The organism is Pandoraea sp. PE-S2R-1, from assembly GCF_002179865.1.
GTDB lineage: Bacteria > Pseudomonadota > Gammaproteobacteria > Burkholderiales > Burkholderiaceae > Pandoraea.
Genome location: NZ_NGUR01000007.1, coordinates 169,757 through 400,442, shown reverse-complemented (window position 1 = coordinate 400,442; position 230,686 = coordinate 169,757). Strand labels below are relative to the sequence as shown.

The following is a 230,686-nucleotide window of genomic DNA, read 5'->3' as shown; positions in this document are numbered from 1 at the left end:
GCGCCATCGCGCAGAAGATCACGTCGATCATGCGCAGAATGGTTTCGGTGTAGCCACCGACCGGACGCGGCCGCTGCGCCGAGATCAGCAGCCCTTCGGGCAGTTCGAACTTCACGGCATCGAGCACGCCCGCATTGGCCGGGACATCGGGGAACAGATGTTTGAGCGCGACGTAACACGCCGCAATGGCCGTGGCTCGCGAGATATTCACGGGCCCCATGCAAGCCGGCGACGTGCCGGTGAAGTCCAGCGTCAGCGTGTCGCCCGCCACACGCATGCGTAGCGCGATGGTCAGCGGCTCGTCGCGTACGCCGTCGTTGTCGAGCGTGTCGTGATAGGTATATTCGCCATCGGGCAGCGCCGCGACATGCGCGCGCATGAGTTTCACCGCCCGCTCGCGCAGTTGCACCAGCGCGTCCTGCACCGTGCCGTCGCCGTACTCGTCGAGCAGGTTGGCCAGCCGTCGTGCGCCGAGCTCCAGCGCCGCCAGTTGCCCGTTCAAATCGCCCCAAAGGCTATCGGGCAAGCGGGTGTTGGCCTTGAGAATCGCGAGCACATCGGCGTCGAGTTCACCGCGTCGCAGGATGCGTACCGGCGGAATCTGCACGGCCTCTTGCCAGCACTCGGTGGCCGCCGGGTTGTAGTTGCCCGGCACCGCACCGCCTACGTCGTGCCAATGGGCGGCAGACGCGAGAAAGCAATACAACTTGCCATTGCGAAACACGGGGCGCACGAGCTTGAAGTCGTTGGCATGCGTGCCGCCTTCGTACGGATCGTTGAAGAGCCACACGTCGCCGTCCACCATGCCGCCGCGCTCGGCCGCAGCGCGCGCCGCCGCCTGCACGGCGAAGGCCATCGCACCGACGAAAACCGGCAGGCCCGACTTGCCTTGCACGAGCGTGGCACCGGTCGCCGCGTCGTAGATGCCGTGGCAGGCGTCGTGCGCCTCGGCAATGATCGGGTTGAAGGCACTGCGGTAGAGCGTCGCGTCCATTTCGTCGGCGATCTGCTCCAGCCGGCCCTTGAGGACCGCCAGGGTGACGGGATCTAGCATGAAGAAGCTCCGTTAGGTGTCGCGTGAGATGTCGAACTGCGCCGCTTGAGCAGATTGAGCAGGCCGCCCGCCTCGACCATGTCGAGCAGGAAACCGGGCACGTTCTCGCAAGCGAGACGGCTGCCGTCGGCGCGTTCGATAAAACCGTCGCGCGGTGCCAGCCGCAGGGTCTCGCCCTCGGCAATGCACTGCGCGTCGGCGCAGGTCAGCAGCAACAGCCCCACATTGAAGGCGTTGCGAAAATAGAGTCCGTTGAACGACGGTGCGATCACGGCACGCACGCCCAGATGCACCAGCGCAGCGGCGGCCTGTTCGCGCGACGAGCCGATGCCGAAATTCGGCCCGGCCACCAGCACGTCGCCCGGTCTGACTTGCGCGGCAAATTCAGGGCGTACGCGATGCAGGCAATGGCGAGCGATCTCGTCGATGCCGAATTTCATGTAGGCGCCCGGGGCAAGCGCATCGGTGTCGATGTCGGCCCCCACCACCCAGGTGCGGTGGCCGGGAGCGAGTGCGTCGGTAGAAGACGTTGGCAATGTCATGAGTGGCGTTGAAAGAACGGGTTCAGGCGAGAAGGTCGCGCGGATCGGCAATGCGGCCCGTGAGCGCGGCAGCGGCCACCGCGTAGGGCGAACCGAGATAGACCTGTGCGGTCTCCGCGCCCATGCGCCCCTTGAAGTTGCGCGCCGTGCTCGACATCACCGTTGCTCCTTCGGGAATCGAGCCGCCATAGCCCGCGCAAGCGCCGCAGGTATTGGCGAGCACCTGTGCGCCAGCCGCCACCAGCACGTCCATCACGCCCTCGCGCGTGGCCTGCGCCTGATCGCGCGCGGAGGCCGGTGCGACGACGAAGCGCATGCCCTCGGCCACGCGGCGGCCCTTGAGCACGCGCGCGGCCGCCCGCAAATCTTCGAGCTTCGCGCCGGTGCATGCGCCCAGATAGGCCACGTCCACGGGGATGTCGGCAAAGGCATCGATCGCGCGCGTGTTCGCCGGGCTGTGCGGCGCGGCGACTTGCGGCGCCAGCGTATTGGCGTCGAACGTGTGCACTTCGGCCACAGCGTCCACATCGCTTTGCCAGCGCGCGATGTCAATGGCGTCGATGCCATCGGTGACACCAACCGAGCGCAGATACTCGACGGTCGTCGCATCCGGCGCGACCAATCCCACCTGCGAGCCCAGCTCGGCACTCATGTTCGAGAGCGTCATGCGCTCCTGCATCGACAGCGCACGCACGGCTTCGCCACAAAACTCGATCGCCTGATAGCGTCCGCCGTTCATGCCGAAGCGGCCGATCATGTGCAGCATCATGTCTTTGGCCGTCACACCATCCGCCAGACGGCCGTCCCAGCGCATCTGGATCGTCGTGGGCACCTTCACCCAGATTTCGCCGGACACCGCCACGCCCAGCATCTCCGTGCTGCCGATGCCGAACATGTAGGCACCGAACGCACCGCCCGTCGGCGAGTGCGAATCGCCGCCCACGCAGAACATGCCCGGGCGAAGGTGTCCGTGCTCGGGCACGACCACGTGACAAATACCGACCGAGTCGTAGACGTTGGGCAACGCCTGTGCCTGCGCCCAATCGCGGGCGATGCGCACGATGCGGCGCGATTCGTCGTCCGATTCCGGCACGTAATGGTCGATCACCAGCACGACCTTCGACTTGTCCCACAATTGCGCGCCGAGCGATTCGAGCATCGGTTGCAGACGGCGCGGGCCGCTGGAGTCGTGAAACATCGCGAGATCGACCCGGCAGGTCACGATCTCGCCCACCGCTACCTCGGCGCGCCCGCAGGCGGCGGCCAGCAGCTTTTGCGTCAGAGTTTGAGCCACGGTAAGTCCCTTACATTCCGAGATAGGCACGGCGAAGCTCGCTGCTCGCAAGCAACTCCGCGCACGTGCCGCTGTGACGGATCGAGCCGTTCTCCAGCACGTAGCCACGCTGGCCGGTTTCGAGCGACTGCCCCACGTTCTGCTCGACGAGCAGAATCGACAGGCCGTCGCGTTGCAGACGTGCGATCAGGGCGAACAGCTCTTCGACCATGAGGGGCGAGAGCCCCAGCGACGGCTCATCGAGAATCAGCAGTCGCGGCTCGGCCATCAGCCCGCGCCCGATGGCCAGCATCTGCTGCTCGCCGCCGGACATCGTCCCGGCAGGCTGCGCGATGCGCTCACGCAGACGCGGAAACAGATCGAGCATGCGTTCCAGACTGTGCTCGCGACCGGCGCGGCCTCGCGCGAACGCACCGAGGGCCAGGTTTTCACGCACACTCAGGTTCGGGAAAATGCGACGCCCTTCAGGCACCTGAATCAACCCGGCCTTCACCACTTCGCGGTAGTGGCGGCCGGTCAGGTCATGACCGTCGAAGCGTACCTTTCCCGCCCAGACCGGATTGATCCCCGAGAGTGTGTTGTTCAGCGTGGATTTGCCCGCGCCATTGCTGCCGAGCAGCACCACGATCTCGCCCTCGCCGACCGTCAGATCGACGCCGCGCAGCACCTCCACGCGTCCGTAACCTGTGCGTAGGCCTTCGACTTCGAGCAAATGGCTCATCGCGCACCTCCGGCCTGTGCCGACTGGGCCGCCTGTGCCGCCAGCCGCGCCGCTGTGCCATGCCCGAGATAAGCTTCCACCACTGCCGGATCGGACGTCACTTCCTGCGGCGTACCTGCGGCAATCAGCTTGCCTTGCGCCAGCACCCACACATGTTCGGCCAGACTCATCACGGCGCGCATGACGTGCTCGATCATCAGCACCGTCACACCGCTTGCCGCAATCTCACGCACCACGGGAATCATTTCGTCGATCTCGCTCGGGTTCAGCCCGGCGAGCACTTCGTCGAGCAGCAGCAAGCGCGGGCGAGTGGCCAGTGCACGCGCGAGTTCCAGACGCTTGCGCCCGCACACGGTCAGGTCGGCGGCCGGTTTATCCAACTGCGCTTGCAGGTTCGTGCGAAACGCGATCTCCTCGGCTTCGTGCAAGGCCGCGCGGCGATTGCCTTGGTGAAGATGCGCGCCCACGGCAATGTTCTCGCGCACGGTTTGTGCGCCGAACGGCTGCACGATCTGGAACGTACGGGTCAGGCCCTGACGCGCGGTCACAAACGGTGCCTGTCCGGTGATGTCCCGCCCCTGAAACTCGACGCGGCCAGCAGTGGGGGTCAAAAACCCCGAGAGCAAACCGAACAACGTCGTCTTGCCCGCACCGTTGGGCCCCACGAGCGCCGTGAGCGTGCCCGGCCGAATGCTCAGGCTGACGTCCTGCACGGCCTTCAGACCACCAAACGTGATGGACAGGCCATCGGCTTTCAACAAGGCGTCAGACACGGGCCTTCTCCTTACTTGCCGCAACACTCGTAGCGCTCGCAATGCTGGCGTCGCTCGCGCGGAACGTGCCGTCCGCTTGCGGCTTGTCTTTCCCCATGCCCAGTGCACGGCGCACCGACGCGCCCGCGCCGGTGATGCCGCGCGGCAGGAACATCACGATCAGAATCAGCACCGCCCCGTAGATCACCATCGACAGGCCGGGCAATTCGCCAAACAGGTTGCGTGTAAGTTCGCCGAGCGTGTACAGCACGGCCGCGCCAAGCACGGGCCCCCACAATGTGCCCAAGCCGCCGACGATCACGCCCACCAGCGCCTCGACCGAGATGGTCGAGCCGAAAGCAATACCGGCGTCGATGTACTGGAACATCTGCACGTAGCAAACGCCCGCCGCACTCATGAACGCGCCCGACAACGCGATGGCTCCGAGCTTCACACGCAGCGGGTTGACGCCGACTGCACGGGCCGCGTTTTCGTTATCACGCACGGCCTGCAACCACGCACCGAAGCGTGAATGGCGCAACCATGCCGTGACCAGCAAGGCGCCCATGACGAAGGTCAGCAGCACAAAAGCGTAGCCGCGCGGCGAAGCGAATTGCAGATTCGCGGCGCTTTGATGCAGCGGCACCATCAAGCCGACGCCTGCGCCGGTGAACGGCAACGACACGGCAAGAATGCGAAAAACCTCGGCAAACGCCAGCGTCACAAGCGCGAAGTACGAACCCTTGAGGCCGTAGCGGAACGTCACTGCCCCCACAACCACAGCAACGAGCGTGCCCATCGCAATGGCGAACGGCATCGCCAGCCACGGATTCCAGCCCCATTGCAGTTGTGCAATCGCCTGCGCGTAGGCTCCCACGCCGAAAAACAGCGCATGGCCGAACGACAGTTGCCCGCCAAAACCACCCAGAATGTTCCACGACTGCGAGAGCAGCACGGTGTAGAGCGTCATCATCAGAAACGACAACCACACGCCCGACTGCAACGTAGCGAGCAGCGCCGTGACGACGACGCCGAACAGCACAATCAATCGAAGATCCTTCATCGTTTGCTCCTGCACATGTCTTCAGGCCCCCTAGGCGCGCGCACCGAACAGCCCCTGCGGACGCAGCAGCACGACGATGATGAAAATGGCGAAGATGCCCATCTGGCCGAGCGAATCGCCGAGCCACAGGCCACCGAACGACTCGACCACACCGATGAGCAAGCCGCCGACCAGCGCGCCGGTAAAACTGCCCATGCCGCCAAGCACGACGATCGTGAAGGCCACCAGCACGAAGCCACCGCCCACCTGCGGATTGACGTAGTACGTCGGCAACAGGAAGCACGCCGCCGCCCCGACGCAGGCCATACCGATGCCGAACGACACCGCATACACGCGCTCCACGTCGATGCCCATGAGCTTCGCGCCGTGCTTCTCTTTCGCGACCGCACGGATCGCGCGGCCGAGATCGGTGGCGCGCATGATCCAGAACAGGATCGCGGCTGTCGCCAGCGCACCGCCGAAGGCGATCAGCTTTGGCACGGCCAGCATGACCGGCCCGATGTCGACGGTGGCGAGCGTGTACGGCGTGTCGATGGTGTGGGTGTCCGACTTGAACCACACGAGGGCCAGGTTCTCGAGCACGATGGCCAGCCCGAGCGTGACGAGCAGAATGTTCTCGTCCTTGCCATGACTCGCCCGCTCGATGACCACTCGCTGCAACGCATAGCCGAGCGCAAACATGCCGAGCGTGACGAACGGCAGCGCCAGATAGGGGTCGATGCCGAGCTTCTTGCGAAGCAGCCAGACGGCGTACAGCGCCACCATGAGCGCTGCGCCGTGCGCGAAGTTGATGATGTGCAACACGCCGTAGACGAGCGTGAGACCGAGCGCGATAAGGGCATACACCGCGCCGGTCGTCAGCCCGTTGAGCAGGGCCGAGAGCAGAATGACCGGGTCGAGCATCGCGTCAGGCCTTGAGCGGGAAGACCGGGGCGACCTGACGGTAGCTGTCCGGCAGAATCACCTTGATATCGCCGCCGGAGACTTGCGTGAGCAGCGGCTGCGCGCCCGTGTTCTGGCCGTTCACGAACTTCGTGGCGCCGTAAGGCATCAGGTGATCCTTGAACGTGCTGGCGGCGAGCGCCGCCGTGATCGCCGCGCGATCGACCGACTTGGCATGCTCGATGGCGTCGGCCAGCAGCATCATGGCGGTGTACGTCATGAAGACTTCGTAGCTGAAGAACGCGCCCTTGGCTTCCGTGCGTTTCTTGAGCGAGGCCACGCGCGCATCCTTCGGATTGAACCAGTGGTTGCAATCGATGATGCCGTCGGCGATCTCGGGAAATTCCTTCAGGAACTTGTAGCTCGACGCCGCACCGCCCAGCACCGAGTAGATTGCTTTCGGGCGAATCTTCTGCTGCTTCATGGCGCGCAGCAGCAGCGCGTATTCGTTGTAGTAGTTCGCCGGAATCACGATATCCGGGTTCACCGAGCGCATGCGCAGCACGATGTTGTTGAAGTCGCGCGTCGGGTTGGCGTGCTTGATGACTTCTTTCACTTCGAAGCCGCGCGCCGGCAACTCCTTCTGCAACAAGGCAGCGGTACCGGTGCCGAAGAGCGACTCTTCATGCACGATCATCACGGTTTTGGCCGGCTTGCCGGCAGCGTCGTTCAGTGCCGCAAGGTCGTCGACCGCGCGCATCGAACACATGCGATAACCCGGGCCAAAGCGGAAGGTGTTGGTGAGACCGCGCTCGACGATCTGATCGGCGACACCGACATCCACTACGTGCGGCAGGCCGTACTTCGCTGCGGTCTGCGTCGTCGCCAGACAGATCGCCGAGGCGTAGGCGCCGACGATTGCCGACACGCCCGCTTCGTTCATCTTCTCCACTTCGGCCGAGCCGGCTTCCGGCCGCGATTGCGCATCGCCAAGCACGGCTTCGATGGGTGCGCCGCCGAGCGACTTGATGCCACCGGCCGCGTTGATGTCGTCAATGGCGAGCAGCGCGCCGAGGCGGCACTGCTGGCCCGAATACGCGAGCGCGCCGGTGACCGGGTGCAATACGCCGATCTTGACGGGCTTGCCCGCTGCGCGCGCGGCAAAGGGGGCGGTGGTGGCAGCGGCGAGCGCGGCCAGAGCGGTGGACTGACGCAGGAACGTGCGACGCGAACTCATTGACGATTCTCCGGGCTTAAGCGGTGGTGTGCGGTGGTGTGCGGTAGTAGGCAGTTACAAGCGGTGGATCAGTGGAATTGAGCGGATAGTTCTTCGCTGACCCAGACCTTGGCGTCGATGTCGCCGACGCGCGAGAGCTGAAGCTGGTACTGGTAGCGATCGGGGCGATACAGGCCTTGCAGCAGTTGCACCGGGCGCTCGGCAACGTCGCGTACGAGGCGCGTGACCGCCAGCAACGCGGAGCCGACGGCAATGTCGAGATGGCGCGCCACGACGGCATCGGCCAGACGCGCAGAGATGGTTTGGGTGGCGCCACCGAGTTCGACGCCGGCTTCTTCGAGAAGCATGAGCAGCGGCTTGCGCTCCAGCTCTTCGCGACTGATCTTTGCAATGCCCTCGGGCACGTGCGTGGTGATGTAAGAGAGCGGTCCGGCTTGCGTGCTTCGCACACGAATGCTCTTGTAGACCGGTGCACCGGGGGCGAGCGCGAGAGCGTCGGCCACCGCGTCGCTGGCGCCGACGAGCGACGATTCCAGTACAGACACCGTGGTGCGCAAGCCCATGTTGACGATGTTCTCGAGCAGGCCCGTGAGGTGTGCCTTTTCACGAGAGATGCCGCCCATGGCGCCGCCGGTGCGTTGCCCCGCATGCAAGGGCCACGTGCCCAGCCCCGGGCGCCGCACGACGAGTTTGTCAGCCACGAGCATTTCCATGGCCTTGCGGATCGTGATCCGGGCAACGCCGAACTGTTCGGCCAGCAGATGTTCGCCCGGCACACCGTCCCGGTCGAAACGCCCCTCCTGCAATTGCTCGCGCAGCACGAGGTAGATCTGGTGGTACTTCGGAAGCGGTAGTGGGGTATCCATGCGGCGATTCTGGAAGTGTCATAATGTCCGGTCAATAGAACAAATGGACAGACAAAATGTCCTATCGGGAAAACACCTAAGCTATTTCAGATTCGTTGCGCGACGCCCCGAAAACGCAGGCACAGCAAGGGATTGCATCATGCGGCGCAGCATTTTTCGATGCTGCGCCGCTTGCGTTTCATCGGTCATCAGAAGCGATGGCGCAGGCCCACGTAGTAGCTCATCTGGTTGTCGTAACCATTGAGCTTCACGCCGTTGCCACCGGTCCAATTGGTGGTTGTCGTGCCGAAGAGTCCGGACCAGCCGCCGTCGACCCGTTCATAGGCCGCGGCAAAATACACGTCGGTGCGCTTCGAGAAGAAGTAATCGACGACGCCATAGACCGTCTGCCGTTTGCCGCTGAAGTTCACGGCGCTCGTGTTGTCCTGCATGTAGGCCACAATGAACTGCCATGACGGGTTGAGCAGATAGCTCGCCCCGAGCGTGAAGAACTGATCGCGACGCGCGGCGGAAAACACCGAGCCGATGGCGGCCACCGTGGTCGGCGTGGCGGCAGTGCTCATGTTGGTAATCGACGCGTAGTCGAGGCCGCCGTTGGTCACATCGAAGCCCGGATCGCGCTGGCTTTGCAGGTAGTCGGCATGGAATTTCCACTGGCCGTAACTGACCTTCGCGCCGAGCGACCAGGTTTTCGCCGAGCGGCTTTGCGAATCGTGCGTTTGCTGCAACTGGCCGGTGAAGACGTTGCCGTCCTGCTCCCAAGACAGGCCTCCCGATGCCGATGAGCGCGCCGAGGCTTGGCCGGCGATGCCGCCGAGCGCGTATTGCAGGTTCATGCCGAACGGGCCGAACTTCTTCGTCCACGTGAGTGCGTTATTGAAGCGCTGACCGGTGAGATACACGAGCCACGAGTTCGTGGGCGGTGCGCCGATAAAGATCGGATCGACCATCGAGATGGCGACGACCGCGCCGGTGTACTGACGTCCCAGCGCGACTTCGCCCCACACACCCTGCAAGGCGACGAACGCCTGCCGGCCAAACAATTGCCCCTGTTGATCGAACGTGCCGGCTTGCGAATTGAAGCCGTTTTCGAGCACGAAGCGTGCTTTCGTCCCGCCACCGAGGTCTTCGATACCTTGCAAGCCAAAGCGGCTGGCCGAGAGAAAGCCCTCGCCTGCCTGATTGACCGAGACCACACGGCCGCCTGTTGGGCTGGCGTGATTTTGTGACACGATGGCGGCTTCGATCACGCCGTAGAGCGTGACGCTCGATTGGGCGAAGGCGGGTACTGCCGTTGTCGCGAGAAGGAGTGCGGCGCTGGCGAGCGGCAGCGTTTTGCGAGTGATATGCGTCATGAGGCTTGGCGTCTTTCTTTTGTTGAAGAAAACAGTGCCCCACGACGCCGGGCGTCAGCCGTCGCCGCAAGCAGCAATCGCCGGGCGGCAGGCAAACGTCAGGGCGCACGACGCCGCGCCGCGCGCGGACAGCGCACGTCGATCGGCAAGGGGCGGTGTGGGGAACGCGCGCTCACGCAAAGACGCGATTGGCGAGATGGGCTATCGCGATGTGAGGCGTGCGTCGAGAGGCAGCGGCTTACTCGCGCAGAACGCGATACGTCGCACGCTTGAGGGCGGACGTTTTCATGAGCAGGTTGGGTCGAGTCATCATGGCCCCGACTCTAGGAGCGCCAATTTGTAGCGTCAATGGAACAAATGACGCGCACAGTTGTTCTATCGGGAAATTCCCGAGTTCAGTGTTGCAGGAGACACACCATGGAAAATCGCGTGGGTACGCCTGCGCCGGCAACGTCCGGCGCGACGCTGCGGCGGTGGCGCGTACTGCGCCGGATCAAGCAGGCGCATGCGGCCGAGTGGCTCGGCGTTTCGCAATCGACGGTGTCGCGATGGGAAGCGGGTACGTTGCCGATCACGGGCGATGCGCTCGCGCGTATCGAAGCGCTGTTCGCGGCACGGCTCGACTCGGCGGGTGATTATGCATTGCAACGACTGGTAACGTTTGACTCGCGCGCCGTCCATCTCGTGTGCGATCACACGCATCGTCTGCTCGCGTGTTCCGCTTCACGTGCGGCGGAGTTTTCGCAGCCGTTGCCGGTATTGATGGGGGTGTCGTTGTGGCCCTTCGCCACGGAGGCGATCGTAGCGCGCGAAGCCTCACTGCGTGACGCGGGATGGTATGAGCAGCGTGCGTCGTCGATCGAGTTCGATACGGGCAGCAATGGCTCGTTAGCGATACCGATTCGCGAAAGCCGTTGTCGTTGGACACGCCTCACACTTTCCGACGGCACCGTCGCGCGGCTGGTCGAGACGCTGTGATCGCGGTGAATACTGGCGGCGTCTGCTACGCATAATTTATGCGTAGCGTCGGCGAGGACCCGGATCTATGCTGACGCGTTGAAACGGCATCGACAGGCACAGGAGACGACTCACATGACGCACATGACGCACATGACGCACGAACAGATCGAAGGCAGGTTGAATTTCCTGCGCACATGCGAGCGACTGAAAGACGTGCTCAGAAGTGGTTACACGTCGTCCGGACGTCAGGAAAGCACCGCCGAGCACAGTTGGCGGCTCAGTCTGATGGCGATGCTGTTCATGGATCAATTGGGTGACGTCGACAGCACGAAGGTGCTGGCGTTATGCCTTGTGCACGATCTGGGCGAGGCGTTGGGTGGCGACGTGCCTGCGCCGGAGCAACTGGCGGGTGGCAGCAAGGACGACGTCGAGCGACGCGATCTGATGACCATATGCGAACCGCTCGATGCGGCCATGCGCGCGCAAATCGTCGGCTGGTGGGAGGAGTACGTGCAGGCGGCGACGCCCGAGGCTCGTGCGGTGAAAGCCCTCGACAAGCTCGAAACCCTGCTGCAACACACGCAAGGCCTTAACCCGCCGGACTTCGATTACGCATTCAATCTGTCTTACGGCCGGCAGTACACGGATGCGATACCGCTGCTGCGCGCCGTGCGCGAACAGATCGACGAGGCGACAAGGGCGCGCCTCGCCTAGGCGGAATCCCGGGCCGTCACACGTCGCCCCCGCCCGGAAATAGCTTTTTGATATACTCTTGCGCTCGCGAGACCTACGATCAACGTATCGGCAGTCCTCGCGCCCTCCCTGTAGTTCAATGGATAGAACGAGTGCCTCCTAAGCGCTAGATACAGGTTCGATTCCTGTCGGGGGGACCAAGGACTAGTTGGTCAACGTCCGATACGCCTGCGTTTTCGGCGTTCCCGCATCGACGGGCTCGGCGCACCCGGCCATTTCGGGTCGCGCACAGCGCCCCGTCCCGCACGCTTCCTGATAGCTGAGGCTCTTCGCACTCAGATCCGGGCCCTCCAGCACGTAAGCGCCCTTGTCAGTCCACGCGCCTGCACGCATCTTGTCACTGCCCCACAGCAGACACGTCCCCGTCTTGCCATTCTCCGTGCACTGCCACGCCGTAATGATCGCCGAACGACCGTTACAGATACCTCCCGCAGCATAGGCCGGCGCCGCACCGAAAACCATCGTCAGAACACCTGCCATGCCCGCCAATGCGATCGTGCCATTCATGCTTGCTGCCATTGCGTCGCTCTCCTGATTACAGTTTTTACCAATAACCCCCGGAGGACTTGGGTGCGCTTTGATCCGCACTCCTTTGACTTCATCGCAACCTTAATGGCCGTCTAACCGCACTTGCCGGACAACCTCATCCCTATGTGCATCGCCGTAATAATAACGTCACACAGACGGCTCGCAAACCCCCGCCGCCATTGACGTTGCAGGATGATAGTTAATATATATATGGATAACCCTTAATCCTTTCCTAATACGCAGGGAATCCGTGCCCTAATCCATTCGTAATCCCCATGATTTTTGATAGGATTGCCACCCATTTCCGACGTGCTAGCATGCGGCGCGGGATGTTCTTACGGAGCATTTCAGCGTAGGAGTCCTACCGTAGATCGCCTATTAATCCCGATCTCCCCCGCTTTAGGACTCCTGGCATGCGGCAGCGACACCGACTCGGCCCACTCGACGCCTTCATCGACACCGGCAACGCTGCCCATCTTCCAGAACAACATTCTAAAGAACTAGGAAAATGGCACACCAACTCGTAAAAGTTACCGCCCTGCTTCTCGCAGCAGGCATCACGGCGGGTTGCTCCACCATGAACATGGGCAGCAGCAGCGCAAAGACGGCTGCCACTGGCTCGGCTGGCGGTGCGAACTCGGAAAACGCTAATCAGCAGCTCGAAAAGTGCGATCGCCCGCTCGGCACGATCGCCGTCATCGAAGACACCACCGCCCCGTGGTACGGCGTGCTGACCGGTCAATACAAGCTGGGCTCCACGGTGCCCGTGCTCAAGCTCCTGGTGCAACAGTCGAACTGCTTCGTCGTGGTCGATCGCGGCCGTGGCATGAATACCATCATGGGCGAGCGCGCGCTTCAGGATTCGGGCGAACTGCGTAACAAGTCGAACTTCGGCAAGGGCAAGATGGTCGCCGCCGACTACGCGATCAGCCCGTCGATCACGTTCACCAACAACAACGCCGGCGGTGCCGGTGCCAGCGTAGCCGGCCTGCTGCCGGGCGGTATCGGCGCAGCCATCGGCGCGCTCGCCGGCAGCATGAACTCGAAGGAAGCCAGCACGCTGCTGACGGTCATCGACAACCGCTCCAGCGTGCAGATCGCCGCCGCAGAAGGCAGCGCCAGCAGCATGGACTTCGGCGCGCTGGGCCGCATCATCGGCAGCTCGGCCGGCGGTTCGCTGGGCGGCTATTCAAATACGGCAGAGGGCAAGGTCATCGTCGCTGCATTCACCGACTCGTACAACAACGTCGTGCGCGCCGTGAAGAACTACAAGCAACAGAACGTTGCCGGTGGTCTGGGCACGGGCGGTCAGCTGACGGTTCAGGACGACGATGCACCCGCACCGAAAAAGGTCGTGAAAAAGAAGAAGACGGCCTCACAGTAATTTCAGCCGCCCGCTAACCGCTGCGTTGGCAGCGGGCACTGAACGCCGGATGACGTCTTGAATGACGCCATCCGGCGACAAATATTTTGCCCGCCGGCAAACGAAACCGGCCGAGCGGCAAAAGCCGGGCACCGCGACCGGCTACCCCCTCCCCTATCATTTCTCACGAGCCTGCCAACCCCTGCGCAGGCGCACGTCGCCGCCCTCGGCCCCTATCGGACGCCCGGCGCGGTCTCTTCGCCGGATTGCCCATTCTCGACGCCGGGATTCGCATGACGAAGCCTTCTTCACGCACGCCTACGCCCTGCCCGCCAGCTTCGGGCGACACCTCGCCCCCTGACACCACCGACGCTATCGCCCAGGCCTGGGCACAAGTCGGCGCGGCATTGAGTCCGCACCCCGATTGCCCCTTACCGACGTGGGCTGGGGGCGGCGACACGTTGCATCAGCACCTGATCGTGATCGGCAGCGGGCACGAAGGCGACATCGTGGGTCAACTGCGTCATCTGGAGACCGTCGCGGCACGATTCGGCAAAGTGGGATTCGTTGGCCCCGCCAACGTGCGGCGACTCGTGGAATGGTCGCTGGGAGATCGCGTGGTTGTACTCTCGCGCATGCCGCGCGACGTCTCCGACTGGGATCTTCGCTGTGCGCTTGGCGCGCTGGCCAAAACCCTTGGCCCGCACGCGGCCGCCGCGCATGCCGGCATGCCCCATCTGCGTGTCGCCGCCACATCCGCACGTCATTGGCGCGACCGGTTGGCCGCGTCGGCACAACACGGGCTTTGCGTAGGGATTGCGTGGCCGGGTATCACCGCTGGTGGTCAACGTCCGGGCACAGGCGCCCCGCCAGAGACCATGGCGTCTCGTGGCCACTCGCTCGCCAACGCCCCCATCGCAGACCGGTCAGCGGAACTCGCCGGATTAGCGCGACTGACCGCGCTAACGCCACTGATTCCACTACTCGCGGTGCCCGGCGTTTCGTGGGTGCCGCTTGGCAGCCACGGCCACACGGCCACCGATGCGACGCCCCCTTCACGTGTCGACTGGATCGACTGGCGGACCGACTGCGACGACCTCGCCGACGAGGCTGCCCTCATCGACAATCTGGATCTCGTGATTTCTCTGGATATTGCCCGCACCCACCTCGCCGGGGGGCTGGGCGTGCCGGTCTGGCACGTGGATACGTCGACGCAGCCCGCTGTCGCTGGTTACGCACAGATGCGACTGTTCGGTGCTGCATTGTCAGGGAACGTGGGGAACGCGCGGAGCGGCGGAAACGACTGGCGCGGTGCGGTCGAGGCGGCGGCGCAAGCATTGCACTCACTCTCCGCCGAATTTCAGGGCTGGACCCGCTGATCAGGCAAACCACCATCGGTTTGCCGTCACCTGGTGCGGGGCAAACCGCTCGGAAAACAAGCCACCCGCTGCTTAGGCCGCCCAGCGATCGCCGACCTGCGCCGTCTTTACCCACGCCATGAAGGCGGTGGCTTCCGGCGTGTCTGCGGGCGCTGACCAGCGTGCATAGTCGGCTTCGACAAACGGACGATACGGGCCATGCTTCGCTTCGAAGATGACAGCGCCCGGGTCGAGCGAGAGCACCGTGTGATGCACATTGATCGGTGACTCGATGACCAGCGTGTCTTCACCGAGCACTTTGCGATCCGTCACCACGCCGGCCTCGTCGAACGTCAACACGACGAAACGGCCACGCAACGCCGTCAGCAATTCCCAAGTATGGCGGTGCAGGTGCGGGCGAATATAGGTCGCCGGCTCCATCGCAATCGCCAGACGTTGAATGGGGTCGTCGAGCGCGTCGTGCAGATTCTGGTTCATGCGCAGACGCGGCGACTGCTCGGCCTGCTGGGTGAGCGCGTCGAGCGCTTCGGTGGTCAACGTTTTCATATTGGAATCGTGGGGAATATCGCGCCCGAGGAATGAGCCGAGGCGCTGAAAGTCAGAGCGCTGAAAGACAAGGCGCGGAAGTCCAGAGTGTAGCAAACCGCCACACGAGGCCTGCCCATGAAAAAACCCGCCTCGCGGCGGGTTTTCTCGACTTCGCAAACCAATGCGCCGTAACGGCGCAAGGCATGCTTAGTACATCTTCTTCTTCAGGGTCTGGCTGCGCAGACGCTTACGCAGACGGGCCACGGCAGCAGCCTTCTTGCGCTTGCGCTCAGCCGTCGGCTTTTCGTAAGCCGCACGTGCCTTGACTTCCTTGATCAGGCCCGTGCCATCGATGGCGCGGCGGAAACGACGCAGTGCGACTTCAACGGGTTCACCGTCTTTGATAACGATCTTGGTCATGCAATAACTCGTATAGTGAATCGGCTCAGAAAGCCGGAATATTAACTACCGCGCAAAGATACCTTTCACCGCCCTGCCGGAGATTCCTCCTGCCAGGCGCGACGAACGGACTTGCTACGGACTGCACTACACCACATCTGGCGGGACCGCGACTCACCTCCTCGGCGATCTCCCGATTGGCTTTTAATGTCCGCTCTCGCTACCTGCGCATTGGCGCTGGCCCCGAAGCGTACATCCCGCCTTCCAGACTGGCTGAATGGGTTGACTGATGGCGAAACTGCGCTCTTCGTTCGTCACTGAGCACAATTCCCCCGCGATGCCCAAGTTTTGGACAAGGTCGGGATTATACACACAAAGCGCGTGAATTGCACACGATTTGCGGACCCCATGATGCAAACGGGCTCCACTGACAGTAGCGGAGCCCGTTTGGGCCGGGAAACGCAGGCAAGACGCGGGAAATCAGCACGACACCGCACTATCTCCCTATCACCCACGCTCCCGTATCAGATCGGGGCCGTCACCGGCCCTCGACCTTGGGTGCTTAGAACTTGTGACGCAGGCCAGCGATCACGGCGATTTGCGACTGTGCGCCGGTGCCCGTCGGGCCGCCCACGTTGTCGATCGCTGCCACGACTGCATCACCCGTTGCGCGTTGGTAGACGCCCGTCAGGTACGATTCCGTGCGCTTGCTGAACGCGTACACGCCGCCAGCGTTGACCTGGAACCAGCGCGGCTTCGTGCCCTTGCTGATACCCGACAGGGCCGTCGCACCGCTCACGCTGCCATCGCTGTAGACGAATGCCAGACCGCCCAGCAGGTTCGGCGTGATCTGGTACTTGCCGTTCAGTTCGAACGTGTTCACGCGAATCGACGACTGGTTGACGTAGTTGATCTTCGCGTAGCTGTACACGAAGCCGATCGTCGCGGCCTGGATCTGGTACGACACGCCTGCGGCGGCGATGTCGTGCTTGTCGACGGCGCTCGTGTAGAAGATGTCGGTGGCGCTCGAGTAGTCGTTGGTCACGGCGCCGTTGCCGTTAGCCGTGCCCGGGCCAGCCAGATGCATGTAGCCGGCAGCAGCCATCAACGGGCCGTTGGCGTACGAAGCACCCACGCTCCATGCGTTGTTATTCGAGAAGCCCGTGCCGTTACCGGTGTTCGGCTGATTGCTAAACCCGTACAGCGCGCCGAACGAGAACCCGTTGTAGTTCACGCTCGTGTACTTGATCGAGTTGTTCACGCGGAACGAGTTGTACAGGTTGTCGATATCACCGACGTGCGCACCGTATTGCGTGGCCCATTGCTTGGCCGACGTGAGCGGGCTCACGAAGTCAACCACGGAGTCGTACTGGCGACCGATCGTGACCGTACCGGCTTGCGTGCTTTGCAGACCGACATAGGCCTGACGACCGAACATGCGGCCGTTCTGCGACATCGTGCCGTTGGTCAGGGCGAAGCCGTTTTCCAACACGAACACGGCCTTCAGGCCGCTACCCAGATCTTCCGAGCCCTTCAGGCCCCAACGGTTACCTTGGCCGATACCGCTCACGGCCTGGATGTTGTGGGCGCCCTTGGCATTCAGGCCGGAGGCAACGTTATTCACATAGCCAATGCCAGCGTCGATCACGCCGTAGAGCGTCACATTGCTTTGAGCCATGGCCGGTGCGGCCACTGCGAAGCTGGCGAGGGCCAGTGCGGTACGTTGGATGCGCTTCATTCTTATCCTCTTTGGTAGTGATTTTTTGAATTCTTGTCCGCTGAGCGGATCTCTCCAGACGATGTCGGCTGCCACGTGCCCCGTGACACGGATTGCTGCAACCGCATATGCAATGGAGTACTCATCAAATGATCAGCGGTGCTTTCCTTATGAGGGAAAAGCACCGCCGGTCATTCGCAAGCGGGTGCATTCTGACACGAGAAATGGCCGTTTCGCACAGCAGTGGTGCGATTGCAACACTCGTAATTGGCAACATATGCGCGCACGTTCGCATTGCTTCGGTGAGCGTGATATTCGCTATTCGCGCGGCGCAATGAAGTGACGTGATGCGTTGAAAATCTCTGCGTGACTCGCCTGATGCAGACACCGCGCAAAAATGAAAACGGCGCGTCGCCGAAGAGGCGCGCGCCGTTTTTTTGCAGCAGATTCAGACAGCGTTGCGAGCGATGTGCCGTTCGCGTTGCTAGTTGCGGAACGCTTTCACAGCCCGTCAGCCACTCAGGCTGCGCCGCTCGCGGGAACCGTTTTCAAAGGCTTTGCAGCAGGTGTGCCGACCGGCGCCGGTTTGGCCGGCTTGACGACTTTGCGCAGCTTGGCGGATTGCGTCGCCGCCGGCTTGGCTGGCTTGGTGGCTTTCGCCGCTTTCACCGGCTTGGCGGGTTTATCCGTCTTGGGCGGCGTCGCTGCCTTGGCGGGTTTTACGGCTTTCGTGGGCTTGGCAGCCTTTGCAACCTTAGCGGGCTTAACCGCTTTTGCCGGCTTGGCGGTGTCGGCCGACACCTTCGCTTTCGCGGCAGCCGTACGCGCAGCCGCGGCCAGTTCCAGATCGATGGTGTGCTTGAGGCCGGCGATGACAGGCTCTGCCAGGTCATCGGCGAAATGATCGAACCAGCGCTTGGCTTGCAGCAGTTTCTTGCCGCCGAGCCGCTGCTTGTGGCCTTCGTCATTCGCCAGCACTTTGGCGGAGAGTCGCGCGCGGCCTTTGGAGAGCCGCTCGAGAACGGTGATGATGGTGAACCCGCGATGCGACGTCTTCTGCTCGGCAGACATACTGGCCTCCTGATGTTTTCGCCTGAGGGCGAGCCCGGATCGGATAAATGCCACGACTACATTCACGTGGATGAAGCGATCCTATCACGACGAAAACGGAATGCCCTCGCACGCGACATCAAGCCCTCGGCCAGCAACGACGGGGAACACCGGCGTCACCACTGCCGCACCCCGTCGTTGATCAGGAGAAACGCCGGCTCAGTCCATCCCCGTCTTGCCGGGCGCCCAATACGCTTTGGCCATGATTCTCGCGGCCGGCACGCCGAGTGCGCTCAGTTCCCGGCGCCAGCGCTGAATCGAGGACGCCTTGCCCGTCAGGACAAACGTCGCCCCCGCCATCGCAGGTGCCGACAACCGACTTGCCATATCTTCGAGATGTTCATCGCCCGCCGAACGACTGAACAATTCGACGCCGTCGAGCCCCAGCCGCCCCAGCACTTCATGCGTATCCACCAAATCGCCGACTTCAAGCAAACACCTGACGGCGCTTTCGGTAAGGCGCTGGCGAAACGCATAAGTCAACGCAATCGACGTCTCGTCGCCGAGCATCACGCACGCGCCTGACACGCGCCCCACATAGAGCGACGCGCGCGGGCCAAAGACGGTGCACTCGTCGCCCGGCATCACGTTACGTACCCACGTACTGCCCGGCCCGCTACCGTGCGCATAGGACACGATACGGGTTCTGCCCGCAACGCCATCCCATTCGATCGGTGTGTAAGTTCGCGCGACAAAGGCCGAGCCCATGGTCAGTTGAATCTTCTGACCGGGCACCCAATCAACACCTCGGAACGCCGGACTCTCGATCGTCAGCAGACGAACGTCATCGGTGAGCGTTTCCGCGTGAACGATGCGCGCCTGCTTCATAAACATGCGGATCAGGGCGCGGCTGACGGGCCCCGGTTGAGGCATCACAGCGTCGGGAGCTCTCATGTTCATCGCGTCACCACCGTAAATTCGTTGCCCCGGCCCTCGTTGATGGGGATCGGTTGCGAGAGATACCCGTTCGCCGGGTTGCGGACGTACGCCAGGTAGTCGTTGTCGTGATCGAAAGCGTTCTCGGCAAGAATCGGCGTCCCGGGCTTCAAGTGCGGCTCCAGCAGCTTGAGTATCGGCAGATAGAGGCTGAACGCCCCATCGAGCAACACCATATCGATCTCTCCGCCCACATCGGCAAGCGTCTCGCGCGCGTCGCCGACACGGATGTCGACCAGATCGGCAAGCCCCGCTTCTTCAAGATGCGCGCGTGCCCGTGCTGCTTTCTCCGGCTCGAGCTCCGTTCCGATCAGATGACCGCCGCCCATGTCGCGAAGCGCCGCCGCCAGATGGATCGTGGAGATGCCCATCGAAGTGCCGAATTCGACGATGCGCGTCGCTTTGCAGATACGTGCGCACTCATAGAGAAACCGGCCATACGCCGGCGTGACGTTGAGAAAATTCTTCGCGTAGCCCCGATACACGCCACGCAGATCGCGCCGCTCGGCAGCCATCATCTCGTCGACGGCGTCGGCGAGGGTTTGCTCGGCGTGCGCCGTCGAGCCGGCGTCGAACTGCGCCATCAGTTGTCCATCGGCCTGCGCCGCCTCAAGGAAAAGCCGCTGCAAGGTCTGCTCGACACGCCCGACACTCAATGAATCCATGATTCGCTTCCTATGCACCATGGCGGACGGTGAATCCGCTCGCCGTGGATGCATGGTAGAAAAGGCGCGACTTGGCGACATTGGGAAATTCCGCCAATATGTTCTGAATTCTTGCCAATCGTCTGAAAACCGCGCCCGAGCGCTCATGCCATGCCCGTGCTGACCTCTTTGACCGATCCCTTCGAATGGGAAGATCCGGACCTCGTCCCTCGCCCGGTGGTGACCATTGGTGCGGCGGGTATCGATGTCGCGACCACCGGCGATGGCGAACATCGACACGAGAAGGACTTCCACACGCACAAGAAAGCGCAGTTCATGCTCCTGCTGCGCGGGGCGCTCACCTGCGAAATCGAGGGCAGTCTGTGGATGGTGCCGCCCCAGAGCGCGCTCTGGGTGCCCGGCAGCGTGTTGCACAAGGTGACGGCGGCGGGCACGGTCGAGGTGTACGTGGCCTTCATCGATCCAGCCGTCGCCTCGCACCTGCCGTCGACGTGCTGTGCGATCTCGACGACGCCGCTGCTACGGGAGTTGGTGATTCGCTCCGCCTCGTTTCCGATGCGCTATCCGGAAGGCGGTGCGGAGTCGCACTTGGCGGTGCTGCTGCTCGACGAGCTTGCCGCCGCGTCCATCGGCAATCTCCATCTGCCGATGCCGTCCGATTCACGGCTTCGCAAAATTGCCGAGGCCATCATGGAGACGCCCGCCGAGCGCGGAACGATACGGACATGGGCGCGACACGTGGGCGTGAGCGAGCGAACGCTTTCGCGTCTGCTGACCGAGCAAACCGGGATGAGTTTCGGTCGCTGGCGGCAGCAACTCAACCTGATGCTGGCGGTGAAATGGCTGAGTAGCGGCGCCTCCGTTCAGCAGGTGGCTGACGACTTGGGCTACGAAAGCGCCGGCAGTTTCGTGACGATGTTCCGCACCGCACTCGGCACGTCGCCGGGGCGGTACATGGCGGAAAGACTGCCGGACAGGCGCACTGCGAGCACGGCTGATCCGAAGGATGCCGGATACCCGGAGGCGGTATCCGGCGAATGACGCCCTTCAGATCACGGCATGACCGGCGGATGGTAAGTCAACGTTTGCGCCAGCAGCCACAACATGACGATCACCACCGGGAAGTGCACCAGCAGTTGCGTGAACGTATAACCCACCACGTCGCGTGCGCGCAGACCGAGCACGCCGAGCAGCGGCAGCATCCAGAACGGATTGATCAGATTCGGCAGCGCTTCGGCGGCGTTGTAGACCGTCACCGCCCATCCCAGATGGACATGCAGATCATTGGCGGCCTGCATGACGTAAGGCGCTTCGATGATCCACTTGCCCCCGCCCGACGGCACGAAGAAGCCCAGCACCGCCGAATACACGCCCATGACGCCGGGGAACGACGACTGCGACGAGATCGCCACGAAGAAGCTCGACAAGTGATGTGAGAGCGTCTGCCCATCGATGCCCGGCGCTTTGGTCAGCAGATACGCGATGCCGCCATACAGCGGGAACTGGATCAACACGCCGGCCACAGACGGGACCGACTTCGCAATCGCGTCGAGAAAGCGGCGCGGACGCCAGTTGAGCAGCATGCCCAGCATCAGGAACACGAAGTTGTACGTGTTCAGGTTCGAGATCGCCAGCAACGGGTCTTTTGTCGTGAACTCGTGCCCGATCCAGAGCACACCGAGAGCCACGATCAGCACCGTGACGATCGGACTGTACTCAAGCCAATCGCCCGGGCGTTGCGGCTTCGCATAGGTCTTCGTCGTATCGTCGAGCGACACGCCGAGGTCGGCGGCCAACGTCGCACGCGCGTCACGCGGCGCCGAAAAATAAGCCAGCACGACAGACACCACCGTCAGCACGCCCGCGATCGCCATCGACTGCGGCAGGAAGATCGTGTCCGAGAACGGGATCACGCCCGTGATCTCGACCAGCGCCTTCGGCAGACTGGCCGGATTGGCCTGCAACTGCGCCGCGGACGAACTCAGGCCCAGCGCCCACGTCGCGCCCATGCCCAGATAGGCCGCCGCGCCACCGGCCCGGTAATCCATGCGAATGTTCTCGCGTCGCGCAATGGCCCGCACCAGCAAGCCGCTGAACACCAGACTGATGGCCCAGTTGAACAGCGAGAGCACGATGCTGACGAACGCCACGTACGCCACCGCGCTGCGACCGCTGCGCGGCAATGCTGCCATCTTGCGGATGAGCAACGCGGCCGGCGGCGAGACTGCCACCACGTAGCCGGAGATGGCCACGATGGCCATTTGCATCGTGAACGGAATCAGGCTCCAGAAGCCATCACCGAACGCCACCCCCACCTTGACGGCTGGAACTCCGATCGCCAACGCGCCGCCTGCGCAGACGATGACCGCCAGCGCCGCGAATAGATACGCGTCGGGAAACCAGCGTTCCGACCAACGTGTGACCGACGCCGCCAGGCGTTCCAGAGGGCCGCCGTCTTGCGGCGCCTCCATCGAGCTCGATAGTGAAGTTCCCGGTTTCATTTCCTGCGTTCCCTTATGTGTGTGTTGATCAGCGATGCCCTACCGCGCACTGCCCGCCCCGTGTTTCCGTCTAGTCCCCTGCCCCTCGGTTGCGGCGCACCGCCGCCTGCCACTTTTGCTGTCGCGCTCGACGCTGTCAGCCTTATTGCGTTGCCTGCCAGACGAGCTTGGCGGCCGCCAGATCTTCCAGCGCCGTGCCGACCGCCTTGAACACCGTACGCTCGCTGGCGTCCTCGCGACGCAAGCGTCCCGCGCGGCACAGATCGGCCAGCGTGCCGCGCACGTCCTGCGCCGAAAACACCCCGCGCGACATCGGGCCGAGCAGTTCGCCTGATTTCGCCAGCGCTTCCTCGGTGTCGACAAACAACGAAGCCCCCACGAAACAAGCGTCGCTCGCCTCGCGCATCTGCGGCGTGAAGCTGCCAATCAGATCCAGATGCACGCCGGGCGCAAGCCACTCGCCTTGCACCACCGGCTCGGTGGCGAGGGTCGCGCACGTGACAATGTCGGCACCGGCGACAGCCGCTTCGGCGCTCTTGCAGACGACCGCGTCAAGCCCCTGTTCCTGCAATCGCTCGACCAGGCGCCCGGCCGCCTGCGCATCGCGATCCCACACGCTGACACGCGTGATCGAGCGCACGGCACGGTACGCCAGCGGCACCAGAGAACCGACGCGCCCTGCACCGAGCAGCGCGAGGTGCGACGCGTCTTCGCGCGCCAGATACGAGGCGGCCAGCGCCGAGGCGGCCGCCGTGCGGCGCGACGTGATCTCGTTGCCGTCCATCTGCGCGAGCGGCACACCGGTGCACGCGTCGTAGAGCAAATAGGTCGAATGCAGCCCCGGCACGCCGCGCTGTGCGTTGGCCGGTGCAATATTCACCGTCTTGATGCCCATCAGGCCGCCCGGCTGCCACGCCGGCATGATCAGCACGGTCATGCCCGCCTGCATCCCCGGTTCGGGAATGACGTGCGTGTGACGCAATGGCACTTCGCAACCCTCGATGAACATGGTGCGCAATGCGTCCAGCAACGGGCCAAACGTCAATGCATCGCGGGTGGCTTGGGCGTCGATGATTTTCATGAACAAGATTCCTCTTCGAAATGGGATGGAAATTTCAGGCGTCGATCACGATGGCTTCGCGCGGCACCGCCTGACAGGCCAGACACATGCCGGGCTCGTCGAGCGCCACGTCGCTCATGTGATCGACTTCGCCGGACAGCACGCGCACCGCACAACTCTCGCATTGCCCGACGCGGCAACCGCTCGGCAAGGTCAACCCCAACGATTCTGCAAACGACAGCAAGCTGCCGTGCGAGGGGGTCCAGACGGCTTCTCGCCCCGAGCGCGCGAACGTGACCGGCCATGCGGCATCGGCATCGACACGCGGAGCGCTCGGTGAGCGGAACGCCTCCTTGAACATGTCGAACGCAGGCACGCCACGGGCGGCAAGCCCGTCCATCACGGCCGCCATCATGGGCTCCGGGCCGCACAGGTAGAAGCGTGCGCGGCGTGCGATCAGGTCGTCGGTGACCACGGCAGCAGACAGCCGTTCGGTGGTGGCGTAATCGCGGCCAAGCACATCGGCGTCGCGGGGTGCGTCGTAGTAATTGACGATATGGATGCCGGGCAGACGCAGCGCGAGCGCCGCCAGTCTCGCCTGAAACGCGTGCGTGGCACCGTTTCGGTTCGCGTAATGCAGCCAAACCTCGGGGGGCGGCACGGTCGCTTGCTCGGCTCGCTCGGCTTGCTCTGCCAGAGACTCGAGATAACAGAGAAACGGCGTGATCCCGATCCCCCCGGCGAAGCACACGACCGGCTGCCGGGTTTGCAGCGGCAGAACAAAGCGTCCGGACGGCGCGCCCAGTTCGATGACATCGCCCACGCGCGCACCGGTGTTAAGCCAACTGGAGACCGTGCCCTCGAACGTCTCACCTTCGCGCGTGCGCCCCTGCTGATGCCGCACGGCAATGCGATAGCCGAGACGCTCGCGCTCATTGGCCGGTCCTGTGAGCGAATAGGCACGCGTCAGGGGCTGCGCGTGGCCCGGAATCGGCACGCGCACGGTCACATGCTGTCCCGCCAGATAGTCAGGCAGCCCAACCTCATCGAGTGGCTCGAATTCGATGGCGCGAACGCCGTCTGCCGCCGGGGTGAGTCCGGCAATGCGAAATCGCGCCATGCCTTGCCACGGCCGATGCGCCGGATCGCTTGCCGCATCGCGTGAAATGTCGCAGCGTAATGACCGCAACGGCGACGATCCGCTGATGGGATCGATGTCCTGCGCCGTCGCCAGCGCGTTGTAGTTGCTCGACTGCTCACCCGCCATGGTGAAGCCGCGACGGCCCACGCTGTCGCATGCCTGCCACCAGCCATACTCCGCGAGCACCACATCGGCTGCGAGTCCCTCGTCGAACGCGGCGCGAAAACGTGCGACGCCCACGGGTGTCGTCACCCTCACCCAGTCGCCCGCGGCAAGTTGTTTCTGCTCTGCCAACGACGGATGCAGATGCACCACCGGGTCGGGGGCGCGCATGCGCAGACTCGCGAGTCCGCGATGCTGGCTGTGGCAGTAGTAGCCGTTCTTGGTTGAGCCGAGGACTAGTGGGAAATGTGTCGTGTCGTCTTCGGTCGTGGCACGTGCAGCCACATGCACTGGCACGGGTGGATAGCCGTGACGCAGCAGCCGCTCGGAATACAGCTCGACGCGCCGGGTCTCGGTGGCAAACCCGCGCACACTGCCGGCCTCGGTGCGGGCGTACTTGCGCTCGTACTGCGGCTGCGGACGTGAAATGCCCTCCGGATGCGCGCGCAGCGTCTGCACGTCGAGTCCGGTCGGGGCAAGCTGGTAATTCCAGCCCGCCTCGAGACTGCCACCGAAGAAGGCGTCGCCCATCCCCAGCCGCACGGCGAGATCGAACACGATGTCGTTGTCGCTGCGCGATTCGCCGCGCGGCGACACCATGCGCTGACGCAGTTGAATCAAGGCGTCGGCGCGGTCGTCGATTTCGAAGCCCGCACGCAGTCCTTCGCGCTCCCACGGCGTATTCACCGGCAGCAGAATATCGGCGTAACGCGCGGAGGGCGTCTCGAACAGATCGCAGTGGACGTGGAATTCGAGCGATTCGAGCGCCTCGCGCGCCATCTCGTAGTCGGCCTGCGAGGCGAGCACATTGGTGCCGAAGCAGAACAACGCCCGCACACGGTAGGGATCGCCGTCGAGAATCGCCCGGTACGTGTCGCGTGCCGTCACCCAGCCGCGTGCAGGCGGCCCCAGCGGACGTTCATCAATGCCTAGCGCCTTCGCCTGTTGTTCGGGACTCAGCAGATCGTGCTGGCTGACGGCGTTCACGGGCTGACGCGTCATCACGCGATTGCCACCGCGCCGGTCGAAGCTTCCCGTGAGCGCATACACGACAGCGATGGCACGCTCGATTTGCGTGGCGTTCGCATGCTGCGCCACACCGGACCATGCGTGATACGCCACGCGTTGGGCGCCGGTGAACAGGTCGGCGGCGGCATCGAGTTGTTCAGGCGAGACGCCGCACAATTCGCTCACCGTCACCGGATCGTAATCGGCCAGCCCTTCGCAAAGATGATCGAATGCAGGGCGGCAGCTAATGTGCGAGCCGTCATTGGCGCTCAGGATGAATTCGCCACGCAGCGCAGCGCGATTGGCGGCGTCGCGGCTTAGTGCGTGCGTTGTGTCGTAAGCCTGCGGTGCGCCAGCGGTCTCGTCCCAGATCACGAAGGCATCGGGCGATGCACCGGCCGCCGACGTCGTGTTCAGATCGCTCATTCGCAGGAAGAGGCCGTTGTCGATTCGTACGAGCAAGGGGGCGTTGGTCCACCGGCGCACGAACGTCTCGTCGTAGCGTCCGGTGTCGATCAGTCTGCGTGCGAGACCGAGCGCCAGTGCGGCATCGGTACCGGGGCGCACCGGCAGCCACGCGTCGGCGTCGGCGGCAAGCGGTGTCTTGCGCGGGTCGACGACGAGCAGCTTTGCGCCGCGGACACGTCCGCGCCCGATGGCATTGGCCTGACTCAGCCAGGTGCTCGTCGGATTGTGGCCCCAGAGCATGATCACGTCCGCTTGTGCATAGTCGGCCGTCGGCATGCCGCAACCGAATGTGAAAGCGTGCGCGAAGTCTTTGTGCCAGTTGCAGATTTCCGTCGCGTAGACGGTGTTGGGGCTGCCGAACACCCGGATGAAGCGCTCGATCCAGTCGATGCTGTCGGACAAGGGCGTTCCGCTCGGGGTCGTCACGCCGAAGGCCACGGCATGCGCCCCACTTTCGCGGCGGATGTCGCCGAGCCGCGTTGCGATCTCGGTCAGGGCTTCGTCCCACGAGATGCGCTGCCAGCCGGGATCGTCTGCCCCTTTGGGCGCGGTCCGGCGCAACGGGGTCGTCAGCCGATCCGGGTGATGCACGAGCTCAGGCGCAGCCTTCCCCTTGCGACACATGGCAGCGCCATTCGGATGCGAGGGATCGGGTTCGACTGCAATCAGTGCATCGTTTTCCACCCGATTGAGCGTGCCGCAGCGAGATCTGCACAGCGTGCAGAACCCGGGCTTGACCTCCTGAACCATGTCCCGTCCGTCTCTATAGGAATCGATATTCCGATGCTATACAGCGGCCTTTTTTATTACTAATATAAAAAATATACTTTGCAATATTGATTTTTTAAATGAAGCCAACCCTTCGTCAGATCGAATATTTCGTGGCTGTGGCCGAGACTGGGCAAGTGATGCGGGCTGCCGAACGGTGCAGTGCATCGCAGTCGTCGCTGACGATTGCGTTGCAGAATCTGGAAGTGATCGTGGGGGCGCAGTTGTTCGTCCGGCATGCGAAGGGGTTGCGGCCGACCGAGGCAGGAGAGCGGTTTCTACGACACGCGTATCGCATTCTGAACGCCACCGACGATGCCCTTCACGAAGCGCGCACCTTGCCCGACGATGCTGGCGGGCGCCTGCGGCTTGCGGTCACCGAGACGATTTCGGCGTATTTGTTGCCGTCGGTGGCGAGCATGTTGTCCAAGCGGTTTCCGAATGTCGAACTCACGCTGATCGAAGGCGACCGCGAAGCGGTGGAAGCGGCAGTGCTCGCAGGCGACATCGATCTGGCACTGCTGCTGGTGTCCAACGTGGTGGCCGATGGGCTGGTGTTGCAGACGATGTTGCGCTCCACGCGCCGGCTTTGGACGAGCCCCGGGCACCCGTTGCTCGACAAGGCGAGCGTCACGCTCGATGACGTGCGCGGTCAGCGGTTTTTACTGCTGGATATGGACGAACACGTGCAGACGGTCGAGCGCTATTGGCATGCGGCGCATGTCGAACCGGTGGTGCATTTCCGCACGCGGTCTATCGAGTCGATTCGCAGTCTGGTGGCACAGGGCTATGGCGTGTCGATCCTGTCGGATCTGGTGTATCGCCCGTGGTCGATCGACGGCGGACGAATCTTGCGGCGGGATCTGAGCACGAGCGTGCCGTCGATGGATGTGGGACTGGTGTGGGCGAAACGCCGTCCGCCCGAGGGCTTGACCGAACGTATCGTCAGCGCGCTGCGCTCACTCATCCGCGAAATCAATGATCGCGGGCATATGGGGGTGGAGTGATGGGGCGAGGGCATTCGCTCGCACAAAAACAAAAGGGGTTAGCCGAAGCTAACCCCTTCACCTTCAATCCTGCTGGTCGGAGCGATAGGATTCGAACCTACGACCCTCTGATCCCAAATCAGACCGGAAAATCCTTGAAACAACAACGCCGGCAAAGGTTTCGATAATTCAGCGTCTAACAAAATGCTCAACGATTAGGCACAGCCCCATGCGGGTTTGCTGGCAGTCGTGGGCGGAATATTAGACAGGCGCTCAGCCCCTCGGCGGAACGCTTCGGGCCCACTGCTTCCCTAGTGGGCTTTTCTTTTGTCTCCACGCTTTAGCGGAGTCATCAGGAGTGAGCATGCTGCAACACCTGACGCCGCAGGCCACGATTCGAGTCTGAACCCGTGAGATGCTCCCCATCGTTCGAGTTGGTCGGACAACCCTATTTGATAGCCGCTCCCTGAGCGGCTTTTTTTCGCCTGTGTTCGTCATCCTTTCGACTGGCGAGGCAGGGATATGGGTACCGATATCCCCCGTGCGCGCCCGGCTACTAAAGTGCCAGCGACCACAACATGATCAGTCCGAGCGAAAAAATCAACAACGTGCTGTAAGTCATGACATCCTCCCTGAGGGACGCCTGCAACCGCTGTTGTTCTTTGTCAAAGTACGTCGCCGCGTTGCTTGAGATGCTTGTGGCCGCGCGGCGTGGGCTCTTTTCCTCCTTGGCCACGCTCCTCAGTATTTCCAGATTCGCTCACGTCCTTTTCGTCAGCGTCATCCGTTGTTCGCTTTTCGGGCCGTTTCGTTCGATGTATTTGTGGGCGCGCGTCAATCTCATCAGCCTTATCAGGCCACTTACTCGACTTGTTCATGCCACTCTCCAAGAGTCAGCGCCAACGAAGTGCAGGTGCCGATGACGCAAGGTTGACGCCAAGGAAGGGGGCTGTCGGTACGGCAGCGCGCCAAAGTCGATAATCCCCGAAAGGCTGCACGATGACGGAATCACAGACAACGGGGGCCGCCGGCGATTGGTGGGAAAGCCGAAGGGCAAGCGATAAGCGCTCGTGTGTGAGCGCTCAAGCCACTTTACGCATACCGAGTGAGCGGTAGCGCAGAACGCGCCGCCGCAAGAATGATAGCTAATAGCCGCATTCGTGACGCGAGAATTTATTGAGAAGACTTACGCGTGCGTCGCGCGCCTCAATGTCGCTTACCAGCCAGAAAGCAATCAGTCTCAAATCCATGCCAATTGCTAACAATCTTCACGCGCCTACGGTCAGGTTTCTACCGAAATCACTCTCCGTCCCAGTAGCCCGTGTTTGTCGAGTTCAAGCCAAGTGCACGAAATCCGTCAGGACCATCAGCCATTGCCGAGTATTTGCCTGAATCCGGATATTCGCAAATCTCCGGCGATTGTTGCGTGCTGACCGCAAGGTATCGCAGCTCCTCGTTGCTTGAATTTACAACTTGGTGCGCGGTCGAGGAATTCCCGGCCGGGCACGCAATCACATCTCCTGTACGGATCGGATGACATGCATCACCGATTCGCACTTCTCCCCGCCCACTCAATACCAAGAACATTTCTTCATTCACTCGATGACTGTGAAAAGGGAATGCCCGCATACCTGGTGCCAATGCGATGACGTTGTACCCGAGCTTGAGTGCACCCAACTGCCGCCCCACCATGCCGATGCGTGGCGCGAAACGGGTCGCAGCGTCGCCGGTCGGGGCGTGTTCGGACGGAAGCGGATGCAACTCTACTGCGTCAAGATTGACAATGCGATGACTCATACGGGACCTCGGACGGGTAATGGGTTGATGTGATAGCAACTGCTGACCCGGCGAATTATAGGGGTACCGTATAAAAGCGAAATCGCCCCTCAAAGAGATACACTGTCAAATCTTATTTGACAGTGACAAAGCGCATTTCATGGTCAATTTCAATCGTTTTGCGAGTTTTGTCGCACTCATCGATGCCGGATCTTTCACTCGCGCGGCCCAGATTCTTGGTGTAACGAAAGCGATGGTCAGCGCGGACCTGAAGCGTCTCGAAGCCGAACTCGGGGTTTCATTAGTTACCAGAACAACACGTCGCCTCGCCTTGACCGAAGTGGGTGAGCGGTTTCATCGTGACTGCGTTCGTCTGATCGGCGAAGCCGAACTGGCGATTCAGCAAGCCCGAGACGGGCAGGAAACTCTGAAGGGAACCCTACGGGTTACTTCGACGGCAGAGTACGGCTTGAATTATGTGCTTGTCGCAATTGCCGAGTTCAGCGCGATACATCCCGAGCTGAGAATCGAATATTCAACGCTACAGCATCAAGCTGATCTCATCGCTCAGAGATTCGATGTTGCTGTCCGCCTGGGCACGCTGCGAGATTCAACCTTGCGTGCCACGCCCCTACAGAAGTTCTCTACGGTACCAGTGGCCACGCGCGCGTACCTTGTCGGCAAGCCCGAGATCACAACGCCAGACGATCTGGCACGACTTGAGTGGATCGAGCATGCGCGATTCACGTCGGCGCTCACGTGGACCGAGCTTCGAACTGGCAAGACGATGCAAACGCCTCATTTCAAAGGTGCCCTAGAAGTGGATACGGCGAATGCCGCGCTAACACTGGTGCTCGCAGGATGCGGTGCCGCAATCCTTCCCGACTGGCTTCTGGAAAACGATTTGCGTGATGAACTCCTGATTCGACTTGTGCCGAATTATTCACTCCCGTACCAAGGGGCGTACGCTGTCTTTCCGAACACGGCACATGTCCCCGCGAAAGTCCGCAAGTTCATTGACTTCATGCGCGACTTCCTCCGTCGGACTATGTGACAACCTCGCTGCGCTGGGCAAGCAAGCGCAGAATGTTCGCCGACGGTGCATCGCGATGCTCAATGGACCAACCAGTGGTTGGGAGGATTGGCACTCGCTCGAATGACCGGTCTTCGAACGCTGAATCATCTCGGCAATTGATTGGATTGCCGGGTAAGCGTGTGCATGGGTACGACTCTGAAAAGTGGTGGGAAGAGCATTCCACTCCGAAGGCCGATGACGATCGGTCAACGCCAAAGCCGCTCGCGCCCAACTCGCGAATTAACTTCCTTCATTTGATGGATATCCGGCTCGCCGGGGTCCCTCTATGCTGATGGCAACGCCCCTCATCGAAAGCAGAAACAACATGAACTCACCGTCGACAAAAGCGCTGTGCGCGGCTCTGCTCCTCTTCGCTGCATTTTCAGTGCATGCGCAAGGAAAAGCCTGCATACCAACCGATGAACGGGGTGTCGCGTGTATCTCGCTCGTCGAGAACACCTCCAAGCCAGTTAGCTATGGTGTTAGATACGTGCTCACGTTTAGAAACTCCTGTAATCGGGCGATCACCGTTCACGCTCAGCGAACAATGCATTTGAGTCGTGGAGACGACGGCGTCTCAGGCACCAACGTACAGCCGGGGGGGACATCCGATATCTCCTGTAGCGATAACAACGGCGGTGACAAATGCGCCGGCTTCAGCAATTGGTGGGCTAAGTGCTCCCGATAACATCGCTCAGGAACCCGGCATACAAGTTTGCGCTAGCTAAGCCAGTGGCAAGAGAGCGGAAGATTTCCGGCGTTGTGACAAGCCGATCCGAACTTAGTCGCCCCAAGAACACGGGACAGATATGAACTCGATACTAACGAAAAACCAATCACATCGGATCGCAGTCGCTATCGTATTCGCATCGAGCGTCCTGTACCCAATGCTTAGCGTCGCGCAGTCATGCAAGTTCGAAGATATCGTTACGGAGCCCCTCTCCATCGGTCAAATTGTGAAAGCCGGGGACCTTCGAATCAAGTTCCTCCAGCTAGATGATAGGCAGATTGATCGGCGAAATAATGTCTGGTACGCGACAGTTGATATGAAGGCTCCCAAGCTTGAGCTTCATGGAGTCCTATTAGATTCCGAAAAGCCTAAGACCTTCAATATTTGTGGGCAGGAAGTTACCGTCACATTCCGCTCGGAACCCTACGGAATGGGAGCCTTCATAGTTTCGACATTTTGAGACGCCATTGCGTTGGAAGCGCCGTTGTTTCGATCCGGCCTTAACGCATCGTAGCTGCGCTCGCAGGCAAGGCCTGCGATGTGGGCAGCGTCAGCGAATTGCGCCAGTTTCCCCGCTCGTTCATCAGCGCGGCTGAGCACGTCGGCAAGCACTCCGATGGGGTCGCCGGCTGGCGCGCTTGCGCAGACAGCGGTGGAATGTCGGACGCTGGCGGTGTAGTTCGCAAGTTGCCTTCGCAGCCCAGCAGCGTCAGAAGCATTGGCAGCAGCATCAGCCGTTGCCCTGTCAGCAGCTTTTTTCGCATCGTCAATTACTCCAGATTGGGTTTCCACCCGCTGACGGTATTCGTCTCGTTCGTCGGTCAGGTCTTTGATCTGCTTGGCTTGACTGGCGACGGTGGCCGACTGGTGGGCGTCATGGTGGCCTTTCCAGTAACCCCCGGCCACGCCTACGACGATGGCCAGAAGAAGCGCGCCCCATAGGCGTGGGTCGATCCAACTCACAGGGCACCTCCTGCCTTCACGTATTGCTGAATCAGTGGCTCAATCGCGTGCTCAACTTGCCCGTATCCGGCCCCGGGTAGGCTGGCCCAGATGTTGCGGCACTTTGAGATCGCCGATTCGATTTGCCCAGCCTTGATGTCAGGCAATGCACCCCGCTCGCGAATCTGCTGGATAGCGATTTTGTCCTGGCTGACCGGAGAGAAGTCGGGCAAGCTCAGTTGCTTCTTGTACACGTCGAAGTACCGCGATAGCAGTTGGTACCGGCCCGCGGCCGTCGACCAGACATTGAAACGCTTGATCCACACTGATTTGCGCGGATGGTCGGCGTAGCTTGGGAATATGCCGCCGCCAACCAAAACGTTGTACCCGTCATCCGAGCCTGCAATGCGTGACGTGAATTCCGACCACGCGAGCATGTCGAGGAAAGCGCAGACGTTTTGGCCGCCTGCCGTTGTTGGGTCAATGCGTGCCATCCTGCCCTCCTTTGCTCTGCCAGTAGGCTTTGCGAACCATCATCCAGATCCCTACAACAGCCATTCCGACCAACATCAGGATCTCGGGCCCGTCGATGGCCTCCCGCGCCCATATCGGCTTGAACAAGTTGATGGCCGCCGACAGACCGATCAGTGCAAAGCCAGTTGTGCCCCACAGGCCCGTAGACATAGCGTCGCTGAGCGTCACCCAGATGCAGGCGGCGAGCACGACGATGTTCGCCGTGATGAAAAGCCACACCAAGAACGAAATCATTTTTCCAGCCCTCCAGAAAGACGCCGCTTGAGAGCCCCGATCAGGTCGGCATTGTTGATTTCCTTGAACACCTCTTTCGCCAGCGCTAGGCCGAACAGCCCCATCAAAAACCCAAGCGCCTGCTGTGCGCCGGCATCCGTGATCGCGAAATACACCACGACCAGCGGGCTGAGGTAGTAGGACATCGCCGCGCCGGCCGCGAACGACATCGCCTTCTGCTTTCGTGTCAGCCCTTCACCGATGAAGCGCAGCGCGATCAACGACCCCACCGCCCCCGGTAACACCTTCACCACCACGGCCAGCACGGCCGCTACGGCACCCGATGTTGGTTCTGCCATTCGTTCGTCCCTTTGAGCGCCCCCGCGCCCCTCTGGAAATAAAAAAGCCACCCGAGGGTGGCTGGCGATTACAGATTGCTTACGTCGATCAGAATTCCGCCGTAGTCGAGCGCGGACTGATAGTCGTACTGGAAACTTGGCGGATTCGGCGAGCTCGGCCCGAACCGCCAGTTGAAGGTCGAGAAGGTCGCTACACCGTTGCCGGTCATCCATCCGCCGAAGCCGATGTTGCCGCGCCACGCACCCGAGAGCACGCTGCCGTTGAATTGAGTCGAGGGAGTCCGAATAGCCCCAACCCCGATTCGACCACCACCCGGCGAGAACAACGCTGAGAAACTCGTCGCCGCCGCATAGTTGTACTGGCCGTAATCAGGACCAGCGCCAATTACGTTGCCTGATACCACCTGACGGATCAGCGGGTATTTCATGTTGGAACTCGCCACTGGCCGCCCCGCGCCGTCATAAACGATGAGGCCATAGCCAGATCCCGCGACGACCACGCTCGATGAGAAGACGAAGAATCCAACGGTCACGGCCCCCAGCGACATCAACCGGGTTTGCCATGTGTTCGGCCCTACATTGGCCGTCGAGATGACAACCACCGGCACTCCACTTGTGTTCTCCAACACAAACAACGGATCGGGCGCCGAATAGGTCACATCCGCGACATAACATGTCCCATACACGTCGCCGGCGCCCGAGGCCCCTAGATACAAGGACTGTTCCGACAGGGTCACTGTCCCCTTGGAAGCCAACGAATAGTTCGTGTAAGTTCCATCGATCTGAAGCACGCCACCGTCGTTCACTGCGACAAAGCCATATGCCACTAGCGCACTCCGTAAGTGATGTAGCCGGCCATCGTTACCTGATTTCCCTGCGGCTCCGGGTAGTACCACGAAAGCGTATTGCCTGAGATCGTGATGCGCGGAAAACGGCGGAACGACCTGACGTCATAGAAGAGCTGCTGCAAGTGGAACGATGCGAAAGCCTCGCCTGTGGCAAGTGCGTCGTGTTTGAGACTCCCCGACGTACCGTTGATGTACACCGAGCCGAGAACGCGGCCCACTCTGGAGGACAGTTGCAACACTGACTCACCTGAAGGCCCATAGATTTCAAGACCGGCCAGCATCAGAGTTTCCCCAACTTCACGCGCAATACGTTGTTCTCGTCGTACACGTAGAGCCCATTCGGCGACAGCACGACACGCCCGCCACCATTGACGCCGTTCATGTAGAGACTTCCCGCCTTATCAAGCCGCCACCCCGAGACCCCCTCCAGGTAGTTGTTCGACTGGATGTAGTCACCGATCATTGCGTTGGTGATCCAGCCATTGCCGATGAATGCCTGACTGATGAACGTCTGACCGTTCTGGATCACAAACGGCGTATTGACTTGGTCGTTGGCGGTGTTGAGAAACGCAAACCGGTCGGCGAGGAAGAGTATTTGCGACTGCACCGGCCCCGTTTCATTGCTCACGCCAATGCCGATGCCCGCGCCGTAATACTTGCCGCCCGAGGTCACGCCCACCTTCATTTGATAGGAGGCGGAGACCTTCCCGTCCAGCGTTGCGACAGCCTGCGCATTCGTCTGGACCAGCGCTGTGTTCTCGCCCACAGTCGCCTGAAGCGTAGTGACCTGCTGTGCGACTGCCCTGTCACCGTCCTGAATGAGTGACTGCACCGACACGATGCCCGCATAGATGTTTATCGAGCCGGCGTAATCCTCCTCGCTACCTGCAAACGGCGGCTGAATCGTTGCGATGGTGTCGAGCAGGTCCTGCGCAAGCTCCGTGTCACCGATCTTGCCTTTCAGATAGTCGAGGATGTCATCAGCGTTCGCACTCGCTTGGCCCACAACACCGTTGCCGAGCGGATACCACGCACCGATGTTCTTTGACTTGTCCACGAGCCTCGCCCAGAAGAAGAACGTGGTGCCCGCAGCAAGGCCCATCATCGTGTGAGTGTTCTGGGGGAATGCAAAATCGGCGAGCTTGATCGCGCTCGCGCGGTCGTTTGTCTGGCTGTACCAGATCTCGGTTCGCTCCACATCAAGCGGCCCCGTCGGAAATCCCCAATCGAGGCGGATCCCAAACACTATGCCGGTTGCAACAAAGCGCGTTACCACCGGAGGCGGCGACGTCTTGCCGGCCAACACCGTCTCTGGCGAATATGCCGGGATCGATGGCACGTCAAGAGCGTTAACCGCAGTCACCCGCGCGACGAACCTGCCAGCGTAGAGGTTCGGTACTTCGAGGCTTTGCGAACCGGTGCGGCCTGCCTTGACCCACTCGCCGTTGTCGCGTCGCCATTCGACCTCTGACGCGACAGACTTATCTCCAGGCGTCCACTTGATGACACCTGTCGTCGACGCAATGCCCTGCGAAATGACCGAGTACGAATCCCAGGTGACGTCCTTGGGTGGCGGCTGTACCGATGGGGGGATGACAGTAATCGGTCTTTGTTGAAGTCGCGTGCCGCTGTCGATCGCATCATACTTATCAGGGTTGTGCTGAATCGCTGAGACATCCCACATCAGCCCGTCGCCCTGCGACACGGTGAGCACGCGGAACAACTGGGTTTTCAACGCAGCACTTTCGACAACCCAAATTGCTTGCGACTGGACCGGCTCAGTCCAGTTTGGGTTGACACGCACCGAGTCGCCAGAAACCTCCTGCACCGTACGCGTCTGGCGCTTTCCACTCGGCAAGATGACAGTCAATGCATCGCCTTGTGCGATCTGGTCGACCTTATCAAGAATCACAGTCACGCCCGAAGCCGATTTCACTCGACCGCCAATACGCCTCCCAGCGCGCGACGCGTCAGCGACGCTCACCACGCTCCCCGGTGAAATCAGCGCCTCATCAAGGCCAACAGAAAACGACAGTGACTCCGTCTCAAGACGACTCGTTAGAAGGGTCCAGTGGCCGACTCGTTGGGCCTGCCCCTGGCTCGTGCAGCCGAATGCCGTAGTCTCGGTCTGTTGCACGCCATATCGCGCGATGCCTTCCTGATCCTCGACATACTCGATCTTCGCTTTGTAGAAGTCGCCCGGATCGTTCCACGTCACAAGCGCTACGGTCTTTCGCGCCTTCCAGCTTGACCCTGCATACTTGAACTTCCCTGCCGCGACATTTGCGTTGGTGAAGCTGTAGACGGGATCTCCTGGCATGTCGGCGACTGCCACGACGTTGCCGTTCGCCCAGTAGGCCATCCCTCGAAAGATAGTCGCGAGATCCTGCAACACCTTATAGGCGTCGGCACGCGACTGGAGATAGCAGTTGCAGGTAAATCTCGGCTCTCGCCCGCCACTTCCGTCATCGACCAACTCGTCGCAGTACTGCGCGATCTGGTATAGCGACCACTTGTCTACCTGCGCCGAATTTACGCGGTGGCCAAGGCCATACCGTGGATGTAGCACAAGGTCATAGAAGACCCACGCCGGATTGTCCGTCCACGCTGATTTGAACGTTCCATCCCAGTTCCCGACGTAAGCACGAGACACGGGATCGTAGTTCGATGGAACTCGAATGATTCGACCACGCATCCGGTACGATCGAGTCGGGACGCTCTTGAACTGTCGCGCGTCGACCTGAATCCCTACGATCGCAGTGTTTGGATACCGGAGTTTCGCGTCAACGATCTCCGTGAAACTCTCGATGTTCGTCGTATCAGCAACCGTCGAGCTATTGGCGTTGGCGGTAAGGCGACGCACGCGCACCGTCCAGCCGGTTGTGGCAGCGGGCAACTCGATTCGGTGACTGCGCTCGTAAGGGGATGTGGTCTTGCCATCGAACGCAGACGAAAGTACCTGCTGAAAACCTGCGCCATTAATGGCCAGATCAATCGCGTACTCGATTCGATATCCTGTGATGTCCCCGTTGCTCGTATTGGCTTGCGAAAGCGCCGGCAGCGCGAACGTGATGCGCACCGCCGAAAGCTGAGTGTTGGTAACTGCACGCACCCAAGGCGCGGCCGACGTAAGCGTTACGCCAACGGAGGACTCGCTTTCGACGGACGGAAAGCCCGGGATATAGGGCTGGTCCTGAGTTCCAGTGCGCACATCGACGCTGACGTTCTGGAAGTTCGCTGTGCCGTCGGCGTTTACGATCGGCGTGCCATCAAGGAATACGCTCTGAAGGCCATTCCTGAGCCCGACAACCTCGCCCTCCGAGATTGCATCTAGTACCTTCGCGTAGGCAATGGAATGAAGGCTATCGGGGCTTTCCACGGGAGAGCGACTGTCGCCACCACCTTTGCCGCCACCGCCGTAGCCTACGATCAACTTGCTCATTCGCTTTTCGCTGGACAATAAAAAAAGCCCCACGATTGCGGGGCTTTGGATTCGAGGTTGTGGATCTACTCTACGATTGATCTTCGGCGAAAATGCCTGCGGAGATGACCGCACTTCCGACCGTCATCTCTCCGTACAAAACACCCACAGGGTTACCTTGCGCCTGGGTGTTCACCGGTCCATTGAAGTTGTAACTTGCGCCGTTGTCGGGACTGTCTTTTACGGACAAGCCGGACTGTTGCGGCGACAGTAATTGAACAACACCGCCGAGCGCCAACGAAGCGCCAGTCATTCCGAGAAACGCGGACGCGCCAGACCACGCAACTGCGTTCAGGCCCGGGATAAACGATGCGGCAATCAGCGCCGCCCCCAACACTACCTGGAACAGTCCACCACGCTTCGAGCCTCGCAGGATCGGTGCAATACGAATATCGTCCTTGCCGGGGGGCAGCGCCAATTCGCACTGGCCGATGTTCCGTCGTCCAATAAACACCGCATACGCAACACCCTTTCGACGGCTTTCGAGAAGTTCCTTCTCAAAGCCTTTGAATTGCACACACATCGCGCGAATCGCCTCGGTGGCGCTGGAAACAGCGAACCTATGCACGCGTCCATATCGAGCCCCCATACCTCCGTATAGGCGAATCGTCCTCAATTTTTCGATCATCGCGATAGATGTAAAAAACCCCGCAGAGGCGGGGTTGGTTTCAGAGAGGTGAGGTTCGGCCCAAGCTATACACACGCCTTTACGCCCTTGAGCATCTTTTCATTGCCAAACCACGAACGGCTGTAGAAAGACACCTTTGATCCGTTGCCATCTGGCGTTGCTTCAAAAACTGCGTAGTAGTAACCAGGATCTCCAACCGCTATCTCGACTCCCTCGCCCAGCGGGGAGTATCGAAAATCTATATCGCTCGTGCGCCATTGCGAGGCTACGCAACCGCCCACATTCGACGGCTTCTTGCTGGATGCAGATGCGAATTCCGGCGACCTCTGCTTGACGTCTTGAATGCTCGTGCATCCACTGACCACCAACACGCACAGCGTGCTGATCAATAAAGTCCCCCGCATTTCGGCCCCCTAAATGGTCAAAAGCCGAATATTACCCGACCAGGTCCTTATGCCTCACAACGCACCTGGTGATCTCCTTCCAGTACCCGCCATAAACTTCGCGCGTCGAGAGGCGACCATGCATGTGGTGCAGCATCAGCCCATCGCCTAGATACACGCCCGCATGGTTCGGCACATCGGCGCGCCGTTGCATCAAGATCACATCGCCAATCTTGCTCGGTTCGTCTTGGCTCAGGTGGACGAAACCAGCTTTCGGGTAGCCTTCCAAGTAGAGATTCTCGCCCTGCGTCCACCAGTCATCCCGCCGGTGAAAGTCCGGAAGTTCGATCCGAAGTTCACGAGCGTAGAAGTCGCGCACCAAAGACCAGCAGTCCAGAACGCCATGGGCGAAAGTGCGACCAACTAACGGCGCTTGATACCCGCTCGGCTCAACGGTTTGGAAGTCGTCGTCTGGCCAAGACAAAATGTGCCACGGTAGGCCCGTAGCCTCGCAACTCACTAGGTCGGCCTCGCTAGGCGCCGCCGGCGCATCTGGATGTGAGTGCACGACCGATACCACGTCGCCAGCATCCTCTGCCGCCGCATAATCCTCAGGAGACATCACGAAATGCTCTGTGCCTTGAGCAAGATTTCGGCAGCGCACATATCGCTCGCGACCCTTCGCGACAATCATGAGCCCACAGGCCTCGCGCGGGTAGTCCTCCGCGGCGTGAGCTCGTATCGCATTCAACGTTCGCTTATTCATCAGCTTGTGCGCACCAGATCGGCGGCAGGAAACCCGCCATATGGAAGTTCGTTGTTTTGACCGAAGCGACATTTGCACGAGGACAATCGGCCGCCGCATTTGTCCAGCGAAGGATCGGCCACCGGCTTGTCGTTCTTGTCGAAGTACGCCGCGCCCATATAGCCGCAATACGGGCCACGATAGCCACCGATCGTGAGCCAGACACAGGCGTTTGCCACGATCTGCCGGCGCGGAAGCTGCTCACCGTTGAAATCGAGAGCGCTGGCCAGTTCGAACGTCACTGACTCGTTCGTCTCTTCCGTCTTCTGGTTTATGTACCAGAGCTCAGGCGGAAGCTGCTCATCCGGATCAGCAGTCGGATTTCCTTCCGGGAAGTTACGCGTATCCAGGTACTGCCCAAGCGTTCGCATGCGAGTAAGCTTCGCACCGACCAAATCGTCAAGGTATAAACACAGAGCCGTGATCGATCCGTCAATGTTGCCGACGGAAAGCGTCGGCGTGGGCTGCTGCGTGTCACCACTGCGGGCGAACCCCTCTACCTCAATCGGCCAGGGGGAATATTCGTTACCCTGCCACCAAATCGATCCCGCCTGCATATGCCCGTGAAAGCGCAGGACATCGCCAGACTGAGCCGTTGCATCCAACTCGAAAAGCTCAATCAACGCACCGGGCTCAAGCGTCTGAATATCAGCAACGATACTCATTCGGCACCTCCAATGTTAGATTGCCCCGTGCCGGCGACAGTCCGTTCGAGCAATGCAATTCGCGTTTCGAGAGATTCAATCGTTCGTTCGGCCACCTCTAGACGCCTGACCGTGGCTTGCAAGCCGACCGTGGTGTAAACGGTCAGCCCTACATAGTTCATCCGCTGATACCTAGGCACGGCGTTGCCTTCAGCATCGGTGTCCACCGCGTCCTTCGTTCCTTGCACGAGCAATGGGAATAGTTCGCTGACCTCATGAGCCAAGCCGCCCGGAGATCGCCCGCCGTCTGGATCGAAAATCGATGTGTATTCGATGCCCCTGAAACGCATGATCCGATCAAGGACGTCTTCAGCTTCCAATTCGACCACGTCTGTCTTCAGGCGATAGTCGGAGCCTTGACTCAAACTCCCAAGAATTCCAAGACTTCCTGTTGGGCCCAGATTCATCAAGACAGAGCCGACAGTATTCCCCGCCCCATCGGAACCGAGCCACGAAAGCCCACCATCGGTGCCCATGGTGCAAGCGCGTGCGATCGCCCCGGGGATATGCCACTCGAATAGCGGCCACCCAGCGTTGTTGACTTGAAAGTACCCCCGGATGGAATTACCCAGCGACCCATCTCCTCGCACAACCTTTGTGAGTCCGCCGCCGGGGTTCGCAGGCATCTTTGTTGCGATGGCTGCGTTTGCGGCGTCGAGGCCGGTTTGGAGCCCACCAAGTTGCCCCCCGACCCAGTCGACGATGTTCACTCCATCCGAGAAAACGACAAGCTGCTGGCCACCTTTGACAGCCACGCCGGTGCCGCCAACCGTCTTGAACGTCAACGAGAACGCACCACTGGTTCCGTTGCGGACAATGTACAACTGCGGAGGATTCGCCGGCACCGTGACAACCCGATCCCCTGTTATCGCGCCGGCAAAGGTGAGCGAGCCGTTGAGAGCTTCAGCGTCAGTCAATGCAACGGTCCCGGCTGGGCCGGATACGTCCTTAGCTAATTTCCCTTGGGCTCGCGCAAAGAGTTCGTTGAAGTTGTCGTTCGCCTTTCCAAATCCAGCGCGCGTAGTGTCACCGTCAGATCCCTTGGGTGGGGTTCCTAGATTGATAGTTTGTTTCGTCATTTCAGGGGGCAAACGTCTGATCGAACGTTGCGGAGATGGTGTACGTGTCGCCGTCTTTCACTGGCCCTGAGTACTTCTCGCAAACAAATAGTGCTTGCGGCCGCAAAGCTGGCGTCCAAAAAAACGACTTGCTGCCGGCATGCGCGTCGAGGAATGCCAAGATCGCCGAGATCTTCTGCTCCCCCCCAACGAAAGTGAGTTGATAGGTCGACTTCTTGTTATTCAGTCCGTCCCTGGCGCGCTGCTCATAGCCGTCACCAAAAACGCCCTTGCGCACGGCAAAGGTGATGTCGCCCGACGCGTTCGTGCGCGGGGACCAGAGGAACGTATCGGTCATGCCAATTGTCCGTACTTCATCTGCGAGGCATACCCCCCTTGTCCACGCATCTTCTTGTCCATGCGCTCGTCAATCCAGCCATGAACAGCGCGCTTAAGGTCTCTAGCGTCGATCCCGTCAAAGCCCGCAGCACCGCCACTCGACGCCTGCACGTTTAGGTCCACATTCGTATAGTTGTGCACCTGAGTTCCGCTGCCAACGTCGATCGATGCACGCACCCCCAACGAACCGTCAGACCCGCGTTTAAGCGGCATGATTGCCTCCTCTCCGGCCTCCCCGAAAAGGGCCATTGGCGCGAGCGTGGGCTGGCTAACAACTTGATTGGTAAAGGCACCGCCCTTGGCAAAGGCATGCACGACTGAGCCGCTGGCAAACACATTGCCCTTCGCGCTCGGCATGGTGAACATGCCAGTGCCGCCGCTCAGGCCCGACGAGAACGAACCGCTGTACGATCCAGCCAACCCGCCGTTGACCGCGCTCGACGAGTAACCGCCTGCAAACGCGCTCCCTAAGAACCCCGTCAATGCACCAAAAACCGGTGACGCTGCTGCGCGGATCGACATCTTGATCAGTTCTTGTGCGAACGCTGTGCCGATATCGGCGATGCTCATTTTCGTCCCGGTAGCCCACTTGGCGGCGGCGTCCGTCAACCCTTCGTAGACGTTCGAGAAGCTCGTGCCGACCTGATCCGCGACGTTGAGGGCCTTATCGTTGAAGTTCTCCCAGGCGCGCTGGGCGCCGTTGAGCCAATTCCCTTGGGCAGCACGAATACGGTCGGTGGCGTCATACTCCATCGCCACTCGCTTATCGTAGAAGTCCTGTAGAGCCTTCAACTCCGCATCGTACTGACTCGGGTCAATGCGCTTCTCGATACTCGAGCGCGTCAGATCGGACAGCTTTTGGTCATATTCCTTGGCCGCAGCGGTCAACCGCGAGAACTGATCGCGTGCCGTGTCGCCCATGCCAATCGATTCAACGCTTTGCGTAATCGCTTCACGCCGCGTTTGAAGCGACTTGTCGAGTGACGTCACATAAGCCTGAAGGTCACGCGCTTGCTTCTTCTGAAGGGCGTCGGAATCGTCTGCAAACTTGCGGTCGTTCTCCGCAAGCTTTTGGCGAATCTGTGCCTCCTCTCCCGCGTACTTCTGATACGCGGCGAGCTGCTTCTTGCCCTTGGCAAGCTCTTCCTGCTGCTGAATAATCCCCAGTTGCTTCGTCAGCGACTGCTGTCGGGCGTCGTGCTCTTGTTGCAGTTCGTCCTGCAACGAGAGTAGCCCTTGCTCTCTCAGGCTCTTCAGGTGCGCGAGATTCGATTTCAGACCATCTTCTTCCGCCTTGTATTGCTGCTGAAGCGCTTCGAGACGGGCATTCAGAGCGTTCTGCGCATCGGACTCGGCTTTTTTGTCGGTGAACTGCTCAATGATGCCCTTGCGTGTCGCGGCCAGAGCGGCAGGGTCCAACTCGGCACTGTTCGGGCTGGTTTTCCGAAGATCGGAAACATGGCGATCGAACTGATCAAGTGCCTGCTGACGCGCGAAGTTTTTGTCGTATTGGAGGCGTTGCTTGTGCAGCGCGTCGGTAGCCGCAATTCCCGCCTCTTGCTCTTGAGCACGTCTTGCGGCTGCCTCTGCGAGCCGCTGCTCTTCAACCTTCAGTGACTGAAGCGATCTGACTTGCTTGTCAATGTTCGCAATGCGCTCGCGTGCTGAGTCACCACCCCAGCCGTCACGCTTTGCCATGCTCTCAAGATCGCGCCGCTCGCTGAGTAGCGTCTCTATCTTGTCGGTGTTCGTCGGCCCGGAACTGAAGCCTTGCTTCAATGCCGCCCAGGTCTTCGAAATCTCAAGCCGGAAATCACGCCACGCCTTCGCCGCCGTCCCCAGTTTGTCGTTTGCATCGTTCACTAATTGACGATGCAGCGCTTCGGACACGACACGAACCGCATCGGATACTCGGCCAGCCTCTTCGAGCGACCGAACATATTCATATGTCGCCGTGTCCATGAAGTGCATGCTGCGGTTGTGCTCAGCCGCCCATTTCGCAACGCCGTCGGGCATTTTCGCGTAATCGGCAACGACGTCTTCAAGCTTCGCGCCAGTCAGTTCCGAGAACTTCACGACGTCTTCGCCGAGCGTCTGAATGCTCTGCCCGGTGAATCGGCCGGTCGATATCAGCGCTTGCAGCGCTTCCTGTGCGGTTCCAATGCCCTTGCCCGTGTCCTTCGCGATCGCGAGAGCCATCGAATTGACTGCATCGCGCGTGACGCCAGCGGCGTTACCGGTGAGTTGCAGGGATCGGGTGAACTCTTCGGCCTCGCGTCGCCCCTGAATCGCCGCCAAAACAAAAGCCCCGATGCCCGCCGCCACCAACGCAACGGAGACGCCTGCGGAGCTCAGAACTACGGCGAGCGCATCGGTACGTTCGCCCAACACCATCATCGAGCCGGCGAAGTTCTTCCAAGCCCCCTGCGATGCCTCGTGCGCGAGCACCAGCATTTCTTTACGAGCGGCGCCGGTTGCGAAATTCAGCCCGTGCACACCTTCCTCGGCCTTCTTCATCGCCGAAATCATCGGTGCGGCAGAATCAGCGACGCCAAGCTGCGCGGCGCGCATTTCCAGCCACGCCGCCTTACCCTGCGTGACCTGCACCGATTGGCGCTCAAGCGATGACATGAAACTACGGATCGACGATTCGCTTGCGCGAGCGCCGGTCGTTGCGGCGTCCGACATCCCCTTGAACGCTGCACTCGACCTGGTGCCGGCCGCCGTTGCCGTCGCCTCAAGCTGCTTCACGGACTGTGCGCCTTCGGCCATACTGGCTTTCAGGGCGGTCGTGTTCGCCTCGACGGCAATTACGGCCTTTCCGATCAGGTCACTCATTCCGTTCTCAAGAGAAAACGCCCACACATGGCGGGCACTATTGGGATTTCGGCGCAACGCCGAATATCGCGGCTCGGATCAAGTCCGATTGGGCTTTCGATCCATCAAGCAACACGGGCTCGTTGCTGGCGGCATGAGCAGCCTCTACCCATGGGAGAAGATCCAACAACCCGAATGGCTCAGGCCGCTTCGCCCTGTCACGGTTGATGTTGGCAAGCATCGACACCACCGCGCCCGTTCGCAAATCCTCGATCGGGCCGCCCAGCGGTTCGATACGTGAGAACGCCATCCATTCGGCAAACTCAGCGGAATCAATCTCCCGCTGGGCTTGCCCGACGCTCATTCCGAGGTGACCGGCGAGTCGGAACCAGAAGCGCCGCTCGGGGCGGCGTCGGAGTTTTTTTCCGCATTCTCCTGCGCCTTTTGCCCGATACCATTGAGGGTCGCAGCCTCTCCGGCAAGATGGTCGAGCACATCCTTGTTCTTGCCTCGGAGCGACTCGATGTCGTCGATCGAGAACACCTGATTGCCATCGGCACCGACGATCGTTGCGGCGAGCAACGCCGCCTCGAAGTCGCCAATTCCGGTGCCGCGCCCTTCCCGCGAAGCGTGAAACGAATCGCGCTCCGCGCCGGTCATCACAGCCAAGCGGATCACGCCACCCCACTCCGGCACCGGAACGTCGACGGTCTTGCGGTCGTTCGCCGCGAGAATCTGGTCTTTCGAAAGGATGTTCACGGCGTCTCCGTCCAAATGACTTCACCGCTGATGCGCGTGTTCACGGTGCCAGTCAGAATTGCGTCCACCCCACCTTGCAGGGGCGTGCTCTTCACCAGTCCGCTCCACGTCGCGACCTGGCCGTCGGGAAGCGTCAGACGGAACGAACGCAGTGCGCCGCTCTTCCGGGCCGCTTCGAGTGCGATCTGGCCCGGATCGGAGCGGTTCACATTCAGATCGAAGTTGAAGTTGCCGGCGTCCTGAAGGCCGAGCAAGTACTCCTTCGCTTTGCTTTCGAGATCGGTCGCGTCGAGCTCCGACGCCTGCCCGTCAAAGCCCGTAAAGGACTTGAAGCCGCGAATACGGGTGTAAGTAGGGCTGGCATCGGTCGAACCGATCTCCAGCTTGCTACCTTGTGCAGAAATTGCCGGGGAAGCCATAGCTTTCTCCTGTCATATCAAGGGGTGAACCAAAATGAAATGTCGAGGCGCTCGCCGTACCAGTTGGTATCGGGCTCATGCAACCCCACGGGTGCGCCAATGGGCACACCCTTCAGTTCGTCTCCGCAGAGGATCGTCATCATCTGTCGCATGACCGTCGCCGCTTCCTTCGCGGTCTCCGCCCACACAACGAACTGCACGCGCGCGTTCATGCGCTCGGCAAGACCTTCAAGCGAGCTCGCGTCCTGCCCACCGACTTTTTGAAAAACTGCGAATGGGCGCGGCGTGTTGGCCGGCGCTGTGGCGTCGAATATCCGGGCACCAGCAACCTCGGCTAGCGCCCCCGTGATGAGTGGCTCGATCATTTGCCGCGCTCCTCGTGAATTTCCATCAATTTCTCTTTGAGCCTATTGCGCATCGCATCGACGGCATCGGTCTTGCGCGCCTCCCAAGCTGGTCGGATGAACGGACGTGCAGCGACCCAGTGCTTACCTACCGAGTTGGCTCGGTGAGACTTCCACCTCATGCCCTTCGGTTTCGGGGGCACGTACCAGTGCCCAAACTCAACCATCGGGCCGTAGAAGGCGACGTCGTTGCGGCCGTCGCCCTTCCTCCCACGCCGGATGCTGACGTAGTACATCTTGCTCGTCTCGGTAGAGCGCTCTTCAATGAACTTCAGGTAAAGCGCGCGACCGAGGTTTCCGGTTTCGCCTTGCGGGGCGCGTAGTGCGGCTTCGTCACGCAGAATCGTCCCTCCGGCAACGGCGGCAGACCGTAGCGCAGATTCGCCCAGATCGTCGGCGAGCTTCAGTAGCGCCGCGGCAGACTCGCTGAATCCGCTCGTCTTCCAATCAACCGCCATCGCCTTGTCCAGAGACGCAAACGAGGTCCGTGTACTCCCGGCCGGCGTAGTCGGGCAACGGCTTCTCGATGTTGAAAATCTCGTCGTCCACCGGCTCACCGGCGACGTACTTGATAAGGACCGCCCGCATTCCGTTGTCGATATCTGTGCGGTAGCGCACGCGAATGCTCACGGTCGCCGCACCGACCGGCATATCGGATTTGATGGCTTCTGAGCCTGACGACACACGGACGTTGCACCAAAGCACCGGCCCGACCGGCACCCAGCCGTCGGACGGTTGGCCGAAATCATCCTTCCCAGCGCCCCGACGTTCGATCCGCACTTGTCGAGTGAGAGTTCCGGAGCGCATCACACCCCCGGAATGATTCGGTGAGGTCGCAAGAGCGATTTCGCGTTGAACGGCAGTTCAGCGACGGTCCCGATGCTCGAATCCTCACGGTTCATGTACAACTCCGCGGTCGTCTTCAGGATGGCCGCCTTAATCGCAGCATTCACCACCATCGGGTTCTCACCGGCCGTACCGGCCATAACAGCGGTCTGCATCGCGGCGTCAGTCTCGAAGACTTGACGATTCAGATAGTCGATAGCGGACTGCGTAGCGCCGTCGAGCGCCATTTGCACGACATCGTCATCAGCACCGAGGTCCTGTTTGACGAACTTCGTCGCGAGTTCGAGGGAAACCAACGACACGCTTTACTCCCCGGCCCCGGTCAGCAGTTCGAGCAGCTCAGCCTTGCTCATGCTTGCTTTGTACTCGACGCCATTGGCGTCTAGCGCCGCCTTGATCTGCGCGGCGGTCATGTCCTCGGTCGAGACCGATTCGTCGCCCAGTGCACCCAGTTCCTGAGCGCCAGCTTCCAGTTCGGGCGGGCATTCGTCGCCTGCTTCGAACTGCGTCGGGTAAATGTCACCGTCCAACACACCAAGAAACGCCGCAATGAGCTTTGCCATGTCTTCCTCACAAAATGAATGAGGCTCCCGAAGGAGCCCCAGTTCGTCTACGCTCCGCTTTCTCTTACGCCGATGCGGCCACTTTCAGCGCGCGCATCGGCTCCGGATTCAGCAGGCCGCCGCCGACGCGCTTCGTCGTGTAGAACAGCACATACGGCTTGGCCGTGTACGGGTCGCGCAAAACACGCACACCGATGCGGTCGACGATGAGATACGTCTGCTTGAAATCACCGAAGAGGATCGGCGTCGAATTCGCGGCGACATCCGGCATGTCGGGCACTTCGGTCACCGGATAGCCCGCGAGCGTGGCCGGTTGACCGGCAACGAACGACGGCTGCCACAGGTAGTTGCCCTGCCCGTCCTTGAGCTTGCGAACTAGGCGCTGCGTGTTGCGATTCATCGTGAAACCAGCATTTCCGGTGAAGGCGCTCGGCAAGTCATAGATCAGGTCGATCAAGCCGTCCGAGGCAATGGAGGCCGCCGCGCCACTGTTGACGACACCGATGGCACCGAACGGATGGACTGCTGCATTTGCGCCGCCGGCCACGTACGTCAGAATGCCGGTGGGCTTGTTCGCACCGTCGCCGGACAGAAACGCGAGGCCTTCCTGTTTGGCGAACTGGGTTTGCACCTCGTTTGACAACCACGCTTCGAGATCGATTTCGCTGTCGTCGAGGATCTGCTGCGTTGCCGCCGGATTGGCGTAGATTTCACCCGACGTGAACGAGAGCGACTTAAAAGTCCCCGTGTTCGTTTGCGGACGGTTCGACGTTTCGCCGACCCAACCGCTACCGGTTCCGCCCATGTTGAAAAGCTTCGAGAAACCGGCCTTCGATACCGCTTGCACCTGCGCGAGCTGACGCATCGGCGAGACCAGCACGAGTTTGTCGGTGATCGTTCGATCCCACTCGATCGGCGTCAGGAAGCCGCCTTCCGCATCTGCGCCCTTGTTCAGGGCAGCGTTGACTTCGCCCTTCTTAACGTGCGCCTGAAATGCGTCCGTGTACTCGGCATCGCGCAGTTGCTTTCCAGAGCCGCCGCCCATCTGGATCGCGGCCATTTTTACGCTATGCTCGTCGATCGCCGCTTGCAGCGTGTCGAGATCGCTGCCCATCTTCTCGACCTTTGCCGAGATATCAGCCGACGGCTGCCCCTTTTCCAGAGCGTCGATGCGCTTGTCGTTCGCCTCTTTGAACTGCGCAAACGTGCGGTTTGCGTTATCGATCGCGTCTTTGATTGCTGCGTCCATAGTTACCCCTTCAATGGTTGGTAGAGAAAGTTCAGCAGCACCGCTGCTTCGCTGTTAGCCGCCGAATCGCTCAGGCCGCCATTGCCGGCCGAATCTCTCAGGCCGGACTTGAAGTTTGAAATGAGACCTTGTGCGTCGGAGCGCGACAGACCCGAGGCACGCAAGGCCGCCTCGATACGTCGCGCCGCCGCTGCTTGCGACTTGCCACCGTTCCTGATCTGGTCACCATCGAGCACTTCATCTGCGAACCCCTGCTCGACGGAAGCGCTACCGCCAAGCCACGTTTCCTTGTCCATCAGCTCTTGAATCGTGGCTGACTTAATGCCAGTGCGGGCCGCGTACACATCCGCCATTGCGGCATCGAACGGCTCCATCCAGTCGGCAAGGTCGCGTAACTCGTTTCGATTCCCTGCGGCGACGATCCAACCGTTGTGAATCATGAAGAAGGCCGGCAACCCGATCTGAATTGTGTCTCCGGCCATGGCAATGATCGATGCGGCAGACGCCGCCATACCCAGAACCTTCACCGTCACATGCCCCGGATGCTCCCGAAGCATGTTGTAAATGGCGACCCCCTCAAACATGTCACCGCCCGGCGAGTTCACGTTTACCGTGACCGGGTTCGATCCGATGGAGCGAAGCGCCCCGGCAATCCGCTTCGACGTCACGCCCTCGCCGGTCCAGTAGTCCTGACCGATGACATCGAGGATGGAAATACTCGCCTCGTCGCCACTCTCCACCGCCTGAATGGTCGAGTTCCATTGCGACAGCGCCTTCGGCGCAATACCAAACTGAACCTGTGCGCTCGGTCTCTGGAAATTGATTTCAGGCAGGCTGAGCAGGCTCATTGCCGGTCCCCTTCGGTTGCTGTGTCATTGGGTTGCGTAGTTGATCGGCAACCGGGTCATCTACGCGAGGCAGATCCAACGTCTCACGTACTTCGTTCTGCTTCATCCAAGGCGAATGACCACCAGCACCGAGCGCCTTGGAGAGGAAGCTGGCCTGATCGCTAAGCGTGCCGCGCAGCAGCGCCGCCTCGTTGAACTTGAACACCAGCTTGCCGAGCATGTTTTCCGGCAGGAACAGGCGTTCTGACGCCTGCTCCCACGAGACGAACCAAGGCGACAGGCCGTACTGAATGAAGAAGATTGCAAGCTGCTCGATGCCGCTACCCCAACTGGTGTCGTCCATCATCAAGAGCGGACGAGGCACGCCGTACATGCGCGCTACTTCTTCGATTTGGTGGTTTCTAGTCTCGATCTGTTGCGCCGAAACCGCCGTCGCGGTGAACTGCTTCGATTTGCCGCCCTCTTCAATGAGCATCCAACTCCCAGCGTTTTCAGCACCGGTATGGTTCTCCGCGAGCGACTCCTTTAGACGCTTGTACGCGTCATCCGACAGATCCTTTTCGAACTCGATAGCGCCTCCGGCCATCACGCCCGTGCGAAATGTCCGAGAGGCTGCGCGCTCCGCATGCTCGGCGAGTTCAAGTGCTTCACGTGACAACTTCGGGCGAGAGAGCCCGTTCACGCCGTCAAGGGAGAGGTCGCGCAAGTGAAACACTTCGCGCGCCGGCAGCGTGACGACCTGGCCCGCTGGCGTCGTGTAGTCATAGACCATCTGCCACGCTTCCGTGAGGCGAGGTGTCGTTGAACCCCGATCCATCGGAATTAGGCGAATCGGCTTGGTTCCTGACCAGATTGCGCGCGCGAAAGACTGCCCGTCGAGGAGCGCCCGCAACTGCATCAGGCTCTTGAACTCGATGGGCGTCTGCCAGTCGTTCGGTCGATACTTCAGCAGGCGGTGCGCCGGGTTATCGGTCTGCGTCTGCTTCGTGTCGTCGTTCGCGATCAGATTGAGCGGCAGCATGCCGATCGACTGCGAAATAAGCGTCACGCAACGAAGCACCGCCATGTTTCGCAGCGCTTTCGCCTCGCGCCCCGCCACACCGCCGTTCAACTCGCCGTTGCGGATGTACTCGAGCAAACGCGGGTCGTTGAGACCGTCGAAAGCTTCTCCCGGTGGCGAAGCTGCCCGCACTGGCGCGAAAGTCCGCTCAAGCGTCGGCTCCGCGAGGCGTGCGGGGGCCTCCGGCGCGCGCTCGCCCCGGACGAAATCTAACCAACCCATTCACACCTCAGAGGAATCGGATGCCGCGCGACTCATACACCGACGGCCCTTGAGCCGGCGGGTTGAGCGCCATCAGCGATACCGCATTGAAGAGAGCCATCAGCGGGTCGATCTTCCCCGTCCCGCTGACCTGCTTTGTTATGTTTACCGCGTTCCCCACTGGCACGACCCGGGCGTTGCCCACGCACCAGGCCATCAAGCGCTGACCGCCGTGGATCAGCATGCCATCGGACGTCTGCGCTCCATCGGGCACTCGGCGGCCGCTGGCAGCCGCGATACGCCGTTCTGCCGTTTTGATCGCGCCAGACAGCTTCCAGCCTTGGGAAATGCCGATTACCTTTTCTTCAGGGATACCTGCCTCAGCAAGTGCATCCAGCACACCGCCGATGCCGGCCGGGTCCGCACCGACCATATCGAGCAACCCAGCTTTATAGATGGTAGATACGATCTCTGCGACGTCAGCGACGTCATCGCCAATCTGCTCAACGATGGTCAGATCGCCGTCGCGTTCGAAGTCACGCAGGCGATCAGCGATTTCCTTGCGTCGCTCGAAAACCGATGGATGCGCCCATGCGTGAGTCCAAGCGAGCCAATTCCGCGTACCCCGCTCGCGGCCGACAGCAGCGCCGCCGAGCAAGTCATCGAGGCCGCCGCCGTCGATGCCAACGTCGATCACCTCACAACGGGCGATCAACTCATCAAGGCACACGTGCGGCGCCAGCGCAGCCGCCTCCCAAAACTCTGCACCGGCCCAGCGATCGCTTCGAAGTGCGAGCCCGATTTCGACGTTGGCGTGCTTAGCGAGGAAACCCCGGAAGGACTCCTCGCCGCCCTCTTGCGCCTTCCGAAACTCGCGCAGCAAGAACGCTTCGTCGACCGAGTAACCCAGGTTCGGATTGACCATCCCGAGGTTTTCAGCGAGCAGGTGTTCCTTTCGCCTCACCATCTCGGGCGGGTGCTCGTAGATCACGGGCACGAAGCACGGATCGTGGATTTTCCCGTCGCGCACGTCGCGCGCGTAACGCAGTTTCTGCGCGAACACGCCGGCAGGTGGGTCGTCCGACTGCGTCGTCAGGTAGATCACGAACCCTTCCGGGCGCGAGGCCAGACCGCCGATCGCTTCGCGCAGCATGTTCTCGGCGTTCGGTTGCTTGCCGAACAGCCACACCTCATCAACCAGGGTGCCGACGCTCTTCTTCCCCCCAACGGTGTTCGAATCGGCCGCGACAACTTTGAGCGTTGCCCCGCTCGTCCGATGTGTGATCGTCTTGATGTGCGTTTGCACCTGGAACAAGTCGTCAAGCTCTTCCTCATGCTTGACCATGTCCCGGCTGGGTGCGAAGCTGTTGTTCGCGACCTCAATTGTCGGTGCCAGAATCGCGAACTCGGCGGACATCCGCCAGTTCAGGATCATGGCCGTCATCATGATCCCTGCCGCCAACGTCGACTTCGAGTTCTTCTTTGGCAGGCAGACGAACCACTCAGTGATCAGCCGCCGGCCGCTGTTTGCGTCATACGCGCCGAAGATGGAGGCGACCAGGTCAAACACCCACTGCGCCGACGATTCACCAAACGTTGGGCTGCCCGGCGCATCGACAATCTTCAATTCCTTGAACACAGCGAGCGCTTGCTCAGCCTGCTCGGGAAAGATCGGCGGCGGAATGATCGACTGCCCCGCCTTGAGCCGCTCGGCCCAGTCGAGACACGCCGTCGACCATTCCATGTGTTATTTCCCGTTGACCAACTTTAGCGGCGGCGCCAGTGCACCGAATTTGCTTGCCGCCTTCTTCGCCGCTTCGGCTTTCGCATCTTTTTTGCCTGCTTCAGCAACCTTCGCGTGCATGAACGGCATGAGCGTCTTCGCCGCGTCAACGCGCAGCTTCGGCTCAGTTGCCTGATCGTTCATAGCCGCCAGCAGGAAATCCTTAGGATCCTTGAAAGTCAGGATGGTCGACAGGTCAAACCCAGCGGCGACCGCTGCACTCGTCACCGCTGCGGCTTCGGATTGTTCAGGCGTATTCGGTACCGGCTTGGGCGCCGCACTTGCCTTTGATCCGCCCTTTTTTCGATGCTTCGAAAGGTAGGCGGCAACATCCGGGTCTTTAACAAGTCGAGATCCGGCCGCAGATGCTGTCGCGGGGCTGTAACCTGCCGCGATTGCCGCGTCTTTATTGGACTTTCCGGCCAAAACAGCATCGGCAAACAGCCGCTTTTTGCTGTTAAAGGCCATTAACAAAAACTCCAAAAGGGGAAATTTTCTGCGCGTGCGGGAACGGTCGGTCTAGGCCAAATTTCTGCTCAAACTTTAGGCACCCCCTCCCGCTGCTCATTTTTTGAGCAGATCAGCAATTTTGCACATCTTTTGAGCACACTAACGAGAATGCGTCGCATTTGCGTCAATCGCATCTCATCACACCGTCCAGCCTGCTCAAATAATGAGCACATGAACCTCTGCGGTGTTTCGAGCGAGTGTTTATATAGCGTTAAGGTAGAGACGTAGCGTTAGCGGCCCGAGCTCTCCGACCGTTGCTTCTCGCTATCGTGGTGCCACTTGCACAGCGTCTGAATGTTCGCCGGGTCGAGCCGAAGCCGCTCGTCGCCGCGATGCGGCACGATGTGGTCACCTATATTGCCCAAAGGCTCGGCTACGCCGCGTGCAGCGCATGCGAGCACAACCTCAATTGGCGACATACCTACCATGCCAAGGTCCCGCAGACAGAACACGCAATGCGGGTGTGCAGCTAAGTGCCGCTCGCGTAGCTGCTGCCACGCGTAGCCGTAACCACGCGCCGTGCTCCCGCTCTTCCCTGCTCGCCATGACATCGGCTGAGCGATCACCACGCGGCTCTGTAGCGCAGGCAGTCGCGAACCCAAGGTCTTCAGTCGAGGCATAGGAGAAAAATGCCCGCTACCGCGCAAGCGGTGCGGGCGAACGACTTTCGTCGAGGAGGAGACACGCAAGAAAGCAGAAAGCCCGCGCGGTTTTCACCGTCGCGGGCTTTGGTGGCACTGATTCAGCCTTTCCGAAATGATACGTTTTTTGCCGAATTTGTATAGCTCGAAGATGTATAGCGCCACGCTATACACTTTCGACCATTCGGCAATATGCTCGATACGCTTGCGAACGACCACTTTCCACACGCTTGTAAAACGCATCGCGCGAGATCCCTAGCGCCGAAGCCACCCGCTTGATGTGAGAAACACGGTGGATGTAGAACAGGTACAGCGCTTGCTTCTCTGGGCTCTCGGGCAGCGACAGGACTGCGAGGTTGAAGAAGCTGAGCATCGACGAGCAGATCGCATCCGGCTCAGGGCCGACCTTGCGGGGCTGCATCCCGGCGAGCAGGCCACTCGGCATAGGCGGGACGAAGATTCGGCGCGTGCGATGCCAGGCCGCCCAGTCCTCGCAAAGTGCGTTGAGGTCGCGTTTCGTGGTCATCGCTCTTCCTCGTACAACTTGCAGCGGCGCATGTTCTTGGCGCCCGGCTTGGTCCGTTCCTTGGCGCAATACTCCAATCCCCATAGCGTCAGCTTGTGTAAGCAGCCCTTGCATGTTTTGTTCTCCTCAATTTCAATGACTTTCGCCGGGTCCAGATACAAATACGAAGGCAGGGCCGCCATCAGGCCACCTCCGGCGCGACACTCGCGAAAATTCGGTGCGCAGTTTCGAACCTTGTTTGCGCAAGCAATTCAGCCTCAGTGCCGTAGCGCCGCTGGAACTCGGCAGGGCCAGCATGAAACGCAATGCCATATCCACCCTCGCGGTGGTGCATGGGGCACAGTGGAATCGTGTCGGTATGCGCCGATCGTTGCCCCCCTCCAGCCAGAAATCGCACATGGTGAACTTCGGCCGGACTCTCTCCATACCCAAGGTTCCGACAAACGATGCAACACAGGCCAGCGATAACGCCCATGTGCTCGCGCTCGGCTTTCTTTGCTCGCTTGCGAGGCTTTGTCTTGAAAGGCGAGCGCTTAAGCTGGGTCGTAGAGCGCAGCAGCTTCTTTCTCGTCAGGCTCACCGCGTCACCTCGCATAGGGCCTTGTGACTGTTGGCATACATCTCATACGAAACCAGCGGCGCAAACGCGGGCGCAGTCCGCGGCGCGGCGACGGTCGGCACGTTGTCGTAGCGGACCGGTTCGGCCGCACAGCGACTCATCAGAAGGCGCACACGCACCTTGCGATCGATGATCTCGCTCTCGATCACCCGATCAGCAACCAGCGCCCGGCAGGTGCGACTCACTGCCGATGCTTCCGCATCGACCAATCCTGCAAGGCGGCCGTATGTGTACCAAACGCCCTTATCCATGCTTTCGAGGATTTCGCGCTTCATGCTGCCTCCAAAGCTTTCCGAATCGTCGAGATAGCGACACCGCTAGAAACCATGCCTGTGGTGAAGCGGAAAACACGCCAGCCGGCCAGCGCCGCCGCGTTGTACTTCTCTGCGTCAGCCTCGAACCCGCTCCCGCGCGTATGACGACCGCCAGTCCAGATTCCACCCTCGACCTCAGCCGCGACCATCGCCTCGGGCCAAGCGAAGTCGAAACGCCACATACGCGGAGGCGCGAATCGATGTTCCCGCGTCGGCTCCGCGACCTTGTGCGCGCGGCAGTGCAACGCAAACGTTCGCTCCAACTGACTTTCCTTCTTGTGCGTCACTTGCCCTTCTCCCGTTTCATGGCGATAAACGCCCGCAATTCCTTTTCCTGCCGAGCACCAACCTCTTCGCCAAACCGTTGCTCGACCTCTTTCACGAATGCCCATGCAGGCGCGCTGTTACCTCTCAGCGCCGCCGTGACAGCAACGTCAAAACGCCGCCAGCATTCGTAGTGCGTCAAAACGTGGCCCTCCCCTTCGGGCGCTCTTCGGACGCCTCGGCGCCGTACGTGCGTCCAGACTCAAGCGGAGAAAAGCGTTGGTACTCGCCCTGAAAGCCGAGGGCGACACGGCCGAGCGGCCCGTTGCGCTGCTTGCCGATGATCACTTCGCAAAGGCCACGGTCAGGCGAATCCGGGTGATAGACCTCGTCGCGGTACAGGAACAAGATCGTGTCTGCGTCTTGCTCAATTTCCCCCGAGTCGCGCAGATCCGACATGACCGGCCGCTTGTCCGCACGTTGCTCAAGGCCACGATTCAACTGGGCAAGCGCCATAATCGGCACGTCCAACTCTTTCGCGAGTGCCTTCAGGCCGCGCGAATAACTGCCGATCTCTTGCGTGCGGTTATCGCCTTGGCCGCCGGTCATCAGGCCGAGGTAATCGACCACGATCAGCCCGAGACCGTGACGACGCTTGATGCCGCGCGCCTTGCTGCGGATATCGAGCAGCGACAGGCCAGGCTGATCATCGAAGTAGAGCGACAATTGCTCGATTCGGCTGATGCCGGCGGGCAACTGGCTCCACTCCATGTCCGTCAGCTTCTTCGGCTCGATCAGATGGCCGAAATTCACTCCGGAGTGCCGCGCCATCATCCGGGCGTGCAATTGCTCGGCCGGCATCTCCATCGACAGGAACAGCGTCGGCTTGCTCTCGGCGACGTTCGATGCAACGTTGAGCGAGAACGCCGTCTTACCCATCGACGGGCGCGCCGCAACGATGATCAGGTCGCCACCCTTCATGCCACCTGCGATCCGCTCGTCAAGCGCGTCGTAACCAATGCGCGCCGGTGCAATCTCGCCATCAAGGCGACGCTCCATGCCGACCAGAAAGTGCGACAGGCCCTCGGCGGCCAAGATCGGGGCGGCAGCAGCACGCCCCTCGGCCAGTCGCTCCACCTCTGCCTGTGCTCGGTCGACCAGTTCGCCGGCCGTGGCGCCGTTCGGGTTCTGCGCCATCTCCTGCATACGCGAGCCAGCCGCCGCAAGGCCACGCTTCTGAGCTCGATCGATAACCATCTCGGCGTAGTGCGCTACGTTCGCAGCGCTAGGCACACTTGAAGCCAGATCGTTGAGGTAGGCAATCCCGCCGATGTCGTCAGCGCCGCCCTTGGCAGAAATGCGCCCGAACACCGTGAACGCGTCTGCCGGCTGGTTGGCGCTGAGCATGGCGACGATCTCAGCGAAGATGGTCCGATGGTCCGCGCGGAAGAAGTGCTCGGCCTTCAGGCCGGCGATACGGTCAATGGCATCGTTTTCGAAGAGCAGCGCGCCAATGACGGCTTGCTCGGCTTCGACCGCGACGATTGGGCGGTTGTGTTCCTGGTTGCTCATCGCTTGTCTGCCTTGTTGTGCTGACCGCCGATGACGTTGCTAAAGCCCTTCGGGCTGATCAGCCAGTCAAAGCCAGCGCTCGGCGGGAAATCCACATTCGCCGCAACCCACGGGAAGTACTGGCGCCACATCTCTGAGTTGCCGCGCTTCTCCGCGCCGAATGCGATCAGTGCGCGGATAGCGCCGGCGCGCTGCTCGACAAAGATCCCTTCATCCACCTTGCCGATCAGCTCCCCGAGAACTTCGTTGTAGCCTCGAATCACGGCCAGTTCGGCATCGGTGTATGCGCTCTGGATCTCGTCCATCCAGCCACCAGCGTTCAACCAGGTAGCCGGGTGTGGGATGAATTGCGGATCGCTCCACTGCCCCAAGGTCTTGGCCCGCTCCAAACCTGCCATCAGTTCGTTGAAGAGCTGCTCGTCGGGGTTGAGCTTTGCGAACGCCTTCTCAGCTGTCTTCTTGGATTTCCTTTTCGGATACCCGGCCCAAAAAATCTCAAAGCGTTCGCGAAGCGAGCGCGAAAGGGTTTCTTTTGAAGTTGTCTTTTGGTCTTGTCTTTTGGAGGTGTCTTTTGTGGTTCCGGATTCCGGAACATCGGAGTTCCGGTTTTCGGAACCAAGAGTTCCTAGTTCCGGAACCATGTCGTTCCGGTTTTCGGAACTCAAAACAGAAAGATCAACCCGAAGGGATGCGTCCCACTTGCTATATGCCTTGTTGATCGTGAATTCACGGGCATACCTCCCTACTCCAACCAGCAAGACGTTCTTCTTCACCAGTTCGGCCACAGCGACCGACGTCTGCGTCTTGCTGATACCGGCACGCAATTGGATCTGAGAGAGTGCTAGCTGGTCAGACGTCTTGTTGAAGCCGTACGTCTTCCGGATCAGCACCATCAGCACTTTGTATTCGTTGCGGCCGAATGGAGCCATCGTGATCGCTTCCAAGAGCTCGTTTGCCACACGCGTGTAGCCATGCTCCAACTGGGGCACGCGAACCTCCGGAAACGGGATGACTTGGGCGGGCTGAGCCATGTCAGACCTTGACGCGGTAGAGCGTCACACCGCGACGAACCGGCGCCGTCTTGATGTGCCCCGCCGCTTCCAGCGCCTTGATGGACTCACGCACAGCCGATTCCGACATGCCGCAGTCACGCGCCAGACGGCTTACCTTCGGCGACGACTCGCCGGTCGACATAACGGCGTGGTGGCTCAGTGCCAGCAACACGATCTTTTCGGTGTGGCGAAGCTCAACGCCCCACGCTTGATTGACTCGATGTGAGCTCATGGCGTCTCCTCAGTGGTCGCACGGCATTTCGCCGTTGGGCTGGCGCACCGCGCCGCAGCCGATGCAAACGGACGGCTTGTCATTCGTTACGATCACCGTCACCGCGCGCGAGGCTGCTTTAACGAATACGGCCTTCGCCGCTGCCAGCGCATCGTGATCGACAGACACGGACAACTTCATCTTGATCTCTCTCACTTTCCTAAACCCTCCATGCCTACCGGTACCTCGCCAGTGACACGCATTGCGGACTCCACCGCGCCAACGAGCGACTTCTTTACCGAAATGTCGTTGATCAAGCTGATGTGAAGTCGCGGCAACTCGCCCGGATCGATGCCGTCCAGCAAATCGGCTGCCGAGGACTCGGTGCGGTGATTCGCGTGAACGATCGACTGAACGATTTGTTGCGGGCTGAGTGAGTCGTGGTCCAATCCCGCCCGAACCCGAACCGACACATCTACGGTCCCAAGCCACTCGTTCAAGTAGGAAAGGCGAATATCGACGGGCATCGCGGCGAGGATCGAGCGCTCGACATTCGCCGGCATCAGGTTCGTGTCTTTCGTGCGATCGTCGAGCCAGCGGAAAATGCGGTCGGCCGCGTTCTTGGCAGCCGTAAAGGCGTCGCCCGTCATGTCGAATTCGAGGCGCGGCAGCTTGTCGCCCCCCCAAGCCTTGTGGGCCTCGACAATCTGCAACGCGACCGTCTCACGGCTTCCTGCACGCTGGCGCCAAAGATCCACGTGATCCGAGAGGATCGCCAGCTTTGTCTTGTGCGATTCGTTTCGCATGTGTTTCTCTCCTCGTGCGTCTACAGTTCAACGCATGCATTCACTACTCAAATCTGGCGAGTCCCCCGACGGTGCTAAGCTGTTCGCTCTTCACTTCGTACAACTCAACATCCATCGGGGTACTCATGAAAGACCTACAGGAAGCAACCGAGAAGATCTGCGAACTCAAAGGAGAACTCTTTGCTGTTCAGGCGCTTCTGGATGCAATGCTTCGCGTGTTCCCGCCAGAAGCGATTTCGCTTATAGCTTCGGAATTCGAGCAGGCATCGGAGATTGCTCGAGTCACGCTGATCAACCACGCTCGCGTCGGAGAATCAGTGGTCTCTTCCTTCGATCTGCACGCGACGAACATGGCGTCCAACCTCCAACAGATTCAAGCCCGCGGCTGAAGAACTCGACTCGGGCGCGACGGTTCGGCGCCCGATCAGCCACGTACCTCGGCGTCGAAAGGCCGTCGGACATGCCCGCCTCGTCAAGCGCCGGCCGGATCAACCACAGCACAAGCCGTGCGTACAGTCGCTTCATTTCTGCTCCATTCGATCTTTGAGGAAGAGGCGCATGTTCACGCTGATGGAATCTTTGAGATGCTCCAGCGAAGCCTGCTCGATGAGCCGCCTCTTGATCCAGCGCCTTGGGTTTGCGGTCTTGAGTCGCAATTGGCCGTTGGTGCGCTCAAACCGACTCTTTCGCTTCGCCTCACGTACGTCACGCGGCAGTTGCATCTCGACCTCGCGCTTCTTCTGTTCCCACAACTCGTTGAGATCAGTCATTGGGTCTTCACCAGACTTCGATGGAATTCATCTTTGAGAGCAGTTCCGACCATGCGCCAGAACTCGTCCTTGGACTGCTCCAGTTCGTCGATCAACGACCATTCCTTGCTGTCTTCGAACATCGTTTCGCTGAACGTGATCGCCAGCGCCTTTGCCAGCATCGAAGCGCGAATCGTCGAAATTCCGTCGATCCGCGTAAGCCTCATACCTACCGGTGGAGTCGCAGCGGGCGTATGTACGCCAAGCGCCGCCCAAATGCGGTCGAACTCGCGAGATACGCTCGACCAAGCGTCACGAAGTGTGCCGCTCATGTTGATCGGCTCTTTCATTGGCCACCTCTTGAGCGAATTTCAGAAGCGCCGCCGGAAAGTTCAGGCCAGATTAGGTGCCAGTCGGCGGGCCGCAAATCTCTGCGCCCCACTTCGCCGTCGGTGACACGCTCGATCGCTACGCACTTGTCGATTGCGATGGGGCGACGGCCCGTAAGCCATTGGTAGATCAACCCCTGGCTCACGCCTAACCGAACGGCGAACGAAGCCTGAGTGATCTTTTTCGACGCGAGATAGTTTGAGAGATCCATAAGCAAATACTAGCTACGCTATTACAACAAGTCAATAGCATGGCTAGTTGAACCATCTAATAGCGTTGCTACACTTCCAAAATGGCTGAATCACGCAAACCGAAAGAGAAGGAAGTCCCCTCCTGGCTTGGAGAGGAGGCGGCCGCATTGTCAAAACTGTTTGCCGAGAAAAGTGAGCTTTCTCAGGCAGAGTTCGGCGCGCGCTATGAGATCGGGTCTCAGGGGATGGTCTGGCAATACCTAAACGGTCACCGACCACTGAACATCAGTGCGGCGACCGCATTCGCAACCGGCCTAGATGTGACGATTCCCGCATTCAGTCCCCGACTTGCGGCAGAGATCGAGCGGGCCTATGCGAAGGTTCGCGGTGGTACGGATCACGGCCTCAGTCAGGAGGCAGTGAAGGTCATCGACGCGATTCGAAAAGCAGATCACGCCGGCGAGCCCGCATCGACGTTCAAAATGATTCTTCGGATGCTCCCAGAGGAAGGCGAACCTGTCGCACGACTGAACCCGTAACATCCTCGCGCTCGTCCTCTTGCACACCTTCGATCGGTTCCAAAGCCCAGTCGTCAGCGATCATGGCGCGCGCCACAACCAAGTGGCACCGATCCTCGCTCACCCCGAATGCCGGGCCGTCGAGCAAATACACGAGCCATTCCGTCGACGAGTATGCGCGACGGATGAACACCAGCCGACCTTCGAGTAGCTCGTTCCACGCCTTCTTTATCCGCGCTAAATCCCCTGGCTTGCAGCGGAGTTGGGACGCACCACTATTCGTCACAGCTAGGCCCTCTTCGAGTTTTCGTTAAGACTACTGTATATTTGAACAGTAGTTTATCCTCAAGCATCCCAACATATCAACCTGCTTGGAACGCGGCGTCCAAACCGGCTCTGTTACAAATTTCCGAAAAATAAAATAGCTCCGCTATTGCATCATTTAACTAGCGTCGCTATTATTAATTCAACGCAGCACACATCGCTGCCCGCCCGACCTCTCGGGTGCTCTCTAAAAATTCGACGGATAAAAGGTGTCACGCGGCCATAGCGCCGCCATGCGCACACATCTCCCACACGCGTGGATGAGTAGGTTGGAAACGCGGAAATGGTTGGCCAACTGGTTTGGCTGGCTTCCGCAATAAATCGCGGCGCCCACTCATCGTGTCGATGGCGAGGTAATCGACAAAAAACGCAGGAGACCCCGGAGCAAAACATCGGTGTAGCCGGGGCACTGCGTGCGATGTATCTGAGGCGGTTTTCTTCCGAGAGCCGCGCCATATACACGAGGAGAAATCGATGTACCCGATTGAGAACAGCCACCTGTTGGTGGAAACGATCAAAGCTGCTTTGGCGGCGAAGGCGGGATCGGTCGGCCTCGACATTGAGGCAACGGTGAAAAGCGCGGTCAAGTCGGTGGTCGACACAGACCGCGCGTACCGCGACTACATCAGGGAGATTTCCGGTAAAGCTCCACAAGACCAGTGAATAGCGTATCAAGATACGCCAGATCGTTCTTGGCTCGGCCTTCATGTGTCTGGCCCATGCCAACGCCGGAGCCAGACAAATGGATCGATTGAGATTCGATCAATTTGTGAAGCGTAGCGATCGCATGTTCTCGGATCTGTATTTCGTTCAATGCCATTTGAATATCCGTCCCGTGTGGTTGAGGAACCACGAAGTTAGCACGGGACGGCGTTGAACCGGAACGCCGCGGTCACCTGGCGTGACGGCCGCCAGAGTGCGGCACCCACCAACTCAGGAGATTTCAATGAACGGTTTGGCTTTCAAGCTGGGCGACGCTGTTGCCCTGACTATGAGCAAGGAAGCAGGCGTCGTGATCGGTCGTGCCGAGTATGAAGCCGCCGCTGATCAATTCTACGTGCGCTACGTCGCGGCCGACGGGCGTCAGGTGCGCGACTGGTTCGGGGCTGAAGATCTGTCGAAGCGGTAAGCGGCGCCGCCCGCTACGGCGGGCACCTTCAAGCGAGCAGCTCGACCGTCGGCTCGGCGACGTTAAATATCCTGTATCCCCTAAACCGCGATGGATCGCGCCGTCGGGCCGCTCTCTTGAGGGTGATTAAATCGGCGTGATGTTCGCCAGAGTCAAGTGCCTTTAGCGGACGTAACCGCCCAGCACGATGAGAGCCGCAATCGTACCAATACACGCAGCACCGGCGATCACCGTGCTCCGCAGTTCGAAGTCATCGCGATCAGTCGACGTGTTGCCGCCCCTCGGCCCCATGAAGTAGCCGGTCGCCCCGACTGCAACGCTTATTGGGACCAAAGTCCCGATGATCGTTCGAATCGTCACAATCATGATCAGCCCCCGGGTGCTGCAATGGAGTTGATTCTCCATCCAGCCAGTATTGCGAGCGGGGGAAATTCGCTGACAAAGACTTTCAAACAGCCGGTTGAAATCTAATCGGCACCTTCAAGTGAGCAGACCCGCGTCGGCGCGGCGACGTTAAATAGCCCGTATCCCACTTCCCCGATCTGCTCAGGATCTCGGGTCTGCTCTCTTGAGGGTGAGCTTCATCTGGATCCACCTGCTGCGCGACTCCTCGCAATATCAAGAAGCCCCTGAGCGAGAACCACGTTGGCGTTGTGTTTGACGTCCGACGCACCGTTCTTCATCAGCATCAACGGAAACTGACTCGCAACGCTTTCCCATTTCTCCAGTAGCGCAACCGGGTCAGGGTGCGTAGAAAACAGCACGGCCAACGCGGCGGAAAACACCGCCGACATATCTGCGTCGTCCGCTTGTGGCAGGTCAGGCATGTCCATGAGTACCCCGCAAGTCGCGATAGATGTCCCCACCAGAATACTCCATGCCAATCATTCTGATTCTGCTGCCGCTCCTCTGGGCGCGAGCGGCGGCGTACCCGCGCCCTTCCCGCTCGATGCGGCGGCGCATTCGACAAACGCGTAACCCGGCTGTGCCAATCGAATACGGCTAGGTGCCCTCCCGTACGCACTGCGCTCATTTCATTCGAAGCAATAGAGCGAGCCTGACCGCTCACAGGCCCATGGCGGACATGGTCAAAGCCGCAGGCCCCGGTGTTCTGCCGGGGCCTTCCAACCTCTCTGGAGGATTCCCATGTTTGCAGCAGAAATTCGCCAATATCAGGTCGGCTGGAACGACGCCAAGTGTGGCCGCCCCTGCCTCTCCACTGAGCTCGCGTACCGAATGGGGTATGGCGACGCCTCCCACTGAGGGACGCCATGTTTGATCGCATCCTCATCTGGACTGTCAACGGCGCCGACAAGTGGATTCGCGCTCACCAGCCGACCGCATGGACCATCTGGGGCGTTCTCCTCGTCTCCTGCCTCTATGTGAGGTGGAAGCACGGCGTATGAGCAATGCCCCGAACAGGGTGGCAGCCTTGCGGGCTTGGGAAGCACTCCGGCCGCTTGTGAACAAGCGTCGAGGCCGAACAGCGAAACCCGCACTCGTCGGTTCAGCCAGATATCACGAAGAGATTGAGGCGCGCCAAGCACTGGCCGAGGCGCTCGACGCTCACTCGCCCGTCCTACTGGCCGCCCTCGCCTTCTACATCAAGACCGATGCACAGCGCCGCGACGACGTCGAAGAGGACGCCGCGCGCTGGCGCCACGTCGAATCTCACTACCCATACGGCGGGCACCCTTCGAAGGGATTCCGAGAACACATCCGTACCGCCGTCGACCGCGAACGAGGAATGAAATGACCGTCGTACCGTCCTTCAAACAGAAGATCAACGACAAGGAAATTCGCCGCGCGGACGCAATGAAGATCCGCTACGAGGATATCCACGTTGAACCCGGCTTCAACCTGCGCGCCTCGCTCGATCTTCTGGAAGGCGACGCGCTCGAAGCAGCAAAAGAGGATGACGAAAGCCTCTTCCGCCACATCATTGCCGGTGGCCAGTATCCGGCGCTGGAGGTTCGGCCGCGCGCCGAGGGTGGCGTGTGGCTCGTTGACGGGCACCGGCGCCATGCCGCGATCGGGCGTGCAGACGCTGCGGGCGCACCGCTTCGAGACAAGGTCGGAGAGTTGATGGTGCGGATCGACGCGTTCGACGGCAATGACGCCGACCGAACCCTTCGAATTCTGTCGAGCAACAAGAACCGCCCCCTTCACCCTCTCGAAAAGGCATTCGGTTATCAGCGCCTGAGTCGGTTCGGCTGGGACAACACCAGAATCGCCGAGAGCGACCGGGTATCGCCTCAATGGGTCGGCAAGATGCTCGTGCTCGCCAGCGCAAACTCGGATGTTCACCGCCTTGTGTTCGCCGGCAAGACTTCGGCATCGGTCGCGGCCGACGCCGTACGACAACACGGCGAGGCGGCCGGCGCATTCCTGTCCGGTGAATTGGAGAAGGCTTCGGCAGGCGGCAAGAAGAAGGTCACGGCCGGGTCGATCAAAGGGAAGTCTTACCCGCGCAAGGTCGTCAACACATACGTCGAGCGCGTTGGCTCCTTCGTCTCGACGCTGCCCGAGGCTCAACGCGTCGCGATCACGAAGAGCGAAACTGACTTTCAGGTTTCCGTGAGTGCGAAGGCGTTGCGCGAGCTGCTCACCGCGCACTCGGACATCAGCGCCGCCCCGGGAGCCTGATCATGCGTATCTGGATACCCAAGCTAGTCGCGAGCGCGATCATCGCCCGCGCTCAGCGAACGCCCTACTTTGACCTGAAAGGCTACATGCAGCGCTGGTGGGTCAAGAAGCCGCGCGGCCACGACGCCAGCGCCGCCGAAGATGGGCGCCGCGACACCAGTTGGGGCGCCCGCGTCCACCGGACCATTCGAAGCGATTCGGGCCGCGATCTTCACGATCACCCGTGGTGGAACGTCTCGATTGTCCTGCGCGGTGGCTACTGGGAAATCATGCCGACTGAGCAGAGCCAACCGGCGCGCCTAGATTGCCACCCGGAAACGTCGTTGCTGCGCGGCTATCGCCGCGTTTGGCGCGGCCCCGGCTCGATCGTCTTCCGCAAAGCCACCGACCGTCACCGGCTCGAAATCCCGGAGGGTAAGGATTCTTGGTCCTTGTTCATCATGGGACCGTGGGAACGTCACTGGGGCTTTCATACGTCTGCGCGGTGGGTTTCATGGCGCGCCTATAACGCGCTGCCGCAAAGCGACGAGCAGCGTCCCCACAGCGGAAATCTATAGTTTGGCAACAGCTTGAGTAAGTGCGGCGTACCTCTCATCGATCCATTTCACCCGATTCTGAAGGTTGTCCGTCAGCACTCGCCATCGGGCGGCTTTGACTTTCATCATTTCATCACCGTCGTAGCCTTGCTCTTTCATTTTGTCCATTGACGCCTGGAACTCGGGATCACCCCAAGGCCCCTTAACGTACTGTTCGACCGCCACTCCGAGCAGAACCACCTGATATTGCATCTCTAGAAATGCTGCCACTGCCTCTGGGGACCCAATCTCGTCAACAGGCGCTCCATTGAGCGCATTCACTAGGCCATCGATGATCGACTGATGAAATTTTGTCAGCAAATCCATTCGAGGGTCCTTTCCGTTTAGATAGCCGCTGATCTCGTCAGCGCGAGCTTTGGCCGCGCCCGCGATTGCGACGATCGATCTCCTTCGATGTTTGGCGGATTGTTCCAGTTGGTACCGCATTGCAAACCACGCCCCCAAGATCGCGGCAATCGACCCGACAGCCTGAACCCAACTGGAAAGGGACTTACCCGCGTCCCCCATTTCGGCCTCCACCTTCATGCCGAGGTAGACGGCGAGTATGAGAGTCGCTGCAACTATCAAGACAACACCCAACGCCTTCGCCAGATCCTTAAACGCGTCCATTTAATCCCCGAATTTGCTTTTCAGGAATCCTAGCATGAGCCCCTACGAACCCCGCCCCGAAGGGCTGAATACCCAGCCAGCGCCGCCGTCTGTGGTGGAGACGCTCGGGCGTCACACCGAGGCGGAATACCTCACGCACGACCTATTCATGGGTGAGGACGCCGACATCAAGTGCCGCACCGTAAAGCTGGTCACTGCTCGCAAGCCTCACGCGTGCTGGCTTGGGCAGGCCCGCGGCGCGAAGCCACACGAAATCGCTGCCGGCGAATTGCATCGATATGAGAAGGCGCTGGTCGATGGCGATTACTGGGGCAGCTATCGGTGTTGCCTTAACTGCATGGATGCCGAAATCGACGACGTCGAAGGCACTTCCGACGGTGACGACGAATGACCGCCCGTACACCAATTCAACGCGTTATCGCTTCCGGACAAGTGGAGGTGAACACGCCATCCGAGTTCGCCGGCTGGTGGCAAGACGGCTACTGGATTCACGCCGCCCAAGACGCTGATTACACCAACGACTGGTACATCACCGTCAGGCATCCCGACGGTGGGTATCTCTACGACGGCTGGTGGACCGATAGCGGACACAGAACCGTCGACGAAGCAGTCGCGGAAGCATTTCGTGGCGCTGAACTGCTGGACGACGACGCCAAACAGGAGAACCAGAATGCCTGACAACAAGACCGTGACGTTTGATGCGGAGATGCGCAAGGGTTTCGACGAAGCTCGCGCCAAAGCTCTCAACGTGGATTGGTTCACTTGGCAAATCGCCTACCACGATGCAATGCTCGCCGCCGCCCCCACGCCAGCCGCACAGAGCGCAGACCATTCCGGTGAAGCCACCGAAAAGGTAGCCGCAAATAGCGCAGGGCAAGAGCCGGTGGCGTTCAAGGTAACGGCAGAAATGGCGGACGCATGGGCAGCACGGCACCACTTGCAGGATGCGCTCAAAAACACGTTCAGCCGACGCGATGCCATCGAAGACGCACGCACGATCGAACTTGCTGACCACGGCGCCGTCGGTGATGCCGCGCCCGTGAATGGCGGCGAGCGCGAGTACGTCGACAGCACGCCGCACCTACATGTCGGCAATTCGGCGTTCGAAAGCTGGTTTCAAGCCCAACCGTTCGCCACTCAAATCGGCATCAAGCAGATTGCCCGCGATTCCTACGCAGCAGGCATGGGCGATCCGCTCGTGATGGCACGCGCAGATGCGCAGCAGGTGGCCGGGGATGAGCGGGAGGCATTTGAGACGGCGTATCACGCTGTGTTCCCGGCCCGTCCCCTCTTGATTCCTAGCGTGCTATCTCGCGATGGCGACGACTACCAGCATCCCAACGTTGACGGCTGTTGGAAACTGTGGCGCAAAGCCAGTGCTGCGCGGTCGCGTATGCCTGATGCATTGATCGGCTGGAAATTTATCCCTCGGCCCGATGATGTGTTTTTGGTTCAGGCGCCGGACGGTGATGAATGGGCGACGTTCAAGGGCGCTCCGGGTTATGAGCTTGTCGAGCTACTTGCCCGCGCCGCGCTGTCGGCGGATGGCGGGGAGGAAGAGCGCGACCTCTACTACGTGCAGGACACGCGCTCGTTCATTGGCAACTGCCCGATGTGGTGGGGGGAAGACTTCCGTGGCTACGTTACGCGGATGGATGAAGCTGGCAAATACACGCGCGAGGAAGCCGAACGCATCTGTAAGCGTGAGACCGACAAGATGTGGCCGTGCCACATGATCGACCCGCTGCGCCGTCCGACCATCGATTTCCAGCACCTGCCGACCGAGGACGAGCGTGTTGCCGCCATTGCCGCCAATCAGGCGAAGGGGGATGCGTGACTGATCGTGAATTGGTTGAACAAGCTGGCGTAGCGGCCGGCTACTTCCCAGCTAGAGTGACCGACGACGGCGTCGTAATGCTCCGCGGCGTACCGGTTAACTGGCGCCCACTGGATGATGATGGTGACGCACTTCGTCTGGCCATCGCTATTGGGATTCTCATTGATTCCGCAGGCACGCAATACGACCTACGCGACAAAGTTGGATCCTCATATGAGCATGTCACTGCGATCGTCAACGGCAAGTGCTTTTCAGAGCCCATTCCCTCCGGGGGAAGACTTGTAGCCGTCCGTCGTGCAATCGTGCGTGCGGCCGCCTCTCAGGCAGCGGATGAGCGGAAATCGTGATGTCAGCTATGCCGGTCAACCCAATGCTTTCCTCGCCGCAATGCGCTTTCGACTGCAAGCCCCTCGGAAGGATAGTACATATCGGCGGGATACCACTTCGCCACAACCACCGATCCGCCAGAACCCTTGCCGATTCCAAACTTGTTGCCGTACCACCCATCATCGACTCTCTGCTCTGGAAGCGGGTGAATAAAGTAACGGCCTGCGGGAACAGCATCGTGCAAGGACATGGCGGCCTCCTCTTGTTTCGAGGAATCCTAGCATGACCGTCGCCGACCTTATCGAAGAGCTCAGCAAGCACCCTCGGCATCACATCGTCGTAATCCAGACAGACGGCGAAGACTACGAGGGCAACCCGTTTTTCTCTCTCACCCCTGTGGCCGAAGTTGGCTCAGAAAGCGGCTACTGCCAGGCAGGCCCCGTTGTAACGCTATCCGGCGATCACTACTGAAGGACGAACGATCATGAGTGGATTCTGTGTGTATGGCCGCTCGCGCCAAGTGGCGATCGAGCGCGCAAAGAACAAAGTGCCAACGCATGAAGGACGACGCCTGCTCTCGGAGGTCGAGTGGATGGAAAAGGCTCGGGCGATTGCCGACGAGAAGTATCTGTCGATGAAGCCCGTGAAAGTGACGCAGGAATTCGACGCGCCTCAGTTTGCGGAAGAATTCATTGCGCTGGTTGAGCGCTGCAATACGCCCGATCTGGCTGGTCTGAGGATCATGTGCCAGGGTGCGAAGACGAAGGCAGACGGGAGCCCGATGCTCAACAAGGCCGGGCAACCGAGGACCGGATGGGTGCCCTATTCAGCATGACCACCAAGCCGGCGTCGACAAAAAGAAGCCCGCCAGTACGTGGGGGCTTGAATCCGTATCGCCGGGGGCAAAGAAGGCTAGCGGTCAAGTCAGGCTACGCGACATTCGGATGCCCATATCTAAGGAAATCCCGCGCACCTCGACTTCAAGCGGCTGGCTCAGCAACCGACCATTCGCTGATCGATCGCGAACTGAATCTCATCGATCAACGCCGCTTGAATCACATCTAGCTCATCGGCCTTCGGCAGTTTGAGTTTTCTCGGGCCGAATGGCTCGATGAGTTCCACGCCATCAAACGGCGTGACTTCGATGGTGATATCCCACAGCGATGCGCGCTCACCGATTTCGATGTCGACGGCACATCCGCGATACACGAAGTTGATGGACGGCATGATTTGAGCGGCTTCCGGAAGTGGCCGAGAAGTCACGATAGTACGAACGAAATTCTGCGTGTCACCGCGAAAGCACGGGGCTCGGGCACGAATGTCAACAGCTCACCAAACACAATCGCTATCCAACGCGTAACAAGCCGCCTACTCGCTAACGCCAAGTATCACGTCGATTGCTGCCTGACCGGCAATCTCAGCTACCAGATAGGCCCATCGACGCGAAAACGGTCCATTGTGAACCTTTATGGGTGTGCCAAGGGCTGCGACACCCTCGGGCATTATCGGACCTTCGACGCAAAGCCACGCTTCGAACATGTCCTCTGCACTCGGCTCCAACTTGATGCTTATTTCGAAGCCACGATACGCAATCGTTCTTTCCATCATCCCCTCCGAATACGCGATGACACCACGTGCGATTGGATTCGCGCAGTCGTATAGGAGCGGCAACGCTGTGTTCAGCTTACTCGCCAAGCACCACCACACGCGTGGATCCCGCGCGCCGCAACACGAGATCTACGGACATAGCATCGGGTCGTGGCAAAAAAAGACCCACAACCGGGGGTCCGACGCGGGCCGAAAAACCGAGGAGCGGGGGCATATCGCACCCACGGTCATTTAACCGTAGTTGACTTCTTACGCGCGCCCGCTAAGGAATACCCGCGACGCCGAGCGCCCGTGTACCGATTATCGACACTAACGAAGCACGAACAGATTCCGCGGGTCACCGCGAGAGATTGGGGAATTGTGACGTAAGCGCCGCCAGCGCACGTCAGGACAGCGGGGACGCCCTTGTTAGCGCGTCCCCGTTTGCATTTGAAGCGCGGGTAACCGCGACTGATTCGGGAGTAGAAGATGAATAGCCGATTGATCAGTGACGCGGATCTGGTCGAGATCACGGGTAAGAAGCGCTGCTCGACACAGGTAGCATGGTTCAAACAGCAATTTGGCATTGACGTTGTGACGCGCGCCAACGGCCACATCATCATGACGTGGGCAACGTTCGAGGCACTGAGTGCCAAGAAGGCCGGTGTTCTTGCGTCATCAGCGCCGCCGGCTCGTCCGGCGCTCCATTCTGTGAGGCGGGCAGCATGAATGCGAGACGCAGACAGCGCCCCGACGGCCTGCCGAGCCGCGTCTACGTGAAGCACGGCAGCTTCTACTGGTTCAAGCCTGGCACGAACCGCTGGGTGAAGCTTTGCAGAGTCACCGACGGCGAGACAACAATGCTGGAGCGTCTCAGCAGCGAAAAGCGGAAGGCAGAGTCGGCAACCGGCTCCGGCAACATTCCTGGTCTCGTGGATGACTATGTCGACCTCCATCGGCACAAGCACAAGGAGAAGGCTTGGCCGCACTACGCGGAATACGTGAAATCGTCGTTCCGCGACGTCGACGTCGATCAGGTCGATCCAGCCTACGTCGTCGAGTTTTTAACCGACAACTGGGATGGCAAGCTGCACATGCAACGCGTGATGCGGGCTTTCCTTTCGGGCTTTTTCGCTTGGTGCATCCTCAAGCGCCACATGTCGATCAACCCCTGCCGCGAAGTGAAGCTCAAGAAGCCCAAGGCTCGCGACGTCTATATCTCTGACGGTCATTTCATCGCCATCCGAGAAGCGCTTGCCAAGGAGAAGGGAGGCCGCGATGTGCGCAGCGGTGAGATGATGCAGTGCTTCGTTGATCTCTGCTACCTGACGATGCAGCGCTCAACTGACGTGCGAAATCTCCAGTGGGCTGACGTCGACCGCGAAGCAAAGATCATCCACTTCCAACCGTCGAAAACGGCAGACTCAACCGGCGAAGCCGTCGACTGGCCGATCACGCCGGAGATTGATGCAGTGCTGGAGCGCGCCCGCACGTTCGGGAAGGTGAAGGGGAAGCACGTCATTCACTCGCTCGCCGGAAAGCCATACGGCGCCACAGCGGTCCGGAGTGCATGGGATAGGGCATGCAAAAGGGCGGGACTTGACGAGGTCGTCTACACGGTCAAGGACATCCGGGCGAAGGCACTGACGGACGCTGAGCGGGCTGGGTACACGATGGAGCAGCTTCGGGTTGCCGCCGCACACTCTGACGTCAAGACGACCGAGATTTATTTGAAATCCCGGATGACACCGACGAGCGTAGTGCGGATGAACATGCCGAAAGCTGTATGAAATGCCAGCACTGTATAAGCACTGGATATTAGACGCAGTTAGACGGGATATTAGACAAACGAAAAACGCCCCGATGGGGCGCTCCGCAACTGCTTGATACTACAGGGTTTCTTGGTCGGAGCGATAGGATTCGAACCTACGACCCTCTGATCCCAAATCAGATGCGCTACCAGGCTGCGCTACGCTCCGACGAAGAGGGCGAATTGTAGAGGGTTCTCGGCGCTGCGTCAAATAGACGCGCCAATTCTGCAAGAATTCTTGCCGATGGCTGGCACAATGGCCATGCACTCGCTTGCGATTACGCAGTTGCCGCACCCCGCAAAAGTCTCGCCGACGGTCACGCCGCCGCCACGAAAGCCCATCATAGTGGGAGGTTCAACATGCTCGAACCCGTGTCGATGAACCTGATTCTCTGGCGTCACGCCGACGCCGAAAACCTGCCCGCCACCCTCGCCCTCAGCGCGCAAGCCGATCTGGCCCGCGAACTCACCGACCGCGGCCGCAAACAAGCCGAAAAAGCCGCCCTGTGGCTGCGCGCCCGCCTCCCCGAAGACACCATCATCCTGTCCAGCCCCGCCGTACGCGCCGTTCAGACCGCGCACGCCCTCACCCCCAGCCCCCGCATCGTGCGTGATCTCGCCCCCGGTGCAAACGCCATGACCCTGCTCGGCGCCATCGACTGGCCCGGCACTGCCCAGAACGTCGTCATCGTCGGCCACCAACCCGCCCTCGGCCAACTCGCCAGCCTGCTCATCAGCGGTCAGGAAGCCTACTGGACCATCAAGAAAGCCGGCATCTGGTGGCTCGCCTCGCGTCGCCGCGAAGACGAAAGTCAGGTCGTCGTGCGCGCTGTCATCAATCCCGATTTACTTTGATTTCCAATTCACGCGAAAGCCCCGGAAAGCCAATGAAATGGCGCTTTTCGGGCATTTTCCTTAGGGCCTGCCGCGTGAATTTCCGAGTTTTGTCATAGAATTGTCGCCTCCCGTTCACGGAATCGACATTGATGCTTTTTAAAGTACGTCGCAACGCGACCGTCACAAAAAGGGCCTTTATGCGCGACCTGCCGAACCCCACCATGCCGCTCTCTTCGCTGACCCCCACGTCGCGGAGGCGTCTTCCTCGTCCTGAAACGCCTGTCAAACCGAATCTGGCTGTGGCGTGGGCACGCGACGAAAGCGAGCTTCGTGAAGCCCAACGCCTGAGATATCAGGTCTTCGCCGAAGAAATGGGCGCATCGGTCAAAGGCCCGGCAGGCCTGGACGTCGACGAATACGACCAATACTGCGATCACCTGCTCGTTCGCGATCAGGATTCGCTCAAGGTTGTCGGCACCTACCGCGTATTGCCCCCCGACCAGGCCAAGCGCCTCGGCCGTCTGTACTCCGAGAGCGAATTCGACCTCTCTCGCCTCGACCATCTGCGCCCCAAGATGCTCGAGACCGGCCGCTCGTGCGTGCACCCCGACTACCGCAACGGCGCCGTCATCATGGCCCTCTGGAGCGGCCTGGCGGAGTACATGGTGCGTAATGGCCTGGAAACCATGCTCGGCTGCGCCAGCGTGCCCATGGCTGACGGTGGTCACTACGCCGCCAGCCTCTATCGCAAGTTGCAAGACAGCGAAAGCGCCATGGCGCCCGCCGAGTACCACGCCGTGCCGCGTATCGCCCTGCCGATCAACGAACTCCAATCGGGCCTCGACGTCGAACCGCCCGCACTCGTCAAGGGCTACCTGCGCCTCGGCGCCCGCATCTGCGGTGCCCCGGCCTGGGACCCCGATTTCAATACCGCCGACTTCCTGACGATGTTCCGCCTGTCCGACATGAACCCGCGCTACGCGCGACACTTCCTCGGACCGGAACTGCTCAGCAAACTCCAAAACGCCTGATACAGGCCACGTCCTCCCCCCCAACCGATTCAGTCCGCGTCAAAAGGACAAAAAAAGCCCGGCAAATTGCCGGGCTTTTTCATGTCTGCAACACCAAGTCGATTTGTCGGATCAGCGGCGCCGTGAGGAAACCGGCAAGCGCACGAAAATGCAGCGTTCAGGCGTAAACCACCTTGTAGCGCTGACCAATCTTTTCCCACTCCTGCGCCTCACGCTGCAAGCTGTAATCGGTCAGCGGGTTCGCGTCGATCCACGTGCGCGGCACGGTCACCTCAAAGCCGTCGTCAAGACGATTCACCTCGATGCTCTCGGGCAGCGCGTCGATGCGGCGGCGACAAAACAAAACGGCCAATCGCAGGCAGAACAGCAATTGCCAGTCGACCTGCTGCGCCTGCGACGCCAGCTTGCCCAGCTTGCCGACGTGCCCCAGCAGCAACTCCGCCAGACGCGCCTGATCGGGACGCGAGAAGCCGGGCATGTCCGCATTGCTGCCGATGTAGGCCGAATGCTTGTGATAAGCGCTGTGCGAGATCGACAGCCCCATTTCGTGCAGCGACGATGCCCAGCCGAGCAGCGCTTCATCCTCTTCGCGACCGTCGTCGGCATCCGTTTCGTCGCCAGCCACCGGCAATTGCCGATACAACGCGATTGCCAGACGCCCGACGCGCTCGGTCTGCGCACGATCCACGCCATAGCGGCGCACGAACTGCTCGACCGTCACCGCACGCATGTCCTGATGCTGCGTACGGCCCAGCAAGTCGTACATCACGCCCAGACGCAGCGCAGCGTCAGTCGTCTCCATATGATCGACTTCAAGTTCGTTGAACACCGACAGCATGATCGACAGGCCGCCCGGCAACACCGGAATGCGATCCTGCTTCAAGCCGGCCAGCTTCAGACGATTAGCGTTCTCAGCCTTGATGAGCGCCCGTTTGAGCCGCTCCAGACCACCGCGCGTGAGGCCATGCACCCCGCCGTCGTTGAAGCCGTTGGCCTCCAGCAATTCGGCCAGCGCACGGGCCGTGCCCGATGAACCGATCGCCTGCGACCACCCGGCCTCGCGAAACGCCGACGAAATGATCTGGATTTCACGACGCGCCGCCAGCTCGGCCTGCTTCATCGCATAGTCGTCGACGTTGCCGCTGGGAAAGAACAAACGGCTATGACTCACACAGCCGATGTACAGACTCTCCATGATCAACGGTTCGTAATCCTGACCGATAATGAATTCCGTCGAACCGCCACCGATATCCACGACGAGCCGATTCCCCGGACAAGTCGGCACCGAATGCGCTGCGCCGGCATAAATCAGCCGCGCTTCTTCGCGTCCGGCAATCACTTCGATGGGAAACCCGAGCGCGCGCTGCGCTTCACCGAGGAAATCCTGCGCGTTCTTCGCAACGCGCAACGTGTTGGTCGCGACCGCGCGCACCTGATCGGGATGAAAACCCCGCAGCCGCTCGCCAAAGCGCTTGAGCACGTCCCAGCCGCGTTGCTGCGACGGGTGATCGAGATACTTTTCCGCGTTCAGGCCAGCGGCAAGCCTCACCGGTTCGCGCAGCGCATCCACCTGGTAGATCTGCGTGCCTGCGGAGGTTTCCTCCACCCGGCCGATGATCAGGCGAAAACTGTTCGAGCCGAGATCGACGGCCGCTAATAAAGGCGAAGGGGTACTCATGTGGGGGTGCGCCTGGGCGATGAGTGTCGAAATACGCTTTGTTGCACACGAAAAGCGTGACGCGCACTCGACAGATAAATGACGAATACGTTACAAAGTGAATATGACACGTCGTTGACAAATGTGAATGTCATATAACTGTAACAATACGGATGAAGAATTCACGCCAATCCCATGTCTTTCGCACGTTCAATATGAATTATCCGCTGCTCAATCGCGAGCTTGGCATCCTTGCGTTCAATGAACGCGTGCTCGCCCAGGCAGCCGACCCGGCCACGCCACTGCTCGAACGCCTGCGTTTTGTCTGTATCGTCAGTAGCAATCTGGATGAATTCTTCGAAATCCGCGTCGCCGGACTCAAGGAGCAGATGCGCGAAAATCCGGGCATGCTCACGCCCGACGGCATGACTTTTCAGCAAGTTTACACGCAAGTGTGTTCCCGGGCACAGGCGCTCGTGGAAAAGCAATACGCCATGTTCGGCAGCCTGATGCCCGCACTCGAGGCCGAAGGCATCGCGTTTCACCCCTCCGGCCAGTGGAACGACGCCCAAGTCGAATGGGCGCGCGACTACTTCATGCGCGAACTGGTGCCGGTACTCACGCCCATCGGGCTCGACCCGGCTCACCCGTTCCCGCGCGTTCTCAACAAAAGCCTGAACTTCGCCGTCGAACTCGAAGGTAAGGATGCATTCGGACGCGACGCGGAACTCGCGATCGTGCAAGCCCCGCGCGCCCTGCCCCGTCTGGTGCCGATGCCCGCATCCCTTGCCCCGCTGCCCAACAGCTTCGTGCTGCTCAGCTCGCTCATGCTTCGATTTTCGAGCGAACTGTTCCCGGGACTCACGGCCAAGGGCTGCCACCAGTTCCGCGTCACCCGTAACAGCGACCTGTTCGTAGACGAAGACGAAATCACGAACCTGCGCACCGCCCTGCAAGGCGAGCTGCCCGCCCGCCACCTCGGCGACGCCGTCCGGCTGGAAGTCGATTCCGGTGCGCCCGCGCGGCTCGTGCGCCGCCTGCAAACGGAATGCGGCCTGACCGACTCCGATTGCTACCGCGTGAAAGGCCCCGTCAACCTCGTGCGCCTGATGCCGCTGCCCGAGATGGTCGACCGCCCCGATCTGAAATTTGCACCGTTCGTGCCGGCGTTGCCCAAGCGCATGATCGCCTCGCCGGCCATGTTCGATCTCATCGATCAGGGCGATGTGCTGCTGCACCACCCCTACGACAGCTTCCAGCCGGTGCTGGAGCTGCTGTTGCAGGCCGCCCGTGACCCTGACGTCGTCGCCATCAAGCAGACCATCTACCGCACCGGTAACGAGTCCTCGCTGATGGATGCGCTCATGGAAGCCGCGCGCAACGGCAAGGAAGTGACTGTGGTCGTCGAGTTGCTCGCGCGCTTCGACGAGGAAACGAACATCAACTGGGCGGCGCGGCTCGAAGCGGTCGGCGCACACGTCGTGTATGGCGTGGTCGGCCACAAGTGCCACGCGAAGATGCTGTTGGTCGTGCGCCGCACGCACGAGGGCAAGAAGACATACCTCAAGCGCTACGTGCACCTTGGCACAGGCAATTACCACCCGCGCACGGCACGCCTGTACACCGACTTCGGCCTGATGACGGCCGACGAAAAGCTCTGCGCCGATGTGCATGTCGTCTTCCAGCAGCTCACCGGTATCGGCCGGCAGACGCAGTTGCACGGCCTCTGGCAGTCGCCGTTCACCATGCACACGCATCTGCTCGAAGCGATCCGGCGCGAAACGGAAGCGGCAGTGGCGGGCAAGAAGGCCCGCATCATCGCGAAGATGAACGCGTTGCTCGATCCGACGATCATTGCCGAGCTTTACAAGGCATCGCGCGCCGGCGTGAAGATCGACCTCATCGTGCGTGGCGTCTGCTCGCTGCGCGCAGGCGTGCCGGGGCTCTCGGAGAACATCACCGTGCGCTCGATCGTGGGACGTTTTCTCGAACACCACCGCATTTACTACTTCTATGCGCATGGCGACGAGAAGGTCATGCTCTCCAGCGCCGACTGGATGGAGCGCAACTTCTTCCGCCGCGTGGAAGTGGCCTTCCCCGTGCATGACAAACGCCTGAAGGCCCGCGTGATTCGCGAAGGATTGATGGTGCATCTGCGCGACAACACGTCCGCATGGCTGATGCGCCCGGATGGCAGCTACCTGCGCCGTCGCGCGGGCAAGAAGCCGTTCAACAGCCAACTGGCGCTCATGCAGGAGCTGACCCAGTACGTGCAGACGGGTAACTAACCGCGCGAACGACAAACACGCGGGCACAAAAAAGGCGTCTGACAGTTAAGTCAGACGCCTTTTTTTACGTTGGGATCGTGCCAGCCCCGTGCGGCGAACCGATCAACCGTTAGCGGCCACGTTCGACGGCGCAGCGGCCGGCAGATCGGCCGGTGCACGGTGAACCACCCGTGACGGCGGGAAATGGATGCTGAACGTGCTGCCGCGCCCTTCCTCGCTCGTCACCCGCAAGTCCGCCTGATGGCGCGTGAGCACGTGCTTGACGATGGCCAGCCCCAGCCCGGTCCCGCCCGTATCGCGCGAACGGCTGCGATCGATGCGATAGAACCGCTCGGTCAGACGCGGGATATGTTCCGCCGGAATCCCCAGCCCCGAGTCGATGACGGTAAAGCGCGCGCCACCATCGTCGGTCGCACTCCAGTCGATGCAAATCTTGCCGCCCTGCGGCGTATAGCGCACCGCATTGCTGACCAGATTACTGAACGCACTGTGCAATTCGCCTTCTGCGCCGCGCACGTCCAGCCCGTCGACGCCGGTGACCTCGATCGCATGCTGGCCTTGCGAGAGCCCTTCCGCATCGCTGCGCAGGGTGCGCATCTGCACGCCCATGTCGATCCGCTCATCCGAAGGCGGCTTGCCACTGCCTTCGAGCTTGGCCAGCGTGAGCAGGTCGTTCACGATGCTCTGCATGCGCGATGCCTGCTGACGCATGATCTCGACATAACGCTGAATTTCGTCTGCGGAGAGGGGCAGCTCACCCACTGTCTCCAGAAAGCCGGAGAGCACCGTCAGCGGCGTCTTCAACTCGTGCGAGACGTTAGCCACGAAGTCGCGGCGCATGGCGTCCGTGCGTTCCAGATCGGTCACATCGAGCGAGATGATCAGCTTGCGGTTGTCGCCATACGGAAACACCTGCATCGAGAGCACGTTGTTCCGCTTCACGCCCATGTGCTGCATGATCAGCGCCTCGTCATACCGCTCGGACGAGAGGTAATGCACGAAGGCGGGGGTGCGCAGCAAATGGGTGATCTGTTGGCGCAGATCGCGCTTGGCGTCGATGCCGAAGTGCGTCTCGGCAATCGCGTTGCACCACTCGATCTGGTTATGCTCGTCGAGCATGATCACGCCGTTGGGCGAGGCCTGAATGGCCTGAATGAAGCGTGCGTGCTGCTGCTCGACCTGCTTGACCTGGTTGTGCCAGCGCTTCGCGAGCTTGTGCAGCCGGTAGTAGATTTCGCCCCACAGGCCGAGCGCGCTCGGCACTTCCCCGTAGACCGGGGCATCGAGCAGACGCCAGAGGCGTTGCGCGTGGTAGACGTTGAAGAAAAGCTGCACCACCAGCAGGAAAATTGCGGTGACGTAGCCTGCGCGCGCGCCGAGCAGCCAGCCCACGGCCACGGAAATGGCCGCTTGCAGGATCAGGAACGCCAGCGCACGGGCCCAAATGATATTCATAGACGATGCACAGGGGTTTGCCGCCGCTGCCCGGTGCTGACGAGACGATCACACGCCATCGTCAGTCGCAGGGGAGAACGACGGCTGACGGCGCCGACGGCGCACGTCAGGGTTCAGCCTCGGAGCGCCCAGAGCGCCTTAGACCGACTTCGTCAGGCGGTAGCCGCTGCCGCGTACGGTCTCGATCATAGCATCGTGCCCGGCAGGCTTGAGCGCAGCCCGAAGACGCTTGATGTGCACGTCCACGGTGCGCTCTTCCACGAACACGTGATCGCCCCACACCTGATCGAGCAACTGCGAGCGGCTGTGCACGCGCTCCGGATGCGTCATGAAGAAGTGCAGCAGACGGAACTCCGTCGGGCCCAGATCGAGCTTGATGTCGCCGCTCGTCTGATGGCTCGTCACACGGTGCGTGGCCGGGTCGAGCTTCAGGCCGTTCACGCTGACCACATCTTCGGTCAACTGCGGCGCACGGCGGCGCAACACCGCCTTGATACGTGCCATCAATTCCTTGGGCGAAAACGGCTTGGTGACATAGTCGTCCGCGCCGATCTCCAGACCCATCACCTTGTCCTGCTCTTCGCTGCGCGCGGTGAGCATGATGATGGGCACGTGCTTGGTGCGCTCGTTCGCCCGCAGTTCGCGCGCGAAGGTCACGCCCGACTTGCCGGGCAGCATCCAGTCGAGCAGAACGAGATCCGGCAGGACGTCGCTAATCAGCGTGAGCGCCTGCTCGGCGTTGTACGCCCGGATCGGATAGTGACCCGCATGTTGCAGATTAACGGAGATCAGCTCGGAAATCGCCGGCTCGTCTTCTACGATCAGAATGCTGCTGGGCATCGGTTGCCTCTCAAACCTTCAGTAATGTCGAGCTTGTTATTCGCCTTGCACTTTGCGCTGCAAATCTTCGCGCGAAATGTGCCGGACGTCGGTGCCCTTGACGATGTAAATGATGAATTCGGCGATGTTCTTCGCGTGGTCGCCGATACGCTCGATGGCCTTGGCGATGAACAGGAAATCCAGGCCGGCCGAGATGGTGCGCGGGTCTTCCATCATGTACGTGACCAATTTTCGCACGAAGCCACGGAATTCATTGTCGATGGCCTTGTCGTCGCGCACGATTTCGGCCGCCGCCACGATGTCCAGACGCGCAAACGCGTCCAGCGTGCGACGCAGCAACTGCGCTGCCATTTCGCCCGAGAGCTTGATCTCGGCGAAATTCACGCTCTGTGCCGCACCGTCTTCAAGCAGGTGACGCGTGCGCTTGGCGATCTTCTCGGCCTCGTCGCCTGCGCGCTCGAGGTTGGTGATCGTCTTCGAAATCGAGAGCAGCAGCCGCAGATCGCGCGCGGTCGGCTGGCGACGCGCAATGATCTTGCTGCACTCTTCGTCGATCTCGACTTCCAGCGTGTTGAGACGGTGCTCGTTGGCGATCACTTCGTCGACCAATGCACGGTCGAACCCGATGAGGCCCTGCATGGCGGTGACGATCTGCGATTCGACCAGGCCGCCCATCTCGAGGACGCGCGAGCAAACCTGATTCAGGTCGGAATCGAACTGGCTGGAAAGGTGTTTATCGTTCATGTCGCAGGTTTCCTCGTGGGGATCAACCAAAACGGCCGGTGATGTAGTCTTCGGTTTCTTTACGGTCCGGCTTGATGAAGATCTTCTCGGTTTCGCCGAATTCGATCAGTTCGCCCAGATACATGTAAGCCGTGTAGTCCGAACAACGTGCCGCCTGCTGCATGTTGTGCGTGACGATCACCACGGTGTAGTCATCCTTGAGTTCGGCAATCAGCTCTTCGATGCGGCCCGTGGAAATCGGGTCGAGCGCCGAGCACGGCTCGTCGAGCAGCAGCACTTCGGGGCGAATCGCGATACCGCGCGCAATGCACAGACGCTGTTGCTGACCGCCCGACAGGCCGTAGCCCGACTGTTGCAGCTTGTCTTTGACTTCGCTCCACAGCGCCGCCTTGGTCAGCGCCCACTCCACGCGATCGTCCATTTCCGAGCGCGAGAGCTTCTCGAACAGGCGCACGCCGAACGAGATGTTGTCGTAAATCGACATCGGGAACGGCGTCGGCTTCTGGAACACCATGCCGACCTTGGCGCGCAGCAGCGCGATGTCCTGCTTCGACGTCAGCAGGTTTTCGCCGTCCATGTTGATTTCGCCCTCGGCGCGTTGCTCCGGATACAGGGCGTACATCTTGTTGAACGTGCGCAGCAGCGTGGACTTGCCGCAACCCGACGGGCCGATGAAGGCCGTGACCTTGCGGTCGGGAATGCGCAGGTTGATGTTCTTGAGCGCGTGGTATTTCTCGTAGAAGAAGTTCAGGTTCTTGACTTCGATCTTCGAGGGCAGCTTGATTTCTTGTGTCGGATTCGTCATGGTCTGTCTCAGCCGTCAGGTATGCGTTATGTCGTCGCGTCGTTTGTTGTCGCGTTCGGTTACTTCTTCGCGAACAGCGTGCGCGCCAGAATGTTCAGGAACAGCACACCAAGGGTGATGATGAACACGCCTGCCCAGGCAAGCGCCTGCCACTCCGCAAACGGGCTCATGGCAAATTTGAAGATGGTGACCGGCAGGTTGGCCATCGGCTGGTTCAGGTTCAGCGACCAGAACTGATTCGAGAGCGCCGTGAACAGCAGCGGTGCAGTCTCGCCGGCGATACGCGCCACGGCCAGCAACACGCCCGTCACGATACCGGCCATCGACGCCTTCAACGTGATCTTCACGATAATGCGCCACTTCGGCGTACCCAGTGCGAAGGCCGCTTCACGCAGGTTGTTCGGCACCAGCTTGAGCATGTTCTCGGTCGTGCGAATCACGATCGGCACTTGCAGCAGCGCGAGCGCGATGATGCCGGCCCATGCCGAGAAGTGACCCATCTGCGCGACCACCAGAGCGTAGACGAACAAGCCGATCACGATCGACGGCGCCGACAGCAGAATGTCGTTGATGAAGCGCGTGATGCTTGCCAGCCACGACTTCTGGCCGTATTCCGCCAGATACACACCGGCCAGAATGCCCAGCGGCGTGCCGATCAGCGTAGCCACGCCGACCATGATCAGGCTGCCGGCGATGGCGTTGGCAAGACCCCCGCCCGCCGTATTCGGCGGCGGCGTCATTTCGGTGAACAGCGACAGCGACAGGCCGCCGATGCCCAGCGAGAGCGTGGTGTAGAGAATCCACAGCAGCCAGAGCAGGCCGAAGGCCATCGCCGCGAGCGACATCGCGATCGCGAAGACGTTTTTGCGGCGGCGGTAGGCTTGCAGCCGCACGCGGGTAAAGGCGTCGGTAGGCTTCACGTCGGGCGTTTCCAATTCGAGCGCTTGTTGGGTCATTTATTTACCTTCGCCCTTTTCGAGGCGCAGCAGCATGAGCTTGGACAGCGCCAGCACCACAAAGGTGATGAAGAACAAAATCAGGCCGAGTTCCATCAAGGCCGCGGTATGCAGACCCGGGCCGGCTTCGGCGAATTCGTTGGCGAGTGCCGAGGTAATGCTGTTCCCCGGCGAGTACAGCGAAACGTTATCGAGCAGGTTCGTGTTACCGATCACGAACGTGACGGCCATGGTCTCGCCGAGCGCGCGGCCCAGACCGAGCATGACGCCGCCGATGACACCCGTCTTCGTGAAGGGCAGCACCACGCGCCACATCACTTCCCACGTGGTGCAGCCGATACCGTAGGCCGATTCCTTGAGCAGCACGGGCGTCACTTCGAACACGTCGCGCATGACCGAGGCGACGTACGGAATGATCATGATCGCGAGGATCACGCCGGCCGGCAGGATACCGATGCCCAGCGGCGGGCCCTGAAACAACGCGCCGATCACCGGCACGTTGCCAAGCAGGCCTTGCAGCGGCTTCTGGAAGTACTGGCTGAAGATCGGAGCGAAAACCAGCAGACCCCACATCCCGTAGACGATGCTCGGAATAGCGGCCAGCAGCTCGATGGCGGTGCCCAGCGGGCGACGCAGCCATACGGGCGAGAGTTCAGTGAGAAACAGCGCAATGCCGAAGCTGACCGGCACAGCGATAAGAAGCGCGATGATCGACGTCACGATCGTGCCGTAGATCGGCACCAGTGCCCCGAACTGTTCAGCAGGGGGATCCCATTCTTTCGTCCACAGGAACGCGAAGCCGAACTTCTGGATGGACGGCAGTGCGCTCACGATGAGCGACACGATGATTCCGCCCAGCAGGAGCAGCGTGATAACGGCGGCGGCGCGGGCGATCAGTGCGAAAAGGATGTCGCCAGCGGAAGACGGAGCCCGCTGCGTAGCGGCGCCCGGCGTTGCGAGGGGGCTGGTGGCTTCTGCCATGATGTCGTCTCTTTCGTGAGACGCGCCGCCAGCCGTTGCCGGATCAACCATCAGGCGGCGGCGCGGGCGGCGCGGATAAAGCAGGTCTGGAGCACCGCGCTACGCCGCAAAGCGTGGCACGGTGCCGGGCAGGCGTCTTAGATGCCAGCCTTGTTGGCCGAATCGGCCACCTTTGCCTTCCAGCCGGCGCGGATTTGCTTCAGGACATCTTCCGGCAGCGGAATGTAGTCCAGTTCCGTCGCGGTCTGGTTGCCGTTCTTGAACGACCAGTCGAAGAACTTCAGCACTTCGGCGCTTTGCGCTTCCTTGCCGGCGTCAGCCTTCTGGTGCAGCAGAACGAACGTGGCAGCCACGATCGGCCACGACTTTTCGCCCGGCTCGTTCGTCAGGATCTGGTAGAACGTCTTCGACCATTCGGCGTGACCGGCAGCCGTCTTGAACGTTTCGGCGTTCGGCTCGACAACCTTGCCAGCGGCGTTGGTCAGGGCCGTGTACGTCAGCTTGTTCTGCTTGGCGTAAGCCGATTCCACGTAGCCGATAGCGCCCGGCAGACGTTGCACGAAGGCGGCGACGCCGTCGTTGCCCTTACCGCCCGTACCCGTCGGCCAGTTCACCGTCGTGCCTTCGCCAACCTTGCTCTTCCATTCGGCGTTGACCTTCGACAGGTAGTTCGTGAACACGAAGCTCGTGCCCGAACCGTCGGCGCGGCGAACCACGGCGATGTCGGTATCCGGCAGCTTGACCTTCGGGTTCAACTTGGCGATGGCCGGGTCGTTCCACTTCTTGATCTTGCCCAGGTAGATGTCGCCGAGCAGTTCACCCGACAGCACCAGCTCGCCCGGCTTCACGCCCGGAACGTTGATCACCGGCACGATGCCGCCAACCACCGTCGGGAACTGGAACAGGCCTTGCTTGGCCAGCTCTTCGTCCGTCAGCGGGGCGTCAGAACCGGCGAAATCGACGGTCTTGGCTTGAATTTGCTTGATGCCGCCCGAGGAACCGATACCTTGATAGTTGACCTTGTTCGAGGTCGCCTTCTGGTACGAATCGGCCCACTTCGTGTAGATAGGGGCCGCGAACGTGCTGCCGGCGCCGGTAATCTCGCCCGCAATTGCGCCAGCGGCGAACAGTGCGCCAGCCAGGCCGGCAATCGCAGTCTTCATCAGCTTCATGGATTTCTCCGAGTGGTGTGTACAGCGTGTGGATGGCTCGAAGAATAGAGTCCGAATGTGACAATCATGTGTCATTTCCGGATATTCACCATCTGACTGTCATCTCGCCGCCCCGGGAATGTCACATTCGACACAGTGCGCGGTGTCGATGGCATTTTCGTGAAACCCAATATCGGCGCGGCTTTCGGAGCTTTCCTAAGACGATGTATCGCGATTTACGAGGGGATGGAGGGAGTGTGTCATTACCGTGACACTGTCGGAATTGATCTTACGACGGACGGCAGGCTGTCACAAATGTGACAGTGAGGGGGAACATTCCCGGCATGGGAAGGTTGGTGCTGCCGCTGCCGTCATCGGCGCCGATATCCGGTGCCGATGACGATGACGGTGACAATCACGCTGTGTTCAGGAACCGCGAGAGCTCGCCGTTCAGCGGAAGATTTCGGATTTAAGCCGCACCCTTCACGACATTGGCCAGATGCTGAGCGAACGACGTCGCTTGCGACTCGTCGCGGGCTTCGACCATCACACGCAACACCGGCTCGGTGCCCGATGCGCGAATCAATACGCGCCCCGAGTCGCCCAGCTTTGCCTCGATGGCATCGCGCTCGGCGGCCAGACGCGTATCGGCCGTCCAGTCGTAGCCGACCGGCGTACGCACGTTGATCATGTGCTGCGGGAACAGGCGTACGCCTTCGAGCAGCTTCGCCAGCGGTTTGTTGTCGGCGCGGCGAATGGCGGCGAGAACTTGCAATGCCGAGACGATACCGTCGCCGGTCGTGTGCTTGTCGAGGCACAGAATGTGACCCGAGCCTTCCGCGCCGATCTGCCAGCCGTGCTTATAGAGTTGCTCAAGCACGTAGCGATCACCGACTTTGGCCCGCACGAACGGCACGCCAAGGCCCTTCAGCGCCACTTCCACAGCCATGTTCGTCATCAACGTACCCACGGCCCCCGGCACAGTGCCGTGCTCCAGACGGTCCTTGACGAGCAGATAGAGCAACTCGTCGCCGTTATAAAGGCGGCCAGCGCCGTCGACGATCTGCACACGGTCCGCGTCGCCGTCCAGCGCGACACCGATATCGGCATGATTGGCACGCACCGCGCGCATGAGCGCGTCGGGCGAGGTTGCGCCGCAGTCTTCATTGATGTTGAAGCCATTCGGCTGATTGCCGATGGCAATGACTTCCGCGCCCAGTTCGTGGAACACGTGCGGGGCGATGTGATAGGCCGCACCGTTTGCACAATCGACCACGATCTTCACACCGCGCAAGTCGAACTCGTTCGGGAACGTGCTCTTGCAGAATTCGATGTAACGTCCGGCGGCGTCGTCCAGTCGACGGGCCTTGCCCAGTTGCTCGGAGCGCACGCAGCTCATCGGGTTGTCGAGTTCGGCCTCGATTTGCAGCTCGGTCTCGTCCGGCAGCTTGTTGCCGTTTGCCGAGAAGAACTTGATGCCGTTGTCGTGATACGGATTGTGCGAAGCACTGATTACCACACCGGCGGCGAGACGCAACGCGCGGGTGAGATAAGCCACAGCCGGCGTGGGCATCGGACCGGCCATCATCGTGTCGACGCCCGCGGCAGCAAAGCCCGCTTCCAGTGCCGCTTCCAGCATATAGCCCGAAACACGCGTGTCCTTGCCGATCAGCACAGTGGGGCGGCCCAGTAACTGGTTGCCGGCCAGCACGCGGCCTGCGGCATACCCCAATCGAAGCACGAACTCCGGCGTAATGGGCCCCTCGCCCACCGTACCGCGAATCCCGTCGGTGCCAAAATAGCGTCGTTTCATCGTTGCGTCATTCCCTGTTGGCGCGTCACGACCGTGGAAGGCCCTGCCGCGCGCTTCGTTCCTATTGCTTTCGTTGTGTACGATTTTCGTCGTCGGGCGAGGTTTGCGCTAGCTGACATTTTTGACCAAAGACGTCCCAGTCACGTCCCCTCGCCCCTGCCGCTTGCCGTTTGCGGACCGCCGCTGCCGTTTGCGGGCCGCATTCGCCAACCGCTCGCCGGCGACGGATCCAGCCGGTCCGCGATATTACTCGGCGTCGCGTACGGCGTGCCACACCTTAAGCGCGTCGACGGTTTCCGCCACATCGTGAACACGCACGATTGCTGCGCCGCGATCGGCGGCGCACATCGCGGCGGCCACGCTCGCCACCTGACGCTCCATCGGGGTCTCACGGCCGGTGATCTCACCCAGCATGCGCTTGCGCGACATGCCGACCAACAGGGGCAAGCCGTCGCGAGAGAGCACCCGCAGGTGCTTGAGCAAGGCGAGATTATGCGCAAGATTCTTGCCGAAACCGAATCCCGGATCGAGATACAGACGTTCCGGCGCAACACCTGCGGACATCATGGCGTCGACTCGACCGTCGAGAAAGGCCGCCACTTCGGTCACGACGTCGGTGTAGATCGGTGCATCCTGCATGGTTTTCGGGTCGTGCAGCATGTGCATGATGCACAGCGCCGCTTCGCTATCGCGTACGGCGTCGACGGCACCCGGCTTCTGGAAACCCCAGATGTCGTTGATCATGTCCGCACCGGCGGCCAGCACCGCGCGCATCACACCGGGCTTGTACGTGTCGACAGAGAGCGGCACGCCGCAGTCACGCAGGGCCTCCACAATCGGGACGACACGGTCAAGCTCGGCGGCTTCCGGCAACGCCTCGGCGCCCGGACGTGTGGACTCTCCGCCGATATCGAGAATGTCCACACCCTCGGCAATCAACTGCTCGGCATGCCGCAGTGCTGCGTCACGGCCGGCAAACTTGCCGCCGTCAGAGAACGAGTCGGGCGTGACATTGAGAATGCCCATGACATGCACACGCCGCGCATCGAGTCGAAATCGCGGCCCCAGGGCCAGCGTGTCGGGCTTCGCGGGCGGCGTAGTGTCACCGGCGACGGCGAACGTCATGTCGTCGGACGGGGGAACGGAAGATGTCAGCGGCTCGGTGGACATTCGGAAACTCTTGGCTCTGTAGGACCTTATCGTGTATGGCCGTAATGTTACCGGATTCACTTCGTGTATCGACCACGGAAACACTCGGTAACACGGAATTTCAGAATTCCTGACATCCCTTCATCGGACAAGTCTTCAGACACTTCATCAGACGATCGCCGCGGGTGCCAAAGCAAAAAGGCCGGCAATTTGCCGGCCTTTTTGCTGGGTACTTCCTGAACTGCTATCGGTCAACTCGCCGAATGGCGACCGTCTCAGACGGTTGCCGGCGTGTTGCTCGGCTTGAGCGGCGGATTGCCACCCGATGCACCACCGCTCGACGGACCATTCTTCGGGGGACGCGGCGGGCGCCCTTCCATGATGTCCTTGACCTGTTCCGCGTCGATCGTTTCCCAGTCCATCAGGGCTTGGGTCATCGTTTCGACCTTATCGCGGTTGTCTTCCAGCAGTTTGCGGGCCAGTGCGTATTGTTCGTCCAGAATGCGGCGAACTTCCGCGTCGACCTTCTGCTGCGTGGCTTCCGAGACCGACTTGGCCGACATCCGGCCAAACATCGAGTCCTGCTCGGTGTCGACGTAGACCATCGGGCCCAGGGCGTCAGACATACCGTAACGGGTCACCATGTCGCGAGCCAGCTTGGTGGCGCGCTCGAAGTCGTTCGAAGCGCCCGTCGACATCTTGTTCAGGAACACTTCTTCCGCTGCACGACCGCCGAACAGCATGGCGATCTGCACGAGCATCGTGTCGCGATACTCCGAGTACTTGTCGTGCTCCGGCAGCTGCATCGTCACGCCCAGCGCCCAGCCGCGCGGAATGATCGTCACCTTGTGCACCGGATCGGCGCCCGGCAGCGACATCGCCACCACTGCGTGACCCGACTCGTGGTAAGCCGTTGCCCTGCGCTCTTCGTCGCGCATGACAGCCGACTTGCGCTCCGGACCCATGAAAATCTTGTCCTTCGCGTCTTCGAAATCAAGCATCTCGACGATGCGCTTGTTACGGCGCGCGGCAAACAGCGCGGCTTCGTTCACGAGGTTGGCCAGATCGGCGCCCGACATGCCCGGCGTGCCACGTGCGATCACCGAAGCGTCGACGTCGTTCGAGATCGGCACCTTGCGCAGGTGCACCTTCAGAATCTGCTCACGGCCGCGGATATCCGGCAGACCGACGTAGACCTGACGGTCGAAACGGCCCGGACGCAGCAACGCCTTGTCCAGCACGTCCGAACGGTTCGTCGCGGCAATCACGATGACGCCCGAGTTGGCTTCGAAGCCGTCCATTTCAACGAGCATCTGGTTCAACGTCTGTTCGCGTTCGTCGTTACCGCCGCCCATACCAGCGCCACGATGACGGCCGACCGCGTCGATTTCGTCGATGAACACGATACACGGCGACTGCTTCTTGGCGTTTTCAAACATGTCGCGGACACGGGCAGCGCCCACGCCGACGAACATTTCAACGAAGTCCGAACCGGAAATGCTGAAGAACGGCACCTTCGCTTCGCCGGCAATGGCGCGCGCGAGCAACGTCTTACCGGTCCCCGGCGGGCCGACCAGCAGCACGCCGCGCGGAATACGACCGCCCAACTTCTGGAATTTCTGAGGATCTTTCAGGAAGTCGACCAGTTCGCCGACTTCATATTTGGCTTCGTCGCAACCGGCGACGTCCGCAAATGTGACCGGATTGGCGTTTTCATCGATGAGACGCGCGCGGGATTTGCCGAAGGAGAAGGCACCGCCCTTACCGCCGCCCTGCATCTGTCGCATCATGAAGAACCAGAAGCCGATGATCAGCAGCGTTGGTCCGAGGTAATACAGTGCGGACATGAGCACGTTCGGCTCGTCGTCGGCTTTACCCGAGACTTGCACGCCGTACTTCATGAGATCGCCCACCATCCAGATGTCGCCCGGCGACACGATGGTGTATTTCTGGCCGTCGCTCGGCGTCACCTGAAGGCTACGCCCTTGCACTATCACGTTCTTGATCTTGCCGTTCTTGGCATCGTCCATGAACTGGGAGTACGTCACGCCCTCCTGGACGTGCGGCTTGTCGAACTGTTTAAAAACAGTAAACAAGACCAGCGCGATGACTAACCACACCGCCGCTTTGGAAAACATATTATTGTTCAAAGCGTTGCTCCTTCATGAAATCGCTTCGCGCCAGGAATTCATTCTAATCCACTCGCAGGCGCACCGCCATAGTGATTCTTTACCGCCACCATAGCGCCAGAGCGCTGGTTTGACGGGCATCAAGCCGGATTTTTCAAACCCCGACCCAGAATGAAAGTTTCGGAAGATTTGTCGCGAGACGCCTTGGGCTTGCGCGGCGCCACGGTTTTGAACTGGCGTTTGAATTTTTCGACAATCTGGCTATAGCCGCTGCCGTGGAAACATTTGACCAGTAACGCCCCTTCCGGTTTCAAGTGCCGTTGAGAGAAATCCAGCGCCAGATCACAAAGATGCTCGATCCGCGCCGCATCTGCCACCGCGACACCTGACAAATTGGGGGCCATGTCGGAAAGTACAAGGTCCACTTTCCGGCCCCCGACGATTTCTTCGAGCTGTTCGAGCACGCTGTCCTCGCGGAAATCGCCTTGCAGGAAGGTCACATCGGCAATCGGCTCCATCGGGAGGATGTCCAGCGCGACGATCGTGCCGTCGATACCGCCGTCGGCCCGCTTACCTGCTGCGAGCTTGTTGCGGGCGTACTGGCTCCAGCTGCCAGGGGTTGCGCCAAGGTCGACAATCACGTGGCCCGGCTTGATCAGCCGGTCCTGTTCATCGATTTCCTTAAGCTTGTACGCTGCGCGGGCCCGATAGCCCTCTCGCTGCGCCATTTTGACGTAGGGATCGTTGATGTGATCGTGCAGCCAGGCGTGGCTGAAACGGTTTTTTGCCATAATTCTTCAAAAACACTGCGAATTTGCAGGATAATACGCCCTTGCGCGCCCAAAATGCTGAGTCGGACTTGCCAGTGGCAGGTGCTCCGGTGATCGCTCCCAGGCGCATTCCTCTTCGTTTGTCTCGTTTGTCTCTCGTCTGTCTTCTATGTCTGCTTTGACCCTGACCCCGGCGCAACGCGCCGACCTGCGCTCCGCCGCCCATGCGCTGAACCCTGTCGTTCTGATCGGCGCCGACGGCTTGACGCCAGCGGTGCTCAAGGAAATCGACGGCGCCCTGAAGGCCCACGAACTGATCAAGGTACGTGTCTTCGGTGACGAACGCGACGCACGCATCGCCATTTACGAAACCATTTGCGACCAACTCGGTGCAGCGCCGGTGCAACACATCGGCAAACTGCTCGTGGTGTATCGCCCGACCCCGGACGAAGATGAAACCCCGGTGCGCGCACGCTCCGGCGGTAGCGGCACCACCGTCAAGGGTCGCGCACCGCGCACCGTGACGGTCGTCAAGAACAGCCCGCACTCCGGCCGACGCCCCGCCGTCAAGAAGATGACCGTGCGCGGTAACGAGCGCATGACGGCTGGTGGTATCGTCAAGAAAGCCAAGAAACGTCAGACGAGCGTCAAGCGTCAACGCAACGACTGATCCGGACCATTCCGGATCGAAGCGGATTTCAGCCCGCTTCGCGTCTGACCGGGACGGTGGTTCGTTCTCACGATTCCGACCGCTCCTAAGACAACGCGCCCGCACAATGTCGGGCGCGTTTTTTATTGGGCAACGACCACGGTCAATCGACTGGATTGCCCGCTCTCGCCGCCTGCGGCATTTAGCCGCGCACCGGTTGGCGCCAGATCAGCACCACACCCAGCAAGCTTTGCAACAGATAGATGACACTGGAAATACCATGCAGCATGCCGAAACGTGCTGCATACGGCGATTGCCCGATCTCGACGCCCGTGGCTTCGGCCGCCGCCCGCAATTGCGCCATAAACGGCTGCAACGCAAACGAGCTGACCAGCACACAGACCATCATCGCTACCGCCAGCCAACGCAGGCCGCGATAACGGCGCGCGGCTTGTTCGTCGGCCGTGCGCGCCACGAGGGCAGTGGCCAGCCAGACCAGCAACACACCGCAAACGAGACTCAGCCACGCCTGCGTGTGAAACAGTCGACCTGCCACCGTACCGGCCACCATGCGTGACTCAAGCACGGCGAACAGCGTGGGCGCGACAATGTAGCCGATCGCCCATTGGCTGCCGCACCAGACGGTCGCCACCAACCGGAACAGTCGTTCCAGTCGCGGTGCTCCGCCGGCCGTCGCCACGCCGGTCGTCATATCAGACGTAGCGGACATCGATGATCTCGTACTCACGCACGCCGCTCGGGGCCTGCACTTCGGCCACGTCGCCTGCATGCTTGCCAATGAGCGCACGCGCGATCGGCGAACTCACCGAAATCTTGCCGTGGTCGATGTCGGCTTCGTCGTCGCCGACGATTTGATACAGCACCGTGCCGCCGTTATCGAGATCTTCGAGTTCGACCGTTGCGGCGAAGACCACACGGCCTTCGGCATCAAGCGCCGCCGGATCGATGATCTGCGCGGCAGACAGCTTCGATTCGAGGTCCTGAATGCGGCCTTCGATGAAACCCTGTTTTTCCTTGGCGGCGTCGTATTCGGCATTTTCCGACAGATCGCCTTGCGCACGGGCTTCCGAGATCGCAATGATCACAGCCGGACGTTCGATGGTCTTCAGGCGGTGCAGCTCATCCTTGAGCAGCTCGGCGCCCCGCTTGGTCAGAGGAATGGTACTCATGCGCGTTGTTCCGAAAGACAAAAAAATTGCCGCAGCAAAGCCGCATTCGCACTTTTTGCGAACGCCGCTTGACCGCGGCTGTGACACCTATATGGCGTTAGTGTAGCAGAGTTGCCGTAGCTGCCAATCCAGTCACGCGTCGAAGTTCGACAGGTGACGAATCGCGCGGCAATCCGCACCACATAATGCATTTGGCGCGTAGGCCGGGGATGGGTTCCCCGGTCTACGCGCCATTTTTGCGACTTCCCCCGGCGCAGCGTGAACCGCGCCGGAGATCCGCCCTGTTACCTTGCCCCGATCAGGCCTGGGCCGGCAGCAGCGCGTGCAGGCTTTGCAGGTCGTAGACCTCCAGATTCTGCAAGTACTTCAGGCCTTCCACGGCAGCACGAGCACCCGAGATCGTCGTGTAATACGTGACCTTGTGCGCCTGCGCCGACATACGGATCGAGCGCGAATCGGCAATGGCCGTGCGGGTTTCGTCCACCGTGGTGAACACCAGCGCGATCTCGCCGTTCTTGATCATGTCGACAATGTGCGGACGGCCGTCCTTCACCTTGTTGACCACACGCACCGGGATACCGGCGGCTTCGATCGCGGCAGCCGTACCGCGTGTTGCCACGATCGGGTAGCCGAGCGCGTGCAGCATGCGGGCAACTTCGACGGCGCGCGGCTTGTCCGCATCCTTCACCGTGAGCAGCACCGTGCCCGAGGCCGGCAGACGCGAGCCCGCGGCCAGTTGCGACTTGAAGAGCGCTTCGCCGAACGTGCGGCCCACGCCCATCACTTCACCCGTCGAGCGCATTTCCGGCCCAAGCACCGGGTCGACGCCCGGGAACTTCACGAACGGGAACACGGCTTCCTTCACGCTGAAGTACGGCGGCGAGACTTCGCTCGTCACACGTTGTTCCTTGAGCGTCTGGCCGACCATCGCACGCGCGGCGATCTTGGCCAGTTGGCGGCCGGTCGCCTTCGAGACGTACGGCACCGTACGCGAGGCACGCGGGTTTACTTCGAGCACGTAGATCGTGTCGACGCCGTTGCCCTGCTGAATCGCGAACTGCACGTTCATCAGGCCGACCACGTTCAGCGCGTGGGCCATCGCGGCCGTTTGACGCTTGAGTTCAGCGACCGTTTCGGCCGACAGCGAGTACGGCGGCAGCGAGCAAGCCGAGTCACCGGAGTGCACGCCGGCTTGTTCGATGTGCTCCATCACGCCGCCGATGTAGACGTCCGTGCCGTCGGAGATGCAGTCGACGTCGCATTCGATAGCGTCGTCGAGGAAGCGGTCGAGCAGCACCGGGCTGTCGTGGCTCACCTTGACGGCCTCGCGCATGTAGCGCTCGAGGTCACGCGGCTCGTGGACGATTTCCATCGCGCGGCCACCCAGCACATACGACGGGCGCACCACCAGCGGGTAGCCGATCTCGGCAGCCAGCTTGAGCGCTTCGTCTTCCGCACGAGCAGTGCGGTTCGGCGGCTGACGCAGGCCCAGATCGTGCAGCAGCTTCTGGAAGCGCTCGCGGTCTTCGGCCGCGTCGATCATGTCGGGGCTGGTGCCGACGATGGGCACACCGTTCGCTTCGAGATCGAGCGCGAGCTTGAGCGGGGTCTGACCGCCGTACTGCACGATCACGCCGACCGGCTTTTCGAGGTCGACGATTTCGAGCACGTCTTCGAGCGTCACCGGCTCGAAGTACAGACGATCCGACGTGTCATAGTCCGTCGACACCGTTTCCGGGTTGCAGTTGACCATGATGGTTTCGTAACCATCGTCGCGCAACGCCAGCGCGGCGTGCACGCAGCAGTAGTCGAACTCGATACCCTGACCGATACGGTTCGGGCCGCCGCCGAGCACCATGACCTTCTTCTTGTTGGTCGGCTGGGCTTCGCACTCTTCCTCGTAGGTCGAGTACATGTAAGCGGTGTTGGTCGCGAATTCGGCCGCACAGGTGTCCACGCGCTTGTAGACCGGACGCACGTTCTGGGCGATACGCGCCTTGCGAACGGCGGTCTGGTCGGTGCCGAGCAGCTTGGCCAGACGGCGATCCGAGAAGCCGCTTTGCTTCAGGAAGCGCAGTTCTTCGGTCGTCAGGCTCTCGAGCGTACGGCCGCCGAGTGCCTTTTCCTTCTTGATGATGGCTTCGAGTTGCGCGAGGAACCACGGGTCGATCGCGGTCTCGGCGTACACCTCTTCGAGGCTCATGCCCAGACGGAATGCGTCGCCGACGTACCAGATACGGTCCGGGCCCGGCTCGCCGATTTCGGCCACGATCTCGTCGCGGTCGGTCGACTTTTCGTCCAGACCGTCCACGCCGACTTCCAGACCGCGCATGGCCTTCTGGAACGATTCCTGGAAGGTACGGCCAATCGCCATCACTTCGCCGACCGACTTCATCTGCGTCGTCAGGCGGGCATCGGCTTCACGGAATTTCTCGAACGCGAAACGCGGCACCTTCGTCACGACGTAGTCGATCGTCGGTTCGAACGAGGCCGGCGTGGCGCCGCCCGTGATGTCGTTACGCAGTTCATCGAGCGTGTAGCCGACCGCCAGCTTGGCGGCGATCTTGGCGATCGGGAAGCCGGTGGCTTTCGATGCGAGGGCCGACGAGCGCGACACACGCGGGTTCATTTCGATGACGACCATACGGCCGTCCTTCGGGTTGATCGAGAACTGGACGTTCGAGCCGCCCGTCTCCACGCCGATTTCGCGCAGCACTGCCAGCGATGCGTTACGCAGCAGCTGGTATTCCTTGTCGGTCAGCGTCTGGGCCGGTGCAACCGTGATCGAGTCACCGGTGTGCACGCCCATCGGGTCGAGGTTTTCGATCGAGCAAACGATGATGCAGTTGTCGGCGCGGTCGCGCACGACTTCCATCTCGTATTCCTTCCAGCCGAGCAGCGACTCTTCGATGAGCAGTTCGCGCGTGGGCGAGAGGTCGAGACCGCGCTTGCAGATCTCTTCGAATTCTTCACGGTTGTAGGCAATACCGCCACCCGAGCCGCCCAGCGTGAACGACGGGCGAATCACCATCGGGTAGCCGCTGCCACCGATCTCGGCGGTGATCTGCGCTTGCACGGCGAGCGCGTCTTCCATCGAGTGGGCGATGCCCGACTTGGCCGAACCGAGACCGATCTTGGTCATCGCGTCCTTGAACTTCAGACGGTCTTCAGCCTTGTCGATGGCTTCCGGCGAGGCGCCGATCAGCTCGACCTTGTACTTGTCGAGCACGCCATGCTTGTGCAGATCGAGCGCGCAGTTCAGCGCGGTCTGGCCGCCCATGGTCGGCAGAATGGCATCCGGGCGCTCCTTGGCGATGATGCGCTCGACGACTTCCCAGGTGATCGGTTCGATGTAGGTCACATCGGCCGTATCCGGGTCGGTCATGATCGTCGCCGGGTTGCTGTTGATCAGGATGACCTTGTAGCCTTCCTCGCGCAGCGCCTTGCAGGCCTGTGCGCCGGAATAATCGAACTCGCATGCCTGACCGATGATGATCGGGCCGGCGCCGATGATGAGGATGCTCTTGATGTCTGTGCGCTTTGGCATAACGTTCTCAACAAAAATTTAACTCAGCGTCGCGGTCGCGAGCTTCACACCGAAGCCGACGAACAGCGCGCCCACGCCGCCGGTCGCCCCGGCGCTCAACCGGCGACGTCGCCGGAAGTGCTCGGCCAGACGGGAACCGGCCAGGATCAGCGTGCTCAGGTACAGGAAACTACAGGTCTGCACGATCACGCCCAGCACTGCAAAGGACAGCGCCGGCCAGGCGTAGCCCGGATCGACAAACTGGATGAAAAACGACACGCAGAACAGGATCGCCTTCGGATTGAACAGGCTGATAACCAGTGCCCGCCGGAACGGCCGGTCGGCATCCACCTGCTTCGGCGGCAACGCCGGTGCTGCGGGGTTCTCGCGCGCAGCACGGATGTTCTTCACCGCGCCGCGCAGCATGTTGAAGCCCATCCAGAACAGGTAAGCGGCGCCGAAGTACTTCACCACGAAGAACAGTGCCGGCTGGGCGTGCAGCAGCGACGCGACGCCGGCGGCCGCGAGGGCCATCAGGATCGTGTCACCGAGGAACACCCCGCAGGCGCCCGCGTAGCCTTGCCGAACGCCGCGCTGGGCGGCGACCGAGAGGACATAGATCGAATTCGGCCCCGGCAGCAGAATGACCACCACCACCCCGGCCAGATAGGTCCAGAGGTTGACGATGCCGAGTGAGTTTCCGAGCATGGTGCGTGTTTCCTGATCCGTTCGTCGCGCTCAGGCGGCTTGTTTCGCGTCGGCCATCGACTGCACGAAGCGGTCGAACAGATAGCCGATGTCGTGCGGGCCCGGCGAGGCTTCCGGGTGACCCTGGAAGCAGAATGCCGGGCGGTCCGTCAGTTCGAAGCCTTGCAGCGTGCCATCGAACAGCGACACGTGCGAGACGCGTGCGTTGTCCGGCAGGCTGTTTGCGTCGACTGCGAAACCGTGGTTCTGCGAGGTGATCACCACGCGGCCCGACGCCAAGTCCTTCACCGGATGGTTCGCGCCGTGGTGGCCGGTCTTCATCTTGAGGGTCTTCGCACCGACGGCCAGGCCCATGATCTGGTGGCCGAGGCAGATGCCGAACGTCGGGATGCGGCGCTCGAGGAACGTCTTCGTGGCGGCGATGGCGTAATCGCACGGTTCCGGATCGCCGGGGCCGTTCGAGAGGAATACGCCGTCCGGGTTCAGGGCGAACACGTCGTCAGCCGTGCTTTGGGCCGGCAGCACCGTGACCTTGCAGCCGCGCTCGGCGAGCATGCGCAAAATGTTGCGCTTGACGCCGTAGTCGAGGGCGACCACATGGAACTGCGGGTCTTTTTGCTCGCCGTAGCCTTCGCCCAGACGCCATTCCGTCTGCGTCCAGGAGTAACGCTCGGTCGTCGAGACGACCTTGGCGAGATCCATCCCGGCGAGACCCGGGAACGACTGGGCGAGCGCGATGGCCTTGCCTTCGTCGGCTTCTTCACCGGCGAGGATGCAGCCGTTCTGCGCACCCTTCTCGCGCAGAATGCGGGTGAGTCGGCGCGTGTCGATACCGGCGATGGCAACGACGCCTTCGTCTTTCAGATATTGCGACAGGGTTTTGTCGGCGCGGAAATTCGATTCGAGGATCGGAAGATCCTTGATGATCAGGCCGGCGGCATGGACTTTCGTGGCTTCGACGTCTTCACTGTTGACGCCCGTGTTGCCGATGTGCGGATACGTCAACGTGACGATCTGGCGCGCATAGCTGGGGTCGGTGAGGATTTCCTGATAGCCGGTGATGGCCGTGTTGAACACGACTTCGCCGATGGTGTGACCGGCAGCGCCAATGGCGTACCCACGAAAGACCGTGCCGTCAGCGAGCGCGAGAATAGCGGGTGGGAATGACGGCAGCACGGGAAACTCCTGAAGGGTTCACCCCGGCTGCCAGCCCCATCGTCCGCCGCGATGACATCAGCGCGGGCACCGGAATTGCGCGGAATATGCGCACAGCGGATGCTCGGACTGCGGACGAGATGTCAGGCGGGTAGGCGCTAGGGTGAGGGTTAAATGACCAAAACCCTCAAAGTATAGCGCAAATCCCTTTCATCTCAAAGCTGAACGTGTGGAGTACCAGTACGCTCTGCGTTCTCCCTGGGGGCAAGGCCGCCGGCGGACGAATACGCAGAGGGGATAGGGAAGTGAATGCCCGCCCGCTGGGCCGCCAGCACGATATGGCGCTCCATCGCGGCCCCTGCGGCGGCGCCATCGCGGCGTCGCAGGGCGTCGAGGATCTCCATGTGTTCATGATAGGTAGAAAGCACGAGTTCGCGCTGATAGAACGGCAGGCGCTGGCTTTCCATGACGATTTCGGTGCTGCCGCGCAGGATGTCGGCAATGGCGCCGTTTCCGGCGAGTCCGACGATGCGCAGATGGAACGCGAAATCGAGCTGCGCCGCCGTATCCACGTCGCCTTCGATGAGGGCAGCCTTCATTTCGTCGACGTTGTCGGTGAGCCATGCCATTTCGTCGGCGCCGGCGGCGTGGGCGGCCAGCCGGGCGGCGAAGCCTTCGAGCGCGTAGCGAAGTTGATACGTGTCGGCGAGCGAAATCTGGTCGGCGAAGCGCCAGGCCACGCCGACGCGGGCCGACGCGTCGCTCACGTACACGCCCTTGCCGGGGCGGATGGAGACCATACCGAGGGCTTCGAGCGTCGAGAGGGCTTCGCGCAGCGAGGCGCGGCTGATCGACAGTTCTTCGGCGAGTTGGCGTTGCGACGGCAACATCGCGCCGGTCGGATAGACCTGACGCTCAATGCGCTCGCGGATGATGGCGACGGCAGCGTCGGTTACGGCGTGTGCCGAATGCTTCATGTGGCCTCACAAGTCGTGCGGGAATTCCGCGAAATACGCGCGGATCAGTATGGCGCATTGTACGACGCCAAATATCGGCGGATGCAGCGCCCTCCCATGGGCTGCAAGCGCCGCCTGCCGGGCCCGCTGCACGCCTGCCTCCCGGCTGCCTCCGGCCTGCCCGACCGCTCTCTCTGCCGCCACCAACCCTGCGCCCTTGGTTACCCTCGCGGCCGCCCGCGCGCCAGTGCCATGTGGGCATGATGTTCCGGATGGTCCCCGAGCAGGCGCCGCACCACGCCGTTCGTCCAGCCGAAGCCATCCTGCAACGGATACTCCCCGCCCCCGCCGCCACAAGCGCACATCGCGTCGCTCGTGTGCAGCGAGTACTTTTCCACTAGCTTGCTCTCCCGCGTGTAAAGCGCCCCGACCGTCGCCAGCCAGCGATGGGCGATCTCTGTGGCCAGCCGATTCTCGCCGTACTTGCGCAGGCCATGAATGGCGATCCATTGCAGCGGCGCCCAGCCGTTGGGCGGGTCCCATTGCTGAAGGCTTGAGGTTTGCATTGATGCCTCTGAAGTGCGGAGCCCGCCCGCCGCGATCAGGCGATCGGCCATCGCGCGTGCCGTGCGATGGGCCTCTTCACGCGAAGCCATGCCAACAAACAATGGCGCGGCGATCGCCGCCGTCAATTGCCGTCGAATCTCCCCGAGCTGCCAGTCGTAGTCCATGAACGCGCCGTCGTCGTCACTCCAGAGAAAGCGCGTCATCGCACGTCGGCGCGCTTCGGCACGCGCGGCAAACGCCAGCGCTTGCTGCGCGTCACCGGCCGCTTCACTCAGTCGTGCGATCTGCCGCTCCGTTGCGAAGAGAAAGCTATTCAGATCGACCGGCAGAATCGCCGTCGTGCGAATCGTAGAGAGATCGTTCGCGTCGCCGAGCCAGCGCGAACTGAAATCCCAGCCCGACGCTGCCCCGGCGCGCAGATCGCGATACACCTCCCCCGCATTACGCGCGGGGGCATGCAGCGCCGTATTGACGTCTTCGAGATAGCCCTCCTCGCGCGGCGTATCGCGCTCGTCCCAATAGCGATTGAGCAGCGCGCCGTCAGGCAGGCGCACCAGATGACGGAACGCGTCACCGGCAGCGAGCGATTCCTCCCCCTCCATCCAGTAGGCGTGCTCACGCAGCAGATGCGGCAAATAGCGGACCGCACGCGCCACGCCGTGCGACTCGAAGAGCTCGATCATCAGACCGTACATCGCGGGCTGCGACCGGCTCAGGTAGTACGTACGGTTGCCGTTCGGCACGTGACCATACGTATCGATGAGAAACGAGAAGTTGTCGGCCATATTCACGAGCAGGTCGTGGCGTCCGCTTTGGGCGAGGCCGAGCATCGTGAAATAGGAGTCCCAGTAATAGAGTTCGTGAAAGCGTCCGCCGGGCACCACGTAGGACTGCGGCAACGGCAGCAGCGAACTGTCGGCCGGGTGCGCTTGCGGCAGCCGGGTCAGCACATCCCAGAGGCCATCGATATGGGCGACCAGCCCTTGCCCCGGGTCCGACACATAGTGGCTGTCGGGAATGCGCTCCATCGTGAAGTGCCCGGAAACGAACGCCGAGAGATCGAAGCCCGGGCGGCCCGCGTCATCGCGATAACGCCGGAGAACCTCCTCAGGCGCCAGCTTAGGCACGCAGTCCACAAACGTCTTGCTATCAGGGAAGATGCGCTGCGTCTGCACGGCGACGAACAGCTCCTGATACCGGTCGGCCGGCGTGAGCACGTCCGACGGCGCGACATGCGCGACCTCCGGCGTCATGCCCCCTTGCGAGAGCGTGCGTTGCGCGGTGTCGGTCATGGTCATTGCTCCGAATAATTCCAGAGCAGACCGCCGTCGACGAACACCGTCGTCCCCGTCACGTAACTGGCTTCCGGCGACGCGAGGAACAGCACGGCGTTGGCCACTTCACTCGGATCGGCAAGACGGCCCAGCGGAATGTTGGCGAGCAGCGCGTCGAGTTCCGACTTGTTCTTGAGCAGTTGCTGATTGATCGCCGTGCCGACCGCGCCGGGCGCGACGTTATTGACCGTAATGCCGAGCGGCGCGAGTTCGATGGCGAGATTGCGCATCATCATCTTCATGCCGCCTTTACTGGCGCAGTAGCTGGTGAAGTGGGGAAACGGCAACTCTTCGTGCACCGAGCTGACATTGACGATGCGCCCGCCGCGCTTCGTATCGCGCAGGTGCTTAACAAACGCCTGCGTCAGAAAGAACGCGCCTTTCAGATTGATGTCCAGCACGAGGTCGTAGTCGGCTTCCGTCACGTCCAGAAAGGCGGCGCGACGCTCCACCCCGGCGTTATTGACCAGCACGTCCAGCCGCCCCATCTGCTCAACCGCCTTCGCTACGACCGCCTGAACATCCGCCACGCGCCCCACGTCACCGGCGATCACGCAACCATCGCTACCGGCCTTGCGCACAGCATCCAGCGTCTGCTCTGCCATCGCGCTGTCCTGCCGGTCTTCCACCACGATGCGCGCGCCTTCCTGTGCCAGCCGGATGGCGATGGCGCGCCCGATACCTTGCGCGCTGCCCGTGACGAGTACCACCGTGTCTTTCATTCGCATGGCGTCTCCCTGACCTGTGTTTGCGACTTGTTGGGGATACCCAGTGCGACCCCATGCCGGAAACCGAAGTTCCGGCCGTCATCCCCGAGAAACCGTGCGGGTTCAGCCTGCGAAACGCACGTACCCCGGGCCGGACACGGCCCTAGGGTATCCCCTCAGCGCGTGCGCCTTGACCGCCACATATTGACTTTCTAATATTCGCCATAACACCACTGGTCAGACCGGTATGACTTGTAACGATAAACTGGCTGATGGTGAGGAAAGCGCCGTACCGCAGAGCCCCCGAAAGAGCAATCCGTCGAAGTAGAGATCAACAAAATCCGCAAGATCTACGCAGGCAGAGGAGACACACCATGCCCAGGCTGTTCCGTTCGTTGTTTGGCCGAGTCGTCATCGCGTTGGTAGTAGGCGTGGCACTCGGCATCTGGTTTCCGCAGTTGGGCGAGTCCTTGCGTCCGTTGGGCGATGGCTTCCTCAAGCTCATCAAGATGGTCATTGGCCCCATCGTCTTTTGCGTGGTCGTCAGCGGTATGGCGAGCGCGGGCGATTTGCGCAAAGTGGGCCGCGTCGGCGTGAAGGCCGTCGTGTACTTCGAGATCATCACCACCTTTGCGCTGGTGATCGGTGCCGTGCTGGCGTGGGTGACGCGTCCGGGTGTCGGCATGAACATCGACATTCGCAGCCTCGACCCGAGCGCGATGGCGACGTACACCGAGAACGCCAAGAGTCTCAAAGACACCGCCGGCTTCTTGTTGAACATCATTCCCAACACGATTACCGACGCATTCGCCAAGGGCGACATCCTGCAAATTCTCGTCTTCTCCGTGATGTTCGGCTGTGCGCTGGCGGCACTGGGTGAACGGGGCAAGCCGGTCGCGCGTTTCATTGAAGACCTGAGCCACGTGTTCTTCCGCGTGATGGCGTTCATCATCCGTCTGGCGCCGCTGGGCGTGTTGGGTGCCGTCGCCTTCACCACCGGCAAATACGGTGCGTCGTCGCTCAAGCAACTTGGCATGCTCGTCTTCGTGTTCTATCTGAGCTGCGCCGTATTCGTGACCGTGGTGCTGGGCGGCGTGTTGCGTCTGGCGGGCTTCAACATCTTCAAGTTCATCAAGTATTTCCGCGAAGAGTTGTCCATCGTGCTGGGCACGGCGTCGTCCGATGCCGTGTTGCCGACCGTGATGCGCAAGCTCGAGTGGATGGGCATCAAGAAGTCCACCGTGGGTCTCGTCGTGCCGACCGGGTACTCGTTCAACCTTGACGGGTTCTCCATCTACCTGACGCTCGCGGTCATCTTCATTGCGCAGGCCACCAACACGCCGCTGTCGATCCACGATCTGATCCTCGTCGTACTCGTATCGTTGCTGACGTCCAAGGGCGCGCACGGCATTCCGGGCTCCGCCATCGTGATTCTGGCCGCGACGCTGGCAGCGATTCCGGCCATTCCGGTGATTGGTCTCGTGCTGATTCTGCCGGTCGACTGGTTCGTGGGGATTGCCCGAGCTATCACCAATTTGCTGGGCAACTGCGTGGCGACGCTCGTCGTGGCCGCGTGGGAGAAAGACGTCGACTTTGCGAGAGCGCATCAGGTGCTCAACGGCAACCTGCCGTACGAACCGGTAACGCAAGCGGCGGAAGCCGACGCCGCAGAAGTTGCGCCGGTCATGCAGCACTGATGGCACCGGCACCACTGATGCCATTGATGCCATTGATGCATTAGGCAGACGAGTCGCTCAAGTTCGACTCACACACTTTTGCCGACGCCGCCCCCAAGGCGTCGGCCACTTCATCTGGAGTTCAACGCAACATGGCCCTCGCCCCGCAAGACCCGAACGCACCGGAATTCGTGCGCCGTTACGTCAATCTGGCTGACCCGCGTCTGGGAGCACAGGCACTGGTGGCCAGCGACGAGTTCTTCGCGGCCAAAGAGCGCATGCTCAACCCCGACCCTGCCGTGTTCATCCCCGGCAAGTACGACGACAACGGCAAGTGGATGGACGGTTGGGAGACGCGCCGCAAGCGCGTCAACGGTTACGACTGGTGCATCGTCAAGCTGGCGCGTCCGGGCGTGTTGTTCGGTGTCGATCTCGACACCAGCCACTTCACCGGCAACTTCCCGCCGGCCGCCTCATTGGAAGGCTGCTACAGCCCCGACGGCGCCCCGGCAGATAACGCCGAATGGTTCCAACTGCTCGCCTCGACCACGTTGCAAGGCAACTCGCACCACTACCACGACATCACCAGCCAGCGCCCGGCCACGCACGTGCGTGTGAACCTGTATCCGGACGGTGGTCTCGCGCGCCTGCGCCTGTATGGCTTGCCGCAAAGCGACTGGAACAATCGTTCACGCGACGAGTTGATCGACCTGATCGCGATGGAAAACGGCGGCTACGTCGTCGCGGCCAACAACCAGCACTTCGGCTTGGCGTCGAACCTGTTGATGCCGGGCCGTGGCGTGAACATGGGGGATGGCTGGGAGACGCGCCGTCGTCGTGAGCCGGGTAACGACTGGGCGATCATCGCGTTGGCGCAGCCGGGCGAGATCGGCAAGATCGAAGTCGATACTGCGCACTTCAAGGGCAACTTCCCGGACCGCTGCTCCATTCAGGGCGCGTACGTCACGGGCGGCACCGAGCAGTCGTTGATCACGCAGTCCATGTTCTGGCCCGTGTTGTTGCCTGAGCAGAAACTGGCGATGGACAAGCAGTTCTTCTTTGAAGAGCAGATTCAGAAGCTGGGTGCGATCACGCACATCCGGTTCAACATCATCCCGGACGGGGGCGTGTCGCGCCTGCGCCTGTGGGGCCGGTTGGGCGAGAAGCAGTAAGCAAAAGACAGCGTGCAACTGCCGCCCGGAGCGTCGGGCGGCGAGTGCGCGAGTGGATAAAACAAGAAGGAGAGCGTGATATGGCGGGTCCGGCATTGAAGATAGAGCAATTGACGCGTGAGTCGTTTGCGGCGTTTGGCGACGTGATCGAGTTGGCGGGGGCGAAGCATTTCGCGATCAATGGCGGGACGACTGAGCGGTATCACGATCTGGCGACGGTCGATCTGGGGCCCGAGGGTGGCCGCACGTTGGTCAACGTGTTTCGAGGTCAGCCGCGCACGTTGCCGTACGAGGTGAAGATGTTGGAGCGTCACCCGTTGGGCAGTCAGGCGTTCATCCCGTTGAAGACCTTGCCGTATTTGGTGGTGGTTGCCCCGGCGGGCGAGTTGGACGTGGGCCAGATGCGGGCGTTCGTCTCGGATGGTTGGCAGGGCGTGAATTATGCGAGAGGCGTGTGGCATCACCCATTACTGGCATTGCACGAGGTGAGTGACTTCATCGTGGTGGACCGGGGTGGAGAGGGTCACAACTGTGACGAGCAGGATTTGCCGGGATCGTATTGGTTGACGCAGGCCGAGTTGGACAAAGTGCAGGGCGGGCAGAAAGCTGCATAACAGGCAGCCTTGCAGGGAATCAAACAAGAACGCCAGACGATGTCTGGCGTTTTTGTTTGGCGGGAAGAGGAAACGAAGAGCGGAGGGGGCGGTGTCGCCGGAGGGACCAGCGACGTGGGTAAGGATAGACCGGAGCCCCTTCCCGAGGCGAGTTGAACACTGTCTGAGCAGCGGGAAGGGGCTTCGGTCTGTCCAGCGGGGAGGTTTTCGGCCCCTTCCCCACAAGCGAAACAAAAAATCAGGCTGCCGGCACCACTGCGGTGACTTCGATTTCCACCTTAGCTTCGTCCTCCACAAGATCGGCCACTTCCACCGCCGTCATCGCAGGAAAATGGCGCCCGATGACTGCGCGATAGTGCTCGCCAATCGCCGGATAGTTCGCCACATACTCCGCTTTGTTCTTCACGTACCAGGTCATGCGCACGATGTGTTCCGGCTTCGCGTTGCCTTCCGCGAGAATCGCCACGATGTTTTCCAGCGTCTGACGCACTTGCAGAGCGAAATCGTCCGTCTCGAAGCGTTGCTGTGCATTCCAGCCGATCTGACCGCCGACAAACACGATGCGGCTGCCTACTGACATCTCGAACGCCATGCCGTTCGCGTAGCCGCGCGGTTTCGCCCACTCGGGCGGTTGCAGAACTTGCAGCATCAGGTCACTCCTTCAATTACAGAATCGGGTGCGGCAAAGCGCACAATTGCCGCGCGCTGGGCTGGGGGCACGGCGATGGGTGCGGGCTTGCCGCCCTCGCCTTTCGCGACCCAGACCAACACCAGCGTGGCTTGCAAACGCGTCTCGTCGTTTGCGCCTGCGAAGCGGATGCGCAGCGTCATCGACGAGCGTCCGAGACGCGTGACTTCCAGCGAACGCGACAGCGTATCGCCCAAAAAACTCGGTGCACTGAACCGGCATTCGACATTTGCCGTCGGCACGCCCAGTCCATCGCGCAGGTGCATTTCGCCGAAAGACAAACCTAGCCCTTCGGCGCACCAGTCTTCGACCAGATCGTTGATCATTTCGAAGTAGCGCGGGTAAAACACGATGCCTGCCGGATCGCAATGCTTGAAGCGCACCAGCAGCGGCTTCACGAACGCATGCGCGGCCGCGTCAGTCGTCGACATCATTCACTCCTCCCTTACTGCGCCATCTGCCGCAGCTTGAAGCGCTGCAATTTACCCGTTTCCGTGCGCGGCAGCGCGTCCACAAATTCAATGGCACGCGGATACTTATAAGGCGCGATGTTAGCCTTCACATACTCCTGAAGCGTCTTCACCATGGCCTCGTCGCTCGGTTGCCCCGGCTTGAGCACCACGTACGCCTTCACAATTTGCCCGCGCGCGTCGTCGTTCGCCCCTACCACGCCGCACTCCGCGACGGCGGGGTGCTGCAACAGCGCCGACTCCACCTCCGGGCCCGCGATGTTATAGCCCGCCGAGACGATCATGTCGTCCGAGCGCGCCTGATAGTAGTAATTGCCCGCTTCGTCGCACATGAACGTGTCGCCCGGCAGATTCCAGCCTTGCTTCACATAGTTCTTCTGGCGCGAATCCGCGAGATAGCGGCACCCTGTCGGGCCCTTCACCGCCAGCTTGCCGACCTTGCCCGGGGGCAGCGGCTGCATGTTCTCGTCAACGATCATCGCGATGTAGCCCGGCACCGGCTTGCCGATTGCGCCCGGCACCACATCGCCGTTCGCGGCCGAGATGAAGATGTGAATCATCTCCGTGCCGCCGATCCCGTCGATCATCTCGATGCCCGACGCCTGCTTCCACAGCTGGCGCGTTGCATCCGGCAACGCCTCGCCCGCCGAGACCGTCTTCTTCAGGCTCGATAGCGTGTACTTACCTACCAGCCCAGCCATCTGACGGTAGAACGTCGGCGCCGTGAAGCAGATCGTCGCGCGATAGTCCTGAATGGCTTGCAGCAGCGAGTCCGGCGTGAGCTTTTCGAGCAGCACCGTCGCCGCCCCCACACGCAGCGGGAACGTAAGCAAGCCGCCCGTACCGAAAGTGAACGCTAACGGGGGAGTGCCGCAGAAGATATCGTCCGGCCCCGGCTTCAGCACGTGACGCGGGAACAGATCGCACATCGCGAGCACGTCGCGATGAAAGTGCATCGTGCCCTTCGGCTGCCCCGTCGTGCCGCTCGTGAACGCAATCAGACAGACGTCGTCCACCGCCGTGTCGCAGGCCTCGAAGCTCGCCGGCTGGCGCGCCATGCGGGCCTCCAGTGAGTGCTCACCTGCGTCGTGGAAGTACACCACCTGCGTCAGCGCCGGACAGAAATAGTCATGCCCCGTCTGACGATTGAATTCCAGCTCTTCCTTCAGGCGGCCGTCGCACAGTGCGGCGCTGACCTCCGCCTTGTCGATGATTTGCTTGAGTTCCTTCGCGCGCAACAGCGGCATCGTCGGCACGCCGACCAGCCCCGCCTTGATCACCGCGAGCCATGCTGCCGCCATGAACAGATTATTCGGGCCGCGCAGCAACACACGATTGCCCGGCACCAGTGCCATGTCGTTGCACAACACATGGGCGATCCGGTCGACCATCTCGCGCAGACCGCGATACGACGTGGTCGTCGGTTGCCCGTTCTCGACCGAGTAAATCGCCGGGGCATCGCCGCGCCCTTGCGCAATCGTGCGATCGAGCAATTCCGCTGCGCAATTGATGCGCGCCGGATACGCCACGTCGGGATTGTCGAGCAGAAACTCGGGCCACTGATCTGCGGGCGGCAGATTGTCGCGCGCGAAAGTGTCGAGATGTCCAGATCGTTCCATGTGCTTCTCCTTGCCCCCGGTAATCCAGCAATGCAGCATGAGGTCGGCCCGTGGCCGGCGGTCAACGTGCCGTTAGCAACGTTCAGCCGTCTTTGAGCAGTTCGCGCGCGATGATCAGCTTTTGCACTTCCGTAGCCCCTTCGTAAATTCGCAGCGAGCGAATTTCGCGATAGAGCCGTTCCACAATGGCGCCCGACACCACCCCGGCACCACCAAACATTTGCAGCGCCCGGTCGATCACCTGCTGGGCCGATTCCGTCGCGAACATCTTTGCCATCGCGGCCTCGCGCGTGGTGCGCTGCCCCAGCACATCGCGCTGCCATGCGGCGCGGTACGTCAGCAGTGCCGCCGCGTCCACGGACGTCGCCATGTCACCCAGCGCTGCCTGCGTCAGTTGAAAGTCGGCAAGCGTCTGACCGAACATCTGACGCGACTTCGCACGAGCCAACCCTTCGTCGAGTGCACGACGCGCGAAACCCAGCGCCGCCGCCGCCACCGATGCCCGGAAGATATCGAGCGTCATCATTGCGACCTTGAAGCCCTGCCCCGCCTCCCCCAATCGCTGCGACGCCGCCACCCGGCAGTTCTCGAATTTGAGCCGCGCGAGCGGATGCGGCGCGCTCACGTCGATGCGCTCAGCAATCGTCAGTCCCGGTGTGTCCGCGTCGACCACAAAGGCGCTGATGCCACGCGCACCCGGCGCTTCTCCCGTGCGCACGAACACGCAATAGAAATCCGCGATGCCGCCGTTCGAGATCCACGTCTTCTCGCCGTTGAGCACGTAGTGATCGCCGTCGAGTGTCGCCGTGCAGGCCATTGCCGCGACGTCCGAGCCTGCGTCGGGTTCCGACAGGGCAAATGCTGCGATCGCCTCACCCGCCGCAACGCGCGGCAGATAGCGCTGCTTCAGGTCATCGCTGCCAGCGAGCGTGATGGCGCCGCTACCCAGCCCTTGCATGGCGAAGGCAAAATCGGCCAGCCCGTCGTGACGCGCCAGCGTCTCGCGCAGCACGCACAGGGCGCGCGAATCCAGTTTGTCGAGCGCGCCGCCATGGCTGGCCGGTACGCAATACTTCAGCCATCCCGCTCGCCCCAATTGGCGCACCAGCGACACGCAGGTCGCATCGGTGTCAGCGTCATGATCGACATGCAGCTCTTGCGTGCACCACGCGTCGAGTTGCGTGCCGAGCTGGCGATGCGCGTCGTCAAAGAACGGCCACGCGAGGAAGTCGCCATTGCGGGCGTTCTGCGGGGTGCTGGCGTGCACGTTGTGCGTCGTGTTCTGGCTCATCGTTTGGTTCGCCTCAGTCGCCCTTGAATACCGGCTTCTGCTTCGCGACGAAAGCGTCGTAAGCGCGGCGGAAGTCCTGCGTCTGCATGCAGATGGCCTGCGCTTCGGCTTCGGCCTCGATGGCCTCGTCCACGCCCATGTTCCACTCCTGATGCAGCAGCTTCTTGGTCACACCGTGTGCGAACGTCGGGCCGCAGGCGATCTGATCGGCCAGCGTTTGCGCTGCCGAGAGCACCGCGCCGCCATCGTGCAACGCGTTGAAGAAGCCCCATTGCAGCCCCTCCTCCGCCGTCATCACGCGACCGGTGTACAGCAGTTCCGATGCGCGGCCCTGACCGATCATGCGCGGCAGCAGCGTGCAGGCGCCCATATCGGCACCGGCCAGCCCCACACGCACGAAGAGGAATGCCGTCTTCGTCTGCGGCGTGCCCAGACGCATGTCCGAGGCGAGCGCCATCATCGCGCCCGCACCGGCGCAAATGCCGTCGATTGCGCTGATGATCGGCTGCGGGCACGCGCGCATCGCCTTGACGAGATCGCCCGTCATGCGCGTGAAATCGAGCAGTTCCGGCATGCGCATCTGCGTGAGCGGGCCGATGATTTCATGCACGTCGCCGCCCGAGCAGTAGTTACCGCCCGCGCCTGTCACGACCACCGTCTTGATGTCCGTCGCGTAGACCAGACCACGGAACAGATCGCGCAGCTCGGCGTACGAGTCGAACGTGAGCGGGTTCTTCTTGTCGGGCCGGTTCAGCGTGATGGTGCCGATGCTCGGACGCCCTTGCGCGTCGTTCGACACCGACCACAGAAAATGTTTGGCCTCGAAGTTCGCGAACGGGCGCTTGTGGTGCGCCATGGTCAGTTTCACGTCACTCATTACCTTTGCCTCCTTGGGTGTCATCGGCACCGTGACCGGGCCATCTGACGCCATTCGATTGTTATCAGCCCGTCAGGACTTCGCCACCCGCGACCGCGACCGATTGGCCGGTGATCGCGCCCGAGCCGGGCTGACACAGCCACAGCACCGTGTCGGCGACTTCATCCGGTTGCACCAGACGTCCTTGGGGATTGTGTTTAGCCAGCTCGGCGCGCGCCTCTGCTTCGCTGCGGCCCGTTTTGGCGACGATGTTTGCAATCGTGTCGCGCAGAATGTCGGTCTCGGTGTAGCCCGGGCAGACAGCATTGACCGTCACGCCCTTCTTGGCGACTTCCAGCGCCAGCGCCCGCGTGAGACCGATGACCCCATGCTTCGCCGCGCAATAGGCGGTGACGTACGGATAGCCGACCAGACCGGCCGTGCTCGCCACATTGACGATGCGGCCCCAGCCGCTGGCCACCATCGCGGGCAGTGCTGCCTGAATGCAGTGGAACGTCCCGGTCAGGTTCACGCCGATCATCTGTTGCCACAGCGCGCTGTCGGTCTTGCCGAACGGTGCGCTCACCGCCTGCCCTGCATTGTTCGCGAGCACCTGCACCGGGCCGAAGCGTTCCGCTGCGCGCGCGAAAGCGGCTTCGACAGCGGCGGCGTCGGCGATATCCGCGCTCACCCAGTTGACCTCACCGTGGGACGCCAGTGCCTCCGTCCCTGCCGCAAGCGCGGCCTCGCCGCGCCCGAGCAGCGTGACGCGCGCGCCCTGTGCGAGCAGCGAGCGCGCCACCGCTTCGCCAATGCCGCGCGCCCCGCCCGTCACGAGGGCGTGCACGCCTTTCAGCGAAGTGGGCACTGCGGCATTAGCGGAATTAGCCGGTGTCGTTTGTTGCGTCATCACGCGTCCTTATTTACCGATCTGTTGTGCGTAGGCGGCAGCACGTTCCAGATTGGTCTCGTACTGACGTTTGCCGGCATAGTACTGCGCCGGCCACGCGAGATCCTTGTAGCCGATCTTTGCGGCTTCGTGCAGCGTCCAGAACGGGTCGGCCAGATGCGGACGTGCCAGCGCGCACAGGTCGGCGCGGCCCGACGCGATGATGCTGTTCACGTGATCGGCTTCGAAGATGGCGCCCACGGCGATCGTCGGAATACCGGCGTCGTTGCGCACGCGATCGGCGAACGGCGTCTGGAACATGCGGCCATAAACCGGCTTTTCTTCCTTGCTCACCTGCCCCGACGAACAATCGATGAGGTCTGCGCCTGCGGCCTTGAAGGCACGGGCGATGAGCACCGCGTCGTCCGGCGTAATGCCGCCTTCGACCCAGTCGCTGGCGGAAATACGTACCGACATCGGCTTGTTCTCTGGCCAGACGGCACGCACGTCGTGGAACACTTCGAGCGGATAGCGCAGGCGGTTCTCCAGCGAGCCGCCGTATTCATCGCTGCGCTGGTTGGTCAGCGGCGAGATGAAGCTCGACAGCAGATAGCCGTGCGCGCAGTGCAGTTCCAGCCAATCGAAACCAGCCTCGGCGGCGCGGCGTGTGGCTTGCACGAAGTCGTCTTTCACGCGATCCATGTCGGCGCGGGTCATCTCGCGAGGCGTCTGCGAGACACCGTCGATATAGGGCAGCGGCGAGGCGGAGATCAGCGGCCAGTTGCCCTCATCGAGCGGCTGGTCGATGCCGTCCCACGCGAGGCGCGTCGAGCCCTTGCGTCCGGCGTGGCCGATCTGCATGGCGATTTTCGCGTCGCCACCGGCGTGCACGAAGTCGACGATACGTTTCCACGCGTCGCGTTGGGCGTCGTTCCACAGCCCCGGGCATCCCGGCGTGATACGCGCGTCCGGCGACACGCAGGTCATTTCCGCGACGATCATGCCCGCGCCGCCGAGCGCACGGCTGCCAAGGTGCACCAGATGGAAGTCTCCCGGCACGCCGTCAACGGCTGAATACATGGCCATCGGCGACATCACGATGCGATTCTTGAGCGTGAGCCCGCGTGCCTTGAACGGCGTGAACATCGGCGGAATCGAGTGCTGACCGGCGGCGCGTTCCACGCCGGCGTGCGATGCAAGCCAGTCCTCGAAACCGTCGACATAAGCCGCGTCGCGCACGCGCAGATTCTCGTGCGAGATGCGCTGCGAGCGGGTCAGCAGCGAGTAGGCAAATTGTTCCGGCGAGAAATTGGCGTAGCGATCGACGGTCTCGAACCATTCCGTGGAATTACGTGCGGCGTTCTGAATCTTGAGCACTTCGATGCTGCGCGCTGCCTCGTAGTCGTTGAGAACACGCGGCAGCGCATCGACGCCGTCGGTCCCCAGACCGTCGGCCAGCGCGATGGAGTCTTCGAGCGCGAGTTTGGTGCCCGAACCGATCGAGAAGTGCGCCGTGTGCGCGGCGTCGCCCATCAGCACCACCGGCACACGTTTGCCGTCCATGTCGTTCCAGTGCACCCAGCGCTCGCAGATCACGCGCGGGAACTGAATCCAGATCGCCGAGCCGCGCAGATGCTTGGCGTTGCTGAGCAGTTCATTGCCGCCGAGATACTTGGCAAACAGTTGCTCGCAGAACTTCACGCCCTCTTCCTGGCTCATCTGGTCGATGCCGTGGGCGCGCCAGACTTCCTCGGGGGTCTCGACGATGAATGTCGACGTGTCGGCATCGAACTGGTAGGCGTGGGCCTGAAACCAGCCGTGCTCGGTTTTCTCGAACGCGAAGGTGAAAGCGTCGAAGCGTTGATGCGTGCCGAGCCAGACGAAGCGATTCTTTCGCGTGTCGATGTCGGGGCGGAACGAGTCGGCGTAACGGGTGCGAATGCGGCTGTTCAGGCCGTCGGACGCGATCACCAGATCGGCCTGATAACGGCGGGCGATCTCCTGATCGTCGGCAACATCCGTCTCGAAGACGAGTTCCACGCCGAGCGCTTCGCAACGTGCCTGAAGGATATTGAGCAGCTTCTTGCGGCCGATGCCGATGAAGCCGTGGCCGCCCGATGTAATGGTGCGGCCTTCGAAGTGGATATCGATGTCGTCCCAGTGATTGAAGGCCTCGTTGATCTGTGCGGCGCTCACCGGATCGGCGACCTGGAGGTTATCCATGGTGGCGTCGGAGAACACCACGCCCCAGCCGAAGGTGTCGTACGGACGATTGCGCTCGACCACCACCACGCGGTGCGACGGCTGGCGCAGCTTCATCAACAACCCGAAATACAGGCCGGCAGGACCGCCACCGATACAGACGATATTCATCTCCACCCTCCGGAAAACACAGACCACGCACCGTTCACGTCGATCTTTGTTAAATCGTAAATAGTTTATGCCTAAAATACTAGCGAAAAAAATTACCCGCTACAAGCTCGGATTTCAGGCCAGGGGGTGGGGAAAACGCGAGGTATCGGCGAGCAGTTGACGAGCAGTTAGCGCGCGATTGCCAAATGCCGAAATCATGCGCCCAGATGCCAAAAAGAGCTTGGGATATCACGTAACACCGTATCGGACGATTCTGATTCTCGTCATTTGAGCGATTTTTACAATTACAAGTCATCGCCAGACTGACAAAATCGCTGTCTGTTTCGCCATCTGTGGTTCTCATTGCAAACCCCGGCCTAACGCGTAGGTGTAAGCCCCCCCCGGCCGTAGCACGCCCGTCGTGCTCACTTTTACGCCCTCCTCCCGCACCTGCGTGCGCATACGAAATGACACGTACCGACGACCTCCGGCCGACGGGTGTCTTGTCGCGTGCTGCGTTTTTCGAACCCATCACCTACCTGCAAGGACTTGCAGCGAAAGAGATCAAGACACTTGGCGAAAACCTTGACCCGGCATCGAAGGCCGCACTACACGCCATCGCAGGCTGTGCTGGCGGGGCAGCTTCGGGCGGAGGTTGCGATGCTGGGGCGATGGGCTCAGCGGCAGGTTCACTGCTTGGCAGCCTGCTGGCATCCACAGACAAACCGGGGCAACCGCTCACACAGTCTGAGCGGGAGGCGCGCGTCAATCTGATCACCTCGATTGTGGCGGGGGTGGCAGCCGGTACTGGTGGGGATGTAGTTACGGCATCGACGGGTGCAAAGACCGAGGCTGAGAACAACACGCTTGGCATCATCAGTCCGATGCCCCCTCCGATACCCCCTACGGGATCGTCGGTGTCGACGGGAGGCAGTCGAGGTGCAAACACCGTAGACGCCTTGGATCCGAACGGCAATGGCCGCAACGACACGGAATCCGCTGTCGGAAAGCTCGCCGAAGCTTTACGCGAAGCCTTGATGGATGCCGCGTGCAAGGTTTCAGCCTTGGCCTGTGCAAGTCATCACTCCGTCGAACAGGCTATTGGGCGGGTGGGCTCAGACGCATCCGATAACCCGACGATCACGTCCACGCCAAACAACGGCCCATCGGGCGCGACGATCACCACCACACCAGACTCGGGAGAGAAAGGCCCGACGCTGACCGGCACCCCAGACCAAGGCGAGCGCGGCGCTACAATCACCACAACCCCGGATCAAGGCCCGAAAGGCCCGACCATTACCGCTACACCCAATGACGGGCCGGTGGTGTTTGATCCGATGTTGAGCGCAGACGGTACGCCTCGTCCCACTCATCGGCAATCCGAGATTGACGTGGGCGATCAACTCACCGCGAAGGCTCGCGAGCAAGTCAGCTTCAAGGATGGAAAGGAAGTTCCACACGGGACGGCAGGAAGCGTACGCCCAGACTGGTGTATCGGCACAATCTGTAGCATTGAAGTCAAGAACTACAACATCGAGAAAAATCGTTGGGGATTGATCAGCAATGTATCGAAGCAAGCCGCTCAGCGCCAAGAACATCTGCCACCGGGAATGGAGCAACATATTGTTATTGATGTCCGGGGACAATCCATCACGTCATCGCAGGAAGACTCAATTATTCGCGCCATCGTCGAAAAATCAAACTGGGTGATTGGCCCAACAGCTATCGAGTTCAAGAAATGACCAAACATGTAGGCTTCTGTGGTGGAAGCTCAATTCGCGAGCTTGGGTCCGCACTAGAAGTTGCCGGATTCTTTGAGGTAATTGAAATTTATGTGACACAACAACATCCTTCGGATGATTGGAGCATTTTGACGGATAGATTGTATAAGCGATATATACGACTCGAAGAATTAAATTATTCATCGAATCTAATGTCAAAAGTACAAATTTCACTTTCAAAAACATCGATATCAAACCTTCGAAAAACATTTACCTTTAGATACCTAGAAAATTCTATCGACATAGATCAACCACTGAGCGAGTTTTTTTCCAATTATTTCTCAAGTTTTAATTACTGCACGGAATCGGCAATTCTTTTTCACAAAAGCTGGGGAATTTACAAACCCGTGAGGACAGTGTTTTCAGATATTCCAGATTTTTATTTTGAAAAAAACAGGAATTTATCAGAATACGATTCATTGACAGGAGAACCCTTCTGGCTTAGATGATGAATATCAGTGATGCACAATCGACAATCTGAGGTCCGTGCCGGCATAAGCGGGGTGGATTTCGCACTCCACACGCGCATGGCCCGTGATGGGCAAGTCCGCTTTCGCCGCGAGGGGGGAGCGTTACCGGGAGTTGCAAGCTACGCAAACCATCGGCAGCACCGTGTCGGGGGACACGGTCACGATTGCCTCGGGACAGGACGTTGAGATCGTTGGCTCAAACGTCGTCTCCGACGGCGACGTGAATATTTCGGCGAGGCACGACGTCACGATCACGTCCGCCGAAGACCGTCAGCCGTCGTTGAACACCTCCGAGACCACAACGAGCGGCATATTCGGCAGCGGCACGAGCACCACCATCGGTCAACGCAGCGAGAAAGATAAACAGCGCCGAGAGAGCACGTCTCAAACGAGGAGAGTCATTGGCGCCGTCAAAGACGATATCTGCGCCGAGCAAGTTGCCATTGTCGAGAGCGTTGAGACGGATGCCAGTGCGCGCGGGATGGCGTGCGTCCATCCGGCATCACCGTAGCGATATCCAACCCGGTGATGGCTGTGACCGAGACCGTCGGCCAGATGAGCAACGTCGACGATGAGCAAGCAAATGAAAGCGTTGGGCGCTGCCGCCGGTGCACTAGCCGTCAAGAACACCCTCGACAACATCAAGAGTCTGAGTGACGTTGCCAACGTCAACATCTCGATCACTGCCGGCGGTTCGAAACAGGAGGGCCGGAAACGCAGGAAAGCACCACGATGATGACCCGATACGGAATTTAAAAAATGTGCATCAAAAACACGACAGTCACTCTCGGGGATGAGTACGATTTCGAACTACTTCGCATACTCAAAGACATACTTCTGGAGTGCGGGGCCGTCGAACTCAATCACTCTTCTTGCATTGGTGGATCTCAGGAAATTGAGTCGATTTCCTACAAGATCGAGAATGACGTAGTTAACGTAGAGTTAGAGACGTACCTCGGTCTATCCATATGTGGAAAAAAATCCGTCGTTGAGCATCTCGCCAAAAAATTCAGACATCACCGCTCAGACACGTAATAGGAATGCCGAAATCTTAGTGCCCCAGCGAACGCGAGGACACTTCCCTCCATCACTTGACTGGTGACGCCCAGTTCCCCCACAACTGCACAGCGTCGCCCCGCGTGCACCCGCCCCCTCCCCCTACGACTCCTGCTTCTAGGCTTCCCTTCAAGGGCGGTTGACTTCATGCACTTGGCTAATCGGTAGTATCAGTTAGCAAACACCATTCCCAATCGCTTTTGCCGACGCGGTCTCCGAAATGTAGCGCCGTCGCTCTCCCCTAGCCAACGACCTCACTACTAAGAACATCGCCCTCACCCCGACCAAAATCGCGGTCACCCCAACTCCCCCTTCCCCCAACTTCCGTCCCACCCCCACCGCCACACCCTGTGAATAGTCTGCAAAAACGCTCACCAAGAGTGATCCAAAATGCAGTCAACTGCCGTCAACAATCCCCCCGCAGCCCTCGCGATACGGGCGCTTGAGGTTCTTTCCGAAGCTTCGTATTCGTCCAAACCGTATCTGGCGTACCGCGAAATTTCGCAAATCGGCGCGGTACGGTTGCTCCAGCCGATCAACGGCGACAGACGGAGGAATCGCAAACGACCGCATTCTCGCGGCACTTACGAATCCTCCACTCCGTACCTACATCGAGAAGCGAGGTGAATCATGAATGAATGCCCGATACCGGAAGCCGCACTGCTGGACGACAGCGCCGTCGAAATGCTTCGCGTATGGATCACCGAGGGAGATTTGCACTGCTCCATGAAAGTCGGGCGATACGCCGAGGTCATGGACATCACGGAAGAGTCCGTCTGGGGAACGATTCTCGCCGACGTCGCCCGCACGCTGTCGAAAGCCCTGCAAGTCGGATACGCCTGCGATCCGGCCGACACGCTCGCGAAAATCGGCGACGCCTTCTTTGAAGGATTGTTCGCGCCACTCACCGAGGGCAGCGGCGGCTTTGTCCAACATCACTGACCGAGGCCCGGCAGGCGATTGAACCTCAACCGCCCGCCAGTCAGCCACAACCCTGTCAGCAAGGGCGCAAATCTCCACTGCACCCGCACTACCCTACCGCGCGCCCATCTTCACTCGCGCAATCAGCAACGTCGTCAAACTGATGACGGCGCCGACCATCAGATACAGCCCCGGTGCAAGCTTGTTGCCCGTTGAGGCAATCAGCCACGCGACGGCAAGCGGTGTAAAACCGCCGAAGATCGTCGTACCGAGGTTGTAACCCACCGCCATCCCAGTCGCCCGCGTCCGCGTCGGAAACAACGACGACATCAACGCCGGAATCGGGGCGAAATACACCGCCTTCAACGTTCCCACCCACAACATCACCAACATCATCGTCGCGAGTGACGCGTGTGCATTCATGAACGCAAACGCCGGGTACACCGTGCACAAGAACATCACCCCGGCCACCGCCATGATGCGAATACGCCCGACGCGATCCGACCAATGTCCGACGAACGGCGTCAACGTCATGATCACGAAGCCCGTCACCAGCGTCGCGATAAAGCCCTGCTGCGGCGGAAGCCCCAACTGCTTGGTCGCATACGTCGGCATGTACAAGATCATGTAGTTCGCCGTCGTCGTCAGAATCAACGCACCAATGCACACCAACAACCGCGCCTTCTGCGTCGCCAGCACTTCCCGAATCGGTGACGGTCCTGCGTCCTTGTCATCCGCCGCCTTCCGGCTGGCTTCGCGCGCGGCCAACGCTTCCTTCTGAAACGCCGGTGTCTCGTCCACATACTTGCGGATATACAAGCCGATCGGCCCGACAAGCATCCCGAAGATGAACGGAATACGCCATCCCCACGACTCGAGTTGTGGCTGAGTGAGCGCCCCCGTCAGCACCGCGCCGAAGGCCGACGCCAACAACGTGCTCGCGCCCTGACTCGCAAACTGCCAGCTCGACATAAAGCCCGGACGGTTCGGCACGTGCTCGACGAGAAATGCCGTCGAACTGCCAAACTCGCCCCCCGCCGAAAAGCCCTGCATCAAGCGCGACAGGAAAATGCCGATGGGCGCCCACACGCCGATCACCGCATACGTCGGCATGAACGCGATGATCCCCGTGCCGACGGTCATCATTGCGATCGACAACATCAGCGACGCCCGCCGGCCGTGACGATCTGCATACGCGCCCAGCACAAACGCGCCCAACGGCCGCGCCAGATACGACAGCGCAAACGTGCCCAACGCCATCAACAACGACACCGTCTCGTCGTGTGCCGGAAAGAACAGCTTCGAAATCGTCACGGCGAAGTAACCGTAGACGATCAAGTCATACCATTCGAGCGCATTGCCAATCGACGTGGCAACGATCAACTTGTAGACGGGCACGTGGGCGGTCGTCCGCGCATCGGCAGAAGCTTCCGCGCCGACATCCGGAAGACTTCCCGTGTGCCCCGCCCCGGAGGCGGTTGCAGATGTGTTCATCGCGGTTTTCCCTCTTTCAGATCGACGTCGCCCAGATCCCAGAACAAACCCGCCATGATTTGCAACGCTTCACGTGCCACCGAACCGAGCAAGTGCTCGTCGGGCGCATGCTGCGAGCAGGCCGGGTAAGAGTGCGGCACCCACAGCGTTGGCAGACCCAACACGTCGGCAAAAACATCGTTCGGCAGCGTACCGCCGAGGTTGGGCAGCAGCACCGGCGGCTTGCCGGTGGTCTCGCGCATCGACGCCAGTGCCCACAACACCCACGGGTCCTCCGGATCAAGGCGCGTCGCCATCACGCCGCGCTCGACTTCCACATCGACCATCGTGAAACCATGCGCGTCTAAATGCTGGCGCACGATCTCGCCCAGTCGCTCCCAGTCAGTGCCGACCACGAAGCGGATCTGCATGTGGGCATAGGCGTACGGGGGGATCGCGTTGACCGGCTTTTCCGGGTTGCCCGTCTTGAACGCCAGCACTTCGATGTTGTTCCAGCCAATCACGCGCTCAGTTGGCGTCAAACCCGGCTCGCCGTAGTCGGCATCGACTTCGGGATCGTTCGGACCGCCGCCGACTTCCAGACCGGCAAGCGCGCGGCGTACCGACGCAGGCAGTTCCGGCGGACGGAGCCCTTCGACCAGAATCTTGCCGTTGCCATCGACCATCGACGCAATCGCGTTGGCCAGCACCACGCCCGGATTGCGCAACAAGCCGCCCCAGTTGCCCGAATGGTGCCCGCCTTCGCGCAGATTCAGACTCAGCTTGAAATTGACGAGACCGCGCGAGCCCAGAAAGACCGTGGGGTGCGTGGCGGCCAAGCGCGGACCGTCGGAGGCGATCAGGACATCGGCACGCAACTCTTCGCGCAGTTGTTCGCAGACGGCGTGCAGCCCGGGCGAACCCATTTCCTCGCCCATCTCCACGATCATCTTCACGTTGTAGCCAAGCTTGCCGCCGCGCGCGGCAAGCACTTCGGCGAGCGCCGCCAGGTTGATCGTGTGCTGCCCTTTGTTGTCTGCGGTGCCGCGTCCGTACCAACGGTCGCCCTCGACGACGATCTCCCATGGCTTCAGGCCGGTGCGCCATTGCGCGTCGTAGCCACGCACGACGTCGCCGTGACCATAGGTCAGTACGGTGGGCAGGTCATCGCCCTCGCGGCGTTCGGCAATCAGGAACGGACCGCCGCCCGGCGCCGGGTTCGGCACAATACGCGAGGTGAAACCCAGCGCAGCGAGCGCGGGGGTCATTTCATCTGCGAGATAAGCGTGGAGAATCTCGCCGCTGTCGGCTTCCTGACTCTCTGTCTTGAACGCCACGCGGCGGTTGAGGGTATCGAGAAATGCGCCCGAATCGTATTGGGCGGTGGCTTGGGCAATTGCGGCATTACGGGTCACTGCATGTCTCCAGATGGCTTATGGGGACGGCGGCCGGGGCTCGCACAAGCGCTGCGACGCGTGTCGGTAGCACGCTCTGGCACAACCGTTCAGGCCATTCTAGAAGTCGGTTTTTTTGACAACAATGATAATATTTCGAACGTTTCTTTGCCGTTTCGGCAAAGCAGAAAACGAGCATTCCGCGCGTGTCAGCGCCTTTGCCTATCGTTGTTTCCGCCCTTGACCATGACCTCCCGTCTCCCATGCAAACCCATGCCCTGCGTTACTTTCTCGAAGTGGCCCGCACCGGGTCGCTCAGCCGCGCGTCGGAGCGTCTGCACGTTGCGGTATCGGCACTGAGCCGACAGATTGCCAAGCTGGAGGAGGATCTGGGCACGCCGCTGTTCGAGCGACGCCCTCGCGGCATGGTGCTTAGCGAAGCGGGAGAAATGCTGGCCGATCATGCCCGGCGCGTTTTGCTCGATGCCGAGCGGGTGACATCGGAAATTCGGGGGCTGACGGAAGTCGGTCGCGCGACGATTCGCGTAGCAAGCGCGGAAGGCGTGGCGCGTGATTTCCTGCCGCAGGTTTTCGCGCGCTTTCGCGAGGCTTACCCGGGGGCGCACTTCCTGCTCGATGTCGTCTCACCGTTTGTGGCAACCGAACGCGTGCGCGATGGCGAGGCCGACATTGCGGTTTGTTTCAGCGTGGCGCCGGAAAAGGGCGTGCAGGTCGTGCACACACAGCCCGCACCGATCTACGCGCTGATGGCGCGTGCGCATCCGTTGGCCAAGCGTCGCGATGTGGCGCTGGCTGACCTGCTGCCCTACCCGCTCGCGTTGTCGAATGCCGGCGTGACCATCCGGCAGATGTTCGATCTGTGTTGCACGCTCGAAGGGCTGTTGTTCGAACCCGTGTTTGTCAGCAACTACCACGCGGCGCTGCACAGCTTTGTGCGCTCAGGCAACGCCGTCACCCTCACCGGCTTGCTGACCGTACGCAGCCGTCTCGCGCCGGAAGGTCTGGTCGCTATTCCGATCCGCAACCCAGCGTTACATCAGCGCTCGCTGCAAGTGCAGACGATGGCCGGGCGCACGCTGCCCGCGCCCGTCGAAGCGTTCCTCGGGTTGTTGATCGACGCCATCCGCGCGCCTGAGATTCTTGACCGGCCGCTCGCGGCTCGCGACTGACGCGTTTCACGCTGTCGGTGTCGTCAGAGCCTTCGTACCGCTTGGTGACGGTCAGCGTCGTCTAGTTGGCGGGCGGTGGCGGCGTAGTGGCTGCGGCGGCGGCCTGTGCGGGCGTCACGTGTTCGTCGTTTGCGAGTTGTTCCCGATCGGTCAATTGCGCGAAGATCCATGCCGAACAGCAGGTGATGAACCCGACGCAAGCAAACGTTGCGCGGAACGCTGGCAACGCACCAACGCCCGCGCTCTCGCCAAACGCCCCGGTGAACGTCACCAGCAACGCGCCACCGACCGTCAGACCGAAGCTCATCGCCAGCATCTGCACCAGCGAGAACAGGCTATTGCCGCCGCTGGCATCGTCCGGATTCAAGTCCTTGAGCGTCAGCGTATTCATCGCGGTGAACTGAATCGAATTCACACCGCCGAGAATGCCCAACTGCACGATGAGCAATGGCACCGGGTAATGTGGCGTTACCAGCGCGAAACTCGCCATCACCACGCCCGCGAGGATCGTGTTCCAGACCAACACCGAGCGGTAACCGTACCGCGTCACCAAGTGCGTCGCGAGGCTCTTGGCAAAGATGCCGGTGATCGTGATCGGCAACATCAGCAACCCCGCCTCGAATGCGGAATAGCCAAGACTGACCTGAAGCAGCAGCGGTACGAGGTAAGGCACCGCCGCAATGCCGATACGCGCAAACAAGTTGCCCAGCAGGCCAACGCTGAACGTGTGCACGCGGAACATTGCCAGCGAGAACAGCGGCTGCGGGGTGCGGTTGGCATAGAGCCCATAGGCGACGAAACCGGCAAACCCCACGACCAGCAACACGAGCATCAGCGCATGCGCGCCGGCCATGTCCGCGTGACGATCGAGCGCCAGTGACGTGGCAATCATCCCAACAGAAAGCAGCAAATAGCCCTTGATGTCGAACCGGGTCTGATGTGGTGCCCTCGCATTGACGAGAAAGAAGTGCGCGGCAACGCAGCCGAGCACACCCACCGGGACATTGATGAGGAAGACCCAATGCCACGAGGCGACCTTGACCAGCCAGCCGCCAAGGGTCGGGCCGATCAACGGCCCGATCATGCCCGGCACGGCAACGAAGGCGAGCGCTTGCAGGTACTGTTCGCGCGGAAATGCGCGAAGCACCGCCAAACGCCCCACGGGCAATAACATCGCGCCGCCAAACCCCTGCACCACGCGCCAGAGGACGAGCGCGTCGAGCGTAGTCGAATAGGCGCACATCGCCGAGCCGATGGAGAAAATCGTCAGTGCGCTCGTGAAGACGATACGTGTGCCGAGCCGGTCGGCCAACCACCCCGAGAGCGGAATCGTTACAGCCATCGTCAGCGCGTAAGCAATGACGACTGCCTGCATGTGCAGCGGCGACTGACCGAGATCGCGTGCCATGGCAGGCAAGGCCGTGTTGACGATCGTCGAGTCCAGCGTCTGCATGAAGAAGCCGACAGACACGACGAGAAGCATCGCCTTTTGTCGCCAGACAGTGAGGGTGGGTTCGGTCATAGCGCTGCGTCATCGACGGAAATCACGGATCCGCGTATGTTCGCATACCCTCCATGAATGCAATCGCAATCTCGTCGATATCAACAAACCAAATGCCTTTTGCGATCGTCAGCGGCAAGGCGAGCCACGCATGTTGTGATCGCTTTTCCAAAGCACTGCGGCACAGTCCGAAAAATCGACTGTGCCGCAGTGCCCCACAACCTGCCTGTCACTTCCCGCGCACGGCCTCGCGCACCTGTTCCAACGCCGCCGGGTCCTCCAGCGTGATGAGATCGCCGGTCTCGCGGCCCTCGCAGATCGCCTGAATCGCGCGGCGCAACAGCTTGCCCGAACGTGTCTTGGGCAGCATCGACACGAAGAACACGCGCGCCGGACGTGCCACCGCGCCCAGTTGCTTGTCCACCGTCTTCATTACATCGCCCTCCAGCGCCATCCGCTGCTCGACCGTCTCGACCAACTCCGGCTGACGCAGCACGGCGAACGCGATGGCCACCTGCCCCTTGAGAGCGTCCTGTGCGCCGATCACCGCCACTTCCGCCACCGCCGGATGGCTCGCAATACTCTCCTCGATCTCGCGCGACCCCAACCGGTGCCCCGCCACATTGATCACGTCGTCCGTGCGCCCAAGGATGAAGTAATAGCCATCGTCGTCGCGCACGCCCCAGTCGAAGCTCGAATACAACTGGCGCCCGGGCACCGTCTGCCAGTAAGTCTTGACGAAGCGGGCGTCGTCGCCCCACAGCGTACTCATGCACCCCGGTGGCAACGGCCCCTCGATGGCCAGCACGCCCTTCTGATTCGGCCCGCAATCTTCGCCCGTCACCTCGTCAACCAGCTTCACGTCATAGCCATACACCGCCTTGCCCGGAGAGCCCAGCTTGCTCGGCAGTTCCTCAATACCGCGCGCCATCCCGAGAATCGGCCAGCCCGTCTCCGTCTGCCAATAGTTGTCGACCACCGGTTTGCCAACACCCTCCGTCAGCCACCGCGCCGTGGGCTCATCCAGCGGCTCGCCCGCGAGGAAGATCAGCCGCAGCGATGACAAGTCGTATTGCGTGAGATACGCAGGGTCCTGCTTCTTGAGCACGCGAATTGCCGTGGGTGCCGTGAACAGTTGCGTCACGCGATATTTCTCGATGGTGCGCCACCAGATGCCACCGTCCGGACGAATCGGCGTGCCCTCGTACATCACTGTGGCAATGCCCGCGAGCAGCGGTGCGTACACGATGTAGCTGTGCCCGACCACCCACCCGATGTCGGATGCGCAGAACATCGTGTCGCCCGGCTTCGCGCAGAAGATGTGCTGCATCGACGAAGCCAATGCCACCGCGTAGCCCCCCGTGTCGCGCTGCACACCCTTCGGCTTGCCCGTGGTCCCCGACGTGTAGAGCACGTACGACGGCTCGCTCGATTCGAGCCACTCGCACGGCACTAACGCATCGAGATGCTGCTCGCGCAGGGCTGCATAGTCGACGTCTCGTCCTTCCACACGATCCATCGGCACAAGGCCACGGTCGATGAGCAGCACGCTGTCCGGCTTGCTTTGCGCGAGCGCGATCCCTTCGTCGAGCAGCGGCTTGTAGGGCACGACCTTGCCGTTGCGCGAGCCGGCATCCGCAGACACGATGACTTTCGGGCGCGCATCGTCGATACGCGCGGCAAGATTCACCGACGCAAAGCCGCCGAACACCACCGAGTGAATCGCGCCGAGACGGGTGCAGGCCAGCATCGCGAACAGCGCCTCGGGCACCATCGGCATGTAGATCAGCACGCGCTCCCCGCGCGTCACGCCCAGCGATTGCAACGACGCGGCCATGCGATTGACCTCGGCGGCCAGCGCGTCGTAGGTGTACACGCGCTCCTGCTCGGTTTCCGTCGACACCCAGATCAGCGCGTTTTGCGAGCCGCGCGACGGCAGGTGACGATCGACCGCGTTGTGACAAAGATTGGTGCGTCCGCCGACAAACCAGCGGGCAAACGGCGGCTTGTCGTAATCGAGCACCTTGGTGAAAGGCGTCTCCCAGTCGATCAGACGCGCTTGTTCCTCCCAGAACGCCTCGCGCGATTCGGGCGTCACCGAGCGGGCGTGAAACGACGCATACGAAGTCATGATGTCTCCTTGCATGTTTTGGTGGGCTCGCACGCGTCGCAACCTGGCTGAATACGGCACAGGATTGGACGCCGCGCGGCGCCGGATCGAGCCGGCAATGTCGGTACACCAAGCGGGTATCGACAGCAAAGCGGGTATGGCATGGAATTCGTCGGACACCCTAGGATGCCTCACGTTCAGTGTGCGCGTTGACGCTTACGGAAGGCTTACCCCGGGGGTGGCTCGGGGCGCTGTAGAACCTAGGGATTACGCGGAGGCAACGACGAACGCCAGGCCGAAGCAGGTGCGTCAGCCCAGTACGGCTTCCGCCCCAAGATCGGCCTGCTGTGCCTGCCACATGCGGGCGTACAGGCCGCCGCGTGCGAGCAGCGCCGTGTGAGCGCCGACGTCGACGATATGCCCTTGATCCATCACGACGATCCGGCCGGCGCGACAAATGGCCGCAAGCCGATGGGCCACGACCACGCATGTCGCGCCTGCACGTTCGTGCGCCAGACGGTTGAGGATGCGGGCTTCGGTGAGGGCGTCGAGCGCCGCGGTGGGCTCGTCGAGCAACAGCAATCGAGGGCGTCCCCACAAGGCGCGAGCGATGTTCACTCGCTGACGCTCCCCGCCGGACAGCCCCATGACGGACGTCACGCCCGGCACCTCGGCGATGGCCATCACACGTGCCAATTCGTCGCGGATGGCCGCATCTTCGGGAGGCGTCGCGCTGAATAAGCCCGCGCGGTACGCGACATTCTCGAACACGGACCGGTCGAACAACCCGCAGTCTTGCGTGACGAATCCGGTCACGCGACGCAGTGCTGTCGCAGCGGCACCATTGAGCGTACGACCATCGATGCGGACCTGCCCCTGCGTCGGCAACGTGAGCCCTGTCATCAGGCGCAACAGCGTGGATTTGCCAGCGCCCGACGGTCCGACGATTGCCACGTATTCTCCGGCGCGAATGCTGAGGCTGACGCGCGCAACCACCGGCGGGCCGTCATGCAGCGTCACGCTGACCTGATCGAGTTCGATGCACGGGGCGCGCGGTGACCGCACGGCCAGAATCCCTGCCGTCTCGGCTACGCCGCCTTGTCCCGACTCGTTCGCCTCTTTCGCATCTTTCGCTGCTATCGCTGCTTCCACACCTTCCACGTCGTCCGTCATCGGCCCGCTCGTGGCATCGCGAAGATGCTCATCGACACTGACCAGCGCTCTCGCCACTTGCGACACCAGCGCGCCCAGCATCGCCGCAGGTAGTGCGAATTGCAGCAGATAGGCGTTGATCTGCACCAGCGTGCCGACGGGCTCCGCGCCGCGCACGACGTCGCGCACAGCGAGCAAAGTCATGGCCGACACGCCGAACGCCATGATCGCCATCTGACACGCGCTCGTGACCTGCGCCGTGGTCGCCGTCGAGAGCGCCGCCACGTAACGCGTGCGCAGCCGTTGCGACAGTCGGCTGATCTCTGCGGGTTCCTGTGCAAACGTCTTCACACATTCGAGTTGCGTCAGCGTATCGGCGAGCGCTCCCGTCGTGGCGCGAGAAATGTCGTTCGCCTGTGCTTCCCGGCGCGTCACGCGGGCGAGCGATGGGCGCAATGTCAGCCCATAGGCCACGACTGTCGCGCCCAGCAACACCCCGTAAATCACGCCGAAGTTGACCATCAGGATGATGCCCGTCGCCAGCACCTGCACCGCCAACGGCAGCAAACCGAACACCAGACCGGTCACGATGACGGGCAACGCCACCTCGACGCGAAACAGGCAATCCAGCGTCTGCCCCGCATTCACCTCGCGTGCGCGATGCGCCGGCAGACCGACAAGCCGCGACAGATAACCCAGTGCCGTGCGCCGCCGCAGGTCTTCCATCGCGCGCTGAATCAACAGGTCTTTGCCACGCTCGCCAATGGCCGCTGCCGACCAGAGCACCACGTAGGCCGTCGCCAGCGGCAACGCCAAACCGACTGCCCGCTCGCCCGTCAGCGCGTCGACGGCAAGCCCGAGCACCCACGGCGCCACAAGCCGCAACGCCAGCATGAACGCCGCAGCCAGCGCCGCCATCACCACCCAGACACGATGACGCGATGTCTGCGTCTCGCGCGCCCAGAGCTTTCGCAGCACAAAACATAACGCCCGCCAGCCCGCTTGCCGCCTCATACCGCGCCCACGCGCCAGCCGCGTACGAACATTTCGATCGCATAGAGTCTGCGGATCGTCGTCATCGATTCCAGATGATGGTGCGCCATGCGACCGATCGCCCGTCGGCACGCATCGCGGTCAATCCAGCCCGACGCCGCGCAATAGCCGTCGAGGCAGACCTCTTCGATATGCGTCAGATTCGCCGCCGCACCCGCGCCGACCATGCCCGTCAACACCCCTTTGTCCCGCCGCCAGAGATTCGGCAATCCGCTCGCCAGATACGCTGCCCGGCGCAATGGCAGGCGATTATGGATCGCGTTGAACAGGCGGTAGGTCGGCATCTTCAATCCCGCTTCAACAATCGGTTGCGTCAGGAACGGAAACACCGTACCGGCCGCGGCGAGCGAGGGCTGTACTTCCACGTCGCGCAAATTGCCAAGAATGCCGAGGATCTGCGCCCGCTTGCCGGGACGCACACGCAACGCCCAGCGCGACAGCCACGCCGACGCCAGTGGCTCGGTGCGCGGCGTATCGGCAATGCGGGCCGCCGGCGTGAGCAGCCCCGTCGTGAGCGCTGCGTCGGGATTCGCGTGACGCTGCCCAAGCTGCGCGAACGCGCCCTGCGCGACCCACCACAGCGGCAAGCGCTGCATCACGGCCAGATCGCGCCACGCACTGAACGCCCGGCGCCATTGACCATCGGCAACAGCATCGAGAAACGCCCCATTGGGCGGCGGCGCGAGAAAGATGGCATCGCCACCGTGCCCGTTCACCAGCCGATGGCCACTGTAGGTGCTCAGCCGCTCACGCACGGCATCGAGCTGCGCCAGCATGCACAGATGCAATGCCGGGCGCGCGAGACGCGGAATCGCCGACGACGGCGACGGCGAGAAGGCTGCGCAGTCGATATCCAGCCGCTCGAAGGCCATGCGCACGTGGCGCGCGACGCTACCGGCATGATGCGACTCGTCGCTCGATGGCGATGACGGATCGCGATGATTGATCGCCGTGCAGGTGTCCGCCCGCCCTGACTCGGCCAATGCCAGCGCGAGCGACGTCGACTCCACACCACCCGAGAGTTCGAGCACCGCAGGCCGGTCACCGACACTACGCTCCACCGAACGTCGCAATAGCCGCAACAGCCCCTCCCCCGAGGCCACGTTCTGCGCTTCCTGATCGGCCATCCGCCAGTCAGGCCACCATACAACACGTGTCTGCGGCGCGCCGCGCTCCGGAATCCACAGCGCGTGACCCAACGGCAGACGCTCGACATCGTGGAGCGCACACTGCACGCCGCCCAGATCGCCATGCACGAGAAACGACTTCAGCGCGAGGCTATCGAAGGTGGGGTGATCGTCGACCAGTGCCGCCGGGTCGGCCGCCACATGTACGGCGCCGTCGCGGCAAAAACGGTAGTACGTCGGACACTGCCCGCAGGGGTCGCACAGCACCAGTGTCGTGCCACGCCAGCGGTCATGCACGATCACACGATAGTGTCCCCAGTAGCGCTCGACAAAACGCTCGGGCGACTCCAGCGCCAACCGCGCCACGTCCATGCCCGGGGCGACCTCCCGGCCATCTTCCTTGAGAAACAAGGTGCCGCTGATGTACCAGGCCAGCAGTTCGCTCTGCCCGCTTGAATGCAGCCGTGTGCTGTCGGCATCGGGACGAATGCGTGCCACCGGTACGCCGTCCAGACCGCGCATCACCACAGCGTCGGGAAAGGGCTCGTGCCGCTCGGCAGGTCCCGGTCTCAGGCGGGCAAGTTTCATCAGTGGCTCCGTGCTTGGATGCTTGAATGTGTGAGGAATCCGACGATCGACGCGGCTTCGACGCGGTCGCAAGTCAGACCGGTGTCTCGTAGATCACGGCGAGTTGCTCGCGCCGGCGCAGGTCATCGCCAATCACCCGCGCGTCGCTCTCCGCCCACGCGTGCGCATAGAAGGGCTGACGCTGTACGCCGATCACCAGACGCAGGCGCAAACCGTCGCGGGCGCACCAGGCGGTGAGCGCGGCGTACCACGGCAAACACGGCGAGCATTGCGGATACACCAACGCGGCGCTGTGCATGGCCGCCACGTACGGCAGGTAGTCCTGAGGCGCGCCGTACTGCGTTCGAACGCCGGACTGCGAGCGCGCCACCATGTCGACCACGCCACGCATGCGGGCGCGCCGCGTCACGCGCTGGGCCTGCCAGAGCCAGTATCCCGCGCGCATCACGTCACGCACCCGCGACTCGCGAGCCACGTCGGCGGGCATGGCGAGCCATGCATCGAAGCCGAGTCGTGGCGACATATCGCGTTTCGCAATACGAGGGTCGGGGGTGGCGTGCGCACCGGGCGCGAGAATGCCCTGCGCGTCGAACATCGCCTGCGTGGCGAGCAGGACGTCAACGGGGATATCACCGTCACTGCGCCAGCCGATCAATCGACGCAACCCCTGCGAGTGCTGGTGGGAGAGATTGAAGTAGCGATCTTGCGAGAGCTTGAGCACCACGACGTGGCCGTCGATACCCGCGATGTGAACATCGGGTGCCAGATGGCGGAAAACCGGCGCGTCCGCACACGCGCCGGTTCCGATGTGTGTCGGGTCGGACACCTCAGGCATGGCCCCCGGTCAACGGCGGCAACGTGGGAATGCAGATCGGCTTGAAGCACAGCGGCAGGAGCGTGATGCCTTCCGCGTCGTTGCCGAGCACGCCGCGCGTGGCATGCGTGGCATCCACGGAGGCCAGCGCTTCGAGTTCGGACACTTCTTTCGCAGTTGCCATTGCCTTATTCATTTAGCACTCCTTAAGTCATGGGCGCGAACGGAATCGTCCGCGTCTCCATCATAGGAAACGAGAGCCAGTGCATTTATGGGAATTTTCCGAAGGCAGGTGCCCGGAAGCGGTAGCCGATTACCGAGGGGAAAAACAAAACGCCCGTGAGAGTGAGCTCACGGGCGTCGGGTACTACGATGTGCGGCGTCTACGGCGTTTTAGCGCTGTGCGGTCTTCGTGACCTTGGCCGGGGCCTTGGCGGCCGGCTTAGCTGCCGTCTTGGCGACTACCTTTGCCGGTGCCTTGCCAGCCGACTTGGCGGGTGCGGCCTTCGCGGTCGATGCCACGGTCTTGGTCGTCTTGGCGGCCGGACGGTGGTCGACCACGCGAATCATCTTGCCGTTCTTGCCCTTGACCAGACGTGTACGCGGTGCGTCGTCTTCGTCCTTGCTGGCTGCCGAGGCGACAGGGGCAGCAGGCGCTGCCGAAGCCGCCATCACACGCGACGCATCCTTCACCGGCACATGCAGCACCAGCAGTTGCCCGCCGGTCAGCGCGTCGCGGCGCAGATGGTTCCAGCCCTTGATCTGGGCCACGGAGACACCGCTGCGCGATGCGACGGCCGCGAGCGTGTCGTGCTTACGGGCACGCACCATCACCTTGCGGGTGTCGGGCAGATCCGGCTCCAGCGCCAACACGGCGTTGGTGGCCACCGATGCGCTGATGTCTTCGTCGATGTCATCCGAGCGCGGCACCAGCAGTGTGGAACCTGCCTTCAGACGCATACGCGGTGCAATGTTGTTCACCGAGCGAATCACGGCAGCGTCGACGCCGAGCTTGCGGGCCACGTCTTCCGGACGCTCGCGCGATGCCGACGTGTACGTCGTCCAGCTCGACAGCGGCTTGTCATAACCCTTCAGGCGCTTCTGGAAAACTTCGGCGCTATCGAACGGCAGCAGAATCTGCGGCTGGGCAGCACCAAGAATCACCGGCTTGCGGAACGACGGGTTGAGCGCGCGGAATTCATCGAGCGGCAGATCGGCCAGCTTGGCAGCGAGCGCCACGTCGATGTCACGCTTGGTGGTAACGCTCACGAAATACGGGTGGTTCGGAATCTCCGGCAGCTTCACGCTGTAGAGATCCGGGTGCGCAATGATGTTCTTGATCGCCTGCAACTTGGGCACGTAGTAACGCGTCTCGGTCGGCATGCGCAGGCTCAGGTAATCGGTCGGCAGCCCTTGCGCCTGATTGCGGTCGATGGCGCGCTGCACATTGCCTTCGCCCCAGTTGTACGCGGCCAGTGCCAGATGCCAGTCGCCGAACATCGCATACAGCTTCGACAGGTAGTCCAGTGCGGCGGTGGTCGACGCGAGCACGTCGCGGCGCTCGTCCTGGAACATGTTCTGCTTCAGGTTGTACGTCTTGCCGGTGCTCGGGATGAACTGCCACATGCCGGCGGCCTTCGCCGTCGACAGCGCTTGCGGGTTGTAGGCGCTTTCCACGAACGGCAGCAGCGCGAGTTCCGTCGGCATATGACGGCGCTCAAGCTCTTCAACGATATGGAACAGATACTTGTTCGACCGCTGGATCATGCGCTCCACGTACTCGGGGCGCTGCGCGTACCACTGCGTGCGGTCCTGCGCGAGATCGGTGTCGAGATCGGGAATGGAGAAGCCGTGACGGATGCGGGCCCAGAGATCGGCATCGTCGCTGCCGTAGGCCAGATCGTTGATCGAGTCGGTATCAAGGTCGATCGTCTGATCGCTCGACACGCGTTGCTTTCCCTTGGCATTCGATGCGAGCGGCGACTTGCTCTGCGCTTCGGGCGTGGAATTCGATGCACCTGTAGGTGGCGCTGTACTGGCACAAGCCGCCAGAAGCAGCGTCAGAAGCAAGCTAACGATAAGTCGCATTGATCGGGCTCGAATAGGGTGACATCTTCATGAAATTGGCAAGGATGTTAAGGAAACCCTTCGGATGCGTCAACCTTTATGCCTAAATTTTTTGCAAAAATTCGCCCAAAACGCCCGAAAAATCAGGGTTATTCCTTAGATCGAAGGCCTGAATTGTCAACGCTTCGCCACACGCACCTCACGCATTTTGCCCATATACGATGCCATCGATATGACACCGAAACATCACATCCGGGGCGATACGGCAAGGCGGAGCAGGCACCCGCGCAGGTGTCAACGCTCGGATTGGGACAGAGGTTATGGCACGTCAGGCTGTTGACAGCCTGACGTTCTCGCGACTAGTGCGCCCGCTTATCGGAAGGTATCTTTCCAGCCACGCACGGTCGCGAAGACCGCTTCACGCGAGAGCGGCGTGCGCCCGGCGTGATCTTGGGCAGACGCCACGACCGCGGGGGCGTCGCTGCGCAGGAACGGGTTGGTGGCAAGCTCCTGAGCGAGCGTCGTCGGCAGCGTGGGTTGACCGGCGGCGCGCAGCGCTGTCGCCTTGTCGTGCCAGTTCACCAACGCCTGATTGTCGGGATCGACCGCCAGCGCGAAGCGAATATTCGATAGCGTATATTCATGCGCGCAATGCACGAGCGAAGCCGGCGGCAAGGCCGAGAGCTCGTCGAGCGACGTCAGCATCTGCGCCGGCGTGCCTTCGAAGAGCCGGCCGCAACCGCACGAGAACAACGTGTCGCCGCAGAACAGCCGGGGCGCACCTGCCGCCCCTTCGCCGAGGAAGTAAGCGATGTGACCCAACGTATGGCCGGGCACATCGATGACCTCCAGCGTCATGGCCGGGGCGTCGATCGAGAATGTCTCGCCGCCCTCATGCGGATGATCGACGCACGCAATCGGCTCGTGGGCGGGGCCGTGCACCGGCACATCGAAGCGTGCAAGCAACGCGTCGACGCCACCGATGTGGTCGGCATGTTTGTGCGTGATGAGAATGGCGCGCAGCGTCAGATGGCGCGCATCGAGATAGGCGAGCACCGGCGCGGCGTCGCCCGGGTCGACGGCCACGGCATCTTTGCCGTTATCGATGACCCAGAGATAATTGTCCTGGAACGCAGGGACGGGAAAGACGGTCAGTGTACCGGTCGACTGCCCGGTCACCGCATCTGCGTGCGCATCCATATATACTCGCCACCATGTCAGAACGTCCGATTATAGACTGGCCCGTTTGGCTCGTCTCACCGCCAGGCCGCTACGCGCTTGCATGGGAACAGGCCCTCTTCGACCAATGGGTCGGGGATCTGTTCGGCTATCATGCGCTGCAACTTGGCCGCCCCGAGCTCGATACGCTGCGCGAGAATCGCATGCCTTACCGGGGCCTCGTCCTTACCGCGCCGCGCGGCGTGGAAGCCCCGCCACTCATGACCAAGGCCGCCAGTGATACCACCGGCAACCTGTCATGCGACACGGCATCGCCCGAGATGGTCATGCGCGACATCCTCGTGAGCCGCTTCGACGAATTGCCCATCGCCACGGCAAGCACCGACCTCGTCGTGTTGCCGCACGTGCTCGAATTTGCCGAGAACCCGCACGACATCCTTCGCGAAGTCGAGCGCATTCTGGTCCCCGAGGGGCAGGTGATCATCACCGGGTTCAATAATCTGAGTCTGTGGGGCGCCCGCGAAGAACTCGGCAAACTGGCCGGCGCGCCGTTTTTGCCGCCGGGGGCCGACTTGATCGCGTTCACGCGGCTCAAGGACTGGCTCAAGCTGCTCTCGTTCGATATCGACCGTGGCCGGTTCGGGTGCTATCGCCCGCCGCTGCGAGGCGAACACTGGCTGCAACGGTTCGACTTCATGGAACCGGCGGGCGACCGCTGGTGGCCGATTTTCGGCGCGCTTTATGCCGTACGTGCGGTCAAGCGGGTGCGCGGCATGCGCTTGGTCGGCAAAGTGCGCAAGCGTATACTCGGCCTCCAGCCGGCTGCGGCGCCGGTGGCCACGCCCAACACGACGCATCGCAAGATCGCGGAAATGGCCGACCTGCCTGATTGATTGTTTGAGAGATAACCTTGCCGCAAGTTGATATCTATACCGACGGTGCCTGCAAAGGCAATCCCGGCCCCGGCGGCTGGGGCGCCCTGCTCGTCGCGGGCAAGCACCGCAAGGAACTGTTCGGCGGCGAAGCCAACACGACCAATAACCGCATGGAACTGCTCGCGGTGATCCGCGCGCTCGAGGCGCTGAACAAGCCCTGCCAGGTGGTGCTTCACACCGACTCGCAATATGTACAGAAAGGCATCAGCGAGTGGATTCACGGCTGGAAGGCGCGTGGTTGGAAAACGGCCGCCAAAGAACCCGTGAAGAACGCCGATCTCTGGCAGGAACTCGACGCCGTCTCGCAAAAGCACGACATCGAGTGGCGCTGGGTGAAGGGCCACGCCGGTCACGAAGGCAACGAAGCTGCCGACCAACTCGCCAATCGCGGCGTCGAGAGTCTGCGCCGGGCTTAACCCGCCTGCGCCTGCGCCAGCCTCCGCGTAGCCCGATGCCTGCAAGCCAATTCTGAAAGACACCGAACACCATGCGACAACTGATTCTCGATACCGAAACCACTGGCCTGAACCCCAGGACGGGTGACCGCCTGCTGGAAATCGGTTGCGTGGAACTGGTCAATCGCCGCCTGACCGGCAACAACCTGCACTTCTATATCAACCCTGAGCGCGACAGCGATCCGGGCGCATTGGCGGTGCACGGACTGACCACCGAATTTCTCTCCGACAAACCGAAGTTCGCCGACGTGGCCGAAGAGTTGCGTGAGTATTGCCGTGGTGCCGAGATCATCATCCACAACGCGGCCTTCGACTTGGGCTTCCTCGACATGGAATTCGGCCGCATGGGCTGGCCGCCGTTCATGGAGAACTGCGCGAGCCTGATCGACACGTTGCTGCGCGCACGCGAAATGTTCCCCGGCAAGCGCAACTCGCTCGATGCGCTTTGCGAACGTCTGGGCGTGAACAACGCGCACCGCACGCTGCACGGAGCATTGCTCGACGCGGAATTGCTCGCCGATGTCTATCTCGCGATGACTCGCGGCCAGAAGAGTCTCGTGATCGACGCGGGCGATGGCGACGACGAGGACGGCAATCAGCGCGAGAAAATCTCGCTGCGTCAGTTCGAATTACCGGTCATTCTCGCCGCCGCGGAAGAAGTGACCATGCACGACGGCGTGCTGGGCGAGATCGACAAGGGCATCAAGGGCACCTGCGTGTGGCGCACGGAACCCGCACCGCCCGAGGGCGAAGCGGCACCCGCAGCGTGAGTTGGCGATTTCTGCGAAATATTCGCAGGAACCCCTTCACAAGCGCAAAAAACGTCCTTATAATCGCTTTCTTTGCTGCTTGCGAGTCATCGCAAGAAACGACGTGAAGTGATCGAGAGATATCATCACGACGGCAGCAAAATAAGATTAAAAGAAAGGTTGCAGACTTCTACGAAAACAGTTAAAGTTCTGCTCCTGATTGCGAAACGAAAGCTTCAGCAATCAACACTAAGTCATTGATTTAGTTAATGATTTGGGTGGTTAGCTCAGCGGTAGAGCACTGCCTTCACACGGCAGGGGTCACAGGTTCAATCCCTGTACCACCCACCAGTATTTCAGGCTTTTCCGACTCAGCGGTGAGTCAGTCCCCGAGACGGAAAAGCCCACCTCCGAAATACTGATTCTTGCGCAACTCCCTCTCGCGCAAATTACTTTTCCAGCAGCACCGAAGTTAATCGCCTCATCCGCAACGGCGTCGTTTTCATTGCTTTTTCGCGATGATCCGTTCGCATTTTTCGCCGCATGTGCGTCAGCGAACGATGGCTTGCGTCTTGACACCCCCGCTTCGTCGCCACCCCAAGGGCCGAGTGCCGCATGCTGCGGGCGTTTGAACCGTCCGACGGGGCCTATAGGGCAAGTCTTATATAAGACCTAAGCCTTCACATTACGAAAAGGCATTTCAGTTTTGCCCCCGACCCGTGTCACAATCAGGGAAATTCGCACATGGCTACCGGGCTGTTTCCAGTCGGCGGCGTTCCCCCACCTTTTCCTGATTCTTGGATTCGAGACTTCGCGATGAGTAAGCAGCAACCCAGCATCATCTACACCCTGACCGACGAAGCGCCGCTTCTGGCCACGAGCTCCTTTCTCCCGATCATTCGTACGTTCGCTGCGCCGGCCGGCGTAGCTGTCGAGACGAGCGACATTTCGGTCTCGGGCCGTATCCTCGGTGAGTTCCCCGAATTCCTGACGGAAGAACAGCGCGTGCCGGACAATCTGGCCGAACTGGGCCGTCTGACGCAAGACCCGGACACGAACATCATCAAGCTGCCAAACATCAGCGCATCGGTGTTCCAGCTCCAGAGCGCGATCAAGGAATTGCAATCGAAGGGCTACAAGATCCCCGACTTCCCGGAAGATCCGAAGACCGACGAAGAAAAGGCCATTCAAAAGCGCTATTCGAAGTGCCTCGGCTCGGCCGTGAACCCGGTGCTGCGTGAAGGCAACTCGGATCGCCGCGCTCCGCTCGCCGTCAAGAACTACGCCAAGAAGCATCCGCACAGCATGGGCAAGTGGAGCATGGCTTCGCGTACCCACGTTGCGCACATGACGCATGGCGACTTCTATCACGGCGAAAAGTCGATGACGATCGATCGCGCCCGTGACGTCAAGATGGAACTCGTCACGACGAGCGGCAAGACGATCGTGCTCAAGCCGAAGGTCTCGCTGCTCGACGGCGAAATCATCGACAGCATGTTCATGAGCAAGAAGGCACTGTGCGAGTTCTACGAAGCACAGATGGAAGATGCGCGCGAGACCGGTGTCATGTTCTCGCTGCACGTGAAAGCCACCATGATGAAGGTCTCGCACCCGATCGTGTTCGGCCACGCCGTGAAGATCTTCTACAAGGACGCCTTCGAGAAGCACGGCAAGCTGTTCGACCAACTGGGCGTGAACGTCAACAACGGCCTGGTCAATCTGTACGAAAAGCTCGAAACGCTGCCGAGCACGCAGCGCGAAGAAGTCATCCGCGATCTGCACGCGTGCCATGAGCACCGTCCGGAACTCGCGATGGTCGATTCGGCCAAGGGCATCTCGAACCTGCACGCCCCGAACGACGTGATCGTCGACGCATCGATGCCGGCCATGATCCGCATCGGCGGCAAGATGTGGGGTGCCGATGGTCGTCCGAAGGACACCAAGGCTGTGATTCCGGAAAGCACGTTCGCGCGCATTTATCAGGAAATCATCAACTTCTGCAAGACCAACGGCAACTTCGATCCGACCACGATGGGTACGGTGCCGAACGTGGGCCTGATGGCACAGAAGGCAGAAGAGTACGGTTCGCACGACAAGACGTTCGAGATCGCCGAAGACGGCGTGGCGAACATCGTCGACATCGCGACCGGTGAAGTTCTGCTGTCGCAAAACGTGGAAGCCGGCGACATCTGGCGTATGTGCCAGGTCAAGGATGCACCGATCCGCGACTGGGTGAAGCTCGCCGTGAACCGCGTGCGCAACTCGGGCATGCCGGCCGTGTTCTGGCTCGACCCGTATCGTCCGCACGAAGCCGAACTGATCAAGAAGGTCGAAACGTACCTGAAGGATTACGACACCAAGGGTCTCGATATCCAGATCATGTCGCAAGTGCGCGCCATGCGTTACACGCTCGAGCGCGTGATTCGCGGCCTGGACACCATCTCGGTGACCGGCAACATTCTGCGCGACTACCTGACCGACCTGTTCCCGATCATGGAACTGGGCACCAGCGCCAAGATGCTGTCGATCGTGCCGCTGATGGCCGGTGGCGGCATGTACGAAACGGGTGCAGGCGGCTCGGCACCGAAGCACGTCAAGCAACTGGTGGAAGAAAACCATCTGCGTTGGGACTCGCTCGGCGAATTCCTCGCATTGGCCGTGTCGCTGGAAGACCTGGGCATCAAGACGGGTAACGAACGCGCCAAGATTCTCGCCAAGACGCTCGACGCCGCCACGGGCAAGCTGCTCGACAACAACAAGGGTCCGTCGCCGAAGACCGGCGAGCTGGACAACCGCGGCAGCCAGTTCTATCTGTCGATGTACTGGGCGCAAGAACTGGCCGAGCAGAAGGACGACGCCGAGCTGGCCAAGCAATTCGCTTCGCTGGCCAAGCAACTGACCGAGAATGAGAAGACCATCGTTGGCGAACTCGCCGACGTGCAAGGCAAGCCGACCGATATCGGCGGCTACTACAAGCCGGACTTCGCGAAGCTCGATCTGGTCATGCGTCCGAGCAAGACGTTCAACGCCGCGCTGGAAAGCGTCGCGAAGGCGTAACACGTTGTACTAGTCGTACCCGCAGCAACAAAAAGCCGGCAATTGCCGGCTTTTTTGTTTGCTTAACTACCCGATGCCACCCGACGCAAGCCGGGTGGCATAAGACTCAGAGCCTGCGCTTCAGCGATTGACCTGCGCCTTCGACTGCGTGAGTGCCAGGACGGCACCAAGCGCGAGCGCCGCCGACACGCAGTACATCCCCGCGTTGGTGCTTTGCGTCACGTCCTTGAGCCAGCCGATGATGAACGGGCTCACGAAGCCGGCCAGATTGCCGATCGAGTTGATCATGCCGATGGCCGCTGCTGCCGAGCCGCCCACGAGCAACGCGCTCGGGTACGTCCAGAACACCGGCATCGTGGCCAGCATGCCTGCCGTGCCGATCGACAACGCGACCATGGCCAGCGGCACGTTATTGCCCCACACCGTGCTCAGGTACAGACCAATGGCACCGGCGAACGAGACCACGGCGAAGTGCCAGCGGCGCTCACCCGTGCGGTCCGAGCTGCGGGCCACGGTGATCATGCTCACGACAGCGCAAGCGTAAGGAATGGCGGTCAGCAGACCGACGTCGAGCGCGCTCTTCACACCGCTGGCCTTGATCAGCGTCGGCAGATAGAAGCCGATGCCGTAGAGGCCCATCATGCAGCAGAAGTAGATCAGCGCCATCAGCCACACGCGGCGGTTGGTGAACACCGATGCGATCGAGTGCTGCGCCTTGCCCGCGCCGTCCTGTGCGATGTTGTTCTCGAGAATCGTCTTCTCTTCGTCAGACAGCCACGAGGCTGAGCGAATGCCGTTCGGCAGGTACATCAGCGTGACCACGCCGAGAATCACCGACGGAATGGCTTCGATAAAGAACAGCCACTGCCATGCGGCCCAGCCGCCCACGCCATTGAACGCGGAGAGAATCCAGCCCGACAGCGGGCCGCCGAACACGCCGGCGATAGGAATCCCGATCATGAACAGGGCGTTCATACGGCCGCGGCGTTGTGCCGGGAACCAGTACGTGAGGTACAGCACGATGCCCGGGAAGAACCCGGCTTCGGCCACACCGAGGAAGAAGCGCACCAGATAGAACTGCGTCGGCGTCTTGACAAGCAGCGTGGCGGCCGAGAGCACGGCCCACGTGATCATGATGCGGGCGATCCAGCGACGGGCGCCGACCTTGTGCATGATGATGTTGCTCGGTACTTCAAAGAAGAAGTAGCCGATGAAGAAGATGCCGGCCCCCAGACCGTACACCGTCTCGCTGAACTGAAGATCGTTCAGCATTTGCAGCTTGGCGAAGCCGACGTTCACGCGGTCAAGGTAGGCCGCGACGTAACACAGGAACAGGAACGGCAACAAACGCCAGGTGGCTTTCGCGTAGGCTTGCGCCTCGATTTCGCGCGTGCGTGCGCCGGTATTGGTACCGCTAGCGATAGTACTCATGGTCTCCACTTCGATCTTTTGGCTGCCCTCGCAGCCAGAACTGCCACTGCAACAGTGCCTACGGACCACTCGTACCGATCACGCTGCCTTACCTACTCGACTGCTCTCACAGACCGCACGATTCTCGCGTGACGGGAATACGCCACACGGGGCCCGAAGCCTTGTCTCCGGACGTTGCGCCCCAGCCGGATAGGCCGATGCGCCACGGTTCTCACCCTGCCATCCCCTTTCGTTTTCGGGAGGCCGGCGCGATTGTAAACCAACAAACGCCGCCCGACTTCGAGCATTGATTCAGTCAATGGTTATTTTCTGAAAGTGCGTGCGGTTTCGCTTGTCGTAACAATGTGACGTTCTACGTGAATTGACACGACACGCCGTTATCCGCCACGTCAACCGCACATCGCCATGCCACACGGGCCATGCGAGCACTGACATACCCACGACGACTAGCGCGCGTCCGGAAATTCCTTTTCGAAGAGACTTACGGACACTCCGCGCAAAGCGTAATCTTTCAACACTGATGGCTTCGAATTCCCTACGCCCATGACGTTGCACACCCCACTTCCGTTTTCACTTCCCGCACCGGCCGCCGTCTCGCTGGTCAGCGTTTTCCCGGCGGCCGAAAACGGTGGCAACCCTGCCCCCATCGTGCTCGATGCCGAGGCAATGAGCGCCGACGACATGCGACGTGTCGCCGCCCATTACGGCCACGAAAGCGCGTTTGTCATGGCCCCTGAAAACAGCGGCAACGACTGGCGTTTCCGGTTCTTCGTACCGAATCACGAGATGGAGATGTGCGGCCACGCGACGCTGGGGTCGTTGTGGGTGTTGCGTCGCGAGGGGCGTTGGGACGGCAAGCCGGTGCGGATCGAAACGTTGAGCGGGATCGTCGAAGGCCGACTGGCAGCAGACGGCGAGCATATCGAAGTCAGCCAACCGGCGGGACGCACGGAGCCGATCATCGACGCGAGTGCCATCGCCGCCATTTGCGCAGCGTTGCGAATCTCGCCGGACGACATCGCGCTTGAGGGCATCTGCAATGCCGCCACGAGCCGCGTGAAGACCCTCATCCCATTACGCAACGTCGCGCAACTGCAAGCGCTCCAGCCCGACTTCGCAACGATGCTCGCCACCTGCGACGCCATCGGCTCCACTGGGTTATATCCGTGTGCGCGCGAAGATGTCGGCGACGGCAAATCGCTGCCGATCTTGCAGGCCCGCCAGTTTCCGCGTTCGTCGGGATATCCGGAAGATGCGGCGACCGGCATTGCGGCCGCCGCCCTGCTCTACGGCGCACGACGTTTCGGTTGGCTGCGCCCGGGCGAGCGCGGCGTCGTGGTGCGTCAGGGCGTGGCGATGGGGCATCCGTCAGCCATCACCGTGACGCTACGCGACACGCTCGAAGCCGCCGCCGGGTGCTGGATCAGCGGCGACGTGCACGCAATGTAACGACCACGACTGCACCGAGCACGGCCGCGACGGCACCGCACAGAAACACCGCGCGATAGCCGAACGGGTTGGCAACGGCACCGGCCAGCGGCCCGGTCAGCAGAATGGCGATGTCCTGAAACGCGGCATACGTTCCCAGACTGGTGCCACGGCTGGCTGCCGGTGCGCGCTTGACGACTTCGATGCCAAGCGACGGAAAGATCAGCGATGCACCAGCGCCTGCGAGTGCCGTGCCCACGAGTGCCACGCCGGCGCCCGGCGCTTGCCACACCAGCAGCAAACCCAGCGCTTCCACGATCATCGAAATCTGGGCAACGCGAAGATTGCCGAATCGCTCGGGCCAGCGCCCGCCGATCAGGCGCATCAGCACGAAAGCCAGACCGAATGCCGACAGCGCCAGCGCGGCCCTCGACCACCGCGCCGAGTCGAAGAACAACACCACGAACGCGCCCACCACGGCAAAGCCGACCCCCTGCATGGCGAGGGCGAGCCCCGGCAGAAAGACGATGCGCAGCACCTGCGAATACGGCAGCGCGCCACCCGCGTGATGTGCGGGCGCGACGGCAGGAATACGCGCGATCACACACCATCCGATGAACGGCAGCAAGCAGGTTGCAACCGCTACGCCCACGAGCGACGTGCTGCCGTAAAGCGTGAGTCCGACCGGCGCACCGACGGCGAGCGCCCCGAAGATCGCGGCACCCGTCCACGACATGACGCGGCCCGATTGCGGCGCACCGAGACTGCCGATGGCATAGGTGAGCGTGCCCGTAATGACAAGGCTTTCACCGACACCGAGCAGCAAACGCGCGGCCGTGAGCACACCCAGACGCGGCCCGGCGGGCAATACGAGCAGGCTGGTCGCGAGCAAGGCGATGCCCGACAGTACGACGAACAGCAGGCCGCGTTTCAAGGCGACACGGGCACCGCGCTGATCGGCGGTGCGTCCGGCGAACTTGCGGGTGAGCACCGTGGCCAGCGACTGAATACCGACGGCAAAGCCGACGACGATGTTGTGATACCCGAGCGTGTCGTGCACGAACAGCGGCACGACCGAGAGCGACATGCCGATGGTCAGGCACGCGAGAAACACGTTGAGAGAAAAGCGCACCAGCAACGCGGTGGCGTTAGCGGGTGCTGCGGCAGCCGCTTGAGCGGGCGATGCAGCGGAAGACGACATGCGAGAAGACTCCACGTAAGACCGGCGCACACGACAAAGCAATGGCGATGCAGGCCGGCAGTCGAATGACCGCGACGCGGGAGGCCGTCAGGAAAATCGAATCGGGAAAATCAGGGGAAGGGAGACGCGCAGCGCGGAAGAGGACCGGCGCAATGGATGGCATTGTCCGGCGGTCGACATACGAACGCACACCCCTCGACCGATAAGCCGGACTGACCGACCGCTGTCGCGGAGAATGCGTTGGTTGACGTGAACGCTTACGTGGCACCGGCACATCATCATGTGAGTCACATGAATCGTCACCGTTTGCCATCAATCATTTGCGGATTCTAGCGGGGCGTTTCGTGTAACGCAAGATGAGGTGACGCAGCGCAACAACAGGCACCCGCACGCATTAGCACGCGACATCGTCAGCGACGGCCACAGTGGCCGGATGGCGGCAGGCAGAAAATAAACCGCCCGGCTTTGACGAGTGGCCGATGCACCAAGACCCGGACCGGCACGCGCAGCTCGCGCTCAGGCGGCGATTCCGGCTTGTCGGTGGCGGTGAAAAAACTCAGGCCGACAAGGCCGAAGAACGTCACGTTGAGCACGACGAACGCGCCCTTGTGCCGCTTGATGAGCGCGATCGCGTCCCGGATGAAATTCAGCACAACAGTCCTTGGCAGTGGATGGGGGAGGTGCCACGACGCAAAGGATTCGACGAGCGATTCCGCTAACGCAGCGCGCGTTAACTATAAATCAACAACAAACCAATTTGGTATTTTTTCTACCATATTGGTAGATAACGTTTTCAGTGCGATGTGCCGCCCCCCCCTCGCGCGCACTCACGCCGTCGCTCACTGTCGGCGATAGGTCACGCGACGTTGACACGGGGCACTGCGCCCCCTGAAACTCCCCGCCGGTCAGTCGATCGGGTCAGTGCCTCTCGCGAGACGCGTGCTCGCCTTGACCGTTTGTTGCAGCGCGCGGCGCAGGGCGCTGTAGCGGCGCAGCGCTTCTTCCATGACGGCGATACGCACGGTGCCCGCTGCGCCGTCGGCGAGCAATTTCGCCTTGAGTCCGCCGTAAGAGGCTTCCATCGCAGCGGCGTGCGTCGTCAGCGACTGACCGCCATCGGCGGGCATGGCATCGCCTTCCACGTGGTCGAGCAGTGCCGCCGCTTCGCGCTGAAAGGCGTTATACACATCCGAGAGTCCCGTCGCCGTGGTCGTCTGATCACGCAACGCGGCAGCGGCGACGGCCTGCTCCGCCGCGCTCTCGTAGTAGCGCAGTGTGCGCAGCGTGTCGGCCAACGCCTGTGCAGCGGCTGCCTCCATTGCCACACGGCTCATGCGCTCCGCAAACGTCTGGCACGCGCCGCCCAGCCGCGTGACCGAAGCGTGCTCTTGTGCCAGCACGCCGGCGCTGGTCCCGAGGAGTGCGCCGCGCACCATATGGCGGCACATATCACCGAGTCGATCCACTTCGTGCTTGAGCGCTTCCACGGCAAGTTGCGGCACCTGAAGCACGTTGTCATCGAGAAACTGCGGCGCGCCCTCGTCCTCTTCCCGCGTTCGAAAACGTCGCTGTAGCCAGTGCAACAGCGGCGTGGCCAGCGGAATCATCAGCAGCACGCCGAGCACGTTGAACGTCGTGTGAAAAATGGCGAGCTTGATGGCCGGATCATCGGTATAGCCCAACCATTTCATGGCGGCTGTGATCGCGCCGATCATCCACGGCAGAAGGAGCAGAGCCACCACCGCAGCGACCACGTTGAACGCGACGTGCGCCATGGCAGCCCGGCGCGCGTTGGGGGTGGCCCCGATGCCTGCAATGACGGCGGTCACTGTGGTGCCGACGTTCGCACCGATCACGACAGCGGCAGCGCCTTGCGCACCGAGCATGCCGTTTTGCGCAGCGGTCAACGTAATGGCCATCGCGGCGGCGGACGACTGCACGATGCAGGTCAGCACGAAGCCGACGACCACTTGCAGGAGGACATCGAGTGGCCCTTCCCCGTCGGGCATGCGAATCGCGCCGGCCATATCGATAAAGGCCGATTGCAGCAGAGAGATACCGAAGAAGAGCAGGCCGAAACCGGCGAGTGCATTGCCGATGGCCCCGCGTCGCGAGCCTGCACCGGTGAGGCGCAAGGCAACGCCGACCGCGATCATCGGCAGGGCGAAGGCATCGATATTGAATTTCAGGCCGATGACGGCGACGATCCAGCCCATCATCGTCGAGCCGAGGTTCGAGCCGAACATCAGCCAGAGCGCGCCGCCGAGCTTGAGCAGGCCAGCGTTGACGAAGCCGATGGTGGCGATCGTCACGACCGACGACGACTGCGTGATGGCGGTGACCAGTACACCGGAGGCGAAGGCTTGCCAGCGCGTGCGTGTGGCCCCGGCAAGGATACGTTCAAGGGCTGGTCCGGCGGCGAGCTTCAGGCCATCCGACATCATCGACATGCCGACCAGAAAGATGCCGACGCCGCCGGCCAGAATGCTTACCGCCTTGACGATTTCGCCCATGGAATGCGTTTCCTTAGTGCGATGGGAGAGAAGACACCCAAGCCTTACTTAAACGACATGCAAACGACCTTCAGACGACCGTCAGACGACACTAAGACGACAATCAAGCGTCTGCGCGCAAAACGCCCCAGCATAACCGGTAAAGCTCGTCTTCGAATTCCGGAGTGCCAAGCAATGGCGAGTCTTCGAGCGCTGCCGAGCGCAGCGTGCCCATGACGGCTCGGGTGAGCACAAACACCGTCGCGGCGGTGGGCGGGCGCATGCCCGGTGCATCGCGTCGGGCCATCGCAATGGCAATGTGTTCCGAGGCTTCGCGAAGTGCCTGCATGATGTTTTCGTGATGATCGAGTTGCCACGCCATCTTGATAAGCGAGCGCTTCACGCGGCCGCCGGAGCCGAACGCTTCGATCAGCACGCGCAGCCGCTCGCGAATCACGCGCTCCGGGTCGGCGCCCTCTTCTGCTGCGCGCGCGAGCCGTTCGTTGAGTTCGTCCATCACCCGACGGCGTTCGCGGGCAATCATCGCGAGCAGGATGGCTTCCTTGGTCGGGAAGTACTGATACAGCGTGCCGATCGAGAATCCGGCCTTCTTGGCAATACGATTGGTCGTCAGCGCACCCTCGCCTTCCTCATCAAGAACCTGAGCAGTGGCCTCGAAAATGGTCTCCACCGTGTGTTGTGCGCGCGCCTGCATCGGCCGCTTTCGCATGGTGGACGGGGCATTGAGCGGGGCGGGCGATTTGGGTATGGACATGTCGAAAAACCTGAGCGGGAAGCGAGTTGCGGCAAAGTGCGCAAGAAATGAATAATGCTCACATTCGTTAAGGAATTCAAGTGACGACATGCCGGTGCCACAAAACGGCGGCCGTTGCGGTTCCGCCCAACCGTTTGAGACATTTAAGAGGCAAGCGCCATGACCACAGACACTTCAGCCCTTACCGTTCGCAAGCTTACGGTCGATCTGGCGAGTGGCTTCGAGCGCCACTGGCACAGTGGGGACGCCTACCGCACGATGTACTACAACGCGTTGTCGATGAGTTTCCCGGTTGGGGAGCAGTCGTTCATCGATTCCGTTCGCGACACGATGGATCGTTTGCCCGACGATTCGCGCTATGACAAGCTGCGCGCCGACATTGCGCAGTTCATCGGGCAGGAGGCGACGCACCGTCACATCCACGGGCAGTACAACGCGCAGTTGACCAAACAGGGCTTGGTGAATCACTGGGAAAACTGGGCGACGCGCCGGATTCAATTTGCACGTCGCCGCAAGCTCTCGCCGATGTACATGCTGGCCGTGACGGCGGCGTATGAGCATTGCACGGCGGTGTTTGGCGATGGCGCATTGCGTTACGACCGCTGGCTGGCGAAGGCCGAGCCGAAGATGCGATTGATGTGGCGCTGGCATGCGGCGGAAGAGACCGAGCACAAGGCGGTGGCGTTCGATCTGTATCGCGCCTTGGGTGGCAGCGAGCGGATGCGCATTCTCACTTATGTGTATGTGTTGATGATGTTCGCGCTGGAAAGCCATGCGCAGACGATCAGCAATTTGTGGCGTGACGGTACGTTATTCAAACCGAGTACGTGGTGGGGTTTCACGACGATGTTCTTCGGCCGCGATGGTGTGGTGTGGCGTTGCACGGGGCCGATGTTGAAGTACATGTCGACGGGGTTTCATCCGAACAATCACGGCGATCCGCAATTGGCTGAGAGCTGGCTGGCGGCGCATAACGCGGATTGGCGGCCGGTGCGTTGAGCGGTGGCGTTTGGCTTACGGCTTACGGCGTTCGTGGCTGACGACGATCGTTGCGATGCACCGAGGCCCGGCGACTCACACTCCTGTGGTCGGCCGCCGGCCCGGTCCCCGTTTTCGTCGCTCCCCGTTACTCGCTTTGGAAAACGGGGACCGGGCCGACGGCTCGTCACACGCGATCACAACGTCGCACCCGATCGCCCCACACGCGTCTCCATGCTCCCCGACTCCCTCATCCCGATAACACCGCCTTCTCCAACGCAGAGGGCCTCGTCGCCCATCCCCACGTGCTTTGCATCTGCTGGGGATGGTCGCCGAGACCCTCGATATCCCCGCGGTACTTCCCTACTCCCGGTCGGGTCAGGTGATCGCTTTGGGAGACCCGCTTCGCGTTGAGTCCCACGGGTGTTCACTACGGAGACCTTGGTGGACCGGGCATGGAGAACGACATCGGGAGGAGCGAGGGTCTCGACGGTCGTCACCAGCAGATGCGAAGCACGTGGGGACGACTGGCGAGACCCTTTGCGTTGGAGAAGGCGGTGTTATCGGGATGAGAGAGAGGGAGAAGCGCGGCGAAGCGGGTAACGCGATCGGTTGCGACGATGCGGAGGTAGGGAGATGGCCGTCGGTGCGGTCCCCGTTTTCCAAAGCGAGTAACGGGGAGCGACGAAAACGGGGACCGTACCGGCGGCAGACCGCAAACGTTATGCGTAGGTCAGACGCCAACCAACCGAAGAATTGAAGTTTTCACAAAATAGCGAACAGCAAAAAGCAAGCATCAGATTTCCTGCTCGTCTTTCGAATCGCAACCACGATTCAAAAGACTTAAGGCCGTCCATAGCGACGGCCTTTTTTTATTTATCGTGCATGTCCCGACGGCGTTGCATTAGACGCCCATTTCCCAGCGCGCCCGCGATGATTTTTCACATGACCGCAATGACGACTCCCAAGTTCAAGTGAATCAGAATGCAGCGCCAGGTTTGCGTGACAGATTGAACGGGAGCCGCGAACGCAATCTTGTCGTAGAGGCTCTCAGGACACCACTTGGAGATAATGCGATGAATTCAACCGATAGCGCTGCTCAGACGGTCACCAACCTGTTCAACGGTGTATCGACAAACCCGCAGCCCGTGTTTGGGACATGCGGATACGGACAGAACGCCGAACCATGCGTTGCGATGACTTGCCGTCGTGAATACTCAACGAACAGTCTGCCGAATCAAGCGTTTTCGACACCGGGTCTATTCCACGATCTGCGACTGGAAGACGTTATCGCGCGATGGGTGAATGACAACCTTGGCTCATTGGGTCTGCGGCCGGGGAGTTCAGGTCTGTTCACCGTTACCGTTTCTCATCAACCGCTGGACGACGCACCGGTTTGGCATCAAACGCCGCCCTCGCCCAAGGTCCGGCAGTTGGTGGAATCGTTGAGTACCTACGGTGCCAACGACGGTCACATTGCACCCGCGTTGGCTCGCATGCCATACCCGCAATCGCCGTCGCTGTCACTGTCGCTGGCCATAGCTCGGTAAAGCGGGCCAGACCTTGCATGTCAGGAACGCCTGCGGCGCGATGATTATTCACATGACGGCAGTGATAACTCCCAAGGTCAGGTGAGTTCGATTGCGGCGCCCGGTATGTGTGACAGATTGATCGCGAGCCGTGAAGACAATTCCGTCCTCGGGGCTCCCTGGAAACCACTTGGAGATAATGCGATGAATGCAGTCTATGGCTCTGCCCAGCCCGGCATCGATCTTGATCAGAAGGGAATCCCCTACGAGTGTCTTCGCGACCCCAACACGCACGAATGCCTCAAATGGGACGCCCCTGAATCCCATCCCGCCGCCGCTTCGCGTGATATCAAACGCGACCAGCTAGTGCAATCGCTTTGCGCGTTCGCCACCCGTGCCCAAGGGGGTGATCACATCAGCATTGGCGTCACTGCGCATGCCGCCCCAACGACTCTGGCAATACCCCTGTAACCCTGCTCATACACGCTCGCGAATCCGCACTACGATTCAAAAGACTTAAGGCCGCCCACAGAGACGGCCATTTTTTTGAAAGTTTTCCAAGAAAACTTCGGTGTTAACCCGCGCCGTATGCCGTTCACAACGTAATACCGAGTATCAAACCCCGATGATATTTCGACATTACCGTCTTGATAATAATGATCACGCCTTAAAGCAGCACCGATACCGCGCAACGTGAAGTCAGTGTCAATGACTCGGGCGTGCCCCTGAAATGCATCGGTGAAACAACTGCACAAGGCGCACGCATAAATCAAAACGAGACGGAGACACATTCATGAGCAAGGCAGCGGGATGGCTGCGGGGCGCGTTCGCCCTCGCGGTTTGTGGTGCGGCGGCAGGGGCGGCACAAGCACAATCCAACGTATCGCTTTACGGTCAGGTCGACGCTTGGGTCGGCGCGGCTAAAACACCCGGCGGCGAGCGGGCATGGACGCAGGGCGGCGGCGGCATGTCCACGTCGTACTGGGGCATGAAAGGTAGCGAAGATCTGGGCGACGGTCTCAAGGCAATCTTCGTATTGGAAGACTTCTTCCTGCCGCAAAACGGTAACTACGGCCGCTACACGGGCGATAGCTTCTTCTCACGCAACGCCTACGTCGGTCTCCAGTCGAACACGCTCGGCACCGTCACGATGGGCCGGTTGACCACGTCGTACTTCGTGTCGACGATTCTGTTCAACCCGTTTGTCGACTCCTACACCTTCAGCCCGATGGTCTATCACACGTTCCTTGGCCAATCCGGGCAAGGCATCGTGGGTGACTCCGGCTGGAGCAACGGCGTGATGTACGCCACGCCCGACTACAAGGGTCTGGGCGCAAGCTTCTCGTACGCCTTCGGCAACAAGGCGGGCGAAGCCGGCCAGAACAAGTGGAGCGCCGCCGCCATGTACTTCCATGGCCCGCTTGCTGCCACCGTCGCGTTCCAGCAAGTGAAATTCGACTCGACGCCCGACGATCAGGCCGGCATTACCGGCTTCCGCAATCAACAAGCGTTGCAGGCCGGTCTCACGTACGACTTCCAGATCGTCAAGCTCTACGGCCAGTATCAGTACATCAAGAACAACATCACCGGCGGCAACCTCACCTCCAACGGCGGCCAGTTCGGTGTGTCGGTGCCGCTCGGTGGCGGCAGTGTCATGGCGTCCTACGCTTATACCAAGAACACCGGCGCCAATAACGTGAGCCGCAACACGTGGGCCGTCGGTTACGACTACAACCTCTCCAAGCGCACCGATCTGTATGCCGCCTACCTCAACGACAAGGTGTCGGGGCTGGAAGCCGGCAACACTTTCGGGGTGGGCATGCGCACCAAGTTCTGACAAACTCGGCAGCACGGCGCGCGCGCAGTACAATGCGCGCGCCCCCGCTGCACACGGACGACGGCATAACAAAGTGAATAGGAGCGCACGTTGCTGACCAAATTCTTCAAACTCGAGGAGCATGGCTCCAATGTCAGGACAGAAATGGTGGCAGGTCTCACCACCTTCCTGACGATGTCTTACATCATCTTCGTCAACCCCAACATTCTCGGCACCACCGGCATGGACAAGAGTGCCGTGTTCGTGGCGACGTGTCTGGCGGCGGCGATTGGCTCGGTGATCATGGCCTTCGTGGCCAACTACCCGATCGGCATGGCGCCCGGTATGGGCCTGAACGCCTTCTTCGCGTTCACCGTGGTGGGGGCCATGGGCTACACCTGGCAACAAGCGCTGGGCGCAGTCTTCATCTCGGGGTGTATTTTCATCATCCTGACCGTGACTGGGGTGCGATCGTGGCTCATTGCCGGGGTACCCAAATCGCTACGCTGCGCCATCGCGGCCGGTATCGGTCTGTTCCTCGCGATCATCGCGCTGGGTAACGCCGGCATCGTCGTGGCCAACCCGGCCACCAAGATCGGCCTCGGCGATCTGCACTCGCCGCAAGCGCTGCTCGCGATCTTCGGCTTCTTCCTGATCGCCGTGCTCGACGCGCTGCGCATTCGGGGTGCCATCCTCATCGGCATTCTCGTCGTGACGGTGCTCTCGATGGTGCTCGGTCTGAACCAGTTTCAGGGCGTGTTCGCCATGCCGCCGAGCCTCGCGCCGACGTTCCTCCAGCTCGACATTCCCGGCGCATTGCACGCTGGCTTCGTGCACGTGATTCTGGCCTTCGTGCTGGTCGAAGTGTTCGACGCCACCGGCACGCTGATGGGTGTGGCCAAGCGCGCCGGTCTGCTCGAAGGCACCCAATACAAGGGGCTGGGACGCGCACTGTTCGCCGACTCGATCGCTATCTTCTTCGGCTCGCTGTTGGGCACGAGCAGCACCACCGCCTACGTGGAAAGCGCCTCGGGCGTGCAAGCCGGCGGTCGCACGGGCCTCACCGCCCTCACCATTGCCGGGCTGTTCATCCTGGCACTGTTCGTCGCGCCGCTGGCGGGTTCGGTCCCGGCCTACGCCGCGGCCCCGGCCCTGCTCTACGTGGCCGGCCTGATGCTGCGCGAACTGCTCGACGTGGAATGGGACGACATCACGGAAGCCACCCCGGCCGCCCTGACCGCCCTCGCCATGCCGTTCACGTACTCGATCGCGACGGGTCTGGCATTCGGCTTCATTTCCTACGCAGTGCTCAAGCTGTTCACGGGCCGTGCGAAGGACGTGCACCCGGCCGCATGGGTCATCGCCGTGCTGTTCGTGTTGAAGTACGCGTTCTTCCCGGGGTAATACCCCGCGAACCCGGCGAGACTGGCGGGCAATACCGCAACACGCAACGCCAGTCTCTGAACGACAAAACGCCCCGCTGGAAGCAATTCCAGCGGGGCGTTTTCTATCGGAAGGTCATCCCTTCGCGGCCGAAATCAGTTCGGCCAGACTCGCCCGATGCTGACCCTCGGCATCGAAGTTCTCCGGCGACAACCACTGCGCAAAACCGCGGCTGATGGCAGACCACTCACCGTCCGTGATCGAGAACCACGCCGTGTCGCGGCTGCGGCCTCGGTAGATGATCGCCTGACGGAAGATGCCCTCGAACGTGAAGCCGTAGCGCGTGGCCGCCCGGCGCGATGGCGCGTTCAACGCGTCGCACTTCCATTCGTAACGGCGATAACCCAACTCGTCGAAGGCCCGCTTGAGCAACAGATACTGGGCTTCCGTGCCCGCCCGGGTGCGCTTGAGCAGCGGCGAGTACGCCACGTGCCCCACTTCGATCACGCCATTGGCCGTGTCGATGCGCATGAGGGCAAGCGTGCCCACGGCCTTGCCCGTCTCCAGATCGATCACCGCATGGTGCATCGGGTCGGTGGACGCGGCCTGCTTGGTGGCATGCGTGTAATAACTATCGAAATCGGCGAACGGACCCACGCCAAGGTAAGTCCAGTCACGCCCGTCAGGGGCGCTTGCGTAGGCGTCGAACAAGTCCTTCGCGTGACGCTCCACGTCGAGCGGTTCGACACGGCAGTAGCGGCCAGTGATCGGCGTGCGGGGCGGCTGTGCGCGCGGCGTCCAATCCGGCATCGGCGGCCCGATAGGTTGGTCGTATTCGTTGAACAACGGTGCTTCGGTCATGAATGTCCTCTCCAGGAACGTGATGGACGCAAGTGTCACGACACCAAAGTAACGCATTGGTGGTACGATAAAAAGCACCACAATCATGCAATCTAATGGTGCCACGTCATGCCCGCATCCGCCAAGCACGCCAGTGAGATCCACAACGATCCCGGGCCCGAGAATGTCGCGGCGCTGTTCGACAGTCCGTTGAACACCGGCACGGGACGTGGCCTCTCGCTCCAGAAGCAATTGCTCGCCCGGCTCAAGCACGCGATTCTCGAAGGACGGCTGCCCGCCGGCGCACGCCTGCCGGCCTCGCGCACGCTCGCGGAAGATCTCGCCGTCTCGCGTAACACGGTGTCGATCGTCTACGACCAACTGGCCGCCGAAGGCTTCATCGTGCCGCACCGGCTTGGCACCCGTGTCGCCCAGCTCTCGCTCGACCCGCGTGTCGCCGAAGAAGCCGCCAGACAATCGGCCCGCCGCAGATCGGTTGAAGACGCGGTGGTCGCCAAAACTACGAGCGCCGACGTCGCGCACCAGACGCCCGAGCCCCACGTCGGCGACTCACCTGCTGCCGCGCCAAGCGCTTCACGCCGGGTGCAGCGCTTGCCCGCCACAAGCCACGCGGCACGGGCGAATGAATCGCCCCTGCCTTTCGTGCCCGGCGTGCCCTCCCTCACGCGCTTTCCGGCCAGTACGTGGCGCCGCACACTCGAGCGCGTGATGCGCGAAGCGCAACCGCGTCACTATCACTACGGCGATCCGCTGGGCGAACCCGCACTGCGCGAAGCCATCGCCGAGCACCTGCGTATCTCTCGCGGCGTGCGTTGCGACGCCTCACAAGTCGTCATCACGGAAGGTGCCCACGAGGCGCTAATTCTCTGCGTGCGCCTGCTCACCGACCCCGGCGACACGGTGTGGATGGAAGACCCGGGCTATCGCGGCGCAAAAGCCGCCTTTCACGCGAGCGACGTGCGCTTGCAGGCCATGCGCGTGGACGATGAAGGTATCGTGATTCCGCCGGGCGCATGGGCCGCGTCGACGCCCCGTCTGGTGTACGTCACGCCATCACACCAATATCCGCTGGGCAGTGTGCTGTCGGCGTCACGCCGGCTCGATCTCATTGCACAGGCACGCCACTACGGCACGTGGATTCTGGAAGACGATTACGACAGCGAGTTTCGCCATCAAGGTGAGCCGATCGCGGCCATGCAAGGCATGGTGCCCGATGCGCCAGTGGTCTATGTGGGCACGTTCAGCAAGACGATGTTTCCCGCGCTGCGGCTCGGCTTTCTGATCCTGCCGACGCAACTGGCCGCGCAAACGCGAGACGCCCTCGACGAACTGCTTCGCGGCGGGCATCGTTTCGAACAACTGGCATTGGCAGACTTCATCCGAAGCGGACAATTCGCGCGGCATCTGGGCCGCATGCGACGCCTGTATCGCGAGCGTCAGACGGCCCTGCGTGAAGCGCTTGCGGAACACTTCGACCCGGCATACGCGGTCATCGGCGAGCGTTGCGGCCTGCATCTCACGGTACGCCTCGATCCCGCGTTCCACGACAAGACGATCGTGGCAACCGCCTTGCGCGAAGGCATGGGGCCGCGTGCCCTGTCGAGCTTCGCGCTCGATCCGCAACCGGCCGACAACGGCCTTGTCATCGGCTACGGCGATACGGACGCCGCGCGGATTCCTTCACTCATCAAACGACTGGCCGCGATCGTGGCCACACAAGGGAAAGTGGGTCGGTGATACGTTGGGAATCAGTTGGGGGGATCGCTGCGTAATTACGCGGCCTGTGGCGTTTTTTTGGCGCTGTTGGCCGCCTTGCCCGCTTCGCTGGCTTCCTGCGCTTCACTGGCCGCACGCGCCCGCGCGGCGCGCGACATCCAGACCGTGAGCAGCACCGCAGCAACGGCGGCCACGGCAGCACACAGATATACCTCGGCATAACCATAGGCGCCGACGATCAGGCCGGCGACCGGCCCGGTCACGCCCAGCGCAACATCCAGAAATACCGAGTAGGCACCCAGCGCTGCGCCGCGATTCTGCGCCGGCACCAGATTCACTGCGGCCACGCCCAGCGACGGGAACACCAGCGAGAAGCCCGCGCCCGCCAGTGCCGCGCCCAACAACGCCGTAAAGCCGGTCGGGGCCACGCCGAGCACGATCAGGCCGAAGGCTTCCAGTGCGAACGACACCATCGCCACGCGATAACCGCCGAAGCGCGCGATGCTGCTGCCCAGCGCCAGCCGAACGCCCATGAAGCACACGCCGAACGCGGTCAGTGCGAGTGCTGCGTTGTCCCAATGATGGCTGGCGTAGTACAGCGTAATGAACGTGGAGATAGCCCCGAACCCGATCGAGCCCAACGCCAGCCCCATGCCGTACGGCATCACACGGCCCAGCACGGCACGAAACGCGAGACGCTCGCCATGTATCACCGGTGTCGCACGCTTGATGCGGGCCAGCAGCAAACCAACGACACCCGACAGCGCAATCGCGCCACCCAATGCCTCGATACCGTACGCGTTGTCGAGGGCCACACCGAGCGGCGCACCCAGCGCCAGCGCGCCATACGTTGCCACGCCGTTCCACGAGATCACCCGCGCCGTATTCGCCGGGCCCACTTGCCCGATGCCCCACATGATCGCGCCGGTCGACACCCAGCTTTCACCAAAGCCCAGCACCAGACGCCCGAGAATCAACGCGACCAGCGAGAGCCACGGCACGCCGGAGAATACGCCTCCGAGTGCCACAAGCAAGCCCGATGCGCCGCAGGCGACCAGACCGCATAGCACCGTGCGTTTCGGACCCCACGCGTCGGCCGTGCGACCGGCGTACGGGCGCGAAAGCAACGTCGCCAAGTACTGCACGCTGATCGCCAGACCGGCAATGACAGAGCTGTAAGCCAAGTCCACATGCACGAACGACGGCAGCACCGCGAGCGGCAAGCCAATCGTCAGATAGCAGAGGAACGTGAAGAACACGGTCGAGACGATTTGAAGCGTCGTCGCAAACTGCGTAGGGGTGCGGGCGTCGTTTGACATTGCGAAGGGAAAAGAGAATCGACGAAACCCCAGGACGTAACAACCCGCGCAATGGACAAGCATTCGCGCGGGCTAATTCAATCCTAGGGTTTTCCCGAATGATACGCCGTTTTGCGTCTTTTGTGTAAACGCTTAATAGTTGACGAAAATGATGAGGTGTGATGACTCAATCACACTTAATTTGGAAGGAGGCGTGTGCCGGGGCGGGAGAAACTCCCCGCCCCGTATGAAGCAAAACGACATCAGGCGAATACCACAGCAAAGTGGTACGACAACCTCATCGCCCGACTTCGGCGAGCGATTTCAGGCTGACCGAGAGCATCGCCAGATCTGCGTTGCCCGCCGCCACCTGATCGGCCAGCACACGGTGATAACGGGCCAGCGAGTCGGCATGCGCCTGCTGCCAGTCGGCCACCCGGGTGTCGGCCTGGGTGCTGGCCGGCGCCGTGGCGGGCTTGTTTGATGCCGCATCCGTTGTCTCGGTCGGTGCGCCGTCGAGCACGCTCGCTGTCAGACGCCGCCGCAAGATCGACAACTCCTCCAGCAAGGTGGCCCGCGCCAGACGCTGCCAATGCGACTGCACCGGCAGTCCGAGCACGCCCGCGTGCAGCCAGCCGTAGCCCAGTGGCTGATCGAGCGCGAAATACACCTGCGCCGCCAGCGCCGGTTCGCACCGGCTCGTGCTCGCCACTTCGGCAATATCGAGCAAGGCCACGCGCGCGCCGATACCCGCCGCCGTCTGCGCCAGTGCCGGCGGCACGCCCGCGTCGACAAAGGTCTGACGCTTCACCCGCGCTTCGTCAGCCGCCTCGCCGCTCACGAGCGAGTCCAGCGTCGGCAGCAACGGATCGAGCACGCCGCGCATGCGCTCCACCGTTTGCGGCACGTCCGTCAGACGACGACGCAGGAACCACAGCGTCGCCTGCTCGTGCCACTGCGCCAGCGCGGTGAACAGCGCCGCCTGCGTTTCGTGCGATACGCGGGCATCGAGCGCGTCAACCTCTTCCCACAAGGCGTCGAGCCCGTACACACCGCGCGCGGCAAGGCTCGCGCGCACGACATCCACCGGGTCGGCGCCCGTCTCCTCGCTCAAGTGGTGCACGAACGTCACGCCTGCCCGGTTGACGAGGGCGTTGGCGTGCATCGTCGCCAGAATTTCGCGCTTGAGCGGGTGCCGCGTCATGGCCGCACCGCATCGACTGGCCAAGGGCGTCGGAAAGTAGGTCGGCAATTCTTCCGCCACGAAGTCCGCATCGGGCAACGTGCTGGCGAGCAGCATGTCGTACAGCCACATCTTGCTGTACGCCATGAGCACGGCACGTTCCGGCGACGTGAGCCCCGTGCCCGCCGCGCGCCGTGCGTCGAGCGCCTCGTCGTCGGGCAGGAACTCGATCGCCCGCGCAAGCCGCTGGCCCCGCTCGAGATACCGCATGAACCGGGCGTCGCCGTCGAGCGCCGCTGCCGCACGCAAACGCCCGAGCGACAGCGCCTGCGTTTGCAGATAGTTGTCGCGCAGCACAAGCGTGCCGACTTCTTCCGTCATTTCGGCGAGCAACGTGTTGCGCTGCTTGAGTGTCATTTCGCCATCGGCAACGACAATACCCAGCAGAATCTTGATGTTCACCTCGTGATCGGAACAATCGACGCCCGCCGAGTTGTCGATCGCGTCGGTGTTGATCCGTCCGCCGTGCTGCGCGTATTCGATGCGGCCCAATTGCGTCAGACCGAGATTGCCGCCTTCCGCCACGACCTTGCATCGCAGGTCGAGCCCGTTCACGCGTAACCCGTCGTTCGCCCGGTCGCCCACTTGCGCATGCGATTCCGTGCTCGCCTTCACGTAGGTGCCGATCCCCCCGTTGTAGAGCAGGTCGACTGGCGCCTTGAGCAAGGCGCGCAACAGGTCGGTCGGGGCCATTTCGGTGGCGTCGGTCTCGATCAGCTCGCGCACCTCGGGCGAGAGCGCAATCGTCTTGGCACTGCGGGGAAAGATGCCGCCACCGGCGGAAATCAGTTTGACGTCGTAGTCGCCCCAACTGGAGCGCGGCAGCTGGAACAGCCGCTCGCGCTCGGCGAACGAGGCAGCCGCATCGGGCGCCGGATCGAGAAAGATATGCCGGTGATCGAACGCCGCCACCAGCCGGATGTGCTTCGAGAGCAGCATGCCGTTGCCGAACACGTCGCCTGACATATCGCCGATGCCGACCACGCTGAAGTCCTGCGTTTGCGTGTCGACGCCCATCTCGCTGAAGTGCCGCTTGACCGACTCCCACGCACCGCGCGCGGTGATCGCCATCTTCTTGTGGTCATAGCCGACCGAACCGCCCGACGCAAACGCATCGCCCAGCCAGAAGCCGTACTCCGCCGAAATGGCATTCGCATAGTCGGAGAACGTGGCCGTGCCCTTGTCGGCCGCCACCACGAGATACGGATCGTCCGCGTCGTATCGCACGGTGTCGGCCGGCGCCACGAGCTGGCCGTCGACATAGTTGTCGGTCAGATCGAGCAAGCCGCGCAGAAAGGTCTGATAGCACGCCACGCCTTCGGCGAGAAATGCGTCGCGATCGCCCGGCGCCGGCGGCTGCTTGACGACAAACCCGCCCTTCGAGCCCACCGGCACGATCACGGTGTTTTTCACCATCTGGGCTTTGACGAGGCCCAGCACTTCGGTGCGGAAGTCTTCCCGCCGGTCGGACCAGCGCAGACCGCCACGCGCGACACGCCCGCCGCGCAGGTGCACGCCTTCGACGCGTGGCGAATACACCCAGATCTCGAACATTGGCTTCGGCTCAGGCAGGCCCGGCACCTTCGACGGATCGAATTTGAACGACAGATAAGGCTTCTGCGTCGTGCCGTCCTTCCCGCGCTGGAAGTAATTGGTGCGCAGCGTCGCCTCCAGCACCCCGAGAAACTGGCGCAGGATGCGATCCTCGTCGAGATTGGGCACGTCTTCGAGCGCCGCGTGAATCTGTGCGCGCAATCGCTCCGACTGATGGGTGCGGGTCTCCGCCGGGAGTGCCGGGTCGAAGCGCGCAAGGAACAGCCGCACGAGCAGGCCTGCAATCGACGGATTACCCGTCAGTGCGCTCTCTATATAGGCATTACTGAACGTCGAACCGACTTGCCGGATGTACTTCGCGTACGCGCGCAGGATGCGCACTTCGCGCCAAGTGAGCCCGGCCTGCAAGACCAGCCGGTTCAGATCGTCGTTCTCGACGTCGCCCGCCCAGATACGCGCGAAGGCGTCTTCGAAACGCGCCCGCGCCTGTTCGAGGTCGACGTCGGCTCCGTCGAGGCTCGTCATGCCGAAGTCATGCATCCAGATCGCGCCCGAGTCGGCCGTCTCGATGCGATACGGCCGCTCGTCGTTTACGCGCACGCCCAGATGCTCAAGCATCGGCAGGCTGCGCGAGAGGGCGATGGGTTCGCCCGCCTGATAGATCTTGAAACGCAACGCGCCGGGCGAGGCTTCGAGCGGACGATAAAGCTGCATCGACAACTGCGAGCAACCGGTGGCCGACTGGCGCGCGCCCAGCAGCGGCTCGATCAACTCGACGTCGCGCACGGCCACGCGCGCGGCATAGTCTTCGCGATATCCGGCGGGGAACGCCTGCGCATAGCGACGCAGCGCCCGCATGCCCCGTTCTTCGCCCAACTGCTCGCGCAGGGCTTCCGACAGGTCGTCCTGCCAGCGGCGCGACGTCTCGACGATGCGCGCTTCGAGTTCGTTCACATCGACGTCGGGCACATGGCCGGGCTCGGTGCGCACGGTAATGTGAATGCGCGCGAGCATCGACTCGGAGAGTTGCGGCGTAAATTCCACGCCGGTGCCGTGATAGGCCGCCAGCAGCAGGTTCTGCACGCGCACGCGCAGGTCCGTATTGAATTTCTCGCGCGGCACGAACACCATGCACGACACGAAACGGTCGAAACGGTCGCGCCGCACAAAGAGCCGCGTACGCTGGCGCTCCTGCAAACGCAGAATGCCGAGCGCAATTTCGGCCAGCGCGTCGACATCGATCTGGAAGAGTTCGTCGCGCGGGTACTGTTCGAGAATGGTGACGAGCGTCTTGGCCAGATGGCCGTTGGGCAGGAAGCCCGTACGCCCGATCACCTCGGCGACTTTGCGGCGCACCAGCGGGATATCTTCCACCGGCACCATGTAGACGGTTGACGTGTACAAGCCCAGAAAGCGGCGCTCGCCGCAGACGCGGCCCTGCGCGTCGAAGCGCTTCACGCCCACATAGTCCAGATAGCCCGGCCGGTGCACGGTGGCGCGCGAGTTCGCCTTGGTGAGGAATATTGGCGTGCTGGCTTCCACGATGCCGATCGCACCCGGTGACAGACGGGTGACGTCGGGCGACGCGGCGTCGCGGCGCGATTCGCGCAACACGCCCAGTCCGGTCCCCGCCACACCTTGCAGATAGTGCGCGCCGTCGCGCTCCACGAGTTCGTAGTCGCGATAGCCCAGAAAGGTGAAGTGGCGTCCGAGCATCCAGTCGAGGAACGCCTGCGCCTCGTCCACTTCCGCCCGCTCTTGCTCGCTAACGCCCTTCTGCGCCGCGCGTTGCGTAAGCGCCTCGATGGCGGCGTGGGCCGCCGCCTGCATCGCCCGCCAGTCTTCTACCGCTGCGCGCACGTCGCCGAGCACGCGTTGCAGGCCGTCGGCAAGCGCCTGTATGCGCTCGGGCTCGGAGAAGCGGTCGACTTCGATGTGGATATACGATTCAAAGCGACCGCCGTCCTGACTGGCGCCGCCGCCATCGCCCGCGGACGTGGCCGCGCTGGTCGCAGCGGTGGCGCCGAGCAGCGCGCCGACCTGTGCCGCGCCCGCGGCACCGCCGTTACCTGTGCCGCCCCGCGCCGTCTTGCCGCCCGGACCGGCTGCGCTGGCACCGTCGCCGATGGCGGGCATGGTGCTGCGCCGGATACCGCCGCCGGGGGCGACGGCAACGCGTTTGCCGGTGTTATCGCGGGTGACGCGGTAGACGGGGTGGAACGCCGAATGGAGCGCCAGCCCCTGCCGGTTGATTTCCATCGTCACCGAATCGACGAGAAACGGCATGTCGTCGTTCACGATCTCGACCACCGTGTGGCTGCAATGCCAGCCGTGCTGGTCGAGCGTGGGATTGTAGATACGGATGCGCGGCTGGCCGGACACGAATTTCTGCCCCAGTTGCCAATGCGCCATCGCCGCGCCATAAAGATCGGCGACACTGCGCGAGACGACTTCCTCGGCATCGGCCAGACCGTAGTAATGCAATACGAACGGTTCAAACTGGGCAGCGACGTCGGGCGCGCGCTCGCGCGCCATGGTCACGACTTCCGCCATGTGCTGGCGGACCTTCTCTTCCGGATGCGCAGGCATGAAAAACCTCGGCAGGAATGGGACGAGTCATCGACAGGCAAGGCCATGCTACGCCGGGTGGCCCCGGGCAGCAATGGTGCATCGGGGGAGAGCGGCGACAGCCCGCGGCGGCGGCCCGCGGCGGCGGCACGACGCCCAGTATGGCGGCGCCGGCACCCCGCCGGTTTGACGGAGATAAGCCGGTATAATTGCGCATGACTTCAAAAGCCCCCGATTCACGCGCCGACGGCGCCCCCTTCTCGAGCCTGCCGCTCTCGCCTGCCATGCAGGAGAACCTCGCACGGCTCGGTTACGTCTCGATGACGCCCATTCAGGGCGCCGCCCTGCCCGACATGCTCGCCGGGCACGATCTCATTGCACAAGCCAAGACCGGCAGCGGCAAGACCGCCGCCTTCGCGCTCGGACTGCTCCAGCGCGTGGATGTGCGCGACTTCAACGTGCAGGCCGCCGTGCTGTGCCCGACGCGCGAGCTCGCCGAGCAGGTGGCGCAGGAAGTGCGCCGCATCGCCCGCGCCGAAGACAACGTCAAGGTGCTTACGCTATGCGGGGGCGCCCCGCTGCGCCCGCAGGCCGAGAGTCTCGCGCACGGCGCCCACATCGTGGTGGGCACGCCGGGCCGCATCATGGATCACCTTGAGCGCGAAACGCTCTCGCTTGCCAACGTGAAGACGCTGGTGCTCGACGAAGCCGACCGCATGCTCGACATGGGGTTCTTCGACGACATCGCCACCGTCGCCCGCCAGACACCGGCCTCGCGCCAGACGCTGCTCTTCTCGGCGACCTATCCGGAAGGCATCGGCAAGCTTGCCCAGCGTCTGCTGCGCTCGCCGCGCGAGATTCGTCTTGAAGAAAAGCACGACGCCAGCAAGATTCGCCAGCGCTTTTACGAAGTGCGCGAAGAAGAGCGTCTTCACGCTGTGGGGTTGTTGCTTGATCACTTCCGTCCGGTCAGCACGATTGCGTTCTGCAACACGCGCGCCCAGTGCCGCGACCTGACCGACGTGCTGCTTGCCGAAGGCTTCCACGCACTGACGCTGCATGGCGATCTGGAACAACGCGAGCGCGATCAGGTACTGATTCAGTTTGCGAACCGCAGCTGCTCGGTGCTTGTCGCGACCGACGTGGCCGCACGCGGGCTCGACATCACCCAGCTCGAAGCCGTGATCAACGTGGACGTGACGCCCGACCCCGAGGTGTACGTGCACCGTGTTGGCCGTACCGGCCGCGCGGACGAAGACGGCTGGGCGTTCAGCCTGGTGAGCATGAACGAGATGGGCCGGGTGGGTGCGATCGAAGCGTCGCAAGGCCGCGAAGTGCCGTGGCACAAGCTCGACGAGCTGACACCGTCGGGCGCCGGGCATTTGCTGCCGCCGATGGTCACCCTTCAGATGTATGGCGGCAAGAAAGACAAGATCCGTCCGGGCGACGTGCTCGGCGCGCTGACCGGCGAGGCTGGTTTTGCGGCCAGCCAGATCGGCAAGATCAACGTGCTTGAGAACTTCACGTATATTGCTGTGGAGCGCGATATCGCCCCCGTGGCGCTGCGCAAGCTCAACGACGGTCGCGTCAAGAACCGTAAGGTCAAAGTGCGGTACATGCAGCAGGACTAAGCTACCTACCCACGCCGCGCGCGGCAAGGAGGCTGCAATGAGGTCGTCGCAAACGTTACGCGCCCTGTTGTCCCCCTTTGCTGCGCAGTGCGCGGCGCTTGTCACTGCGGTGCTGCTCGCCGCGTGCAGTTCCAAGGGCGTCCCGCCCAATCCCCAACTGACCGAAGACACCCTCGACGAATACGCCATCGTGATCGTCGGGCTCGACACGCCGTTGCAAAGCACCTGGGGGCCGTGGAACTACTCGGACTTCTCGCAGACCGTCAATGGCATCGTCGGCGGCAAAGTCACGCGCACCCTCAACACCAACCCGCCGACGCGCGGGTTTGTCGCCATGCGGGTCTCGCCGCTCATGCGCAACGAGCGCTTCGGTCCGATGGAATTCGTCCCCGCCGACAACAGCTACCGCTTCCGCTATTGCAAGGGCCGCAAGGTGCCGACGGTACAAGTGCGCCGGGGCGATGTCATTTACGCAGGCACCCTCGTGCTCGACAGCCATGATGGGCAGATATGGTTACGCACCGAGTTCGATATGGCCGGTGCACGCCGCTTTGTCGCAGCGAACTATCCGTCGCTGGCAGGCAAGCTGCAAGGGCAGCCGTTCTCTTATTTCGAAGTGAAGAGCGAACCGGGGTGCCGGTGACGCTGCGCTAACGCCGCAGTGACGCCGTGGTGACGCCGTGGTGATTCGGCGGGGCTGCCTCAGCCCTCGTCCGCTTCCTCACCGGGCGCGAGGACGATTTCGCGCCCCTCACACAGCGCTTCGGCGCGCGCACTGAGCTCTTCCGCGACATCCGCCAGATGACGGCGCAACGTATCGGCAAGCACCGATTCCGGCTCGTGCGCCGGGCGCAGCATTTCCACGGGAAATTCGATGGCCGGTGCCACGCGGTACAGGCATTGCGTCTGCACATGCGCACTCGCCGCCGTGAACTGGTCGAGCAACGCATAGCCCAGCCCGTGCTCCACCAGCGCCGCCGCGAGCGAGTATGTCTGGACCATCACTTCGGCATCCTGCAAAAGCGCCGTCTGTTCCAGACGCTCGTTGATCAGTGCGCCCAGCGGCGTGTCATCGTGCAGCTTGATCAGATCGCGGCCGATCAGCGCTTCGGCACTGGCTTGCCCGCGACGGGCCAGCTTCGGCCACGCGGCCGGCACGGCCAGCACGATGTGTCCCTGCGCAATCGGACGGCTCACGATACCAGCGGCCATCGGCGGTGCCGAGACGATACCCACGTCGACCGACGACGTCAGGATCGCCGTGATCATCTCCGTCGTGTGGTGCGTGATGAGTTCGAAGACAACGTCGGGATGCGCCCGCCGCATGCGCTCGATGGCAGCGGGCAGAAGACTTTGCGCGAGGCTGGGGGTGGCGGCGATGCGCAGATGTCCGACGCCGTGCTGGCGCAGGTTGCGCGAGGTGGTGCGCAAGCGCTCCAGATCGCTGAAGATGCGCTCCACGTCGGGGTAGAGCCTGCGCGCTTCGGCCGTGGGCACGAGGCGGCCCTTCACGCGATCGAACAACTTGAAGCCGAGTTGTTGTTCGGCGTGTTGCAGCACGCGTGAGACCACTGGCTGCGAGACGTTGAGGAGTTGCGCCGCGCCGCTGGCCGAGCCTGTCAGAACCACTGCGCGAAACGTCTCGATATGCCGCAATTTCATGCCTGCTGCCGCCTCTGTGGTGAGCCGCGCGTCGCGCCGACCCTATAGCTAAAAGACATATGCTGCCTCAAAACCGCATAGGTTGGCGATTTTTATCGTTCTACACTGCGTAACAAAGGCCGTGGAGAAAGCGCCTGCGGCGGGGTCCCCGTCCTGCTGCCGCGAATATTTTCCGCCTTGCAATTCACTGTGTTTTTAGTTGTTATTCATCGTCATGCATATTGGAGTCATCGGGGCGGGCATCGTCGGCCTCGCCAGCGCGTATCAGTTGCTGCGCGCCGGCCACGAGGTCACGGTCATCGACAGCGGGCGCGGTCCGGGTCTGGGCACGAGCTTCGCCAACGGCGGCCAGTTGAGCTACGGCTACGTGTCGCCGCTGGCGGCACCGGGTGTGCTCTCGCAACTGCCGTCGCTGCTGTTCTCGCGCACCGGGCCGTTGCGAATCAAACCTTCGTTCGATCCGGACTTCTGGCGCTGGTCGCTCGAGTTCGTCAAGCATTGCAACACGCAGGCCAATGCCAGTTCGACGTTGCGTCTGCTCTCACTCGGGCTGCATAGCCGCGAAGTGATGCTGGAATTTCTCGCACAGGAATCGGTGTCGTTCGACTATCGGCTGAGCGGCAAACTCGTGGTGTACCGCGACGCCGCCAAGCTCGCCGCCGCGGAGCGTTCACTCGAACTGGCGAACGGCCTCGGTTACGCACAACGCCGCGTCGACGCCGCCACCTGCGCCATGCTGGAACCCGCCTTGGGCAAGATTGCCGGCGAACTGGCCGGCGGGATTCACACCCCCGGCGAAGGCACCGGCGATTGTCAGTTGCTGTGCAAGGAACTGGCGCGACTCATCGGCGCCCATGCACGCGGCACGTTGCGCTTCGAGCATGACGTCACCGGCTTTGACGTGCGGGGCGACACCGTGCGCGCCGTGCGCACCCGCTCGCGAGACATCGCCGTCGACGCCGTGGTGGTCGCCAACGGTCTGGCCGCCATGCCGCTGTTGCGCACCGTAGGCGAATCGGTTTCGCTGTATCCGCTCAAGGGGTACAGCCTGACGTATCGCGACGCCCCCGTCGATGCACGCCCGCAGGTGTCGGTGACGGATGCTGACAACAAGGTCGTGTATGCGAGTCTGGGCGAGCATCTGCGCGTGGCGGGCATCGCCGATCTGGTCGGTTACGACTTTCGGATTGCCGAACATCGCATCGACGCCTTGCGCTCGCTGTCGGGCGACTTGTTCCCGGCATTGCGCGGTGCACATGCGCCGCTGGCGTGGACGGGGATGCGTCCGGCCACGCCGCATGGGCGGCCGATTCTGGGGCGTGCGGGGCGGCTGGGAAATCTGTGGCTGAACGTGGGCCACGGCGGTTTGGGTTTCACGTTGTCGATGGGCGCGGCGCGCGTCATCGCCAATGCGATCGATGGCGAGCGTCCGGCCGTCGATCTGGCAGGGTTTGCCCGTCTGGCCGCGTAATGCGCGGTGCCGGAACATGACAGGCCTGCCAGGCCGATCGTATGCCGGCAAGCATTTGTTCACTCCCACGGGGACCGTTGGGAAGGCGTGTCTGGTTGTATCAGTAATTTTGGTTTGATATTCCAACGGTGCGGACCACCGCACCATTTGTTCCTATAGGACTGAGACCATGAAGAAGCTGTTTGCCCCTCTGCTGCTCGTCAGCGCTGCCGCCAGCCTGTTCGCGCACACTGCCAGCGCGCAGGAAGTGACCGGAACGCTCAAGAAGATCAAGGACACCGGCGTGATCGCACTCGGGGTGCGCGAATCGTCGATTCCGTTCTCGTACACGGACAACGCGGGCAAGACGATCGGTTACTCGCAGGAAATCGCGTTGAAGATTGTCGACGCGGTCAAGAAAGACCTGAACCTGCCGAACATCAAGATCACCGAAACGCCGATCACCTCGCAGAACCGTATCGCGCTGATGCAAAACGGCACGATCGATCTGGAGTGCGGCTCGACCACGCACACGTTCGAGCGTGCGAAGCAAGTCGGCTTCTCGCACAACATCTTCTTGTACTCGATCAAGATGATCGCGAAGACGGGCTCGGGCATCACCGACCTGAACAGCCTGAAGGGCAAGACGATTTCGACGACGGCCGGCACCACGGCTGACCGCATTCTGTCGGGCAAGAAGGGCGAAATCGGTTTCAACCTGATCCAGACCAAGGAGCACTCGGACGGCTTCCTGACGGTCAAGCAAGGCCGCGCTGTGGCCTTCGTGATGGACGAGCCGCTGCTGTACGGTCAGCGCGCCGCCCTGCCGGCGGACGAAGCCAAGGGTTACGAGATCGTCGGCCCGAACCTCCAGTTCGAAAACTATGCGTGCATGCTGCGCAAGGACGATCCGGCCTTCACCAAGGTAGTGAACACGGTCATCGCCGACATGGAAAAGTCGGGCGAAATGGAGAAGCTGTACAACAAGTGGTTCACGCAGCCGGTGCCGCCGAAGAACCAGAACATGAACTACCCGATGACGGTAGAAATGCGCGCCATGTTCAAGGATCCGGTCACGAAGGCGTACGACTGATCGGTTGAAGCAGTAGTCAAGCCCGTAGTCAAGCCATAACGCAGTCAGTCGGCAGTCCGGGGGAGGGAGAAAGCAGCCGCCTCCGGACAGTCGAAGCATCATTTTCATCAGTCAGTTGAATTGCCACCATCATGAACACGCACGCTACGCTTGGCATTCTGGGCGGCATGGGGCCAGCCGCGGGAATCGACTTGTGCCGCAAGATCGTCGATCAGCACCCGGCGGACCGGGATCAGGATCACATCCCGTTCATTCTGTATTCCGTGCCCCAGATTCCGGACCGTACCGAGGCGTTGTTGCGCGATGGCGCGTCGCCGCTGGATGGCATGCTCGATGGGGTTCACGCGCTGGAACAATCGGGCGCGGGCTGCATCGCCATTGCCTGCAACACCGCGCATGCGTGGCTGGAGGCGTTGCGCACCCGGACCCATCTGCCGGTGCTGGACGTAGTGGATGCCGTGGCAGGCGAACTGTCGCGTTGCGTCGCCCCGGGGTCCCCCATCGCATTGATGGCGACCGAGGGGACGCACCATGCCAACGTCTATCGTCCGCGGCTTGAAGCGCTGGGTTACCACTTTGTCTCGGCGGCCGAACCGCTTGCCCAGCAGGCGCTGGTCAACGAGGGGATCCGGCTGACCAAGGCGGGCGATATCCGCCGAGGCGGCGAGGCGCTGGCGATGGCGATGGAGCCCTTGCTGGCGGCCGGCGCACAGCGCGTCATTCTGGGGTGCACGGAGATTCCGGTCGCGTTGGCCATGTGCGAAACCCCGCTGGCGCGTTTCGGTCTCGATGCCTCTGCCGCGCTGGCACGCGCCTGCATCGCGTGGTCGCTGGCCCATGAGGGTCACGACAGCCACGCAAGTCCGACGCATCAATAATCTCTCAGGACTTCGGCCGCGCTGCCGCCGGAGTCCCGCTTCATCCCCCCTCCCCCTTCTCGCCTCACCTGCCTCCATTCCCACGTTGTGAGTAGGCCCATAGGCATTCATGAGAATGGATGCGCACCGATGGGTATTCCTACGAATTGATTCCTACCTATTCGATTTGCGATGTTGCATCGCAATGACAAAAATCCATCATTCGAATCCACGCAAACGCCTCGCGCTTGGGTAGACTGGCGCTCGCACGATAACGCTTGGCAGTCCCGCCCGGCGTCGTGGAAAGACGCCGTTCGCGAGGCAGTTATGGGCCAGACGGCAGGTGTGGCGCAGGAAAAATATCCCGTCCTCTTGTCAGAAAAAAACCCACAAGGGAAAACCTGTGGAAAGCGGCATGAAACGGGGGTTGCAGCCACCAAAATCGCTGGCGTCTTTGGCTATAATGGCCCACAATCCATCGGACACCTGCCGGACCCAGTCCGGCCATGAGCGCGTTTGCCTGAACGGGGAAGCAGATGAGCGGCGTCGCGCTCGACGTGAAGCATGCACAGACAACAACAATGAGTTCAGATCGACTCCCAGCCGGTGTGCCCTTGGTCGAACCGTCGACCCTGGCACCGGCACTCGCCGAGGTTAGCGCCCCGGCACCGGCCCCGGCGTTATCCCGGGCGCTGGTCGAGCTGACCGGCGGACTCTCGGCACATGTCGCGGCCGACGGCCGCTTCCTTTTCATTGCCGATGCCTCCCTTCGCCTGCTCGAGTACTCGCGTGAGTACATCGACCACGCGACGCTCATGGAGCTGACCGGCATCGAAGATGTCCCGTTGTTGCAGGATGCCTTTTCCGCCGCCCAGACCCTCGGTCCCCAGCAGTGCACCGTACGACTGCTGCGCGGTCTGACCGATCGCATCTGGATGCGGCTTCGCATCGCTCAGTACACCCCTCGTATCGCCGGCGCGCCTGCCACCTTCCTGATTCAAGGGGAAGACGTCACCGCGTTCAAGGAAAACGAAGCGCGCCTGTCCGATCTGGCCGTGCGCGATGCGGTGACCGGGCTCGGCAATCGCCAATATATTCAGCAGTGCATCACCGAGGCAATTCAGCATGCCCGTGAAGGCGGCCCGAACTTTGCCGTCGCCCTGCTCGATCTCGACGGTTTCAAGAAGGTCAACGATTCGCTCGGCCACGACGTGGGCGACCAATTGTTGCGCGACGCCGGCCAACGCCTGATCGCCCAGATTCGCGAAACCGACATGGCCGCGCGCATGGGCGGCGACGAGTTCGTACTCGTGCTGCCCGGTTGCGACAACGAACAAGCGCTGGGCGGCATCATGAAGCGCCTGCTCTCCGCGGTTCAGCAACCGTTTCAGGTCGGCGATCAACTGCTGCACCTGACCACGAGCATCGGCGTCTCGTTCTTCCCGCAACACGGCGATTCCGCCGGCCTGCTGATCAAGCACGCCGACGCCGCCATGTATTGCGCCAAAGATCGCGGCCGCAACGGTCTGTTCGTCTATACGGACGATCTTGGCGACCTGCACCGTAAGGCTTTCTCGTTGGAATCGGCCATGTTCGAGGCCATTCACAACGGCGAATTCAGTTTGCACTATCAGCCGATCTGCGACCCGATCACGCTCAACGTGAAGGGTGTGGAAGCGCTGATGCGCTGGCATCCGGCGCTCGGTCCGGTCTCGCCCGCAGAGTTCATTCCGCTGGCCGAAGCCAACGGTCTGATCAACCTGCTCGGCGGCTGGGCACTGCGCGCCGCCTGCATGCAGCTCGCTCGCTGGGGCAGCACCCGGCTCGACGGGCTGTACATGTCGGTCAACGTCTCGGCGCAGCAGTTCCACCATCCGTCGTTCCCGAGTCTGGTCTGGCAAGCGATTGCCGATTCAGGCGTGGAAGGTCATCGGCTGGTACTCGAAATTACCGAAAGCGTGCTGATGCGCGACCCGGAGCAGGCCAACCTCGTCTTGCGCGAATTGCAGACGCTGGGCGTGCGCTTCGCCGTGGACGACTTTGGCGCCGGCTATTCGAGCCTCGGCTATCTGAAGCGATTCCCGCTCTCGGCGCTCAAGATCGACCGCAGCTTCGTGAAAGACATGCCGACGTCACCGAACGACCGTACGATTGTGACGGCCGTTCTGGGGCTGGCACGCGAATTGGGTCTGTCGGCGGTCGCCGAAGGGGTGGAGACCGAAGAACAACGGCAGATGCTGATCGATCGCGGCTGCCATTCCATCCAGGGCTGGCTGGTGTCGAAAGCCCTGCCTGCGGGAGAACTCGAGGTGGCCTTCGCGAGCGGACGCCTCAACGTGGATGCCGGATACTGACCGGACACCCCGCCAACATGAGCCTGACGAAAGAAAAAACGCTCGAATTGCTGTGGCAGCGCATGGCTGAGCGCGGCGACTTCCCGTCGCTGCAACGCTCGGTCACGGGCATCGTGTCTGCCATGCAAAGCGAAAACACCAGCACTGCCGACCTGGCGTCGTCGGTGCTGTCGGACTTTGCCCTCACCCAGAAAGTGATCCGGCTGGCCAATTCGGCCATGTACGCTCCGTTCGGCTGCAACGTGACGACCGTCTCGCGCGCCATCATGATTCTGGGCGTCGATACCATCGGTCACCTGGCGCTGAGCCTGAAGCTGCTGGAAGGCTTCGGCGAAGTCGCCTCGCGCCGTGACGATATGGCGCGTGAGCTTGCTCGCGCCACCCTCGCCGGGGCCTTCGCACGCGACATTACCGCCAAGAACGGCATTCGCGACGGAGAAGAAGCCGTGGTCTGCACGCTGCTGCATCATGTGGCACGCCTGCTCGTGACTTACTGCTTCCCCAACGAATGGGTCGAGATTCAACGTATTTCCGCCGAAGAAGGCATCAGCGACAGCGATGCCTGTGAGCGCGTGCTCAGCATCACATTCCCCGAGCTGGCCGAAGCGGCCGCACGCAAGTGGGGCCTGCCCGAGTCGATTGCGACGAGCATGCGCCCCATCGATCTCGAAGGCGACGCGCCGCTCTCGCACGCCGATTGGCTGTGCGCGGTGGCGAACATGTCGAACGAGATGGTGACCGAACTCACCCGCGGTGCCGATCCGGCGCGTCTGGCCGAGCTGGCCGAGCGTTACGCCGACCGGCTCGCGCTCGACATCAGCGAAGTGGTCTCCGTGGGCGAAGAGATGGCCCGCGACACGAGCCATCAGGAATTCATCGCGATCAGCACCCGCGCCTCGAACAAGAATCCGCCGCCGGCCGGCAAGCCGCTCGACTCGGCACGGCGTCTGGCCGACGGGCTTTCCGAAGTGCGTGCCGCGACCGGTGAGACCGATGCGGTCGGGCTGCTCAACCTGACGTTGGAAGCGATTCTGCAATCGCTTGGCTTCGTCAATTGCGCCGCGTTCGTGCGCGTGCCGACCAGCAAGGTCTTCGAGATGCGTTTCGGCATCGGGCGCGACGTGCAGCCGCTGCTGGGCCTCACGTTCCCCGAGGCGTTCGAGCCGGACGTGTTCCATCTGGCGCTCACCAACGGCCGCGCCATCCTGATCGACAATGCCCGCGAGCCGCGCATCGTGCCGCGTATCCCGATCTGGCATCGTCAGCATTTCGCGCATGTGAAGTCGTTCTTCCTGCTGCCGGTGCGTCAACGTAACCAGACCGTGGCACTGCTCTACGGCGATTGGGGCGGCGCCCTTTGCGCGGGCGGCATCGGCGCGAAGGAAATGGAGTTTCTCCACCACATGGGCGAAGAGATTTCCAGCAAGCTCGAGAGCGCAGCACAGCACGGAGGTGCCGCGCCTGTCACCGCCAGCGACTCGCTTCGCAAGCCGACCGGTACCACCGGCACGCGCTGATCTCACAGGCTTGCGGCCATACGCCGGGAGCAATCTTTAGTATTCGGGATTCGATATATGCCGAAGCCACGCCGTGGCTTCGGCATTTGCTCGCTGGACGATTCGGGCACCTCCGTGTTGCGGCCTGCGCCATCCCCACCCTCTGCGGCATTCACGCAAACCCCATACGCGACAAGGCTTTTCAGCCGATCTGGTGCAGTGCTCGGCAACGGCATACCATGTCGCCAATACCGCAGTTTTTCTCCATCGTAAAACGCATTGCACGGCTCGCCTGACGCGCGCTGCCGCACCGGCTTGTTTTTGACTGCACTCGCTGTGCGTCAATAAAAAATTTACGCTCGGTTCGCCATGTAACACAACGATGTCCCACCGTAACGTCGGAACAGGAGAAGACATGACGCAAACTGCCGCAGCTGCACCGGTGCATCCGGTCGACGAGCGCCTGCCGCTCCCCAAGCTGTTCACGCTGGGCTTGCAACACGTGCTGGTGATGTATGCGGGAGCGGTGGCAGTACCGCTGATCATCGGCGGCGCGCTCAAGATGTCGGTCGACCAGATTGCCTTTCTGATCAATGCCGATCTGTTTGCCTGCGGTATCGCCACGTTGATCCAGACGCTCGGCCTGTGGATCTTCGGCCTGCGCCTGCCGATCATGATGGGGGTGACCTTCACGGCCGTGACCCCGATGATCGCCATCGGCACCAACCCCGACCTCGGCTTGCTCGATATTTACGGCGCGACGATTGCGGCGGGCATCATCGGTATTCTCATTGCGCCATTCATCGGGAAGTTGCTGAGGCTATTCCCGCCGGTGGTGACCGGCACGGTCATTACCGTGATCGGCATTTCGCTCATGGGTGTGGGGATCAACTGGGCGGCGGGCGGTTTCGGCAACCCCGACTACGGCAATCCGCTCTATCTGGGCGTGTCGTTTGCCGTATTGCTGTGCATTCTGTTCATCACCAAATACGTACGGGGTTTCTTCTCGAACATTGCCGTGCTGCTCGGCATTCTGTTCGGCACCCTGATCGCGGTGGCGCTGGGCAAAGTGTCGTTCACGGGCGTGAGCGAAGCGGCGTGGTTCGGCTTCGTCATGCCGTTCCACTTCGGCGTGCCGCGCTTCGACCCGATTGCCATTGCCACCATGACGCTGGTGATGCTTGTGACGTTCATCGAATCGACCGGCATGTTTCTCGCCGTGGGCGACATCGTGGGGCGCCCGGTCGATCAGAAGACGCTGGTGCGCGGCCTGCGGGTCGATGGGCTGGGGACGCTGATTGGCGGCGTCTTCAACACGTTTCCGTACACCTCGTTCTCGCAGAACGTGGGGTTGGTTGGCGTGACGGGCGTGAAGAGCCGCTGGGTGTGTGCGATGGGCGGGTTGATCCTGATCGCGCTCGGACTGTTCCCGAAGGTGGCGCACGTGGTCGCATCGGTGCCGCAGTTCGTGCTGGGTGGCGCGGGGATCGTGATGTTCGGGATGGTGACGGCCACGGGCGTAAAGATTCTCTCGACCGTCGATCTTTCGAAGAACCGTTACAACCTGTACATCATCGCGATCAGCATCGGCGTGGGGATGATTCCGGTGGCCTCGGACAAGTTCTTCATGAAGCTGCCGCATGCGTTGGCGCCGTTCTTCCACAGCGGGATTTTGCTGGCGTCGATCAGCGCGGTGCTGCTCAACTTCCATTTCAACGGGCTGCGTAGCGAAGAAGAAGCCAGCGCGCTCGCCCAGGAAGCCGGCCGGCAGGCGGACGCGGCGCATTGATGGCTGTGGCGGAAGCAGCGGAATGAATAAGGGGGCATGCGTGCCCCCTTGTTGATTTCTGGCTCAGGCGGCCGCCAGAAGATGCTTGGCGTTGCGCTTGATCTCGCGTAGCTCGTCGGCGATTTCCGCTCTGGCAATTTCAGCGTCATAGTGATTTTGCAGATTCAGCCAGCTCTGCGCATCGACGCCGAAGAACGCGCCGAGTCGCAGTGCAGTATCGACAGAAATCGACCGCTTGCCGAGCACAATCTCATTGATACGGCGAGGGGGCACGCTGATCGCCTTCGCGAGCGCGTACTGCGAGAGGCCCATCGGGCCGAGCCAATCCTGCATGAGGATCTCGCCCGGTGTCGCCAAAGGTATTTGTCGGGTCATGCTGGGTCTCCGGGAAACATTGCGGAATCGATCGCGATACCGCGAAAGCTCCATCCTATCGAAAACCCCTCAATGAAAATTCCGACTTGAGATGGTCAGCTCGCCCAGCATCGATGAGAGATCGATCAGGCGGTGGGCGACCAGATGCATCACGCGCTCCTCGCGTTGCCATACCCCTTCCACGCCCAGTAACGACGACGCCAGCAATTCCTTGCGTTGCGTCTCGACCAGATCGGGCCACACGATCACGTTGATGATGCCCGTCTCGTCTTCCAGCGATACGAATACCGTGCCATTGGCCGTGCCCGGCCGTTGCCGTCCCGTCACGATCCCCGCCGTTCTTACCCGCCGCCCATGCACCGCATCCGCCTGCAATTCCTTCGCGGTACGTACGCGCATCTTCTCGAGCTTCTCGCGCAACAACATCAGCGGATGCCGGCGCAACGTCAGCCCTGTACTCGCGTAGTCCGCCACGATGTCCTGCCCTTCCAGCATCGGTGGCAACACCACCCGCTCGCCGGCACTCCCCGGCACGGCGTCGCGCAAGGTCGTCGCCCCCAGCAATGGCGTCGGGGGCTGCCACGCTGCCACCGCCCAACGCGCCTGACGCCGGCTGCCCAGCAGCCCCGATAACGCATCGGCCGCCGCCAACGCATCGAGATCGTGCCGCGATAACGCCGCGCGCGCCGTCAGATCGTCGATGTCGGTAAACGGCCGTTGCCGGCGCGCCCGCTCAATCGCCGTCGCACCCTCGCCAGACAATCCCTTTACCAGCGACAACCCCAACCGCACCGCCGGACGCCGCGCGTTGCCATAGCGCCCGATGCGCGCCTCGGGCAGCGAGTCGACATCGCTCACGCACACATCGACCGGACGCACTTCCACCCGATGCCGCCGCGCATCCTGCACCAGTTGCGACGCCGAATAAAACCCCATCGGCAAACTGTTGAGCAAGCCGCACAAAAACATCTCCGGTGCATGGCATTTCAGCCACGCACTCGCATACGCCAGCAACGCAAAACTCGCGGCGTGACTCTCCGGAAAACCATACTCACCGAAGCCCTCGATCTGCCGGCAGATGGCCTCGGCAAAATCACGCGGATAGCCGTTCTTCAACATGCCGTCGATGATCCGCGTCTGGAATTTCTCAAGCCCGCCCTTGCGCCGCCACGCCGCCATCGACCGTCGCAACTGATCGGCATCGCCGGCCGTGAAGTCGGCCGCAATCATCGCGACCTGCATCACCTGTTCCTGAAAAATCGGCACACCCAACGTGCGCTCCAGCGCCGCCTTGATCTCCTCGCGCGGATACTCGACCTTCTCCTTGCCCTGCTTTCGCCGCAGATACGGATGCACCATGCCGCCCTGAATCGGCCCCGGCCGCACGATCGCGACTTCGATCACAAGGTCGTAATACTTATCCGGCTTCAGACGCGGCAGCATGCTCATCTGCGCACGCGATTCGATCTGGAACACGCCGATGGTGTCGGCGCGGCGAATCATGCCGTACGTCGCCGGATCTTCTTTCGGAATATCGGCCAGCGTCATCGGCACGCCGCGCCACGCACCCAGCAGATCGAGCGTGCGGCGCAACGCACTGAGCATGCCGAGCGCCAGCACGTCGACCTTGAGCAGCTTGAGTGTGTCGATGTCATCTTTGTCCCATTGAATGACGTAGCGCTTCTCCATTGCCGCCGGGGCAATCGGCACCAGCCGCGAGAGCTTGTCGCGCGAGATCACAAAGCCGCCCACGTGCTGCGACAAGTGACGCGGAAAGCCGATCAGCCGCGCCACCAGATCCGCCCATAACCGCGTGGTCGGTGCATCGGGCGAGAGCCCCTGCGCCGCCATCCGCGCGAGCAGATTCTCGCGGCCATCCCACCACTGCTGGCTCTGCGCGACCTGCTCGACGATCGACAGATCAATACCCAGTGCCCGGCCCGTATCGCGCACCGCACTGCGCATGCGGTAGCTGATCACGGTGGCCGCCAGCGCGGCACGGTCCACGCCATATTTGTTGTAGATGTACTGGATGACCTCTTCGCGCCGCTGATGCTCGAAGTCCACGTCGATATCGGGCGGCTCGTTGCGCTCTTTCGACAGAAACCGCCCGAACAACAACTTCACCTGATCGGGATCGACTTCGGTGATGCCAAGGCAATAGCACACCGCCGAGTTGGCCGCCGAGCCGCGCCCCTGACACAGGATGTTCACGCTGCGCGCGAAGCTCACGATGTCGTAGACCGTCAGGAAATAAGGCTCGTATTCGAGCTCGCCAATGAGCTTGAGCTCGTCTTCGATGATCTTGCGAACCTTCTGCGGAATGCCCCCCGGGTAGCGGCGCTTCAATCCGGCTTCGACCTCCTGACGCAGATAGGTCGGCGGCGTGTGGCCGGCCGGCACCAGTTCTTCCGGATACTCGTAGCGAAGACTGCGCAGATCGAAATGGCAACGCGAAGCAATGACAATCGTCTCGGCAAGCGCCTCGGCTGGATACAGCCATGCAAGCCGCAAACGCGCTCGCAGGTGCTGCTCCGCGTTGGCCGTGAGCGCCAGCCCGCACGTCTGCACCGGCTGACCCAGCCCGATGGCGGTCAGCGTGTCCTGCAAAGGCTTACGTGAGCGCACATGCATCAACACGTGGCCGGTGGCGACGAGTGGCACGCCGCACTCGGTCGAGATAGCGCGCAGTTTCGCCAGATGGGCTTCGTCGTCGGCCCGATGACGGCGCTCAAGCGCAAGCCACACGCGCCCCTCGCCGAAGGTCGCCGCTGCCCAGCGGGTTTGCGCAAGGATCTGCGCTGCGCTCGCGTCGGCATCGGGCACGAGAATCAACAAACAACCGGGCAGACCGCGCAGATGCGCCTGCGCTTCGTCCGGCGCACTGAAGTCGCGCGCATGCAGCCGATAGCCACGCTTCGGGCCACGCATGCGCCCGAGCGTAATCATCTCGGAGAGATTGCCGTAGCCCTCGCGATGCTGGGCGAGTGCCACCAGATGCACGGTGCCCAGTGCTTCCCGTTGAGGATCGAGTTGAGTCTCTTGCGTCAGCCGAAATTCGCTGCCCACGATGAGCGATACCGACGGATGCTGCACGACCTCGGCCAATGCCCGCACCACGCCCGCGAGCGAGCATTCATCGGTGATCGCCAGTGCGGTGTAACCCAGATGCGCCGCGCGTGCGACCAGTTCCTCCGGATGCGATGCCCCGCGCTGAAACGAGAAGTTCGACAGGCAGTGCAGTTCGGCATACGCGGGCAAGCTGCCGTCGTCGGCCGCACGCGGGTCGACCGGCGCCGTGGGTTTGGCAACCGCATCGTCAGCACTGTCATCGTTGGCGGCGAGGCCTTCCGTTGGCCCCTGCCAAGGCAAGAAATCGTCGATATCCATGAAAACACCCTTCCGGCTCGCTCAGGCTCGTTCCGGCTCGTTCAGCCGAACAGACCGTGCAGATACCACGCGGCATCCGCCCCGTGGACGGGGCGCTCGCGAAACAACCATAGCAACGCCCCGGTGGTATCGGCCGCAATGAAGTAATCGCGCGTGACCGTGCCCGGCTCCCACCACCCCGCCTCGATGCGCTCGGGGCCACTGACCAACTGCAACGGCCCTTGCCGCCACGGACGCTCGTCGCGCACCATGAGACGCTGCGGCGCATCGAGCAACCACGCTGGGCGAGGCGGCAATGGCGCACGCGCTGCGCGTGCCGCCGCTTCTCCATGGGCGATGCCTAGCGGGATCTCGCCGCGCGAACCCGCTGCCGCCGCCCCGCCCGCGCCATAAGCCACGCTCGCAAACGCCGCTTCAGGCCGGTGGTCGCCACGCACTTGCAGCCGCCGCACATGCTCGTCGCCCAAACGCGCCGCCATGCGCTCGATCAGTTGCACGAAATCCTGCCGGGCGCGTCCCGGCTCGGGCAACAAGCTGCCGCTTAGCGGCACGTGTGCTGCGGTTTGTGTGACATCCAGCCGCAACGTGAGCACCGGCGCGACCAGCGGCGAACGTGCCAATCGCTCCTTACATAGCGAAAGCAGGTGCGCCGGCGCCGCACTCGCCTCGGCCAGCCGAATGTCGAAACGCGTCGGCTCAAGCGTGTGACGCCCGAGCGGCTCATGCTCAAGCACGAGCGTGAGGGTACGCGTCGCCAGTTGCCCGGCCGTCAGCCAGCCGGTGAGTTGTGCGAGCAAGCGGCGCAAGCCAAACAGCAGGACTTCCACGTCGTGCGTAAGCGAGGGCAGCGGCAGCACCGCCTCGAAGTGCGGCGGTGCGCGATACCAGTCCGGGGCTTCGGGGGTTTCGCCATAAGCCCGTGCGAGCGACGCCGGTAACGCCGCGCCGCAGCGGCGTCGCATGCCGCTAGCGGGCAGTGCACGCAATTCGCCCAGCGTTGCACAACCGATCTGCGCCAGCCAGTCGAGCCATGGCTGCGCCTCGGGCAGCAACGCCACGGACAACGGATCGAGTTGCTGCGGCAGCGCTGCCAGCGGCGGTGGCAAACACGGGGGGAGCGTCCCGGTGAGTACTGGGGCCTCCCCCCTGTCGCCGGCACGTGCCAACAGTGCGGCTGCGCTGGCCGTCGCCGCGACACCCAGCGACGCGCGATGCCCGAGAGCATCCGCACTGTCGAGCACCTGTGCCGCCAGCGACGCCAGACCGCCGAACAGGCGCAGGCTCGGCGCGACGTCGATCAGCACGCACTGGTGCGACGCGATCGCGACATCAGGACCGAAACGCAACAATGCCAGCGCCAAGGCTTCGAGCGCGATGGTCTCGGCGGCTTCGTCGCGCTCGTGAAATCGGGCGTGCGGCAACAGCGCGAGCACGCCGCCACGACGCATGCCGGGTTGTACGCCCGCCGCCTGCGCCGCCTCGCTCGCCTGCCAGACGCGCGACTGCGTGAGCACGACCGTCGTGTCGACGTCAGCCCGCGTTGGCGGGGAGGCGATCTCGAGCGCGAGAAATGGCAGGTGCAGGGCGATCCAGCAAGCCATGCGAAACTCCGGAAGCAGAGGCAGAAGGCACCGCAGAAGGTGCCGGTGAAGGCGCTGGCCGTGGGGCCAACGGTACGGCGGCATCGTCCCCGGCCACCGGCTGTGTCGGGTGTTCCGCACGCACATACGGCGCAGGCAGTGTCAGCCAGATCGGCTCAGTACGCGGTGGTCCCCGGCGTTTGTGGAATTGCACGCCGAGGCGGCTGTCCTCGCCCACGCTCAGCCCAAGCCTTAGCGGCGCGGCAGACGCGGTGGCCGCTGCCGTCGGCGGGCGCATGACCCACGCGAGTGCGTCCCCCCCGCCCGCAGCCACCTGAAGCCGCCGGATTTGCTCGGGCGTCGCTGCCGGCAGCCATGCCAGTACGGCCCCGCAGCACGCGCTCTTGAGTGCCTGCTCGGCACACCAGAGCATGTCGCGATCTTCTGCGCGAACACTGCGCGCGCGTGTCGTCGTTCCTGCTGCCGTTCGTATTGCCGTTCGTGTGGTCGTCCGTGTGGACGTTCGCGTTGCCGGTGCCGATCGGGGCGCATTGCGCTCCGGGCGCGTCACCACGCTCAGCCAGCGCAGATCGATGCCCCACCCCGCCAGCGCCGGGGCATACGGCAACATCGGCGGTGCGATGACCATCACCGGCTGGCCCGCTTGCGTGAGATCGCGCAGGGCCGGCGCCAGCAGCCGCCACTCACCGATGCCCGGACGTTCGCTCAACAACTCGGTCACCGCACCATGCGGCCAGCCGGCCCCGGGCAGCTCCGCGTCGAGCGCGGCAAAGCCTGTCGGTTGGCCGGCACGGTGGTATTGCGCCAGTTCACTGGCACGCCACAGCCCGGCGGGCAAAGAGGAGAGCGGCAGGGTCATGACACACCAAAATACTGTATGGATATACAGTATAGCAGGTAGAACGCTATTGGCGTGTCTGTGTGGGTGTTGAAGAGGTGTCGATGAGGCCGATAAAAACGACAAAGCCCCGATGCGGCGGGGCTTTATCGTCTGTTGGTAACTTCAGCCGGCAATTTCAGCCAGTCGAGCGATGCGCACGCCAGTCAATCAAAGCATGCGACCGGGCGCAGGCCAGGGCTAGAAGGCAGACTTCAGCCAGAGGATGGTGTTCGGCGTAAGAAGCAGAACAATCGCGAAGAACCCACTCGGCTCGCGCAACCAGCTCACGAGCGGAATCTCTTCCCCGTAATACCGATCTCCCTTGAGACGAGCCCAGCCACCGCCGAATAGCTTGCCGAGCACACCGAGCGTATTGATGAACAGCGCGCCGGCAAAGAGCGTCGCCCACAAGAAGAACAAGCCAAAGGGCAGCACCGCATGCATTTCCGATCTTCGGCCGGTGAACATTTGAATGGCTTCGGCAATCAGCCATCCGACGAAGAGTGCCAACACATAAATCCCAAGCGCACGCTTGCGCTTCGACCCTGTTTCATTCACCGCAACCGATCGCGTAACCTTGCTCATTGTGTTCCCCCGTTATTCGAGCACTGAGCATTCTCTGGCAAACGTCAGCGCCATTCAAGCGAAATACTGAGGGTCGCCACAACACCGGCGTACCGGTATGCTCGTCGTCAATCGCGCGCTCTCACCCTCCCCCCTCATGCCATTGCCGACCACTGCCACTGCGCCGTTCTGTCCCGCCGAAGTCAAAGGCAGCATCGTGATCGACGCCAGCGAATCGCGCTGGCGCAAACTCAAACGGTTTGCCGGCCCGGGCCTGCTCGTCGCCATCGGCTATATGGACCCCGGCAACTGGGCCACCGATATTCAGGCAGGATCGCAATTCGGCTATTCGCTGCTCTGGGTCGTCGCGCTCTCGAGCATCGCCGCCATCTTTCTCCAGATGCTCGCGGCCCGGCTCGGCCTCGTCGCCGGCCGCGATCTCGCTCAGGCCAGTTATGAACGCTACGGCCGCGCCGGACGCATCGTGCAATGGGTCACAGCGGAAGTCTCGATCATCGCCTGCGATATCGCCGAAGTCCTCGGCTGCGCCCTCGCCTTCAAACTGCTGCTCGGTGTGCCGATTGCGTGGGGTATCGTGCTCACCGCATTCGACACGATGATCGTGCTCGGCTTGCAAGGCAAAGGCTTCCGGCAGATCGAAGCCATCGTGCTCGGGCTCATCGCCACCATGGCGTTCTGTTTCGTCGCGCAAGTGGCGATGGTACCGCCCGACTGGCACGCCGTGGCCGCCGGACTCGTGCCCGGCGCCCCCAGCCACGACCGGCGCGATGCCATCGTGCTAGCCCTCGGTATCGTGGGCGCCACGATCATGCCGCACAACCTCTACCTGCACTCGTCCATCGTGCAGACACGACGCGTGGTCGGCGGCAAACGCGGCGACTTCCGCGACACGCTCGCGCTCGTGCGCATCGATACGTGGGTGTCGCTCGTGATCGCCATGTTCGTGAACGCCGCCATCCTCATCCTCGCGGGCTCGGTCTTCCACGCGAGCGGCCAGACGAGCGTCACCGATATCGAACAGGCTTATCAGCTCATTACGCCCATTGCGGGCAGCGCGGCAGCCTTCCTCTTCGGCATTGCCCTGCTCGCCTCGGGCCAAAGCTCCACGCTCACCGGGACGATCGCCGGCCAAGTCATCATGGACGGCTTTCTGCACATGAAGATCCCCTGCTATCAGCGACGTCTGATCACGCGCGGACTCGCACTCATTCCCGCGTTGATCGGTGTGCTGTGGCTGGGTGATGGGTCCGTCGGCAAATTGCTCGTGTGGAGTCAGGTGCTGCTCAGTCTGCAATTGCCGTTTGCGATGTGGCCGCTCATCCGCTCGGTCAGCGACCCGCGCGTGATGCAGGGCAATACGATCGGGCGGCCCACGCAAGTCGTTGCGTGGGCGCTGTTCATCGTGATTACCGCGACGAACCTGCTGCTGATCGTCGGGTTGGATTGAGAGAACGACGTGGCGCAGGCGTGCAAACACTTAGTTGCGTACCTATGCCGATAAACGCATCGCCATCTCTGGGTAGATGCCTAAACCGCGCCCAACTTGAACAGGCTAAAACGCCTAAGCAGGCCTGACACCTATAAGCCGAGATCGCTCAGCCCGGGGTGATCGTCGGGACGGCGGCCGAGCGGCCAGTGGTACAGCCGCTCGTGCTCGGCGATGCGGGTGTCGTTGATGCTCGCGTGGCGCTCGGCCATCAACCCCTGCGCGTCGAACGCCCAGTTCTCGTTGCCGTAGGAGCGAAACCAATTACCGGAATCGTCCCGCCACTCATAGGCGAAGCGCACGGCAATCCGGTTTTCGGTAAACGCCCACAACTCCTTGATAAGCCGGTAGTCCAGCTCGCGCTGCCACTTGCGCGTCAGGAACTCGACGATCTGGTCGCGGCCTCGCGGAAACTCCGCACGGTTGCGCCAACGGCTGTCGGCGGTATACGCCAACGCGACGCGCGCCGGGTCGCGCGAATTCCAGCCATCTTCGGCCATTCGCACTTTCTGCATGGCCGTCTCGCGGGTGAACGGCGGAAACGGAGGACGGGCTTCACTGTCTGCCATGGCAACGCTCCTTTCGAAAATAGGAACACGGGTGGTGCGAGTGTATCGCCAAGAGAACAGCGATGCTCGTCACCCCCAGCACCCCAAATCTGCGTGCTAAGATCAGCACCCCTTACCAATGCGGTTTTATAAAAAAGCAGAAGTCGGTAAGGCAGCCAGCGAACCAGGAAATCAGCGCCCGCCGCGACTGTGCCGTTGCACACCGCCTGCCGGGCGCCAGGACATCTACAGGGGTATCACCGTGCAAAACAAGAAGTTCAGCATCGCGCTGCCGGGCATCGCCGCGGCCGCCATGCTCGCCATCGGCGTACTCGGCGGTTGCGCCACCGAAAGCTCGCGCTCCGTTGAAGTTGCCAAGGTCGAAAGCGCCAGCCGTCCGTTCGTCGGCGTGCGTACGCCGATCGCCGTGGGCAAGTTCGACAACCGCTCCGCCTACATGCGTGGTGTCTTTTCCGATAACGTCGATCGCCTCGGCAGTCAGGCCAAGACGATTCTGATCACGCATCTGCAACAGACCAACCGCTTCAACGTGCTCGACCGCGACAACATGGCCGAGATCCGTCAGGAAGCCGACATCAAGAAGACGCAGCAGAAGCTCAAGGGCGCCGACTACGTGATCACCGGCGACGTCGTGGAGTTCGGCCGCAAGGAAGTGGGCGACAAGCAGCTCTTCGGCATTCTCGGCCGTGGCCGCGAACAGATTGCGTACGCCAAGGTGAACCTGAACGTGGTGGATATCGCCACCTCGGAAGTCGTCTACTCGAGCGGCGGTGCGGGCGAATACGCGCTGTCCAATCGCGAAGTGATCGGCTTCGGCGGTACGGCAGGCTACGACTCGACGCTCAACGGCAAGGTCCTCGACCTCGCCATGCGCGAAGCCGTGAACAACCTGGTGACCGGCATCGAAAGCGGCGCCTGGAAGCCCGGCAAGTAAGCCAGCCCCAATTCCATTTGCAGCATGTCACCGGCGTTGTCACTGACGACGCCGGCTTCGCACGCCACGTGCAAGCCGGCGCGTCTTGTGACACCGCACGCAGACACGTTCATCAGGACTCCATCACCATGCAACGCAAGTTCTCATTCGGGCGCGCCGCCATGGCCGCCGCCCTCGGTGGCGCCGTACTCACCGGCTGTGCCACCGCGCCGAAGCCCCTGTACGACTGGGAAGGCTACCAGCCGCAGGTCTACGAATACTTCAAGGGCGAATCGAAGGAAGCGCAGATCATCGCGCTGGAGCGTGACCTCGAGAAGATCAAGGCCGCCAACAACGCCGTGCCGCCGGGCTATCACGCGCACCTTGGCCTGCTCTACGCCTCGGTTGGCAAGTCCGACAAGATGGTCGAGGAATTCCAGACCGAAAAGCAATTGTTCCCTGAGTCGGCCGGCTACATCGACTTCCTGCTCAAGGACAAGACGCCCAAGACTTCCCAAACGACCAAGACCCCCGAGGTGAAGCAATGATCGCCCGTGTTCTCAAATGGATGACGGTGGCCGCACTGGCTGCCCTCATGACCGGTTGCGCAGTGAATCAGGCCAAGTACGATTACACCGCGTTCAAGCAGAGCAAGCCGAAGTCGATCGTGGTGCTGCCGCCGCTGAACGAGTCGCCCGACATCGACGCCACCTACAGCGTGCTCTCGCAAGTGACGCTGCCGCTGGCCGAAGCCGGTTACTACGTGCTGCCGGTGACGCTCGTCGACGAATCGTTTCGCCAGAACGGCCTGACGGTCGCCGGCGACATTCATCAGGTGAGCCCCGCCAAGCTGCATGAAATCTTTGGGGCCGACGCGGCGCTCTACATCAAGATTTCGCAGTACGGCACCAAGTACATGGTGCTCGACAGTGCGACGGTGGTCACGGCATCGGCAGAACTCGTCGATCTGCGCACGGGCGCCAAGTTGTGGAGCGGCACCGCGTCGGCATCCAACAACGAAGGCGGCAACAGCAGCGGCGGCGGGTTGATCGGCATGCTGGTCACGGCAGCCCTCAAGCAAGTCATCAACAGCGTGACCAATGCCGGCTATTCTGTCGCCGGTACGGCCAACGCACGGCTGCTTTCGGCGGGTCGTCCGAATGGCATGCTCTACGGCCCTCGCTCGCCGAAATACGGCACGGACTAAGCACGTCTCGCGCTCGTATGTTTTGCCCCGGGGTGGTGCGTACTGCGCCGTCCCCGGGTTGCGCCGGATTGGGCTCACGCCTGCCGGCGCCTATAGTGATAACGCATTACACGCAACACACGCATTACCCGGACCGATAGCCACACCGCGCGCCCAAGCGCGGGAATGCATCGCAAGACGCCATACGCCGTATGCCATACACCGCCGTCGATACGCGCTCACGCGCGTGTTTGCGTGCGTTGGCACGGGTTTATGTGCGCAGGCGTCGTGCTCAGGTTTCGTCCGGGAGTCACCATGTTCAGCCTCATCACTCGCTTCATCAGCATCTTCCGTTTCAGTCACCTTCCCCGCACTACCCTCACGTTCAGCGCATCCGGCTCACTCGCCGCGCTCTGCCTTTGTGCCCTGTCGCCCGTCGCACACGCCGACCCGATGCATTTGTCCGACATCAAGCAAGCCAACGGGCAGCAACTCTCCGTCGACGACTTGCGTTCGCTGATGCCGGGCGCGCACATCACCAACCTGCTCAACAACGGCAGTACGCGCAAATGGGTCAACGAGACCGATGGCTCGCTCAACGCCACCACCGATAACAAAGGCGGCATCGGCTCCACTACCCGCACCGTGCAGACCGCTCACGCCACCGGCACGTGGTCAGTCAATGACAACGGCTCTTACTGCGTGAATCTGGAGTGGCGCTCGCTGACAGAGAACTGGTGCCGGTTCATGTTCAAGGTCGGCGACAAGTATTACGGCGTGCCGTCGCTCGCCAACGGTGCGGCCATGGCCACGGAATTCAGCATCGAGAAGTGATCAAACGCGACCGCCAGACGATAAAACGCCCCGGGGCTGCGAACAGCACCGGGGCGCGACTGCGTCGACTGCGTTTTCCGTCGTCAGTGTGGCAGAGGGGGCAACGCGACGGTCAACTCAGAAGTCCGTCGTCATCGACATCAGGAAGGTGCGCGGTGCACCCAGCGTCAGGTAGTTGCTCGACGACACGCTCGACCAGTAAGCCTTGTTCGTCACGTTGAGCACGCTCACGCGGAACGTCGTCGGCTTGCCGTAGATCTGCATGGCGTAGCGAGCCCCCAGATCGAAGCGGTCCCACGCCGGAATCGACGCGCTGTTCGCAATGTTGGCATACTCGCGGCCCGTATGAATCCAGCGGGCATTGAGCGTGAGGCCCGGCACCCAGGGCACGTCGTATTCCGCACCGAGGTTGTACTGGAACGTGGGTACGCCCACCGGACGATTGCCATTGGTGGCCGCGCTCGACTGGTTGAGCAACTCGCCGTCGATGTACGAGACGCCGGCAATCACGCGCACGTCCTTGACCGGGCTGCCGTACACCGAGGCTTCGACGCCGCGATGGCGCTCCGACCCATCGGCCACGTAGAAGTTGGCCGCGTTGGTGTACGCCGACGGCTTTTCGATCTGGTAGAACGCCACCGATGCGCCGAAACGCGCAGTGTCGTACTTCGCGCCGAATTCGTACTGCTTCGAGCGGTACGGCGGCAGCGACTGGCCATAGTTGTTCGTGCCCTGCGGCGCGGTCGAGCCCGCCGCCAACCCTTCACTGCGGTTGGCGAAGAAGGCCACGTTCTGCCACGGTTTGAACACCAGACCGAACACCGGCGTGGTGATCGAGTCGTTGTACGCCAGTGTCTGCACACCGGTGTAGCCGTAGTTGTTCACGCCGATGGACTGATGACGCACACCCACCGTCGCCAGCACGCGGTCGTTAAAGAAGCCCACCGTATCGGACACTGCCACGCTGCGCAGCAACGTGAGTGCCGTGGTCTGCGGATCGTCGAGATTGCCGCCCTTGAGCGTGGTGGCCGGATACGGCACCTGCGGCGGGTTGACGAAGTTCGTCGAGAACGCTCCCGCATACGTGTAGGCCGACTGCGAATCGAGGCGCGTGCCCGAGACACCCGCGCTCACGAAATGCGACACCGGGCCGGTGGTGAAACGCCCTCGCACGCCGATTTCCCCCGAGAGCGCGTCTTCCTGGTGCGGTGCGTTCAGGCGCGTGGCGGTAATCGTGCTGGGCGAGCCTTTCCACGTCGGGTTCGAGTACTCGCCGTTCTCGTTGGTGTGACGCACGCCACCGGTGATGTACGCGGTCCAGTTCGGCAGGAAATCGTACTCGGCACGCACGATACCGACGTTATCTTCCAGTGTGGTGTAGCTCCACGACTGGGCGTAGTTCGACGTGGCGGCCGGAGGCGGGGGCAGCACATTGCCCGAGAAGTTGTACAGCGCGCGGCCCGAGCCGATGTGTTCCTTCTGATACAGGAAGTCGGCCGACACCCGGACTTTGTCGCCGCGCCAGTCGAGCGCCACGGCAGTGGTATTCGAGTTGGAATGCTCGCGGTCAACGGACGTCTCGCCATCGCGCACAGCCTGATTCACGCGAATACCGAACTGGCCTTCACTGCCGAAGCGGCGGCCGACGTCCACATGAGCCCCCAGCTCGCCGGACCCGCTGGTGTCGACCGTCACGCGCGTGAGCGGTGTGTCTTCCGCACGCTTGAGCTGAAGATTCACGCCGCCACCGATCGACGAGCCGCCCGGTGACGCACCGTTCAGAAACGCGTTGGCGCCTTTGAACAATTCCACGCGCTCAAGCGCTTCGGTCGATACCAACTGACGCGGCGTGATGCCGTAGAGACCGTTGAGCGAAATGTCGTCGCCGGCGAGCGTAAAGCCACGAATCACGAAGGTCTGCGCAAAGTTGCCGAAGCCCCGCGACATGCGCACCGACGGATCGTTATCCAGCACGTCGGCCAGCGTACGGGCCTGCTGGTCCTCGATCATCTTCGACGTGTACGCGCTCATGCTGAACGGCACGTCGAGATTGTTCTGATTCCCCAGCACGCCAAAGCTCATGCCGCGCGCCACCTGACCGCCGACATACGCGGGCGGCGGATCATTCGGCGAGGCTTCGCGGGCACCCTGCACGGTGACGGCGGGCAACGCCACGTCGTTCTGTGTTGTGGCATTGGGCGTCGCAGATTGCGCGATGGCACCCGCAGAGAACACAAGCGAGCCGAACGCCAGCGTGACAGCGGCAACCGTCGGGCGCAGCACCGGGTAGCGTGCACCGGCAGCGGCGGACGCAAAAGCGCGACCGCGTGCAACACGCGTCGGCAGAGACAAACTGGTGAAGTCAGACATGAAGGGGTACGACTTGAAGAATACGTCCCGGCAAGCGAGGCCATCCGGGACTGGAAGCGTTTCGTCGGCGGCGGCCTTCATACGACAAAGCGCGCTGCCGCCGACAACACCGACGTCTTGGAGCCAGCCCTCGCGACAGTATTTTTCACGCGACAGCTCAACTCGCCTGAAGTTTAATGAGAATCATTACTGTTATCAATTACTCAAATACAACTCAGTGAGCCTGTTATTTATGGGAGGTCAGGCAATACGCGTGTTTCGGTGGGCGATGATGGAAATGCTCACCGGACCGTTGAGCAGGATGCGTTGGCTGTGTGCGACAGCGTTCGCAGGAGAGGCGTGGGAGGTGTTGCCGGAGACGTAATCGACAAAGCCCGCCAATTGGCGGGCTATTGCGTGAGCCAGTCCCGGAACTGCGAGGACATGGCATCCGGACTCACGGCTGGGGCGCTGTCGCACGTCATCACAACGATGACGGGAATCGCCCAATGTGACGATCGACCAGCCTGATTGCGCCAGCGACGACCGTTCGTCCGGAAGGACTTGCTTGACTACTTTTTAGCGGCTGATTAGCTGCTTAACTACTTAGTAACCGGCGGTTTCGAGCGCGCGGATACGTTGTTCCAGCTCAATGATGTCCTTCGACTCAGCCAGGAACGATTCACGACGACGGCGTTCTGCGGTTTCAAACCAAGTGTTCACGACTTCAAACAGGGCGGCAAACATGACGTTTCTCCAATTCATTTAGTGTGCTGCATCGCAGCAGTGCTTCGCATTATATAGGGTTTTCCCGTAAAGGGTTAGCCCCGATATGTGAAAACCACACAAATTCTGCTAGAGCGTCACTTCGAATACAGTCGATTCCAAATTAATTGCTTAAAAATCATATAGATAATGATTTTTCACGCCCTGTAAAATCGCCTGCGGCAGTCCGTCGCGGGGTGCCGATCAAAAAACAACAGATCAAAAAAAGCGCCGCTGTTGCGGCGCATCATGAGTGGTCCGAGGCGATGCGCGAGCGCTTAAGAGCGCCGCGCCGGCCGGCTTAGCCCTGTGGCACATGGCACGCCTGAGCGTCCCCGTCTTTGCCTGACGTCCCGGATGGCGCCCCGGTGGTGTTCTCTGACGCCGCGGCTTGCTGCACCGGCACATTCGCTGCGCCAGCGGCGGATGCCACCGCACTGGCGCCCCCGGCCGATGACGTCACCGGCATCGATGCAGCCGATGCTGTCGATGCCGTGGCAGGCGTCGGCAAGGTAGCGGCGGCAATGCCCTCGAGAATCGGGCAGTCGGGACGATCGTCGCCATGGCAATGCACGGCCAGATGGGAGAGCGTGTCGCGCATCGCGACCAATTCCCCGATACGTTGATTCAGCTCGTCGACATGCGACTGCGCGAGCGCCTTGACCTGCGCGCTGGAGCGCCCACGGTCCTGCCAGAGCGCGAGCAACTGGCGTATCTGATCGATGCCGAAACCCAGCCGCCGCGACTGGCGAATGAAACGCAGCAGATGCAGGTCCTGCTCGCCATAACGCCGATAGCCGGCGTCGGAGCGCGGGCTCGGAGGCATCAGGCCGATACTTTCGTAATACCGGATCATCTTGGCCGTCACACCGCTGGCCTGCGCCGCTTGTCCGATGTTCATAGCTGCCTCACAGGGGGGATCGAGGGTTGAACGGCGGGGTGGAAGCACCATTCATTGACGCCTTCTCATTATCCGACGGCATAAGCCGGGCGCTGATGGGCGAATGATCGGAGATTCTCGACCAGGGGCGGCCATGCAACACCTCCGCCCCTTCAATATCAAAACCGCGTGCGTAAATGCGGTCAAGCCGTAAAAGCGGTAAACCGCTCGGAAAACTACGGGCAGGACGCCCCACCCGGTTCTGAAAGACCTCGGTCAGCGCCAGTTTCTCTGCGAGCAACCGGTCCGCCTGATTGCTCCAGTCGTTGAAGTCGCCAGCAATGATCAGCGGCGCATCCGCCGGAATGCCGTCTGCCACCCGCTCCGCCAGCATGTCGAACTGACGGCGCCGTCCGGGCCCGGCCAGCGACAAATGCACACAAAGACAATGCAAAGGCTGTCGCAACCCCGGCACCGCGATTTCACAGTGCAACATGCCGCGCTTTTCAAAACTATAGGTGGTGATGTCGTGATTGTCCGATCTGACGATCGGATAGCGGCTGAGAATGGCATTGCCGTGGTGTCCGTGCTCGTACACCACGTTGCGCCCATAAGCGTGGTCGCGCCAGATACCCCCCGCCAGAAACTCGTGCTGTGGCTGTATTGGCCAGTTGCTGTGGCGCGAGGCATGGCGCTGATGCATGCCCTGCACCTCCTGCAAGAACACGAGATCCGGCGCGAGCCCTTCCAGCCCGGCGCGCAACTCGTGGACCCGCAGACGGTTGAATGCGGAAAAGCCCTTGTGGATGTTGTAACTCGCGATATGCAGACTATTCATATTCGGCAGCATGGACCTGACGCCGGAAGACAGACGATATCAAGCAGATGAGGTCGCTTTCGGCGAAATTCAAGTCACGTTGAGATCTGGGCGCCGCATCGGGCGTGATCCCCCAGTGCGTCGCCCCTGATCGATTCATTATGCGCCGTTCGGCGTGTGCCCGGGCAAATCGCCCGGCACCGCCCGGGCAGCTTGCCCCGGCGCTCCGTTCGCTCCCACGCCCGCAACCGCCGTCGTTGCGACACCCGTGCTATTCGCCGGACGCCAGCGGCGCAACAACAGCGCGTTGCTCACGACACTCACGCTGCTGAGTGCCATCGCCGCCCCGGCGATCACCGGGCTCAGCAACCCCAACGCCGCCAGCGGAATGCCGACCACGTTGTACGCGAAGGCCCAGAACAGGTTTTGCCGGATCTTCGACCACGTGCGACGCGACACGTCGATGGCATCGGCAACCCGCAGCGGGTCACCGCGCATGAGCGTAATGCCGGCGGTCTGCATCGCGACGTCCGTACCCGACCCCATGGCGATGCCGACATCGGCTGCCGCGAGTGCCGGAGCATCGTTGATACCGTCGCCGACCATCGCTACGACCGCGCCGTCGCGCTTGAGTTGCGTAATGACTTGCGCCTTATGCTCCGGCAACACGTCGGCGTGCACCTCGTCGAGCCCCAGCGCCGCCGCGACCGCATTGGCGCTGCCCGCGTTGTCGCCCGTCACCATCACCGTGCGCACGCCCAATGCGTGCAGCCGTTCGACCGCCTCGCGCGCCGAGGCCTTGACGGTGTCGCCAAAGGCCAGCAAACCCAGCAACCGGGGAGATTCGATAGGGTTCACACCGGCACTTGCCCGAGCGTCGCCATCGCCGATGCCGCCCGCGTTGCCACTGACATCGCGCCCCGTATCCACCAGCCACGACACCGTGCGTCCTTCGCTGGCCAGCCGTGCAGCCTCCTGCGCCAATTCGCCTTGCGACACATGCAGTTCGTCGAGCAACCGTGCATTGCCCAACTGAAGCGCATGCGCCGTGCCCGACTCGGTGATACGAGCGCGCATGCCGCGCCCCGGCAACGCCGCAATGTCGCTCGCCACCGGTACATTGCCCGCGAGACCGGCCTCGTCGGCGGCCGAGATCACCGCCTTCGCCAACGGATGCGAACTTCCCGACTGTACGGCCGCCGTCCAGCGCAGCAACGTTTGTGCTTCCACGCCCGATGCGGGCAAGTAGGCGACCAGACGTGGCTTGCCTTCGGTCAGCGTGCCCGTCTTGTCGAAGGCAACGACGCTCACCCGATGCGCCAGTTCAAGCGCTTCGGCATCCTTGATGAGAATGCCCTGCCGCGCGGCGGCTCCCGTGCCCACCATGATCGCGGCAGGCGTCGCCAACCCCAGCGCACACGGACACGCGATCACCAGCACTGCCACTGCATTGAGCATGGCGGCTTCGAAGCCGATGCCCAAGGCCCAGCCGGCCACCAGCGTGATGAGTGCGATCACGACCACCACCGGCACAAACACAGCAGCCACCCGGTCGACGGCCCGCTGAATCGGCGCCTTGCCCGCTTGTGCGTCTTCGACCATGCGAATGATGCGGGCGAGCGCGCTATCGGCACCCACGGCCGTCGTTTCGACGCGCAATGTCCCCGCGCCGTTGATCGAACCGCCGACGACGGTATCCCCTGCCGCTTTGTCGATCGGCAACGGCTCGCCGGTCAGCAACGATTCGTCGAGCTGACTCGCACCGTCGCGAATCACGCCGTCGACGGGCAACCGTTCACCGGCGCGCACAACGACCCAATCACCGACGACCACCTGACCGAGCGGCACGCTCACCTCATTGGCCGCGCCATGCGGATCACGCAGCACACGCGCCGTCTCCGGACGCAGCGCCGCCAGCGCGCGAATCGCCTCGACCGTACGGCGCTTGGCGCGCGCCTCGAGCCACTTGCCGAGCAGCACCAAAGTGATGACGACCGCCGCCGCTTCGAAATACAGGTGCGGCATGCTGCCCTCGGGCGCACGCCACCATTCGTAAAGACTCAGGCCATAAGCGGCCGACGTCCCCAGCGCGACGAGCAAGTCCATATTGCCGCTGCCGGCCCGCACGGCCTTGTAACCCGCGCGATAAAACCGGGCACCGAGCCAGAACTGCACCGGCGTGGCGAGCAGAAATTGCACCCACGACGGCGGCATCAGATGCACACCGAACGGTTCGAGCAGCATGGGCAACAACAACGGCAACGACAGCAGCGCCGCCACGGCAACCGGCCACCACGCCGGGCCCTCGTGCGAGGCCGCCTCGGCTGCCGGGTCGGTGACCGGCGTCGCTTCGTAGCCCGCCTTCTGCACGGCAGCCGTGAGTACGGCCGCATCCACCGCGCCGCGAACGCCACGCACCGTGGCTTTCTCCGTCGCCAGATTGACGCTGGCCTCCACCACGCCGGGCACCGCACGCAACGCTTTTTCGACACGTCCGGCGCACGACGCGCAGGTCATGCCGCCAATGGCCAACTCGAACGATTGCTCGGCCACCTGATAGCCCGCGTCGCTCACCGCATGCTCCACGGCGCCCAGCAATGCCGACGGCGTCACGTCCGGCGATGCCTCCACCGCCGCCGTCTCCGTGGCGAGGTTCACCGTCGCGTTGGCAACGCCGGGGACGCGCCGCAATGCCTTCTCGACACGCGTCACGCACGAAGCGCAGGTCATGCCTTCGATGCCGACCGACCAGTTCTGAGTCATTTGAGCGCCTCCATGAGCACTGTCATCATGTGTCGAAGCATAGACCTTGCCATGACAGGAAGGTCAAGCGTATTGCGGCAACTCGCCGCGGCATATTGCCTCGGCGGCCGCTGGTGAACCTCTGGCGGGCGATTACCGAGCAGCGGCGGGGTCCAGCCGCGAGAACACGATGCAAGACAAGCCATCACCATACCGCCACCGGAACCGCGCGGGTTTGGGCCGCGTCTGACCCGTCACGCGAATGGGCTGAAAAATCGCTTGAGCTTCCCGTTATAGGAAGGTCTATGATCGGTTCACGTCGGAAGGGATACCGAAGCAACGGAAGCCCCCGGACTCCCCAAACCTCGAACCTGTTGGTCAGTTACTCAAGGAGTACATCATGCAAGTACAAGTCGAAGGAATGAGCTGCGGTCATTGCGTCAAGGCCGTCACGCGCGCCATCACCGAGCGCGACGCCGCCGCAAAGGTCAATGTGGATCTGGGAGCAGGCCGTGTCGATGTCGACAGCCGCCTCTCCCCGGCCGAAGTGACGGCGGCCATCGCCGATGCTGGCTATACGGTCAAAGGCACCAACTAAACGTCATTACCTGACATCCGTGAGGCTCACGCGCCTCACGGACACGCCCCGCCCCCCGCATACCCCCGCCGTCAACGCTGCCTCCTCAGCAGACTTCCCGCACCTTGTGCTACGCTTTGTCTCGCTGAAGATGCAGTCGCCGCCCTTTGGGGCACTCATGACATTCATGACACGCTGCGTCCTTGGCATACACGTCTTCAGGGCGGGGTGAAAGTCCCCACCGGCGGTATGTGAGAGGTGCAGTTCGCGCTGCGCGCTCATGAGCCCGCGAGCGCTTGCCACCGTTGCTTTCGCAACACCGGCAGGGTCAGCAGATCTGGTGCGAAGCCAGAGCCGACGGTCATAGTCCGGATGAGAGAAGATGCGTCGATACCCGCGCTCCATGGGATGCCGTCCCATGGTGACGTCCGTTCGCATGCCCTGAAACGTTTTTCGCCCGATCCATTTACGCGAGGAGCGTTTCATGTCCGTCAATACCAGCACCACCCGCAACACCCAAGCCGTACCGCAAGCCTCGACAGCCACCGCCGCCAACGCGGATGACAACCTGTTGGCCTACCCCGCTTTCGCCAATCTGCCGCCGGTCGAAGTGCGCCTTGCCGCGTCGCTCGAAGCGATGCGCGAGGGCCGTCCCGTCATTCTCATGGACGATCTCGACCGTGAGAACGAAGCCGATCTGATCATCGCCGCTGAAAAAATCACGCCCGCCACCATGGCCATGCTGATTCGCGAGTGCAGCGGCATCGTCTGCCTCTGCCTGCCCGACGAAACCCTGCGCCGTCTCGATCTGCCGCCCATGGTCGACCAGAACCAGAGCCGTTACGGCACGGCGTTCACGGTGACGATCGAAGCGCGTGAGGGCGTGACGACCGGCGTGTCGGCCGTGGACCGCGTGACCACGATTCGCACTGCCATTGCCGACGACGCCAAGCCGTCGGATCTGTCGCGCCCCGGTCATGTGTTCCCGCTGCGTGCGCAGCCGGGCGGCGTGCTGACGCGCCGCGGCCACACGGAAGGTTCGGTCGATCTGGCGATGCTCGCCGGTCTGAAGCCGGCCGCCGTGTTGTGTGAACTCATGAACCCGGACGGCACCATGACGCGTGGCGCCGAGATCGAGCGCTTTGCCGAACTGCACAATCTGCCGATCCTCACGATCGACGAACTGGCAACGTACCGCCGCGATCAGGCACAGGCAGCGTAAGCACGCTGAGATGGGTATTGCGCGCTTTCCGGGGCGCGGTACCCACACCGCCCCCGCGTCGACATTTCCCTCTAACGCCGTGATACACGGTCATGCGAAACCGCTTCTATAATCGCCTGACATGCCTATCATCATAAAAGTTACGAGGAAGACGTCATGACGCAGAGCGCCCCCACCCTGAAATCCGTCAAACCCGATGCCGCTGCGGTGCTTGCCCAGTGGGAAGCCGACGAAGCCGCCGTGCGTGCACGGGTCGAGCGCGATGGCGCAGCGCGTTATGGCGTGGCGAACCCATCGGACGTCATCGGCCTGTCGGGCAATGAGATTTTTCAGGCGATGTTCGACGGCAAGCTGCCGATGCCGCCGATCAGCGAAACGCTCGGATTCATCGCCATCGACATCGCCGACGGTCACGCGATCTTTCAGGGCAAGCCGGCGCTTCCCTATTACAACCCGCTCGGCTCGATCCACGGCGGCTGGTTCGCCACGCTGCTCGATTCGGCCGTCGGATGTGCCATCCATTCGACCTTGCCCGCCGGACGCAGCTACACCACGCTCGAACTCAAGACGAACATGGTGCGTGCGCTCACGCGAGACGTGCCGCTGGTGCGCGCCGAAGGCAAAGTGATTCAGGTCGGGCGTCAGGTCGGGATTGCCGAAGCCCGCATCGTCGGACCGGACGGCACGCTGTACGCGCATGCGACGACGACGTGTCTGGTCTTCGACTTCCCGCCGCGCAAGGGGTAGGGTCGCGAACTCGCGAGGTCGAGCGGTCGTGAGATCGAGAGATCGTCGGCCCGCGAGATCGAAGAGGCGCGAGGCGTAATACGCGGATGACGTCAGGCCACTGAACAAAAAAAGCCCGCCGGAGACCATACTCCGGCGGGCTTTTTATTAGGCGGCTACGGCGCAAACTCCTTCGCGCCGCCAGTCACCTCAATCAGGGTGCCTCAGTGCGAACCGCCACCGCCCTGCGGGCCACCGCCGTGATCGCTTTCCGGCTGGTGCTCCATGGTTTCCTTGAGCGCGATTTGCAGCTTGGCGTGCATGCGCACGAACCAGCTGCGCATGACCACGGCCAGCACCACCGTCCCGGCGACGATCAGCACGATCATCTCGGTCGACGGCAGAATGCTCGCCGAGAGCGCCGCCACCAGCAGAATCACGCCGACCATCGCCGCAATCGGCAGAATCTCGGCAACCACGCGACGCACTTGCAACGTATAGCGTCCCGTCAGGCTAGGCGGTACCGACAACTCGACCAGCAGCAGCGAAAGCGACTTGAGCTTGCGATACACCGCAATCAGGAACGGCAGCGACACCACGAGCGCACCGCCCCAGACCACCGCGCTTTGCAGACTCGGGTCACGCACCCACGGCGACATCAGTTCCGCCAGTCGACGATAGAAGAACGCCCCGCCGAGGAAAATCGTCACCACCAGCGCCAGATTGATCGCCACGCTGACCACAATGCGTCGCACGATGCCCACGATGGCCGCGCTGTCGCCCGTCAGTTGAATGCTTTGCAGCCACTGCGTGTATTGCCCGAGCACGTACGACAGACGCCCCGGCATCACACGGCCGAGCCAGCCCGTGAACGGATCGGCACCGCGAATCAGATACGGCGTGAGCAGCGTCGTGATGACCGACACCGCCACGGCAATCGGGTACAAAAAGTCGCTCGTCACCTTCAGCGACAGCCCCAGCGACGCGATGATGAACGAGAACTCGCCGATCTGCGACAGGCCCATGCCCACCCGCATCGAGGTTCTGCCATCCTGCCCCGACATGAACGCCCCGAGCCCGCACGACACGATCTTGCCCACCACCACTGCCACCGTGATCACCAGAATCGGCACGATGTACGTGCTGAGCACGTGCGGGTCGAGCAGCAGCCCGATGGTCACGAAGAAGATTGCACTGAACATGTCGCGCAGTGGCGCGACCAGCCGCTCGATGGTGTGCAGCTCCCGCGCTTCGGCCATGATCGCGCCGATGAGAAACGCGCCGAGTGCCACGCTGTAGCCCATCTGGATGACCAGCAGACAGAAGCCGAAGCATAGGCCGAGCACCACCACGAGCAACATCTCGTCACTCTTGAACTTCGCCACGTAACCGAGAATGCGTGGCACGAGCAAGATGCCCACCACGAGCGACACGACCATGAACAGCAGCAGCTTGCCCAGCGTGAACGTGGCTTCGCCCGCATCGACCGAGCCGCTGATGGCAATGCCCGAGAGCAACGCGATCATGCCGATGGCGAGCACGTCTTCCACGATCAGCACGCCGAAGATGAGCTGCGCGAAGCGCTCCTTCTTCATGCCGAGTTCGTCGAGTGCCTTGACGATGATGGTGGTCGACGAAATCGCCAGCATGGCCCCGAGGAAGATCGAATCCATCGCCTTCCAGCCGAAGAAGCGGCCGATCTCGTAGCCGATCCAGAGCATCAGCACGATCTCGGTCAGCGCCGCCACGAACGCGGTCACGCCCACGCGCGCGAGCTTGCGCAAGCTGAATTCCAGCCCCAGCGAGAACATCAGGAACACGACCCCGAGCTCGGCCAGAATGCCGATCGTCTTCTCGTCGTGTATGAGGGCAAACGGCGGTGTGTACGGGCCGATGATCACGCCCGCCACGATGTAGCCGAGCACGACCGGTTGCCGGAACCGGTTGAAGATGACCGTCACGATGCCGGCAAGCAGCATGATGACGGCCAGGTCCTGAATGAAGTCGATGGCGTGATGCATCCGATACGTTCTCCCCGCGGCGTGTTACGCCGGTATTGCTGTTCTTGATGTCACGCCAAACGCCGCGCCGCAACCCGAAGGCCGCCGCGCCAACACAAGGCGTGATGCTTGATAAAGGTGGGAAGCCGGCTGAGACCCTGCCGGCTTGATAGACGTTGCGCGTGTCGCCCCTGGCGCGGACGTGCCGCCGGGCGGTTGGTCTTGCATGCGCCTCATTCGGATACCCGGCGCTGGAGGTCCAACGCAGGGGGAATGTCCGCAAGGCACGGTGCGACCGCGATACCACCCGCGCGCGCCGAATCAATATACGCGATGGGCGGAGACGCGCGCAACCCATGATTGACGGGGCTCTTCACAAAAAATTCCCCAAAATTCCTGCGAATCGCCCCTTCCGATGAAATTTTTTTACTTGCGTTTTGTCGCGTCGCACTGTGAAATATCACAACAATATCAATCGAATTTCACAGGAGTGCGTTTTCATGAGTTCCCGTTTGTCGTTTGCGGTGCTTGCGGTGTCACAAGGCGACGCCTCCGTTGCCGCATCAGTACCCGTCATCGCTAGTGTCGATACGCTAATCATTGCCGGCTGGGCCGGGCGCGATCGTGACGCGGTAGAGCATCACATTGCCGAATTGGCGGCCCTCGGTGTGCGCCGTCCGTCGGTCACGCCGTGTTTCTACCGGCTGGCCCCGGCCTTGCTCTCGCAGGACGACGCCATCGACGTGGTCGGCCAGACCAGCAGCGGCGAAGCCGAGTGCGTGCTGGTGCAAAGCGACGCCGGTTTGCTGGTGAGCGTGGGCTCCGACCACACCGACCGCGAGGTCGAGGCGTATGGGGTCACCGTGTCGAAACAGGTCTGCGGCAAGCCGGTCGCGCGTGAGGCATGGCGCTTTGCCGACGTGGCAGGTCACTGGGATCAACTGGAACTGCGCTCGTGGGTCACGCGCGGCGGCGTCCGGCACCTGTATCAGGAAGGCACGGTGGCCGGCCTGCTCTCGCCGCAGGAGCTGATGGCAAAACTGGGGCCGGACGGCTTGCCTGCTGGCGCCGCGATGTTCTGTGGCACACTCGCTGCCATCGGCGGCGTCGCCGGGGGCGACGTGTTCGAAATCGAACTGCGCGACCCGGTGCTCGGCCGCGCTATCCGGCATCGCTACGCCACGCAGGCGCTGGCCATCGCCGATTGATCTCCCCCGATTCGATGCTCAACGACACGCCCGACGCTTCCGCCCCCGCCGCCCCTGCGGCCTCCCCTCGCGCCGCTGTGCCCGCCGATGGCCGCAGCCTCACCGAGCGCGCCTACGAGGCGATCAAGCACGACATCATCACCTTGCGGCTGCGTCCGGGCGAAACGCTCAACGAAGCCCAGTTGATGCAGTCGACGGGGCTCGGGCGCACGCCGGTGCATCAGGCGATGCACCGTCTGGCGCTCGAAGGCTTGCTCGTGATCCTGCCGCGCAAAGGCGCCATGGTCGCGCCGGTCTCGCTCAACGATGCGCTCGAGATCATCGACGTGCGCATGATCAACGAGACCTACTGCGTCGAACTGGCCGCCCGCGCGGCGACACCCGACGACCTCGCGGCGATCAAAGCCGTGCTGGCGCGCTCGCGCGACGCCATTGCGGCACGCGACGTGGCCGTGATGATGGCCATCGACCGGGACTTCCATCTGGCGATCTCGCGCGCCTCGCGCAACCAGACGCTGGCCGAGTTGCTGCGCGGCCTGCACGAGCGCTCGCTGCGCTTCTGGTTTCTGGCCCTGTCCACGCCGAGCCATCTGGAAGGCGTGTTCGACGAGCATCTCGAACTGTATGAAGCCTTGGCGGCACACGACGCCGAGCGCGCCCGCCGGGCAATTGCCCGGCATATCGAAGAATTCCGCACCCATATTCTGAAAGCGATCTGAACATGAGCCACGACGCCATCGATCTGAAACGCCCCCTGTCCGACCTGGCCGCCGCACTCGACAGCGGCCGCACCACCAGCCGCGCCCTGACCGAGCAAGCGCTCTCGCGCATCGCCGATCCGGCGGGCCAGGGCAACGTCGTCTTCACGCAAGTGGACGCCGACGCCGCCCGCGCCGCCGCCGACGGTCTGGACGCTCTGCGTCGCGCCGGTGTCCGCCTGTCGCCGCTGATGGGCGTGCCGGTGTCCGTCAAGGACCTGTTCGACGTGGCGGGTCAAGTCACGCGCGCCGGATCGACCGTGCTCGCCGACGCCGCCCCGGCAACGCGCGACGCCCCTGCCGTGGCGCGCCTGCGTCAGGCCGGGGCCGTGATCGTCGGTCGCACCAACATGACCGAGTTCGCGTTTTCCGGGCTGGGACTCAACCCGCATTACGGCCATCCGCGCTCGCCGTGGCAGCGCGAGACGGGCCACGTGGCCGGGGGCTCGTCCTCGGGTGCCGCCGCATCCGTGGCGGACGGCATGGCCGCCGTGGGACTGGGCACCGACACGGGCGGCTCGATCCGTATTCCGTCGGCATTTTGCGGCCTGACCGGCTTCAAGCCGACCGCCTCGCGCACGCCGCGCGACGGCGCCGTGCCGCTCTCGACCACGCTCGACTCGGTCGGCCCGATCGGCCGCTCCGTCGACTGCTGCGCGTGGGTCGACGCCATTCTGTCCGGTCAGCCGGTCATTGAAACGCCTGCTGCTGTGCGCCCGCTCAAGGGCATGCGCTTTGGCGTGCTGACGAACTACGTGCTCGACGGCGCAGAACCCGCCGCCCTCGCCATTTATGAACGCGCACTCGCCGCCTTGGCCAAGGCCGGCGCGACGCTCGTCGAATTCAAATTCACCCCCTTCGAGAACCTGCCGGCCATCAACCGCTTCGGCTTCTCGCCGATTGAAGCGTTCGCATGGCATCGCAAGCTGCTGGCCGAACGCGCCGACGGGTATGATCCGCGCGTGCTCGTACGCATCCGCAAGGGCGAGCCAGCGGGAGCGGCCGACTATATCGATCTGATCGAAGCGCGAGCCGCACTCATCGGGGCAGCAAATCCGGTTTGGCAGAGTTTCGACGCGGTGCTGTGCCCGACCGTGCCGCTCACGCCGCCGGCGATCGCCCCGCTGGAAGCCAGCGACGAGACCTTCACGGCCACCAATGCGCTGGTGCTGCGCAACCCCACGGCGATCAACATGATCGACGGCTGCGCGTTCTCGCTGCCGTGTCAGGCAGAAGGCGAAGCGCCCATCGGCCTGATGGTGAGCGGCGTGGCGGGCGACGATGCGCGCCTGTTCCCGGTCGGCCGGACCATCGAGCACACGTTGCGCGAGGCGGGCTTGGGCGGCTAAACCCGCCGCGGGCGGTGACGTCCCGGCCCGATCACGGGCACCGTCTCAGGCACCCCTGTGAGTTTTGATAGCCCACAGGGGACCGCAAACGTCCGATTTTTGGGCGGAAAGTTCCGTATTTTTTCGTCTCACGCGCGAATCGACGCGGGGTTACAATGCCAGCCCATGTGCCCGGCGCCCGCATCATACGGGGGTTTACGGGCATCAGCGTGCCGTCTGTTATCCGATAGTCCACCCGCCCGAAGTGACATGAACGCTCAAATCGACCCGGCCCTGCGCCGCGAACGCTCGTTGTATTTCCTGCTGACCCTCGTGTGCCTCGCCCTGCTGGGCGGCGCGCTGTACTTCCAGTACGTGCTGCACGAAGACCCTTGTCCGCTGTGCATTCTGGCGCGCTACTCACTGGTGCTGATCGCGATTTTCGGGCTGGTCGGTGCGGTCTCGCGCGGTTGGGCGGGCATTCAGTTCGCGCGCGTGCTCGCGGCGCTGTCGGCGATCGGCGGCATGGCCGCATCGGCCTATCTGATCTACGTGCAGGCGAATCCGATGGTGAGCTGCGGCTACGACGTCGTCGAAGCCTTCGTCGATGCCCTGCCGACCTCGCGCATGCTGCCGCAGGTCTTCCAGGTGCAGGGCATGTGCCAGACGATGTATCCGCCGATTCTCGGCCTGACGCTGCCGATGTGGTCGCTGGCCGCATTTGTCGTAATTTTTCTGGCGCTGGCGCTGCATCGTCCCCGTCGCGCGATTTCGCTGCGCTAAGGCGTCATTCCCTGAATCGATATCGGCGTGTGCCCCAGGGGCACCGCCCGATATCGAAGTCTGTCTCACTGGCCGTCCTCCCGGGCGGCCAGTCTTGTCTTTAAGGCCGTCCGGCCACCGTGCCGTCGGTGGCAAGCGCCGCGCCATTGCCCGCACCAGCGCCACTCCCGGCCGCATCCAGTTCCGTTGCCACTTCCGCCACTCGCCGGCGCAGCCACGTCACCTCGGGGGCCGCGTGAGTCCGCTCGTGCCACAGTTGATAGAACCGCATCGGCGGGAACGCGAACGGTGACGGCAGCACACGAATCGGCAAGTAACGCGCGTAGTGCTGCGCAAACTGCCGCCCGGTGGTGAACACCAGATCCGTGCGCATCAGCACGTACGGCACGAGTCCGAAATACGGCATCGTCATCTGAATGTTGCGCCGCAACCCCTGTTCCGCCAGACAGCCGTCGATAAAACTCTGGCGCTCCGCCACATAAGGCGTGGGCGCGAGATGTGGCAATTCCAGATAGTGCTTGAGCGAAATGCCCTTGTTCGCGAGCGGATGCTGTGCGCCGAGCATGCACACCACTTCGTCGTCGAACAGGCGCGACATGTGCAGTTGGGGCGGCGGTTCCAGCCAGTTGCCGATCACCACGTCGAGCGAGCCGTTTTCGAGCGCACCGGCGTAGTCGAAGCCCGCATTGATCGGCTGGACGTGCAGGCGTGCCGACGGCGCATCGCGGCGCAGCACTTCGGCGATATTGGGCAGAAAAACCGCGTCCAGATAGTCCGGCGCGCCCAGCCGGAACGCCCGCGTGGTGGTCTGCGGGGCGAATTCGGTGGCCGGATGGGTGATACGGTCGATGGCGGCGAGCGCATCCGTCGCGAAACCCAGCAGCTCGCGGCCGCGCTCGGTGGCGACCATGCCGCTCTTGCCGCGCACCAGAATGGCGTCGCCCGTGATCTCGCGCAGCCGGCGCAGCGAGTTGCTGACCGCCGGTTGCGACTGGCCGAGCTTGAGCGCGGCGCGCGAAACGCTTTGTTCGGTGAGCAGCGTATGGAGCACCCGCAGCAGGTAGGCGTCGATCTGTTCGCGGGGTCTTTGCATGGGGACGGGGGCTCGGTGGACGTGTTGAACGTCTGATAACGGGGGGATGAACGATAGTTTATGACAATGCCGCGTCATCGGGGCGACCGAATAGCCATCATCATGGGCACGAAATATTTACCTCCCGCGCCGGTGCTATCTTCGGCTCATCCCCACGCCGGAGCAGTCCCGGCGCATCGACAACAATTCACTGCACTACACTGAGAATCATGGAGACACAACCCATCCGCTTCTATTACCGCGGCAAGGTGCACGAGGTCACGGGCGAAGATACGACCCGCACCGTGCTCCAGTACACGCGCGAAGACCTGCATTGCACCGGCACCAAGGAGGGTTGTGCCGAAGGCGACTGCGGCGCCTGCACCGTCGTGATCGGCGAGCTGGCCGGCGATGGCGATGTCTCCCTGCGCGCGGTCAACGCGTGCATTCAGTTTCTCCCCACCCTCGATGGCAAGGCCCTGTTCACCGTAGAAGACCTGCGCGCGCCGACCGGCGAGCTGCATCCGGTGCAACAGGCGCTGGTCGACTGCCACGCCTCGCAGTGCGGTTTCTGCACGCCCGGCTTCGTGATGTCGCTGTGGGCGATGTATCTGAACCGCCCCGAATCGGCGGGCTGCCCCAGCCGGCGCGAAATTGACGACGTGCTCTCCGGCAACCTGTGCCGCTGCACCGGCTACCGCCCGATTGTCGATGCCGCACAGAAAATGTACGACCTGCCGCGCCACGAATTCGATCGTGCCGCACTCGCCAAGCAGCTTCAGGCGCTGCAACGCGGCGAGATGCTGACGTACGAACACGACAACCACCTGTTCCACGCCCCGCGCTCGCTGGCCGAGCTGGGCACACTGCGCGCCGCGCACCCGGATGCACGCATTCTCGCGGGCAGCACCGACGTGGGCCTGTGGGTCACCAAGCAATTCCGCGATCTCAAACACCTGATTTATATCGGGCAGGTCGCGGAACTGCGCGAGATTTCGGAAGGTCCGAACGGCATCTATGTCGGCGCAGGCGCCCTGCTCAACGATGCTTTCGACGCACTGGTCAAGCACTACCCCGAACTGGCGGAACTGCGTCAGCGCTTCGCGTCGTTCCCGATTCGCAACGCGGGCACGCTCGGCGGCAACGTGGCCAACGGCTCGCCCATCGGCGACTCCATGCCGGGCCTGATCTCGCTCGGTACGTCCATCGTGCTGCGCCGTGAAGACCGCGTGCGCGAAATGCCGCTGGAGGACTTCTACATCGCCTATCAGAAGAGTGCCATCGAGCCGGGGGAGTTCGTGCAGGGCATCCGCGTGCCGTATCCGCGCACGCCCCAGCGATTCCGCACCTACAAGCTGGCCAAGCGCTTCGATCAGGACATTTCCGCCGTATGCGCCGCCTTCGCCATCGACCTCGACGGCAATGTGGTGCGCTCGGCCCGTATCGCCTTCGGCGGTATGGCCGCGACGCCCAAGCGCGGTGCCGCGATCGAAGCGGCGCTGAACGGGCAACCGTGGACCGAGGCCACCGTGCGTGCCGCCATGGCCGCATTGCCGACGGACTACCAGCCGCTCTCGGATATGCGGGCGACGAGTGCTTACCGGCTCGCGGGCGCGCAGAATCTGTTGTATCGTTTTTTCCTGGAAACGCGTACCGACGCGCCGCTGGCGGCGCACGAGGTCAATGCGTTTGCCAACGTCTGACCGGAGCCGCCCATGAACACGCAAGTTGAAGGCTTCATGACGCAGACCGGTACCACCACGGCATCGAGCGCCCAGGTGGGCCGCTCGCGTCCGCACGAATCGGCCGTCCTCCACGTGGCTGGCGAAGCCACTTACACCGACGACATCCCCGAAGTCCAAGGCACGCTGCACTGCGCACTGGGCCCGTCGCCCAAGGCGCACGCGCGCATTCTGTCGCTCGATCTCGACGCCGTGCGCAAAGCGCCGGGCGTGGTCGCCGTGCTGACCGCCGCCGACATTCCCGGCGTGAACGATTGCGGTCCGGTCATTCACGACGATCCGATTCTCGCCGACGGCATCGTGCAATACATCGGTCAGCCGATGTTTGCCGTCGTCGCCGAATCGCATGACGCGGCGCGCCGTGCTGCACGTCTCGCCAAGGGCGAATACGAAGATCTGCCGTCCATTCTTACGCCGCAGGCGGCCAAGGCCGCAGGCGCCGGCGTGTTGCCGCCGTATCACCTGCGCCGTGGCGATGCCGATGCGGCGTTGCAAGCCTCGCCGAACCGCCTGACGGGCACGTTCGAATGCAACGGGCAGGAGCAGTTCTATCTCGAAGGGCAGATTTCGTACGCCATTCCGAAAGAAAACGACGGCGTGCACGTCTACTGCTCGACCCAGCACCCGACCGAAATGCAGATGCTGGTCTCGCACGCGTTGCACTGGCACAGCCATCAGGTGCTGGTCGAATGCCGTCGCATGGGCGGCGGCTTTGGCGGCAAGGAATCGCAATCGGGTTTGTTTGCGTGCGTCGCGGCGCTGTGCGCCACGCGCCTCAAGCGCCCCGTGAAGCTGCGTCTCGATCGCGACGACGACTTCATGATGACCGGCAAGCGTCACGGCTTCTACTTCGAGTACGACGTGGGCTTCGACGACACCGGCCGCATCACCGGCGCGAAGGTCGACATGACGCTGCGCGCGGGCTTCTCCGCCGACCTGTCGGGCCCGGTCGCCACGCGCGCGATCTGCCACTTCGACAATGCCTACTACGTGCCCGATGCCGATCTGCGGGCGCTGTGCGGCAAGACCAACACGCAGTCGAACACCGCTTTCCGTGGATTTGGCGGCCCGCAGGGCGCACTGATCATGGAAGTGTTGCAGGACGCCATCGCACGCCGTCTGGGTAAAGACGCCCTCGACGTGCGCCGCGTCAACTTCTACGGCACCACCGATCGCAACACCACGCCGTACGGGCAGACCGTGAAGGACAACATCATTCACGAGCTGGTCAGCGAGTTGGAAACGACCAGCGACTATCGCGCACGCCGCGACGCCGTGAACGCGTTCAATCGCACGAGCCCGGTGCTGCGCAAAGGGCTGGCACTCACGCCGCTCAAGTTCGGTATCTCGTTCAACGTGCAGGCCTTCAATCAGGCCGGTGCGCTGGTGCACGTCTACCGTGACGGCTCGATGCTGGTCAATCACGGCGGCACCGAGATGGGGCAAGGGCTGAACACCAAGGTCGCGCAAGTCGTCGCGCACGAGCTGGGTGTCGATCTCTCGCACGTTCGCGTGACGGCAACCGACACCAGCAAGGTCGCCAACACCTCCGCAACGGCAGCGTCGACCGGAGCCGACCTGAACGGCAAGGCCGCGCAGAATGCCGCGTGGCAGATTCGCCAGCGGCTGGCCGCCTTTGCCGCGCAGAAATACGGCGGCTCGGCCGACGACGTGCAGTTCGCCAACGATGTCGTGACCGCCAACGGCAATGAAGTCGCGTTCCCCGATCTCGTGGAAGCGGCCTACTGGGCGCGCGTGCAGCTGTGGTCCGACGGCTTCTACGCCACGCCGGGCCTCTCGTGGGATGCGGCGAAGATGAACGGCAATCCGTTCTACTACTTCGCCTACGGCGCGGCCGTGTCCGAAGTCGTGCTCGACACGCTGACCGGCGAATGGCGCCTGCTGCGTGCCGACGTGCTGCACGACGCCGGCAAGTCGATCAATCCGGCGCTCGACATCGGGCAGGTCGAAGGCGCGTTTATTCAAGGCATGGGCTGGCTGACCACCGAAGAGTTGTGGTGGAACAAGGACGGCAAGTTGATGACGCATGCGCCGTCGACGTACAAGATCCCGGGGATCAGCGACTGCCCGACCGACTTCCGCGTGGCGCTGTTCGATAACACCAACGTGATGGACTCGATCCATCGCTCGAAGGCCGTGGGCGAACCGCCGCTGTTGCTGCCGTTCTCCGTGTTCAATGCGTTGCGCGACGCCGTCGCCAGCGTGAACGACCATCGCGACGAACCGGTGCTCAATGCGCCGGCCACCTCCGAGGCGCTGCTCATGGCGATTACCGAGTTGCGCACGCGGAGCGCCGGCTGATGCATCGCTGGGTCGACGCCGCCCACAAACTGCTCGCGCGCGGTGAAGCCGCCGTATTGGTCACGATCGCGCGCGTCGAAGGCTCGGCCCCGCGTGAAGCGGGCACGCATTTGCTCGTGACCCGCGAGCACGTGTGGGAAACCATTGGCGGCGGCCATCTCGAATGGCGCGCGATGGAAGTCGCGCGTCAACTGCTCAAACAGTACGGGCAACAGGGCGGGCGGCACGTCGAGCGCTTCGCCCTCGGCCCGAGTCTGGGCCAGTGCTGCGGCGGTGCCGTCACGCTCGCCTTTGAAGTGCTGACACTCACCGATCTGGCGTGGGTCAGCGCGTTGCATAAGCGGCTGAGCGCGGGCGAATCGAGCCTGCGCAGCGTGGCTTTCGGCGCCCCCGGTGCCAACGCCGTGGCCAGCCAGCAGCAAGGCGGCCCGGTGTTGCTGACCGAACTCGATGCCAGCGAACCGCTGGCGCATCCGCACACGCTCACACGCGACGCCGACGACGCCGCGTGCGCCTTCTGGCAAGGCAGCGACGGCTGGTTGTGGCTGAGCGAGCGTCTTGCACCGAGCGACTTTCATATCGTGCTGTTCGGGGCCGGTCACGTTGGCCAAGCCATCGTGCAGGTGCTCGCGACGCTGCCCTGCCGTGTGACGTGGGCCGACGAGCGCCACGAGACGTTCCCCGACACCGTACCGCCCAACACCACGGTCGAATCCACCGACACGCCCGAGTCTGTCGTGGCGGAAGCGCCGCCGGGCGCGTTTTTCCTCGTCATGACGCACAACCACGCGCTTGACCAGCGGCTGTGCGAGGAAATCTTCAAGCGTGACGATTTTGCCTACTTCGGGCTGATCGGCTCCATGACCAAGCGCCGCCAGTTCGAGCACCGGCTGCGCGACCGGGGCGTGCCGCCCGAGCGTTTCGAGCAGATGATCTGCCCGATCGGCGTGGCAGGCATCACCGGCAAGGCCCCGGCGACGATCGCCATTGCCGTTGCCGCGCAGTTGCTGCGGGTGCGCGAGCAACAAATGCATCTGAGCGCACCAGCGGGCAATACGGCCAACGCTGTCAGCAGCCACGGCGACACCGCTGCCACCGCCTCCGAACGTGCCGGCGTGTCGATCTGAGCGCCTGCCTCGCAAGGCTTTGGCCCGATTTTCGCCCTGTTTGCCCCGGTAGCTGCCCGCCGGCACGTCCCGGCGTTTCATCGCACGCGCCGCTGCCTGCGCGACGCGCGTGACCGGCACAGGCCTGCGACGGTAGAATCCCGCCCAATCCCCCAACGACAACACCCAATTCCATGCCACTCACGCCAGAACAAGCCAAGACTATCTGTGCCATGCCCAAGGCCGAGCTGCATGTGCATATCGAAGGCACGCTGGAGCCCGAGCTGATTTTCAAGTTGGCCCAGCGCAATGGCGTCACGCTGCCGTACGCCAATGTGGAGGCCTTGCGCGACGCGTACGCCTTCACCGATCTGCAATCGTTCCTCGACATCTATTACGCGGGCGCGAGCGTCCTGCTGACCGAGGACGATTTCTGCGACATGACGCGCGCCTACATTGCACGCGCTGCGCAAGACAACATCCGTCACACCGAAATCTTCTTCGATCCGCAGACGCATACGGCGCGCGGTGTGTCCATCGAGACGGTGATCAACGGCATCGAACGCGCGTTGGCCGAAGCCGAGACGCAGCACGGCATCACGAGCCGCCTGATCCTGTGTTTCCTGCGGCACTTGTCGGAAGAAGATGCGTTGCAGACGCTGGAAACCGCCCTGCCGTACTTCAACAGCCACGGACATCGTCTGATCGGCGTCGGGCTCGATTCCTCGGAACAGGGGCACCCGCCGACCAAATTCACACGCGTGTTCGAGCGCTGCCGGGCGCTGGGCTTGCGCATCGTCGCGCATGCCGGCGAAGAAGGCCCGCCCGCCTACATCTACGAAGCGCTGGACACCCTGCAAGTCGAGCGCGTCGATCACGGCGTGCGTGCCATCGAAGACGAGGCCTTGCTTGAGCGACTCGCACGCGAAAAGATCGCGTTGACGGTGTGCCCGCTATCGAATGTGCGTTTGAAAGTGTTCGAGGACATGGGCCAGCACACCCTGCATCAGTTGTTGAAACGAGGCTTGGCCGTGACGATCAATTCCGATGATCCGGCGTATTTCGGCGGCTATCTGAATGAAAACTTCCTCGCGACCTTCCATGCGCTCGACATGACGATGGACGATGCATACACGCTGGCGCAAAACAGCTTTGAGGCGTCGTTCATCAATGACAGCGAGAAAAACGCGTTAATCAGCGAATTGGCGAAATTCCGCGCGGCCAACGCGACTTAAGCGTAAATCGCGTGTGAATTAAGCGCATATTCAGCACCACGCGATCAAAAAAACGCCCGAATCATTTTCGGGCTTTTTTTTATGGTGATCGGCGCACGGCAATCCTTCAGCCAATACCAACGGTGGGAATGTGAGACACCGTATTGAGAACCAGCGCGATTCCCCGGGAATGTCGGCACGATGTATTAGCCCCGGATGATGTCCGACATTCCGCATAAGGAATATTTTCACCAGACGTGAATGCTATTTTTCGAGCGTGCCCAAATGCGCGCATCCCGGTGCCCCCACACCGGCGACGTCAAAGAGGCACACGACATCTAAGAACATCGGAGACAACACCCCATGGACTCATCGCTCAGCCCCCCGGCAGGCAGCGCCGCGCCCGAAGCGGCACAAGACACCACGCGCGTGGCGGGCGCGCAGCCTGCATCGGCACTCGATCGTTATTTCGGTATCACAGCACTCGGATCGACGTTCCGTACGGAAGTGATAGCGGGTATCACCACCTTCCTCGCAGCGATGTACATCATCGTCGTGAACCCGGCCATTCTGTCGAAGACCGGCATGGCGTTCCCGGCCGCGCTGACGGCCACTGTGCTCATCAGCTTCTTCGGCAGCTGCGCCATGGGCCTGTATGCCCGTAACCCGGTGCTCGTTGCCCCCGGCATGGGCCTCAATGCCCTGTTCGCCTTCACCATGGTGCATGGCGTCGGCATGCCGTGGCAGACCGCGCTGGGCTGCGTGTTCTGGTCGGGCATTCTGTTCGCGCTGCTCGCGGCGCTGAACGTGCGACGCTTCGTCGTCGATGCCATTCCGGCCAATCTGCGCTACGCCATCTCGTGCGGCATCGGCCTGTTCATCACCGTGATCGGGCTGGTCAACGCCAAGCTCGTCGTGAGCGACCCGGTCACCGTCGTGCGTCTCGCGCATCTGTCGCCGCCGACCGTCACTTTCCTGATCGGGCTGGCACTGACCACCGTGCTGGTCGCCCGCCGGGTTAACGGCGCGCTGATGATCGGTATCGTCGTCACCACGCTGATGGCCATTCCGATCGGCCGTTTCTGGGGCGACGGCACCGCGTACTTCCCCAAGGAAATCGCTACCGCCACGCTCGTGAACTTCCACGGCTTCTTCGCGGCGCCCGATTTCTCCGGCATCGGCCAGCTCGACCTGCTGGGTGCGTTGAAAGTCGCGTATCTGCCGTTCATCTTCGTGATGCTGTTCACCGCGTTCTTTGATACCCTCTCGACCTTCATGAGCATTGCCGAAGCCGGTAACATGAAGGATCGCGACGGCAATCCGCGCAACATGCGTCAGGCCATGATCGTCGATTCGTTCTCGGTGCTGATTTCCGGCCCGCTCGGTACGAGCCCGGCCAACGCCTACATCGAGTCGGCCGCGGGCATCGCCCAAGGCGGACGCACGGGTCTCACGGCGGTCGTTTGCGCGTTGATGTTCCTGCCGTTCCTGTTCCTCTCGCCGATGCTCTCGCTGGTGCCCGCCATCGCGACCGCGCCGGCGCTGATTCTGGTCGGCGTGTTCATGATGGAGTCCGTCGCCCGCATCGAATGGCACCGCATGGACGAGGCCATCCCGAGCTTCATCGCGCTCGTGATGATCCCGATTTCGTACTCGATTACCGACGGCATCGCTTACAGCTTCCTCGCTTTCGTCGTGCTCAAGCTGTTCACCGGGCGCGCGAAGGAAATCAAGCCGGCGATGTGGATCGTCGCCGCGCTGGCAGTGCTGCTGCTCACGCAAATGTAACGACATAAGGACCCTGCAAATGTCCACCACGACCCAAGCCTTGCGCGCCGTACGCGCGCAACTGGTCTACTTCACGCACGACCCGGCACGCGCCTACCTCGACGGCACGCCCGGTACGGTGCACCACACCGACGGCATCGTCGCGTACGAAAACGGCCGCATCACCGCCGTGGGCGACTACGCCAAGGTGGCGCCCACGCTGCCGCCGGGTACGCCCATCGACGACCTGCGCGACAAGATCGTCACGCCGGGCTTCATCGACACGCACATTCACTATCCGCAGACCGACATGATCGCGTCGCCTGCCCCCGGCCTGCTGCCGTGGCTCGAAAAGTACACGTTCCCGACCGAACGCCGCTTCGAGAACCCGGAATACGCGGCCGACGTCGCTCAGTTCTTCCTCGATGAACTGCTGCGCGGCGGCACGACCACGGCGCTCGTGTACTGCACGGTGCACCCGGGTTCGGCGGATGCCTTCTTCAAGGCGAGCGATGCGCGCAACCTGCGCATGATTGCCGGCAAGGTGATGATGGATCGCAACTGTCCGGAATTCCTGCGCGATACCGCCGAGAGCGGCGGCCGCGACAGCGAGACGTTGATCCAGCGCTGGCACAACCACGGCCGCCAGATGTACGCCCTGACGCCGCGTTTCGCCCCGACTTCGACCGAAGCCCAGCTCGGCGTGTGCGGCGAACTCGCGCAGCGCTATCAGGACGTGTTCATCCAGAGCCACGTTGCCGAGAACACCGACGAAGTGGAATGGGTGCGCTCGCTGTTCCCGGGCCATCGCAGCTATCTCGACGTGTACGACCACTACAAGCTGCTGCGCCGGCGTGCCGTATACGGCCATTGCATCTGGCTCGACGACCACGACCGCCGCCGCATGTTCGAGACCGGCACCGTCGCGGCACATTGCCCGACGTCGAACCAGTTCCTCGGCAGCGGCCTGTTCGACTTCGCGTCGGCCGAAGCCACGCGCATGCCGGTGACGCTTGCCACCGATGTGGGCGGCGGCTCCACGTTCTCGATGCTGCAAACGATGAACGAAGCGCACAAGGTCGCGCGCTTGTCGGGCTATCACCTCACGGCTGAGCGCATGTTCTATCTGGCCACCGAAGGCGCCGCACACGCGCTCGATCTGCACGGCACGATCGGCACGCTGGCAGTCGGGGCGGAAGCCGACTTCGTGGTGCTCGATCCGAAGGCGACGCCGTTGCTCGCCCGCCGTTCTGCGCTGGCCGAGTCGCTCGAAGAGTTGCTGTTCGCGTTCGCGATGCTCGGCGACGACCGTGCCATTGCCACGACGTATGCCGCCGGCAAGCCGGTGCATCGACGCGCGGCGCACTGACATCGAGGCGCTGATGTTTGCGCATTGAGCCCGTGCATGACGCTGTTGCATTGCTTTCGCGAGGAAACGTACGCCGCCGCCTTGGCGCGGCGCACGTTCCCCCGCGGTCGCCGACCGTGCGCAAGGGGCATGCGGTCGGGGATCTCCTTGGGCGGCTTCGGCCGCCCTTTTTTGCTTTCCGGTCGCGGACTCCCTGCGCGGCAAATTGCCCCACGGTGTGCGCGCCATCACTTGCGTGTCACGAATCCGATGCTATAATCCGCTCCGATTCATTGGGGAGTAGCCGCCCTGTCGTGCACATCGTGTATTGCGAGTAGTGCGTGTACCGGCAGGGGCGTACGTCAACAGACTTGGCCGATTTCGGCTATGGCGTGCGCAGCCGAAGGGCCTGGCGAGACCGATGACGATGCTTCCGCCAACCGGGCCGGGATGCATTGTCATTGGCTCGCATCAACGTGGCCCGGCGGAGAAAAAATAAGGTGTCCCCATTCCTCATCTCGACCGGCGTCGTCGGTCTCGCCGAAATCGGCGACAAAACCCAACTGCTGGCCCTCGTTCTCGCTGCGCGCTTTAAAAAGCCCGTGCCGATCATTCTTGGCATTCTCGTCGCCACGCTCGTCAATCACGGCTTCGCCGGTGCGCTGGGCGAATGGCTGTCGACCGCCATCAGCCCGTCGATCATGAAGTGGGCCGTCGTCACGTCGTTCATCGGCATGGCGATCTGGATTCTGATTCCCGACAAGGTCGACGACGAAGACGCCAACACCAAGCGCAAGCTCGGCGTGTTTGCCTCCACCGTGCTGACGTTCTTCATCGCCGAAATGGGCGACAAGACGCAGATCGCCACGGTGATGCTCGCCGCGCGCTATCAGGACTTCTTCGGCGTGGTCGCCGGCACCACGCTCGGCATGATGCTCGCCAACGTGCCCGCCGTGCTGGTCGGCCACAAGTTCTCGGGACGCCTGCCCACGCGCGCCGTCCACGCGGTGGCCGCCGTCATCTTCCTGGTGCTCGGCATCATCACGCTGATGCAGTAACGCAGAAAAACAAAAACGCCGGGCAAGGTGTCGCGCCGCGCTTTCAGCGGCACGACGCCCTGCCCGGCGTTTGCGCAACCTGTCACATGACAGCGCTGCACACGGCCTGCCGTGCTGCGCCCTCACCCATCACTGTCCGACTTTCTGCTCCACGTTGACCGTGCGCCCGCTCGGGAACGGCAACTGCTTGAGCGCCGCATCGATCAGGTACGGCATGGTGGATGCCAGCGACGTGCCCCCATCGCTCGTCTCGGCCGACACGCGATACACCTCCTTGCCGCTCGCCCGATCGGTAAAGCGCAGTTGCAGCCCCTTGAGCGCATACGGATAGTCACGCTCGATGTAGGCCGGCATCGCGCCGCCATACGGGTAACCGTACCAGCCCCACGGACGTCCCCAAGGTCCCCACGGCCCCCGTGCAAACATCGGGTCGTAGGCCGGCTCGGCCACGCGCATCATCTGCTGACTGATGCCATAGCTCATGCCCACCAGATAGTGAGCCGACGACGGGCTTTGCTCGGCGAAACCGTCACCGGCCAGCCGGTTGCGCAGCCACTGCTCGTAGGTCGCGTGCTCCTGATTGTTCTGCTGCTCCGGGGTACGCGTGAGCGCGTAAGTGCGCGGCCCATCAAAGCCCGGCGAGTCGCCAAACGCGGTCACCTGGCTCGTGACCGTGCTGGCACAACCGGCCAGCATGGCGCTGGCAGCGACCAGCGTCGCCATTCCCCATCTTTTCCACATGATTCACTGCTCCAGAGAAATGCCAAGTACGGCAAAGCGCGCCCCTCGCGCCGATTTAAGCATAGGACGGTGCCTCGTGCACCTCCCGAATCTTTGACGGTTCGGCACGGGCAAAATTCTCCAAATTTTTCGACGTTGCACCAAGTGACGAGCCAAAACGCGGCAATCCGTTACAATTTGTGAATCCTTGGCCGTCCGCAAAATCACCGTCCATGCTCAGAACCGATATCGCTGGCCTTATTCAGCGCTCCGACTATACGCCTCCGGCGTACCTGATCGACACCGTCCAACTCGACTTCGACCTCGCTCCCGACGTCACCACCGTGACCAGCCGCCTGCGCGTGCATCGCAACCCGGCAGGCGCGGGCAGCGATCTCGAACTGGTCGGTCAGGGCCTGCAACTGGTGAGCCTAGAAGTCGACGGCAAGCCGTGGAGCGGCTACCGCACCGGCGAAGAGACGCTCACCGTCGAGACACCGCCCGAAGCGTTCGAACTCACGCTCGTCACGCGTTGTTGCCCGCAGGAGAACACGTCGCTGATGGGCTTGTACGTGTCGGGCGGAAATTTCTTCACCCAATGCGAAGCCGAAGGCTTTCGCAAGATCACCTACTTCCTCGACCGTCCGGATGTGATGGCGACCTACACCGTCACGCTGCGCGCCGATCGCGAAGCGTATCCGGTTCTGCTCGCCAACGGCAACCTGATCGACAAGGGCGATTTGCCCGACGGCCGCCACTTCGCGATCTGGGACGACCCGTTCAAGAAGCCGAGCTACCTGTTCGCGTTGGTCGCAGGCCGTCTGGTGTGCCGCGAAGCGCGCATCGTGGCCGGCGATGGCCGCGAGAAGCTGTTGCAGGTCTGGGTCCAGCCGCAAGACCTCGACAAGACCGAACACGCGATGGACTCGCTCATCAATTCCATCCGCTGGGACGAAACGCGCTTCGGCCGCGTGCTCGATCTCGACCGCTTCATGATCGTCGCCGTGAGCGACTTCAACATGGGCGCGATGGAAAACAAGGGCCTGAACATCTTCAACACGAAGTATGTGCTGGCCGATGCCGCCACCGCGACGGATGACGACTTCGGCAACATCGAAGCCGTGGTCGGCCACGAGTATTTCCATAACTGGACCGGCAACCGCGTGACCTGCCGCGACTGGTTCCAGTTGAGTCTCAAGGAAGGCCTGACGGTGTTCCGCGATCAGGAATTCTCGGCCGACATGATGGGCTCGGACTCGGGCCGCGCGGTCAAGCGCATCGACGACGTGCGCGTGCTGCGTCAAGCGCAGTTCCCCGAGGACGCGGGCCCGATGGCTCACCCCGTGCGCCCCGAGAGCTACGTCGAGATCAACAATTTCTACACCGTCACCGTCTACGAGAAAGGCGCCGAAGTCGTGCGCATGTATCAGACGCTGCTCGGCCGCGACGGCTTCCGCAAGGGCATGGACCTGTACTTCGAGCGTCACGACGGTCAAGCCGTGACGTGCGACGACTTCCGCGCCGCGATGGCCGACGCCAATCAGCGCGACCTGACGCAATTCGGCCGCTGGTACAGCCAGGCCGGTACGCCGCGCGTGACGGTTGACGCCACTTACGACGAAGCCGCACGCACCTATACGCTCACGCTCACGCAACGCTGTCCGAAGGTCGGTGTCGAATTGCACGACAGCGGGCTCGTCAAACAGCCGTTCCATATTCCGTTTGCCGTGGGCCTGCTCGATCGCGACGGCCGCGACATGGCGCTGCGTTTGGCCGGTGAACCGGCGGATGCCCCCGCCGCCACCACGCGCGTGCTCGACTTCACGCAGGAGCGTCAGAGCTTCACGTTCGTGGACGTGGATCACACGCCGATGCCCTCGTTGCTGCGCGGTTTCTCTGCGCCGGTCATCGTGGAGCACGAATACACCATCGACGAACTTGCGTTCCTGATGGCGCACGACAGCGATCCGTTCAACCGCTGGGAAGCGGGCCAACGCCTCGCCACGCGTCAGTTGCTGGCACTGGTCGAATCGATTCAGATGGGCCAGTTGCCGAGCGTTGACAGCTACGTGCTCGAAGCTTTCCGTCAGGTCCTGCGCGACGAAACGCTCGACCCGGCCTTCCGCGCGCAAGCTCTTACGCTGCCGGCCGAGTCGTATCTCGGCGAGCAGATGAGCGAGATCGACCCCGCCGCGATTCATGCGGCGCGTCAGTATCTGCGTCAGCGTCTGGCCGCCTCGCTGCATACCGAGTGGCTGGCTGCGTATCACAACCACCGCGTGCCGGGTGCCTATCGCCCGGACGCCGCATCGGCCGGCGAACGCGCGCTGAAGAACCTCGCGCTGTCGTATCTGATGGAGCTGTCGGACGCTGGCGTGGCGCAAACCGCCCGCACGCAGTACGACACTGCCGACAACATGACGGACCGCTTCGCCGCCCTCGCGGCACTCGTGCAACGTGGCGGTGCCGCGCGTGACGGCGATGCGGCGCATGGTCAGAATCACGCCGCCGAGGCGCTCGACGACTTCTACCAGCGCTTTGAACACGAAGCGCTGGCCATCGACAAATGGTTTGCCTTGCAGGCCATGCAACGCGGTGACGGCAGTCACTGTGTGATCGATGCGGTGCGCGCGCTGATGCGCCACCCGGCGTTCACGATCAAGAACCCGAACCGCGCACGCTCGTTGATTTTCAGCTTCTGTAGCGGCAACCCGGCGCAGTTCCACGCGGCCGACGGCTCGGGCTATCAGTACTGGGCGGAACAAGTGCTGTCGCTCGATGCCCTGAACCCGCAAGTCGCTGCACGCCTCGCACGCGTACTCGACCGCTGGCGCAAGTACACGCCGACGCTGCGCGACCGTATGCGCGACGCGTTGCAGCAAGTCGCGGACCACAAAGCACTGTCGAAAGACGTGCGCGAAATCGTGGAGAAGGCGCTGGCCTGAACGGCTGGGCAGTCACGCTGATGGGGTGACGCAGTAAAGAAAAAGGCGATGCGAGAAATACGCATCGCCTTTTTTCATGACCGGGGCCTTTGAGCCGAATCAGCCAAATCAGCCGACGAATCAGGCCGCCTGTGCCGTTGCCGTCAGCCCCAACCGTTCCCGCACCGCTTTTGCCGCCGCCACGAGATTCGTCAATGCGCCGTCGAGTTGCGCCCAGTCACGCGTCTTCAGACCGCAGTCCGGATTGACCCACAATCGCTCGGCCGGAATACGCGCCAGGGCAGCTTCGATCAGGCGCTCCACCTCCGCCTGCGACGGCACGCGCGGCGAGTGATTGTCGTACACGCCCGGGCCGATCTCGTTCGGGTACTCGAACGCTTCGAAGGCACCCAGCAGTTCCATCGCCGAGCGCGCCGCTTCAATCGAGATCACGTCGGCATCGAGCGCGGCAATCGACGGCAGAATGTCCTGAAATTCCGAATAGCACATGTGCGTGTGAATCTGCGTGTCATCTGCCACGCCCGACGAGCACACACGGAACGCCCGCACAGCCCACGCCAGATACGCCGGCCAGTCGTTCGCGTGCAGCGGCAGCCCTTCGCGCAGCGCCGGCTCGTCGATCTGAATCACGCGCACACCGGCCTTTTCCAGCGCCGCCACTTCTTCGCGCAACGCCAGCGCGATCTGCAAAGCCGTCAGTTCGCGCGACTGATCATCGCGAACGAACGACCATTGCAGCATCGTCACCGGGCCGGTCAGCATGCCCTTGACGGGCTTGTCGGTCAGCTTCTGCGCATAGGCGCTCCACGTCACCGTCATCGGCTCGGGCAGATACACATCGCCGTAGATCACCGGCGGCTTCACGCATCGCGAGCCGTAGCTCTGCACCCAGCCGTGTTCGGTGATCACGAAACCCCAGAGCAGATCGCCGAAATACTCGACCATGTCGTTGCGCTCGGCTTCGCCATGCGTCAGCACATCGAGGCCGTAGGCTTCCTGCTTTTCAATCGCCAGACGAATCTGCGCGCGCATCGTTTCCAGATAATCCAGATGCGTCATCGCGCGGCGCTTGAAGTCGGCGCGGGCACTGCGAATGGCGGGCGTCTGCGGGAACGACCCGATCGTTGTCGTCGGCAACACCGGCAGCTTGAGCCATGCCTGTTGCGCCTCGGCACGCACCGGATAGGCCGAAGCACGGCGCGCGTCGGCATCGGTCAGCGCCGCCAGCCGCTTTTGCACCACGCTGTTGTGAATTCGCGGCGAGGTGCGGCGCTCTGCCTGAGCCGTGCCATCAGCGACAAACGCGGCACGCACATCGGCCGACGCAAACTCGCCAGGGTCGAGCGAACGGCGCAGCAACGCGACTTCGCCCAGCTTCTGCACGGCGAACGCCAACCACTTGCGGACTTCCTTATCCAGACCCACTTCGCTCGCCAGATCGACCGGGCAGTGCATGAGCGAGCAGCTCGACGCCACCCACAAGCGCTCGCCCAGTTGCTCGGCGAGCGGCATCAGCATTGCCCGTGCGCGCGCCAGATCGCAGCGCCAGACATTGCGGCCATCGACGACGCCTGCCGACAGCACTTTGTCTGCCGGCCAGCACGCGGCGAATGCGGCCAGTTGTTGCGGGGCGCGCACCCCATCGAGATGCACGCCAGCCACGGGCAACGACGCGAGCAGCGCCGCATGCTCGCTGACATCGCCGAAGTAGGTCGTGAGCAGCAGCGACGGCGCCACGTCGGCGAGTTCGGCATAGGCAGGTGCGAACGCATCGCGCCAGCGCACCGGCAAGTCGAGCGTGAAAATCGGCTCGTCGATCTGCACCCACGTCACCCCCTGCGCCTTCAGGCGCGAGAGCACCCGCACGTATTGCGTGATCAGGTCAGGCAGCAGCGTCAGACGATCCTCCAGCCCGCCCTTCTCTTTGCCTAGGAACAGCAGCGAGAGCGGACCGAGCAGCACCGGTTTGACGTTGGTGCCCTCGATCAGCGCCTCGGCCACTTCTTCGAACAGCCAGTCGACGCCCTTGCCGAAGCGCGTCTGCGACGAATACTCGGGCACGAGGTAGTGGTAGTTCGTATCGAACCACTTCGTCATTTCCATCGCGCTGTGTTGCGCGTTGCCGCGCGCGGCGGTGAAGTAGTCGCTCAGCGTGAGCGCCTCGGGCTTGGCACCGAAACGCCCCGGCAGACCGCCGACGAGCGCCAGCGCGGAGAGCACCTGGTCGTACCAATGAAAGTCGCCGACGGTAATCCAGTCGAGACCGGCGGCACGCTGGGCAGCGCGGTTGGCCGCGCGAACACTGCGCCCGGTGGCCTGCAACGCCATGATCTCCATGTCGCCGCGCCAAAACGCCTCCTGAGCGAATTTGAGTTCACGTTGCGCGCCAATGCGCGGCAGTCCGAGTACGTGGGCTTGGGCCATGAGCGTTGTCTTCCCGATTGCTGATGTTGTGCGAAACCGGCGGGTAAGCCCCGCCCAGAATGGCAGTATCCCGGGCGCTCATGTATTATTCAAACGAAAGTTTTTGCCGATTAACATTAATTTCATTCATGCAGCGAACTCCCATCGAACTTCGGCACCTCCAGACGCTGCTGGCGTTGCGCGATACCGGCAGTGTGTCGCGCGCGGCGCTGTGGCTGCATCTGACGCAATCGGCGCTCTCGCATCAGATCAAGGCATTGGAAGACTTCTACGGGCTGCCGTTGTTCGTGCGCAAGTCATCCCCGCTGGTCTTTACGCCAGCCGGCAAACGCTTGTTGGCGTTGGCAGAACAGGTGGTGCCTGCTGTCGACGAGGCCGGGCGCGATCTCACACGGCTCGCACAGGGCACGCAGGGCACGCTGCGCATCGCGGTGGAGTGCCACACCTGCTTCGACTGGCTGATGCCCGCCATGGACGCGTTTCGCGTGCGCTGGCCGGAAGTCGAACTGGATATCGTGTCGGGCTTTCATGCCGACCCGATTGGTCTGCTGCATCAGGACCGTGCCGATCTGGCGATCATCTCGGAGCATGAGGAGGGCGAAGCGGTGGATTTCCACCCGCTGTTCCGCTTCCAGATGATGGCGTTGATGGCCAACGATCACCCGCTGGCCGCGAAGACGCACCTCGATGCGGAGGACTTTCGCGACGAGACGCTGATCACCTACCCGGTGCCGGACGACATGCTCGACATCGTGCGTCAGGTGCTGCGCCCGGCGGGCATCGAGCCCACGCGCCGTACCACCGAGCTGACGGTGGCGATTCTGCAATTGGTGGCGAGCCGGCGCGGGCTGGCGGCCCTGCCGTTGTGGGCCGTCACCGCCTATCTGGAACGGCGCTATGTGAGCGCACGGCCGATCACGCCGAAGGGGCTGACGTCGGAGTTGTGGGCGGCGACGCTACCGGCGATTACGGCGCGTCCGTATATTGGGGAATTCGTCTCGCTGATGCGCGAGACGAGCCTGCTCTCGTTGCCGGAAATCGAACTGCTGTAGCGAGAGCGATGTCAGGCGGGCCGGCGCACGATCAGGCGGCAGACGCGCTTGCCCGAGCTCGCGCTCGTCACGTCTTCTTCATGCAGCACGACGCCCTCGTGCAACGCGGCACGCACGACATCCGGGGCAAACGCGCTATAGAGGCGACCGTCTTCATGACGCTGGTCCGTGCCCTCGGTCACGCGCCACGACACGTAGAGCACGCCACCGGGGCGCACCAGCGTCCAGAGCCGGTCGGCCGCAGCAGGCACGTCGGCCGCACTCAGATGCATGAGCACCGTCTCACAGACCACGTTGTCGAAGGTCTCCGTCACGTTCTCGAGTTGCGGCAGCTTGCCCACATGGAACGACACCCACGGAAACGTCTTGCGCGCGAGTTCGACCAGCGCGGGCGAGTTGTCGTAACCCACTACGTCGAATCCCGCCTGCGCCAGCCACGCCGCATCGCGGCCATTGCCGCAGCCCACATCGACCGTGCGGCCGCCCGGCACGAAGTGCCACACCAGCAGCGCATACATATCGTCCGGCGGCGGCTGGTTGAGCCAGTCTTCGCTGTAACGCACGGCATTGGCCTCGTAGGCCGCTTCGGTTTGCAGATCCGCCATAATCTCGTCCTCCAGTCTCCGCCTTTTTACTGCGAAATCTTCTCCAGCGCCACGTCACGCGTGCGCGGTCCCATCAGGCCGATCGACAGCATGACCACGAGCATCGCCAGCGAGATGAACACGAACACGCCGGTCACGCCGAAATTGCGCAACACCGACGCGATCAGGAACGCCGTGAAGATGGCCGAGAAACGGCTCCACGAGTACACGAAACCGACCGCGCGGGCGCGAATGCCCGTGGGGAACAGTTCCGTCTGATAAGCGTGATAGCTGTACGACATGATGTTGTTGGCGAGCGTGAGACCGATGCCCATTGCGATCAGCAGGAACGACGACGTCACCTGCGAGAACACCAGCCCGCACACGATGCCGATACCGGCGGTCCACACGATGGCGTGCTTGCGCTCGACCTTGTCAGCCATCCACAGGCCGATCAGCGGTCCGATGGGCGCGGCCAGCGCAATCACGCTCGAATAGCCGAGGCTCGTGGTCACGGTGACGCCTTGCTTGATGAGCAGCGTCGGCACCCAGTTGGCGAAACCGTAGAAGCCCACCGTCTGGAAGATGTTGAACAGAATCATCATGATGGCGCGCTTGCGGTACGGCGGCACCCACATGTCGCGGAACGCCCCCTTGGGCACGACCGGCTCAGGCACGCCGGGCGGCGGCAGCGGCTTGCCGTACTCGGCGGCAACCTTCGCTTCGAGCGCACTCAGCACGCGATCGGCTTCCTCCAGACGCCCTTTCTGCGCCAGCCAGCGCGGGCTCTCGGGCAATGCGCGGCGAATCCACCAGACGAACACGGCACCGTGCGCGCCGATGAGCACCACCCAGCGCCAGCCTTCCAGACCGAGGAATTCGCGCGGCACCAGCCAGTAAGCGAGAAACGCCACGACCGGCACGGCGGTAAAGCCCACCGCCTGTTCGCATGCGAACGCGCGCCCGCGAATCTGCTTGGGCACCAACTCGGCGATGTACGTGCCGATGGTGACCAGCTCGACGCCAATGCCGAGCCCGACGATAAAGCGCCAGAAGTTCACGCCCGTGGACGTCTCCTGAAACGCCATGATGACGTTGGCGACCGTGTACCAGAGCAGTGAACCGGTGAAGACCGCCCGCCGTCCGAAACGGTCCGCGAGGAAGCCGCAGGCGATGGTGCCGATGAACAGGCCCGAGAACAATGCGGCGATGAAACTCGCAACGCCGGTGGTGCCGAACAAGCCCGGCGTGGTCGGCGTCAGGATGCCGCTCTTGACCAGCCCCGGCGCGATATAACCGGTGTAGAGCAGATCGTAGAGTTCGAAGAAGAACCCGAGACTCAGCAGCACCACTAGTTTCCACACGGTGCGCGTGGGCGGCAGGCGATCGAGGCGGGCGGAAATCTCACCGGCAGTGAGCGTTGAGGCCGCGCGCGCAGGGGCGGCGGCAGAGGTGGCAGGCGAGGAAGGCATCGAAACTTGGGGGGATGGCATGAAAGTCGTCTCCGGGCCTGTCCGGTCATGGCCGAACAGCTTTTTGTCGACGCGTCGCCCAGTGGCATCCCATGCAAATCAACATGTGACTACGTGAGCGTTGCGTCGCGATACACCATGAATCAACAGGCGCGAGGCCGAAATTCTGCCACGAATGATGTCGCGCCGGTCACCGATTTATGTCGCGCGTTGAAGTTCTTCAAAGCTTGCAATACGCCCGGCCAATGCACTCGCCGCCACCGTATAGGGGCTCGCCAGCCACACGCTGCCCGGCCCCGAACGGCCGGGAAAATTGCGGTTGATGGCGCTGATGGTGACCTGCTCGCGCGTGGTCGACTGCCCCGGCCCGCAGTTCGCGCAAGCGCCGCAACCGGGCATGATGAGCGTGGCGCCCACGGCTTCGAACGTCGTCAGATAGCCACGCGACTCGCAGTACGCGCGCACGTCCATCGTGCCGAATTGCAGAAACAGCGCGCGCCCCGGTGCCACGCGCATGCCATGCGCCAGTCCCCACGCGAGCACGTCGTGATAGGCATCGAAGTCGTCGCGCTTGCCCGCCGTGCACGAGCCGCCATACGCGATGTCGATCGACACGGGCGCTTCCAGTGCGCTCAACGCCACGCCATTGCCCGGGTCGCCGGGGCGCGCGAGCATCGGCGTGAGCGACGTCGCGTCGATACGGATCACGTCGCGATACACCGCGTCGGCATCACTCGTCATCCACGGCTCGACGGTGAAATCCACGCCTCGGCGCGTCTTGAGGAAGGCGACCGTCTTCTCGTCGGGCGCGACGATGCCGGTGAATCCACCCAGCTCCGCCACCATGTTGGTCAGCGTCGCGCGCTCGTCGATGGACATCGCGCGCACCGCGCTGCCGCCGTACTCGAACACCAGTCCGATCGCGCCGCCACCGCGAATCGCGTCGAGCCGCAGCAGATGCAGCACCACGTCCTTCGCAGTCACGCCCGGCGACAACGCGCCGTCGATTTCGATACGCAGCGTCTCGGGCACCTTGCAACGCACGTAGCCCGTCGTCCAGCTGTTCGCGATGTCCGTCGCCCCCGCCCCGAAAGCGAGGCAACCCAGCGCACCGGCGTGGGGCGTATGCGAATCGGTGCCGATCACGATCTGCCCCGGCAGCGCGTAACGCTCCGCCATGAGCGCGTGGCAGATACCGTCGGCGCCAGCGTCTCCTGAAGCGCCCCCGGCATCGGTCAGTTCTCCATGCGCGAGCACGGGATACCGCGCCACAAACTCGCGGTGACCGCTCGTCAGGTTCGCCACTCCGGGGAGCAAGCCCTGCGTGACGTGCGGATGACTCTGCGCGGCCAGCACGAGGTGATCCTGAAACGCGATGATGCGTGCCGGGTCGTGCAACGGCGCGGGCTCACCAAACGCCCGATGCATCAGGTGCGCGCACATTCCCGTGAAGTAATCGTGCGAGAACCGCCAGTCGACCGCGACGAACACGCCGTCGCCACGCGCGGCCCCCGGGGTGGCCGGATGCAGGCGGCGCGCAATGATCTTTTCGACGAGCGTGCGCGGCGGCGCATCGGCCGCGGATGCCGTCGAGGCATTGGCGCCATCGACACCACCGGACACCGGCACGGGCCATTCGGCAAATTTGCTGTAGGCGAGCAGGCCCCCGCTGCGGATGATCTGCTGCGTGAGAGCGTCGCGGCCCTTGAGAAATTCGGTGATGGGAATGGCTTCGCCCGCGAGAATGCGATCGAGCACGCCGAAGTCGGTCGTCGTCAGAATGCCGATGTTGTCGCAGTTCTGCTGATAGATGCGCTCGAAGCTCTCGGCCACGATGAGCCGGATGCCGGCGGACAATTCCGCGAGCGGGCTCGATTCGCGCGACGAGCCCTTGCCGTAGCGCTTGCCGGCAACAGTCACCTGAAAGCCGCCGCGGCGAATGTCGTGCTCGCCGATGGGGAGTTCGTTTCCCGCTTTGAAACCGACGTAAGGGTAGCGGCCAAGGCGCTCGTCGTAAGTGAGCATGACCGTGACGGGCGTGATCTCGTCGGTCGAGACATTCTCACGCAAGGTGCCGGCCTCGGCGCGGGTGACGGTCTCGCCCGCGATCTGCCGGCGCACGATGGCCGGGTCGTCGGACAAGAACAGAATGCGGCCGTCAAAACGAATGATGTCTTCCATGCAGCGATTACCTCCGAAAGACAGCATAGCGGCGGCCTTTGGGGCCTGCCGTGCCGTCTTGGCAATCCCGGCATGACGGTTTGCGAAGGCCTGCCCCCTCGCCTATCACCTGTTACACCCCGCCCGTTGCGCCTGTTGCTCCTCTTGCTCCTCTTGCTCCTCTTGCTCCTATTACGCCTGTTACACCGGCTCGCCCTGCTGCCCTTGCCCCTGCGCGAGGAAGTTCACCACGGCGGAAGCGGTCGCACTGAGTTGTTCGCGCGACGGGAACACCATCCACAGTTGGCGATGGGCCCACTCGTCGGTGAGCGGACGCACCACCACGTCGAGCTTGCCCACATACAACTGGCCGACCTGCTCGGGCGCGATGGCGATGCCCAGCCCGGCGTGTGCCATGCGGCAAAGCGCATCCAGACTCGACACCCGGATCTTGATGCGCAGCGACGCGCCCGCCGCACTCGCCTGCTGGCGCAGCAACTGAGTAAGAGCGCTATTGCCTTGCAGGCCGACGAGCGTTTCGTTCACGCAGGCCGAAAACGCAATCTCGCCCGTGCGGGCGGCGAGCGGATGGCCCACCGGCAGAATCACCGCCAACCGGTCGCGGCGGTACGGCACCATCGTGAAGGCTTCGATCCCGGCCACGGCGTTGCAGATGCCCACGTCCACGGCGCGCTCGCCGACGCGTTGCAGCACTTCATTGCTGTGCTGTTCATCGAGTTCGACGTCGACCGCCGAGAACACGCGGCCGAATGCAGCAAGGTCTTCGGGCAGAAACTGCACGATGGCCGACAAGTTGGCGGCAATGCGCACGCTGCCGCGCGCGCCTTCATGGAACTGCGACAGCTCCGCACCGAGGGATTCGATGGTGCCGAGAATGCGCTCGGCGTAGCGGCGCACGGTTTCGCCCACCGGGGTGACGGTAATGCCGCGCTGGTGACGTTGGATCAGAGGCAGGCCGACGATGGCCTCGATATCGGCAATACGCCGGCTGATGGCCGACGGCGCGATGAATTCGCGCTCGGCCGCGCGTGCCATGCTCCGCTCCTGGCAGACGGCCACGAAAAGGCGCAAAGAAGTGAGGTCGAGCTTGCGGAGAAGGTTTTCCATACCTGTGCGGCAATACGCCGGAAATGCCGGAAACGCCCGGCTGGCGCGGCCCCACAAGGGGCACGTCTTTTGCTGGACAAACAACGAATCGACGCCTATTATACGCATCGCGTACACAGCCCTGCCGACCCGACCATGAGTGCACAGCAGACTTTCCTGCGCGACGCGATGCGTCGCCTGAACATGACCCGCGACACCTTCGCCGAGCGTATCGGCGTTCGCCGGCGCGCCCTCGACACCTGGCTGCTCCCCGAAGATTCCAGCGAATATCGCACGATGCCGAGCATCGTCGAGAAATTCGTCGGCGAAATCCTCGGCCGTGAAGCGCCGTCTGCGGAATCTACGCAAAGCGCACACAAGCCGCTGCGTGAACGCATGGGTCTCGACGGCAAGCCGCATCTGATCTCCGTCGACCAGTTCTCGCGCGATTCGCTCGAAGAGCTGTTCCACGTCGCCGACATCATGCAACCGATTGCCCGCCGCCAGAAGATCTCGCGCGTGCTCGAAGGTGCAGTGCTCGGCAACCTGTTCTTCGAAGCCAGTACCCGCACCCGTGTGAGCTTCGGCTCGGCGTTCTGCCGTCTCGGCGGCTCGGTGTGCGACACCACCGGCTTCACGTTCTCGTCGATGGCCAAGGGCGAGTCGATTTACGACACGAGCCGCGTGATGAGCGGCTACGTCGACGCGCTGGTCGTGCGTCACCCGGAAAAGGGTTCGGTCGCCGAGTTTGCGCGCGCCACCAATATTCCGGTGATCAACGGCGGCGACGGTCCCGGCGAACACCCGAGTCAGGCCATTCTCGATCTGTATACCATCGGCCGCGAATTCTCGCGTCTGGGCAAGCTGGTCGACGGCGCTCATGTGGCGATGGTCGGCGACCTGCGCTACGGCCGCACGGTGCACTCGCTGATCAAGCTGCTCGCGCTGTACCGCGGCCTGAAGTTCACGCTGATTTCGCCGCCGTCGCTCGAAATGCCGACGTACATTCTCGATCAGATTTCGCAGAACGGCCACGTCATCGTGCAGAGCAACTCGCTCGCCGATCTGGCCGGTGCGGATGTGGTCTACGCGACGCGCATTCAGAAAGAGCGCTTTGCCGACGAAGCCATCGAAGGCTACACGCCGGACTTCCAGATCAACGAAGCGCTCATCAACACGTACTGCGACAGCCGCACGATCATCATGCACCCGCTGCCGCGCGACAGCCGCCCGGGCGCCAATGATCTGTCGACCGACCTGAATCACGACCCGCGTCTGGCGATCTTCCGTCAGACCGACAACGGCATTCCGGTGCGCATGGCGATCTTCGCGATTCTGCTCGGCGTGGACAAGCAAGTGCAGCACAGCATGCGCGACGCCACGTGGCGTTCGCCCTCGCATGTCGGCCCGGACGACGCCCTGTTCGACGGACTCGACTGATCCTTCAGTGCCCCGCCCCGCGTTTTTTCGCCGGGGCGGCGGGTCTTTGCGGGTAAAATTGCGTCCGTCGCGAAATACGAACGCTTTTTTGCTTTTGGAGGCCCCTATGCGCCGCAAGACCCTCACCCAATATCTCATCGAACAGCAGCGGGAATACAGCAACATTCCCGCCGAGCTGCGTCTGTTGATCGAAGTCGTTGCGCGCGCGTGCAAGTCGATCAGCCACGCCGTGTCCAAGGGCGCCCTCGGTGGCGTGCTGGGCAGCGCCGGCAGTGAAAACGTGCAAGGCGAAGTCCAGAAGAAGCTCGACGTGATCTCCAACGAGATCATGCTCGAAGCCAATGAATGGGGCGGCCATCTCGCGGCCATGGCGTCGGAAGAGATGGAAGACGTCTTCCACATCCCCAACCGTTACCCGCAAGGCGAATACCTGCTGATGTTCGATCCGCTCGACGGCTCGTCGAACATCGACGTGAACGTGTCGATCGGCACGATCTTCTCGGTGCTGCGTTGCCCGGAAGGCGTGACGGACCCGACCGAACAGGACTTCCTGCAACCGGGCACGCAACAGGTCGCCGCCGGTTATGCCGTGTATGGCCCGCAGACCGTGCTGGTGCTGACCACGGGTCATGGCGTGAACTGCTTCACGCTCGATCGTGAAATGGGCTCGTGGGTGCTCACGCAAGAAGGCATGCGTATTCCGGAAGACACCAAGGAATTCGCCATCAACATGTCGAACGAGCGCCACTGGTACCCGCCGGTGCAGCGTTACATCGGCGAGTTGCTGGAAGGCAAGGAAGGCACGCGCGGCAAGGACTTCAACATGCGCTGGATCGCCTCGATGGTGGCCGACGTGCATCGCATCCTGACGCGCGGCGGCGTGTTCATGTATCCGGCCGACAAGCGTGATCCGGACAAGCCGGGCAAGCTGCGCATCATGTATGAAGCCAACCCGATGAGCTTCCTCGTCGAGCAGGCGGGCGGTGCCGCGACCAATGGCGTGCAGCGCATTCTCGATATTCAGCCGCAGAAACTGCACGAGCGCGTGGCGGTGTTCCTCGGTTCGAAGAACGAAGTCGAGCGCGTGACCGGCTATCACCACGAGGCCGACAAGAAGTAAGTGCGGAAGGCAGTGAGGTCGATGGCTGTCGTCATTGCGAGGTTGGCGCAGTACGCGCAAAAAATTTTCGCGATGACGAAGCGCAGGAATTCTGTAATTTCAAGGATTTACGCGGCGCGCACGCGCTGACGACAAAAAATCTCTGAAAAAAGGCGTGACAATCGCGGAAAACCTGCTAATATCTCACTTCTTCGCAGCGCCGGAGTAGCTCAGTCGGTAGAGCAGCTCATTCGTAATGAGAAGGTCGGGGGTTCGATTCCTCTCTCCGGCACCAGCGACTTCTTCAGTCCCTGGTCATGCAAGCAGAAGGTAGTACGTAGTCAACAAGAAAGCCGCTCGATTCCGTCGCGCGGCTTTTTTGTTTTTGGCGCGCGCCGAAAACCCCAACTGTCTTGGTGGGGTTCCTGCCTCAATTACTTCCCATCCCCTGCCGGCTTGTTCGCCTCCGCATCGGCATCGCCCATCGCGTTGTCATTCGCCCCGTCTTCGTCTTCCGCAGGCTCCGCCATCCACGCGTGGTAACCCGCTACACCCATCTTGCGCAGCAACGATTCGTTGCGTCCGAAGATCTCCTCCGCATCCGGAAACGCCTCGACCGCGCGGTCGATGCTCGCCTCGCGCAGCAGATGCAAAATCGGGTACGGCGAGCGGTTGGTGTAGTTCTCCGCGTCGTCCGGGCCGGTGCCTTCGAACTGATAGTCCGGGTGAAAACTCGCTACCTGCAATTCGCCCTCGAAGCGCAACTGCTTGAGCATGCGCTCCGCGAAGAACAACGCGTCGTTGTACTCGTGAAAATCGAGCAGCGCATCGGGCAGGATCAGCAGCGTGGTGTCGACGGCTTCCGGGTCGGCTTCGGCCAACCACTGCAATTCGCGCTCAAGGTCGAGCAGTGCGCCCTCCATGTCGTGCGCATCGCTCACGACATAGCGGATCTGACGCTTCACATGCACGGCCTTGGCAAACGGGCAAAGATTCAGGCCGATGACGGCGCGCGTGAGCCAGTGACGTGTGGCGGCAATCACCGCGGCGGTCGCTTCGGTTTGGGGTTCTGTTTCGGGCGACGTGGCACCGAGGTCGTTCGAATCGGACATGGGCAAGCTACTGGAAAAAAGCATCATGGCGACGCATGAGCGCGACGCATCAAGGCGACATTGTAAGCGCGTCACGGATCGCACAGAGTCCGCAACGCCACCGCAGGAAACGACAGCCGCGACGCCGGTGCGCTCGCATGATGCCGCTCTCCCTCACCGCATCCATGCCACCTCACGCCGCCATGCCTCGCACCCATCCGCTCATGCCCCCGGTTTCACCCGCTGTGCCACCCGCTGCGCCACTCACCGTGTCCCCTCAAGCCGCGCCCGCCACCACCGCCGCAGGATCCAACGCCCACCTCGCGGCGTTAGCAAGACAACCCTTGGCGCACGTACTTTCCGAGTCCCGGGAAGGCCGCATCCGTGCATCATTGCTCACCAGCATTCTCTCGTGCGCCGGGTGTGCTGCCGCCGATGAACTGCTCGCGCTCTGCGCCTTTGCAAGCCGCGAAGGACAGACAAATCGCGTCGACACGGCGAAACTGCGCACGGCCGTGATCTCGCTACTCACGAGGCCCGCGACGGCCCGCACATTCGAACAACTGCGCGACACCGGCATGTTCTGCACTGCCGCCCTGCATGACTGGCCCAGTCGCGACAACCTCGACCTGCTGTTTTCGGACGAAGGACTGCTGCTCTGGCTCAGGTACGGCGCAACCCCGGACGGCTACCAACGGCTGTTCGTCGATCACTTGAGCCAACAGTTGCACTCACAGGTCTTACCGGAACCCCATCCCCTGAATCTCGGCCAGGCGTTGCGGGTCCTGGTCGCCGTCGGACGCGACACCGTCGTCGATGTCCCGGATCCGTACCGCATGGGGCACAGCCTGCCCCCGCTCTCGCATCTGTGCGCCACGCACGCGCCTGACTGGCTGCCATTCTTGCTGGACATCAGCCCGTGCGCCAGTCAGTGCGACTCGAGTGGCCGCCCCCTGCTCCACACCGCGCTCGCCTCCGCGACACGCGCTGCTCGCGCTGCCGGCGCGACGTCTCTCGAGATGAACCGCACACTGCAAGAACGCATCGGGCTGTTGACCGAACACGGTGCCGATCTGTGCGTCGTGGATCTGAACGGCATGCCACTCGCCGCAGGTCTTGTCGTCGACGGTTATATCGATGCCGCGCGCGTGGTACTCCAGTTCGGCGCACCGCCCCAGGCGACGGACCGGGAAATGAACTCGGTGCTGCATCACCTCGCCCGGACCCTACGCCCCGAATCCACGCAATACAGCGCGGCGATCATTGCGATCGTAGCGGCACTGGCCGCCGGCGCCGATGTCCTGCGCGTCAACGCCAGAGGGGAAACGGCCATCGACCTGCTCCCTGAATTTCAGCGCACGCATTTCATCTTCCTCGCGTCGCACTATGCACGTTGGACAGATGCCGGTAACCGCGGCTGACCGGCGGCCCGATATCCGGCTTGCCCGGTGCGTATCGCCATCGCTTGTGCGTCAGCCCCTGAGCGCGAGTCCACCGTGGCGCTCGCGCAGATAAGCGCCCACAAAACCGTTGAGTTCCCGGCGCACCTCGGGCGAACCGAGTTCACCGCGCGATACCGCCGCATGCACGACCCCTTCGACTGCGGCGGCAAGCACTCTCGCCGCAACGGCGTCGCGCGGCTCGCACGCCGCCTGCCCGTCCGGCACGATCAGCGCCTGATAGCGGCGCAGATACTCCGCATCGAAGGCCTGCGTACGCGTCGAAAGCGGCACCTCCTCAAGCAGCACGTGATGCATACGCTGGTCACCGGCGTGAATCCGGATGACGCCGTCGATCAGATCGGCAACGCGCGTGTCGAGGCGCGTCGGCACATGCGGCGCGTCCGGATCGGGCAGAACAGCGAGTACGGCGTCGAGATGACGCTCCCGAATCGCCTCGGCCAGCGCCAGCTTGTCGGGGAAGTATTGATACAACGAGCCGATGCTCGCACCGGCGACGCTGGCGACTTCGTTGGTA

At 62.2% G+C, this 230,686-nt stretch carries 211 protein-coding genes, 4 tRNA genes, 1 pseudogene and 2 riboswitches (2 of these 218 cut by a window edge); of the genes and pseudogenes, 81 read left to right on the top strand and 135 right to left on the bottom strand.

From position 1 onward, the window contains the following. The 10 genes from CDV44_RS04505 to CDV44_RS04460 all read right to left on the bottom strand — a co-directional run. Positions 1-1,054 carry the 5' portion of a hydantoinase B/oxoprolinase family protein gene (locus tag CDV44_RS04505; RefSeq protein WP_087686847.1) on the bottom strand. 683 nt of this gene lie to the left of the window's left edge, so 1,054 of the gene's 1,737 nt are visible here — the first part of the coding sequence; it begins with the start codon at positions 1,052-1,054; its stop codon lies beyond the left edge, outside the window. Beyond that, positions 1,048-1,596, bottom strand: coding sequence for a 3-isopropylmalate dehydratase (locus CDV44_RS04500; RefSeq protein ID WP_087686846.1), 549 nt, complete (start codon positions 1,594-1,596; stop codon positions 1,048-1,050). Before CDV44_RS04500 ends, CDV44_RS04505 begins: the two co-directional genes overlap by 7 nt. Before the next feature lie 22 nt (positions 1,597-1,618). Then, the gene (locus tag CDV44_RS04495) at positions 1,619-2,890 is read right to left on the bottom strand and encodes a 3-isopropylmalate dehydratase large subunit (RefSeq protein ID WP_087686845.1); all 1,272 of its coding nucleotides are present in this window, start codon (positions 2,888-2,890) and stop codon (positions 1,619-1,621) included. A gap of 10 nt (positions 2,891-2,900) precedes the next feature. Beyond that, positions 2,901-3,611 (bottom strand): ABC transporter ATP-binding protein, encoded by a 711-nt coding sequence (locus tag CDV44_RS04490; protein WP_087686844.1) that lies wholly within the window; start codon positions 3,609-3,611, stop codon positions 2,901-2,903. Continuing rightward, complete coding sequence (locus tag CDV44_RS04485; RefSeq protein ID WP_087686843.1) at positions 3,608-4,384, bottom strand: ABC transporter ATP-binding protein; 777 nt, start codon at positions 4,382-4,384, stop codon at positions 3,608-3,610. The genes CDV44_RS04490 and CDV44_RS04485 overlap by 4 nt, the downstream gene beginning before the upstream one ends. Beyond that, positions 4,377-5,426, bottom strand: a complete 1,050-nt coding sequence (locus tag CDV44_RS04480) for a branched-chain amino acid ABC transporter permease (RefSeq protein WP_087686842.1) — start codon at positions 5,424-5,426, stop codon at positions 4,377-4,379. The genes CDV44_RS04485 and CDV44_RS04480 overlap by 8 nt, the downstream gene beginning before the upstream one ends. A 30-nt stretch (positions 5,427-5,456) precedes the next feature. Further along, entirely contained in the window at positions 5,457-6,329 is an 873-nt protein-coding gene (locus CDV44_RS04475; protein ID WP_087686841.1) for a branched-chain amino acid ABC transporter permease, read from the bottom strand. 4 nt (positions 6,330-6,333) lie between these two features. Continuing rightward, entirely contained in the window at positions 6,334-7,545 is a 1,212-nt protein-coding gene (locus CDV44_RS04470) for an ABC transporter substrate-binding protein (RefSeq protein WP_087686840.1), read from the bottom strand. A 68-nt stretch (positions 7,546-7,613) separates the two neighbouring features. Next, a complete protein-coding gene (locus CDV44_RS04465) occupies positions 7,614-8,411 on the bottom strand; it encodes a GntR family transcriptional regulator (protein ID WP_087686839.1) in 798 nt (265 codons plus the stop codon). 188 nt (positions 8,412-8,599) lie between these two features. After that, a complete protein-coding gene (locus tag CDV44_RS04460) occupies positions 8,600-9,766 on the bottom strand; it encodes a porin (RefSeq protein ID WP_087686838.1) in 1,167 nt (388 codons plus the stop codon). A gap of 417 nt (positions 9,767-10,183) precedes the next feature. Between CDV44_RS04460 and CDV44_RS04455 the strand changes: the two genes are divergently transcribed. The 3 genes from CDV44_RS04455 (at position 10,184) to CDV44_RS04445 (ending at position 11,619) form a co-directional block, all read left to right on the top strand. After that, a complete protein-coding gene (locus tag CDV44_RS04455; protein WP_087686837.1) occupies positions 10,184-10,744 on the top strand; it encodes a helix-turn-helix transcriptional regulator in 561 nt (186 codons plus the stop codon). A 132-nt stretch (positions 10,745-10,876) separates the two neighbouring features. After that, on the top strand, positions 10,877-11,440 hold the full coding sequence (locus CDV44_RS04450; protein WP_087687229.1) for an HD domain-containing protein: 564 nt from the start codon (positions 10,877-10,879) through the stop codon (positions 11,438-11,440). A gap of 104 nt (positions 11,441-11,544) precedes the next feature. Continuing rightward, positions 11,545-11,619, top strand: a tRNA-Arg gene (locus tag CDV44_RS04445). Positions 11,620-11,623: 4 nt separating this feature from the next. On the opposite strand, the gene CDV44_RS04440 is transcribed toward CDV44_RS04445, so the two are convergent. Then, complete coding sequence (locus CDV44_RS04440; RefSeq protein WP_087686836.1) at positions 11,624-11,998, bottom strand: hypothetical protein; 375 nt, start codon at positions 11,996-11,998, stop codon at positions 11,624-11,626. A gap of 517 nt (positions 11,999-12,515) precedes the next feature. Between CDV44_RS04440 and CDV44_RS27975 the strand changes: the two genes are divergently transcribed. Then, positions 12,516-13,391 carry a CsgG/HfaB family protein gene (locus CDV44_RS27975; protein WP_170935849.1) on the top strand — a complete coding sequence of 292 codons (876 nt, stop codon included), beginning with the start codon at positions 12,516-12,518 and terminating at the stop codon, positions 13,389-13,391. A 272-nt stretch (positions 13,392-13,663) separates the two neighbouring features. Continuing rightward, entirely contained in the window at positions 13,664-14,749 is a 1,086-nt protein-coding gene (locus CDV44_RS04430) for a glycosyltransferase family 9 protein (RefSeq protein WP_141118673.1), read from the top strand. Positions 14,750-14,821: 72 nt separating this feature from the next. Here the strand turns inward: CDV44_RS04430 and CDV44_RS04425 are convergent, their stop codons facing one another. From CDV44_RS04425 to CDV44_RS04400, 6 genes are all read right to left on the bottom strand, one after another. Next, positions 14,822-15,295, bottom strand: coding sequence for a WbuC family cupin fold metalloprotein (locus CDV44_RS04425; protein WP_087686834.1), 474 nt, complete (start codon positions 15,293-15,295; stop codon positions 14,822-14,824). A gap of 189 nt (positions 15,296-15,484) precedes the next feature. After that, positions 15,485-15,697: a 30S ribosomal protein S21 gene (gene rpsU, locus CDV44_RS04420; protein ID WP_010806331.1), complete on the bottom strand. Its 213-nt coding sequence runs from the start codon at positions 15,695-15,697 to the stop codon at positions 15,485-15,487. Positions 15,698-16,238: 541 nt separating this feature from the next. After that, a complete protein-coding gene (locus CDV44_RS04415) occupies positions 16,239-17,414 on the bottom strand; it encodes a porin (protein ID WP_064675052.1) in 1,176 nt (391 codons plus the stop codon). 498 nt (positions 17,415-17,912) lie between these two features. Then, on the bottom strand, positions 17,913-18,464 hold the full coding sequence (locus tag CDV44_RS27970; protein ID WP_087686833.1) for a hypothetical protein: 552 nt from the start codon (positions 18,462-18,464) through the stop codon (positions 17,913-17,915). 198 nt (positions 18,465-18,662) lie between these two features. After that, the gene (locus CDV44_RS04405) at positions 18,663-19,397 is read right to left on the bottom strand and encodes a siderophore-interacting protein (protein WP_170935848.1); all 735 of its coding nucleotides are present in this window, start codon (positions 19,395-19,397) and stop codon (positions 18,663-18,665) included. A gap of 2 nt (positions 19,398-19,399) precedes the next feature. Continuing rightward, positions 19,400-20,104 carry an O-methyltransferase gene (locus CDV44_RS04400; RefSeq protein ID WP_087686831.1) on the bottom strand — a complete coding sequence of 235 codons (705 nt, stop codon included), beginning with the start codon at positions 20,102-20,104 and terminating at the stop codon, positions 19,400-19,402. A 150-nt stretch (positions 20,105-20,254) separates the two neighbouring features. On the opposite strand from CDV44_RS04400, the gene CDV44_RS04395 reads away from it, so the two are divergent. Next, positions 20,255-21,145 (top strand): helix-turn-helix domain-containing protein, encoded by an 891-nt coding sequence (locus CDV44_RS04395; protein ID WP_087686830.1) that lies wholly within the window; start codon positions 20,255-20,257, stop codon positions 21,143-21,145. A gap of 11 nt (positions 21,146-21,156) precedes the next feature. Here CDV44_RS04395 and CDV44_RS04390 read toward each other — a convergent pair whose 3' ends face one another. The 3 genes from CDV44_RS04390 to CDV44_RS04380 form a co-directional block, all read right to left on the bottom strand. Beyond that, a complete protein-coding gene (locus CDV44_RS04390; protein WP_087686829.1) occupies positions 21,157-22,605 on the bottom strand; it encodes a short-chain fatty acid transporter in 1,449 nt (482 codons plus the stop codon). A 142-nt stretch (positions 22,606-22,747) separates the two neighbouring features. Next, positions 22,748-23,686 carry an ornithine cyclodeaminase family protein gene (locus CDV44_RS04385; protein ID WP_087686828.1) on the bottom strand — a complete coding sequence of 313 codons (939 nt, stop codon included), beginning with the start codon at positions 23,684-23,686 and terminating at the stop codon, positions 22,748-22,750. A 34-nt stretch (positions 23,687-23,720) separates the two neighbouring features. Then, the gene (locus tag CDV44_RS04380) at positions 23,721-27,194 is read right to left on the bottom strand and encodes a molybdopterin-dependent oxidoreductase (RefSeq protein WP_087686827.1); all 3,474 of its coding nucleotides are present in this window, start codon (positions 27,192-27,194) and stop codon (positions 23,721-23,723) included. 98 nt (positions 27,195-27,292) lie between these two features. On the opposite strand from CDV44_RS04380, the gene CDV44_RS04375 reads away from it, so the two are divergent. Next, the gene (locus CDV44_RS04375) at positions 27,293-28,219 is read left to right on the top strand and encodes a LysR family transcriptional regulator (RefSeq protein WP_087686826.1); all 927 of its coding nucleotides are present in this window, start codon (positions 27,293-27,295) and stop codon (positions 28,217-28,219) included. A 644-nt stretch (positions 28,220-28,863) separates the two neighbouring features. Here the strand turns inward: CDV44_RS04375 and CDV44_RS27730 are convergent. Continuing rightward, the gene (locus CDV44_RS27730; protein ID WP_140413383.1) at positions 28,864-29,076 is read right to left on the bottom strand and encodes a hypothetical protein; all 213 of its coding nucleotides are present in this window, start codon (positions 29,074-29,076) and stop codon (positions 28,864-28,866) included. 421 nt (positions 29,077-29,497) lie between these two features. After that, positions 29,498-29,995: a cupin domain-containing protein gene (locus CDV44_RS04365; RefSeq protein WP_087686824.1), complete on the bottom strand. Its 498-nt coding sequence runs from the start codon at positions 29,993-29,995 to the stop codon at positions 29,498-29,500. A 139-nt stretch (positions 29,996-30,134) separates the two neighbouring features. Here CDV44_RS04365 and CDV44_RS04360 point away from each other — a divergent pair, with 139 nt between their 5' ends. Continuing rightward, entirely contained in the window at positions 30,135-31,028 is an 894-nt protein-coding gene (locus CDV44_RS04360) for a LysR family transcriptional regulator (protein WP_087686823.1), read from the top strand. Between the two features lie 1,174 nt (positions 31,029-32,202). Here CDV44_RS04360 and CDV44_RS04355 read toward each other — a convergent pair. The 37 genes from CDV44_RS04355 to CDV44_RS04180 form a co-directional block, all read right to left on the bottom strand. Further along, positions 32,203-32,742 (bottom strand): DUF2514 family protein, encoded by a 540-nt coding sequence (locus CDV44_RS04355; RefSeq protein WP_087686822.1) that lies wholly within the window; start codon positions 32,740-32,742, stop codon positions 32,203-32,205. Next, positions 32,739-33,215: a glycoside hydrolase family protein gene (locus CDV44_RS04350; RefSeq protein ID WP_087686821.1), complete on the bottom strand. Its 477-nt coding sequence runs from the start codon at positions 33,213-33,215 to the stop codon at positions 32,739-32,741. The genes CDV44_RS04355 and CDV44_RS04350 overlap by 4 nt, the downstream gene beginning before the upstream one ends. Further along, a complete protein-coding gene (locus tag CDV44_RS04345) occupies positions 33,202-33,489 on the bottom strand; it encodes a holin (RefSeq protein ID WP_087686820.1) in 288 nt (95 codons plus the stop codon). The genes CDV44_RS04350 and CDV44_RS04345 overlap by 14 nt, the downstream gene beginning before the upstream one ends. Next, positions 33,486-33,827, bottom strand: coding sequence for a holin (locus tag CDV44_RS04340; protein ID WP_087686819.1), 342 nt, complete (start codon positions 33,825-33,827; stop codon positions 33,486-33,488). Before CDV44_RS04340 ends, CDV44_RS04345 begins: the two co-directional genes overlap by 4 nt. 68 nt (positions 33,828-33,895) lie before the next feature. Continuing rightward, a complete protein-coding gene (locus tag CDV44_RS04335) occupies positions 33,896-34,654 on the bottom strand; it encodes a hypothetical protein (RefSeq protein WP_087686818.1) in 759 nt (252 codons plus the stop codon). Next, positions 34,654-34,914, bottom strand: a complete 261-nt coding sequence (locus CDV44_RS04330; protein WP_141118671.1) for a hypothetical protein — start codon at positions 34,912-34,914, stop codon at positions 34,654-34,656. Before CDV44_RS04330 ends, CDV44_RS04335 begins: the two co-directional genes overlap by 1 nt. 41 nt (positions 34,915-34,955) lie before the next feature. After that, positions 34,956-38,117 (bottom strand): host specificity protein J, encoded by a 3,162-nt coding sequence (locus CDV44_RS04325; RefSeq protein ID WP_087686816.1) that lies wholly within the window; start codon positions 38,115-38,117, stop codon positions 34,956-34,958. A gap of 70 nt (positions 38,118-38,187) precedes the next feature. Further along, the gene (locus CDV44_RS04320) at positions 38,188-38,784 is read right to left on the bottom strand and encodes a tail assembly protein (protein ID WP_087687221.1); all 597 of its coding nucleotides are present in this window, start codon (positions 38,782-38,784) and stop codon (positions 38,188-38,190) included. 435 nt (positions 38,785-39,219) lie between these two features. Beyond that, a complete protein-coding gene (locus CDV44_RS04315; RefSeq protein WP_087686815.1) occupies positions 39,220-39,933 on the bottom strand; it encodes a C40 family peptidase in 714 nt (237 codons plus the stop codon). Then, the gene (locus CDV44_RS04310; protein ID WP_087686814.1) at positions 39,933-40,637 is read right to left on the bottom strand and encodes a phage minor tail protein L; all 705 of its coding nucleotides are present in this window, start codon (positions 40,635-40,637) and stop codon (positions 39,933-39,935) included. The genes CDV44_RS04315 and CDV44_RS04310 overlap by 1 nt, the downstream gene beginning before the upstream one ends. Beyond that, the gene (locus tag CDV44_RS04305) at positions 40,634-41,755 is read right to left on the bottom strand and encodes a tail fiber domain-containing protein (RefSeq protein ID WP_087686813.1); all 1,122 of its coding nucleotides are present in this window, start codon (positions 41,753-41,755) and stop codon (positions 40,634-40,636) included. The genes CDV44_RS04310 and CDV44_RS04305 overlap by 4 nt, the downstream gene beginning before the upstream one ends. 1 nt (position 41,756) lies before the next feature. Then, entirely contained in the window at positions 41,757-42,092 is a 336-nt protein-coding gene (locus CDV44_RS04300; RefSeq protein ID WP_087686812.1) for a phage tail protein, read from the bottom strand. Next, positions 42,089-44,971: a phage tail length tape measure family protein gene (locus CDV44_RS04295; protein ID WP_087686811.1), complete on the bottom strand. Its 2,883-nt coding sequence runs from the start codon at positions 44,969-44,971 to the stop codon at positions 42,089-42,091. The genes CDV44_RS04300 and CDV44_RS04295 overlap by 4 nt, the downstream gene beginning before the upstream one ends. A gap of 37 nt (positions 44,972-45,008) precedes the next feature. Beyond that, the gene (locus CDV44_RS04290; protein WP_087686810.1) at positions 45,009-45,314 is read right to left on the bottom strand and encodes a DUF4035 domain-containing protein; all 306 of its coding nucleotides are present in this window, start codon (positions 45,312-45,314) and stop codon (positions 45,009-45,011) included. Then, a complete protein-coding gene (locus CDV44_RS04285) occupies positions 45,311-45,709 on the bottom strand; it encodes a hypothetical protein (RefSeq protein ID WP_087686809.1) in 399 nt (132 codons plus the stop codon). The genes CDV44_RS04290 and CDV44_RS04285 overlap by 4 nt, the downstream gene beginning before the upstream one ends. After that, positions 45,706-46,128, bottom strand: a complete 423-nt coding sequence (locus CDV44_RS04280) for a phage tail tube protein (RefSeq protein ID WP_087686808.1) — start codon at positions 46,126-46,128, stop codon at positions 45,706-45,708. Before CDV44_RS04280 ends, CDV44_RS04285 begins: the two co-directional genes overlap by 4 nt. A 17-nt stretch (positions 46,129-46,145) precedes the next feature. Next, the gene (locus CDV44_RS04275; RefSeq protein WP_087686807.1) at positions 46,146-46,493 is read right to left on the bottom strand and encodes a DUF3168 domain-containing protein; all 348 of its coding nucleotides are present in this window, start codon (positions 46,491-46,493) and stop codon (positions 46,146-46,148) included. Continuing rightward, on the bottom strand, positions 46,490-46,990 hold the full coding sequence (locus tag CDV44_RS04270; RefSeq protein WP_087686806.1) for a hypothetical protein: 501 nt from the start codon (positions 46,988-46,990) through the stop codon (positions 46,490-46,492). Before CDV44_RS04270 ends, CDV44_RS04275 begins: the two co-directional genes overlap by 4 nt. Next, entirely contained in the window at positions 46,980-47,312 is a 333-nt protein-coding gene (locus tag CDV44_RS04265) for a phage head closure protein (RefSeq protein ID WP_249277400.1), read from the bottom strand. The genes CDV44_RS04270 and CDV44_RS04265 overlap by 11 nt, the downstream gene beginning before the upstream one ends. Positions 47,313-47,338: 26 nt before the next feature. After that, positions 47,339-47,680, bottom strand: coding sequence for a head-tail connector protein (locus CDV44_RS04260; protein ID WP_087686804.1), 342 nt, complete (start codon positions 47,678-47,680; stop codon positions 47,339-47,341). A gap of 3 nt (positions 47,681-47,683) precedes the next feature. Beyond that, a complete protein-coding gene (locus tag CDV44_RS04255) occupies positions 47,684-47,941 on the bottom strand; it encodes a HeH/LEM domain-containing protein (protein ID WP_087686803.1) in 258 nt (85 codons plus the stop codon). Positions 47,942-48,005: 64 nt separating this feature from the next. Next, entirely contained in the window at positions 48,006-49,190 is a 1,185-nt protein-coding gene (locus tag CDV44_RS04250) for a phage major capsid protein (RefSeq protein ID WP_087686802.1), read from the bottom strand. A 2-nt stretch (positions 49,191-49,192) separates the two neighbouring features. Then, on the bottom strand, positions 49,193-50,038 hold the full coding sequence (locus CDV44_RS04245; protein WP_087686801.1) for a head maturation protease, ClpP-related: 846 nt from the start codon (positions 50,036-50,038) through the stop codon (positions 49,193-49,195). Beyond that, positions 50,016-51,320: a phage portal protein gene (locus tag CDV44_RS04240; protein WP_087686800.1), complete on the bottom strand. Its 1,305-nt coding sequence runs from the start codon at positions 51,318-51,320 to the stop codon at positions 50,016-50,018. The genes CDV44_RS04245 and CDV44_RS04240 overlap by 23 nt, the downstream gene beginning before the upstream one ends. Before the next feature lie 7 nt (positions 51,321-51,327). Further along, positions 51,328-53,043 (bottom strand): terminase large subunit, encoded by a 1,716-nt coding sequence (locus CDV44_RS04235; RefSeq protein WP_087686799.1) that lies wholly within the window; start codon positions 53,041-53,043, stop codon positions 51,328-51,330. 3 nt (positions 53,044-53,046) lie between these two features. Then, complete coding sequence (locus CDV44_RS04230) at positions 53,047-53,550, bottom strand: terminase small subunit (RefSeq protein WP_087686798.1); 504 nt, start codon at positions 53,548-53,550, stop codon at positions 53,047-53,049. An 849-nt stretch (positions 53,551-54,399) separates the two neighbouring features. Continuing rightward, the gene (locus tag CDV44_RS04220; protein ID WP_087686796.1) at positions 54,400-54,759 is read right to left on the bottom strand and encodes a sigma-70 family RNA polymerase sigma factor; all 360 of its coding nucleotides are present in this window, start codon (positions 54,757-54,759) and stop codon (positions 54,400-54,402) included. Continuing rightward, positions 54,756-54,941: a hypothetical protein gene (locus CDV44_RS04215; RefSeq protein ID WP_087686795.1), complete on the bottom strand. Its 186-nt coding sequence runs from the start codon at positions 54,939-54,941 to the stop codon at positions 54,756-54,758. Before CDV44_RS04215 ends, CDV44_RS04220 begins: the two co-directional genes overlap by 4 nt. Then, on the bottom strand, positions 54,941-55,234 hold the full coding sequence (locus CDV44_RS28700) for a Ref family recombination enhancement nuclease (RefSeq protein ID WP_371328730.1): 294 nt from the start codon (positions 55,232-55,234) through the stop codon (positions 54,941-54,943). Before CDV44_RS28700 ends, CDV44_RS04215 begins: the two co-directional genes overlap by 1 nt. Positions 55,235-55,335: 101 nt before the next feature. Continuing rightward, entirely contained in the window at positions 55,336-55,653 is a 318-nt protein-coding gene (locus tag CDV44_RS27725; RefSeq protein WP_141118670.1) for a hypothetical protein, read from the bottom strand. Next, on the bottom strand, positions 55,650-55,979 hold the full coding sequence (locus CDV44_RS04205; protein WP_087686793.1) for a hypothetical protein: 330 nt from the start codon (positions 55,977-55,979) through the stop codon (positions 55,650-55,652). The genes CDV44_RS27725 and CDV44_RS04205 overlap by 4 nt, the downstream gene beginning before the upstream one ends. After that, on the bottom strand, positions 55,976-56,158 hold the full coding sequence (locus CDV44_RS04200; protein WP_087686792.1) for a hypothetical protein: 183 nt from the start codon (positions 56,156-56,158) through the stop codon (positions 55,976-55,978). The genes CDV44_RS04205 and CDV44_RS04200 overlap by 4 nt, the downstream gene beginning before the upstream one ends. Then, a complete protein-coding gene (gene dnaB, locus CDV44_RS04195) occupies positions 56,155-57,528 on the bottom strand; it encodes a replicative DNA helicase (protein ID WP_087686791.1) in 1,374 nt (457 codons plus the stop codon). Before dnaB ends, CDV44_RS04200 begins: the two co-directional genes overlap by 4 nt. Then, the gene (locus CDV44_RS04190) at positions 57,525-58,559 is read right to left on the bottom strand and encodes a replication protein (RefSeq protein WP_087686790.1); all 1,035 of its coding nucleotides are present in this window, start codon (positions 58,557-58,559) and stop codon (positions 57,525-57,527) included. The genes dnaB and CDV44_RS04190 overlap by 4 nt, the downstream gene beginning before the upstream one ends. Position 58,560: 1 nt before the next feature. After that, complete coding sequence (locus tag CDV44_RS04185; RefSeq protein WP_087686789.1) at positions 58,561-58,812, bottom strand: helix-turn-helix domain-containing protein; 252 nt, start codon at positions 58,810-58,812, stop codon at positions 58,561-58,563. A gap of 9 nt (positions 58,813-58,821) precedes the next feature. After that, positions 58,822-58,992 (bottom strand): hypothetical protein, encoded by a 171-nt coding sequence (locus CDV44_RS27965; protein WP_170935847.1) that lies wholly within the window; start codon positions 58,990-58,992, stop codon positions 58,822-58,824. A gap of 11 nt (positions 58,993-59,003) precedes the next feature. Next, the gene (locus CDV44_RS04180) at positions 59,004-59,597 is read right to left on the bottom strand and encodes a hypothetical protein (protein ID WP_087686788.1); all 594 of its coding nucleotides are present in this window, start codon (positions 59,595-59,597) and stop codon (positions 59,004-59,006) included. A 125-nt stretch (positions 59,598-59,722) separates the two neighbouring features. On the opposite strand from CDV44_RS04180, the gene CDV44_RS04175 reads away from it, so the two are divergent. Next, positions 59,723-59,986, top strand: coding sequence for a hypothetical protein (locus tag CDV44_RS04175; protein WP_141118669.1), 264 nt, complete (start codon positions 59,723-59,725; stop codon positions 59,984-59,986). A 132-nt stretch (positions 59,987-60,118) separates the two neighbouring features. Here CDV44_RS04175 and CDV44_RS04170 read toward each other — a convergent pair whose 3' ends face one another. Genes CDV44_RS04170 through CDV44_RS04165 form a run of 3 tightly spaced genes read right to left on the bottom strand, consistent with a single transcriptional unit; the run spans position 60,119 to position 60,947 of the window. Continuing rightward, positions 60,119-60,367, bottom strand: coding sequence for a hypothetical protein (locus tag CDV44_RS04170; RefSeq protein ID WP_087686786.1), 249 nt, complete (start codon positions 60,365-60,367; stop codon positions 60,119-60,121). Then, entirely contained in the window at positions 60,364-60,696 is a 333-nt protein-coding gene (locus tag CDV44_RS27720; RefSeq protein ID WP_141118668.1) for a hypothetical protein, read from the bottom strand. Before CDV44_RS27720 ends, CDV44_RS04170 begins: the two co-directional genes overlap by 4 nt. Further along, complete coding sequence (locus CDV44_RS04165) at positions 60,693-60,947, bottom strand: YdaS family helix-turn-helix protein (protein ID WP_087686785.1); 255 nt, start codon at positions 60,945-60,947, stop codon at positions 60,693-60,695. Before CDV44_RS04165 ends, CDV44_RS27720 begins: the two co-directional genes overlap by 4 nt. An 81-nt stretch (positions 60,948-61,028) precedes the next feature. On the opposite strand from CDV44_RS04165, the gene CDV44_RS04160 reads away from it, so the two are divergent. From CDV44_RS04160 to CDV44_RS04150, 3 genes are all read left to right on the top strand, one after another. Then, a complete protein-coding gene (locus tag CDV44_RS04160) occupies positions 61,029-61,466 on the top strand; it encodes a hypothetical protein (RefSeq protein WP_087686784.1) in 438 nt (145 codons plus the stop codon). A gap of 777 nt (positions 61,467-62,243) precedes the next feature. After that, entirely contained in the window at positions 62,244-62,432 is a 189-nt protein-coding gene (locus CDV44_RS04155) for a hypothetical protein (RefSeq protein WP_087686783.1), read from the top strand. A 283-nt stretch (positions 62,433-62,715) separates the two neighbouring features. Continuing rightward, on the top strand, positions 62,716-62,898 hold the full coding sequence (locus CDV44_RS04150; RefSeq protein WP_087686782.1) for a hypothetical protein: 183 nt from the start codon (positions 62,716-62,718) through the stop codon (positions 62,896-62,898). Between the two features lie 162 nt (positions 62,899-63,060). Here CDV44_RS04150 and CDV44_RS04145 read toward each other — a convergent pair whose 3' ends face one another. Together CDV44_RS04145 and CDV44_RS04140 are read right to left on the bottom strand one after the other, a co-directional pair. Further along, on the bottom strand, positions 63,061-63,303 hold the full coding sequence (locus CDV44_RS04145) for a hypothetical protein (protein WP_087686781.1): 243 nt from the start codon (positions 63,301-63,303) through the stop codon (positions 63,061-63,063). A 176-nt stretch (positions 63,304-63,479) separates the two neighbouring features. Further along, on the bottom strand, positions 63,480-63,731 hold the full coding sequence (locus CDV44_RS04140) for a hypothetical protein (RefSeq protein WP_141118667.1): 252 nt from the start codon (positions 63,729-63,731) through the stop codon (positions 63,480-63,482). 569 nt (positions 63,732-64,300) lie between these two features. On the opposite strand from CDV44_RS04140, the gene CDV44_RS04135 reads away from it, so the two are divergent. From CDV44_RS04135 to CDV44_RS04125, 3 genes are read left to right on the top strand one after another with little or no spacing between them, the layout of a single operon-like run. Then, a complete protein-coding gene (locus CDV44_RS04135; RefSeq protein WP_087686779.1) occupies positions 64,301-64,654 on the top strand; it encodes a hypothetical protein in 354 nt (117 codons plus the stop codon). Next, entirely contained in the window at positions 64,651-65,544 is an 894-nt protein-coding gene (locus CDV44_RS04130) for a ParB/RepB/Spo0J family partition protein (RefSeq protein ID WP_087686778.1), read from the top strand. The genes CDV44_RS04135 and CDV44_RS04130 overlap by 4 nt, the downstream gene beginning before the upstream one ends. Before the next feature lie 2 nt (positions 65,545-65,546). After that, positions 65,547-66,101 carry a hypothetical protein gene (locus tag CDV44_RS04125; RefSeq protein ID WP_087686777.1) on the top strand — a complete coding sequence of 185 codons (555 nt, stop codon included), beginning with the start codon at positions 65,547-65,549 and terminating at the stop codon, positions 66,099-66,101. On the opposite strand, the gene CDV44_RS04120 is transcribed toward CDV44_RS04125, so the two are convergent. Continuing rightward, a complete protein-coding gene (locus CDV44_RS04120) occupies positions 66,096-66,749 on the bottom strand; it encodes a hypothetical protein (RefSeq protein WP_087686776.1) in 654 nt (217 codons plus the stop codon). The genes CDV44_RS04125 and CDV44_RS04120 overlap by 6 nt on opposite strands. Before the next feature lie 34 nt (positions 66,750-66,783). On the opposite strand from CDV44_RS04120, the gene CDV44_RS04115 reads away from it, so the two are divergent. The 4 genes from CDV44_RS04115 to CDV44_RS27715 are packed head-to-tail and all read left to right on the top strand — an operon-like array spanning position 66,784 to position 68,933. Continuing rightward, entirely contained in the window at positions 66,784-67,140 is a 357-nt protein-coding gene (locus CDV44_RS04115) for a hypothetical protein (RefSeq protein ID WP_087686775.1), read from the top strand. A 47-nt stretch (positions 67,141-67,187) separates the two neighbouring features. Further along, positions 67,188-67,427 (top strand): hypothetical protein, encoded by a 240-nt coding sequence (locus CDV44_RS04110; RefSeq protein ID WP_087686774.1) that lies wholly within the window; start codon positions 67,188-67,190, stop codon positions 67,425-67,427. After that, entirely contained in the window at positions 67,420-68,586 is a 1,167-nt protein-coding gene (locus CDV44_RS04105; protein WP_087686773.1) for a hypothetical protein, read from the top strand. Before CDV44_RS04110 ends, CDV44_RS04105 begins: the two co-directional genes overlap by 8 nt. Next, positions 68,583-68,933 carry a hypothetical protein gene (locus tag CDV44_RS27715; RefSeq protein WP_141118666.1) on the top strand — a complete coding sequence of 117 codons (351 nt, stop codon included), beginning with the start codon at positions 68,583-68,585 and terminating at the stop codon, positions 68,931-68,933. The genes CDV44_RS04105 and CDV44_RS27715 overlap by 4 nt, the downstream gene beginning before the upstream one ends. 2 nt (positions 68,934-68,935) lie before the next feature. On the opposite strand, the gene CDV44_RS27710 is transcribed toward CDV44_RS27715, so the two are convergent. Then, positions 68,936-69,163 (bottom strand): hypothetical protein, encoded by a 228-nt coding sequence (locus tag CDV44_RS27710; RefSeq protein WP_141118665.1) that lies wholly within the window; start codon positions 69,161-69,163, stop codon positions 68,936-68,938. Between the two features lie 32 nt (positions 69,164-69,195). Here CDV44_RS27710 and CDV44_RS04100 point away from each other — a divergent pair, with 32 nt between their 5' ends. Both CDV44_RS04100 and CDV44_RS04095 read left to right on the top strand, forming a co-directional pair. Further along, a complete protein-coding gene (locus tag CDV44_RS04100; RefSeq protein ID WP_087686772.1) occupies positions 69,196-69,384 on the top strand; it encodes a hypothetical protein in 189 nt (62 codons plus the stop codon). 13 nt (positions 69,385-69,397) lie between these two features. After that, a complete protein-coding gene (locus tag CDV44_RS04095; protein WP_087686771.1) occupies positions 69,398-69,748 on the top strand; it encodes a hypothetical protein in 351 nt (116 codons plus the stop codon). Positions 69,749-69,906: 158 nt separating this feature from the next. On the opposite strand, the gene CDV44_RS04090 is transcribed toward CDV44_RS04095, so the two are convergent. After that, entirely contained in the window at positions 69,907-70,140 is a 234-nt protein-coding gene (locus CDV44_RS04090; protein ID WP_087686770.1) for a hypothetical protein, read from the bottom strand. Between the two features lie 849 nt (positions 70,141-70,989). On the opposite strand from CDV44_RS04090, the gene CDV44_RS04080 reads away from it, so the two are divergent. Further along, positions 70,990-71,229 (top strand): DUF4224 domain-containing protein, encoded by a 240-nt coding sequence (locus tag CDV44_RS04080; protein WP_087686769.1) that lies wholly within the window; start codon positions 70,990-70,992, stop codon positions 71,227-71,229. After that, positions 71,226-72,290, top strand: a complete 1,065-nt coding sequence (locus tag CDV44_RS04075; protein WP_087686768.1) for a tyrosine-type recombinase/integrase — start codon at positions 71,226-71,228, stop codon at positions 72,288-72,290. The genes CDV44_RS04080 and CDV44_RS04075 overlap by 4 nt, the downstream gene beginning before the upstream one ends. A gap of 112 nt (positions 72,291-72,402) precedes the next feature. On the opposite strand, the gene CDV44_RS04070 is transcribed toward CDV44_RS04075, so the two are convergent. Continuing rightward, a tRNA-Pro gene (locus tag CDV44_RS04070) sits at positions 72,403-72,479 on the bottom strand. A 209-nt stretch (positions 72,480-72,688) separates the two neighbouring features. On the opposite strand from CDV44_RS04070, the gene CDV44_RS04065 reads away from it, so the two are divergent. Both CDV44_RS04065 and CDV44_RS04060 read left to right on the top strand, forming a co-directional pair. Next, positions 72,689-73,165, top strand: a complete 477-nt coding sequence (locus CDV44_RS04065) for a histidine phosphatase family protein (protein WP_058380175.1) — start codon at positions 72,689-72,691, stop codon at positions 73,163-73,165. Between the two features lie 179 nt (positions 73,166-73,344). Then, complete coding sequence (locus CDV44_RS04060) at positions 73,345-74,178, top strand: GNAT family N-acetyltransferase (protein WP_058377920.1); 834 nt, start codon at positions 73,345-73,347, stop codon at positions 74,176-74,178. Positions 74,179-74,335: 157 nt separating this feature from the next. On the opposite strand, the gene ppx is transcribed toward CDV44_RS04060, so the two are convergent. Continuing rightward, the gene (ppx, locus tag CDV44_RS04055) at positions 74,336-75,856 is read right to left on the bottom strand and encodes an exopolyphosphatase (RefSeq protein WP_087686767.1); all 1,521 of its coding nucleotides are present in this window, start codon (positions 75,854-75,856) and stop codon (positions 74,336-74,338) included. A gap of 152 nt (positions 75,857-76,008) precedes the next feature. Here ppx and ppk1 point away from each other — a divergent pair, with 152 nt between their 5' ends. After that, positions 76,009-78,123: a polyphosphate kinase 1 gene (gene ppk1 / locus CDV44_RS04050; RefSeq protein ID WP_087686766.1), complete on the top strand. Its 2,115-nt coding sequence runs from the start codon at positions 76,009-76,011 to the stop codon at positions 78,121-78,123. 102 nt (positions 78,124-78,225) lie between these two features. Here ppk1 and phoR read toward each other — a convergent pair whose 3' ends face one another. The 11 genes from phoR to CDV44_RS03995 form a co-directional block, all read right to left on the bottom strand. Next, positions 78,226-79,578 carry a phosphate regulon sensor histidine kinase PhoR gene (gene phoR, locus CDV44_RS04045; RefSeq protein ID WP_087686765.1) on the bottom strand — a complete coding sequence of 451 codons (1,353 nt, stop codon included), beginning with the start codon at positions 79,576-79,578 and terminating at the stop codon, positions 78,226-78,228. Positions 79,579-79,716: 138 nt separating this feature from the next. Next, entirely contained in the window at positions 79,717-80,418 is a 702-nt protein-coding gene (gene phoB, locus CDV44_RS04040; protein ID WP_058377916.1) for a phosphate regulon transcriptional regulator PhoB, read from the bottom strand. 36 nt (positions 80,419-80,454) lie between these two features. Further along, positions 80,455-81,162: a phosphate signaling complex protein PhoU gene (gene phoU / locus CDV44_RS04035; protein ID WP_058377915.1), complete on the bottom strand. Its 708-nt coding sequence runs from the start codon at positions 81,160-81,162 to the stop codon at positions 80,455-80,457. A gap of 22 nt (positions 81,163-81,184) precedes the next feature. Continuing rightward, complete coding sequence (pstB, locus tag CDV44_RS04030; RefSeq protein ID WP_087686764.1) at positions 81,185-81,967, bottom strand: phosphate ABC transporter ATP-binding protein PstB; 783 nt, start codon at positions 81,965-81,967, stop codon at positions 81,185-81,187. A gap of 59 nt (positions 81,968-82,026) precedes the next feature. After that, the gene (gene pstA, locus CDV44_RS04025) at positions 82,027-82,923 is read right to left on the bottom strand and encodes a phosphate ABC transporter permease PstA (RefSeq protein ID WP_058377913.1); all 897 of its coding nucleotides are present in this window, start codon (positions 82,921-82,923) and stop codon (positions 82,027-82,029) included. Beyond that, on the bottom strand, positions 82,924-83,904 hold the full coding sequence (pstC, locus tag CDV44_RS04020) for a phosphate ABC transporter permease PstC (RefSeq protein ID WP_087686763.1): 981 nt from the start codon (positions 83,902-83,904) through the stop codon (positions 82,924-82,926). It lies immediately after the preceding gene. A 137-nt stretch (positions 83,905-84,041) separates the two neighbouring features. Further along, the gene (gene pstS, locus CDV44_RS04015; protein ID WP_058377911.1) at positions 84,042-85,076 is read right to left on the bottom strand and encodes a phosphate ABC transporter substrate-binding protein PstS; all 1,035 of its coding nucleotides are present in this window, start codon (positions 85,074-85,076) and stop codon (positions 84,042-84,044) included. Positions 85,077-85,524: 448 nt separating this feature from the next. Then, positions 85,525-86,868, bottom strand: a complete 1,344-nt coding sequence (gene glmM / locus CDV44_RS04010) for a phosphoglucosamine mutase (RefSeq protein WP_087686762.1) — start codon at positions 86,866-86,868, stop codon at positions 85,525-85,527. Between the two features lie 246 nt (positions 86,869-87,114). Further along, positions 87,115-88,038 (bottom strand): dihydropteroate synthase, encoded by a 924-nt coding sequence (folP, locus tag CDV44_RS04005; protein WP_371328724.1) that lies wholly within the window; start codon positions 88,036-88,038, stop codon positions 87,115-87,117. 254 nt (positions 88,039-88,292) lie between these two features. Further along, on the bottom strand, positions 88,293-90,167 hold the full coding sequence (ftsH, locus tag CDV44_RS04000; RefSeq protein WP_087686761.1) for an ATP-dependent zinc metalloprotease FtsH: 1,875 nt from the start codon (positions 90,165-90,167) through the stop codon (positions 88,293-88,295). 119 nt (positions 90,168-90,286) lie between these two features. Beyond that, on the bottom strand, positions 90,287-90,937 hold the full coding sequence (locus tag CDV44_RS03995; RefSeq protein WP_087686760.1) for an RlmE family RNA methyltransferase: 651 nt from the start codon (positions 90,935-90,937) through the stop codon (positions 90,287-90,289). A 148-nt stretch (positions 90,938-91,085) separates the two neighbouring features. On the opposite strand from CDV44_RS03995, the gene CDV44_RS03990 reads away from it, so the two are divergent. Next, positions 91,086-91,586, top strand: a complete 501-nt coding sequence (locus CDV44_RS03990) for a YhbY family RNA-binding protein (protein WP_087686759.1) — start codon at positions 91,086-91,088, stop codon at positions 91,584-91,586. Between the two features lie 181 nt (positions 91,587-91,767). On the opposite strand, the gene CDV44_RS03985 is transcribed toward CDV44_RS03990, so the two are convergent. The 8 genes from CDV44_RS03985 to CDV44_RS03950 form a co-directional block, all read right to left on the bottom strand. After that, positions 91,768-92,295 carry a DUF4149 domain-containing protein gene (locus CDV44_RS03985; protein ID WP_087686758.1) on the bottom strand — a complete coding sequence of 176 codons (528 nt, stop codon included), beginning with the start codon at positions 92,293-92,295 and terminating at the stop codon, positions 91,768-91,770. Beyond that, complete coding sequence (greA, locus tag CDV44_RS03980) at positions 92,279-92,755, bottom strand: transcription elongation factor GreA (protein ID WP_087686757.1); 477 nt, start codon at positions 92,753-92,755, stop codon at positions 92,279-92,281. Before greA ends, CDV44_RS03985 begins: the two co-directional genes overlap by 17 nt. A 298-nt stretch (positions 92,756-93,053) precedes the next feature. Continuing rightward, positions 93,054-96,302: a carbamoyl-phosphate synthase large subunit gene (carB, locus tag CDV44_RS03975; RefSeq protein WP_087686756.1), complete on the bottom strand. Its 3,249-nt coding sequence runs from the start codon at positions 96,300-96,302 to the stop codon at positions 93,054-93,056. An 18-nt stretch (positions 96,303-96,320) separates the two neighbouring features. Further along, positions 96,321-96,989, bottom strand: coding sequence for a leucine efflux protein LeuE (gene leuE, locus CDV44_RS03970; RefSeq protein WP_087686755.1), 669 nt, complete (start codon positions 96,987-96,989; stop codon positions 96,321-96,323). Positions 96,990-97,019: 30 nt separating this feature from the next. Beyond that, on the bottom strand, positions 97,020-98,165 hold the full coding sequence (gene carA / locus CDV44_RS03965; protein ID WP_087686754.1) for a glutamine-hydrolyzing carbamoyl-phosphate synthase small subunit: 1,146 nt from the start codon (positions 98,163-98,165) through the stop codon (positions 97,020-97,022). Positions 98,166-98,359: 194 nt separating this feature from the next. Continuing rightward, the gene (locus CDV44_RS03960) at positions 98,360-99,121 is read right to left on the bottom strand and encodes a FadR/GntR family transcriptional regulator (protein ID WP_087686753.1); all 762 of its coding nucleotides are present in this window, start codon (positions 99,119-99,121) and stop codon (positions 98,360-98,362) included. Between the two features lie 200 nt (positions 99,122-99,321). Next, positions 99,322-100,959 carry an alpha,alpha-trehalase TreF gene (gene treF / locus CDV44_RS03955; RefSeq protein WP_249277399.1) on the bottom strand — a complete coding sequence of 546 codons (1,638 nt, stop codon included), beginning with the start codon at positions 100,957-100,959 and terminating at the stop codon, positions 99,322-99,324. A 2-nt stretch (positions 100,960-100,961) separates the two neighbouring features. Beyond that, positions 100,962-101,729: an SDR family NAD(P)-dependent oxidoreductase gene (locus tag CDV44_RS03950; protein WP_087686751.1), complete on the bottom strand. Its 768-nt coding sequence runs from the start codon at positions 101,727-101,729 to the stop codon at positions 100,962-100,964. A 353-nt stretch (positions 101,730-102,082) separates the two neighbouring features. On the opposite strand from CDV44_RS03950, the gene CDV44_RS03945 reads away from it, so the two are divergent. From CDV44_RS03945 to CDV44_RS03935, 3 genes are all read left to right on the top strand, one after another. Then, positions 102,083-103,405 (top strand): C4-dicarboxylate transporter DctA, encoded by a 1,323-nt coding sequence (locus tag CDV44_RS03945; RefSeq protein ID WP_087686750.1) that lies wholly within the window; start codon positions 102,083-102,085, stop codon positions 103,403-103,405. A 131-nt stretch (positions 103,406-103,536) separates the two neighbouring features. Next, on the top strand, positions 103,537-104,556 hold the full coding sequence (gene alc, locus CDV44_RS03940; protein WP_087686749.1) for an allantoicase: 1,020 nt from the start codon (positions 103,537-103,539) through the stop codon (positions 104,554-104,556). Positions 104,557-104,636: 80 nt separating this feature from the next. Continuing rightward, entirely contained in the window at positions 104,637-105,170 is a 534-nt protein-coding gene (locus CDV44_RS03935; protein ID WP_087686748.1) for an ureidoglycolate lyase, read from the top strand. Positions 105,171-105,408: 238 nt separating this feature from the next. Here CDV44_RS03935 and CDV44_RS03930 read toward each other — a convergent pair whose 3' ends face one another. The 7 genes from CDV44_RS03930 to CDV44_RS03900 form a co-directional block, all read right to left on the bottom strand. Continuing rightward, positions 105,409-105,816 (bottom strand): RidA family protein, encoded by a 408-nt coding sequence (locus tag CDV44_RS03930; protein WP_058380173.1) that lies wholly within the window; start codon positions 105,814-105,816, stop codon positions 105,409-105,411. 2 nt (positions 105,817-105,818) lie between these two features. Next, positions 105,819-106,289 carry a thioesterase family protein gene (locus CDV44_RS03925; RefSeq protein WP_087686747.1) on the bottom strand — a complete coding sequence of 157 codons (471 nt, stop codon included), beginning with the start codon at positions 106,287-106,289 and terminating at the stop codon, positions 105,819-105,821. A gap of 14 nt (positions 106,290-106,303) precedes the next feature. Beyond that, the gene (locus CDV44_RS03920; RefSeq protein WP_087686746.1) at positions 106,304-107,947 is read right to left on the bottom strand and encodes an AMP-binding protein; all 1,644 of its coding nucleotides are present in this window, start codon (positions 107,945-107,947) and stop codon (positions 106,304-106,306) included. Positions 107,948-108,029: 82 nt separating this feature from the next. Then, positions 108,030-109,238 carry an acyl-CoA dehydrogenase family protein gene (locus CDV44_RS03915; RefSeq protein ID WP_170935846.1) on the bottom strand — a complete coding sequence of 403 codons (1,209 nt, stop codon included), beginning with the start codon at positions 109,236-109,238 and terminating at the stop codon, positions 108,030-108,032. Between the two features lie 13 nt (positions 109,239-109,251). Continuing rightward, a complete protein-coding gene (locus CDV44_RS03910; RefSeq protein WP_087686745.1) occupies positions 109,252-110,115 on the bottom strand; it encodes an enoyl-CoA hydratase family protein in 864 nt (287 codons plus the stop codon). A 64-nt stretch (positions 110,116-110,179) separates the two neighbouring features. After that, entirely contained in the window at positions 110,180-111,004 is an 825-nt protein-coding gene (locus tag CDV44_RS03905; protein ID WP_087686744.1) for an SDR family NAD(P)-dependent oxidoreductase, read from the bottom strand. A 9-nt stretch (positions 111,005-111,013) separates the two neighbouring features. Next, on the bottom strand, positions 111,014-113,356 hold the full coding sequence (locus tag CDV44_RS03900) for a bifunctional salicylyl-CoA 5-hydroxylase/oxidoreductase (RefSeq protein ID WP_087686743.1): 2,343 nt from the start codon (positions 113,354-113,356) through the stop codon (positions 111,014-111,016). 446 nt (positions 113,357-113,802) lie between these two features. Between CDV44_RS03900 and CDV44_RS28255 the strand changes: the two genes are divergently transcribed. From CDV44_RS28255 to CDV44_RS03875, 5 genes are all read left to right on the top strand, one after another. Continuing rightward, positions 113,803-115,077, top strand: coding sequence for a VENN motif pre-toxin domain-containing protein (locus CDV44_RS28255; protein WP_212677072.1), 1,275 nt, complete (start codon positions 113,803-113,805; stop codon positions 115,075-115,077). Next, complete coding sequence (locus CDV44_RS03890; protein WP_249277398.1) at positions 115,074-115,565, top strand: hypothetical protein; 492 nt, start codon at positions 115,074-115,076, stop codon at positions 115,563-115,565. Before CDV44_RS28255 ends, CDV44_RS03890 begins: the two co-directional genes overlap by 4 nt. A gap of 133 nt (positions 115,566-115,698) precedes the next feature. Continuing rightward, a complete protein-coding gene (locus CDV44_RS03885; protein WP_170935845.1) occupies positions 115,699-116,097 on the top strand; it encodes a hemagglutinin repeat-containing protein in 399 nt (132 codons plus the stop codon). Positions 116,098-116,157: 60 nt separating this feature from the next. Beyond that, positions 116,158-116,322 (top strand): hypothetical protein, encoded by a 165-nt coding sequence (locus tag CDV44_RS27960; RefSeq protein ID WP_170935844.1) that lies wholly within the window; start codon positions 116,158-116,160, stop codon positions 116,320-116,322. A gap of 950 nt (positions 116,323-117,272) precedes the next feature. Beyond that, positions 117,273-117,584: a DUF5076 domain-containing protein gene (locus tag CDV44_RS03875; RefSeq protein WP_087686740.1), complete on the top strand. Its 312-nt coding sequence runs from the start codon at positions 117,273-117,275 to the stop codon at positions 117,582-117,584. Between the two features lie 93 nt (positions 117,585-117,677). Here CDV44_RS03875 and CDV44_RS03870 read toward each other — a convergent pair whose 3' ends face one another. Together CDV44_RS03870 and CDV44_RS03865 are read right to left on the bottom strand one after the other, a co-directional pair. Further along, on the bottom strand, positions 117,678-119,057 hold the full coding sequence (locus tag CDV44_RS03870) for an MFS transporter (RefSeq protein WP_087686739.1): 1,380 nt from the start codon (positions 119,055-119,057) through the stop codon (positions 117,678-117,680). After that, positions 119,054-120,451: a M20 family metallopeptidase gene (locus CDV44_RS03865; RefSeq protein ID WP_087686738.1), complete on the bottom strand. Its 1,398-nt coding sequence runs from the start codon at positions 120,449-120,451 to the stop codon at positions 119,054-119,056. The genes CDV44_RS03870 and CDV44_RS03865 overlap by 4 nt, the downstream gene beginning before the upstream one ends. Before the next feature lie 242 nt (positions 120,452-120,693). Between CDV44_RS03865 and CDV44_RS03860 the strand changes: the two genes are divergently transcribed. Further along, positions 120,694-121,620: a LysR family transcriptional regulator gene (locus CDV44_RS03860; protein ID WP_058377885.1), complete on the top strand. Its 927-nt coding sequence runs from the start codon at positions 120,694-120,696 to the stop codon at positions 121,618-121,620. 61 nt (positions 121,621-121,681) lie between these two features. Here the strand turns inward: CDV44_RS03860 and mdtD are convergent, their stop codons facing one another. The 8 genes from mdtD to gloB all read right to left on the bottom strand — a co-directional run bounded on the left by mdtD (position 121,682) and on the right by gloB (position 133,232). Beyond that, positions 121,682-123,142, bottom strand: a complete 1,461-nt coding sequence (gene mdtD / locus CDV44_RS03855) for a multidrug transporter subunit MdtD (protein WP_249277397.1) — start codon at positions 123,140-123,142, stop codon at positions 121,682-121,684. Positions 123,143-123,350: 208 nt separating this feature from the next. Then, positions 123,351-125,252 carry a propionate--CoA ligase gene (locus CDV44_RS03850; RefSeq protein ID WP_087686736.1) on the bottom strand — a complete coding sequence of 634 codons (1,902 nt, stop codon included), beginning with the start codon at positions 125,250-125,252 and terminating at the stop codon, positions 123,351-123,353. A 288-nt stretch (positions 125,253-125,540) separates the two neighbouring features. Beyond that, on the bottom strand, positions 125,541-127,361 hold the full coding sequence (locus CDV44_RS03845; protein WP_170935843.1) for an ABC transporter ATP-binding protein: 1,821 nt from the start codon (positions 127,359-127,361) through the stop codon (positions 125,541-125,543). A 32-nt stretch (positions 127,362-127,393) separates the two neighbouring features. After that, positions 127,394-129,151 carry an asparagine synthase-related protein gene (locus CDV44_RS03840; protein WP_087686734.1) on the bottom strand — a complete coding sequence of 586 codons (1,758 nt, stop codon included), beginning with the start codon at positions 129,149-129,151 and terminating at the stop codon, positions 127,394-127,396. Positions 129,152-129,224: 73 nt separating this feature from the next. Beyond that, the gene (locus tag CDV44_RS03835; protein ID WP_087686733.1) at positions 129,225-129,986 is read right to left on the bottom strand and encodes a lasso peptide biosynthesis B2 protein; all 762 of its coding nucleotides are present in this window, start codon (positions 129,984-129,986) and stop codon (positions 129,225-129,227) included. Then, on the bottom strand, positions 129,979-130,161 hold the full coding sequence (locus CDV44_RS03830; RefSeq protein ID WP_087686732.1) for a hypothetical protein: 183 nt from the start codon (positions 130,159-130,161) through the stop codon (positions 129,979-129,981). The genes CDV44_RS03835 and CDV44_RS03830 overlap by 8 nt, the downstream gene beginning before the upstream one ends. Before the next feature lie 197 nt (positions 130,162-130,358). Beyond that, positions 130,359-132,053, bottom strand: coding sequence for a transglycosylase SLT domain-containing protein (locus CDV44_RS03825; RefSeq protein WP_087686731.1), 1,695 nt, complete (start codon positions 132,051-132,053; stop codon positions 130,359-130,361). 351 nt (positions 132,054-132,404) lie between these two features. Continuing rightward, positions 132,405-133,232, bottom strand: coding sequence for a hydroxyacylglutathione hydrolase (gene gloB / locus CDV44_RS03820; RefSeq protein WP_087686730.1), 828 nt, complete (start codon positions 133,230-133,232; stop codon positions 132,405-132,407). 14 nt (positions 133,233-133,246) lie between these two features. Between gloB and CDV44_RS03815 the strand changes: the two genes are divergently transcribed. The 5 genes from CDV44_RS03815 to CDV44_RS03795 all read left to right on the top strand — a co-directional run bounded on the left by CDV44_RS03815 (position 133,247) and on the right by CDV44_RS03795 (position 138,407). Further along, positions 133,247-134,104 carry a methyltransferase domain-containing protein gene (locus CDV44_RS03815; RefSeq protein ID WP_087686729.1) on the top strand — a complete coding sequence of 286 codons (858 nt, stop codon included), beginning with the start codon at positions 133,247-133,249 and terminating at the stop codon, positions 134,102-134,104. An 11-nt stretch (positions 134,105-134,115) separates the two neighbouring features. Continuing rightward, positions 134,116-134,562: a ribonuclease HI gene (gene rnhA, locus CDV44_RS03810; protein WP_058377873.1), complete on the top strand. Its 447-nt coding sequence runs from the start codon at positions 134,116-134,118 to the stop codon at positions 134,560-134,562. A 71-nt stretch (positions 134,563-134,633) separates the two neighbouring features. Next, on the top strand, positions 134,634-135,371 hold the full coding sequence (gene dnaQ, locus CDV44_RS03805) for a DNA polymerase III subunit epsilon (protein WP_087686728.1): 738 nt from the start codon (positions 134,634-134,636) through the stop codon (positions 135,369-135,371). 255 nt (positions 135,372-135,626) lie between these two features. Beyond that, positions 135,627-135,701 (top strand) — tRNA-Val (locus CDV44_RS03800). A 465-nt stretch (positions 135,702-136,166) separates the two neighbouring features. Further along, a complete protein-coding gene (locus CDV44_RS03795) occupies positions 136,167-138,407 on the top strand; it encodes an NADP-dependent isocitrate dehydrogenase (protein ID WP_087686727.1) in 2,241 nt (746 codons plus the stop codon). Between the two features lie 120 nt (positions 138,408-138,527). On the opposite strand, the gene CDV44_RS03790 is transcribed toward CDV44_RS03795, so the two are convergent. Beyond that, positions 138,528-139,838, bottom strand: a complete 1,311-nt coding sequence (locus CDV44_RS03790) for an MFS transporter (RefSeq protein WP_087686726.1) — start codon at positions 139,836-139,838, stop codon at positions 138,528-138,530. A gap of 543 nt (positions 139,839-140,381) precedes the next feature. Between CDV44_RS03790 and CDV44_RS03785 the strand changes: the two genes are divergently transcribed. Continuing rightward, positions 140,382-141,287: a PhzF family phenazine biosynthesis protein gene (locus CDV44_RS03785; protein ID WP_087686725.1), complete on the top strand. Its 906-nt coding sequence runs from the start codon at positions 140,382-140,384 to the stop codon at positions 141,285-141,287. Here the strand turns inward: CDV44_RS03785 and CDV44_RS03780 are convergent. From CDV44_RS03780 to CDV44_RS03765, 4 genes are all read right to left on the bottom strand, one after another. Beyond that, a complete protein-coding gene (locus CDV44_RS03780; protein WP_087686724.1) occupies positions 141,262-142,467 on the bottom strand; it encodes an arabinose transporter in 1,206 nt (401 codons plus the stop codon). The genes CDV44_RS03785 and CDV44_RS03780 overlap by 26 nt on opposite strands. Before the next feature lie 410 nt (positions 142,468-142,877). Further along, a complete protein-coding gene (locus CDV44_RS03775) occupies positions 142,878-143,120 on the bottom strand; it encodes a hypothetical protein (protein WP_087686723.1) in 243 nt (80 codons plus the stop codon). Between the two features lie 252 nt (positions 143,121-143,372). Continuing rightward, entirely contained in the window at positions 143,373-144,980 is a 1,608-nt protein-coding gene (locus CDV44_RS03770) for a Na/Pi cotransporter family protein (protein ID WP_087686722.1), read from the bottom strand. A 103-nt stretch (positions 144,981-145,083) separates the two neighbouring features. Next, positions 145,084-145,734, bottom strand: coding sequence for a TetR/AcrR family transcriptional regulator (locus CDV44_RS03765; protein WP_249277396.1), 651 nt, complete (start codon positions 145,732-145,734; stop codon positions 145,084-145,086). A gap of 159 nt (positions 145,735-145,893) precedes the next feature. Here CDV44_RS03765 and CDV44_RS03760 point away from each other — a divergent pair, with 159 nt between their 5' ends. From CDV44_RS03760 to CDV44_RS03745, 5 genes are all read left to right on the top strand, one after another. Then, positions 145,894-146,733, top strand: a complete 840-nt coding sequence (locus tag CDV44_RS03760; RefSeq protein ID WP_087686720.1) for a metal-dependent hydrolase — start codon at positions 145,894-145,896, stop codon at positions 146,731-146,733. Positions 146,734-147,788: 1,055 nt separating this feature from the next. Continuing rightward, on the top strand, positions 147,789-148,262 hold the full coding sequence (locus tag CDV44_RS27705; protein WP_141118664.1) for a hypothetical protein: 474 nt from the start codon (positions 147,789-147,791) through the stop codon (positions 148,260-148,262). Positions 148,263-148,445: 183 nt separating this feature from the next. Then, complete coding sequence (locus tag CDV44_RS03755) at positions 148,446-148,712, top strand: hypothetical protein (RefSeq protein WP_087686719.1); 267 nt, start codon at positions 148,446-148,448, stop codon at positions 148,710-148,712. A 322-nt stretch (positions 148,713-149,034) separates the two neighbouring features. After that, the gene (locus tag CDV44_RS03750; RefSeq protein ID WP_087686718.1) at positions 149,035-150,078 is read left to right on the top strand and encodes a porin; all 1,044 of its coding nucleotides are present in this window, start codon (positions 149,035-149,037) and stop codon (positions 150,076-150,078) included. 90 nt (positions 150,079-150,168) lie between these two features. Then, complete coding sequence (locus CDV44_RS03745) at positions 150,169-151,461, top strand: NCS2 family permease (protein WP_058377862.1); 1,293 nt, start codon at positions 150,169-150,171, stop codon at positions 151,459-151,461. 114 nt (positions 151,462-151,575) lie between these two features. On the opposite strand, the gene CDV44_RS03740 is transcribed toward CDV44_RS03745, so the two are convergent. Then, entirely contained in the window at positions 151,576-152,301 is a 726-nt protein-coding gene (locus CDV44_RS03740) for a GNAT family N-acetyltransferase (protein WP_087686717.1), read from the bottom strand. Between the two features lie 108 nt (positions 152,302-152,409). On the opposite strand from CDV44_RS03740, the gene CDV44_RS03735 reads away from it, so the two are divergent. After that, entirely contained in the window at positions 152,410-154,038 is a 1,629-nt protein-coding gene (locus CDV44_RS03735; protein WP_087686716.1) for a PLP-dependent aminotransferase family protein, read from the top strand. 35 nt (positions 154,039-154,073) lie between these two features. Here the strand turns inward: CDV44_RS03735 and CDV44_RS03730 are convergent, their stop codons facing one another. Together CDV44_RS03730 and CDV44_RS03725 are read right to left on the bottom strand one after the other, a co-directional pair. Next, positions 154,074-155,336, bottom strand: a complete 1,263-nt coding sequence (locus tag CDV44_RS03730) for an MFS transporter (protein WP_249277395.1) — start codon at positions 155,334-155,336, stop codon at positions 154,074-154,076. A gap of 277 nt (positions 155,337-155,613) precedes the next feature. Continuing rightward, a complete protein-coding gene (locus CDV44_RS03725) occupies positions 155,614-160,701 on the bottom strand; it encodes an NAD-glutamate dehydrogenase (RefSeq protein ID WP_249277394.1) in 5,088 nt (1,695 codons plus the stop codon). 194 nt (positions 160,702-160,895) lie between these two features. On the opposite strand from CDV44_RS03725, the gene dbpA reads away from it, so the two are divergent. Beyond that, positions 160,896-162,311 carry an ATP-dependent RNA helicase DbpA gene (gene dbpA, locus CDV44_RS03720; protein ID WP_058377856.1) on the top strand — a complete coding sequence of 472 codons (1,416 nt, stop codon included), beginning with the start codon at positions 160,896-160,898 and terminating at the stop codon, positions 162,309-162,311. Positions 162,312-162,348: 37 nt separating this feature from the next. Further along, positions 162,349-162,954 carry a hypothetical protein gene (locus CDV44_RS03715; RefSeq protein WP_087686715.1) on the top strand — a complete coding sequence of 202 codons (606 nt, stop codon included), beginning with the start codon at positions 162,349-162,351 and terminating at the stop codon, positions 162,952-162,954. 59 nt (positions 162,955-163,013) lie between these two features. On the opposite strand, the gene CDV44_RS03710 is transcribed toward CDV44_RS03715, so the two are convergent. Beyond that, positions 163,014-163,973, bottom strand: coding sequence for a LysR family transcriptional regulator (locus tag CDV44_RS03710; protein ID WP_087686714.1), 960 nt, complete (start codon positions 163,971-163,973; stop codon positions 163,014-163,016). A 214-nt stretch (positions 163,974-164,187) separates the two neighbouring features. Here CDV44_RS03710 and CDV44_RS03705 point away from each other — a divergent pair, with 214 nt between their 5' ends. The 6 genes from CDV44_RS03705 to CDV44_RS03680 all read left to right on the top strand — a co-directional run bounded on the left by CDV44_RS03705 (position 164,188) and on the right by CDV44_RS03680 (position 173,012). Next, a complete protein-coding gene (locus tag CDV44_RS03705; RefSeq protein WP_087686713.1) occupies positions 164,188-165,444 on the top strand; it encodes a D-amino acid dehydrogenase in 1,257 nt (418 codons plus the stop codon). 169 nt (positions 165,445-165,613) lie between these two features. Beyond that, complete coding sequence (locus CDV44_RS03700; RefSeq protein ID WP_058377852.1) at positions 165,614-166,516, top strand: transporter substrate-binding domain-containing protein; 903 nt, start codon at positions 165,614-165,616, stop codon at positions 166,514-166,516. A gap of 131 nt (positions 166,517-166,647) precedes the next feature. Next, entirely contained in the window at positions 166,648-167,394 is a 747-nt protein-coding gene (locus CDV44_RS03695) for an aspartate/glutamate racemase family protein (protein WP_087686712.1), read from the top strand. Between the two features lie 560 nt (positions 167,395-167,954). Next, positions 167,955-169,727 carry a bifunctional diguanylate cyclase/phosphodiesterase gene (locus tag CDV44_RS03690; protein ID WP_170935842.1) on the top strand — a complete coding sequence of 591 codons (1,773 nt, stop codon included), beginning with the start codon at positions 167,955-167,957 and terminating at the stop codon, positions 169,725-169,727. Between the two features lie 17 nt (positions 169,728-169,744). Beyond that, positions 169,745-171,244 carry an HDOD domain-containing protein gene (locus CDV44_RS03685; protein ID WP_087686710.1) on the top strand — a complete coding sequence of 500 codons (1,500 nt, stop codon included), beginning with the start codon at positions 169,745-169,747 and terminating at the stop codon, positions 171,242-171,244. A gap of 394 nt (positions 171,245-171,638) precedes the next feature. Continuing rightward, positions 171,639-173,012 (top strand): nucleobase:cation symporter-2 family protein, encoded by a 1,374-nt coding sequence (locus CDV44_RS03680; protein WP_058377848.1) that lies wholly within the window; start codon positions 171,639-171,641, stop codon positions 173,010-173,012. A gap of 63 nt (positions 173,013-173,075) precedes the next feature. Here the strand turns inward: CDV44_RS03680 and CDV44_RS03675 are convergent, their stop codons facing one another. From CDV44_RS03675 to CDV44_RS03660, 5 genes are all read right to left on the bottom strand, one after another. After that, a complete protein-coding gene (locus CDV44_RS03675; RefSeq protein WP_087686709.1) occupies positions 173,076-173,387 on the bottom strand; it encodes a HigA family addiction module antitoxin in 312 nt (103 codons plus the stop codon). Positions 173,388-173,456: 69 nt separating this feature from the next. Beyond that, positions 173,457-176,777, bottom strand: coding sequence for an error-prone DNA polymerase (locus CDV44_RS03670; RefSeq protein WP_087686708.1), 3,321 nt, complete (start codon positions 176,775-176,777; stop codon positions 173,457-173,459). A 41-nt stretch (positions 176,778-176,818) separates the two neighbouring features. Further along, positions 176,819-178,378, bottom strand: a complete 1,560-nt coding sequence (locus CDV44_RS03665; protein WP_170935841.1) for a DNA polymerase Y family protein — start codon at positions 178,376-178,378, stop codon at positions 176,819-176,821. Further along, positions 178,308-179,237, bottom strand: coding sequence for a damage-inducible protein (locus tag CDV44_RS27955; RefSeq protein ID WP_170935840.1), 930 nt, complete (start codon positions 179,235-179,237; stop codon positions 178,308-178,310). The genes CDV44_RS03665 and CDV44_RS27955 overlap by 71 nt, the downstream gene beginning before the upstream one ends. 219 nt (positions 179,238-179,456) lie before the next feature. Then, the gene (locus tag CDV44_RS03660) at positions 179,457-179,843 is read right to left on the bottom strand and encodes a hypothetical protein (RefSeq protein ID WP_087686706.1); all 387 of its coding nucleotides are present in this window, start codon (positions 179,841-179,843) and stop codon (positions 179,457-179,459) included. 136 nt (positions 179,844-179,979) lie between these two features. On the opposite strand from CDV44_RS03660, the gene CDV44_RS03655 reads away from it, so the two are divergent. Then, a complete protein-coding gene (locus CDV44_RS03655) occupies positions 179,980-181,290 on the top strand; it encodes an Nramp family divalent metal transporter (protein WP_087687208.1) in 1,311 nt (436 codons plus the stop codon). A gap of 131 nt (positions 181,291-181,421) precedes the next feature. Here CDV44_RS03655 and CDV44_RS03650 read toward each other — a convergent pair whose 3' ends face one another. Next, complete coding sequence (locus CDV44_RS03650) at positions 181,422-181,898, bottom strand: nuclear transport factor 2 family protein (protein WP_087686705.1); 477 nt, start codon at positions 181,896-181,898, stop codon at positions 181,422-181,424. Positions 181,899-182,190: 292 nt separating this feature from the next. On the opposite strand from CDV44_RS03650, the gene CDV44_RS03645 reads away from it, so the two are divergent. From CDV44_RS03645 to CDV44_RS03630, 4 genes are all read left to right on the top strand, one after another. After that, positions 182,191-182,832 (top strand): CsgG/HfaB family protein, encoded by a 642-nt coding sequence (locus CDV44_RS03645; protein WP_087687206.1) that lies wholly within the window; start codon positions 182,191-182,193, stop codon positions 182,830-182,832. 128 nt (positions 182,833-182,960) lie between these two features. Next, a complete protein-coding gene (locus CDV44_RS03640) occupies positions 182,961-183,359 on the top strand; it encodes a DUF4810 domain-containing protein (RefSeq protein WP_087687203.1) in 399 nt (132 codons plus the stop codon). After that, positions 183,356-184,018 carry a DUF799 domain-containing protein gene (locus CDV44_RS03635; protein ID WP_087686704.1) on the top strand — a complete coding sequence of 221 codons (663 nt, stop codon included), beginning with the start codon at positions 183,356-183,358 and terminating at the stop codon, positions 184,016-184,018. Before CDV44_RS03640 ends, CDV44_RS03635 begins: the two co-directional genes overlap by 4 nt. Positions 184,019-184,312: 294 nt before the next feature. Then, complete coding sequence (locus CDV44_RS03630; RefSeq protein WP_087686703.1) at positions 184,313-184,831, top strand: DUF995 domain-containing protein; 519 nt, start codon at positions 184,313-184,315, stop codon at positions 184,829-184,831. Positions 184,832-184,948: 117 nt separating this feature from the next. Here CDV44_RS03630 and CDV44_RS03625 read toward each other — a convergent pair whose 3' ends face one another. The 5 genes and pseudogenes from CDV44_RS03625 to CDV44_RS03605 all read right to left on the bottom strand — a co-directional run bounded on the left by CDV44_RS03625 (position 184,949) and on the right by CDV44_RS03605 (position 192,405). Continuing rightward, on the bottom strand, positions 184,949-187,201 hold the full coding sequence (locus CDV44_RS03625) for a TonB-dependent siderophore receptor (RefSeq protein ID WP_087687202.1): 2,253 nt from the start codon (positions 187,199-187,201) through the stop codon (positions 184,949-184,951). 585 nt (positions 187,202-187,786) lie between these two features. Next, positions 187,787-187,927, bottom strand: coding sequence for a DUF3563 family protein (locus tag CDV44_RS03620; RefSeq protein ID WP_087686702.1), 141 nt, complete (start codon positions 187,925-187,927; stop codon positions 187,787-187,789). A 538-nt stretch (positions 187,928-188,465) separates the two neighbouring features. Then, positions 188,466-188,846: pseudogene (cueR, locus tag CDV44_RS28385) on the bottom strand (Cu(I)-responsive transcriptional regulator); the annotation flags it as partial. A 7-nt stretch (positions 188,847-188,853) separates the two neighbouring features. Continuing rightward, positions 188,854-189,675, bottom strand: coding sequence for an endonuclease/exonuclease/phosphatase family protein (locus CDV44_RS03610; protein ID WP_249277393.1), 822 nt, complete (start codon positions 189,673-189,675; stop codon positions 188,854-188,856). Between the two features lie 126 nt (positions 189,676-189,801). Then, positions 189,802-192,405, bottom strand: coding sequence for a heavy metal translocating P-type ATPase (locus CDV44_RS03605; protein ID WP_087686700.1), 2,604 nt, complete (start codon positions 192,403-192,405; stop codon positions 189,802-189,804). Positions 192,406-192,784: 379 nt separating this feature from the next. Here CDV44_RS03605 and CDV44_RS03600 point away from each other — a divergent pair, with 379 nt between their 5' ends. The 3 genes from CDV44_RS03600 to CDV44_RS03590 all read left to right on the top strand — a co-directional run bounded on the left by CDV44_RS03600 (position 192,785) and on the right by CDV44_RS03590 (position 194,930). Beyond that, entirely contained in the window at positions 192,785-192,982 is a 198-nt protein-coding gene (locus CDV44_RS03600; RefSeq protein WP_087686699.1) for a heavy-metal-associated domain-containing protein, read from the top strand. Positions 192,983-193,171: 189 nt separating this feature from the next. After that, positions 193,172-193,349: riboswitch (FMN riboswitch) on the top strand. Between the two features lie 96 nt (positions 193,350-193,445). Further along, a complete protein-coding gene (gene ribB / locus CDV44_RS03595; RefSeq protein ID WP_087686698.1) occupies positions 193,446-194,183 on the top strand; it encodes a 3,4-dihydroxy-2-butanone-4-phosphate synthase in 738 nt (245 codons plus the stop codon). A gap of 156 nt (positions 194,184-194,339) precedes the next feature. Beyond that, entirely contained in the window at positions 194,340-194,930 is a 591-nt protein-coding gene (locus CDV44_RS03590) for a PaaI family thioesterase (protein WP_087686697.1), read from the top strand. Between the two features lie 203 nt (positions 194,931-195,133). Here the strand turns inward: CDV44_RS03590 and CDV44_RS03585 are convergent, their stop codons facing one another. After that, the gene (locus CDV44_RS03585; RefSeq protein WP_087686696.1) at positions 195,134-196,930 is read right to left on the bottom strand and encodes a cation:proton antiporter; all 1,797 of its coding nucleotides are present in this window, start codon (positions 196,928-196,930) and stop codon (positions 195,134-195,136) included. A 479-nt stretch (positions 196,931-197,409) separates the two neighbouring features. On the opposite strand from CDV44_RS03585, the gene CDV44_RS03580 reads away from it, so the two are divergent. From CDV44_RS03580 to CDV44_RS03565, 4 genes are all read left to right on the top strand, one after another. After that, positions 197,410-198,117 (top strand): DUF2848 domain-containing protein, encoded by a 708-nt coding sequence (locus CDV44_RS03580; RefSeq protein WP_087686695.1) that lies wholly within the window; start codon positions 197,410-197,412, stop codon positions 198,115-198,117. Between the two features lie 14 nt (positions 198,118-198,131). Next, a complete protein-coding gene (locus CDV44_RS03575; protein WP_087686694.1) occupies positions 198,132-198,836 on the top strand; it encodes a GntR family transcriptional regulator in 705 nt (234 codons plus the stop codon). 2 nt (positions 198,837-198,838) lie between these two features. Next, a complete protein-coding gene (locus CDV44_RS03570; RefSeq protein ID WP_087686693.1) occupies positions 198,839-200,224 on the top strand; it encodes an amidase in 1,386 nt (461 codons plus the stop codon). A gap of 249 nt (positions 200,225-200,473) precedes the next feature. Further along, entirely contained in the window at positions 200,474-200,986 is a 513-nt protein-coding gene (locus CDV44_RS03565) for a disulfide bond formation protein B (RefSeq protein ID WP_058377834.1), read from the top strand. Positions 200,987-201,086: 100 nt separating this feature from the next. Here CDV44_RS03565 and CDV44_RS03560 read toward each other — a convergent pair whose 3' ends face one another. After that, positions 201,087-202,079, bottom strand: a complete 993-nt coding sequence (locus tag CDV44_RS03560) for a LysR substrate-binding domain-containing protein (protein WP_249277392.1) — start codon at positions 202,077-202,079, stop codon at positions 201,087-201,089. A gap of 209 nt (positions 202,080-202,288) precedes the next feature. On the opposite strand from CDV44_RS03560, the gene xdhA reads away from it, so the two are divergent. The 7 genes from xdhA to CDV44_RS03525 all read left to right on the top strand — a co-directional run bounded on the left by xdhA (position 202,289) and on the right by CDV44_RS03525 (position 212,615). After that, complete coding sequence (gene xdhA, locus CDV44_RS03555; RefSeq protein ID WP_087686692.1) at positions 202,289-203,761, top strand: xanthine dehydrogenase small subunit; 1,473 nt, start codon at positions 202,289-202,291, stop codon at positions 203,759-203,761. Positions 203,762-203,773: 12 nt separating this feature from the next. Next, the gene (xdhB, locus tag CDV44_RS03550; RefSeq protein WP_058377832.1) at positions 203,774-206,122 is read left to right on the top strand and encodes a xanthine dehydrogenase molybdopterin binding subunit; all 2,349 of its coding nucleotides are present in this window, start codon (positions 203,774-203,776) and stop codon (positions 206,120-206,122) included. Beyond that, on the top strand, positions 206,122-207,249 hold the full coding sequence (gene xdhC, locus CDV44_RS03545; RefSeq protein WP_212677071.1) for a xanthine dehydrogenase accessory protein XdhC: 1,128 nt from the start codon (positions 206,122-206,124) through the stop codon (positions 207,247-207,249). Before xdhB ends, xdhC begins: the two co-directional genes overlap by 1 nt. A gap of 173 nt (positions 207,250-207,422) precedes the next feature. Then, complete coding sequence (locus CDV44_RS03540; RefSeq protein ID WP_087686691.1) at positions 207,423-208,463, top strand: adenosine deaminase; 1,041 nt, start codon at positions 207,423-207,425, stop codon at positions 208,461-208,463. A 342-nt stretch (positions 208,464-208,805) separates the two neighbouring features. Next, entirely contained in the window at positions 208,806-210,230 is a 1,425-nt protein-coding gene (locus CDV44_RS03535) for an NCS2 family permease (protein ID WP_249277391.1), read from the top strand. A 19-nt stretch (positions 210,231-210,249) separates the two neighbouring features. After that, positions 210,250-211,578, top strand: coding sequence for a guanine deaminase (gene guaD, locus CDV44_RS03530; protein WP_087686690.1), 1,329 nt, complete (start codon positions 210,250-210,252; stop codon positions 211,576-211,578). A gap of 262 nt (positions 211,579-211,840) precedes the next feature. Then, positions 211,841-212,029: riboswitch (yybP-ykoY riboswitch) on the top strand. 28 nt (positions 212,030-212,057) lie between these two features. Further along, positions 212,058-212,615 (top strand): TMEM165/GDT1 family protein, encoded by a 558-nt coding sequence (locus CDV44_RS03525; protein WP_058377826.1) that lies wholly within the window; start codon positions 212,058-212,060, stop codon positions 212,613-212,615. 129 nt (positions 212,616-212,744) lie between these two features. Here the strand turns inward: CDV44_RS03525 and CDV44_RS03520 are convergent, their stop codons facing one another. Beyond that, positions 212,745-213,356: a DUF4136 domain-containing protein gene (locus CDV44_RS03520; protein WP_064675049.1), complete on the bottom strand. Its 612-nt coding sequence runs from the start codon at positions 213,354-213,356 to the stop codon at positions 212,745-212,747. A 212-nt stretch (positions 213,357-213,568) separates the two neighbouring features. Between CDV44_RS03520 and pepN the strand changes: the two genes are divergently transcribed. Further along, positions 213,569-216,280, top strand: a complete 2,712-nt coding sequence (gene pepN, locus CDV44_RS03515) for an aminopeptidase N (protein ID WP_087686689.1) — start codon at positions 213,569-213,571, stop codon at positions 216,278-216,280. Positions 216,281-216,400: 120 nt separating this feature from the next. Here the strand turns inward: pepN and metE are convergent, their stop codons facing one another. Next, on the bottom strand, positions 216,401-218,704 hold the full coding sequence (gene metE, locus CDV44_RS03510; protein ID WP_087686688.1) for a 5-methyltetrahydropteroyltriglutamate--homocysteine S-methyltransferase: 2,304 nt from the start codon (positions 218,702-218,704) through the stop codon (positions 216,401-216,403). A 128-nt stretch (positions 218,705-218,832) separates the two neighbouring features. Between metE and CDV44_RS03505 the strand changes: the two genes are divergently transcribed. Then, complete coding sequence (locus tag CDV44_RS03505; RefSeq protein ID WP_087686687.1) at positions 218,833-219,756, top strand: LysR family transcriptional regulator; 924 nt, start codon at positions 218,833-218,835, stop codon at positions 219,754-219,756. Between the two features lie 11 nt (positions 219,757-219,767). Here the strand turns inward: CDV44_RS03505 and CDV44_RS03500 are convergent, their stop codons facing one another. The 4 genes from CDV44_RS03500 to CDV44_RS03485 all read right to left on the bottom strand — a co-directional run bounded on the left by CDV44_RS03500 (position 219,768) and on the right by CDV44_RS03485 (position 225,100). Further along, the gene (locus tag CDV44_RS03500; RefSeq protein ID WP_087686686.1) at positions 219,768-220,361 is read right to left on the bottom strand and encodes a bifunctional 2-polyprenyl-6-hydroxyphenol methylase/3-demethylubiquinol 3-O-methyltransferase UbiG; all 594 of its coding nucleotides are present in this window, start codon (positions 220,359-220,361) and stop codon (positions 219,768-219,770) included. A gap of 26 nt (positions 220,362-220,387) precedes the next feature. Beyond that, entirely contained in the window at positions 220,388-221,812 is a 1,425-nt protein-coding gene (locus CDV44_RS03495; protein ID WP_087686685.1) for an MFS transporter, read from the bottom strand. Positions 221,813-222,010: 198 nt separating this feature from the next. Next, the gene (locus CDV44_RS03490) at positions 222,011-223,993 is read right to left on the bottom strand and encodes an aconitase family protein (RefSeq protein ID WP_087686684.1); all 1,983 of its coding nucleotides are present in this window, start codon (positions 223,991-223,993) and stop codon (positions 222,011-222,013) included. 180 nt (positions 223,994-224,173) lie between these two features. Beyond that, positions 224,174-225,100 carry a LysR family transcriptional regulator gene (locus CDV44_RS03485; protein WP_087686683.1) on the bottom strand — a complete coding sequence of 309 codons (927 nt, stop codon included), beginning with the start codon at positions 225,098-225,100 and terminating at the stop codon, positions 224,174-224,176. Positions 225,101-225,235: 135 nt separating this feature from the next. Between CDV44_RS03485 and CDV44_RS03480 the strand changes: the two genes are divergently transcribed. From CDV44_RS03480 to CDV44_RS03470, 3 genes are all read left to right on the top strand, one after another. After that, a complete protein-coding gene (locus CDV44_RS03480) occupies positions 225,236-226,519 on the top strand; it encodes an aspartate carbamoyltransferase (RefSeq protein WP_058377817.1) in 1,284 nt (427 codons plus the stop codon). Positions 226,520-226,625: 106 nt separating this feature from the next. Beyond that, positions 226,626-227,639 carry a class 1 fructose-bisphosphatase gene (locus tag CDV44_RS03475; protein WP_087686682.1) on the top strand — a complete coding sequence of 338 codons (1,014 nt, stop codon included), beginning with the start codon at positions 226,626-226,628 and terminating at the stop codon, positions 227,637-227,639. A 198-nt stretch (positions 227,640-227,837) separates the two neighbouring features. After that, positions 227,838-227,913, top strand: a tRNA-Thr gene (locus CDV44_RS03470). 139 nt (positions 227,914-228,052) lie between these two features. On the opposite strand, the gene CDV44_RS03465 is transcribed toward CDV44_RS03470, so the two are convergent. Beyond that, complete coding sequence (locus CDV44_RS03465) at positions 228,053-228,730, bottom strand: DUF1415 domain-containing protein (RefSeq protein WP_087686681.1); 678 nt, start codon at positions 228,728-228,730, stop codon at positions 228,053-228,055. A 137-nt stretch (positions 228,731-228,867) separates the two neighbouring features. Here CDV44_RS03465 and CDV44_RS03460 point away from each other — a divergent pair, with 137 nt between their 5' ends. Next, positions 228,868-230,130, top strand: a complete 1,263-nt coding sequence (locus tag CDV44_RS03460; protein ID WP_141118662.1) for a hypothetical protein — start codon at positions 228,868-228,870, stop codon at positions 230,128-230,130. Between the two features lie 51 nt (positions 230,131-230,181). Here CDV44_RS03460 and CDV44_RS03455 read toward each other — a convergent pair whose 3' ends face one another. Further along, a protein-coding gene (locus CDV44_RS03455; RefSeq protein ID WP_087686679.1) for a TetR/AcrR family transcriptional regulator crosses the window boundary here: on the bottom strand, positions 230,182-230,686 show its 3' portion. 134 nt of this gene lie beyond the right edge of the window; 505 of the gene's 639 nt are visible here — the last part of the coding sequence; its start codon lies off the right edge, out of view — the gene reads right to left on this strand; the stop codon is at positions 230,182-230,184.

Excerpts from the sequence above, each read along its gene's own strand:
- alc (WP_087686749.1), top strand. The coding sequence starts at position 103,537 with ATGGCCCTCGCCCCGCAAGACCCGAACGCACCGGAATTCGTGCGCCGT.
- CDV44_RS03485 (WP_087686683.1), bottom strand. The coding sequence starts at position 225,100 with ATGGAAAACCTTCTCCGCAAGCTCGACCTCACTTCTTTGCGCCTTTTC.
- CDV44_RS04230 (WP_087686798.1), bottom strand. The coding sequence starts at position 53,550 with ATGGCCTTTAACAGCAAAAAGCGGCTGTTTGCCGATGCTGTTTTGGCC.
- CDV44_RS03840 (WP_087686734.1), bottom strand. The coding sequence starts at position 129,151 with ATGAAACTTGCCCGCCTGAGACCGGGACCTGCCGAGCGGCACGAGCCC.
- CDV44_RS04170 (WP_087686786.1), bottom strand. The coding sequence starts at position 60,367 with ATGACTGATCTCAACGAGTTGTGGGAACAGAAGAAGCGCGAGGTCGAG.
- CDV44_RS04255 (WP_087686803.1), bottom strand. The coding sequence starts at position 47,941 with ATGGCAAAGCTCATTGCGGCGTTTCTTGGTGTGTTGGACGGTGACATT.
- CDV44_RS04135 (WP_087686779.1), top strand. The coding sequence starts at position 64,301 with ATGAGCAATGCCCCGAACAGGGTGGCAGCCTTGCGGGCTTGGGAAGCA.
- rpsU (WP_010806331.1), bottom strand. The coding sequence starts at position 15,697 with ATGACCAAGATCGTTATCAAAGACGGTGAACCCGTTGAAGTCGCACTG.
- CDV44_RS03600 (WP_087686699.1), top strand. The coding sequence starts at position 192,785 with ATGCAAGTACAAGTCGAAGGAATGAGCTGCGGTCATTGCGTCAAGGCC.
- pstA (WP_058377913.1), bottom strand. The coding sequence starts at position 82,923 with ATGACCCAACAAGCGCTCGAATTGGAAACGCCCGACGTGAAGCCTACC.
- CDV44_RS04090 (WP_087686770.1), bottom strand. The coding sequence starts at position 70,140 with ATGCCGTCCATCAACTTCGTGTATCGCGGATGTGCCGTCGACATCGAA.
- xdhC (WP_212677071.1), top strand. The coding sequence starts at position 206,122 with ATGCATCGCTGGGTCGACGCCGCCCACAAACTGCTCGCGCGCGGTGAA.
- CDV44_RS04105 (WP_087686773.1), top strand. The coding sequence starts at position 67,420 with ATGCCTGACAACAAGACCGTGACGTTTGATGCGGAGATGCGCAAGGGT.
- CDV44_RS03655 (WP_087687208.1), top strand. The coding sequence starts at position 179,980 with ATGCCATTGCCGACCACTGCCACTGCGCCGTTCTGTCCCGCCGAAGTC.
- CDV44_RS27725 (WP_141118670.1), bottom strand. The coding sequence starts at position 55,653 with ATGAAGCGCGAAATCCTCGAAAGCATGGATAAGGGCGTTTGGTACACA.
- CDV44_RS04060 (WP_058377920.1), top strand. The coding sequence starts at position 73,345 with ATGCGCGACCTGCCGAACCCCACCATGCCGCTCTCTTCGCTGACCCCC.
- CDV44_RS04130 (WP_087686778.1), top strand. The coding sequence starts at position 64,651 with ATGACCGTCGTACCGTCCTTCAAACAGAAGATCAACGACAAGGAAATT.
- CDV44_RS04310 (WP_087686814.1), bottom strand. The coding sequence starts at position 40,637 with ATGAGTATCGTTGCTGATATTCAGACGCTTGAGCCCGGTGCGTTGATT.
- CDV44_RS03535 (WP_249277391.1), top strand. The coding sequence starts at position 208,806 with ATGGACTCATCGCTCAGCCCCCCGGCAGGCAGCGCCGCGCCCGAAGCG.
- CDV44_RS04315 (WP_087686815.1), bottom strand. The coding sequence starts at position 39,933 with ATGAATAAGCGAACGTTGAATGCGATACGAGCTCACGCCGCGGAGGAC.
- CDV44_RS03500 (WP_087686686.1), bottom strand. The coding sequence starts at position 220,361 with ATGGCGGATCTGCAAACCGAAGCGGCCTACGAGGCCAATGCCGTGCGT.
- xdhA (WP_087686692.1), top strand. The coding sequence starts at position 202,289 with ATGGAGACACAACCCATCCGCTTCTATTACCGCGGCAAGGTGCACGAG.
- CDV44_RS04270 (WP_087686806.1), bottom strand. The coding sequence starts at position 46,990 with ATGGCGGTTGATTGGAAGACGAGCGGATTCAGCGAGTCTGCCGCGGCG.
- ribB (WP_087686698.1), top strand. The coding sequence starts at position 193,446 with ATGTCCGTCAATACCAGCACCACCCGCAACACCCAAGCCGTACCGCAA.
- CDV44_RS28700 (WP_371328730.1), bottom strand. The coding sequence starts at position 55,234 with ATGGGCGTTATCGCTGGCCTGTGTTGCATCGTTTGTCGGAACCTTGGG.
- CDV44_RS04245 (WP_087686801.1), bottom strand. The coding sequence starts at position 50,038 with ATGAGCCTGCTCAGCCTGCCTGAAATCAATTTCCAGAGACCGAGCGCA.
- CDV44_RS03465 (WP_087686681.1), bottom strand. The coding sequence starts at position 228,730 with ATGTCCGATTCGAACGACCTCGGTGCCACGTCGCCCGAAACAGAACCC.
- CDV44_RS04395 (WP_087686830.1), top strand. The coding sequence starts at position 20,255 with ATGCCCGTGCTGACCTCTTTGACCGATCCCTTCGAATGGGAAGATCCG.
- CDV44_RS04240 (WP_087686800.1), bottom strand. The coding sequence starts at position 51,320 with ATGGGTTGGTTAGATTTCGTCCGGGGCGAGCGCGCGCCGGAGGCCCCC.
- CDV44_RS04380 (WP_087686827.1), bottom strand. The coding sequence starts at position 27,194 with ATGGTTCAGGAGGTCAAGCCCGGGTTCTGCACGCTGTGCAGATCTCGC.
- CDV44_RS04390 (WP_087686829.1), bottom strand. The coding sequence starts at position 22,605 with ATGAAACCGGGAACTTCACTATCGAGCTCGATGGAGGCGCCGCAAGAC.
- CDV44_RS03605 (WP_087686700.1), bottom strand. The coding sequence starts at position 192,405 with ATGACTCAGAACTGGTCGGTCGGCATCGAAGGCATGACCTGCGCTTCG.
- CDV44_RS03905 (WP_087686744.1), bottom strand. The coding sequence starts at position 111,004 with ATGACGCAACAAACGACACCGGCTAATTCCGCTAATGCCGCAGTGCCC.
- CDV44_RS04145 (WP_087686781.1), bottom strand. The coding sequence starts at position 63,303 with ATGGAGAATCAACTCCATTGCAGCACCCGGGGGCTGATCATGATTGTG.
- CDV44_RS03570 (WP_087686693.1), top strand. The coding sequence starts at position 198,839 with ATGAGCCACGACGCCATCGATCTGAAACGCCCCCTGTCCGACCTGGCC.
- CDV44_RS03630 (WP_087686703.1), top strand. The coding sequence starts at position 184,313 with ATGTTCAGCCTCATCACTCGCTTCATCAGCATCTTCCGTTTCAGTCAC.
- CDV44_RS04185 (WP_087686789.1), bottom strand. The coding sequence starts at position 58,812 with ATGAGCTCACATCGAGTCAATCAAGCGTGGGGCGTTGAGCTTCGCCAC.
- CDV44_RS04080 (WP_087686769.1), top strand. The coding sequence starts at position 70,990 with ATGAATAGCCGATTGATCAGTGACGCGGATCTGGTCGAGATCACGGGT.
- CDV44_RS03490 (WP_087686684.1), bottom strand. The coding sequence starts at position 223,993 with ATGGAAGACATCATTCGTTTTGACGGCCGCATTCTGTTCTTGTCCGAC.
- CDV44_RS03585 (WP_087686696.1), bottom strand. The coding sequence starts at position 196,930 with ATGCATCACGCCATCGACTTCATTCAGGACCTGGCCGTCATCATGCTG.
- CDV44_RS03760 (WP_087686720.1), top strand. The coding sequence starts at position 145,894 with ATGACCACAGACACTTCAGCCCTTACCGTTCGCAAGCTTACGGTCGAT.
- xdhB (WP_058377832.1), top strand. The coding sequence starts at position 203,774 with ATGAACACGCAAGTTGAAGGCTTCATGACGCAGACCGGTACCACCACG.
- CDV44_RS03480 (WP_058377817.1), top strand. The coding sequence starts at position 225,236 with ATGAGTGCACAGCAGACTTTCCTGCGCGACGCGATGCGTCGCCTGAAC.
- CDV44_RS03710 (WP_087686714.1), bottom strand. The coding sequence starts at position 163,973 with ATGAAATTGCGGCATATCGAGACGTTTCGCGCAGTGGTTCTGACAGGC.
- CDV44_RS04155 (WP_087686783.1), top strand. The coding sequence starts at position 62,244 with ATGTACCCGATTGAGAACAGCCACCTGTTGGTGGAAACGATCAAAGCT.
- CDV44_RS03730 (WP_249277395.1), bottom strand. The coding sequence starts at position 155,336 with ATGTCAAACGACGCCCGCACCCCTACGCAGTTTGCGACGACGCTTCAA.
- CDV44_RS04095 (WP_087686771.1), top strand. The coding sequence starts at position 69,398 with ATGAGTGGATTCTGTGTGTATGGCCGCTCGCGCCAAGTGGCGATCGAG.
- CDV44_RS04075 (WP_087686768.1), top strand. The coding sequence starts at position 71,226 with ATGAATGCGAGACGCAGACAGCGCCCCGACGGCCTGCCGAGCCGCGTC.
- CDV44_RS04385 (WP_087686828.1), bottom strand. The coding sequence starts at position 23,686 with ATGAAAATCATCGACGCCCAAGCCACCCGCGATGCATTGACGTTTGGC.
- CDV44_RS03640 (WP_087687203.1), top strand. The coding sequence starts at position 182,961 with ATGCAACGCAAGTTCTCATTCGGGCGCGCCGCCATGGCCGCCGCCCTC.
- CDV44_RS03815 (WP_087686729.1), top strand. The coding sequence starts at position 133,247 with ATGTCAGAACGTCCGATTATAGACTGGCCCGTTTGGCTCGTCTCACCG.
- CDV44_RS03725 (WP_249277394.1), bottom strand. The coding sequence starts at position 160,701 with ATGCCTGCGCATCCGGAAGAGAAGGTCCGCCAGCACATGGCGGAAGTC.
- CDV44_RS27965 (WP_170935847.1), bottom strand. The coding sequence starts at position 58,992 with ATGAAGTTGTCCGTGTCTGTCGATCACGATGCGCTGGCAGCGGCGAAG.
- CDV44_RS04425 (WP_087686834.1), bottom strand. The coding sequence starts at position 15,295 with ATGAAAACGTTGACCACCGAAGCGCTCGACGCGCTCACCCAGCAGGCC.
- CDV44_RS03850 (WP_087686736.1), bottom strand. The coding sequence starts at position 125,252 with ATGACTTCGTATGCGTCGTTTCACGCCCGCTCGGTGACGCCCGAATCG.
- CDV44_RS03755 (WP_087686719.1), top strand. The coding sequence starts at position 148,446 with ATGAATGCAGTCTATGGCTCTGCCCAGCCCGGCATCGATCTTGATCAG.
- CDV44_RS03890 (WP_249277398.1), top strand. The coding sequence starts at position 115,074 with ATGACCAAACATGTAGGCTTCTGTGGTGGAAGCTCAATTCGCGAGCTT.
- folP (WP_371328724.1), bottom strand. The coding sequence starts at position 88,038 with ATGTCCACCGAGCCGCTGACATCTTCCGTTCCCCCGTCCGACGACATG.
- treF (WP_249277399.1), bottom strand. The coding sequence starts at position 100,959 with ATGACCGACACCGCGCAACGCACGCTCTCGCAAGGGGGCATGACGCCG.
- CDV44_RS03670 (WP_087686708.1), bottom strand. The coding sequence starts at position 176,777 with ATGGATATCGACGATTTCTTGCCTTGGCAGGGGCCAACGGAAGGCCTC.
- CDV44_RS03565 (WP_058377834.1), top strand. The coding sequence starts at position 200,474 with ATGAACGCTCAAATCGACCCGGCCCTGCGCCGCGAACGCTCGTTGTAT.
- CDV44_RS03475 (WP_087686682.1), top strand. The coding sequence starts at position 226,626 with ATGCGCCGCAAGACCCTCACCCAATATCTCATCGAACAGCAGCGGGAA.
- CDV44_RS03900 (WP_087686743.1), bottom strand. The coding sequence starts at position 113,356 with ATGAATATCGTCTGTATCGGTGGCGGTCCTGCCGGCCTGTATTTCGGG.
- CDV44_RS04455 (WP_087686837.1), top strand. The coding sequence starts at position 10,184 with ATGGAAAATCGCGTGGGTACGCCTGCGCCGGCAACGTCCGGCGCGACG.
- CDV44_RS04480 (WP_087686842.1), bottom strand. The coding sequence starts at position 5,426 with ATGAAGGATCTTCGATTGATTGTGCTGTTCGGCGTCGTCGTCACGGCG.
- CDV44_RS03860 (WP_058377885.1), top strand. The coding sequence starts at position 120,694 with ATGCAAACCCATGCCCTGCGTTACTTTCTCGAAGTGGCCCGCACCGGG.
- CDV44_RS03915 (WP_170935846.1), bottom strand. The coding sequence starts at position 109,238 with ATGAGCCAGAACACGACGCACAACGTGCACGCCAGCACCCCGCAGAAC.
- CDV44_RS04175 (WP_141118669.1), top strand. The coding sequence starts at position 59,723 with ATGAAAGACCTACAGGAAGCAACCGAGAAGATCTGCGAACTCAAAGGA.
- CDV44_RS27730 (WP_140413383.1), bottom strand. The coding sequence starts at position 29,076 with ATGAACAAGTCGAGTAAGTGGCCTGATAAGGCTGATGAGATTGACGCG.
- CDV44_RS27960 (WP_170935844.1), top strand. The coding sequence starts at position 116,158 with ATGAGCAAGCAAATGAAAGCGTTGGGCGCTGCCGCCGGTGCACTAGCC.
- guaD (WP_087686690.1), top strand. The coding sequence starts at position 210,250 with ATGTCCACCACGACCCAAGCCTTGCGCGCCGTACGCGCGCAACTGGTC.
- CDV44_RS03520 (WP_064675049.1), bottom strand. The coding sequence starts at position 213,356 with ATGTGGAAAAGATGGGGAATGGCGACGCTGGTCGCTGCCAGCGCCATG.
- CDV44_RS03625 (WP_087687202.1), bottom strand. The coding sequence starts at position 187,201 with ATGTCTGACTTCACCAGTTTGTCTCTGCCGACGCGTGTTGCACGCGGT.
- CDV44_RS04405 (WP_170935848.1), bottom strand. The coding sequence starts at position 19,397 with ATGAGAGCTCCCGACGCTGTGATGCCTCAACCGGGGCCCGTCAGCCGC.
- CDV44_RS04295 (WP_087686811.1), bottom strand. The coding sequence starts at position 44,971 with ATGAGTGACCTGATCGGAAAGGCCGTAATTGCCGTCGAGGCGAACACG.
- CDV44_RS03935 (WP_087686748.1), top strand. The coding sequence starts at position 104,637 with ATGGCGGGTCCGGCATTGAAGATAGAGCAATTGACGCGTGAGTCGTTT.
- CDV44_RS04300 (WP_087686812.1), bottom strand. The coding sequence starts at position 42,092 with ATGACCGATACGTTCCTCTGGTCCCCGCGCACGAACGCGTCGGGCGAC.
- CDV44_RS03875 (WP_087686740.1), top strand. The coding sequence starts at position 117,273 with ATGAATGAATGCCCGATACCGGAAGCCGCACTGCTGGACGACAGCGCC.
- CDV44_RS04360 (WP_087686823.1), top strand. The coding sequence starts at position 30,135 with ATGGTCAATTTCAATCGTTTTGCGAGTTTTGTCGCACTCATCGATGCC.
- CDV44_RS03985 (WP_087686758.1), bottom strand. The coding sequence starts at position 92,295 with ATGTCCGCTACGTCTGATATGACGACCGGCGTGGCGACGGCCGGCGGA.
- CDV44_RS03460 (WP_141118662.1), top strand. The coding sequence starts at position 228,868 with ATGATGCCGCTCTCCCTCACCGCATCCATGCCACCTCACGCCGCCATG.
- CDV44_RS04220 (WP_087686796.1), bottom strand. The coding sequence starts at position 54,759 with ATGACCACGAAACGCGACCTCAACGCACTTTGCGAGGACTGGGCGGCC.
- CDV44_RS03950 (WP_087686751.1), bottom strand. The coding sequence starts at position 101,729 with ATGCGAATGAAAGACACGGTGGTACTCGTCACGGGCAGCGCGCAAGGT.
- CDV44_RS04125 (WP_087686777.1), top strand. The coding sequence starts at position 65,547 with ATGCGTATCTGGATACCCAAGCTAGTCGCGAGCGCGATCATCGCCCGC.
- CDV44_RS03665 (WP_170935841.1), bottom strand. The coding sequence starts at position 178,378 with ATGGCTTGCTGGATCGCCCTGCACCTGCCATTTCTCGCGCTCGAGATC.
- metE (WP_087686688.1), bottom strand. The coding sequence starts at position 218,704 with ATGGCCCAAGCCCACGTACTCGGACTGCCGCGCATTGGCGCGCAACGT.
- CDV44_RS03920 (WP_087686746.1), bottom strand. The coding sequence starts at position 107,947 with ATGGAACGATCTGGACATCTCGACACTTTCGCGCGCGACAATCTGCCG.
- CDV44_RS03780 (WP_087686724.1), bottom strand. The coding sequence starts at position 142,467 with ATGTCGTCTTCCGCTGCATCGCCCGCTCAAGCGGCTGCCGCAGCACCC.
- CDV44_RS04345 (WP_087686820.1), bottom strand. The coding sequence starts at position 33,489 with ATGATTTCGTTCTTGGTGTGGCTTTTCATCACGGCGAACATCGTCGTG.
- CDV44_RS03825 (WP_087686731.1), bottom strand. The coding sequence starts at position 132,053 with ATGCGACTTATCGTTAGCTTGCTTCTGACGCTGCTTCTGGCGGCTTGT.
- CDV44_RS03785 (WP_087686725.1), top strand. The coding sequence starts at position 140,382 with ATGACGTTGCACACCCCACTTCCGTTTTCACTTCCCGCACCGGCCGCC.
- CDV44_RS03540 (WP_087686691.1), top strand. The coding sequence starts at position 207,423 with ATGCCACTCACGCCAGAACAAGCCAAGACTATCTGTGCCATGCCCAAG.
- pepN (WP_087686689.1), top strand. The coding sequence starts at position 213,569 with ATGCTCAGAACCGATATCGCTGGCCTTATTCAGCGCTCCGACTATACG.
- CDV44_RS03740 (WP_087686717.1), bottom strand. The coding sequence starts at position 152,301 with ATGACCGAAGCACCGTTGTTCAACGAATACGACCAACCTATCGGGCCG.
- CDV44_RS03870 (WP_087686739.1), bottom strand. The coding sequence starts at position 119,057 with ATGAACACATCTGCAACCGCCTCCGGGGCGGGGCACACGGGAAGTCTT.
- mdtD (WP_249277397.1), bottom strand. The coding sequence starts at position 123,142 with ATGACCGAACCCACCCTCACTGTCTGGCGACAAAAGGCGATGCTTCTC.
- glmM (WP_087686762.1), bottom strand. The coding sequence starts at position 86,868 with ATGAAACGACGCTATTTTGGCACCGACGGGATTCGCGGTACGGTGGGC.
- CDV44_RS04215 (WP_087686795.1), bottom strand. The coding sequence starts at position 54,941 with ATGGCGGCCCTGCCTTCGTATTTGTATCTGGACCCGGCGAAAGTCATT.
- pstS (WP_058377911.1), bottom strand. The coding sequence starts at position 85,076 with ATGAAGCTGATGAAGACTGCGATTGCCGGCCTGGCTGGCGCACTGTTC.
- CDV44_RS04280 (WP_087686808.1), bottom strand. The coding sequence starts at position 46,128 with ATGGCTTCCCCGGCAATTTCTGCACAAGGTAGCAAGCTGGAGATCGGT.
- CDV44_RS04150 (WP_087686782.1), top strand. The coding sequence starts at position 62,716 with ATGAACGGTTTGGCTTTCAAGCTGGGCGACGCTGTTGCCCTGACTATG.
- CDV44_RS04365 (WP_087686824.1), bottom strand. The coding sequence starts at position 29,995 with ATGAGTCATCGCATTGTCAATCTTGACGCAGTAGAGTTGCATCCGCTT.
- CDV44_RS04180 (WP_087686788.1), bottom strand. The coding sequence starts at position 59,597 with ATGCGAAACGAATCGCACAAGACAAAGCTGGCGATCCTCTCGGATCAC.
- CDV44_RS03830 (WP_087686732.1), bottom strand. The coding sequence starts at position 130,161 with ATGAATAAGGCAATGGCAACTGCGAAAGAAGTGTCCGAACTCGAAGCG.
- CDV44_RS03675 (WP_087686709.1), bottom strand. The coding sequence starts at position 173,387 with ATGACCCGACAAATACCTTTGGCGACACCGGGCGAGATCCTCATGCAG.
- CDV44_RS04190 (WP_087686790.1), bottom strand. The coding sequence starts at position 58,559 with ATGGCTCAGCCCGCCCAAGTCATCCCGTTTCCGGAGGTTCGCGTGCCC.
- dbpA (WP_058377856.1), top strand. The coding sequence starts at position 160,896 with ATGACTTCAAAAGCCCCCGATTCACGCGCCGACGGCGCCCCCTTCTCG.
- dnaQ (WP_087686728.1), top strand. The coding sequence starts at position 134,634 with ATGCGACAACTGATTCTCGATACCGAAACCACTGGCCTGAACCCCAGG.
- CDV44_RS03495 (WP_087686685.1), bottom strand. The coding sequence starts at position 221,812 with ATGCCTTCCTCGCCTGCCACCTCTGCCGCCGCCCCTGCGCGCGCGGCC.
- gloB (WP_087686730.1), bottom strand. The coding sequence starts at position 133,232 with ATGGATGCGCACGCAGATGCGGTGACCGGGCAGTCGACCGGTACACTG.
- carB (WP_087686756.1), bottom strand. The coding sequence starts at position 96,302 with ATGCCAAAGCGCACAGACATCAAGAGCATCCTCATCATCGGCGCCGGC.
- dnaB (WP_087686791.1), bottom strand. The coding sequence starts at position 57,528 with ATGAGCAACCAGGAACACAACCGCCCAATCGTCGCGGTCGAAGCCGAG.
- CDV44_RS04165 (WP_087686785.1), bottom strand. The coding sequence starts at position 60,947 with ATGGATCTCTCAAACTATCTCGCGTCGAAAAAGATCACTCAGGCTTCG.
- CDV44_RS03770 (WP_087686722.1), bottom strand. The coding sequence starts at position 144,980 with ATGGGCGAAATCGTCAAGGCGGTAAGCATTCTGGCCGGCGGCGTCGGC.
- CDV44_RS03750 (WP_087686718.1), top strand. The coding sequence starts at position 149,035 with ATGAGCAAGGCAGCGGGATGGCTGCGGGGCGCGTTCGCCCTCGCGGTT.
- CDV44_RS03620 (WP_087686702.1), bottom strand. The coding sequence starts at position 187,927 with ATGTTTGCCGCCCTGTTTGAAGTCGTGAACACTTGGTTTGAAACCGCA.
- phoB (WP_058377916.1), bottom strand. The coding sequence starts at position 80,418 with ATGCCCAGCAGCATTCTGATCGTAGAAGACGAGCCGGCGATTTCCGAG.
- CDV44_RS27975 (WP_170935849.1), top strand. The coding sequence starts at position 12,516 with ATGGCACACCAACTCGTAAAAGTTACCGCCCTGCTTCTCGCAGCAGGC.
- CDV44_RS04350 (WP_087686821.1), bottom strand. The coding sequence starts at position 33,215 with ATGGCACGCATTGACCCAACAACGGCAGGCGGCCAAAACGTCTGCGCT.
- CDV44_RS04235 (WP_087686799.1), bottom strand. The coding sequence starts at position 53,043 with ATGGAATGGTCGACGGCGTGTCTCGACTGGGCCGAGCGGCTCAAGGCG.
- pstC (WP_087686763.1), bottom strand. The coding sequence starts at position 83,904 with ATGGCAGAAGCCACCAGCCCCCTCGCAACGCCGGGCGCCGCTACGCAG.
- CDV44_RS04115 (WP_087686775.1), top strand. The coding sequence starts at position 66,784 with ATGAGCCCCTACGAACCCCGCCCCGAAGGGCTGAATACCCAGCCAGCG.
- CDV44_RS03765 (WP_249277396.1), bottom strand. The coding sequence starts at position 145,734 with ATGTCCATACCCAAATCGCCCGCCCCGCTCAATGCCCCGTCCACCATG.
- CDV44_RS04450 (WP_087687229.1), top strand. The coding sequence starts at position 10,877 with ATGACGCACGAACAGATCGAAGGCAGGTTGAATTTCCTGCGCACATGC.
- CDV44_RS04430 (WP_141118673.1), top strand. The coding sequence starts at position 13,664 with ATGACGAAGCCTTCTTCACGCACGCCTACGCCCTGCCCGCCAGCTTCG.
- CDV44_RS04325 (WP_087686816.1), bottom strand. The coding sequence starts at position 38,117 with ATGAGCAAGTTGATCGTAGGCTACGGCGGTGGCGGCAAAGGTGGTGGC.
- CDV44_RS03715 (WP_087686715.1), top strand. The coding sequence starts at position 162,349 with ATGAGGTCGTCGCAAACGTTACGCGCCCTGTTGTCCCCCTTTGCTGCG.
- CDV44_RS03560 (WP_249277392.1), bottom strand. The coding sequence starts at position 202,079 with ATGCAAAGACCCCGCGAACAGATCGACGCCTACCTGCTGCGGGTGCTC.
- CDV44_RS03945 (WP_087686750.1), top strand. The coding sequence starts at position 102,083 with ATGCCCAGGCTGTTCCGTTCGTTGTTTGGCCGAGTCGTCATCGCGTTG.
- CDV44_RS03645 (WP_087687206.1), top strand. The coding sequence starts at position 182,191 with ATGCTCGCCATCGGCGTACTCGGCGGTTGCGCCACCGAAAGCTCGCGC.
- CDV44_RS03700 (WP_058377852.1), top strand. The coding sequence starts at position 165,614 with ATGAAGAAGCTGTTTGCCCCTCTGCTGCTCGTCAGCGCTGCCGCCAGC.
- CDV44_RS03695 (WP_087686712.1), top strand. The coding sequence starts at position 166,648 with ATGAACACGCACGCTACGCTTGGCATTCTGGGCGGCATGGGGCCAGCC.
- CDV44_RS04415 (WP_064675052.1), bottom strand. The coding sequence starts at position 17,414 with ATGAAGCGCATCCAACGTACCGCACTGGCCCTCGCCAGCTTCGCAGTG.
- CDV44_RS27970 (WP_087686833.1), bottom strand. The coding sequence starts at position 18,464 with ATGTCTGCCGAGCAGAAGACGTCGCATCGCGGGTTCACCATCATCACC.
- CDV44_RS03660 (WP_087686706.1), bottom strand. The coding sequence starts at position 179,843 with ATGAGCAAGGTTACGCGATCGGTTGCGGTGAATGAAACAGGGTCGAAG.
- CDV44_RS04320 (WP_087687221.1), bottom strand. The coding sequence starts at position 38,784 with ATGATCGAAAAATTGAGGACGATTCGCCTATACGGAGGTATGGGGGCT.
- pstB (WP_087686764.1), bottom strand. The coding sequence starts at position 81,967 with ATGACGAATCCGACACAAGAAATCAAGCTGCCCTCGAAGATCGAAGTC.
- CDV44_RS03580 (WP_087686695.1), top strand. The coding sequence starts at position 197,410 with ATGAGTTCCCGTTTGTCGTTTGCGGTGCTTGCGGTGTCACAAGGCGAC.
- CDV44_RS03690 (WP_170935842.1), top strand. The coding sequence starts at position 167,955 with ATGAGTTCAGATCGACTCCCAGCCGGTGTGCCCTTGGTCGAACCGTCG.
- CDV44_RS03590 (WP_087686697.1), top strand. The coding sequence starts at position 194,340 with ATGACGCAGAGCGCCCCCACCCTGAAATCCGTCAAACCCGATGCCGCT.
- phoR (WP_087686765.1), bottom strand. The coding sequence starts at position 79,578 with ATGAATATCATTTGGGCCCGTGCGCTGGCGTTCCTGATCCTGCAAGCG.
- CDV44_RS03995 (WP_087686760.1), bottom strand. The coding sequence starts at position 90,937 with ATGGCAAAAAACCGTTTCAGCCACGCCTGGCTGCACGATCACATCAAC.
- CDV44_RS03795 (WP_087686727.1), top strand. The coding sequence starts at position 136,167 with ATGAGTAAGCAGCAACCCAGCATCATCTACACCCTGACCGACGAAGCG.
- CDV44_RS03705 (WP_087686713.1), top strand. The coding sequence starts at position 164,188 with ATGCATATTGGAGTCATCGGGGCGGGCATCGTCGGCCTCGCCAGCGCG.
- CDV44_RS04160 (WP_087686784.1), top strand. The coding sequence starts at position 61,029 with ATGGCTGAATCACGCAAACCGAAAGAGAAGGAAGTCCCCTCCTGGCTT.
- CDV44_RS03680 (WP_058377848.1), top strand. The coding sequence starts at position 171,639 with ATGACGCAAACTGCCGCAGCTGCACCGGTGCATCCGGTCGACGAGCGC.
- CDV44_RS04065 (WP_058380175.1), top strand. The coding sequence starts at position 72,689 with ATGAACCTGATTCTCTGGCGTCACGCCGACGCCGAAAACCTGCCCGCC.
- CDV44_RS03835 (WP_087686733.1), bottom strand. The coding sequence starts at position 129,986 with ATGCCTGAGGTGTCCGACCCGACACACATCGGAACCGGCGCGTGTGCG.
- CDV44_RS04400 (WP_087686831.1), bottom strand. The coding sequence starts at position 20,104 with ATGGATTCATTGAGTGTCGGGCGTGTCGAGCAGACCTTGCAGCGGCTT.
- CDV44_RS03910 (WP_087686745.1), bottom strand. The coding sequence starts at position 110,115 with ATGAGTGACGTGAAACTGACCATGGCGCACCACAAGCGCCCGTTCGCG.
- CDV44_RS04470 (WP_087686840.1), bottom strand. The coding sequence starts at position 7,545 with ATGAGTTCGCGTCGCACGTTCCTGCGTCAGTCCACCGCTCTGGCCGCG.
- CDV44_RS03635 (WP_087686704.1), top strand. The coding sequence starts at position 183,356 with ATGATCGCCCGTGTTCTCAAATGGATGACGGTGGCCGCACTGGCTGCC.
- CDV44_RS04120 (WP_087686776.1), bottom strand. The coding sequence starts at position 66,749 with ATGGACGCGTTTAAGGATCTGGCGAAGGCGTTGGGTGTTGTCTTGATA.
- CDV44_RS03735 (WP_087686716.1), top strand. The coding sequence starts at position 152,410 with ATGCCCGCATCCGCCAAGCACGCCAGTGAGATCCACAACGATCCCGGG.
- CDV44_RS04140 (WP_141118667.1), bottom strand. The coding sequence starts at position 63,731 with ATGGACATGCCTGACCTGCCACAAGCGGACGACGCAGATATGTCGGCG.
- CDV44_RS04275 (WP_087686807.1), bottom strand. The coding sequence starts at position 46,493 with ATGATCGAGCCACTCATCACGGGGGCGCTAGCCGAGGTTGCTGGTGCC.
- phoU (WP_058377915.1), bottom strand. The coding sequence starts at position 81,162 with ATGAACGATAAACACCTTTCCAGCCAGTTCGATTCCGACCTGAATCAG.
- greA (WP_087686757.1), bottom strand. The coding sequence starts at position 92,755 with ATGAGTACCATTCCTCTGACCAAGCGGGGCGCCGAGCTGCTCAAGGAT.
- CDV44_RS27710 (WP_141118665.1), bottom strand. The coding sequence starts at position 69,163 with ATGTCCTTGCACGATGCTGTTCCCGCAGGCCGTTACTTTATTCACCCG.
- CDV44_RS04490 (WP_087686844.1), bottom strand. The coding sequence starts at position 3,611 with ATGAGCCATTTGCTCGAAGTCGAAGGCCTACGCACAGGTTACGGACGC.
- CDV44_RS03575 (WP_087686694.1), top strand. The coding sequence starts at position 198,132 with ATGCTCAACGACACGCCCGACGCTTCCGCCCCCGCCGCCCCTGCGGCC.
- CDV44_RS03925 (WP_087686747.1), bottom strand. The coding sequence starts at position 106,289 with ATGTCGACGACTGACGCGGCCGCGCATGCGTTCGTGAAGCCGCTGCTG.
- CDV44_RS03650 (WP_087686705.1), bottom strand. The coding sequence starts at position 181,898 with ATGGCAGACAGTGAAGCCCGTCCTCCGTTTCCGCCGTTCACCCGCGAG.
- CDV44_RS03990 (WP_087686759.1), top strand. The coding sequence starts at position 91,086 with ATGTCTGCTTTGACCCTGACCCCGGCGCAACGCGCCGACCTGCGCTCC.
- CDV44_RS04475 (WP_087686841.1), bottom strand. The coding sequence starts at position 6,329 with ATGCTCGACCCGGTCATTCTGCTCTCGGCCCTGCTCAACGGGCTGACG.
- CDV44_RS04460 (WP_087686838.1), bottom strand. The coding sequence starts at position 9,766 with ATGACGCATATCACTCGCAAAACGCTGCCGCTCGCCAGCGCCGCACTC.
- CDV44_RS28255 (WP_212677072.1), top strand. The coding sequence starts at position 113,803 with ATGACACGTACCGACGACCTCCGGCCGACGGGTGTCTTGTCGCGTGCT.
- CDV44_RS03610 (WP_249277393.1), bottom strand. The coding sequence starts at position 189,675 with ATGCTGCCGAATATGAATAGTCTGCATATCGCGAGTTACAACATCCAC.
- CDV44_RS04465 (WP_087686839.1), bottom strand. The coding sequence starts at position 8,411 with ATGGATACCCCACTACCGCTTCCGAAGTACCACCAGATCTACCTCGTG.
- CDV44_RS04250 (WP_087686802.1), bottom strand. The coding sequence starts at position 49,190 with ATGGACGCAGCAATCAAAGACGCGATCGATAACGCAAACCGCACGTTT.
- CDV44_RS04340 (WP_087686819.1), bottom strand. The coding sequence starts at position 33,827 with ATGGCAGAACCAACATCGGGTGCCGTAGCGGCCGTGCTGGCCGTGGTG.
- CDV44_RS04100 (WP_087686772.1), top strand. The coding sequence starts at position 69,196 with ATGACCGTCGCCGACCTTATCGAAGAGCTCAGCAAGCACCCTCGGCAT.
- CDV44_RS03685 (WP_087686710.1), top strand. The coding sequence starts at position 169,745 with ATGAGCCTGACGAAAGAAAAAACGCTCGAATTGCTGTGGCAGCGCATG.
- ppx (WP_087686767.1), bottom strand. The coding sequence starts at position 75,856 with ATGAGTACCCCTTCGCCTTTATTAGCGGCCGTCGATCTCGGCTCGAAC.
- CDV44_RS04305 (WP_087686813.1), bottom strand. The coding sequence starts at position 41,755 with ATGACGAAACAAACTATCAATCTAGGAACCCCACCCAAGGGATCTGAC.
- CDV44_RS04375 (WP_087686826.1), top strand. The coding sequence starts at position 27,293 with ATGAAGCCAACCCTTCGTCAGATCGAATATTTCGTGGCTGTGGCCGAG.
- CDV44_RS03790 (WP_087686726.1), bottom strand. The coding sequence starts at position 139,838 with ATGAGTACTATCGCTAGCGGTACCAATACCGGCGCACGCACGCGCGAA.
- CDV44_RS04500 (WP_087686846.1), bottom strand. The coding sequence starts at position 1,596 with ATGACATTGCCAACGTCTTCTACCGACGCACTCGCTCCCGGCCACCGC.
- CDV44_RS27955 (WP_170935840.1), bottom strand. The coding sequence starts at position 179,237 with ATGACCCTGCCGCTCTCCTCTTTGCCCGCCGGGCTGTGGCGTGCCAGT.
- CDV44_RS04290 (WP_087686810.1), bottom strand. The coding sequence starts at position 45,314 with ATGAGCGTCGGGCAAGCCCAGCGGGAGATTGATTCCGCTGAGTTTGCC.
- CDV44_RS03960 (WP_087686753.1), bottom strand. The coding sequence starts at position 99,121 with ATGAAGCATTCGGCACACGCCGTAACCGACGCTGCCGTCGCCATCATC.
- CDV44_RS27705 (WP_141118664.1), top strand. The coding sequence starts at position 147,789 with ATGAATTCAACCGATAGCGCTGCTCAGACGGTCACCAACCTGTTCAAC.
- CDV44_RS04440 (WP_087686836.1), bottom strand. The coding sequence starts at position 11,998 with ATGGCAGCAAGCATGAATGGCACGATCGCATTGGCGGGCATGGCAGGT.
- CDV44_RS27720 (WP_141118668.1), bottom strand. The coding sequence starts at position 60,696 with ATGAAAGAGCCGATCAACATGAGCGGCACACTTCGTGACGCTTGGTCG.
- ppk1 (WP_087686766.1), top strand. The coding sequence starts at position 76,009 with ATGAAGAATTCACGCCAATCCCATGTCTTTCGCACGTTCAATATGAAT.
- CDV44_RS03505 (WP_087686687.1), top strand. The coding sequence starts at position 218,833 with ATGCAGCGAACTCCCATCGAACTTCGGCACCTCCAGACGCTGCTGGCG.
- leuE (WP_087686755.1), bottom strand. The coding sequence starts at position 96,989 with ATGCTCGGAAACTCACTCGGCATCGTCAACCTCTGGACCTATCTGGCC.